This window comes from Brucella sp. NBRC 12950, assembly GCF_030268145.1.
Taxonomy (GTDB): domain Bacteria; phylum Pseudomonadota; class Alphaproteobacteria; order Rhizobiales; family Rhizobiaceae; genus Brucella.
In genome coordinates, this window is record NZ_BSQC01000008.1 from 115,344 (window position 1) to 298,098 (window position 182,755).

Here is a 182,755-nt window from a genome sequence, read left to right on the forward strand (position 1 = left end):
TCAAAGATGAGCTTTCCGGGTGCTGCTCGCACGATCTTCGATCATGCCCAGATCATTCTGTTGAAGTGGGATGCCGATCATTACCGGATCGAAGTGTGGAACTCATTCGCTGATCACGTCTGGACCTTGCTGGAACTGGCCAGCAATGAAGTCGAATTGACACTCTGATTGATCCTTTATTTCCTTAAAAACGCCGCCCCTCTGGGCGGCGTTTTTGCATTAGAGCGCATCCCGAAAAGTGTGAAACGGCTTCGCGGGGAAATCAGTCCACTGGACTGATTTCTTATCCCGCTTCGATCGGAAAAAGATGCGCGTCAAAATAAGAGATTAGAGCGCCGATCTGATCCAATCAGATCGAAATGCGCTCTAATACCCCAATTTCAGCCTTGCCTTCTATAAATCCATATGTGAAGACTATATTTACATAAGAAATTCATGAGGAGGGAATTTCCCGATGTCGGAAAGCGAACTGCCGCTGAGCGGGCTTGTCGTTGTCGATATGAGCCAGTTTCTGTCGGGGCCTTATTGCTCGTTGCGTCTGATGGATCTGGGCGCGCGCGTCATCAAGATTGAACGGCCTGATGGTGGCGATCTTTCGCGCAGACTTTATCTGAGCGACACGGAAATCGGGGGCGATTCTACGATTTTTCATGCTATCAATCGCGGCAAGGACAGTCTTGCGATCGATCTCAAAAATCCCGGCGATCTGGCTGCGCTGAAAAAGCTTCTCACACAGGCCGATGTGCTGATCCAGAATTTCCGCCCCGGTGTCATCAAGCGACTTGGTCTTGATTACGAGGCAGCCAAAGAAATCAATCCGCGTCTCGTCTATGCATCGATCAGCGGCTATGGCGAAGAGGGGCCATGGGTCGGTCGTCCCGGACAGGATCTGCTGGCGCAGGCACGCTCGGGCCTCATGTGGCTCAATGGTGATGAAGGGCAGGGACCGGTTCCATTCGGTCTGGCGGTTGCCGATATGCTGGCAGGGGCTGCAGCCGCACAGGGAATTCTCGCAGCGCTGGTTCGCCGCGGCATCACCAATAAAGGCTCTCATGTCGAAACCAGCCTTCTCGAAGCGCTGGTTGATTTCCAGTTTGAAGTGCTGACCACCCACCTTAACGATGGCCGTCGTCTGCCAAAGCGTTCCGATTTCCGCAGTGCTCACGCCTATCTCGCAGCACCTTACGGTGTCTATCCGGCAGCGGACGGTTATCTCGCAATCGCCATGATGCCGATTGCGAAGCTGGCGCCGCTGCTTGAAACAGATACACTTGCGCCATTCATTGCCGATCCGAAAGTTGCTTTCGCAAAACGCGATGAGATTAAGCGGCTGATTGCTGCCCGCATTGCCGAGAAAACCGTCGATGAATGGCTCGCCATTCTGGAACCGGCTGATATCTGGTGCGCCCGCGTTCTCAACTGGGAAGAACTGCTCGCAAGCGAAGGTTTCTCAACCCTCGATATGCTCCAGACGGTAACGCGTGAAGATGATGTTGCCATCACCACCACACGTTCCCCACTGCGCATCAACGGACAGCGCCCGAAGGTGGCACGCGCCGCGCCGCGTATTGGCGAAAACAGCAAAGCAATCCGCGAGGAGTTCGGTCTATGAGCAAGATCAAGCTTAAAGGCATGACCTGGAGTCACCCGCGCGGCTATGATCCGATGGTTGCGGGTGCCGAACAATGGCTTGCTGACAACGGCGTTGAAATCGAGTGGGAAAAGCGGTCGCTACAGGATTTCGAGACCTTTCCGGTTGAGGAACTGGCACGCAATTTCGATATGATCGTGATCGACCATCCGCATGTGGGCCAGATCACCAAGGAAGGCTGTCTGCTGCCGCTTGATGTGCCGGGCCGCGAAACGGAACTGAAAGAGCTTGCCGATGGCTCTGTGGGCCAATCCTTCCCAAGCTATAACTGGCAGGGGCGGCAATGGGCGTTTCCGCTCGATGCAGCAACACAGGTTCAGGCATGGCGTCCAGACCTGATGGACAAGCCAGCCACCTCATGGGGCGAGGTGCTGCGTCTGGCGCGCGCTGGGAAAGTTCTGCTGCCACTGCGCTCGCCGCATTCGCTGATGTGCTTTTATACACTCGTTGCCAATGCCGGAACGCCTTGCGCGGTTGAAGGCGAGCTGATCGCTGTCGAGGATGGCGCGAAAGCTTTTGAGCAACTGCGCGAGGTTGCTTCGCTGGTTAAGCCTGAATGTTTCGGCATGGACCCGATTGCGGTGTTTGAGGAAATGGCAGAGCCAGAATCCGAAATCGCCTGTTCACCGCTGATCTATGGCTATGTGAATTATGCCATGCCGGGCTTCCGTGATCGCCTGATCCGTTTTGCCGATATTCCATCGGGTCCAGCGGGCGTTGCAGGATCGGCTCTGGGTGGCACGGGTATTGCGGTTTCAGCCTTCAGCAAGCATCCGGAAGCGGCAATCGACTTCGCCTATTGGATTGCAAGCGGTGAGGTGCAGAAGGGGCTTTACGCGGCGTCCAACGGTCAGCCGGGACATGCGGATGCATGGGAAGACGATACCGTAAACAACGCAACATCGGGCTTCTATCGCGATACACGTGCAACCTTGGAAGAGGCGTGGGTGCGTCCGCGTCACAATGGCTATATGCCGTTTCAGGAAGCGGCTTCCGAGCGTATCAATAAGGGCTTGCTGAACAATGAGAAGGCGGAGGTCGTTGTCGCCGATCTCAACCGGCTTTTCCGCGAAAGCTTTTAATTCAACAAATTGGCTGGCGAAAAACTCGCCAGCCTTTAAGTTTAAATTTTCCAGATGCGCTGCGCATTGTCGGCAAGAAGCAATGCCTTTTCGTCTTCGCTGCATCCTTTAAGCAGTGCATGGGTTGTCGCCACCCATGTGGAAAGCCCGGCGTCGACGTTACTCGCTAAGGTGCAGACAGGCCAATCGCTTCCCCATACAATCCGCTCCCAGCCGAATGACTGAATCACATGTTCGACATAGGGGCGCAGCGTGTCGACGGTCCAGCTTTCCGCGTCGGCATAGGCAACCACGCCAGAGATTTTGGCAACTACATTGTCGCGTTGCGCAATCTCGGTAATCCCCTTTTGCCAGACTTCCAGCGCACCTGATTTGATGTCCGGAACGCCGCAGTGATCAAGCACGAATTGCACGTCCGGGGCGAGATCTGCCAGCGCCAGCACCTTGTCGATCTGGTGCGGGAGTGTGCAGAGATCAAAGGTCAGGCCAGTGTCTTCCAGCCGCTTGATATTCTCCCGAAACAGAGCGCCCTCAGAGACATTATCGGGTACGACATGCAGCACACGGCGAAAGCCTTTGATGAAAGGATTGCTGCGGCTCTGTTCCAGATATTCGGCAAATCCCGGTTCTTCCGGGCGGCATGATGCTATTGCGCCCTTGATATAGCCATTATTTTGACGCGAGATTGCCATAATGTGAGCGGTCTCTGCCGCAATTTCAGGGGCAGAAACGTCCACTTCCATGTGTAAAGCTGCTTTAATGCCGCAACGTTCGGCCTGCTTCTGATAGGTCTCAAACAGAAAATCGCGGTTCAAAGCTGGCACGTCTCCCAGCCATGGATAGTTGAGCGCGCTTTTGTCTATCAGATGCAGATGGGTATCGATAATCATGAAAACTCTCCTCCGATGTCATACTTTCAAAAAAGAAGAGAGTTTTCAAATAAGAATTATCGCTCTGGATTAATCTGTTGTTCCGATATCGGAACCGACCAGCTTTGAGAGGTCTTTGACGGTCTTTTGTAGCAGGCTGATGGTCTGTGTGATGTCAGGTGCGAACGTCGAATTGACGAGCGTGACATAAGGACAGGTGAGGGCTGCGATGCAGGAACCGTCAGGACCGAGAATCGGTGCAGAGAGGTTATAGACGCCAGCCACCTGCGCACTTGGCATCATTTCATAGCCGCGTTCGCGAATCTGATCGAGTCGCTCATAGAAGCTTTCATCGAGATTGCCGCTCTCTCCGTCTTTGACATATTCGGCAATCATCATCTTGCGTTCTTCTGGCTTGCGGAAGGCGAGAAGCACATGGCCGGAACCCGTGTCGAAAAGGCTGATATGCGAACCGACGCGGATCGAAATTCCCCAGTAATCCGGGGCTTCCTGCTGTGCGATCACCACGACGGAACCACGATCAAACACAGCAAGCTGGTTGGCCTGCTTCGAGCGATCAGCAAGTTCGCGCATGAAGGGCGTTGCAAAGGAAGCAAGTCTGCGCACCGGCGCATGAAGATGCGCAAGACCGAACAGCTTGAGCGTCAGCGAATAACGGTCACCTTCGAGCTTGGTCACGTAACCGCGCTTCACCAGACGATCTAGCATCCGGTAAAACTCGTTGGGGCTGCGGTCGAGGTGCTTGGCAATCTCGGCCTGGCTTAGTCCACCATCGACACTGGCCAGCAGTTCGAGAATGTCCAGCCCCTTGTCAAGCGCAGGCGCGCGATAACGATCATCTGTTTCCAAACTGGTCCCCTTCGTGAATAGCATACTTCATATACGAACATCGCAAGCGATGAAAGTAGTGAAGCCATCTAAATCGCCTTGACCGATTGTGAATAGTATGTTTGCATATAAATATAGGAAGCACAATCGGGTGCGGACTGGGGAGTTGTCCGTAAAAGCGTCGGCCTGAAGTCAGATTGGAATTTCGGGAAACACGATGATCGGGCTCAAGGAGGTTAGAGCGCCGTATGGGGCGTCCAAAAAAAGGGCGCGCGGTGTTCTAGTAGGAGGAGAAGCATGAGGAATTTCACGACATCTGTGCTGGCAGGTTCTGTTCTGCTGGCTGCAGGAATGGTTTCCGCGGGGGCTGCGGAACTTCCGGGTAAATTTGAGGGCGTCACCATCAATGCCAAGCTCATTGGCGGTCAGCAGTATGAAGCGCTGTATTCGCGCATTGCTGAATGGGAAAAGGCGACCGGTGCCAAGGTCAACATCCTGTCCAAGAAGAACCACTTCGAGCTGGACAAGGAAATTAAGTCGGACATCGCTTCGGGTTCGATCAACTGGTGTGTCGGCTCCAACCACTCGTCTTTTGCGCCGCAATATCCTGATCTCTATGCCGATCTGAATGGTTTGCTTCCAAAAGAAGAAATCGAAGGCTTCGTGCCATCGGTGATCAAGGCTTCGACGCTTAACGACAAGCTGATCATGCTGCCACGCGCGCAGTTCGACGTTTCAGCGCTCTACTATCAGAAGAGCCTTTACGAAGACGACGCCAAGAAGACCGCGTTCAAGGAAAAATACGGCTACGATCTGGCACCGCCTAAGACATGGAAAGAAGTTTCCGATCAGGCTGTGTTCTTTGCCGATCCGCCGAATTTCTACGGCACGCAGTTTGCGGGCAAGGAAGAAGCCATCAACGGCCGCTTCTATGAAATGCTGGTCGCTGAAGGCGGCGAATATCTCAAGGACGGCAAGCCAGCTTTCAATTCTGAAGCCGGTGTCCGTGCGCTCGACTGGTTCGTCAATCTTTACAAGGCCAAGGCCGTTCCTGCAGGCACCACCAACTATCTCTGGGATGAGCTGGGCGCTGGCTTTGCATCCGGCACCATTGCACTCAATCTGGATTGGCCAGGCTGGGCGACCTATTTCAACGATCCAAAGTCGTCGAAGGTCGCAGGCAATGTCGGCATCGTTCCTCCGCCGGCAGGTTCTTCCGGCAAGCGCACCGGCTGGTCGGGTCATCACGGCTTCTCGGTCACTGAATCCTGCGGCACCAAGGAAGCTGCTGCTTCGCTCGTCTGGTTCCTGACCAACGAGGATTCGCAGAAGCAGGAATCGGCTGCAGGCACTTTGCCAACCCGTAGCGCTGTCTGGGATTATGTCATCGAACAGGCTGCTTCCGATCCGTATAAGAAGGAAGTTCTGTCGGTATTCCAGGAAACGGCAAAGACCGCTTTCCCGGTTCCGCAGACCCCGTCATGGATCGAAATTTCCAACGCTGTCTATCCTGAACTTCAGGCAGCGATCCTTGGTGACAAGACCTCGCAGCAGGCGCTTGATGATGCAGCCAAGAAGGCAACGCAGATCCTTGAGGATGCTGGCGAACTCTAATTTTGCATTGTGATTTAAACCTGTGACTTCATGGCCCGCTCTGAACAGGGGCGGGCCATTCCAGGCGCATCCCAAAAAGTGTGTAGCGGTTTTGGGACAAGATGCGCGCGCTTTGATGCTGGCTTAATCGCTTCGGAAGAACAATGTTTAAACGAATTTCCCCGCCGGTTTTGCTTTTGCTTCCGGCCTTCATCATCCTAGCAGCGGTGGTCCTGTTTCCCCTCGCGCTTTCGCTTTATTCAAGCTTCACGCCATTCCGGCTGACGCGCCCTGACAGCCTGTTCAATTTCATCGGTCTGCGCAATTATCAGCGCATCATGGGTGATTGGGTGTTCTGGGCTGCATTCATTCGTACGGTGATCTTTCTCACCATCGCGCTCAATCTGGAAATGCTGCTCGGACTTGGTCTGGCGCTGCTCATCAATAAGGCCACCCACGGGCAGCGCGTTTTGCGCACGCTGATGATGTTCCCGATGATGTTTTCGCCGGTTTTGGTTGGCTTCCAGTTCAAATTCATGTTCAACGACAATATCGGTCTTGTGAACAATGCGCTGCAATCGCTGGGTATCACCGACACCGCCATTCCATGGCTGATCGACGGCAATCTGGCGCTGTTTGCCATTCTGATGGCAGAAGTCTGGATGTCGACCTCGGTGTTTGCAATCCTCATTCTGGGTGGTCTGCTGTCCATGCCGCAGGATCCGGTTGAAGCCGCGCGCGTTGACGGCTGCACGCCATGGCAGACGTTCCGCTATGTCATCTGGCCTTATCTGATGCCATTTGCTTTCATCGCAATGACCATTCGTTCGCTCGATGTGGCGCGTGCCTATGACATCGTGAAGATCATGACCGATGGTGGCCCGGCACGGCGAACCGAGCTGATCTGGACACTGGTCGGGCGCACCGCCTATTCGGACGCGCAGATGGGCTTGGCCAATGCCATGGCCTATGTCGCGATCCTGCTCTCGATCCTCTTCACCGTAATGTTCTTCCGCAAGCTTGCAGCCGCACGCGCGCAAATCGGAGCGGAGTGGTAATCATGGCTTCCAAAACCCTCTCTAATGATCAGCATCGTCTGCTGCGTCGCGTCAAGAAAGTCGCGTACCTGGTCGGCCTGTTTCTCGCGATGACGATCATCTGCCTGCCTGGTCTATGGATTGTGCTGTCCTCGCTGCGTCCGCCGGTCGAAATCATGGCAAAGCCGCCGGTCTGGATTCCGCAGGAAATTACGCTTGATGCCTATTATGCGATGTTCTCTGGTGCAGGCGGCGGCGGCATTCCGGTCTGGGATTATTTCCGCAACTCGCTGATTATCTCGGTCACATCCACCATAATCGCTCTGATCGTTGGCGTTTCAGGTGGCTATGCCTTTGCGCGCTTCCGCTTCTGGGGCAAGTCAACGACATTCCTCGGTCTTATGCTAACGCGCTCGGTGCCGGGCATCGCCTTGTCGCTGCCGCTCTTCATGCTCTATTCACGCATTGGCATTATCGACACGCATTTCGGTCTGATCGTCACTTATGTGGCGCTCAATGTGCCATTCACGATCTGGCTGATCGACGGCTTCTTCCGTCAGGTGCCGAAGGATCTGGCGGAAGCAGCCCAGATTGACGGCTGCACGCGCTGGCAGGCTTTCTGGCAGGTGGAATTTCCGCTGGCTGGTCCCGGTATTGCGACTGCTGGCATCTTCGCCTTCCTCACTTCATGGAACGAATATGCGCTGGCTTCCCAGCTCACCCGCTCGGTCAATTCCAAGACCCTTCCTGTCGGTCTTCTCGATTACACCGCTGAATTCACCATCGACTGGCGTGGCATGTGCGCGCTGGCGGTCGTGATGATTATTCCGGCGCTGACCCTCACATTCATCGTTCAGAAGCATCTTGTTGCTGGTCTGACGTTCGGCGCGGTTAAAGGTTGATATTACAATGGCTCAGCTTTCCATTAAAAATCTCGTCAAGCGCTATGGCACAATCGAAGTGGTGCATGGCATCAATCTCGAAATCGCCGACAAGGAATTTGTGGCGCTTGTTGGCCCGTCCGGCTGCGGCAAGTCCACGACGCTGCGCATGATCGCAGGTCTTGAAAGCATTTCCGACGGCGCGCTGGAAATCGGCGGCAAGGTGGTCAACGATCTTCCGCCGCGTGATCGCAATATCTCCATGGTGTTCCAGTCCTATGCGCTTTATCCGCATATGTCGGTGCGCGAAAACATGGGCTTCTCGCTCAAAATAGCCAAGCAGCCACAGGCGGAAATTGATCGCCGCGTCAATGAAGCATCAGCCATTCTTGGCCTCGAAGCCTTGATGGAGCGCCGTCCGGCACAGCTTTCGGGCGGTCAGCGCCAGCGCGTTGCTATGGGCCGCGCCATCGTGCGCAATCCGGAAGTGTTTCTGTTCGACGAACCACTTTCCAACCTCGATGCGAAGCTGCGTACTCAGATGCGTACGGAGATCAAGAAGCTTCATGCCAAAGTGCAGTCTACAGTCGTTTATGTGACGCATGATCAGGTTGAGGCCATGACGCTGGCCGACCGCATCGTCATCATGCGCGATGGTCATATTGAACAGGTCGGAACGCCGGATGAAGTGTTTAAGCGTCCGGCCACGCAGTTTGTTGCGGGCTTTATCGGCTCGCCGCCGATGAATATGGCGGAGGCCACCGTGCAGGGTTCGGAACTGGTTTTTGCCAGTGGCGACCGTCTGCCAGTGCCAGCACAGTTCAAGGCCAAGGTTACGGACGGTGCCAAGGTAACGTTCGGTTTGCGTCCGGATGATCTTTTCCCGACGGGCCACGGCCTGTCGTCAGGTGATGCCGGTACATCACATGAACAGCATCTGCGCGTTTCGATCACCGAGCCGCTTGGCAATGAAACGCTGGTTTTTGTCGAGTTCGCCGGCAAGGAATGGGTAGCGCGTATGCTCAACCCGCGCCCTCTCAATTCCGGTGAAGCAATCTCCATGCATTTTGATCTGTCGCAGGCGCATCTGTTAGATGCGGCAAGCGGCAAGAGCTTGGCGGTATAGATATGGCACGCATTGAAAAAGTTGAACTGCGCATGGTCGACCTTCCGCCGAAGGTCAAGCGCACAGATGCGATCCAAAGCTTCGTCAGTCAGGAAACGCCAATTGTCACCATTACCGACAGTGATGGGGCGGTGGGTACGGGCTATAGCTACACCATCGGCACCGGCGGCTCGTCCGTCATGCGCCTGTTGAACGATCATCTGGTGCCGCTCATTATCAATGAAGATGCGGATTGCATCGAAGCGATATGGCGTAAGCTCGAATTTGCGACCCACGCCACAACCATCGGCGCGATTACCGCTTTGGCGCTTGCTGCAATCGATACAGCTCTTTGGGATTTGCGTGCGAAGAAACAGAACCTGCCGCTATGGAAACTTGCAGGCGGTGCCAAGGATCGCTGCCCGCTTTATACGACCGAAGGCGGCTGGCTGCATATCGAGAAAGAAGCGCTGGTCGAGGATGCTCTAGCCGCCAAAGCCAAGGGGTTCTCCGGCTCCAAGGTGAAGATCGGCAAGCCGCATGGTTCGGAAGATTATGCGCGTCTTTCTGCCGTTCGTGCTGCCGTGGGCGATGGCTTTGAAATCATGACCGACTGCAATCAGGGCTTTACGGTGGACGAAGCGATCCGCCGTGCCGAGCGCCTGAAAGAGCTTGATCTGGCATGGATCGAAGAGCCGCTTCCGGCGGATGATCTGGACAGCCATATCCGCCTGACCCGTTCCACCCCGACTCCGATTGCGGTAGGTGAATCGATCTATTCGATCCGCCATTTCCGTGAATATATGCAGAAGGGCGCGTGCTCTATCGTGCAGGTCGATGTGGCGCGCATCGGGGGCATCACGCCATGGCTGAAAGTGGCACATGCCGCAGAAGCTTTCGATATTCCGGTTTGCCCGCACTTCCTGATGGAACTGCATGTCAGCCTCACCTGTGCCGTGCAGAATGGCCGTTATGTCGAATATATTCCGCAGCTTGATGATCTGACCACCAAGGGCATGGAAATTCGTGATGGTCATGCCATTGCACCATCGGAAGCTGGCATTGGCATTTCGTGGGATTGGGATGCCGTGCGTGCGCGGTCGGTTTCTGAATTCACGCGCGAGATCGTGAGGTCGTAATGGCGCAGCGAATGGGCATGGTGATCGGGCTGAAGCCTGAGAAGAGCGCGGAATACAAGAAGCTGCACGCGAGCGTGTGGCCGGAAATTCTGGCGCTCATTTCCGAGTGCAACATCACCAATTACACGATTTTTCTCAAAGAGCCGGAAAACCTGCTGTTTGGCACATGGGACTATGTTGGCACCGACTTTGAAGCCGACATGAAGAAGATGGCCGATAATCCGAAAAATCAGGAATGGTGGTCAGTCTGCATGCCATGCCAGAAGCCGCTTGAAACCCGAAAAGAGGGTGAGTGGTGGGCGATGATGGAGGAGGTTTTCCATCATGACTGAAGCTTTTGATCCGAAAGCCCTGCGCCAGTGGTGGGCGAAGCCGACCACACCGAAACCAATCGTGATTTTCGGTGCGGGCAGCATTGTCGGCGACGCGCATCTGCCCGCTTATCAAAAGGGCGGTTTTCCGGTTGCGGGCATTTTCGATCCTAATTTTGATAAGGCCAAAGAACTCGCCGACAAATGGAATGTGAAGACTTTTGCCAGCATTGAAGAGGCGTTGGCTGTTGAGGGCGCGATCTTCGATCTGGCAACACCGCCGTCAGCCCATGCTTCGATCCTCAAGCAATTGCCGGAAGGTTCTGCGTGTCTCATCCAGAAACCTATGGGCAGCGATCTTGCAGCTGCTACGGAAATTCTGAAAGTCTGCCGTGCTCGTAATCTCAAAGCTGCGGTGAATTTCCAGCTGCGTTTCGCGCCGATGATGTTGGCACTTTACGATGCTGTGGATCAGGGCTTGCTTGGCGAAGTGGTGGATTTCGACGCATGGCTGGCGCTTGCGACCCCTTGGGGTCTGTGGCCGTTCCTGAAAGGTCTGCCACGTATTGAGATCGCCATGCACTCGATCCATTATCTGGATTTCGTGCGCGGTCTGCTCGGCAATCCGCAAGGCGTTCACGCCAAGACCATCGGTCATCCAAACCACGAAGTTGCACAAACCCGCACGGCTGCGATCCTCGATTATGGCAACCGCGTGCGCTGTGCGCTGTCGATCAATCACGATCATGATTTCGGCCGCAAGTTTCAGGCCTGCGAGTTCCGCATTTGCGGAACTGAGGGTGCCGTCTATGTGAAGCTCGGTGTCAATCTCGACTATCCACGCGGCGAACCGGATGAGCTCTGGATCAAGCCAAAGGGCGGGGACGACTGGGTATCCGTACCGCTTGAAGGCGCATGGTTCCCGGATGCGTTCCTCAATCGTATGGCGCAGTTGCAGCGTTTTGCTTGCCACGAAGATGCAGAACTGATCGGCTCGGTTGAAGATGCATGGCACACCATGGCACTGGTCGAAGCTGCCTATCAGTCAAGCTCTGCGCCCGCCACGCCGCTCGCTGCAAAACCGGAGTTTTGATCATGTCTGAACAGACGATCTATTTTGAAGATTATGAACTGAGCCATCAGCGCACAACCTATGGCCGTACGATCACCGAAACCGATTTCGTGGTTCACGCTGGTCATACGGGCGATTTCTTTCCGCACCATATGGATGCGGAATTTGCAAAAACCTTGCTAGGCGGTCAGCGTATCGCGCATGGCACGATGATCTTTGCAATCGGCGTTGGCCTGACCGCGACGTTGATTAACCCTGTTGCGTTTTCCTATGGCTATGACCGCCTTCGGTTCGTGCGTCCGGTGCATATCGGCGATACGATCCGTACGCGCGTGACGATCAGCGCAAAGGAAGACGACCCGAAACGGACAAATCTGGGCCGCGTTACCGAGCGGTGCGAAGTGCTTAATCAGCGGGACGAAGTGGTGCTTGCTTGCGATCACATCCTGCTTGTTGAACGGAAGGCATGACTATGACGATACGATTTGATGGAAAAACCGCACTGGTGACAGCTGCCGCTCAGGGTATTGGCCGTGCAAGTGCACTGGCTTTTGCGGAAGCAGGCGCCAAGGTCTATGCGACCGATATCAACGAAGCAGCGCTGAAGGAACTCGACGGTGTTTCGGGTATCATCACCCGCAAACTCAACGTGCTTGATGATGCAGCCGTGAAGGCGCTCGTTGCCGAGATCGGTCAGGTCGATGTCCTGTTCAACTGCGCGGGCGTTGTCCATGGCGGTTCAATTTTGGAAATGAAGGACGAAGACCTCGACTTCGCCGTCAATCTCAACGTCAAGGCGATGATCCGCACCATTCAGGCCGTGCTGCCGGGCATGTTGGAGCGCAAGGACGGTGCCATCGTCAACATGGCATCCGTTGCTTCGAGCGTTAAAGGCGTGCCGAACCGTTTTGCCTATGGTGTCACTAAGGCGGCTGTCATCGGTCTGACCAAGGCTGTTGCTGCCGACTATGTTGCCAAGGGCATCCGCTGCAACGCCATCTGCCCCGGAACGGTTGAAAGCCCGTCGCTGCAGGACCGTCTGCGCGCACAGGGCGATTATGAAGAGCAGCGTGCAGCTTTCATCGCGCGTCAGCCTATTGGCCGTATCGGTCAGCCGGAAGAAATTGCCGACCTCGCAGTCTATCTCGCAGGTGCAACTTACACGACCGGTCAGGCCTATAATATCGACGGTGGTTGGACGATCTAGGGCTGTCGATATTCAGGCTCTGGCGGCCTGCAAATGGCACTTTTCTGCGCTTGCCTAGGCTCATGTACCTTAAAGTAGACTCCGCTCCGGCTCTCGAAAAACACCATTTTCGGCACGCCATAACCAGAATCTCAACCACCCTTATTCGCCCCATCGTTACCAATTCAGCATCCCCACAAGGAGTAAACTCATGAAATTTCTTCGCTATGGCGAAACCGGTCAGGAAAAGCCGGGCCTTCTCGATGCCGACGGCAATATCCGTGATCTCTCTGCCCATGTCAGCGATCTGTCGGGTGCCGTTCTCAGCCCTGAAGCACTCGCCAAGCTCGGTTCGCTGGACGTCAATGCGCTGCCAAAGGTCGAAGGCAACCCGCGCCTTGGCCCATGCGTTGCAGGCACCGGCAAGTTTATCTGCATCGGTCTCAACTATGCCGATCACGCAGCAGAATCCGGCATGGCTGTGCCGCCAGAGCCAGTTATCTTCATGAAGGCAACCTCGGCCATCGTCGGCCCGAATGATGATCTGCTGATCCCGCGCGGTTCGGAAAAGACCGACTGGGAAGTCGAGCTCGGCATCGTTATCGGCAAGACCGCGAAATATGTCTCGGAAGAGGATGCGCTTGATTATGTTGCTGGCTACTGCACGCTGCATGACGTCTCGGAACGCGCTTTCCAGATCGAACGTGCCGGTCAGTGGACCAAAGGTAAGTCTTGCGACACATTCGGCCCGACCGGCCCATGGCTGGTGACAAAGGACGAAGTTGCTGATCCGCAGAACCTCAAAATGTGGCTCACAGTTAATGGTGAAACCATGCAGGACGGATCGACCAAGACCATGGTCTATGGCGTGCGCCATCTGGTTTCTTACCTCTCGCAGTTCATGTCACTGCAGCCGGGCGATATCATTTCCACCGGCACGCCTCCGGGCGTTGGCATGGGCATGAAACCACCGCGCTATCTCAAGGCTGGCGATGTTGTCGAACTCGGCATCGAAGGTCTCGGCTCGCAGAAGCAGAACGTGCGCGCTGATATTTAAGGCGAAATGAACCATGACGAAAATTACTGATCTGCGCGTCTTTGATCTGCGCTTCCCGACATCGCAAAGTCTGGACGGTTCTGACGCGATGAATCCGGACCCGGACTATTCGGCAGCTTATGTCATCCTCGATACGGATGACGAAGCGCTGAAGGGCCATGGCCTCACTTTCACCATCGGTCGCGGCAACGATATCTGCTGTCAGGCCATTCTTGCCATGCGCCATCTGGTTGTCGGCTCCTCGATGGATGAGTTCCTCGCAGCCCCCGGCAAGTTCTGGCGTTACCTGACCGGCGACAGCCAACTGCGCTGGATCGGCCCGGACAAGGGCGCGATGCATCTCGCCACCGGTGCTGTCGTCAATGCCTTTTGGGACCTCGCTGCAAAGCAGGCGGGCAAGCCGGTATGGCGGCTCGTGGCCGATATGTCGCCGGATGAAATTGCCGACATCGTCGATTATCGCTATCTCACCGATGCGCTGACGCGCGAGGAAGCTGTCGAAATTCTGCGTAAGGCGGAAAGCGGCAAGGCTGAGCGTATAGCTTCGCTGGAAGCCACCGGCTATCCTTGCTACACGACCTCGGCTGGCTGGCTCGGCTATGGCGACGACAAGCTGCGTCGTCTTTGTCAGGAAGCGATTGATGAAGGTTTCAACCACATCAAGATGAAGGTTGGCCGTGATCTTGAAGACGATATTCGTCGTCTCACCATCGCGCGTGAAGTGATCGGTCCAGATCGTTATCTGATGATCGACGCCAATCAGGTGTGGGAAGTTGATCAGGCGATCGAGTGGGTCAACAAGCTTGCTTTCTCGAAGCCGTTCTTCATTGAAGAACCGACCAGCCCGGATGATGTTGCAGGTCATCGCAAAATTCGCGAAGCCATTGGCGATGTGAAGGTTGCGACCGGCGAAATGTGCCAGAACCGCATCATGTTCAAACAGTTCATCGCAGAAGGCGCAATCGACATCGTTCAGATCGACAGCTGCCGCATGGGTGGCCTGAATGAAGTACTGGCTGTGCTGCTGATTGCTGCGAAATACAACAAAGCGGTCTGGCCACATGCAGGCGGCGTTGGCCTTTGTGAATATGTGCAGCATCTTTCGATGATCGATTATGTTGCCGTTTCCGGCACCATGGATGGTCGTGTGATCGAATATGTTGACCATCTGCACGAGCATTTCATCGAGCCATGCATCATCAAGGATGCGGCCTATATGCCACCGACGCTGCCGGGCTTCTCGATTGAAATGAAGCCACAGTCGATTGCGGAATACACCTTCAAAGGTTGATAAAAAAGCCGCGCTGGAAGCACTTCCAGCGCGGCTTTTGTTTGATGCTTCATCCGAAGCAAATTCGTTTTACACTTTTTCTGGAAATGCCTCAGAGAAAGCGGATCATCAGCGCGCCGGAGAGAAGCAGGACCGCGCCTGCGATGCGTCCCGCAGTGATCTCGCGCACAGCAACGCCCATGAAACCAATGCGGTCTGCGGCCAGTCCGGCCATCAATTGTCCAGCGACCGCAAGGCCCATCACGGCGGCAGCCCCGATGCGTGGTGTCAGCAAAACCGATGTCGTGACATAGATGCAGCCGAGCGCACCGCCAGCCACAAACAACCAGCCCGCTGGCACATTGAACGCTGGAATTGCACCTGTCACACGCGCCGTTACGGCTGCGATCATACCAAGAATGACTGCTCCCGACAGAAACGATATTGCAGCGGCGGTGACTGGCGATCCAAGCCCTCGAGCCAGCGCGGCGTTGATGGGAGCCTGAATGGCGATACAGGCACCCGAAAGAATGCCGAACAAGGTCCAGAGCATGGAAAATCCTCGCTAAGATGTTGAATAAGTCATGTGATGATAAGCGCAATGCGCTGAAACCCGAAAGATAACATTCCCAATTATCTGCAGGGTGCAGTGGTCGCAGAAGAAGCGCTGCAGATCAATCGCAGCAAGGCGGCACGCCGCAATCTCACTGAAAAGTGAAGCTGATCGGCGCGTTGGAAAAGCTTATTTCTGTTCGCCTGCGGAGATCAGATTCTTGCCGCGGCGCTTGGCGTCATAGAGCAGAGCATCTGCCGCATATAGCGCTGCGGTCACATCGGCAGGCGCAACAGTGAAGCTCACAAGGCCCATCGAGAAACTGACATTGAAGCCTTCACGCGCAACGGCATCATCAAGCAAAGCCTTGATTTGCTGTGCTTCTGCAAGGTCGCTTGCCTTGGTGCCGCCCAATCGCAGCACAATGAACTCATCGCCGCCAGGACGCGCGCTGACCTCATCCGGTCGGTTGCGCCCGGCAAGTACTTCTCCGATCAGCCGCAGCAATTCGTCGCCTGCAGAGTGACCGCGCTCGTCATTGACCTGTTTGAAACGATCAACATCGAAATAGAGCAGCGAGAATGTCAGCCCATGATTACGGAGCGCTAAATTGGCCTTCTCGATTTCCAGCTCGATGCCTGTGCGATTGGCAATGCCGGTCAGACCGTCGACAAGCGCCAGCTTGCGGGCATCACGCATGATGCGGCGCATACTCAGGATTTCGACGGCGGTGCTCGCAAGATTGGTGAGTTTCAGTATTTCTTCAGAGGTACAGGGCCGCGATTTTGTATCGAGCGCACAGATCGCACCCAGCGTCGAGCCGTCTGGAGCAATCAGAGGTGCGCCAAGATAAAAGCGGATACCCGGCGCATCTTTCACGAAGGGATTGGCGGCAAAGCGATCATCGGATGTCGCGTCTTCCACCAGAAAGGGCACTTGGCTTTCGATGGTTCGCGAGCAGAAGGTGTTCTCATTGGGCACATCGCCAAAAGTGCAGCCAGCCATGCCAATATGATGCGTTACGCGTTCATCAACCAGAGAGACCGCTGCCATCGGCACACCAAACGTCGACAGGACGAGATTGCAGAGCGCATCCAATGTGCGATCTTGCCCCATCTCGATCGTGTTGTAGGAAGTGAGAACAGCGAGCCGATGTTTGTCGTGTAGAAGCATGGGGCATCATTAAGCAAATTGGAATGTATCAATCAACTATCAAATACGCCCAAAAGCGCCATGTGGATACTCCCAACCAACGACTGGTTGCGCTCTAGATTTTATCCCAACGAAGGGTCGTATTTTGTTGCCAGCCGTTTTCATGCAGAAGTGGCGTATCGCTCTCGAAACATGGCCAGCCGATACAGAGATAGAAGCTGAAGCACCAGTGTTCCGGTACCTGAAACAGTCTCTTCATGGCGTCCGGTTCAAGAATCGAAACCATTCCCACGCCAAGACCGAGAGAGCGGGCAGCGAGATTGAGGTTCTGCACAGCCATCGCCGTGCTTTGTTCAAGCGTTGATGCCATGGTCTGCCGACCAAGCCCATGGCCCTCTACAGGGTCGTTCTCGGTGAAAACGGCCAGTTGCACAGGGGCGGTGCGAATGGCTTCGAGTTTGAGTTGCTGATATTTGTTGGCACGAGCTTCATCATAGATGCGTGCGGCCCGCCGGTTTGATGCCTCAAACAGACTATAGACGGCTTCACGCTTCTCAGTGCTTTCAACCTGGAAGATTCGCCATGGCCGCGAGTTGCCGACAGATGGCGCATAATGCATCGCCTCGCGCAGCCTTGTGAGCAGTTCTTCTGGTATGGGATCTGTCAGGAAATGCCTTACGTCCCGCCGCCAGCGCATAATATTGAAAAGCGCGTTCTGATCGGCTGGGGAGAATTTCATAAGTCCTCTGAACGCGAGACATCAAATGCCAAGGCTATAAGAGCAAAAAATATGCTTGGGAACATCATCTGGAGAAGAGTGGTGCCCGGAGACGGATTTGAACCGCCGACACGCGGATTTTCAATCCGCTGCTCTACCAACTGAGCTATCCGGGCATCCTGCAGGTGATTTCTCACCGTGTGGCGGTGTTGGTGTCCGCCGGAAGTGGGTGCGTTATAGCATTAAATTTCGCGCTGTCCAGCACCCTATCGCACTTTTTATAAGATTTCTTATAAACTTGCTAAAGCACCGATTTCACTGTGGAAATCTGAGCCAATAAGGCTCAGTTGTCGTTCTCTTCCTCTTCTTCGATGGTTTTTCCCGGGATGACATAGCTTCCCGAAAGCCAACGATTGAGGTCGATGCTTTTGCAACGCGGTGAACAGAACGGATAAGTATCGCGCACCGACGGCTTTCCGCATTCAGGGCAGGGACGAGTAGGACGCAATGGCGTTACCCGTGCATCCGGTGCGGTGGATATGTCTTTCTTGTCACTCATGGGATTTTCAGACCTTGCCGCTTTCCCAATTAGCATAGACCGGATAGTCACCATCGGCCAGCAGGCTTACAGTTTCCTGCAATGGCAGGCCCACCACATTGGTATAGGAGCCAACCAGCTTGACCACGAAACTGCCCGCAAGCCCTTGGATGGCATAGCCACCAGCCTTGCCGCGCCACTCACCGGAAGCGAGATAGGCGTCAATCTGCTTGCGTGACAGGCGCTCGAAACGCAAACGCGTTTCAACGAGCGTCTGGCGCAGATTGCCATTGGGCAGAACAAGGCAAACGCCGGTGAAAACCTTATGCGTACGCCCCGACAGAAGACGCAGGCATTCCCGCGCTTCGTCGGTGATTTCTGCCTTGGGCAGAACCCGTCGTCCCACGGCAACAACCGTGTCAGCCGCCAGAACAAAAGCACCGGAATAATTCTCGTCGCTCTTGAGTTGTTCCTGGGCGGCCTTTGCCTTCTCACGCGCAAGACGACGCGCCAGCGAACGCGGATGTTCCGCGCGCTCAGGCGTTTCGTCGATATCAGCCGGCTGAATATGATCCGGCTCAATGCCAGCTTGCCCCAGAAGCTCGATCCTGCGGGGAGAGCCGGAGGCAAGAACCAGCTTATGTTGCGCGATCATAGACACCAGTTTTCCTGAGAAGCGAGTTGAGGCTTACTTGAAGCGGTAGGTAATACGGCCCTTGGTCAGGTCGTAAGGGGTCATTTCGACCAGAACCTTATCGCCAGCGAGAACACGGATGCGGTTCTTGCGCATACGACCAGCAGTGTGGGCGATGATTTCATGGTCGTTTTCGAGCTTCACGCGGAACATTGCATTTGGCAGCAGTTCCGTAACAACGCCTGGAAATTCTAGGACTTCTTCTTTCGGCATACGATACCTGTTTCTTTCTTTGATAAAATGGCCCGAAACCGGGCCGCAGCTTTAAATTTGGCCGGAACCTATATGATTAGGCGGCATTTGTGAACAACCGAATTGGGTGATGTTAATTCGGGGCCAATCTAGCCGTGATTTGGCGCTTTAAGCGGTCTCGCACATCACGATAAGCGTTCATGATCTGCTCGCGACTGCCGGTAACAAGGGTCGGGTCCGGTGTCGGCCAATATTCCACATCGACCGAAAAACCGCGCATTCGTTCAAGCACGGTATGATGCGCAAGCGGGGTCAATGTAATGATAAGGTCGAAATAGCCGTCCGCCAGCTCTTCCAGTCCGCGCGGTTGCCGATTGTCGAGCGACAGCCCTTCTTCATTCAGAACCGCATCGACAAAGGGGTCGCGCTCGCCGCGTTGCACGCCCGCAGAGGCTATATACATATTGGGTGGCAACAGCTTTCTTGCAAGAAGCTCGGCAATTGGTGAGCGGATCGCGTTCTTGCCGCAAACGAAAAGTACGGAAGTTGGCCGTTTCTGGACCTCTGTTTCTTCCGGTGTGGCGATCACGTCCTCAACACGCATTAAGGATCAGCCCCGCCAGTGCAACACGCAGACGAGCGTGAAAAGCCGCCGAGCGGTTGTAAAATCGACTTCAATCTTGCCGTTCAGTCGTGTTTGCAGAACTTGTGACCCTTCATTGTGCAAGCCACGCCGTCCCATATCGATGGCTTCGATCTTGCTGGGAGTCGCTGAACGGATCGCTTCATAATAGCTTTCGCAAACCATGAAATAATCACGCACCACTCGGCGAAGTGGCGTCAGCGATAGAATGTGAGTCGCAACCACATCGCCACTTTCCCGCATGATGGAAAAAATCAGGCGCGATTCCATCAAGGAGAGTTTCAGTTTGTATGGGCCACCCATATCGTCTCCGACCGGGTGGAAAGCGTTTTCTTCAATCAGATCAAAAATCGCGACTGCGCGTTCATGCTCGACATCAGGCGTCGAGCGGCCGATGGATTCATCCAGCTCGATGTCGATCAATCGGGCATTAGGAACGCCGGCGGTCATGATCCCTCATAGATTGAGCCGGATGGCGACGGATTGCGCGTGGGCATCAAGGCCTTCTGCGCGGGCGATTTCAATGGCTGCTGGCCCAAGCGCACGCAGCTGGTCGGGGCCGAGCTTCAGAAGCGACGTGCGCTTCATGTAATCCAGAACCGAGAGGCCGGACGAGAATCGCGCTGAACGTGCTGTTGGCAGAACGTGGTTGCAGCCGCCGACATAATCGCCGATCACTTCCGGCGTATAGGCTCCGATAAACACCGAGCCAGCATTGCGGATTTTTGGCAAAAGCGCTTCCGGATCGGCGGTCGCGATTTCCAGATGCTCGGCAGCAATGCGGTTGGCCAGTGGAATGGCCGCTTCAAAATCATCAACCAGAATGACCGCGCCAAAATCGCGCCAGCTTGCGGCCGCTGTTTCAGCGCGCGGCAAAGTTTTGAGCTGGCGTTCGACAGCTTCTTCGACGGCCTTTGCGAAAGGCTCGTCATTGGTCATCAGGATCGATTGCGCGGCCGTGTCATGCTCAGCCTGCGCAAGAATGTCTGCGGCCAGCCAGTCTGGATTGTTGTCCTTGTCGGCAATCACCAGCACTTCCGAAGGTCCGGCGATCATGTCGATGCCGACCGTACCGAAAACAATGCGCTTGGCGGCTGCAACATATGCATTGCCCGGGCCAACGATTTTCGCAACCGGCGCAATCGTTTCCGTACCATAGGCCAGAGCTGCGACAGCCTGCGCGCCGCCAACACGATAGATTTCTGAAACACCGGCAAGACGCGCAGCAACCAGAACCAGCGGATTCAGCTTACCATCGGGCGAGGGGACAACCATCACGATGCGCTCGCAACCGGCAACCTTCGCAGGCACAGCATTCATCAGCACTGAGCTTGGGTAGCTTGCCGTGCCGCCCGGCACATAAAGGCCGACAGCTTCAATCGCCGTCCAGCGTGAACCGAGTTCAACGCCGAGCGCATCGGTGTAGCGGTCATCTTTCGGCAACTGCCGCGCATGATGTTTTTCAATGCGCTCATGAGCGAGCTTCAGCGCTTCAATGGTCGAAGCTGGCGCTTCATCGAAAGCCGCATCAATTTCAGCTTCCGTCACACGGATGCCGGTCTTGTTCAGATCAATACGGTCGAAACGCTGGGAGTATTCAATGAGTGCGGAATCGCCTTCACGGCGCACACGATCGACGATTTCGCGGGCAGCACGATCCACATCTTCAGAAACTTCGCGCTTGCCCGCAAGGAGAGCTGCAAAGTTCTTTTCAAAATCGGCATCGGCTTGTCTGAGCGTCGTAACCACGCTGGTATTCCTTTAATTTTCAGTCTGGGCGGTGCCCGTCAGGTATGTGAAGCGGTTTTGAGCAGCAATCAGGCGTCATGTCGCGGCAGGGAATTTGTTTCCCATGCAGGCCCCAGATCCGTTAGCTGCGCTTCAATGCATTCTACATCCAGACGGATAGCCGCATTTGCCGAGAAAGTCAGTTCCAATGTTCCGGCAGGTGCTTCGCCGGGAACAAAGCGAATGGCGAGCAGCGAAAGAACTTCTTCCGTCTTCTGCCGGTCGATGCCGCTGCCTTTGACTGCGGTTACGCGATTGAAATGCAAAGTGGTGCGGCGACGCTGATATTGCGGTTTGCGGAACAGTTTGGGCTTCGACTCTTCCCACGCAAAGCGATTGGCAGTGAGAAGGAAGCGTTTGTCCGTGGCCAGATATTGCAGGTCTGATACTTTCAGAACCGCATCCTGAAGATGGGCGGACAGGACCTGCAAATCTTCTTCATCCAGCGCCACAAGCTTCAACATTTCCATATCTTACGTTGTTCCCTGCTATTTTCAGATGTTGTAAGTGCCACTTTACATGCCAGCACAAAAAAATCGACAGGCTTTTCAGCCTGTTGATTAATAAGCCCGGAATGAAAGAAAAGCCGGAATGCTTTTGGCAATTCCGGCTTTCAGCTCTTCAGAGCGGTTCCAGTTAATATTGAATCGTTGGAACCGCTCAATTTTTTTGTTTTTACGCATTATCCTTATGCAAAACCGCTTCGCACTTTTGCTGGAAATGCTTTAACCGCTGATACGCTCAACATTCGCACCGCAACGCGAGAGCTTCTCTTCCAGACGCTCAAAGCCACGATCAAGGTGATAGACGCGGTTGACGACGGTTTCGCCTTCGGCAGCAAGACCCGCGATAACAAGCGAAACAGATGCACGCAGATCGGTAGCCATGACCTGTGCGCCCTTGAGGCGTTCCACGCCTTCAACAGTTGCAGTCTGGCCGGAAAGCGAAATCTTCGCACCAAGACGTGCCAGTTCCTGAACATGCATGAAACGGTTTTCGAAAATCGTTTCAGTAATGCGCGAGGTGCCCTTTGCTTTTGTCATCAGGCCCATGAACTGAGCCTGAAGATCGGTCGGGAAGCCAGGGAATGGATCGGTGGTCACATCAACCGGGTGAATGCCGTGTCCATTACGAACAACACGCAGACCGCTATTGGTTTCGGTGATTTCGGCACCAGCCTGACGCAGCGTGTCGAGTGCTGCGGTCAACTGGCTTGCTTCTGCACCTTCGAGCAGCACATCGCCGCCAGTCATCGCAACAACCATGGCATAGGTGCCGGTTTCGATACGATCAGGAATGACGCGAACGCGTGCGCCAGAAAGGCTGGTCACGCCCTGAACATGGATCGTTTCGGTGCCTGCACCGGTGATTTTTGCACCCATGGCGTTGAGACAGTCGGCCAGATTAACCACTTCCGGCTCACGCGCAGGATTTTCAATAATCGTTTCGCCCTTGGCAAGCACGGCTGCCATCAGCATGACGTGGGTTGCGCCGACCGAAACCTTCGGGAAGCGATAGCGTGCGCCGATAAGGCCGCCCTGTGGCGCGCGCGCCTTGGCATAACCGTTTTCGATGTCGATCTGAGCGCCGAGCGCCTGAAGGCACTCAAGAAGGAGGTCAACCGGACGCGTGCCTATGGCGCAACCGCCTGGCAGAGAAACGGTTGCTTCGCCCATACGCGCCAGAAGTGGCCCGATGACCCAGAAGCTCGCGCGCATCTTGGAAACCAGCTCATAAGGAGCAACGGTATCGACAATATTGCGGGCTGTGAAATGGATGGTGCGCGAGTAGGCGCCGTTCTGATGTTCACGGCGGCCGTTTACCGAATAATCGACGCCGTGATTGGAAAGAATGCGGATCAGCTGCTCGACATCGGCGAGGTGCGGCACGTTCTCAAGCGTCAGCGTATCGTCGGTGAGGAGGGAGGCGATCATCAGAGGCAGCGCTGCATTTTTCGCGCCAGAGATAGGAATGACGCCATTGAGCTTGTTGCCGCCGACGATTTTGATGCGATCCATGCTGTTTCACCTTTTGGGCCGAAGCTATTGCCCGGCAATCGATATTTGCAAGTGCCGCGACTCTGAGGCCCGCGGTGCTGCTGTATGAAATGACTGTTCTTACGGCGGAATTACGTCGGTCACGAATCATAGTCGTGCGGCAACGCCAGCAAGATTGAATTGCGCTTTTACCGCAGCTGCTCCCTATCTTCAAGGAAGGCTTTGCCGGCTGCGTTTTCGTTCCGCCTGATATGCTAATCCGGAAAATTGAATCGCACGTTAATCGGTGTCGTCTTTGCCAGCGGTAATACCGGTGTTGCGTTCATCGGCATCGCCGGAACGACGCGAACGGGTTTGCGCTTTGCGACGCATCAGATTCGCACGAAGCTCCTCTGCAAGCCGCTTTTTGCGCCTGTCCGCCTGATTTTTCTTCTCGTCGTGGGTGTTATCTTCGCTCATGAGGGGTGTTTACTACGGCAAAATGCGCGGGAAAAGCGCCTTCTGTGGCGGTTGACAGGGGATTTCCACATTATGTGAAAATAATTGCGATTGGTTGCTTGCGATTTGCGTAATGATGTGTCAGAAGTCCGCCGCGTTCAAGAGAATGCTGCGGTAGCTCAGTGGTAGAGCACTCCATTGGTAATGGAGAGGTCGAGAGTTCAATCCTCTCTCGCAGCACCAGTCTTCTTCCCAAAGTGGGAACAAAAACGCGTCTCCCCACACACAAAAATCAAACTAAAACTTGGCGATCTGATGCGTTCATTCGCGCATTGCTGCAAACGCATTCGAGCGCGTTACACACGAACTTTCTCGCGCAAAGAACTGCGGCATCTCAAATGTCGGGATGTTTTGGGATAAGCGGACCAAAGCCGTAAATCATTGAAATTAAACAGAAAGCCTGTTGGCTAACTGTTACAATTTCTATTTTATTTTCTTTGAAGAAGAATGGCGCACCCGAAAGGATTCGAACCTCTGACCCCCAGATTCGTAGTCTGGTGCTCTATCCAGCTGAGCTACGGGTGCTTGCCTGTGCCGCGTCTGCTGCGGCGATGGGCGGTTGATAATCGGACAGATTGCTAAATGCAAGCGTCTTCTGAGAAAAAAATGAAGTTCTGTGAAGTTTTCTTGTCAAAGCCCGGATTTCCGGGCTTTTCCTCTGTGTATTAGAGCGTGGAAAACTAACTCATAGCGGGATAAGCCCGCGCTGCACTCGTATGAAGGCAGTCATGGGCAGGAATCACATGCTGCAACATTCTGATTTCACGCACATTTTTTTGGCTGCGCTGTAAAAAATCAGGCGACTTCGCTCTCAGATCGGCTGCTTCGTCTGTCATTCCAGTTTGGAAGGTCGGGAAGGCGAATCTCGAAATGTGCACCGATCGGACGATCTTCGCGCAATTCGATCGTGCCACCATGCGCACGAACCAGTTCCTGCGCGATTGCCAGGCCAAGACCCGTGCCGTCGCTGCGTGTTGAGCCCTTGAAGGCGGTAAAGAGATTGTCGCGCGCCTTTTGCGGCAGGCCGGGGCCGGTGTCTTCCACGCCGATGATTGTCGTGGTTCCGATTCTGCCTGCAGAAAGGGTGAGGCGCTTTACGGTGGACACATCGCTACGCTGGTCGCGCTCCATTGCCTGCACCGAATTCCGGCACAGATTATGAAGCACACGGAAGAGCTGCTCGGAATCGACATTCAGTTCGAAATCACCCGGAATGAGGTTTTCGAACTCGATGCCGCTCTCCTTGTTGAGATTAAGTGTTTCCTGCACATCGAGAATGACAGTGGCAAGCTGTACGCGGCGCGGCGCAGGCGGTGCTTCCTGCGAGCGGCCATAAGCCATCACGCTCTCTGAATAGTTGATGGCGCGGCTCAGCGTGTGAATGAGCTTCGGCGCAAAGCGCTGCACCATCGGGTCTCTGGTATCAGCAAGACGGTCCGACATGAGCTGTGCGGAGGCCAGAATGTTGCGCATGTCATGATTGATCTTGGAAACAGCAAGACCGAGATCGGCCAGATGTTTCTGCTCTTTCAGGGTACGCTGCAGATCACTTTGAATATGCGCGATCTGCCTTTGTGCAATGCCGAACTCATCCTTGCGGTTTTCGGGCACAAGGATTCGCGTCGGATTGTCAGGCGCCGATGCAAAATCGATCATATTGCGATGCATCAGACGGACGGGACGCAGCAGCATCTCATGGATGATGAGATAGATGAGGCTCGCGGCAATGACCGAGATAAGAAGCGAGATGATTGCAACATTGGTTGCATAACTCAGCATGGCATGGCGAAGCGGCGCATCGGAAGTGACGATTTCGATGATGCGTCCTGGATTAGCGGATGGCGGGTTTGAGCCATAAATGCGCAAAGTGCGATTACCACCGTTAAAGAGCGTTCCAAACGCGTCCCAGATCGCTGCAGCTTCACTTATATTATTGAGATCGACCACCTGATCGATATTGCCGGGCATTTCACTCATTGCCAGAAGATGCGATGCGCCCGCTTCACGCAAAGCAATTGCCTTGGTGCCGGTCGCAAGCAGCACCTTATCCTGCACTTCGCGCGGAATATTGATGTTGCCGCTGGCAATCAGCACTTCGCTGACAGCATCCACCGTATCAAGGCGCGAACTCATCCAGCGTACGCGCATATTCGCGATGGATGGAACAAAGATCAGCACTTCTGCAATGAGAACGGCAAGTGCGGTGAGAATGAGAAGCTTGCTCGAAAGCCGGTTACGCCAGCGCAGACGCGTAAAATGGATCGGTGAGGTCTTGTCATCCTGTGGTGAAGCCATAGTTGGTGAATGTGTGGCCGCATCCGCGACGACACCAGCCGTATCCATGGTCTTTTCAACAGCCGCCATACGTTAAATCCAAATTGACAGGCTGTCTGGCTGCAATGCGGCCGTGCCCAATCTCAGTAAGCTCACACAATGCGATACATATAAATGTCGTCTTCTATATATGGAGGCGCAAGTTAATTCCAACGGCCTTTGTCTAAATTGATTGAAAGAAGTTGGCCGCAAGCATTACCGAAATTTAACTCGACGTGCCGAATCGGTCTGTGCAAACTCGCAAATGGGAAAATCCGTGACGCTTCGATTGTTGCAATTCCGATGCAACCTATTGGGGCGATCATTATTTTGATACTGTTTGCTGCATATCCTGCGCCCAACCTGAATATGAATGATTTGAATGAGAGGCGCGTTGCCTAAGCGACAATGCCTTGCCGGAGAGTTGAATGAAGTCTTGGAAGCAGATTGTTCTGTGCCTGCTTATCATTATTGCCGCCGGTGGCGGCTGGTACATATATAAAAACAAAGACTCTTCGACACAGACGGCTTCGGGTGAAGCCTCTGGGCAGCAGAAGCATGGTGCGCAATCGGGTGGATCTTCCGGTCGTGCAGCTCCGCTGGTCGTGGTTGAGCCAGCAGGCGAAGAGACAATCAACAATCGTCTGACGGCCATCGGTTCAGCCCGCGCTCTCAGCACGGTTTCTGTCACACCTTATTCGAGCGGCTATATGAATGAGCTGCTCGTTAAGGCAGGCGATGCCATCAAGGCAGGTGATCCGATTGCGATCCTCGACAATGAGACCGAAACGATTGCAGTCAATAAAGCGCAGATCGCACTGAAAGATGCTGAAACCACCCGTCAGCGTATTGCACGGCTGCGCTCCACAAATACCGCAACCGTCGTGCAGGAAGTTGAAGCCGATCTGGCCCTGTCCAATGCCAAGCTCGCTCTTGATGATGCGCAGCTTGCGTTGAGCCGCCGTACCGTGCGCGCGCCAATTACCGGTATTGTCGGTATTCTCCCGGTAAACGCCGGTAACTATGTCACTGCACAGACATCCATTGCCCGAATTGATGACCGCTCCAAAGTGCTGATCGACATCTGGGTGCCTGAACGTTTTGCTCCGCAAATCAAGGTCGGCCAGCCGCTTACTGCAGAGTCTACCGCTTTTCCGGGCGTAACGGATAAGGGCGAAATCAACGCCGTGGACAACATGCTTGATGAGGCAAGCCGTACGCTGCATGTGCGCGCCGAAATCAACAATGAACAGGACCGCTTGCGTGCGGGCATGTCATTCTCGGTCACTGTTCTTTTCCCGGGCAACAGTTATCCTTCTGTTGATCCGCTGGCCATTCAGTGGGGAGCAGATGGCTCTTATGTCTGGCGCGTTGAAGAAGGTGTTGCAAAGAAAGTATCCGCGCGCATCGTGCAGCGTAACTCGACCAACATCCTGATCGATGGCTCCGTTAAGGAAGGCGACATGATCGTTACGCAGGGCGTGCAAACCGTACGCGATGATGCGCCGGTGCGTCTGCAGGACGAGCAGGGGACAGCCCGCATTGATCCCGCCGCCAAAAGCCGCGTTGCAGGGTGAGGATAAAGCGTGAGCAATCCTAATTCGAAATCCGGAAACAATGGCGGATCGACGGCGCTTTTCATCCGCCGTCCGGTCTTTGCCTTCGTCATCAACGTTCTGATTATTGTAGCGGGTATGGCGGCCTTCACTGGCGTCGATATTCGTGAATTGCCCGATGTGGACCGTCCTGTCGTTACCATCAGCACCGATTTTAGTGGTGCTTCGGCGGAAACGATCGATCGACAGCTCACGCAGGTTCTCGAAAACGCGGTCGCCCGCGTATCGGGCGTTAAAACGATTTCTTCTTCTTCGTCTTTCGAGCGCAGCCGTGTCACAGTCGAGTTCAACGACGGTGTTGATCTCAATGTCGCTGCCGCCGACATGCGCGACGCGATTTCGCGTGTTGCCAACGACGTGCCAGAAGAAGCCGATCCGTCCCGCATCATCAAAGCCGACTCCAATGCTGATCCGGTAATGCGCCTCGCTGTCACCTCCGACACGATGGCCGTCGACGATATGACGGTACTGGTGGAAGATCAGATCCAGGATGTCCTTTCAGCTGTTCCTGGCGTGGCCGATGTGCAGATCAATGGTGATCGCGACAAGATTTTCCGCATTGATATCAATCAGGCGCGCCTTGCAAGCTACGGCCTGACCATTGCGGATCTTTCCAGCGCACTGTCTTCCATGGGGCTTGATGCGCCTGCAGGCTCGCTGCGCAGTTCAGATCAGTCAATTGTGGTTCGTGCAACGGCCAATCTTGAACGGCCGGAGGATTTTGAAAACGTCTATATCAAAGGCCGCACCCAGATACGCGATGTGGCGACAGTAACGCTTGGTCCGGATGTGGAAAGCTCCGCTGTTCGTTCCAACGGGAAGACAGCAATCGGCCTGGGTATCTTGCGTCAGGCACAGTCGAATACGCTCGATATTTCCGAAGGCGTTCGTGCCGCTGTTGCAAATTTGAAGAACACCTTGCCACCGGGTGTGGACGTGACCGTCACCAGTGACGATGCCAGCTTCATCAATGGCGCTATCCATGAGGTCGAAATCGCGCTGATTGCTTCGGTCATTATCGTGGTCGTGATTATTTTCATGTTTCTGTGGGATATCCGCGCAACGCTTATCCCCGCTCTGGCCATGCCGGTCGCCCTTATCGGTACGATTGCCGCGATTTATCTGACGGGTTTCTCGGTCAATATTCTCACGCTGCTTGCGCTGGTGCTCGCCACAGGCCTTGTGGTGGATGACGCGATTGTCGTGCTCGAAAATATTGTCCGACGACGCAATCAGGGCATGGGGCCGCGTGCAGCAGCTGTGCTTGGCACGCAGGAAGTGTTCTTTGCGGTTATCGCGACGACATTGACGCTCGTTGCCGTTTTCGTGCCGATTTCCTTCCTGCCGGGGCAGGCGGGTGGTCTGTTCCGAGAATTTGGTTTCGTGCTGGCGATTGCAATTCTGTTGTCATCGATTGTGGCACTGACGCTCTGTCCGATGCTTGCATCGCGCTTCCTCAAGGAAGGTGCGGAGACTACTGAAGGCGGTGGTCACGGCCCGAAGTTCCTGCGCCGCATTGGCAGCGGCTTGGCGAATTTCTATCGCCGGAGCCTCCATGCCTGTCTTTCGGCTCCATATATCGTGGTGCTGGTGGCGGTGCTCTTCGCTGGCGCATCCTATGTCGGTTTCGGTATGCTCAGACAGGAACTGACGCCGACCGAAGATCGTGCTGTAGCGCTTCTTCGCATCAACGGCCCGCAAGGCATCAGCGTAGAATATCTTCAGTCGCAGCTCGACAGAATCGAAGCCGCTATCCAGCCTTTGCGCGATAGCGGTGAGATCCAGACGACTTACGCAATTGCCGGTTCTGGTGGTTCTTCAAACAACGGCTTTGTCGTGCTGACACTTGCACCTTGGAAAGAACGCAGCCGCACGCAGCAGGAAATCATGGCTGACATCACCGCGCGCGTAAGCGGGATTACAGCGGTCCGCATTTTCACTGCTCAGCCGAATAGCCTTGGCATTCGCGGTGCAGGTAACGGCTTGCAGTTTGCCGTTCTTGGCAGTGATTACCCCAAGCTTCGTCCAGCGACTGATGCGATAGTTGCAGCGCTCGAAAAAGATCCGCGTTTTGTGCAGCCGCGCCTGTCAGTCGAGCCAACGCAACCGCAGCTTTCCGTCGAAATCAACCGCGAACGCGCGTCCGATCTCGGCATCGATATTACCGGTCTTGCCAATGCTGTTCAGTCTGTTCTTGATGGTCGTAAGATCGGCTCGGTTTACGTGGGCGACAGAAGCTTCGACGTGAAGCTTGTTTCGACCACCAACCCGATCAACGATCCGACCGATCTTGAAAACGTCTTCCTCAAGACGACTGACGGTCGCTATGTCCCGATGTCTTCGATAGCAACTGTCGTTGAAAAGGCTGTTCCGCCGCAGTTGAACCGTGAAGAGCGCCTGCGCTCGGTTGCAATCACGACCGACCTTCGCAGCGACTTTGCCTTAGGCGATGCCTATGCTGCCGCGTTGCAAATTGCTGCACCGCTTCTGCCGCCCGGAGCGCATATCATTCCATTGGCAGAAGCCTCGACATTGAGCGAAACCTCAACGGGCATTGCACTCGTCTTCGGCTTTGCGATCATCATCATCATGCTGGTGCTTGCAGCTCAGTTTGAAAGCTTCATCAGTGCGCTGATCGTTATGGCTACGGTGCCTTTGGGCCTCGGCTGTGCTGTGTTTGCGATGATCCTCACCGGCACAAGCCTTAACGTCTATAGCCAGATCGGGCTTGTGCTGCTGGTCGGCATCATGGCCAAGAACGGTATTCTGATCGTCGAATTTGCCGATCAGTTGCGCGATAAGGGCATGAATGTTCGTCAGGCCATCGAAGAAGCAGCCAATATCCGGCTGCGCCCGGTCTGTATGACGATGATCTGTTCGGTTCTGGGTGGTGTGCCGCTTGTATTGGCAAGCGGCGCGGGTGCAGAAGCGCGTGTCGCACTCGGCTGGGTTATCGTTGGCGGTCTTGGCCTTGCAACGATTGCCACGCTTTTCGTGACGCCGGTTGCCTATCTTCTGCTCGGACGCTTCACCAAACCAAAGGTTGAAGAAGAAGCACGGCTTGAACGCGAGCTGGTCAGGGCGGTCGCTTTGGAAGAGAAGCTGAAATAAAGCACATCCCGAAAAGTGGGAACCGGTTTTCGGAACGAGATGTGCGGAAAAGGAATAGAGTATTTCTGGATAGAAATACCCGTTAAAAGCCCGGTCGTGAGACCGGGCTTTTCAGAGCAGAATTCCTTAAACTTGGATCAGTTTAAGGTAAAATTATGCTCTGGATTTAAAGAGACAGAGCGACCTTTGGGCGTCCAATAGGACGCCCAGCGCTCTAATTGCCTTGTTTACTTCTTCATCGCGTCCGTTACCTTTGCGGACCATGCACCTTCCGGCTTCTTGGTAATGACAGGATCAGAGCCGCCACCAAGCAGCGTTTCGACGGTCCGGTCGGCAGCAGCTACATCAAGGGTGCCGTCAGAACCGTCAATCAGCTTGGCGATTTCCTTCACCATGCGCTCCTGAACTTCCTGTGTCTGCGCACCGGAAGAGTCGTTTTCGAGAATGATCTCGGCGGCTTCATCAGGATGTTCTGACGCATATTGCCAGCCCTTCATCGAAGCGCGGACAAAGCGGGCAAGCTTGTCGACCATTGCAGGGTCTTCAAGGCTCTTATCGAGCACGTAGAGCCCGTCTTCAAGCGTGGCGACGCCCTGTTCTTCATAGGGGAATACGACGAGCTGATCCGCCGGAATACCGGCATCAATCACCTGCCAATATTCATTATAGGTCATGGTGGAAATGCAGTCGGCCTGCTTCTGGATCAGTGGATCCACGTTAAAGCCCTGCTTGAGCACGGTCACGCCGTCCTTGCCGCCTTCAGTCGGGATTTTCAGATGGCTCATCCACGACAAGAATGGATATTCATTGCCGCCGAACCAAACGCCAAGCGTGCGGCCCTTGAAATCTTCCGGCTTGGTGATGTTGGTGTCTTTGCGGCAGGTCAGCATCATACCGGATTTCTTGAATGGCTGCGCGATGTTGACGAGCGGAACGCCCTTTTCGCGGGTGGCGAGCGCAGACGGCATCCAGTCCACCACTACGTCAGCACCACCACCGGCGATCACCTGAGGCGGAGCCACATCCGGGCCACCCGGCTTGATGTCCACGTCGAGATTTTCGGCTTCATAAAAGCCTTTATCCTTGGCAACGTAGTAGCCCGCAAACTGCCCCTGCGTCACCCATTTGAGCTGCAAGGTCAGCTTGTCAGCTGCCATTGCCGAGCTGCTCATGAGCGCCAGCGCCAGTCCGGCTGTTCCAAGGCATAGAGAAATTGCCTTTTTCATTTCAGTTCTCCTCTGGTTAGGGCTCTGCCTTATTTTTGCAGATGCCGAATATTCAAGCTTATCCTCTCCTGTAAGAAGGGTGCCAGAATGTCATTCTGCGCTCGATCAGCGCGATCAGCCCATACGAGAGCGACCCCGCAAGAGCGGCTACAAAGATTTCGGCCCAGACCATGTCCACATTCATGCGCCCGATTTCCGCGGATATGCGGAAGCCCATGCCGACAATCGGCGTGCCGAAAAACTCGGCCACAATCGCGCCGATCAGCGCCAATGTGGAGTTGATCTTGAGCGCATTGAAGATGAAGGGCATGGCCGCTGGCAGGCGCAGCTTGATGAGCGTCTGCCAGTAGTTAGAACCATAGGTCTGCATCAGATCGCGTTCCATCGAGCCACTTGCCGCAAGTCCCGCAACTGTGTTCACGAGCATCGGGAAGAAGGTCATGATGATGACGACTGCTGCCTTTGACTGCCAGTCAAAGCCAAACCACATCACCATGATGGGAGCCACGCCGACAATCGGAAGGGCCGCAGCAAGATTGCCAAGCGGCAGCAGGCCTTTGCGCAAAAACGGTATGCGATCAGCGATGATCGCCGTAATGAAACCCAGTCCACAGCCCGCGATATAGCCGATGATGACGGCCTTCATGAAGGTTTGCTGGAAGTCGGCCCACAGGATTGGAACTGAACTCGTAATCCGCGCCCATATGACTGACGGGGCAGGCAAGAGCACCTGCGGCACGGCAAACAATCGAACGGTGACTTCCCAAAGGAGAAGCATCGCTATGCCGAAGAGGGCAGGGACAGCAATGTCCAGCAGCTTTTGGGCGTGTGGGTTGCGCGCCTTAAGGCTTGCCACCCAGCCCACAATCGCCCAGGAAACGGCAATCAGCGCGATAATGATTATGCCGTTCATCATGATGCAGCCGCCCTTTCTGGTCGCGCACCCATACGTCGGTTGACGATGCGTGCGATCAGCCCGACAAGTGCCACAAGCAACCCCGCCATGATGGCTGCTGCGATGAGGGCGGCCCATATCTGAACCGTCTGCCCGTAATAAGAACCTGCCAGCAAACGCGCGCCAAGACCTGCAACCGCACCGGTTGGCAACTCGCCGACGATAGCCCCCACCAGACTGATAGCGACTGCAATCTGCATTGATGTGAACAGGAACGGCATAGCCGCAGGCCAGCGTAGTTTCCAGAACACCTGATTGCGCGATGCATTGTAAGTCCGCATCAGATCAAGATGCATCACATCGGGCGAGCGCAGGCCTTTGACCATGCCCACCGCAACGGGGAAGAAGGAAAGATAGGTCGATATGATGGCCTTTGGTAGCAGGCCCGAAATACCAATCGCATTCAGCACCACAATAATCATCGGTGCGATGGCGAGGATGGGGATTGTCTGCGAGGTGATGATCCACGGCATCAGGCTTTTGTCCAGCGTGCGCGAATGCACAATACCGACCGCGAGCAACACACCAAGCGCCGATCCCAGCACAAAACCGAGCAATGTCGATGAGAGCGTCACCCAGCCATGATAGACAAGGCTGCGCTTGGAGCTTGGTTTCACGTCAAAGACGGTTTTCCAGATTTCTTCCGCGACCTGGTGCGGCGCAGGCAGGACCGGGCGATCCTGATGCATCGTATTGGCAACGATTGTCGAGAATGCAATCTCGGTTCCGGCTCGCTCTGCCTGATCACGCTCAAACGGAGCGTTGAGAAAAACCGCAAGCAGATACCAAAGCCCGATGATCGCCAGCAGAACCGTCGTCACCGGAATGAATTTGTCGCGAAAAAAGGCTGTCATTGCGGCCCCCCTTCACCCGATTGTTGCCCCCGCTGTTTGGTCATGCCCCGCTGGTTACTCATGAATATGCCCCAGCCGCAGGCCTTCGCGCACACGATGGGCGATTTTGAGAAACGCTTCCGATTCACGAATATCCAGTGTTCGATCCGGCCCCAGATCGCAGTCGATTATTTCATGAATGCGGCCCGGGCGCGGGCTCATGACGACAATTTTGGTGGAAAGAAAAACGGCTTCCGGGATTGAGTGGGTTACAAAGATGACAGTCTTTTGCGTTGCGGCCCAGAGCTTGAGAAGCTGTTCGTTGAGGTGATCGCGAACGATCTCATCCAGTGCGCCGAACGGCTCGTCCATCAGCAGCATATCCGGATCGAATGACAGCGCACGGGCAATCGATGCCCGCTGCTGCATTCCACCGGAAAGCTGCCACGGAAACTTCTTGCCGAAGCCCGAAAGGTTCACCAGTGCAAGGTTCTTTTCGATCCGCGCTTTGCGATCGGCCGCGCTATATCCCATCACTTCCAGCGGCAGGCTGATATTGTCTTCAATGGTGCGCCACGGAAACAGTGCCGCCGCCTGAAAGACATAGCCGTAAGAGCGGTCAAGCCGCGCCTGTTCGGGCGTCTTGCCGTTGACGGTTACAGAGCCGGATGTTGGTTGTTCGAGATCGGCAACCACACGCATCAATGTGGTCTTGCCGCAGCCCGAAGGTCCAATGAAGGAAACAAACTCGCCACGTTGAATGCCGAGATTGATATTCGACAGCGCGTGAACCGGTCCGTCATTGGTTTCAAAAACCAGTGACAGATCCTTGATGTCGATCACGGTCTGCGCATTTTCCAAGCCCCTCTCCGGGGCAACGCTGTTTTCCAAATTCATGCGCATTTCCCGAAGCTGAGCTAGAGCCATGTATCAGACCCCTATCGGCATATGTTCGGCGCTGCGTTCCACTTTGCGCGGTGCAACGATTTCTTTCCACTGCGACAGCGCCCGGTTGACCGCGCCGTTAGGCTCGCGTTCAACGAAACGTCCATCACCCGGCTGCGCCGTCACATGCCCCTTGTCGAAGGCAAGACGACCGCGCGAGAATGTCTTGACCGGCAGCCCTTTCAGCTCAAAACCTTCAAAGACATTGTAATCAATGGAAGAGTGCTGCGTCTTGGCGGAGACTTTCTTGGTCGCTTCCGGGTCCCAGATGATAATATCGGCATCAGCACCTGGCAGGATTGCACCCTTTCGCGGATAGATGTTGAGGATCTTCGCAATATTGGTTGAGGTGACAGCCACGAACTCATTGGGCGTGAGACGACCAGTGCGAACACCACGCGTCCAGAGCACGGGCAGCCGTTCTTCAAGTCCGCCGGTGCCGTTCGGGATCTTGGTGAAATTGCCGATGCCATGGCGCTTTTGTTCGGACGTGAAGGCGCAATGATCGGTTGCAACACATTGCAGACTGCCTGCAGCTAAGCCCGCCCAGAGACTATCCTGATTGACCTTGTCGCGGAATGGCGGCGACATCACGCGGCGCGCAGCATAATCCCAATCGCGATTGTGATATTCACTTTCATCAAGCGTCAAATGCTGGATGAGCGGCTCGCCATAAACGCGCATCCCTTTCTGGCGTGCGCGGCGGATTGCTTCATGCGCCTGCTCGCAGGATGTGTGCACCACATAAAGCGGCACACCGGCCTGATCGGCAATCATGATGGCGCGGTTGGTCGCTTCGCCTTCCACTTCCGGCGGTCGTGAATAGGCGTGCGCCTCCGGTCCGTCATTGCCAGCGGCCAGCAGCTTTGCCTGCAATTGCGCAACGATGTCGCCGTTTTCTGCATGAACAAGCGGCATAGCACCAAGCTCAGCGCAGCGCTGGAACGATGCGAACATCTCGTCATCATTGACCATCAACGCGCCCTTATAGGCCATGAAGTGCTTGAAGGTGTTGATGCCGCGTTTCACCACTTCCGGCATTTCATTGAAAGCGCGTTCGCTCCAGCCGGTGATCGCCATATGGAAAGAATAGTCGGTGCGGGCCTTACCTGCCTTCTGGAACCATTCCTGCAACGCGTCGAGCAGATTGCCTTCAGGTCCGGGCAGCACGAAATCCACAACCATCGTCGTGCCGCCTGCAAGAGCTGCGGCGGTGCCGGTGTCGAAATCGTCGGATGAATAGGTGCCCATGAAGGGCATCTGCAAATGCGTATGCGGATCGATGCCGCCGGGCATGATGTAACAGCCCGAAGCGTCGATGGTTTCATCGCCGGCCAGATTATCGCCCACGGCAACAATCTTCTCGCCTTCGATGAGAACGTCGGCTTTAAAGGTGCGGTCTGCCGTAATGACGGTGCCGCCTTTGATGACCTTACTTGCCCCAGAACTAACCATGTTCGCGTTCCCCTTTTTGGTTTTGTTTCGAACATTAAGCAGTATTGGATGGGCTGAATGCTAACTCACAATTTCAGCAGTCTCCAATACGGCATGAAGAAGCACATCAGCGCCAGCCGATGCCCATTCTTTGGAAATATCTTCGTCTTCGTTGTGGCTGAGACCATCCACGCATGGACACATGACCATGGCGGTAGGTGCTACACGATTGATCCAGCAGGCGTCGTGACCGGCACCTGAAACGATGTTGCGGTGGCTGTAGCCAAGCCGTTCGGCTGCATTGCGAATAGCCGTGACGCAGCCCTCATCGAACGTGACGGGATCGAAATGTCCGGCCACTTCGATTTCAATGCCGATGCCAAGTTCTTCGGCGATTTTTGGCGCTTCAGTTTCAAATCGCGCTTTCATGGCATCGAGGGTTTTTTGATCCGGCGAACGGAAATCGACGGTGAAAACGATCTGGCCTGGAAGCACATTGCGTGAGTTTGGCGAGACTTCAATATGGCCCACGCCGCCAACGGCATCAGGCTGATGCGACATCGCAATCTCGTTTACGAGCTGCAGCATCTTGCCCAGCCCTACGCTTGCATTCTTGCGCATCTTCATAGGCGTCGAGCCAGTATGCGCTTCTTTGCCGGTCAGCGTTACCTGCAACCACCACAGTCCCTGACCGTGGGTGACAACGCCAATGTCCTTGTTCTCAATCTCAAGGATCGGACCTTGTTCGATGTGCAGCTCAAACATCGAATGGATTTTGCGCTTGCCGACCGGTTCTTCGCCCTTCCAGCCAATACGCTCCAGCTCATCAATGAATTTCTTGCCTTTGGCGTCCGTGCGTTCATAGGCCCAATCCTGCTCATGCACACCGGCGAAAACGCCGGAAGCGAGCATTGCAGGCGCAAAACGCGTGCCTTCTTCATTGGTCCAATTGACCACGACGATAGGGCGCTTTGTCTTGATATTGGTGTCGTTCAATGTGCGCATGACTTCAAGCCCGCCAAGCACACCGAGCACGCCGTCATATTTGCCGCCTGTCGGTTGTGTGTCGAGATGGCTGCCCATGTAGACCGGATCAGCATCCGCATCTTCGCCGGGGCGAAGGAAGAACATATTGCCCATCGTGTCGACGGTCATCGACAATCCGGCTTTTTCACACCACGACTGGAAAAGCTGGCGGCCTTCGCTGTCTTCATCGGTCAGCGTCTGGCGGTTATTGCCGCCACGAATACCAGGGCCAATTTTGGCCATATCCATCAAGCTGTCCCATAGCCGATCACCATCGACCTTGAGATTGCTGAAACTGGGATTGCTGCTGAGCGTCATATGCTCTGCCTCCACATTTCAAGCATGCATAAGCTGTGGCATTGCTGCCAGCGCTTCGCATGTTATGTTGTTCCCGCGACCCGGCTCTTTGGCCTCAATCTTCTTGCAGTATTTGCAAAAACTTGACTAGTTGGTCAAAATGCAGGCTAGAAGAGCGTTCGACAGCGGTCAAGCGGTTTTAAGAAATTTTGCTTCGTCAGAAGGTGTTAAATGGTCACAGATGCGACAGCTCCCGCCGAAGCAGGTGCAAACGAGAAGGCGGAAGGTGCGACGCGCATTCAGGCGATCAACCGCAGGCTTATTCTGGATGCAGCTCTTGATGTCTTTTCCGCCTATGGCTTTCGCGGTTCGACAGTCGATCAGATCGCCGAAAAGGCAGGGATGTCGAAGCCAAACCTGCTTTATTATTTTCCGCGCAAGCAGAATATCTATGTGACGGTTCTTGAAGAGACACTCACAGAATGGCTTGGCCCGTTTGAGAGCATCAACCCGCAAGGCGATCCGCTTGAGGAGCTGCGAAACTATATCGCGCAGAAGCTTGAGCTTTCGGCCAAACGGCCAGAAGCATCGCGGCTGTTTGCCAATGAAATTCTGCATGGCGCACCGGCAATTACCGAGTTTCTGAAAGGCCATCTGAAAGATCTGGTCGATGAAAAAGCGCGGGTCATTCATCGCTGGATTGAGGAGAAGCGCATTGCGCCGATTGATCCCTATCACCTGATTTTCACGATCTGGGCGGTGACGCAGCATTATTCCGACTTCTCGGTTCAGGTCGCAGCCATACTTGGCAAACGCACGGAAGAACCGGATTTTTATGAGCAGACGGCGCGCTCCATTGCGGCAATCATTCTTGACGGTGCGCGCGTTCGCGACGATGTTTCGTCATCATGAAAACGATTCTTATTGCAGCAGCCATTGTCCGTGATGAAGCGGGCCGTTTCCTCCTCGTGCGCAAGCGCGGCAGCGAGATTTTTTTCCAGCCCGGTGGCAAGATTGATGCAGGCGAAGCGCCTGAAATAGCCCTAATCCGCGAAATCGAGGAAGAGCTTGGCATTCGCATTGACGAAAGCCAGTTAAGCTATGCTGCGAAAATGTCAGCGCCTGCAGCCAACGAACTTGATTCCACAGTTGAAGCCGAGCTGTTTCATCTCACCCTGAAAGAAGGACAGGTGCCTGCCGCTTCCAGTGAGATTGAAGAACTGATCTGGCTCAAGGCTGGTGATCAAAGCCGCCCCGTTGCCCTGCTTTCGCAGAGCATTCAGGCACGGTTTTCGGATGCAGTTTAAGCGCTCTCGACGCGATTTCCTTCGCCATCGAACAGATGGAGATGCTGTGCCGGGAAGTTCACCTTAACAGAACCCTGCGCATGAAGAGCATCGCGATCCAGCGTGAAAATCTTGAACGGCAATCCGTGCAGGCTGAGATGCAGGATAATGCCGAAGCCGGTCGGCTCGACCAGATCGACATCAGCCGTCAGGCTTGCTGAATTCTCGATATGCACATGCTCTGGACGAATGCCAAGCGTGGCGTTCGCGCCATCCTTGAGTTTTACGGGTTGAGGCAGCGCGATGAGCGTGCCGTCCTTGAGTTTCAGACGCGGACCACCATCCTGTTCAAGATAGGTTACGTCGAGAAAATTCATGGCGGGTGAACCGATGAAACCTGCCACGAAGAGATTGGCCGGGCGGTCATAAAGCTCCAGTGGAGAGCCGACCTGTTGCACCACACCACCATGCATGGCGACGATACGGTCGGCCAGAGTCATGGCTTCGATCTGGTCATGTGTCACATAGATGGATGTGGCTTTCAGCTCACCATGCAGCTTCTTGATTTCGGCACGCATCTGCTCACGCAGGCGGGCGTCGAGGTTGGAAAGCGGCTCGTCAAAGAGGAAGGCCTTGGGCTGACGCACAATTGCGCGGCCCATGGCAACACGCTGACGCTGGCCGCCGGAAAGCGCCTTCGGACGGCGTTCCAGCAAAGGATCAAGGCCGAGCTTGGCGGCGGTCGATTTGATGGCGCTTGCAATCTTTTCTTTCGGCGTTTTGCGCAGCCGCATACTGTAGCTCATATTGTCGGCGACACTCATATGCGGGTAGAGCGCATAGGACTGAAACACCATAGCAATATCGCGGTCTTTGGGTGCGAGTTCATTGACGCGCTTGCCACTGATCTGCACCTGGCCGGCGGTGATGTCTTCAAGGCCAGCAATCATGCGCAGCAATGTGGATTTGCCACAGCCTGACGGGCCGACCAGCACAATGAATTCGCCATCTTTGATCTCAAGATCAACGCCGTGCAGAACAGCATGTTCGCCATAGCTCTTGCGGACTGACTGAATATCGATGGAAGCCATAGGGAAAAATCCTTTCAGCCTTTGACCGCGCCAGCCGTGAGGCCCTGCACGAGATATCGTTGAATGAGGAAGAAGAAGAGACAGGCCGGGATCAGCGCGAGCACGCCCGCTGCCATCATCTGTCCGAAATCGACCGAGAATTTTGAGACGAAGCTCAAAAGCCCGACTGGGAATGTGGCTGAATCATTGCCGGAAATCAGCATCAGCGCAAACAGAAGCTCGCTCCACGCTGCGGTGAAAACAAAGCCTAGCGTTGCTGCAATACCGGGCAGAGTCAGCGGCAGAATGATCTGGCGGAAAGCCATGAACTGCGTCGCGCCGTCGATCTTGGCGGCTTCTTCGAGGTCCTTCGGAATGCCGTCGAAGAACGATTGCATCAGGAAGGTGGCAAAAGGCACATTGAATGCCGAATAGACGATGATGAGGCCGATCAGGCTATTGGTGAGACCGAGCGGTGCCATAATCTTGTAGATCGGCGCAATCAGCATCACGAGCGGAAACATCTGCGTTAGCAGCATCAATGCCACAATCCAGTATTTGGCGCGGAAGTTGAAACGTGACAGTGCATAGCCGGAGAGCGATGCCAGTAGCGTAACGATGATAGCAGTTGCGCCGGACACGATCAGGCTGTTGCGGAAGAACAGCGGAAATGAGCTGTTATTCAACACATGGCTGAAGTGATCGAACGTCATACGCGATGGCCATAGCCGCACGCCTTCGCTGTAAAGCAGATCATTGGGTGTGACGGAAACCTTCACCAGCCAGAAAATCGGAAACAGTGCAAACAGAACGAATAGCAGAATGGCAATGCGATGCGCGCCAACAAGGAGGATTTTACGGTTGGTCATGGCCTCAATCCTTGTTCAGAAGCGTCTGGCGCAACAGCACGATGAGCATCGAATAGACCATCAGCAGCACAAGCAAGACCATCGCAATCGCCGAGGCATAACCGAAATCGAGCCGTTTGAAGGCCTGCGTGAAAATATAGCTGGCGACGATCTGGGTCCGGTCGGCAGGACCGCCGCCGGTCATCACGACAATCAGATCGGCACTGTTGGCAATCCAGACGGTGCGCAGCAAAATGGTGATAGCCATGGTTGGCGCAAGGTAAGGAAGCGTGATTGAGAGAAAACGTTGGACGGGGCCAGCGCCATCGATCGCTGCTGCTTCATAAAGGTCGCGCGGTATAGCCTGCAAGGCGGCCAGCATGGTGATGGCAAAGAATGGAATACCCCACCACACACCGGCGGTAATGATGCCCCACATGGCCAGATTGGGGTCGGACAGAATGTTGTCTGGTGCGCTCAGAATACCGATTGCATGTAGCCAATGCGGCAGCGGGCCGATAACCGGATTAAAAAGCCATGCAAAGTTAAGACCTGTGAGGAACGTCGGCACAGCCCATGGCAGGAAGATCAGCGCCTGTGCCATCCCACGTCCGGCGAATGGCTTGTCGAGCAACAGGGCGAGAATAAGCCCAAACACGAATTGCAGCAGCACCGAGCAACCGGTCCACCACAGTGTGTTTTTCAAGGAACGATAGAAAGCCTGATCGGTCGCAAGTTCGCGGAAATGATCAAGCCCCACATAGCCACCCGAAAACGGGTTGAGCAACTGAATGTCGCGAAAGGCATAGGAGACGCCGAGGATCAGCGGAACCAGCATGACGGCGCCGATGAGGATCAGTGCGGGGGCACTGTAGAGATAAGGTTCGGAGGCGTGCGCAAGTCGCTGCAGAAAACTGCGGCGATCCTGCTTTGGCACGTCGTTGGGCACCGGGGCCTTTATGGAAGCGGTGTCGTTCATCATTTTTCCCTTCGCGGGGCTGCATCATTCGCTTTGCAGGCGTGGCTGTTCCACGCCTGCAAGCTGTTCATGTTGCTATTGCTTTGAAAGGTGCTTCTGCTGCGCCTTGGTCAGATATTCTGCCCATTGGTCGGCCAGCTGATCTGGCGTGATGTCGCCGAGAAGCGCTTCCTGCGAGGTCTTGATGACGAGCGAATCCTTGAAGAATGCAAATTCTTCCAGATAGGTCGGCATGACGGTTGGAACGACGTTCTTGTCAGCCAGTTCATCGAACCAGCCCTTGAACTGCTCGCCGCTATAGAACGGATCGTTCTGAGCGGATTTGAGAACCGGCAAGGCGCCGGTGCGCTTGTTCCATTCGATGTTGCCTTCCGGGCCTTCAAGCATCGAGATCAGCTTCCAGGAGAGGTCCTTGTTCTGGCTGCCGCTCATCATCGACCAGCCGGCAAAGCCGATGGTTGGGAAGGTCTTGCCAGCCGGGCCCTTTGGCATGATGGCAACGCCGAAATCTTCCGGCTTCATGCGTTCGGCAATGGCGATCAGCGCATCCGGGTCTTGGTTTAGGAAGGCGCAGGTGCCGCTATAGAAACCGGCAACGGTTTCGTTGAAGCCCCAGTTGACGCTGTCCTTCGGTGCAAGGCCGTTCTTGTAGAGATCGACCATCCAGGTGATGCCCTTTTTCCAGCCTTCGCTGTTCATGGTAGAGGTGCCGTCTTCGTTGAAGAACTTATTGTCACCGGCCATGGATGCAGCAAAAATCACCCAGCCATTGAGGCCGCCGGGGCCACCACGCATACAGAACCCGGACTTGCCGGGAAGAGCGGCAATCTTCTTGGAGGCTTCGACAAATTCGTCCATCGTCTTCGGTGGCTCGGACACACCAGCCTCAGACAGCAGCTTCTTGTTGTAGAACATGGCGTTCAGATAGAAGCCGTAAGGCAGCGTATAGGCTGTGTTCTTGACGCTGCGGCCAAGCTCAAGCGCGCGCTCGGTCAGGTCTGGTGTGGTTTCCCACTTGTCAAGATATGGCTCGAGGCTTTCCAGCATCCCGTTATTGGCATACAGCGAAACCCAGGTGTCTGGCATTTCCATGACGTCAGGAATTTCACCAGCCGAAACCATGGTTGCGAATTTCTGGAAGGATTCGCCCCATGGCAGCGAGATGATCTCGACCTTGGTGCCCGGATTGGCTGCCTCAAACTTGGCAACGATGGATTCAAGCGTCTTAGTACGCTCCGGGCTGGTAATGACTTCAACAAGCTTCAGAGTGGTATCGGCAAGTGCTGTACCGCTCAAAAGCATGGTTGCGAATGCGGTTGCTATTAGTTTTTTCATTGCAGTTCCCCTTATTGCTCCTCACTAGATTTTCGTTATTCGGTCGATGCTGTGAGCGCTCCTTCAATATCCCGCCACAGCGCTTCCGTTCCTTCCAGTCCGACATGCAGGCGCACGGAGCGCGGGTCGATGCCGAACGTATGTGCTGAATTTGGCTGTGCTTTCTGCTGCAGCACGACTTCGCCTGGTACGATCAGGCTTTCATGTCCGCCCCAGCTCACGCCGAGCTTGAACAGATCGAGATGATTGCAGAATTCGCGAATGTTCACGCCTTCCCGGAAGATGACCGAGAACAGACCGGACGTACCCTTGAGGCCCGCAGGCAGACGATTGGCAAGTGCCGGGTGGCAGACGGTCTCAACCACATCCAGCGCCTGAAGACGCTTTGCAATTTCCAGTGCCGAAGCCTCATGCGCCTTCATGCGCGTCGGCAAGGTGCGCATACCACGCACCAGAAGCCACGCATCAAATGGCGAAAGCTTGCCGCCAAGATATGGATATGTTTCTGCGCGGATTGCATTGATCAGCTCTTTCGAGCCGGTCACGACACCGGCCACGACATCGCTATGGCCGCCAAGATATTTCGATGCAGAATGCACGACAAGATCAACGCCGAGCGACAGCGGGCGCTGGAAGATCGGGCTGGCCCAGCTGTTATCGATGATGCTCAACACGCCATGCTGCTTGGCAATCGTTGCCAAGGCACCGACATCATGGGCTTCCATGACCCAGCTCGTCGGGCTTTCCATATAGAAGAGCTTTGCACCGGGCAGGGCTTTTGCGACCGCTTCCTCGTCGCGGCCATCGACGTAGTCTACCTGCACCTGCATGCGCTTCATAATGGTGCCGAACAGGCGGAACGCATCTGGATAGACATGGCGCACGGCAACAATGCGATCACCCGGCTTAACAAATGCCAGAACACTTGAGGAGATCGCAGCCATGCCGCTGGCAAACCCCAGCGCGTCTTCGCCGCCTTCAAGTTTCGCCAGCATTTCTTCAAATGCTCGCACGGTCGGGTTCAGGCCGCGCGTATAGATCGGGCGAACCTTTTCGCCGCGATAGGAGGCGACCATGTCGTCATAGCTTGGGAAGGTGAAAAGCGAAGTCTGCACGATGGGCGGAACCACGGCGTCGTATGCATTGCCTTCATCATGGGCAACCGTAAGCGCTGCGAAATCCAGCGGATCCATCCCGTCGGTCATTTGGACATTTCCTTGATGTCTTCCTCGACAATGTCGAGGATCTTGAGTGTTTCCTGCCGAGCGGCTTCAGGGTCCTGAGCCACGATGGCGTTAAAGAGCGTGCGGTGAAACGGAAAGGTTCGCCGCGCGAAGTCGATCCGCTCGAACGGATGATCCCAGAAGTGCAAGAAGGCTTCGCGCATCTGTTCGAGCAATTGTCTGAAAAGCGGATTATGGGTCGCGTCGTAAATGGCCAGGTGAAACGCCAGATCTTCGGGGCCAGACGTGCCTTCCGCGATATGAACGCGCTCCATCTCATTGAGATTGCGTTCGATGATGACGAGGTCTTCAGCCGTGCGTTTGCGGGCGGCAACCATGCTGGCTTCGGCTTCGATGCCACGGCGTACTTCAAGCGATTGCAGCAAAGCATCACGCAATTGCGCAGGATCGAATGAAAGCGGCATATGAATGGTTGCCGCCGAAACCGGCTTTAGCAGATAGGTGCCGCTGCCTTTGCGGGCTTCGATCACACCCAGCGCCTGAAAGTGTCGGATTGCTTCGCGAATGGTGGAGCGCCCCACGGCCAGCGCGGTCATCAATTCACGTTCGGCGGGAAGGCGATCTCCGGCCTGAAGCTGAGCGGTCTGGATATAGGTTGCGAGCGCATCCGTTACCTGCCGGGCGCGATCCATCGGCGGTAGTGGTGCAATCTGCAGCAGCCTGCGATCTTTCATTCCGCCATCTCCCACTGGCTTCGTGCATCGGAATTTGCCGCATTGCTCTGAGTTTTCATTTTTCAGTCATGCGGCAGTTCGAATGACGTCAGACCGCATCCCCTTATTGGTTCTAAAATTGGTCTGACATCATACTAATATCGACGGGAAATCGGCGTTGTCAAGCGGGTGATCATTAAGGTTTTTACGGGATAGTGGTCGGGGTTGGTGAATTATCCTATTGATATTAAATGTAGAATTTCTGCACTCTCCTGCTTTTATGCCCAGGTAAATGATCTATTTGTGCGTGAATATGCTGTTTGCATGTGTATGCTTTTCCGATTGCGCTTCGGCAAACTTGCTCCTATCAATCGCGAGAAGAGGCGGCGCGTCCCAAAAAGTGCGAAGCGGTTTTTGGATAAGACGCGGTGAAAATGGAGTACGGCACGTTGCGTGCTGTGATTGAGGAGATACCCATGCATCTGAAGGCATCCGAGAAGCGGACGCTTGGCCGTACTGGTCTGACGGTAACCGCGCTTGGTCTGGGAACCGCACCTTTGGGCGGGCTTTATGCGCCTGTTTCCCGTGCTGACGCAGACGCATTGCTGGAAGCCGGTTGGGACAGCGGTATTCGCTATTTCGACAGCGCTCCGATGTATGGCTATGGTCGTTGCGAACATTTGCTTGGCGATATGCTGCGCGAAAAAAACGAGCGGGCCGTTGTCTCCACCAAGGTCGGGCGCCTGATGACCAATGAGCGCGCTGGTCGCACTTTGCCGCCAGCGCCGCCGAAGAATCCACTCGATTCGGGCTGGCATAATGGCCTCAATTTCCGTGAGGTTTTTGATTACAGCTATGACGGTGTGATGCGCAGCTTCGATGACAGCCAACAGCGTCTGGGCTTTCCTGAAATTGATCTTCTCTATGTTCACGACATTGGCCGCGTGACCCATGCCGACAGACACGAGTTTCATTGGAACGCGCTGACCAAGGGCGGTGGTTTCCGTGCGCTGACTGAGTTGCGCGCGGCAGGCAATATCAAGGGCTTCGGTCTTGGTGTGAACGAATGGCAGATCATTCGTGATGCGCTTGAAGAGGCTGATCTTGATTGCTCGCTGCTGGCCGGGCGTTATTCGCTGCTCGATCAGGTGTCGGAAAAGGAATTTCTGCCGCTGGCGCAAAAGCGCGGCATGGCGCTGGTGATTGCTGGTGTGTTCAACTCCGGCATTCTGGCCGCACCGCGCGGCGGCGAACAGAAGTTCGATTATGCCGACGCGCCTGCTGAAATCATTGCTCGCACCAATCGCCTGCATGATATTTGCGATGAGTATCGTGTGCCGCTCGCCGCTGCTGCTATGCAATTCCCGATGATGCATGAGGCCGTCAGCTCCATTCTGATCGGTGTGCGTTCGCCAGAACAGATCAGGCAGAATGTCGTCTGGTTCGAGCAGTCGATTCCGCACGAATTCTGGACGAAGCTTCGCTCGGAAGGTCTCATTTCCTAATCATGACTTCCAAAATTCTCTGTGTTGGTGCCCTCACTATGGACACCATTCTCCGCCTTGATGAACTCCCACTCGCGGCAGGCAAATATCTACCGCGTGAAGCCGTCGAGATCGCAGCTGGCATGGCTTCAAGTGCAGCCGCTGCGATCGCCCGGCTTGGCGGCAACGTGGCGCTATGGGCTTCTGCGGGGATTGATTCAGTGGGCGACCGCGCTGTCGCAGAGCTTTCAGCCGAAGGCATCGATTGCGCCTATATCCGGCGACTGGAAGGCGCGCGCACGGCATTTTCTTCGATCCTCGTCGATGCGAATGGCGAACGCATCATCGTGCCGTTTTATGATCGCAGGCTTGCAAGTCCGTCTGACCTGGTGCCGCCGATTGCAGCGGGAACCTTTGCGGCTGTTATGACCGATGTGCGCTGGCCGTGGGCTGCTGAAACAGCACTAAGTGCTGCGCGCGATGCAGGTATTCCGGCTATTCTGGATGCCGATACCGCACCCGTCGAACTGTTGGAAACGCTGCTACCGCTTGCAACTCATATTGTTGCATCGGAACCAGCCGCAATCAGCGTCACGGGCAAGACGGATTTGCGTGAATGTGTCCGTATTCTCAGCAATCGCTATGATGTTTTCACATCTGTCACGGCTGGCGCAGATGGCTGCTATTGGGCGGAAGGTGCTGGCAAGCCTGTTTCCCATGTGGCGGGTTTCAAAGTCGATGCTGTGGATACGCTGGCTGCGGGCGATGTCTTCCACGGTGCTTTTGCGCATGGTCTTGTTGCGGGCAAGGAGATGACTGACATCATCAGCTTTGCCAATGCCGCTGCCGCCATCAAATGCGCGCGCTTTGGTGGGCGTGCCGGTTCGCCAAGCCAGGATGAAGTTGTTTCCTTCATCGAAAACGGTATTGTTCCAGCCCGATAAACTGGGTTTCAATCGTAGACCTTCCTCATCCTGAGCCGGTATGAAGTGCTGTTTGAAAGGGTGAGGGCAACGCATGCCGGCGCTCCGGACCGAACCAAGTTTAACGAACTCTACTTTCTCCCACGCTCTACCAAAATCATCCGAATGCACACTGAACACGAATTGACTCTTTACTAACATGTTAGTATGTGCAAGCTTAAAGTTCAAACTTGGGAGGAGCCAGTTTTGGCACATAATCATTCTGGGCAGGAGCGCTTCGGGCTCTCTGCAGCGCTTACCACGCCATTCGATGCTGATGGCAAAATCGATGTCAGCCGTGCGCTGAAACATGCTCGCGCGCGCCTCGATAATGGCTGCTCAAGCGTCACCTTGTTTGGCACCACTGGCGAAGGTTCGTCGATTGCCGATGCTGAACGCGCTGCTCTTCTCGATGCATTTATCGCAGGCGGCTTCCCTGCTTCGAACATTGTTGTCGGCGTCATGGAAAATTCGGTTGCCGACGCGGTCCTTCAGTCGGCCGATGCGCTGCGTCGCGGTTGCAAGGCCATTCTTCTGGCTCCGCCTTCCTATTTTAAAAACCTCTCCGACGAAGGTCTGTTCAACTGGTTCTCGTCTGTCTTCAAAGGTTTGGGCGAAGATGCGCGCAGCATCATTCTCTACAATATTCCATCGGTGACAGCGGTTGAATTGTCGGTCGATCTCATCAGCCGTCTTCGTGCAGCTTTTGGCGGCATCATCACCGGCGTGAAGGATTCTTCCGGCACCTGGGCCTATACGGAAAAGCTGCTTGCAGCCCACAAAGATATTGCGATCCTTATCGGCGATGAACGTGATCTTGCTGCCGGTGTACGGCTTGGTGGACAGGGTGCGATTTCAGGCATGGCCAATCTGTTCCCGGATCGTCTTTTGCGCATGGTCAATGACGGTCAGGATGATGCCGAACTCGTCGGTGCCGTGCAGCAGCTGCTGAACTATCCGGTAACGCCTGCGGTCAAGGCCATGGTTGCGCGTCATACGGGTGATAAGGAATGGCGTCGCGTGCGCGCCCCGCTGATTTCACTCAATGACGCGGATTTCGATGCAATTGGTAGTGTATTCGACCGTTTGCATCTGGCAAAAGCGGCTTAATAGCGGCATAAGCCTCGATAACAATAAAGGGAATGGCTTTGGCGGACGATCACAACGAACCGGTAAAATTGCGGGATAAGGCTTATCAGAGCTTCACCCAGCATTTGCTGGCGCGTGATTTTCATCCGGGCCAGTTCGTTTCGCAGCGCCAGCTCGTCACCATGACGGGCTTGCCGCTGGGCGCGATCCGCGAACTGATCCCGCGTCTTGAAGCGGAAGGTCTAATCAAGACCGTGCCGCAGCGCGGGCTCCAGATCGCGCATATCGATCTTAATCTGATCCGTGAAGCGTTTCAGTTTCGTCTTTTCATAGAAAAGGAGTCGATCGCGATTTTCTGCCAGTCGGCTTCTGATGAATTGCTGCGTTCGCTGCGTGCTGCCCATGAAGATACGCTCAACCGCGCGATGAGCGAAGGCGAAACGCCGGAGCTTGAAGAGCAGGCGCAGAATATCGACTGGAGCATGCATGATACGATTGTCGGCTCACTCGATAATGAAATTATCTGGCGTGCCTATCAGACCAATACGATCAAGATGCGTCTGATCAATCAGGAGCGCTTCCGTATCACCGGACGCGTTATCCCGGTCATGCAGGAACATCTTTCCGTGCTGAGTGCAATCGAGACCCGAGACCCGCAGACCGCTATGGATGCCATCGCCGTTCACATCAATAATGCACGGAAGCTGGCTTTGCAGATTTAACAACCGAGACTGGGCAAGAGGAGTTGCCGGGTTGAAGGAATCAATGGGCCAGGAAGGCCTAAGGGGAGGAGCATGTAATGAATCTATTACGTCCAACACGTCGCCAGTTTTTGGCGGGAACAGCGGCCATCGCGGCCTCAGGTGTAACAGGCATCAGCCCATCTTTCGCGCAGTCGGGTGTCGACTGGAAGAAATATGCGGGCACAACCCTCGAAGTTAATCTCATCAAAAGTCCGCGCGGTGAAATCCTTCAGAAATATCAAAAGGAATTCGAAGAGCTGACTGGCATCAAGGTTAATTCCGAACAGATGCCAGAACAGCAGCAGCGCCAGAAGGCCGTGATCGAGCTGACTTCCGGTCGTCCGAGCTTCGACGTTATCCATATCAGCTATCACGTTCAGAAGCGCCAGTTTGAAAAGGGCGGCTGGCTTGCCGATCTCAATCCGTTCCTGAAAGACCCGACGCTGACCGATGCGTCGCTCACCGAAGATGATTTCGCAAGCGCTGGCCTAACCTTCGCCAAGGATGCCAATGGCCGCTTCGGCGCACTGCCGTTCTCGGTCGATTACTGGATCATCTACTGGAACAAGGAACTCTTTGCCGCAAAGGGCATCGAATTCCCGAAGACCTTCGAAGAGCTGGTTACAGCCGCAGAAGCACTTACTGATCCATCGACAAATACATATGGTTTCGTCGCGCGCGGCATGAAGAATGCCAATGCACCGGTCTATACCAGCCTTCTGCTCGGCTATGGCAAGCAGTCGGTTGATGCGGACGGCAACCTGCAGACGGATTCGGCTGAAGGTATTGAAGCCGCCAAGCTCTATCAGCGTCTGATGACCAAATCGGCACCTCCCGGTGTTGCAGGCTTCAACTGGGCTGAATGCCAGTCGAACTTCCTGCAGGGCCGCGTTGGCATGTGGCTCGACGGTATCGGCTTTGCGCCGCCACTCGAAGACCCGAACAAGTCGCGCGTTGTCGGCAAGGTTGGTTATGGCGTTATGCCAGCAGGCCCGAATGCACAGGCAGCACCAACGACAGGTGATGGCATCGGCGTGACCGAAGCCTCCAAGAACAAGGAAGCCGCATATCTTTACTGCCAGTGGGCCATTTCCAAGGAAATGGGTGCTCGCCTGTTGCAGTCGGGATCGGGCGTTCCGTTCCGCAAGTCGATCATCGACGATGCAGATGTGCGTAAGGGTGTCACCATGCCGGAAGGCTGGGTCGAAGCTCTCTCGAAATCTGCACCAATCAGCCAGCTCTGCCTGCCGGTTATCGTGCCTGTCACGGAATTCCGCGACATTATCGGTGTTGGCCTCACCAATCTTCTCAATGGTGCAGACGCAGAAGCTGAAATGAAACGCGCGACGGAAGAATTCCGTCCGGTCCTCGCACGGAGCGAAGGAAAATGACATCTGCCGCCCCGATAGGAGCAAAAACGGGAGCTGCTGCCAAAGCAGCTTCCTCCACCAAGGCGGCCACAAACCGTCTGCGGCCCAGCTACTGGCCGTTTGTTCTTCCTGCCTTGATCACCGTCGGGGCGGTGATCGTCTTCCCATGGGTGTTTACACTCTGGATGAGTACCAACCAGTGGCAGCTTGGCGGCGAGCAGAGCTTTGTCGGTTTTGATAATTATCTGCGTCTTGCGACCGATATGCGCTTCTGGGAATCCATGTGGCACACGGTTGTTTACACGGTTCTGTCCGTCGTGGCCCCGATGATATTGGGCACGATTGCAGCGCTGGTGTTTGATAGCAAACTGCCCATGCGCGGGCTGCTGCGCGGTATCTTCGTCATGCCAATGATGGCAACACCGGTGGCGGTCGCGCTGGTCTGGACGATGATGTATCACCCGCAGCTGGGTGTGCTGAATTATCTTCTGTCGCTGATAGGCATTCCACCGCAGGAATGGATCTTCAACCAGTGCACGGTTATCCCGTCGCTGGTTGCTGTTGAAACCTGGCAGTGGACGCCGCTGGTCATGCTGATCGTGCTGGGTGGCCTTGCATCCATGCCACGCGATCCGTTTGAAAGCGCGGAAATTGATGGCGCCAATGGCTGGCAGAAATTCCGTTACATCACGCTCCCGATGATCCTGCCATTTATCATGGTTGCCGTTATCATCCGCTCGATTGATGCGCTGAAAAGCTTCGACATCATCTTTGCAATGACGCAAGGCGGTCCAGGAACGGCATCGGAAACCATCAATATCTATCTCTATAATGTGGCGTTTTCTTACTATGACATTGGTTACGGCTCGGCGATTGCTGTGGTGTTCTTCATTGTCATTATCGCCATGTCGATGATCCTTCTGGCGCTGCGCCAGCGCACCAAATGGAACTCGTGAGGACCGACCATGGCAAGCAAGTCTATTCTTTCAAAGCTTGGCACGGCACTCGTGGTGTTCGTCATCGTGTCGCCTGCAATCTTCTTCTTCGTCTGGATGCTGTCGCTTTCGCTGAAATATGAAATCGACAATGGCGCTTATCCGCCCATCCTGATCCCTGACCGCATAGCATGGTCAAACTATACCGGGATTTTCGAGACCAACGACTTCCTGCTCTATTTCTGGAACAGTCTTCTGGTCACAGGAACCGCGACCCTGCTGGCATTGATTGTCGGCGTTCCGGCAGGCTACGGCATTGCGCGACTGCGTGCCAACAAGTCGGCAATCGTCATCATGATTGCGCGTATGACACCGGGCCTGTCTTATCTGATCCCGCTATTCCTGTTGTTCCAGACGCTCGGCCTTCTTGGCACGCTCTGGCCGCAGATCATCATTCATCTGGTCGTCACCGTTCCAATCGTGATCTGGATCATGATCGGCTATTTCGAGACAACACCGATGGAGCTTGAAGAAGCAGCCATTATCGATGGTGCTTCCTCCTGGCAGGTGTTCATGAAGGTGGCACTCCCGATCGCCAAGCCCGGCGTTGTGGTGTCGCTCATCCTCGCGGTGATCTTCTCGTGGAACAATTTCGTTTTCGGCATCGTGCTTGCAAGCCGCGAGACACGCACCCTGCCGGTCGCAGTTTACAACATGCTGTCCTTTGAACAGGTCAGCTGGGGTCCGCTTGCAGCTGCAGCCCTTGTGGTCACATTGCCGGTCCTGTTGCTAACCGTATTCGCACAGCGCCAGATCGTTGCAGGTCTGACCGCAGGCGCCGTCAAATAAGAGTTGAGGTTCAAGATGGCATCTGTATCCATCCGAAATGCAATCAAGAAATATGGCAATGTCGGCGTTCTGCATGGCGTGTCGGTCAATATTGAAGACGGCGAATTTGTCGTACTCGTCGGCCCATCGGGCTGCGGAAAATCCACGCTCCTGCGCATGATCGCAGGACTTGAGGAAATCAGCGATGGTGAAATCGCCATTGGTGCGCGCGTGGTCAATGACCTGCGTGCCAAGGAACGCGATATCGCCATGGTGTTCCAGAATTATGCGCTTTATCCGCATATGACGGTGGCCGACAATATGGGCTTCGCGCTCATGCTGAAAAACGCGCCGAAAGAAGAACGCGACAGCCGCGTTAATCGTGCAGCCGAAATTCTCGGCCTCAACAAGCTGCTGGATCGCTTTCCACGCCAGCTTTCCGGCGGTCAGCGTCAGCGTGTGGCTATGGGCCGTGCGATTGTGCGTGATCCGCAGGTGTTCTTGTTTGACGAACCGCTCTCAAACCTCGACGCCAAGCTGCGCGTGCAGATGCGCGGCGAGATCAAGGGACTGCATCAGCGTTTGAAGACCACCACGATTTATGTGACCCACGATCAGATCGAAGCCATGACCATGGCAGACAAGATCGTCGTCATGCGCGATGGTCTGGTGGAGCAGATCGGTGCGCCGCTCGATCTCTATGATCGTCCGGCCAATATGTTTGTCGCGGGCTTTATCGGCTCACCATCGATGAACTTCGTCAATGGCAAGATCGAAGAAGGTTCGTTTGTGGCAGATGGCGGCTTCCATATGCCGCTTCCCGAAGGCGATTATGCAAGTCTTTCGGGCAAGGCTGTTTATGGTATGCGCCCTGAGCATATGAAGATAGCCGATAACGGCGTACCGGTCACAGTCGAGATCGTTGAGCCGACTGGTTCGGAAATCATGGTCATGGGCAAGCTCGGCGACCAGCCAGTCACCTGCCTGTTCCGCGAACGCCTGACCGTGCGTCCGGGCGATGTGCTGACCATCGCGGTTAATCCAGCAACGAGCCATGTGTTCGAGCCGGAAAAAGGCATGCGCGTCAGTCGCTAAATCATCTGTCAGCAATCAAAAACGCCGGGGTTTCCCCGGCGTTTTTGATATTTGTTTTACGCGCATCTTATCTGATCGGAGCGGGAACAGAAATTAGTCCAGTGGACTAATTTCCCCGCGTAGGCGGTTCCCACTTTTCGGGATGCGCTCTATTCTGCAGCTTCTTTTACAGCCATCGGGTTATTCGGATGGGTTGTCCAGTTGGCATATTGTGCCGGGATCGGTGCCTTGGTGCGCGGATCGAAATCGCCGATCTGCTCCATGGTGATGCAATCCTCGACCGGGCAGACATTGACGCAAAGATTGCAGCCAACGCATTCCTCATCGATTACCTCAAAGTGCCGCGCACCATTCACCAGATTGGTGATTGCCTGATGTGAGGTGTCTTCGCAGGCAATATGGCAACGACCGCACTTGATGCAGGAATCCTGATCAATCCGTGCCTTGGTGACATAATTAAGGTTGAGATACTGCCAGTCACTCACATGCCCCACGGCCATGCCGCGGAAATCATCAAGCGTCTGATAGCCTTTACTGTCCATCCAGTCGGAAAGGCCGTCGATCATTTCTTCAACGACCTTGAAACCATAGGTCATTGCAGCAGTACAGACCTGAACGGTGCCGCAGCCGAGCGCGATAAATTCAGCAGCATCGCGCCATGTGGTAATACCGCCAATGCCTGAAATCGGCAGGCCATAGGTTTCAGGATCGCGTGCAATTTCCGCCACCATGTTCAGCGCAATCGGCTTGACCGCCGGTCCGCAATAACCGCCGTGGCTGCCGCGACCGTCAATGGACGGAACCGGCGACATGCTGTCGAGATCGACCGACACAATGGAATTGATCGTGTTGATCAGCGATACAGCATCGGTGCCATTGGCCTTTGCGCCGCGTGCAGGTTTGCGGATATCGGTGATGTTTGGTGTCAGCTTGGTGATCACCGGCATACGACTATATTGCTTGCACCATTTCACAACCATGCCGACATATTCCGGCACCTGACCGACGGCCGCACCCATGCCGCGTTCGCTCATGCCGTGCGGACAACCGAAGTTCAGTTCGATGCCGTCAGCGCCGGTTTCTTCCACCAGTGGCAGAATGGCTTTCCATGCTTCTTCTTCGCACGGCACCATGATCGATGCGATCAATGCGCGGTCGGGCCAACGCATCTTCACTTCTTTCATTTCACGAAGGTTCACTTCGAGCGGGCGGTCGGTGATCAGCTCGATATTGTTAAGACCAAGCAGACGCCGGTCAGCGCCATGGATAGCGCCATAGCGCGGACCATTAACATTGACCACCGGCGGGCCTTCGGAACCCAGCGTTTTCCAGACCACGCCACCCCAACCAGCCTTGAAAGCACGCTCGACATTGTAAGCTTTGTCAGTCGGCGGAGCCGAAGCCAGCCAGAACGGGTTTGGCGACTTAATGCCGAGGAAGTTCGTTGAAAGATCAGCCATGTTTACTCTCCTCAGCCCTGTTCCTGGCCCAAAGGCACACTGCGGTCACGATGAGTAGACGGAGTTGGCGCATGAAGCGCGCCGCCCGACAGCACCGCATCGGCAAAGCCTTCAATCGCTTCGGGACGTTTCGTCAGCGTCGCATGGATGGATTCAGCGGCAACCTTGCCGTCTTCCACCGATGCAACGGTCAGATCCTGTCCACCTGCAACGCAGTCGCCCCCCGCCCAAATGCCCTCAACGGATGTGCGACGTTCATCATCGACGCTAATGCGTCCTTTGGAGAGTCCGATGCCTGAACCTGCAATTGGCTCTGGTTCAAACTTCTGACCGATTGCCTTGAAAACCTGATCGGCTTCAAGAATGAGATATTCGCCGGTGCCGGAAAGCTTGCCGCTATCGGCATTGGTATATTCGAATACTACGGCATTGACGGTGCCGTCTTCGCTCCGCTCAAGTGCATGTGGCTGCAACCAGTGACGGATCACCACGCCGTGGATCTGCGCCAATTCCTGTTCATAGGCGCTGGCATTCATGCTTTCCTGACCGCGACGATAAACGATGGTCACGTTTTCAGCACCGAGCTTCTTGGTCTGGATGGCAACGTCCACTGCGGTCATGCCGCCACCGATAACCACAACATTACGGCCAACAGGCAGAGACGCGAGGTCTTTTGCCTGACGTAGATTGGCGATGTAATCAACGGCATCGATCACGTTGGGCGCGTCTTCGCCAACAAGTCCCAGATCATTCACGCCGGGCATTCCCATGCCGAGGAACACCGCATCATAGCCGGCCCTGAGCGCTTCAATCGTGATGTCCTGACCGAGTGTCTGGTTATACTCAATGTTGATCGCGCCGATTTTCAGCACAAATTCCAGTTCGCGCTGGGCAAAATTATTGACCGTCTTATAGGCGGCAATACCATATTCATTGAGACCGCCGCCTTTGGGGCGCGCTTCAAAAACCGTCACCTGATGGCCATGCATTGCAAGGCGGTGCGCCGCAGAAAGGCTCGCTGGACCTGCGCCAACAATGGCGATGTGCTTGCCGGTATCAGGTGCGCGCTTGAATGGGTGATTTCCGGTTTCCATTAGAACATCGGTGGCATAGCGCTGCAATTCACCAATCTTGACCGGCTTACCTTCCGAAGTTTCGCGAACACACACTTCTTCGCAGAGCGTTTCGGTCGGGCAGACGCGGGCGCACATGCCACCCAGAATGTTTTCTGAAAGAATGGTCTTTGCCGCACCAATTGCATTGCCGGTATTGATCTGGCGAATGAAACGCGGAATGTCGATGCTGGTCGGACATGCATTCATGCAAGGCGCATCATAGCAATAATAGCAGCGGTCGGATTCAACGAGGGCTTCATGCTTGTTGAGCGGCGGATGCAGATCATCGAAAACATGCGCATAATCGGCCTTTTCCAGCCGCGAGCCATGGATATCAGGCCCGTTTGCGTGTCCCGGATTATCAATTGCATCAATAGGTGAATTCTCTGCTGATCTCATCGATCGCATCTCCCATTTTTGCTTGTTAAGGCGCGGGTTCCCTTTGCGCACCTTGAACTCTGTTCCGGGCTGCGATCTTTATCGTCGCGTGATGCCCGTTATTGACAGGATGACAGATTTTTACGGAAGGTCAAATTTTTTATCATCTGGTCAATTTATGACTTTTAGACACTACAAATGTAGAAAAGGCCCGGCTTTGGAAGCACGGGCCTTTGTAACTTGATGGCAGTATAAAATCAGATTGTCTCTGACTTGATCATATTGTTGTTAGAGGTTTCGTCTGTCTCAGCGCCCGGGAAAGCTTCAGCTTCTTTAGGTAGGGCGGGGCGTGAGCTCAGCACCAGCGCACAGCCAGCAATGATGACGGCCGCTCCGACAAACTGGATGATGGAGAGCTGTTCTTTCAGGAAAACCGCACCGACCAGAACCGCAATCACGGTCACTGCAAATTCGACGCTAATGGCTTTTGTTGGTCCGACATTTCCGACCAGTCTGAAATAAAGCACATAGGTGAGGGCGCTCATCACACAGGCCGAAATCAGCAAGTAGATGAAGTCAACAAGTCCCGGCATAGCTGGTACAGGGATGGCAACGATCAGTGGCAAAGTCAGGATGCCGCCAAAGACGAATGCGCCAATGGTGGTTTCCCATGAGCCTGTGGTTGAAAGGCGGCGGCTGGCATAATTGCTGCCGAAAGCTGCCGAGAAGCAGGAGAAAAGCACAGCAACACAGCCCATGATAAATTCGGGCGTAACCGCAACTGCCGGGAAGCCGACCAGAAGCACGATGCCCGTCACACCGAGCAGCAGACCGATCAGGCCGCGTGATGTAATGCGCTCAAGCCCCCAGAGCTGGCTGATGACCATCGAGAAAAGCGGAATGGATGCAACGCAGATCGCGGCCATCGCCGTTCCAATGAGTGGTGTTCCGTAGGAAAGGCCGATCAGCTGGCCCGCAACGGTGGTTGCACCAACAACGGCAAAGGGTTTCCATCCAGCGTGAAAATCAAGCTTGCGCCCGGAAAGTTTGGCGATTGCAAACAGTGTTCCTGCGGCAATGAAGGAGCGGAAGGCAACGGCGCCCACCCAGCCGAAGGCCTCGACCACGCGCAGCACCACGAGGAACGATAGCCCCCATGCTATGGCTAGGAAAATATAGGTCGCGGTGTCTCTGGGTTTCATGCCGATAGGCCTTCATCATGCTGCTGGATTATCGACTACCTCATAGGGACGAAAAGCAAAAACGCTTTCCCATCTATTCTCATACCATCTTGGAATGAAATTATGCCGTTTTTGCAGCGGCATTTTGTGCCGCTTTTTGTGCCGCTTTTTGTGCCGCCGCAGCACCGATATTGGCAAAGAAGCGATCCGCAATCTTGCGTGCGACCGAACCGAGAAGCTTCGACCCGAGTTGTGCGATCTTGCCACCGGCATCGCCACGGATCACGTAGCTCAGGATCGTGTCATTACCATCTTCAGTCAGAGTTACGTCGGTGTCGCCATGCGCAAAGCCGGCAATAGAGCCTTCACCGCGCCCCGAGATCGTATAGGAGGCGGGCGGGTTCATGTTGGAAAGTTCAAGCATTCCATGGAAACGCACTTTGATCACACCGAGGCTGACTTTCAGCGCGGCTCGAATTTCTGTTTCAGACAGACGTTCGAGATCTTCGCAGCCGGGAATGCAGTTTTTCAGCGTTTCGATGTCGTTGAGTGCGTCCCAGACGGCCTGCCGGGGTGCGCTAATTCTCTCTTCTCCGACGAGGTCCATGCTTTGACTAAACTCCTGATCAACCTAAATTGATGCATATGCATATATGGAACCACATCAAAAGGAAAATTTCTGTAATTTAACGGATGCATTTCTCGAATAAACTGCTTAATTATCCGCAATTAAATCGATTTGATTGACTGGGAGTACCATCATGGCAAGAGACACGGCGAAGCTTGAAGCAACGGTCGCAAAGCTGAAGAAACATTGGGCGGAATCTGCACCAAAAGACATGCGTGCTGCATTCAAAGCCGATCCGGGCCGTTTTGAGCGCTATTCGCTGTCGCTTGACGATCTGCTGTTTGACTGGTCGAAGGCCCGCGTCAATGATGAGACGGTTGCACTTCTGACCGAACTTGCTGAGGCTGCTGATGTTGAAGGCCGCCGCGCTGCAATGTTTGCAGGTGAGCACATCAACAACACTGAAGACCGCGCCGTTCTGCATGTGGCGCTTCGCGACACGACTTCGAAGGAAGTGCTAGTCGATGGCCACAACGTCCTGCCGGATGTGAAGGAAGTGCTCGACCGTATGGCTGCCTTCTCCGATGGCATCCGTTCAGGTTTTGTCACAGGTGCAACAGGCAAGAAGATCACCGACATTGTCAATATCGGGATCGGCGGTTCCGATCTCGGCCCGGTCATGGCGACGATTGCGCTTTCGCCTTATCATGATGGCCCACGCGCACATTATGTGTCGAACATCGATGGCGCGCATATTGCCGACACGATCAATGTGCTTGATCCGGCAACGACACTGATCATCGTCGCGTCGAAGACCTTCACAACCATCGAAACCATGACCAACGCGCAGACTGCACGCAAATGGATTGCAGATGCGCTGGGCGAAGATGCCGTTGGCGCACATTTTGCTGCCGTCTCGACCGCGCTTGATAAGGTTGCCGCATTCGGTATCGGCGAAGAGCGCGTCTTTGGTTTCTGGGATTGGGTCGGCGGTCGTTATTCGGTCTGGTCGGCGATTGGTCTGCCAGTGATGATCGCTATCGGTGCAGATAATTTCCGCAAGTTCCTTGCGGGCGCACATTCGATGGACGTGCATTTCCGTGATGCACCGCTGGAAAAGAACCTGCCAATCTGGCTCGGCCTTATCGGCTATTGGCACCGCGCTATCTGCGATTATTCGAGCCGCGCAGTCATCCCTTATGATCAGCGTTTGGCGCGTGTTCCAGCCTATCTCCAGCAGCTCGACATGGAATCGAACGGCAAGAGCGTGACGGTTGATGGCAAGCCGGTTTCCGGCCCAACAGGCCCGGTTGTTTGGGGCGAGCCTGGTACCAATGGTCAGCACGCTTTCTTCCAGCTGCTGCATCAGGGCACTGACACCATTCCGCTTGAATTCATCGTTGCGGCAAAGGGCCATGAAAAGCATCTCGATCATCAGCACGAAATGCTGCTCGCCAACTGCCTTGCGCAGTCGGAAGCCTTGATGAAGGGCCGCACGCTTGATGAAGCCCGTGCTCAGCTCGAGTCTAAGAAGTTGCCCGAAGCGGAAGTCGAACGCATTGCACCGCATCGCGTATTCTCCGGCAATCGTCCGTCGCTCACCCTTGTTCACGACAAGCTGGACCCGTTTGCCTTTGGTCGCCTGATCGCTCTTTACGAACATCGCGTGTTCGTGGAAGCGCAGATTTTCGGCATCAATGCGTTTGACCAGTGGGGCGTGGAGCTTGGCAAGGAACTTGCAACCGAGCTTCTTCCAGTTGTTTCGGGTGCTGAGTCTGCCGAAGGCAAAGACGCTTCGACAGTGGGTCTCGTTGCGCATTTGCATGCACGCCGCAAAGCCTGATATTACAAACAGGTGGATAAGGATAAAGCCGGGTTTCACACCCGGCTTTTTTTCCGTCTAGGTATGAAGTGCTGAATGAAAATGGGAACTGAAATGAAGACCGAGATTATCGAGTTTGCCGGCGATGTACCGGGTAACGCCATTGAACTGCGTGTGCTGCGCTTTGCAGGCAAAGACAGCGATGCACCGACCGCCTATCTGCAATCGTCGCTGCATGGCGGTGAATTGCCGGGACAGGCTGCCCTGCATTTTCTCGTTCCGATGCTGAAAAAAGCATCTGAAGAAGGCCGCATTCTCGGCAATATCACGGTTATCCCACAGGCAAATCCGATTGGCTCGAACCAGTGGCAGGCACATCAGCATCTGGGCCGTTTCGAGTTTTTCTCGGCGGTTAATTTCAATCGCGCTTTCCCGCTGCTGCCGGATTTCGACACGTCTGAATTGCCCGGCCCGGACGCGCCGGTAGCGCTTGCACAGCGTTTGAAAAGCACACTTCTGAAGCTTGCTCTCGAAAATGATATTGTGCTCGATCTTCATTGCGATGATGAAAGCGAAAACTACGTCTATATCGCCAAGGAATTTGTGGAAGACATGAAGGATCTGGCCGTGGCGCTCGGCTCGACCGCGATCCTCGCATGGGACACGACAGCGGACGCAGCCTTCGAGGAAGCCTGCGCACATCCTGTTCTTCAATTGCCTGCCGACAAGCGCAACATGAAGCGCCGCGCCGTCACTACGGTTGAATTCCGGGGCTTAAGCGATGTCTATGCTGACATGGGCAAAGGTGATGCCGAAGGCCTTTACAAGTTCCTCGTCCATCGTGGTGTCATTGTCGACGAAAGCGTAAAGCTCGATCTCGACTACAAGGGCCTCATCACGCCGCTTGAAAATGTAGAGATGCTGCGCGCGCCGGAAGGCGGTATGGTGCTTTATCATGTGGTTCCGGGCGATGTGGTGGAAGCGGGTGCAAAGCTTGTGACCGTCGTGACCCGTCCGGGTGAACCGGAAGGCGACATTACGCTGACCGCGCCGCAGGCAGGCCGTATCCTCACCCGCCGCACACTGCGTTATGTGCGCCGTGGCGACGATCTGCTGAAACTGCTTGGCTCAAAGCCATCGGCAGTCAAGAAGCGTTCCGGTGCGTTAGAGGCATGAGTGCATCCCTTTCCTCCGAAAAGTTGAAATCAATCCGTGCCATCCTGTTCGATAAGGATGGCACATTGATCGATTTTGACCGCACATGGTTTACCGTGTCTTGGAACCTCGCACAGCGCACCGCCAATGGCGATGAGCATCGTGCACGCTCGCTGCTCGACGCTGGCGGTTATGACTGGGAAGCATCGCGTTTTCGCGCCAATTCGGTGATTGCTGCCGGTACGGTCGAAGACATCGTTCAGCTCTGGCACCCGGAAATTGACGAGGCTGGTTTCAAAGCCAAAATCGCTGAGTTTGATAGTTATACGGTTGCTGAAGGTGCGCGTTCTGCGGTTGCAATTGAAGGCTTGAAGGAAACCTTGGAAACCCTTCGCGAGATGGGTTTTATCCTTGGCATTGCGACTAACGATTCAGAAGCGGGCGCCCATGCCACAGCCAAGGCGCTGGGGATCGACCATTTGTTTGACGTCGTGATCGGGTATGACACGGCAGAGCGCCCAAAGCCATTTGCAGACCCATTGATCTATTTTGCGAAAAAAGTGGGCCTCGAACCGGGCGCAATCGCCATGGTGGGCGACAATCTGCACGATCTTGAAACGGCACATGCTGCAAAAGCTGGTCTCGGCGTTGGCGTTCTGTCTGGCAACAGCCCACGCGAAGCGCTTGAGCCTCATGCCGATGTGGTGCTTGATTCCATCGCTGACTTGCCAGCTTTGTTCAAATGATTCTGGCTGGATGGTAAAACGCCATCCAGCAGCCATTCTGTCATTTCCGGCCAAAGACTTTGAGAAAATCGCGAGCGGAAAAAGCCGAGATGACCGATTGGCTGGCCGCCAGTGTCGGCTGGTGAATACCAGCGCTGCTCAATCGGCGCGCTGATATGATAGCTTAAAAAGTGATTGACGGCGCGCCGCGTTCCCCATTGATCATCTTCCAGTCCGACTGCAAGAACAGGCATTTTGACCTTGGCCAAAAGCTCAGCTGCGCCAAGCTGCGGATCGTCAAAGAAATAGTTCTTCATCCGGCACCACCGCGCCCAATCGCGGAATACCGATCCGGGGATTGGCTCGCCATTCATCCAGCGTGGCATATTAGGTGTGAGGTAGGAGACAGGCACGCCAACGATATTCATGCGTGGCCAGACCCATTTATCGTCCAGAAGATGCACTGCACCCGACATGGTTGCCACCATGCCATAACGTGAGAAACCGCTGGAACAATCAGAAATGCCCAATGCCTGTCCGCCAAACGATTGGCCGATGCCAACCGTCTCATGTCCTGGCGCAACTGCCTGCAAACAGCGGAGTGCGGCAGGAAAATCCTTAACGGCCCAATCCTTGAAACGGATTTCGGGTACTGCTTTGCGGGCACGGCGGGAAGCGGCGACGCCACGATAATCGTAAGTTAGAACCGCGCGCGCACCGTTGGCGATGAGGTGCTTGGCAAAGGCGGAATAAAAGCCTTGCGGCACGGCGGTTGCCGATGAAATCAGCACAAGGGGCTTTCTGCCTTCGCCATGGAACAGCTGCCCACAAAGTGGGAAGCCGTCGCTGGCTTCAAAGGTGACTTCTTCAATCATCGGCCCATTCCCTTTGACACAATGCTCTGCCGTCTGCGGCTCAGTAGAGCCGCAGTTTGTCATCCTTAATGATTGAGACTGTTTAGTCTCTAAGTTCACGACGCAGGATTTTGCCGACATTGGTTTTCGGCAGTGCGTCACGGAATTCGACTTCGCGCGGACGCTTATAGTTGGTGAGGCGCTGGGCGCAGAAGGACTTCACATCTTCCTCCGTCAGGTTAGGATCGCGGCGCACCACGTAGAGCTTCACGACTTCACCTGAATGTTCGTTTGGAATGCCGACGGCTGCCGATTCCACGATACCGGGATGTTCCGCAGCCACTTCCTCGATTTCATTCGGATAGACGTTGAAGCCGGAAACAAGGATCATATCCTTCTTGCGGTCAACGATCTTGGTGAAGCCGTTTTCGTCCATGAAGCCCATATCGCCGGTACGGAAGAAACCGTCTGGCATGATGGCGCGGGAAGTTTCATCGGGGCGGTTCCAGTAGCCGAGCATGACCTGAGGGCCACGCACGCAAATCTCGCCCACTTCCACAAGCGGCTGATCCTTGCCGTCATCATCACGAATGACAATATCGGTCGATGGCATCGGAAGACCAATGGTCCCGCTAAACTCGGTCGCATCAAGTGCATTGGCTGAAGCAACAGGCGAGGTTTCGGAAAGGCCATAGCCTTCCGTGATGTGACAACCGGTCATTTGCTGCCAGCGTTCAGCCACAGGGCGCTGCACTGCCATACCGCCACCCAGTGTGAGAATAAGCGGCTTGAAGTTCAATGCTTTGAATTCATCATTGTTCATCAAGCCGTTGAACAGGGTGTTGAGGCCGGGAAAAATATGGAACGGATATTTCTGCAGCTCTTTGACGAATGCAGGAATGTCGCGCGGATTCGGAATGAGGATATTGCGCGCGCCAAGCTTCATGCCGATCATCGCGTTCACGGTCAGCGCGAAGATATGATAGAGCGGCAATGCGCAAACGAAGTTGAGTTCCCTCGGCTTGCCCTTGTTCTGGAAGGCTACATCCATCCAGAGCTGCATCTGCTCAACATTGGCGAGAATATTGGTGTGGCTGAGCATTGCGCCTTTGGAAATGCCTGTGGTGCCGCCGGTATATTGCAGGAAGGCGAGGTCGGAGTTGCCGACCGGAACCGGGTTGAAGGATTTGCCGCGCCCCTGCGTCAGCGCATCCTTGAAGCGCACATGGCCCGGAATATTCCATGCTGGCACCAGTTTCTTTACCTTGCGTACCACCAGATTGATGATGTGGCCTTTAAAGCCATGCATATCACCCATTGTGGCAACAATAATGTTCGGTACATGGATGGAAGCCAGTGATTTCTGAACCGTCGCTGCGAAGTTTTCGAGCACGACCAATGCTTTTGCACCAGAGTCGTTTAGCTGATGCTGAAGCTCGCGCGGCGTATAAAGCGGGTTGACGTTGACGACGACCAGACCGGCACGAAGAATTGCCGAAATAGTAATCGGATACTGCAGAATATTTGGCATCATGACGGCGACGCGATCGCCCTTGACCAATCCACGCGACTGAAGCCAGGCAGCAAGCCCGCGCGAGTTTTCGTCCAGATCCTTATAGGATAGATCCTTGCCCATGCAGGTGAATGCCGGTCTGTCTGCAAACTGACGGCACGCATTGGAGATCATGTCGCCAATCGAAGTGGCTTTGCTCAGATCAATCTCATGCGGAACACTTTTCGGATAGGATTTCAGCCAAATCTTATCCAGTGCAGGTGCTGTTTCAGCTGCAGTGCCCACTGCTGGGCTCGACGTGGCTTTGGTTTCTGTTGCCTTTTTTACCATGCCTTCTCCCCGGATTGCTCCGTCCGTTGTTTGAGCAGCAAGCCCGCCACCCTTCTCCCAATGATGCCAGATCCTCAATAAAGGAAAGGCACGCTCCTCAAAAATTAATGTGGTCGACTTTCGTCGTAATCGCAAGAGTTACATTGACGTAAGCGTAAATTAAAATTTGAGAGAACGTCTCTCCCAATAATTACGGAGAGGGGATCACGATGCGGTGAGGCAATGTCTATTGGAGATACAAAGTGCAGCTTTACGCGACAGGAACCGGTTCGCGGCGCATGGATTTCATCATGGTTTTGATGGCTTTTCCGCCATCGCTGACCAGATCGAACCCGCGCTCACTTCTGAGCCATTCATTGAGCAGGCCACCCAACACGGCGAGCAGGATTTGTGCGGCTGAAAGGGATGTCCATTCGCTGGAAAGCTCTCCGCGTCGTTCTGCAACTTCGAGCAGTCCTGTAAAAAGCGAAAGCACATTCGCGCGTGCTTCTTTTAGATGCTCAACGAGCGGAGCGATCTCGCCGACATATTCACAACGTTGGTGGATGATCGTGAATAGATTCTGCTGCCGCTCATTGGTGATGAACAGTTCAAGTGCTGTCAGGATCGACTGTTCAAGAACATAAAGAGGATTGGGATGGTCACAGGCCGCCGCCTGTAGCATAATCTCTTCATGTGGGAAGCGAGTGCGGTTGATTAGCGCTTGAAAAATGTCGAGCTTGTCGTGAAAATGGAAGTAGATCGCACCGCGTGTCACACCAGCATGACCCGCAATCTCCATCAGAGTAGATTGCGTTAAACCGCGTTCCAGAAAGACATGCTCGGCGGCCGTCAGAATAGCATCACGGGTTTCCGCGGCCTCGGCTTTGGTCCTGCGCATTCGGGTTCTTTCGATATTCCAAGGTGAATAAAAACCCCAAAGCCGTCTCGGGATTTTACTTCACAATTGGGATAAATCATTCGTGATATGTAACATTAGGTGATTGACTATAACACGGTAATTCGTATTTACAAACATTCGTGTATGTTTATTCGGCCGCACCGTGCGACATCAAGGGCAACTCCCATTATGACCATGAACCGTTCTATTCGGCTTTTTGCGGCAGGAGCCGCATTTTTCATTATTGCAGGACAGTCTGCCTATGCGCAGGCGCCAGGAGGGGCTACGCCACCACCTCCGCCGGTCACTGTTACAGAACTCAAGGCGCAGAACGTTTCAGTCCCTTATGAATATGCCGCTCGCGTGAGCGCATATCGTGATGTTCAGGTGCGTGCTCGCGTTGGCGGCATTCTTTTGCATCGCAACTTTATTGAAGGCACGGAAGTCAAAGCTGGCGACGTGCTTTTCGAGATCGATCCGGCACCATATGAGGCTGAAGCTGCTCGCGCACAGGCGCAGGTTGCGCAGGCTGAGGCTACCTATCAGCAGTCGATCCGCGATGCGGAACGGGCCGAGCAGCTCGTTCAGCAGAAGGTGCAGAGCACAGCCGTCCGTGATACTGCCCTGGCGACGCGAGACCTTAACAAGGCTGCAGTTGCGGCTGCCAAGGCGCAGTTGCGCACGGCAGAACTGAACCTGAGCTATACCAAGGTTACAGCGCCCATCAGCGGCATCACTAGTCTCGAACAGGTTTCCGAAGGCAGTCTGATCGGTACGGATGCTTCATCGAGCCTGCTGACATCGATCACCCAGATCAATCCGGTTTACGTCAACTTCTCCTTCACGGACTCGGAAGCTGCGGAAATCCGCAAGCTGCGTGAAGCACGCGGAGCGACGGGACAGGATGCGGATCGTCTGCGCATTCGGATTCTGTTTGGTGATGGCGATGCCTATGACCATGAAGGCACCATCGACTTCACATCCTCGTCGCTCGATACGGAAACCGGAACGCTTGGCGCCCGTGCTGTCGTTGACAATCCTGATCAGCGCTTGATCCCAGGTCAGTTTGTTCGCGCATCGATCCTTGGCGTGACCATCGACAACGCAATTCTGGTTCCAAAAGCAGCTCTGATGCAAAGCCCGCAAGGCCAGTTCGTCTATGTTGTGAACAAGGAAAACGTTGCGGAAGTTCGGCCAGTTACGGTTTCCCGCGAACTGACGGATGCATGGCTTGTCAGCAAAGGCGTTCAGGCTGGCGACCGTATCATCACCGAAGGTGTGATCAAGGCGGCCCCGGGCAAAACGGTTCAGCCGGTTGAAGCTTCAGCTGAAAAGGCTGCAGGCGAAGCTGGAGCAGAGGCCGGTAAAGAACAGGCGGCAGACAAGCAATGAATAGATTCTTCGTCGACCGTCCGGTTTTCGCGGCGGTCATCTCCATCATCATTGTGCTGGCAGGCCTCATTGCGATGCGGATCCTGCCTGTCGCGCAATATCCCGAGCTGACGCCGCCTCAGGTTGTCGTCAGCGCGACCTATCCGGGCGCAAGTGCTGAAACGGTCACGCAAACCGTTGCGGCACCGCTTGAGCAGCAGATCAATGGCGTCGAGAACATGCTTTATATGCAGTCCTCGAGTCTGGGCAGCGGCACCATGCAGCTGACCGTGACCTTTGCTCTGGGCACCGATCCGGATCAGGCAACGATCAACGTCAACAACCGCGTGCAGCGTGCAACCTCGTCCCTGCCGCAGGAAGTGCAGCGTCTCGGCGTGACCGTCGATAAGCGCTCCAGCACCATTCTCGGCATGGTGGCGATGTTCTCCACCACGGATCGCTATGACCGTACCTATGTTGGTAACTACGCGCTTTTGAACGTCATCGACGACCTCAAGCGCCTTACCGGTGTGGGCGATGTTCAGCTTCTCGGTAACATCGATTATTCGATGCGCGTCTGGCTGCGTCCGGACAAGCTTGCACAGTATAATCTGACACCAACCGATGTTCAGACGGCAATTCAGGAACAGAACGCACAGTTTGCAGCAGGCCGCTTTGGCGATCAGCCTGATCCGCAGGCAGGGCCGTTTACTTACACGGCAACAACGCAAGGCCGTTTGCCGGACGCATCAGCGTTCGAAAACATCATTCTTCGTTCCGACAAGAATGCTGCAACGCTGCGTCTTAAGGACGTTGCCCGTGTGGAACTGGGTACAGAAAGCTATCTGGTAGATAGCGCCCTCAACGGCACTCCGGCTGTTCCGATTGCGATCTATCTGCAGCCGGGCGCCAACGCGCTCAACACGATGGAGCTTATTCAGAACCGCATGGCGGAGCTGAAGACAAGCTTCCCTGAAGGCATCGACTATTCGGTTCCATTCGATACGACCAAGTTCATTAAGGTCTCTGTCGAGGAAGTGATCCATACTTTCATCGAGGCTATCATCCTCGTTGTTCTGGTGGTCTTCATCTTCCTTCAGAACTGGCGTGCAACGCTTATTCCGGTCATCGCGGTTCCAATCTCGATCATCGGTACATTCGCGGGAATGTATGTGCTTGGCTTCTCCATCAACCTGCTGACATTGTTCGGTCTGGTTCTGGCGATCGGTATCGTCGTGGACGACGCCATCGTGGTATTGGAAAACGTCGAACGCATTATGACGACCGAGAAACTGCCGCCACGCGAAGCTGCCATCAAGGCAATGAGCGAAGTGACAGGGCCGGTAATTGCGATTGTTCTGGTGCTCTGCGCCGTGTTCATTCCGGTCGCTTTCATGGGCGGTCTGGTCGGCGAAATGTATAAGCAGTTCGCTGTTACGATTGCGATTTCGGTGACGATCTCCGGTATCGTGGCTTTGACGCTGACGCCCGCACTCTGCGCGCTGATCCTGAAGCCCGGCCATCATGAGCCGATGCTGCCATTCCGTATCTTCAACCGCTTCTTCGACAGTTTGACGCGCGGTTATACCAACGGCGTGCGCTTTTTCCTGAAACGCGCTGCTATTGGCTTGCTGATTTTTGCAGGTCTGTTGGGCGGCACATATTATCTCTTTGAGAAAGTACCGGGATCGCTTCTGCCAGACGAAGATCAGGGCTTCCTGTTCAGTGTGGCCATCCTGCCGCCAGCGGCATCGCTGGAGCGCACAAGTGCGGTTCTTCATGAGGCCAGCGAAAATATTCGTAAGCATCCTGCGGTAGAAAGCGTGTTTGAAGTCTCCGGCTTCGACCTGCTCTCGGGTGGTCTTAAAACCAGTGCCGGTACGATGTTCATCATGCTCAAGGACTGGAAAGAACGCACAACGCCGGATCTCGACGCGCGCAATCTGCCCGGTGCAATCATGGGTATGAATGCGGGCATTCAGGATGGTCTGGTGCTGGCATTCAACCCGCCTCCGATCATGGGTCTCAGCACGACCGGCGGTTTCGAACTTTACGTGCAGGATCGTACAGGCGGCGGGGTTGAATCGCTGACCAATGCGACCAAGCTTCTGACAGATGCCGCGGCCAAGCGCCCGGAACTGACGGGTGTTCGCACGACGTTTGATCCGAACGTGCCGCAGTATGATATCCAGCTTGACCGTGAAAAAGCCAAGGCGATGGGCGTGCCGATCAATTCGGTCTTCACCGCCATGCAGGCGACCTTCGGTAGCGTTTACGTCAACGACTTTACGCTCTATGGTCGCAACTATCAGGTTAATCTGCAGTCGGAAGCCGAGTTCCGCCGCGACCCGAGCGATTTGAAGCATGTGTTTGTGCGCGCCGATTCTGGCAGCATGATCCCGCTGAGCGCACTGGTAACGGTCAAGCGTGTTGTTGGCCCTGATCAGCTTGAACGTTTCAACGCGTTTAATGCGGCTAAGGTCACGGGTAATCCAGCACCGGGTTACACGTCGGGTGACTCGATCAAGGCGATGCAGGAAGTGGCTGCTGAAGTGCTCCCGCAGGGCTATCAGATTGCCTGGACTGGCTCCGCCTATCAGGAAGTCACGACAAGCGGCAGCGGTAGTCAGGCTATGATCTTCGGCTTGCTCATGGTGTTCCTGATCCTTGCCGCCCAGTATGAACGCTGGAGCCTGCCACTGGCAGTCATTACCGCTGTGCCTTTTGCGATCTTCGGTGCATTGCTGGCAACTGATCTGCGTGGCCTGACCAACGACGTCTACTTCCAGATCGGTCTGGTGACGCTCATAGGTCTCGCGGCAAAGAACGCGATTCTGATCGTGGAATTTGCCGTGTTGCAACGCGAAGAGGGTAAGTCAGCTATCGAAGCTGCTGCTGAAGCTGCTCGCCTGCGCTTCCGTCCGATTGTGATGACGTCGCTGGCGTTCATCCTTGGTGTGGTTCCGCTGGCAATCAGCTCTGGTGCAGGTTCGGCAAGCCGTCACTCGATCGGTACCGGCGTTATCGGTGGTATGTTGGCTGCGACCTTCATCGCGACCTTCTTCATCCCGATGTTCTATAGCCTGATCGCACGCAAGCCGCCTAAAAAGCGTCCTGATGATGTAGCTGGAGCGCCAGCGCCTGTGCAGCATCACGCAGCACCGGGCGACGAGAGCGGTCCGATGCACTAAAAGTGATCAGCCCCGGCATATTCCTACGGATGTGCCGGGGCTAGAGAATAAAAAAGCCCCGCTCTCAAGCGGGGCTTTTTGTTGAATGCCGTAAGGCGCCAACGGAGCATCTGATGACTCAAGCGCATCCTATGGCCCATCATTATTTGGAAGCTTATGTGCGAAGTCTACCAAGCGCTATCCGCACCTGTTCGCTACGCTTCGTCAAAATCCATCGCCATCTACAGGCTCGTGACCGACAATCTATCTCGGGATCACCTGACTTTCTTAGAAATGCGTCATTATGCTTTGAGCAATCGCCCAAAGGATAATTGCTGCAGGAACAGTCAGGCACGCCAGAAAAATCCCAAAGAACACATAGGTTGCTTCATTCGGCGACCGCTGGGTCTGTGCAGGAGACTTGTGCCAATGAGTGCTGATGCCTTGGTACATGTATAATTCCTCCTTCTCCTCGATTTTGATTATCGATTAAAAGAAGAATTCTTCAAGAACAAATAAACATATGGATTTATTGGGAAAATGTGATATAAGGCGACACGAAATTACATAATAAGACGCGATTTATCGCTTTAATTTCCTGAAAATCCAATTCAATATTTTGATTTCAAATAATTTTACTTATGTGCTGTAAGTATCGAATGGTCGGAAATTTCAATAATCACTGAAAATTCGCGGTGCTGCGTTCCCGTTGGTGCGACAAAATGGCACGAAATTCTGCGGCGTGCGTCGGTCAAAGAGTTGGCATGAACGGGCGTAATCCGCCGCACAGATGATTCTGCCACGCGATTCATGCGTAACTGTTGCAGGTCTTAATCAATAGAAGCTGGTTGGGAAGTAGCGCAGATAGAGCTCTGTGAGTTTGCCCTGCTGCTGTAATGACTGCAACGCACTGTTAAAAGCGATTGCCAGAGCAGCATTCTTTTGAGCGACAGCAATTGTCAGACCTGAGCCAAGATATTGCGGTGCCAGATATGGCCCGTCTGTGAAGACGCAGCAGTCATGAGCCTGATCACTCTCAAGCCAGAATGACAGCGACATGCCGTCATCAAAAGCAGCGGTGATCTCACCTTTTTGCAGTGAAGCTAAGAGAGCAGCTCGGTCGGGAAATGGTTTGGCAACGGCTTGCGGAAAATATGCTTTTAAAAGCTGTTCATGCGCAGAGCCTGCTACAACGCCAATGTCTTTGCCGCGTGTTGAAATCGCCGCAGGTTCGGAAAAGCTATTTGCTTTTTTGGTTATGAAGCGTGCGGGAAAGCGCATATAGGCGCGGGTGAAAACGAATTTCTGCCGGCTTTGTGCATTGACACTCAAGCCTGCGATGATTGCTTCCGCTTCACCACTTTCCAGTTTGGCTTCAAGTTCATTCCAGGGAACAGCCTCGATCTGACATATGTCGCTCAATCCCATCTGACTGCAGAGCGCTTTCGCAAGGTCAATATTGTAGCCTGAAAGCTGTCCGGCTTCGTTAAGTGCATTGAAGGGCGGGAAATCGAGCGTCGTCACGAAGCGCAGCCGATTAAGTCCCTGAAGGGATGGCAAGGCCAGCCTTTCCTTCTGGTTGAAGAAGTCAGGTGCCTTGGGCGCGGGCTGGGCGCCGACGGAGATGCCGCTGGCAAGCCAGCAAGCTGCAACCGCTATGCTCAAAAGGTGCCGTTTCATTGGAGCCTTATTTAAGCAATATCTGATAATTTCACGTTAATAGAGCCTATGTGGAAAACTATGCAATGAATTTGAATGGGTTGGCATTAATTTGACCGTAAAGGTCCTGAATATAGTCAAAGTTAAATAATTCTGTTTCAATTTAAAATAGAATGAAATAAAAATCTATATAGAGGGGTTATTTTCTAAATACATAATTTAGTTAAATAAATAATCCTCATAGAGAATTATAATAAATATTAGTGAAAAATAAAAATAGTCCATTAGTAGTGCGGGGGTACTATGAGTAACGGATCGATTGCTTCCGATCTGGGGATATGCACGGCCATATCTGCCAGATTGGAGCGACGCGGTGTGTCGCGTGATTGCCTGACGAAAGCCTATGAAGCATCCATCATCAACGGGACAAGCTTTTGCGCCGAAATTTCGCATCAGCGGGGTGTTTCAGAGACGTTGTTGTTTGAAGCAATAGCCGACTATCTCGAATTGACATTCACAGAGGAGGTCCTCTCGTCACGCGTCTTTGTTACGGGTGAAGAGACATCGGCGATTTTTACGGAGCCAGGACAGTTGATGGTGCTCGGAAAGGACGGCACCTCCTATCTTTATCTCGCCCCTACTGAAAATCGCATTGCAAAACTGCGCGACCATATTCAGCAAACACCAGAATTGCGAGAGCGGATTAGAATTTCCACACCGTCGGTCATCAAGAAGATCCTGCGCCAGCGCCATCAGAAGGATTTGATCGCGCGGGCGCATGGAATGACACCACAGCTGTTTTCAGCAGCTCGGGTCCTTGAAACGCCACAGGCTTTCATCATTGCAATAGGGCTTTATGCATTTATTGCAAGTTTCGTGAATTGGCCGTCAAAAACTATTCTATTCCTGCATGTCTGTCTGACATTGTTCTTTTTCGGCTGTGTACTCATCCGCCTCTTCGCAGCGGTTTCAAGCCGTCGTCTGCGTTTTCCAGAAATCGTGCCGTTTAATCGACGCGACTTGCCGGTCTACTCTGTTCTGGTGCCGCTCTATCGTGAACAAGCAGTTGTGGGGCAACTAATTGCTTCGCTGGAGAGGCTTAACTGGCCGCGCAGCAAACTCGATATCAAACTTGTCTGCGAGAGAGACGATTTTGATACCAACGGGGAAATCAGGGCGAGGGCTCTTCCATCAAATTATGAGCTGGTTCTCGTTCCAACAGGCGGTCCGCGCACCAAGCCGAAGGCGTTGAACTATGCGCTTCAATTTGCACGCGGCGAAATCATAGCCGTCTTTGATGCAGAGGATCGTCCTCATCCAGATCAGCTGCTTGAGGCATGGCAGGCGTTTCAGCGGGGTGGCGATCAGCTTGCTTGCGTTCAAGCGCCTTTGATTATCGGAAACTTCCGGCAAAACCTGCTCACGCGTATGTTTGCATTTGAATATGCCACACTGTTCCGTGGGTTGTTGCCATGGCTTGCTTCCCAAGGATTGGTTATCCCACTGGGCGGCACATCCAATCACTTCCGCCGTTCATGCCTTGACCAGGTTGGTGGGTGGGACGCCTATAATGTCACCGAGGATGCCGATCTTGGAATGCGGCTCGCTCGCTTTGGTTACGGTATCGATGTTATCACGCGGGGCACCGTCGAAGACGCGCCGGTTGACTACTCGGTCTGGCATAAGCAGCGCACGCGCTGGATCAAAGGCTGGATGCAGACATGGCTCGTTCATGGACGTAATCCATATGCCACTTGGCGCGAGCTTGGCTGGTGGCGCTTCGTCGTCAACCAGATTTACACCTTGGGTATAATCGGTTCGGCGCTTCTGCATCCATTCATGCTGGTGACCGTGCTGGTTCTTGCAGGGTTTATGCTGTTTGGCCCTCTCGATTCCCAAAACCTGTGGCTGTTGCGCATTGATATGATCAATATCATGCTAGCCTACCTAAGTTTCTATGTGCTCGGATCGAAAACCATGGAGCCGACGGAATTAGGCGGTTATGCCTATATTCTCGCCATCCCAGCCTATTGGGTCTTGATTTCAGTTTCGGCATGGCGAGCTCTGTGGCAGCTGGTGTGGAAGCCGCATCTCTGGGAGAAAACACCACACCAGCCAAGTACATTCTATTTGCCGGAATCGGATGCCGCCGGTGTTTTGGAAGCAAGAAACTCAGCGCCTCGTCCGATAATGGATTGATCTTCGGGGCCGATGGCTTCGAGATCACGCCCTTCATAAGGCAAACTCAGGAGAATGCGCCGGATTGCAGCCAATCTGGCGCGTCTCTTATCGTTGGATCGAATAATCGTCCATGGCGCGTAACCGCTATCTGTGCGCTCAAGCATGACATGCAGCGCTTTGGAATAGTCATCCCAGCGTGAAATGCCGGCAACATCCATCGGTGAGAATTTCCAGCTTTTCAGTGGGCTATGGCGGCGCTCATGGAAACGCTTGAGCTGCATTTCCTGTCCGATATCCAGCCAGAACTTGAACAGGTGGATACCTTCGGTGACGATCATCCGCTCGAAATCAGGCGTTTCCGTCAGAAACGTTTCAAGTTGCTCTGGCGTACAGAACTGCATGACGCGCTCAACACCTGCACGGTTATACCAGGAACGGTCGAAGGTGACGAATTCACCCGACGTGGGGAAGAGCTGTACGTAGCGCTGAAAATACCATTGACCGCGCTCGGTTTCAGTGGGCTTTGGCAAGGCGACATTGCGCGCAGTTCTGGGGTTCATGAACTGCCGGATGGTGAAGATTGTTCCACCTTTGCCAGCAGCATCCCGCCCTTCAAAGACGCTGATCACCCGTCCACCGGTGCTTTGCAGCCAGTATTGCATTTTGACGAGCTCGATTTGAAGCCGCTCCAGCGTTTCCTCATAATCCTTCGATTTCATTTTGTCTGGATAAGGGTACCCGCCAGATTGCAGAGCCTGGTCATCAATCCAGTCCGGAAGCTTGGGATCGTTGATGTCGAACTTGTGGGTGTCGCCTTCGATTTTGATCTTCAGAGGCTTGTCGCCGGATTTTGAATTGTCTTTTTCCGCTTTCTTTTTGTTAGCTGTCTTTGAACTGTCACCCACAGCAAGCTCCTTTGGTTTATATAAAGGCACGTTTACGCAGTGCCCGCCGAACCTAGTGCATGCCGTAGAAATTGGGAAACCCTCTTCGCGGGGACATCAGTTTACTGGGCTGATTTCTAATCCCGCTACGATCCGGTGACGACATGCGCAAGAACAAGGACTTAAAGCGCATCATTTGGAAATGATAAAATGCGATACGCTTTAATGCATGATATGGGCTGTTTATAAGCCGCGTAAAGGATCGTTGACCCGCTTTCGGGACAATTACATGCGTAAGGTAAATGGCTTGCGCGCTGTCTGAGTTGAGAGATTTGAGAATGAGTGAAAGCAGCAACCAACCTTCTCCCGGTTCCGAGCCAGAGGAAACCCTCTTTGCTCCGCTTCTCAGGGTCAAGGGTGTGCTTATTGCCAGCATGGTGTTGGTGGTTTGCATCATGGTGCTGGAGTTGCCCTTGTGGTTTCGCATCCTTTTGATGGTTCTGGTCGTCGTTGGCGCCATCTGGGTCGCAAGCGCCACGCGCGATGACCCTGTTGAAGAAAAGCTGCAGGATGAACATCCCGTCAATGAAATGGCTGGTGTTTCCGGTGAGCGGCTTGCCGATCTTCTGACCGATCCGATGATTGTCTTTGATCAGCGTGGAACTGTACTGTTCGCAAATGCTGCAGCGCTCAGTGCCTTCCAGTCACTTGAAAAAGATACAGGTCTTTATCTGCGGTTTCGTGCTCCGGAAATGCACGCACTTATTCAAGGCGTGATTGCTGACGGCGAGCCGCGCAGCATAGACTATTTCGAGCGTGTGCCGATTGACCGCTGGTATAAGGCGATGGTGAAGGCTCTAAGGGATGCATCGGGCAAACCGGAACTTTTCGTTCTTCTGTTCCGCGATCAAAGTGAAACACGTCGCATCGACCGTATGCGTTCGGACTTTATCGCTAATGCAAGCCACGAGTTGCGCACACCGCTTGCCTCACTGCTTGGGTTCATCGAGACGCTACAAGGCCCGGCACGCAATGATGCAGGCGCACGCGAGCGCTTTCTGGGTATCATGCAGAAACAAGCCGAGCGCATGTCGCGTCTGATTGACGATCTGCTTTCTCTCTCTCGTTTGGAAATGCGCGCGCATTTGGCTGTGAGCGAATGTGTGGATATGACCGCTGTGCTCAACCACGTAGCCGACACACTGACACCTCTCGCCGCGGGTCTTGATGTCGTCATTGAGCGGCACTTCCCGGATCATCCGGTGAACGTGACTGGCACCAGAGATGAACTTATCCAGGTTTTCCAGAACCTCGTTGAAAATGCCTGTAAGTATGGGCAGGGCGGCAAGCGTATCATTCTAAGGCTGGACGAAGAGAGCAGCGAAAATGCCTCGGAAGTCGTAGCTTCGGTGCAGGATTTTGGTCCGGGCATTGCTGCCGAGCATCTCCCGCGGCTGACCGAACGCTTTTACCGTATCGATGTCGAAACAAGCCGCGCTCAAAAGGGAACCGGTCTGGGGCTTGCCATCGTCAAGCACATCCTCGCTCGCCATCGTGCCCGCCTTGTTGTGCGCTCGCAGCTTGGCGAAGGTTCTACCTTTATGGTCCGTCTGCCCAAGCGGGCGTAGGCAGATCATCCATGCTTCTTATAGCATTTCCAGCAAAAGTGCGAAGCGGTTTTGCGTCGGATAATGCGTAAAAACAAATAGTTACAGCGGCTCCAACGATTCTTTCTTAACTGGAACCGCTGTAACGGACAGTTGGGAGCCGCCTTGAGGAGAGAGAGCAAAGAAAAAACCCCGGAGCGGAAACGCTGCTGGGGTTTAAATTTATTGGACGCTGGTAAGGAGATTAGCGCGCGCGACGACGTTCCGCCGTCGGCTGGAAAGCCAGCTTCGAATGATAGCTGCAATACGGGCTGGATTCACCGGATTCACTGCCGCAGAAGTGGAAATCTTCATTGAGCGGATCGCCGATCGGCCACTTGCAGGTGCGCTCGCTGAGCTGCAGAAGTGTCAGCTTACGGGAGATTGGAACAACGACATCTGACGCTGGGCGTACGACGCGTTCTGTTACGGCATCTGCAACATACTCCATCTGAAGCGCGGTTGCGCCGACGGTCTGCGTGACAGTTGCTGTGCGAATGGTTGTGGTCGCCTGTGGGCGGCTTGCACCATTGCTATGGGTGGTTGCTGCAGGACGCGGGGTCGCTGCAACGGTATTTACTTTTTTACTGCGTGGGGCTGCGGTCGTGGTCTTACCACGACCCGAAAGCTTCAGGCGGTGCACTTTGCCGATCACTGCATTGCGGCTGACGCCGCCAAGCTGCGCTGCGATCTGGCTTGCACTCAAGCCTTCGTTCCATAATTTCTTTAGCAGTTCGACGCGCTCATCTGTCCAGTTCATCGCCCTGGGCTCCAATCAGTTTTCGTTATCCGGAATCCACCAGCGTCCCCGGATTGCTCCAGGCACAAACACTATATCTATCCGGGTGACTAGGTCCGCCGTACGAAATGTAGTTTTTTACTTTAAATAGAAACTACAATACCGAACGACTCCATGACAAGGGATAGCCTTGCCAGGCGGATTCCATTTTTATGGTTTTCCCCAACTTGGGTGCTAAAGACGGTTTTTCTGAGTCAGCTACGCGTATTTCGCGGGTGCATTTCAGAGGGATTTCCCGTCGGGGAAGACATCTGGCGTCTATATATCGACCCGATCTGCAAAATGCCACCCCTGCAACTGCATAGGTGCCATCTTAATCCCGTTCTTTATAATGTGAGCTTCCTGCATGAACTCATGCATAAAGATGCATGATTATCCGGGTGGGCTTTGATTGACATTTTTTTTTCGAGCGCCAATATACGCGCGGGATTAAATATTGCCGCCCTGAGGGCGGTTTTTTATTTCCGCCGGGAGGACCATGCAAAGACATGTGATCCCCGAACCCGCCAGTGAACGATTGCGTTCATGTGCGGGACATCAACACAATGGGAAACGCTGCCTGACCGGCCCTAGCCGGAGGCGCTGCATTTAAAAGGCTAATGGAGGCCTGACTGCAATGACCGACGTTACGACTGTGCAACCGCTCTACGACACTTACAATCGTGCGGCTCTGCGCTTCGAGCGAGGTGAGGGCATCTGGCTTATTACCGAAGGCGGCGACCGTTATCTCGATTTCGCAGCTGGCATCGCGGTTAACTCGCTGGGCCACTCCCATCCGCATCTGGTTAATACGCTTAAAGAGCAGGCTGACAAGCTCTGGCACCTGTCGAACCTCTATGAAGTTCCTGGTCAGGAAAAGCTTGGCAAGCGTCTCGTAGATGCGACTTTTGCGGACAAAGTATTCTTCACCAATTCCGGTGCTGAAGCGCTGGAATGCGCGATCAAGACCGCGCGCCGCTATCATTATGTAAACGGCAATCCTGAGCGCTTCCGCGTCATCACCTTTGAAGGTGCATTCCACGGCCGTACGCTGGCAACGATCGCTGCTGGCGGTCAGGCTAAGTATCTCGAAGGTTTCGGCCCGAAGGTCGAGGGCTTCGATCAGGTTCCATTCGGCGATGAAGCGGCGCTGCGTGCCGCAATCACCGAAGAAACTGCAGCAATTCTGCTTGAGCCTGTGCAGGGCGAGGGCGGTCTGCGCGGCTTCCCTGAAGAATTCATGCGTCTTCTGCGCAAGATCTGCGACGACAAGGGTCTTCTTCTGATCCTTGACGAAGTGCAGACCGGCGTTGGCCGTACCGGCAAGCTTTTTGCCCATGAGTGGTCGGGCATCACGCCAGACATCATGGCAGTCGCAAAGGGTATCGGCGGTGGCTTCCCAATGGGCGCTTGCCTTGCAACAGCAGAAGCTGCCAAGGGCATGGTGGCTGGCGTTCACGGCACGACCTACGGCGGCAACCCGCTTGCTATGGCTGTTGGCAATGCCGTGCTTGATGTCGTGCTTGCTGACGGCTTCCTTGAAAACGTGCAGGAAACTGCGCTGACCATGAAGCAGGGCCTTGCCTCGATCATCGATCGTTTTCCGAACGTCATTTCGGAAGTACGCGGTCGCGGCCTGTTGATGGGCATCAAGTGCGTGGTTCCTAACGTGAACCTTATTCAGGCTCTGCGTGATGAGCATCTGCTCAGCGTTGGCGCTGGCGACAATGTCGTTCGTATCCTGCCTCCGCTGGTTACGACGCCTGAAGAGGCCCGTGAAGCACTGGCACGCATTGAAGCGGCCGTTGAACGGCTTTCCGTCGCAAATCCGATCAGCAAGACGGCATAAAATCATGGCGAACAACGGTATCAAGCACTTCATCGATTTATCGACAGTTCCATCATCGGAACTGCGTGTCATCATGGAAGACGCCAAGGCCCGCAAAGCACGTCTGAAGGCTGGCGAGATCGAAAAGCCTTTCGCCGGCAAGGTTCTGGCGATGATTTTCGAAAAGCCGTCCACCCGTACCCGCGTATCGTTTGACGTCGGTATGCGTCAGCTCGGCGGTGAGACGATCATGCTCACGGGGTCGGAAATGCAGCTCGGTCGCAGCGAGACAATTGCGGACACCGCCAAGGTGCTTTCGCGCTATGTTGACGCGATCATGATCCGCACGACATCGCATGATCGTATGCTGGAATTGGCTGAATACGCGACTGTTCCAGTGATTAATGCACTGACCGACGACACACACCCTTGTCAGATCATGGCTGACGTTCTTACATATGAGGAACATCGCGGCTCGATCAAAGGCAAGACCTTTGCCTGGATGGGGGACGGTAACAACGTCCTGCATTCGCTTGTGGAAGCTGCGGCGCGTTTTGATTTCAACGTCAATATCGCAACGCCGGAAGGCAGCGAGCCGAAGCAGCAATATATTGATTGGGCAAAGGCAAACGGCGCGAAAATCCTGTCCACAGTAGACCCGGACAAGGCAGTGAACGGTGCAGATTGCATCGTCACAGACACCTGGGTTTCGATGGGGCAGGAAGATCACGCTCGCGGCCATAATGTTTTCATGCCCTATCAGGTCAATGCGCATCTGATGGCTAAAGCTGACCCGAAGGCACTTTTCATGCACTGCCTGCCCGCACATCGCGGCGAGGAAGTGACCGACGAAGTGATCGACGGCCCGCAATCGGTCGTATTCGATGAAGCTGAAAACAGGCTCCACGCCCAGAAGGCCATTCTGGCATGGTGCCTGCAAGGAGCATAATTTGGCTGACAAGACCAGCATTGAGCATAACGAAGAAGAAGTCGTTCAGATCGACCTGAATAACTTCGACTTCGCGGGCGATGACGCCGTTGTGCCCTTCCAGGTGGAAGGGCTCGACGTGCGCGGTCGCGCCGTTCAGTTGGGTGCAAGCATTGACGCTATTCTCAAGCGTCATAACTATCCGGAAACAGTTGCACGCCTGCTGGCAGAAGCGACTGTGCTCACGGTTCTGCTTGGCACGTCTCTGAAATTCGAAGGCAAGTTCATCTTCCAGACCCAGTCCGACGGACCTGTGGACATGCTGGTCGTGGATTTCCGTACACCGCGTTCGGTGCGTGCTTACGCGCGTTTTGATGCCGAGCGCGTCGCGGAAGCGGTGAGCGCAGGCAAGACACGTCCGGAAGAACTGCTTGGCCGTGGCACGCTTGCTTTTACGGTTGACCAGGGTTCCCACACGCAGCGCTATCAGGGCATTGTGGCTCTCGATGGATCTACGCTGGAAGAGATCGCACGCACCTACTTCCGTCAGTCTGAGCAGATTGCAACCGATATGAAGCTAAGCGTTGCAAAGCTCGTTGAGCGCGGCAGCGACGGCAAACTCGTCGAACGTTGGCGCGCCGGTGGCTTGATGATCCAGTTCTTGCCGGAATCCGAAATTCGTTCACGCATGCCGGACCTTCCGGGTGGCGATGGCGACGAAAACACAGTTGTTCTCGACCTTGAAGACGACGGCTGGGATGAAGCGCGCTCGCTGGTCGGCACGATTGAAAGTTCGGAACTGACCGACCCACAGGTTGGCTCGGAGCGTCTGCTTTATCGTCTGTTCCATGAGCGTGGCGTTCGCATCTATGAGGCGATCCGGGTTGTCGATGATTGCGCTTGTTCTCGCGAAAAGATCGAAGGCGTCTTTTCAAATTTCTCGGCTGAAGAAATTCTGGATAGCGTCGAGGATGGCAAGATTTCGGTTACGTGCGAATTCTGCTCCAAAACCTATGAGTTTGATCCTGCACAGTTTGCGAAATAAATAAGCGCATCCCAAAAAGCGCGACGCAGTTTTCGGGATAAGCGACAATAAAAAAAGGCGCTTCAAAAGAAGCGCTTTTTTAGTTCAGCGTGCGGCGGGCTTCTGGAATATCCAGCGAGAAAGCCGGAATATCGACTTCAAAGGCATTCCCGTCGGAAGCTTGCATTTGATATCGCCCAACCATGACGCCGGATGTCGTGCTCAAGGGGCAGCCTGAAGAGTATTGATAAGAGTCGCCGGGATTAAGCGTCGGCTGTTCGCCGATAACGCCTGCGCCCTGTACTTCTTCAATATGGCCATTGCCGTCTGTGATCTGCCAGTAACGCGAGCGCAACTGTACAGTCTGAGATGAATTGTTGGCGATTGTGATCCGGTAGCCCCAGACATAGCGGTTGTCTTCTGGCTCGGACTGGTCTTCGAGATAAAACGGTTCAGCCGTTACTTCGATACCCCGCGTTACCGCTTTGTACATACGCACCCGCCTTTGAATCGCATCAAGTCTACTTGTCTCACCTATCGCTAAAGTTGCGCGGGAGGTCAACGAGTTGATGCCGACAAATGCAGCGCAATTGCCGAAATGTTCCGGCAATTGCGTCGTTTATGCATCGTTTTGCGGTCGAAAGCTGCAAAATTAGACGATTTTTGTTATCGAGCGGCAGCTAGCGCTTCCAGCACATCCTCAACCAGATCATCCTGATCCTCGAGACCGACGGAGATACGCAACATACCGTCAGAAATACCGAGTTCCGCGCGGGCTTCGTCTGTGAGGCTCTGATGCGTGGTCGTGGCGGGATGAGTGATGATGCTCTTTGCGTCGCCCAGATTGTTGGAAATGCTGAAGACCTGCAGCGCATTTTCAAACTTGAACGCAGCTTCCTTGCCGCCTTCGAGTTCCAGCGCGATCAGCGTCGAGCCGCCGGTCATCTGCTTGGCGATGATGTCGGCCTGTGGGTGGTCAGCGCGGCCCGGATAAATGACCTGTTTCACACCTGCCTGACCGGCGAGCGCATCGGCAACGGCTGCAGCCGACTGCGTCTGCTGACGCACGCGAACACCGAGCGTTTCGAGGCCTTTGAGCATGATCCATGCATTAAATGGGCTCATACCCGGGCCGGTATGACGGAAGTAAGGCTGGAGAACTTCTTCAGTCCACTCCTGATCGGAAAGAATGATCCCGCCAAGACAACGGCCCTGACCATCAATATGCTTGGTGGTCGAATAGACGACAATATGCGCGCCGAGTTCCAGCGGCTTCTGGTAAAGTGGCGTTGCAAACACGTTGTCAACGATCAGCTTTGCGCCGATTTCATTGGCAATGTCTGCGACAGCAGCAATGTCGATCACTTCGAGCGTCGGGTTCGACGGGCTTTCGAGCAACATCACTTTGGTGTTCGGATGAACAGCTGCTTTCCAGTTTTCGATCTTCGAGCCGTCGATAATTGAGAACTCAACGCCATAGCGCGGCAGCAGCGTTTCAATAATGTAACGCGACGATCCAAAGACGGCGCGTGCGCAGATGACGTGTTCTCCAGCCTGTACCTGACAGAGAATGGAGGCGGCGACCGCCGCCATACCGGAGGTGAAGGCGCGCGCATCTTCGGCACCTTCAAGCGCACACATGCGCTTTTCAAACATTTCTGTGGTTGGGTTGGCATAACGCGAATAGATGAAACCCGGGTCTTCGCCTGTGAATCGCGCTTCAGCGGCTTCTGCCGTCGGGTAAAGAAAGCCCTGCGTCAGATAGAGGGCTTCGGACAACTCTGCAAAGCCCGAACGCAGCGATCCTGCATGAACGAGCTGAGTTGCCGGGCGTAACTTACGGGTAGTCTTATTCGTCATTTTTTTCCAACCTGTCGAAAGCTGGTCGGCCGGGGCCTGGAAATGCCTCGGCGGCCAATAAAAAACCGGCCTCGCGAACACGCAAAAGGCCGGTAACGAACCGCGGCCTTATTTTAGCGAATTCTTTAACGTGGCTGCAAGCCGGCCGGCCAAATCACCACGGAACACTTTTTCCTTATGCCTCTTGGGCAGGGTCGTCAATGCTTGGAAGGTCAGTTTTCAGGAAAAGAGCTGCCGGTGAAAGGTGCTTGGCCTCTGATTCCTGCGGAAAACCCCGAAACCAAGGGCTTTGAGGGTTGGCATCGGTGCTTAGAGCGGTCAATGGTCTTAGACCAATTTTAAGTAATTCACGGAGTTCAGTGGTATGACACAGAGGGAAGCAGGAATTCTGGCAGATGCGGATATTGCCGCGCTGTTTGAAAGCGGTTTGCTCAAATCTGCGCGTCCATTGGATGCCGATCAGATTCAGCCTGCAAGTCTCGACCTGCGATTGGGTGTGAAAGCCTATCGTGTGCGCGCATCCTTCATGCCCGGTCCGGGAACGCCGGTTATAGACAAGCTGGAACGTCTCAAGCTTCACGAGATCGATTTGACCGCAGGCGCGGTGCTTGAAACCGGCTGCGTCTATATCGTGCCATTGCTTGAAAGCTTGTCGCTTTCGCCGGAATTGTCTGCTTCCGCTAACCCGAAAAGCTCGACGGGCCGCCTTGATATTTTCACCCGCGTTATCGCCGATGGTGCGCAGGAGTTCGACAAGGTGCCTGCTGGCTATAATGGCCCGCTTTATCTCGAAGTCAGCCCACGAACTTTCCCGATTGTTGCACGCACCGGCTCGCGCCTGTCGCAAATCCGTTTTCGTCAGGGACGTGCCCAGCTGACTGAAGCAGAACTTGCAACATTGCATCAGAACGAAACGTTGGTGGCTGCAGAACAGCCAAATATCTCTGGTGGCGGCATCGCGCTGTCAGTTGATCTGTCGGGTGATAAAGACAAGCTGATCGGCTATCGCGGAAAGCATCACACAGCTGTTGTCGATGTCGATAAGCGAGCTGCCAATGACGTTCTCGACTTCTGGGAGCCGATCTATGATCGTGGGTCGCGTGAACTGGTGCTCGACCCGGATGAATTCTATATCCTCGTTTCGCGCGAAGCGGTGCATGTGCCGCCGCTTTTCGCAGCGGAAATGACGCCTTTCGACCCGCTGGTCGGTGAATTCCGTGTGCATTATGCAGGCTTCTTTGATCCGGGCTTCGGTCACACCGCTGCTGGTGGAACGGGAAGCCGTGCGGTTCTGGAAGTGCGCAGTCATGAAGTCCCGTTCATTCTCGAACATGGCCAGATTGTCGGCCGTCTTGTTTATGAGCATATGTTGAATCGCCCGAAGGCGCTCTATGGCATCGATTTGGGATCGAACTATCAGGCGCAGCAACTTAAGCTCTCCAAGCATTTCAGGTGATTGCGTTCTTCCTGATCCCGTTCGTATAAAGTGGGATGTGGTGGAGGACTGCTTAGGTGAGAAATGGGAAGGATGAGGTTCGGGAAATCATGACGGATGTGCCATCGCGCCGTCTGTCCGTGGGCATCGTTGCGTTGCCCGGTTTTACGCTGACGGCCCTCAGCCTGTTTCTCGACCCATTTCGCCTTGCAGCCGATGATCGTGATAAAAGCCGCCAGATCCGGTGTGCCTGGAAAATCTGCACATTGTCGGGCGATCCGGTTACATCCAGTTCCGGTATGGTGATTGAACCGACAGCACCCATCGGTGAGCTGGATGAGTGCGATTATGTGGCAGTTGTCGGCGGTTTGCTTGCGCAGTACCGCCCGCGTCAACAGGCTTTGATTGACCTTATCAAACGCGCCGATAAGCGCGGCAAGACCGTTGTGGGCCTTTGCACAGCGGCCTTTCTGCTGGCTGAGGGCGGCTTGCTTGATGACCGAAACTGTTGTGTCAGCTGGTTCCATCGTGATGATTTTCTCGATCTTTTCGATGGCCATACCGCTGATACGACAAGCCTTTTTCATCGCAGCGGACGGCACTATACCTGTGCGGGTGGCCTGGGCGCGGCATCACTTTCCCTTTCAATCATCCAGAATGAAATCTCCGAGGAGTTGGCACGTAAAAGCGCGTCCATTCTGATGATCCCTTATGAACTGGTGCGTTCTGAACAGCCGGCGTTGAGTTTCAATGGTGTGCGTTCACCGATGATCCGTAAGGCGATCCGCATTTTTGAGGAAACGCTGGAAGAGCCAGTTCCGATGATCGATGTTGCGCGCAAGCTCGGCATTTCGGTGCGTCAGATGGAGCGCGGTTTTCGTATGGCGGTGGGGCGCACGGCTTTTGAGGTGCGTGAAGAATTGCGCGTTAAAAAGGCGCGGGAGCTGCTGTCTGAAACCGGGCTATCGTTGCTGGAAGTGGCAGTCGCCAGCGGCTTTACGGATACGCGTAGCATGAACCGCTCGTTTGTGCGCCAGAAGCAGAAGCCGCCACGCGATTATCGCAAAGAACGCTGAATTTATGAGCTTACTTGCGAATCCTGCGCCGACGACCTATTTTCCGCGGCGAAACTGCCACTTTGGCAGGCGACCAAATGCTGGAGATTTGCATGTCTGATGGTGTGAACCGTTTTCTTGGCGATACGCCTGCACGCGTGCTGATCAAGCTTGTGCTGATCTCGCTGGTGGTTGGCGTGGTGATGAGCGCGTTCCATTGGACGCCTTACGATATCCTCTATGGCATCCGTGATTTTGTTCTGCGCCTTTGGAATATGGGCTTCTCTGCCATTGCAGGTTTTGCCGATTATCTCATCCTCGGTGCAGCCGTCGTCATTCCTGCCTTTATTTTGCTCCGTATCCTGAGCTACCGGAAATAATCAGAGCATTTCCTGCGAAAGTGCGAAGCGGTTTTGCGTAGGATAATGCGTAGTAAAAAGCCTTTCGGAAGCGGGAAATGCAAGACAACGACACTTTTAACCTTACCCGGCGTGGGTTTCTGATCCTCGCCGGTGGCGCTCTGGCTTTCGCGGCTTTGCCCGCGGGTTTTGCAAACGCTGCAGCAGACGTTGACCCGACCGAGCTCTTCAATCAGATCCGCAAGTCCAACGGTCTGCCGCTTATGTCAACCAACGGCAAGCTTGAGCAGGCAGCGCTTTATCAGGCACGTCGTATGGCGAGCCATGGCAAGATCGGCCACTCGGTCGGCTGGGGCAATGGGTTTGTTTCGCGGCTCAAACAGGCTGGTATTCGCGGTCCCGCTGCAGAAAATGTTGCCGCTGGACAGCCAAACACACAGGCCGTTTTCGATGCCTGGATGAAATCACCAGGGCATCGCAAGAATATGCTTGATCCGACCTTCGAGCATTATGGCCTTGCATGGGCGACGCCTGAAAACAATCCGCGTCGCCTATACTGGGCGATGATGCTCGGCCTCTGAATATTGTTGAACGCGCTCCTGACATAAGGCTGTCAGGGCTGCGACAATACGGTGGCCGAATTCACTGTCGTTTTGAATGATTCCAGAATAGAGCTTACCGATATTGCGACCGATATTCGAGGAAAGCCAGGGATCAGATGCTGCACGATCAGAGCATTGTTTCCAGACCATTTGAAGTGACCCATCGCATGGTGATGATGATCGCCGTGCCGATGACACTCGCCGCCGTCACTACGCCCTTGCTTGGGCTGGTGGATATGGGTGTGGTCGGTCAGATGGGGCAGGCCGAATTGATTGGTGGCCTTGCCATAGGCGCACTGGTTTTCGATTTTCTGCTGACCATGTTCAGCTTTCTGCGGTCCGGAACCACCGGGCTTGTCGCACAGGCGATGGGGGCAGGCGACAAGGCAGAAGAACAGGCAATCTTCTGGCGGGCTATCATTATAGCGATCGCTGCTGGCTTGCTGATGATCCTGAGCCTGCCGCTCGTGCTAACCGTTGCGTCTGATTTCATTCACCCGACACCTGCCACTCAGGAAGCGATGGTGACTTATGTGTCAATCCGGATGCTTTCGGCACCGGTGGCGCTTATTAATTATTCCGTACTGGGTCTGCTGCTCGGACGGGGGCAGGGTATTCTGGGCCTCAGCCTTCAGGTGCTAATTAACGGTATCAATATTATTCTCTGCATTGTGCTCGGGCTGGAACTTGGCTGGGGTGTGGCCGGTGTTGCATGGGCCACGGTTACGGGCGAAACTGTTGCGGCAATCATTGGCCTCACGCTTGTTGCGCGCCACTTCAATCGCACGACAGGACGCAGGCCTGATTGGGCCCGCATCTTTCAGAAAGAAGGCCTTGTGCGGATGGTTGCGCTTAACCGCGACATCATGATCCGCTCCATTCTGCTTTTGACAGCCTTTGCATTCTTCACCCGCGCGGGTTCAGAGCTCGGTCCGGTGACGCTGGCGGCAAACGCGGTTTTGATGAATTTCTTCCTCGTCTGCGGTTTCTTTCTCGATGGTATGGCCGCCGCAGTGGAACAGATCGTAGGCCGCTCGGTCGGTGCGCGCTATAGCCCGGCATTTGTTCGCGGTGCGAAACTCACCTTCGTTTGGGGGCTGGTCATGGCCAGCTTGATTGCATTCACTTTGCTGGTGTTTGGTGATGCGATTATCGACCTTCTGTCGAAGGCTTCCGATGTGCGTGATGAGGCGATCAAATATCTGCCATGGGCGGCATTAACCGGGCTCACCGGCCTGCTCGCATTCCATATGGACGGCGTTTACATCGGCGCAACATGGTCGCGCGATATGCGCAACATGATGTTCTTCTCGCTGATATTCTTTTTGGCTGTGCTTTATGCAGTAAAGCCCGTGATGGGAAATCACGGGCTTTGGCTGGCAATCAATCTGTTCCTATCGATCCGCGGCATCACGCTTCTGGCGTTGCTGCCACGGAGGTATAGAACGGAGTTTTTTAAAGCATGACCCCGAAAAGTGGGAACCAGTTTTCGGGGGGCATGCTCAGGAGAAGTTTAGTCAGGCAGACGGCGCGCGGCCCATTCCTTCGTGTCGCGGTCGCGCAGATCGGAAATGCTTGCCACGCCTTCGGTTTTGACGGCGTCTGAAAGTCCGCGCACGATTTCGGATGCGAGGCCGGGGCCACGATAGATCATGCCGGTGTAAAGCTGGATGAGATCAGCACCCGCCTTGATTTTCGCAAGGGCGGTTTCAGCACTATCGATACCGCCAACGCCGATCAGCGGCACGTCAGCGCCGATCCGCTCGCGCATACGTGCCAGAATAATCGTCGAACGCTCAAATAGCGGTGCGCCCGAAAGGCCACCTGTTTCTTCGCGGTTCTCCGTGCTGTTCAAACCGTTGCGCGAAAGCGTGGTGTTGGAAACGATAATGCCGTCAAGCTTCTGCTCAAGCGCTTCTGCCGCAATATCGTCGAGTTCTTCGTCGCTCAGATCAGGCGCGATCTTGAGGAAAACCGGACGCTTCAGCGTGCACATCTTGCCTTCTTCATCGCGGGCAGCAAGCACACGGGAGAGCAGCTCGCGCAGCGCATCGCGGGATTGCAAATTGCGCAGGCCCGGTGTGTTGGGCGAAGAGATGTTCACGGTGAAATACCGCGCCAGCTGATAGAACTTGCGAATACCAGCTACATAATCGCCGATGCGGTCTTCAGCATCCTTGTTGGCACCGATATTAACGCCGACAATGCCGCTTTTGCCAGCGCGCTGCGAAAGGCGCTTGAACGCTGCATCGTGGCCTTCATTGTTGAAGCCAAGACGATTGATCACAGCGCGATCGTCCACGAGACGGAAAATACGCGGGCGCGGATTACCACTCTGCGGACGTGGCGTGATGGTGCCGACTTCGGTAAATCCAAAGCCGATCTTCAAGAGTGCATCAGGAACTTCGGCATTCTTGTCGTAACCGGCTGCCATGCCGACTGGATTTGGAAACTGCAGACCTGCAATTTTAACCGAAAGTGCGGGGTCATGTGGACGGCTGCAGGTGACAATACCAGTTTTCAGCCCTGCGATGGACAGACCATGCGCTTGCTCGGCGTCGAACGTAAACAATGCACGTCGCCCAAAAAGTTCAAAAAGCCCGCTCATTTGTCCTCAAGCTCCGGGAAGATATGGAGACCATCTTTGTCGAGCGGCAATGGCTCGACCTTAATCACTGCCGATAGTGGCAGCATTGCATAAAGGTGCGGAAACAATGCCCCGCCGCGCGAGGTTTCAAATTTCAGCGCATCGCCCAGAGCGGCTGTATCTACGCTTACCAGCAGCAGATCCGTTTGCCCGGCAAAATGTTTGGCGGCTGTTTCGCGCACCTGTTCACTGGTGGAGAAATGGATATAGCCATCGGCAATATCAACGGGTGCCCCGGTAAAATTGCCAGCCTCTTCTGCCTGCGCCCAGAGATCGCGCGGGGCGATCTTGTAGATGGTCGTTTTGGTCATGGCGGCTCTCTAGCCCGAATTTATCAGAAAATCAAAGCATGACTTGTTCGTTTTTCGCGCATAGCTCCCATATGATGGGGGTAGGCTCTAGCGCATCCCGAAAAGTGCAAAGCAGTTTTTGGATAAGATGCGCGAAGAAATAGAGCGCATCCGGAAAAGTGTGAAGCGGCTTTCGGACGAGATGCGCTTAAACAGGCTATTAAGGAGAGAGAACCATGTCTGGCAAAAACATGCCGTTGTTTCGCACACTCGCCACGGTTTCACTTCTTGGGACCGGCTTTATTGCCAGCAGTGCTTATGCGCAGGAAAATGGCCGCTATCGCCTTGAAGGCACGGAAACCGGCTATGTGCGGCTTGATACGCGAACGGGTGCGCTTTCAGTCTGCAATGAGCATCAGGGGCAGCTTGTCTGCAAGATGGCAACCGAAGACCGCGAGGCTTATGAGAACGACATTTCCGATCTGCAGGACCGCGTGAAAAGGCTTGAGGATAAGCTTGCAGCAGTTCAGTCGGGTGCTGCATCTGCTATGCCGTCAAAGCTGCCGTCCGATGCAGAGTTCGAACAGTCGCTTGGTTATATGGAACGCTTCATGCGCCGCTTCATGGATGTCGCAAAGAGTTTTGACAGTGAGCCTGAGAAGCCGGCGAATGGTGCACAACAGTAGGCCTGTCGTTATTTAGTAGTGCTTGCGTGTTTTGCCTGAAAATGCTTGCCTTCCCTAGTCTACTTTACCAATAAAGGGGGGTGGCAGGGGAGGAAAGTCCGGCAATGCAGGGCTGGGGAATTATAGGCGTCGCATTTCTGTATCTGTTGATGCTGTTTGCGGTGGCAAGCATCGGTGACAGACGTGCTGCGCGCTGGAGTAGTGCCCCGCGTCCCTATATTTACGCACTCAGTCTTGCCGTTTACTGCACTTCGTGGACCTTCTTCGGCTCGGTCGGTTTATCAGCCCAGCGCGGGCTTGAGTTCTTAGGCATTTATATCGGGCCTATTCTGGTTTTCACGCTTGGCAATCGTCTGCTGCGTCATATTGTGCGGCTTGCAAAGGCCGAACATATCACTTCCATCGCCGATTTTCTGGCAGCGCGCTATGGCAAGAGCTTTGGTGTGGCGTCGCTGGCAACCTGTATCGCAGCGGTCGGGTCCATTCCTTATATCGCGCTACAGCTCAAAGCTGTTTCCGGCAGTGTTGGTCTGGTGATGGAGCATTACGGCTCTGCCTTCGATCCTTCGTCCTTTGTGTTTGGCGATATTTCGCTGCCCGTGGCAGCGGTTCTGGCGGTCTTTGCGATCCTGTTCGGTACGCGCCATACGGATGCAACAGAGCACCAGAATGGGCTTATTCTGGCGGTTGCGCTCGAATCAGTGATCAAACTCTCCGCATTCCTTGCCGTGGGACTGGCCTGCACTTTCTTCGTGTTTGGGTCGCCTGGCGAATTGATAGAAAAGATCTCGCAATCGCCCGCAGCACTTGATGCATTTCACTACGAAACATCCATCGGCACATGGATTGTGCATACGATGCTGAGTGCTGCGGCCATCATCATGCTGCCGCGACAGTTTCATGTAACGGTCGTGGAAAGCCGCAGCGAAAAAGAACTGCGCACGGCTTCGTGGCTGTTTCCGCTCTATCTGATCTTGATCAATATCTTCGTTTTCCCGATTGCGCTGATTGGCGTGATGACGCTTGGAAATACGGTGAGCGGCGATCTTTATGTACTAGCTTTACCACTTTCAGCCGGTGCACACTGGCTGGCATTGATTGCGTTTTTAGGTGGGCTTTCGGCTGCGACCGCAATGGTGATTGTTGCCTGCGTGGCGCTCTCGATCATGATCTCCAACCACCTTGTTCTGCCGCTGATCATCCGCAGATTGGCCGTGCGCCATCCGACAGAGCAGCGTGATCTGACGATGATCATTCTCAATACCCGGCGGCTGACGATTATCGGTATTCTGGCACTGGCCTTCGCCTATTACCGCATGGCGTCGAACAATATTCATCTCGCATCCATTGGCCTCATATCCTTTGCGGCCATTGCGCAATTCGTGCCGTCTTTTATTGGTGGCCTGTTCTGGCGCAATGCTAATGGGCGCGGGGCAATGCTGGGCCTTTCGGCGGGCTTTCTGATCTGGGCCTACACCCTGTTGTTGCCGACGGTTGCGCCTGAAAATGCTGCCATTTTGCGGGATGGATTTCTGGGGTTCACGGCTCTGCGGCCAGAAGCGCTGTTTGGCACTGATATGCTACCGCTCACCAATGGCGTGGTCTGGAGCCTGGCCGCTAATACGTTGTTCTATCTTCTTGGCTCGCTGTCGCGTGCCTCGACGCCGCTTGAACGTATTCAGGCCAGTATTTTCCTGCCACGCTATTTTATTGGCACCCCCACGCTCAAGCGTTTCCGCACAACCGTTACCGTTGCCGAACTCAAAGCAACTATGGCCAGATATCTCGGTGCTGAACGTGTTGAGCGCGCTTTCCTGCGTTTTGAAGGGCGTGAGCAGCGCAGGCTGGATCCGGGCATGACGGTCGACACGCCACTCATCCGCTACGCAGAACAATTGCTTGGCACGGCCGTTGGCTCTTCGTCGGCACGTCTGGTTCTGTCGTTGATGCTCAAGCGGAATGATGCATCAGCACGCGATGCGCGGCAGTTACTGGATGATGCTTCCGTTGCTCTGCAACAAAACCGCGATCTTTTGCAGATCGCTCTCGACCAGATGGACCAGGGTATCACGGTTCTCGACAAGGACTTGCGGCTAACCTGCTGGAACCGTCAGTTTCGCAGGCTGTTCGATCTGCCTGATGAAGTAATGCAGGTGGGCATACCGGTCTCTGAGATTGTGGAGCATCTGGCACGCAGCGGCGATCTCGCAGCCAATGCACAGAACGCCGCCATTCGTTCGCTGGCGACATTGCGCAAACCGTGGCGTCTGACGCTGAAATCGACGGGCAAGGTGCTGGAAATCAATTCCAATCCGATGCCAGATGGCGGACTTGTGGCGACCTATACCGATATTACTGATGAGGTCGAGGCGGATATCAGCCGTCAGCGGGCCGCGGAAGTGCTGGAGCAGCGTGTTGCTGACCGTACGGCAGAACTAACCCATGTGAACCAGAAACTTGCCAAGGCGCAGAGCGTTGCCGAAGAAGCCAATCTGGGAAAGACGCGCTTTCTTGCTGCGGCTGGTCACGACATTCTGCAACCGCTCAATGCTGCACGGCTTTACAGCACGGCACTGGCCGAAAAACTCGGTCGTGCAGAAACAAGCCAACTTGCAAGAAACATCGATTCTTCACTTGAATCGGTGGAAGCCATTCTCGGAATGGTCCTCGATATATCGCGACTTGATACGGGCGCGCTGAAGCCTGAAGTTTCGGCCTTCCGGCTCGACCGGCTTTTGAGCCAGATCGCCACTGATTTCACGCCGATGGCACGCAAAAAGGGGCTGAAACTGCGCGTGGTGCCATCGAGTATTGTGGTCAAAACTGATCGCAACATGTTGCGTCGTCTTATCCAGAACCTCGTTTCCAATGCTATCAAATACAGCCGTAAAGGCGGCATTCTCTTAGGCGTCCGTCGTCGCGGCAATTTTGTGGAATTGCAGGTGCTTGATACAGGTATTGGTATCCCGAAGCCGAAGCTTAAACTGGTTTTCCGTGAATTCACGCGCCTTGATGAAGGTATGCGCGAGGCAGAAGGCCTGGGGCTTGGTCTTTCGATCGTCGATCGTATTGCACGGATGCTCGAACTGCCGCTGACAGTTTCATCGGACCCGGGCAAGGGCAGCATTTTCACACTCTGTCTTCCGATCAGCGATGAAGCAGTCCCGGTTGAGGAAATCGCCAGTCGCAAGGGCGTGAAACGTGCCTCCAGTCTGACAGGGCTTGACGTGCTCTGCATCGACAACGACGCTAATATTCTGGCCGGAATGGAAACCCTGCTCAATGGCTGGGGCTGCAATGTGACAACGCTGCGCGGTGGTGCCGGGCTGAAAGTGTTCTGTGTCGAGCGTGAAGTGGCACCGGATATTATCGTGGCTGACTATCATCTCGATAATGAGAACGGGCTGGATATGATCGGTTTCACGCGCGAGACTTTCGGGCATGAGATTCCAGCTATTCTGCTGACGGCTGATCGTTCCAAGGAAGTTCGCAAACGAGCCGACGACGAGAACGTGACGGTGTTAAACAAGCCGCTGCGTCCCGCAGCCCTGCGCTCGCTTTTATCGAGCGCATTGCATCAGCGCCAATCAGCAGCGGAATGAATTATCAGAGTGGCTCTGAGCTCAACGCATCATTACCAATGCGTGACAGAAGAATGACCGCCTGTGTGCGGCTGTCGACGCCAAGCTTCTGCAAAACAGCAGAGACGTGCGCCTTGACGGTGGCTTCAGAAACATTCAGCTCATAGGCGATCTGCTTGTTGAGCAATCCCTCGGCGAGCATGGTGAGAACACGCGTTTGCTGCGGTGTAAGCGTTCTGATCTTGTTGATCAGCGTTTCGATTTCCGGATCATGTGCCTGATCAAGATCGATGTCTGATGGTGTCCAGATGTCGCCGGCAAGAACCGCATGTACGGCTTCACCAATGGCTTCCATACTGGCCGATTTGGATATGAAACCCGATGCACCGAGTTCGACCGCGTGGCGGATTGTTGCGGCATCATCAGTCGCTGATACAATGATGATCGGGAGAGCGGGCTGAAGCGCTTTAAGCGTGACCAGACCGGAAAGGCCCGTGCCTCCAGGCATGGTCAGATCCAGCAGCAGCAGATCAACATCGTCGCGTTCTACGACCAGTTTTTTCGCGGCATCGAAATCGCCGACTTCGATGATTTCAGCCTCTTCAGGCAAACTGGACAGAACCTGCCGCAACGCGCCTCTGAAAAGCGGATGGTCGTCAGCGATGATAAACTGCATAAGCCTCGCACGCCATTTTCTATGTCCTCCCCGAGCGATGCATTATTACATGCAACTCTTTTGTTTTATGCCGATTTTCAATCCGGGCAACCAAAAATAGCGGTATTTGGCCTGAACATATGTCGCATTGCCGCCTTCTGGCCGCATTATGTGCTAATTTCACATATGAACGAGAGCAACCCGGCAAAGATGGGAACGGCTCAAACGGGAACGAAAAGGCACTTTATGACGCGCAATACGCTTTATCCTGAAATCCAGCCCTTTAAGGAAGAGATGCTGCAGGTTTCGCCTCTGCACCGCATCCATGTCGAACAATGCGGCAATCCTGATGGCAAACCCGTTATCATGATTCATGGCGGTCCCGGCGGCGGCATCACGCCTGCCATGCGTCGTCTGCACGATCCCGAGAAATATCGTATCATCCTTTTCGATCAGCGCGGTTGCGGACGCTCCACGCCTCATGCTGAACTGCGCGAGAATACCACCTGGGATCTCGTGGCCGATATGGAGCATATCCGCGCCCATCTTGGTCTAGATAAATGGCAGGTATTCGGCGGCTCCTGGGGCTCGACACTGGGGCTGGCCTATGCTGAAACTCATCCTGAGCATGTCTCGGAAATCATTCTGCGCGGCATTTTCATGGTGCGCCGGTTTGAAGTCGATTGGATGTACTCCAATGGTGCAAGCATCATCTTCCCGGATCACTTCGAAGCCTATCAAGAACATATTCCGGAAGATGAACGCGGCGATATGATCGCAGCTTACTACAAGCGTCTGACGGACCGAGATCCGCAGGTGCAGCTTGCCGCGGCTCGTCTGTGGGCGCGCTGGGAAGGATCGGTGCTGTCGATCCAGCCTGATCCGGCGCGTGTCGAAGCCTTCGGCGAAGACCTCTACGCGGTCGCTTTCGCCCGGATCGAATGTCACTATTTCCAAAACCGTGGCTTCCTCGAAAGCGATGACCAGCTTCTTCGGAATGTTGAGCGTATCCGACAGATTCCGGGCGTCATCGTTCATGGACGGTATGATATCTGCACGCCGTTCATCAATGCATGGCAACTCAAGAAGATGTGGCCCGAAGCCGATCTGAAGATCGTTGAAGACAGTGGGCATTCCGTTACTGAACCGGGCATCACCCACGAATTGATTGAAGCAACAAAACGCTTTGCAGCATAAGATCAAAAATAAGAGGCGCATTTTCTGCGCCTCTTTCTTTAGCTAGTTCAAAAAAAGACGCCTCTAATTGGTGCTTTTTGAAAGTTCATCTTTTCTTTGAATATTTTCGCCTACAATCTAGCGAGCGAACAATTGTGATCGCAACTGATCGCAGGAGTTCATCGTAGTGATTTATCTGGCGAAGCTTACCCGCAGCAAAGACGGCCCCGGTTAAGCTCGTGTTTGAGAGGGATACTGGCTAATGTTGAAAGAATTCAGAGAATTTGCTCTCAAGGGCAACATGGTCGATCTGGCCATCGGTGTTATCATCGGCGGGGCATTTGGTGGTCTCGTTAACTCGATCGTCAATGACATCATCATGCCGGTCATTGGTTTGATCACCGGTGGTATCGACTTCTCCAACATGTTCATCCAGCTTGCTGGCGATCCAAAGTCCACGCTCGCTGCTGCTCGTGAAGCTGGCGCGACCATTGCTTATGGTAACTTCGTTACCCTGCTCATCAACTTCCTGATCGTTGCCTGGGTTCTCTTCATCGTGGTCAAGGCGATGAACCGCCTCAAGAAGAAGGAAGAAGCCAAGCCGGAAGCTGCAGCAGAGCTGCCACGCGATGAAGTTCTGCTGGCCGAAATCCGCGATCTTCTGGCAAAGCAGAGCAAAGCCTGATTGCTTTCAAAATATTTTATCAAGAGCGGAGCCTTCGGGCTCCGTTTCTCGTTTGATCCATCAATAAGGCTGATCGGATCATCACAAAATACCACATGATTTCATGTGTGCTCCTTGCTAATCAGGTGCAAGCACAACCGGATTTTATGTGGGAACAAATGACGCTTATCGCCAAACTTCGACCTGAAGCAGCCCAGTCACCCGAAAGCGGCATTGTTGCCGTTGCCAATCATGGCCGGGGTAAGCCGGGACTAATTCCGCTGTGGGTTGGAGAGGGCGATCTGCCCACTCCTGATTTCATCCGTGAGGCGGCCCAGAAGGGTATCGCAGATGGTGAAACCTTCTATACGTGGCAGGCTGGCATTCCTGAACTCCGTGAAGGGCTTGCCCGTTATCACGCGCGTCATTTCCCGCAATCCTTCAATCCTGAAAACTTCTATGTCACCGGTTCAGGAATGCACGCCATTGAAATGGCGCTGAAGGCAACCACTGGTGCGGGTGAAGAAGCAATCTATCTTTCGCCTGCCTGGCCTAACTTCGTTGGCGCCGCAGGGCTTGCAGGGGCAGTTCCTGTGCCGGTCGAGCTAGAATTCGGCGCCAATGGCTGGGTTCTTGATCCTGAGAAGATTGCTGCGGCGATTACACCACGCACCCGCGCCATGTTCATCAATACGCCGTCCAATCCGACTGGCTGGACTGCTGATGTTGAGACGCTGCGCTTCATCCTCAATCTGGCCCGTGAGAAGGGCATCTGGATCATTGCCGATGAGATTTACACCCATTTCTATTACGGCGGTGGGCGTGCGCCATCCTTCATGGATATCATGGAGCCGGATGACCGTATCATCTTCGTTAATTCCTTCTCAAAGAACTGGGCGATGACCGGCTGGCGCGTGGGTTGGATGACGGTACATCCGTCCATCGGTCCTGTTGTCGAGAACATGATTCAGTATTCCAATTCCGGTGTGGCGCAGTTCATGCAGCGCGGTGCGGTTGCGGCGCTTGACCATGGCGATGACTTCATTGCTATGCAGGTGGAGCGTGCGCGTTCAACGCGGGACCGTCTCTGCGCGACGTTGCAGGAAACTGGCAGGGTGCGTTTGGCGCCGCCACAGGGTGCTTTCTATCTGTTCTTCGGCGTCGAAGGTGTGACGAATTCGGTTCAGGCTGCAATCGATATGGTCGATAATGCAAATGTAGGTCTTGCACCGGGCAGCGCATTTGGTCTGGGCGGTAAGGGCTTCTTCCGTCTTTGCTTCTGTCGCGATCCGCAACAGGTGGATGAATCTGCAGCGAGGCTGGTGCAATGGATCAATCAGAGATAAGCGGTTAGCTCCGGATAGGGCTTTATCGCCCAAATCAACCCTGCTGCCACTATCTGGCAGTAGGGTAATGCGATACATCTCAGATTATGTCCCGATCAGAACGTCTTTTTGAACTCTTGCAGGCGTTGCGCCGTCACCGTCGGCCGGTTAGTGGCAAAACGCTTGCCGCGGAAACCGGTGTCAGTATCCGCACGCTGTATCGCGATATTGCAAGTTTGCAGGCGCAGGGGGCAGAGATAGAGGGTGAACCGGGTATTGGCTATGTACTCAAACCCGGCTTTCTGTTGCCTCCATTGATGTTTCGTCCCGAAGAGATCGATGCGCTGGTACTGGGTGCGCGGTGGGTGGCGGAGCGAACCGACCACAAGCTTCAGGATGCTGCAAAAGGCGCACTTGCACGCATAAGCGCTGTCTTGCCCGATGAATTGCGGGCAACGCTTGATACCTCAACGCTCCTTGTCGGTCCGAGTGCAAAGCTGCCGACCGATGGCATCGATACTGCAATTCTTCGCGAAGCGATCAGGGCTGAACGCAAAGTTCTGCTCGATTATCAGGACGGCAATGGCCAAGTGACAAAGCGCGTAATCTGGCCGTTTGCACTTTCATTTTTTGATAGTGCGCGCGTGCTCGTTGCGTGGTGCGAATTGCGTGAAGGCTTCCGGCACTTTCGCACGGACAGAATTGCTGCGGTTGACGTTGTGGAACAGCGTTATCCGAAACGACGTCAGATTCTGTTGCGTGAGTGGCGTGAGACACAAGGAATTAAACCACGCGAATTATGATGCTGCCAAAAACTGGCAGTGTGTTGCTGTAGATCGAGGATGTCACAATTTTACAGAGGACATTTTGATGATCGACAAGAACAGTATCCTGCTTTTCGTCACCGACACAGACGCTAGCATTCGCTTTTATACAAAGCTGCTCGGGCAGGAGCCGGTAGCAGCCAGCCCGACATTTGGTATGTTCATTTTGCCTTCTGGTCTTGGCCTGGGCCTTTGGAAAAAAACTGGCGTTGAACCGGCACCAACCGCCGCAGGCGGGGCGGCGGATCTTGGCTTCAGCGTGAATGAGCCGGGAATGGTCGATTCAATGTATGTTGATTGGAAGGCGAAGGGGGCTTCCATCCTCATGCTGCCGACCGACCTTGATTTTGGACGCAGTTTCGTTGCTGCCGATCCGGATGGGCATCGCCTTCGGGTCTACACAGTCGATGATGAATAGCAAAAAGGCCGGTGAAAACCGGCCTTTTTTGATGCTTTATTGCTGAACTTATCAGCCGCCCGCTTTGGAAACCATCAGCGGAATGATGCGGTCTGAATTAGCAGCTTTCGGTGCATCCGGTTCTGCAAATGGGATGCCAAGCGTGTTCCAGACTTCCAACAATGCATCCTTGAGACCATCAATCAGCAGGTCGTCATGCAATGGTGACGGAGTGATGCGCAGGCGTTCGGTGCCGCGTGGCACAGTCGGATAGTTGATTGGCTGAATATAGATGCCATGCACGTCGAGAAGACGGTCGCTGGCTTTCTTGCAAAGTTCCGGATCGCCAACCAGAATTGGTACGATGTGTGTTTCCGAAGACATGACGGGGAACCCGGCGGCCGACAGAACGTCCTTGGCGCGCTGCGCCTGACGCTGCTGGCCATCGCGTTCGACCTGCGAAATCTTCAAGTGACGGATCGCAGCGGTCGCGGAAGCAGCAACCGCTGGCGGAAGCGACGTTGTGAAGATGAAGCCCGGCGCATAAGAACGCACGGCATCGATGATTGCGCGAGAACCGGTGATATAGCCACCCAGCGCGCCAAATGCCTTGGCAAGCGTGCCCTCGATAATGTCGATGCGATCTGCAAGGCCGTCACGTTCGGTGATGCCACCGCCACGGGCACCATACATGCCAACCGCATGGACCTCATCGATATAGGTCATGGCGTTATATTTGTCGGCGAGGTCTGCAATCTTTTCGATAGGCGCAATGTCGCCATCCATCGAATAAACGGATTCAAACACGATCAGCTTGGCGCGGGAATGGTCCGCAGCTTTCAGAAGCTGTTCGAGGTGCTCGACGTCGTTATGGCGGAAAATCTTCTTTTCTGCACCGGAGCGACGCACGCCTTCGATCATTGAAGCGTGGTTCAATTCGTCAGAAAGGATCAGGCAATTTGGAAGCAGCCGTGCAATTGTCGAGATCGATGCTTCGTTGGAAACGAAACCTGATGTGAAGACGAGACCGGCTTCCTTGCCATGCAGATCGGCAAGTTCTGCTTCCAGCTCTACAAGCGGATGGTTGTTACCCGAAATATTGCGGGTTCCACCTGCGCCGGAGCCTGTATTGTTGGCTGTATCGCACATTGCCTTAATGACATCAGGATGGTGCCCCATGCCAAGATAGTCGTTCGAGCACCAAACGGTGATCTCACGGGCAGTGCCATTGTTACGCCAGGTAGCTCGGGGGAAGCGGCCCACGATGCGTTCAAGATCAGCAAACACGCGGTAACGCTTCTCGGCGTGCAACTGGTCGATCGCTTCTTCAAAAAACCGGCGATAGTCCATTATACGCTCCTTGTTACTGCTCTAGTACCGCTTTTGCTCGATTGCGTCCATGCCGCAATGACGGGCAATTTGCCACGCTTTCGTGAAGCTGCATTGATCAAAATCAAACAAATAGCCGGTTTTCAGTATCTGAACAAAAAAGGCGGGCTATCTGGTCATCAGGCGGTAGATGAATTTTGGTGCCAAATCTCGGCGGCGTACATAGACCCGCGGCATACCGAATGGATCGTCGGATGCTCGCGCACGAGCACGGACGGTCGTTGTTGCAGTTTCATATCCGGCTTCGCGGCACATTTCGCGATGCACGGCATGATTCCCGCCATAGGGATAAGCGAAGTTGGTCACTTCTGATCCGAGCATTTCCTCGAGCATGGTCTTGGATAGGGCGATCTGCTGGCGGGCTTCGTCTTCCGGTATCTTTTCAAGATTGACGTGATCGATTGTATGCGCGCCGACTTCGTGGCCGAGTGCTGCCCATTCACGCATCTGCGTGACCGACATGCAGGGCGTCAAAGGCACACCCATGGCCTGATCCCAGACATTACTGCCGCCAACCTGATTGGCGACAAAGTAATTGGTTGCCGTGAAGCCAAAATCGGCAAGAACCGGCAGCGCATTCTCATAATTATTGAGAAACCCGTCATCGAAGGTGATGACTGCGACTTTGCCGGTTTTCTCGCCTTTAATATAAGGCATGGCATCGCGCAGTGAGAGGCCCTGATAGCCGAGCCTCTTCAGCCAGGCCATCTGGTTTCGAAACTTGTCCGGATGCACCCAAAGCCCGCGAAAAGGAATCTTCTTATGTGGGAGAGGGGCAATCTGATGATAGAGAAGAATCGGAACAGCCATTTGTTTCACTTCGATCTTGCAGAAAAGCGACGCACACGCATCCGGTAGATTGGGCGCAGGATCTCACGCGCAAGCTTATCTGAGAAGGACTTCTTGTGCTGGATGGTCGTCCCGCCAAGCTGTGCGGAGATTTCCTTGACCCCGCCTGGAATGACTGCAAGCGGCTGCAGGCCCGTCACCCAGCGCATTTGTACGGTGGTGTCGACAGGTCGGTCGAACTGTTCTGTCGCTGCAAGCAATTTCTGAGCCGCGTCGAAACTCACAAGCTGCGCTACCATGCCAAGCCCGATTGGATTGGGAATGATGATGCGTATCTGGTCGTTGCGAAACACTTCGCGACCATGTTCGCGATCGTCGCGGAAAGTGAAGCGTACGAAGCTACCTGGCTCAAAATGATTGGTGACGGCATGGAAGGCGGTGTTAAAAACGTCTGTCAGTTCGATGTCGTCTTCGATGATAAAACCGGCATCGAGTTTCTGATCAACAATGGCCTGCCAAGCTTTGCGATGCGACAGAAAGCACGCGATTTCATTCTTGCTCAATTCAAAAGGATAACGCGGCGCATGAAGTTTGCGGCGGTAAACGCGTTTGATTTCCGCGTCTGCGAGCGCGCGGCTGTCAACAGCGTCAATGACTTCCGTTTTGACAGGCAGTTCACGAATGAGTTTGTCGACTTGCGGTCCGCGATCGGTCGAGCGCGCCAAGTGGATGATAAAGGCCTTGATGTTCATGTAAAACCTGAGCGCGCAAAAAGTAAATTCAGCCGAAGCGGCGTTCTATATCTGCTATGCGCTTAATTTTCGCAAGTCACACTTACTAGCCTACTTTATGAAGATCTCCCGCAGCGATCTTTTCTTCGATCCACTTGCGCTCGGCTGCCCAGTCGTGCCGCTTCCAGCCTTCCCAGCTGAAGCCACAGATTTTGACGTCCCAATCGGGTAAAGAGTATTTACGCAGAACAAGCCAGATACCGAAGAAGCCAGTGCTGGGAAAGACTGTCTTCATGCGGTCAGCGCCAATGCCAAGCTCTTCACAAACAGCGAAATAATCCTGCGAAGGCATGATGCGGATCTTCTTTCCAGCACGACCGAAATAATCAATTGCCTGATTGGTCCAGTCAGCGCGGCGGCCTTTTAGGCGTGAGAGAAAATTGGGGTGGTGGTGGAACCGCTTGATGATGCTCGGATGAAATGCAAACAGAACTTCTGGGGTATTTCGAACAATCTCAGAATTTATGAAAGTCGGATCTTTGATCCATTGTTCCATCTGCTTGCTCGATGTTGCAAGCATCAACATGTCGGTTTTTGTGCCGCTCATTCCGAGAGAGACGCGCGGTTCATTGAAACGAAGGACAAGATCGGCTGCGTCAATTTCAGAAGACAGATCACGGTCGAGAGGACCGTTCCCGACAATAAATATCGTTTTGTTCATACGTTGGGGAATCTTATTCTGTTAAGCCAGATAAACAGATTTAGTTAAAATCCGAAGATTACAAGTTTCGAACGCCCTCCTAACTCTATGGAGAGGTGTTTTGCCGATCACTTTTATCGCGGGCAGTAACGAACTGCGTTACTGCGGGTCGCTCATTGTGTCAGCGCTGACGTCATTGCAGCCATGCAGTTTATGCACTTCTCAAAACGATTAAAAAGACGGAAGCTTCATATTGGGAGGAAGGTAAAAAGCTCAGTACTTAGAGGGTGCTGAATATAAGGGGATACCACAATGAACCACCTCCGTACCCAGTTTTCCCGTTGGATGCAGTATCGCGAAAATCTGCGCGAGTTGAGCGGTTGCACTGACCGCGAGCTTTATGATCTCGGTCTGACGCGTGATGACATCCATCGCGTAGCCCGTGAAGCAGCTTTCGCCTGATTACTCAGGCGAAGCGTCTATCAGGCAGCTTCAAACTTCACCCGGCTTTTTAAAGCGGATGTGAATGTCATCGCCTGCGAGATCAAAACCGGCATAGTTGCGCTGAAAGGCGATAAGGGCATCATTTACGCCCTTTGAATAATCGTCGTCATGCACTTCGACGTGATGCCGGTAAATGATGCGATCGTCTTTGTAGAATATAACCTGACCTTCCATGATGGCCTCCTGTTTAGCGCATCCCGAAAAGTGCGAAGCTGTATTCGGACAAGATGCGCGTAAGAAATAGGCGTGCAACCCTATGGGTGATGGGCGCGCGAACGCGTCCTGAACGTCGGTATCTTCTATCGAGATAGGCGTTGGCTTGTTGCTTTCAAGCTTTGCCGCTGTCGTTTTCGCCTTTGCAAAGCTCAAGCCACGCTCTTGCGGCATGGGAAAGAAACGCGCCTTTGCGCCAGATCAAGGCCAAGTCCCAATTCACTTCCGCGTCTCTGATCCGATGGATGCGAATGCCGGGATTCTTGCGCTGTTCGGCGATCATTTGCGGCAGAAAGCCAATACCCATGCCTGCCGCCACCAACTCGACAATAAAGTCGATCTGGCTGGAGCGCACGGCGACATGCGGAGACAATCCACGCTGATGACACGCATCCAGAATGATATGATTGAGCGCGAAGCCGCTTTCGAAAAGAATGAAGGGCAGGCTAGCAATGTCCGACAAGGGAATGCCGCCATCGTCGATGAAACTGTGATTGGCGGGAAGCAGGGCTACGACCGGTTCGCAGCGGACCTCCTGCCATTCGAAGCTCTCTTCGACGGGCAGAAGCGAGGCGGCAAGTTCCACATCGCCAGCCAGCAAAAGCTCTTCCAGCCGCTTGCTGCCATGTTCGACCAGCTGAATGTCGATATCGGGATACAGTTTGGTAAAGGCTGCAAAGACCGGGGCAAACAACACGCTGGAGCCGATGGGTGGCAAGCCAAGTCGCAAGAGCCCGCGCTTAAGTCCGCGCAACTCGCCAAGCTCGGTCAGCATATCATCTTTTTCTGTCAGCATCGCCAATGCGCGGCGGTAGACGATTTCGCCCGCACTTGTCAGGCGGGGTGGGGTGGCCTCTCGGTCAAGCAAGGTGAGCCCGAGTTCTTCTTCGAGCTGCCGCACCGTCTTGCTGACGGTGGATTGGGTGGCATTGATGGTGCGGGCGGCGGCCGAAAAGCCGCCCTGTCGCACCACTTCCACGAAAGCCTGAAAGCTGCGTAAGTTCATAAGCTATTCTATTATGGAATAGCTGCAATGAAATCAATTCATTTCTGGAATGGCGGCGCAGCCCCTATATTGAATTCACAAACACCCGCACTGGAACATGACCATGACCACCCATAACCTGATGATCCGCTTTCGCTATGCGCTGCACAACAGCCGTCTGATGCAGATAGCGACCCTGTTCGGCTTCTGGCTGGCAGGTGAGGGTTTTGTCCGCCTGGTTGGACTGCCGCTACCCGGTGGTATTGTCGGCATGGCGCTGGTTCTGGCGCTGCTCTTAAGTGGTCGCATCAGCCTGTTCAGCATGAAGCGTGGCGCGGAATGGTTTCTGGCGGAAATGCTTTTGTTCTTTGTGCCTGCGGTTCTCGCCGTTCTTGAGCATCGGGAGCTGCTCGGAATGCTCGGGGTGAAGATCATGGCTGTTATTTTGGTTGGCACGCTGACTGTGATGACTGTGACAGCACTTACTGTTGATATGTGCTATCGCCTGAGTGTGCGCTATGCCGCTAAGTAATCCCTATGTGGCCATGCTGTTTTGGTCAGCGGCCACAATCCTCCTTTACCTAGCAGCAAAGCGCGTCTACCGCCGCTTTCCAATGTGGTGGCTGACACCGCTTGCCGTTACACCATTGCTGCTAATGGCGCTTCTCATTGGCATGAATGAAAATTACCGCAGTTACTTCGGCGCAACGCATTGGCTTGTTGCCTTGCTCGGACCTGCGACCGTAGCCTTTGCTATTCCGATCTATCAGCAACGCGCAACCATTCGTCGGTACTGGCCTGTTTTGCTGGTCGGTGTGGTGATGGGCAGTTCGTCGGCAATGCTGTCTGCGTGGGGTTTAGCGCATTTGCTTGGTCTTAACGATGCGATCAGCCTCAGTCTGATGCCGCGCTCGATGAGTACGCCTTTTGCCATGACAGTTTCCGGTGATATTGGCGGCACGCCTGACCTGACGGCAATCTTTGTGGTTATTACCGGCGTCTTTGGTGCAGCTCTGGGCGAACTTATGCTCAACTGGCTACCATTGCGCTCGACGCTCGCACGTGGCGCGCTGTTTGGCATGGGCGCGCATGGTGCAGGCGTCGCCAAGGCGCACCAGATTGGCAGAGAAGAAGGTTCGATCGCTGGCCTCGTGATGGTGCTTGTCGGACTGGTCAATGTTCTGGCTGCGCCTTTCATTGCCCATCTTCTCTGAATCATTGTTTTAGCAGCATATTTTTCTACAAATGCTTATTTAATGAGCAGGATTCTTATATTCACATTTTTGCAATAAACTTAAGCATCGGCGTATTTGCATAACTGTTATGCGTTATTGGTCGTTGTTGAATAAAGAGGCTCAAGGTAAACATTGCTCATCGGGTTCACTCCTCCTCCCAGAACCCGATGACGAATACGGCACTCCTCCTCCCAGCCGTATTCAAGATCAGGCCGCGCATCCTCCTCCCGCGCGGCCTTTTTCTTTTTCTAATCTTCCAAAAACACATTCTGATCTGTTAACAGTGCGTCGCCGCATAGCCCCATGGGCATTTGAGCCGATGTAAACTATCTCTCGGGCAAGTTCACATTTGCGGTGAGTGCCTCTGTCTGAGAGACTTGCCGCCACAAAAGCGGGAGATCGCAATCATGACCAGCGGCATCCATCACCTCACGCTCATTACGCGCAAGGTTCAGGCCAATGTCGATTTCTATGCAGGCTTTTTGGGCCTGCGTATCGTCAAGCAGACTGGCGGCTTTGAAGATGCCGAGCAGTTGCACCTCTTCTATGGTGATCGCTCGGGCACGCCCGGCTCGCTGATCACTTTCCTCGTCTGGGAAGATGGTGCGAAAGGCCGTGTTGGTCACGGTCAGATTAGCGAAATTGCACTCGCCATTGATCGTGCTTCGGTCGGCTTCTGGCTGGAGCGGGCATTGCGCTATCATATGCAGTCCGAAGGTCCGGTGCAGGAGTTTGGCGAGCCAGTGCTGCGCCTGCGCGACCCAGATGGCGTGATCGTCAAGCTGGTCGGTAGCGATCTTGCAGCCAATGACGCATGGGTGTCTGGTGACGTTCCGGCAGAACATGCCGTGCGCCGCATCCGTTCGGCCACGATCCTGTCCGAGCAGCCTGAGCAAACTGCGAGCTTCATCGAGCGTTACTTCGGTTTCCATTCTCAGACGAAAGAAGGCACGATTGATCGTCTCGTTTCCGATTCAGGTGATGCAATTGACGTCCGCGACGCAAGTGGTTTTTGGCCGGGTATTCCGGGAACGGGTATTGCCGATCATGTGGCTTTCCGTGCCGCAACAACTGACGATGTGACGACACTGGAGAAGGAGCTTTCAAAGCTTAACTCCAGCGAAGTGAATGTGCATGATCGCAAATACTTCACATCTCTCTATGTCCGCGAGCCGGGCGGAACTCTGTTTGAGTTTGCCACAGACGCGCCCGGGTTCACTGTTGACGAAACGGTGGAGACACTCGGCCAAGCTCTTTTTGTGCCGCCGGGCAACGAACAGCAGGCCGACGCGATCCGTGCTCGTATGCCTCAATTTGGTCTGCCGGGCGAGGAGCGGGTGATCTATCGCGAATTGCCGTTTGTGCATCGTATTCATCAGCCGGAAAACCCGGATGGAACGACGCTCATTCTTCTGCATGGGACGGGTGGCAATGAAAACGATCTTATGCCGCTTGCTCGTCTTGCTGCGCCTCGTGCAACGCTACTTGGTGTTCGCGGACGTAGCACGGAAGAGGGCATTCAGCGCTGGTTTCGCCGGTTCGACCTGAAACGGTTCGACCAGAACGACATCCGGTTTGAGGCGGAGGCTTTTGAAGCTTTTGTCGAGGGGGCGATTGCTGCTTACGGCATCGACCCTGAACGAACTGCCTTCATAGGCAATTCCAACGGGGCGAATTTACTTGCGGCTTTCATGCGGCTGCATCCGCATGTCGTGCGTAGGGCTGTATTGCTGCGCGCAACGGATGTTTTGGAAGAGCAGCCAATTGCGGACCTTTCGGACGCTTCTGTCCTGTTACTCAACGGGATAGGTGATCCATTTGGAGATGCATCCGGCAAGTTGGAAGCGGCCTTGCGGGCGGATGGGGCTGCAATAGACGTTCTTTCCGCAGAAGGTGGTCACGGGCTGTCGGATGAAGATGTCCGGCTGACCGGTGAATGGCTGCAGCAAAAGCTCTGACTGTTTGTAAGAGATAAGAAAAAGGGCCGCCGGAGATCTCCGGCGGCCCTTTTGTTGTTTAATCAAGAGGCTTCAAGCCCTTTTCAATCGCCTGTCGTTTTCCTTCAAGGAATGGCGGCAGTGATAAGCTTTCGCCGAGGGTTTCAAGTGGTTCGTCAACTGCGAAGCCAGGACCATCGGTTGCGATTTCAAACAAAACGCCATTGGGTTCGCGGAAGTAGAGCGAGCGGAAATAATAGCGCTCGACCTCACCGCTTGATGGAATACGAAACGCTCTCAGACGATCCACCCATTCCTGCATGGTTTCCTGATCCGGAGTACGGAAAGCAACGTGATGCACTGCGCCTGCTCCCTGGCCAGCAGGTTCCAGATTAGGCTGCACAGCGATGTGCAACTCAGCACCCGCACCACCGTTACCCATTTCAAAGACATGGACATGGCCTTCGCCATCAGGCGATGCATAGTCGCCAGCTTCACGCATGTTCATCACCTTTTCCAGCACGATTTTTGTCGGTGCCAGATCCGGAACGCTTAGCGTGATCGGGCCAAGGCCACGTATCTGCCGCTCAGCAGGAACCGGGCTTTTCTCCCAGCTATGCGATGCGCCTATGCCGCCATCATCGGTCAAGCGCAGCCGCTGGCCTTCCGGGTCCTCAAAATCGAGAACTGCGCGACCGGCAATCTCGAATATGTCGCCAGTTTCGATGCCCTTTCCTTTGAGGTGATTGCGCCACCAATCGAGGCTTGCAACCCCGTTCACGCGCAATCCTGTCCGCGAAACACTGTGTGTGCCGCGCCGTTCACGATGGACGGGCCAATCGAAAAAGGTAATGTCAGTCCCCGGAGATGCCAGCCCATCGGCATAGAACAAATGATATGCGCTGGTGTCATCCTGATTGACAGTTTTCTTGATAAGTCGAAGCCCGAGCGTGTCGGTATAGAAGCGACGATTGCCCGGTGCATCAGCGGTAATGGCTGTCAGATGATGCAACCCTGTGAGTTGCGGCTTAAGTTCTGAAGTCATTGTATTTCCTCCTGCGCAAAGGCGGACTTGCCCGCGCTGTTGGCTCAAATATCGGGCGCTTGGGATCTGCAGAAAAGTGGCTGTTGCGGAAACAGTGTGTAACCAAGATGCCGCATCGAGACGATCTTTCCACAGCCCCCACATTTAGGACTTGGCATATCCTCTCAGGTAAAGAATATATTAACCGCGCGCTCCGTGATGGTGAGAGCGCTCTTCGGTTTGTATCTTGTCAGGAGAGTTGGGTTTTGCGGAGCATCATTCGTCGTACTGCCCCGGCATTGCTTGTCTGCCTGACGCTGATCACCGGCTGTGCAAGCCGTCCGGATGGTGTTCTCGTTCCTATTGCTGCAAGTGTTCCCGGCGCATCAAAGGTCGATCTTCTGGTGGCAACTACGCGCGCGCCTTCCGGCAATCCAGGAACGTTATTTTCCGGCGAACGCGATCAGGATATCAGCCTGACGGAGATCATGGTCTCCATCCCGCCTGAAAAGAACCGCAAGGTCGGCGAAGTTCAATGGCCAAAGAAGCTGCCCGCCAATCCGCTCAAGGATTTTGCCACAGTTGAGGTCAAAGCGATCAATACCGAAACTGGTGCGCGTCAGTGGCTTCAGCACAGCCTGCCGAAATCTCGACGTGTGATGGTGTTTGTCCATGGGTTCAACAACACCTATGAGGATTCGGTCTATCGTTTCGCGCAGATCGTTCATGATTCAGGCGCCGAGGTTGCGCCGGTCATCTTCACATGGCCGTCGCGCGGCAGCGTGTTTGATTATAATTACGACAAGGAAAGCACGAATTATTCACGCGATGCACTTGAAACGACTTTGCGTAAAATCGCCGAAGATCCGCGTGTAAAAGATATCACTGTCATGGCTCATTCCATGGGCAGTTGGTTGACGGTTGAAGCTCTGCGCCAGATGGCGATCCGCGACAAGCGTGTTAATCCGAAGATTAGCGATGTCATTCTCGCGTCCCCTGATCTCGACGTGGATGTGTTCAGCAAACAGTACCGCGCGATGGGCAAAGACCATCCGCGCTTCACCCTTTTCACGTCGCGCGACGACCGAGCCCTGCGCGCTTCCCGTTTCATCTCGGGTAATGTTGATCGTCTCGGACAAATCGACCCGTCGGTAGAGCCATATCGTTCTCAGCTTGAGACGGCGGGGATAACTGTCATCGATCTCACGCAGCTTAAAGCTGGAGACAGTCTCAATCACGGCAAGTTTGCCGCAAGCCCAGAAGTCGTACAGCTGATAGGCCAGCGTCTCGTCACTGGCCAGACGATCACCGATTCCGACATCGGACTGGGTGAGCGTCTCGGTGCTGTGGCCCTTGGTACGGCGCAAGGTGTAGGCAGTGCTGCATCGCTGGTTGTCAGTGCGCCGATTGCCGTCTTCGATCCAAACACCCGCCGAACCTATAATGAGCAGATCGACAGGTTTGGCAGAACAGTGGGCGGCACGGTCAGCGGTGCAGTTGGTAACTAAGCGCGGGCTCTTTCATATATTCACGAGCAAATGCGCTGTTGTCATATTTGAGGGCGCGCTGTAGGACTGCGACAAAATCTGGTTGTTGGCAGGGAGACCCTCATGCAGATCATCCATACGATTGAAGACTTGCGCTTTGCGCTGGGCGCAGCCCGCAAGAGCGGTAAATCTATCGGCCTCGTGCCAACAATGGGCTATCTGCACAAAGGGCATCTCGAACTTGTTCGCCGCTCGCGCGAGGACAATGACGTCACCGTCGTTTCGATCTTCGTCAATCCGCTGCAATTTGGTGCCAACGAAGACCTCGACAAATATCCGCGTGATCTGGAACGCGATGCAAATCTACTCCGCAATGCGGATGTCGATTTTCTCTTCGCGCCTGCCGTGTCGGATATGTACCCTCGACCGATGCAGACGGTGGTTGATGTTCCAACACTCGGCAACCAGATGGAAGGCGAGGCGCGTCCCGGTCATTTTGCGGGTGTTGCAACAGTCGTGAGCAAGCTTTTCAACATCGTTGGGTCTGAGGCCGCTTACTTCGGGGAGAAGGATTTTCAGCAGCTCGTTATCATCCGCCGCATGGTGGACGATATGGCTATCCCGGTGCGTGTCGTTGGTGTTGAGACGGTGCGTGAGGACGATGGGCTCGCCTGTTCATCGCGCAATGTTTACCTGACAGCTGAGCAGCGCGCCGCGGCAATCATCGTGCCAAAAGCATTGGATGAGGCCGAGCGACTTTATCGGTTGGGCGTAGATGATCCTGAAGCATTGGAAGTAGCCATTCGAGCATTTATTGCGTCAGAACCATTGGCGGCGGTGGAAGTGTTGGCGCTTCGCGATCCGCAGACGCTAGAGCGCCTTGAGACCGTGCAGGGGAGGCCGCTTCTCGTCGCTCTATTTGTACGTTTTGGAAACACAAAGCTGCTCGATAATCGCGTGATTGCACTTGCCGCACAGGAAAAGGCCGCTTGACATGAGCGTCACCGTTAAGAAGAAGCGCCTTTCACCAAAGGCAGTTCAAGCAATGAAGGGCGTGCGCCCGATTGTCAGCCTTACGGCCTATACGACGCCGATTGCCCGGCTGCTCGATCCGCATTGCGATCTTCTTCTGGTGGGCGATTCCGTTGGCATGGTGCTTTACGGCTTGGATTCGACGCTTGCCGTTACGCTCGATATGATGATCGCGCATGGACAGGCAGTGATGCGCGGCGTGGAACATGCCTGCGTGACTGTTGACATGCCGTTTGGTTCTTATCAGGAATCGAAGGAACAAGCTTTCCGCAATGCGGCCCGCATCATGCAGGAAACCGGCTGTGACGGCGTAAAGCTTGAGGGCGGCGAGGAAATGGCTGAGACGGTTGAATTCCTCGTCAAGCGTGGCATTCCGGTCTTCGGTCATGTCGGGTTGATGCCGCAGCAGGTGAATACGGTTGGTGGTTTCCGCTCACTCGGTCGCGATGATGAAGAGGCCAACCGCATCCGCCGTGATGCGCAGGCTATTGCAGAAGCTGGTGCGTTCGCGCTGGTCATTGAAGGCACGGTTGAGCCATTGGCGCGCGAAATCACGCAGACCCTGTCAATTCCGACAATTGGCATCGGTGCATCGCCTGCCTGTGACGGTCAGATTCTTGTTTCAGATGACATGCTTGGTCTGTTTCAGGACTTCACGCCGCGTTTCGTCAAGCGCTTCACGGAGCTTGCACCACAGGTTTCGGATGCTGCCAAAGCCTATGCGGAAGAAGTGCGCGCCCGATCATTTCCGGGACCGGAGCATGTGTTTGGTGTCAAGAAGTAACTAAGCTTACGATCTGACTGCTTTTAAGAATAGATTCTGAACGCCGCGAACCATTTCATCGCGCTCTGTGATGTTTGAGCGGATGATAAAATCATCAACAGCGCCATGCAGCGCATGAAACAGCAGCGTTGCCAGCAAGCGCGTGTTTTCAATTGACCAAGCACCCGCTGTCTTGCCTTCGCTCAGCAGCAGATCAAGGCGGATGATTGCCGGGTTTTCCTGCATCACATGGCGCATAGGCGGGTGAAAGTCATGAAAAACCAGATCGTGCAGGCGATAATTATCGAGATAGCTCGCAATGCCTGTGCTGGCCCAGACAGCGAGACGAGTGTTCCAGTCATTGGCTGGAACACTATTCATTTCGCTATCAAGCCGCTCGCAATAAAAGGCAATGAAGCGCTCGCGTAATGCCACAAGGATATCGTCCTTGCTGCGAAAATGCAGGTAGAATGTACCCTTGGCGACATCGGCCTTGCGCACAATCTCGTCGACGCTGGTTGCTGCGAAACCTTTTTCAAGAAAGATCGTTTCAGCAGCCGACATAAGCTCGCTGCGGCGGATTTCCGCCGGTTTGGTGCGGGGCTTGGTCTTGGCTGCTGGCAAATCCTTCACTCCGGTTTTCAGGCTGCTTCCAGTTTTGCGCGGATTGCAGCTTTGTCAAAAGCAAGCTGGTTGGGTCGAACAACCCGTTCATCAAGCCAGTGCAGGGCGGCATCGATATTTGAGAATGTACCGGCTGGCACGCGGAACAACTTTTCCGCATCCAAGCGGCTTGCTTCCTCATACACGGATTCAGGCACAATGCTAACCATGCCCATGACCTGATGGCGGATGCGTTCGGCATTCTGTTGAAACCATTGCTTGATTTCACGCGCTGCACCGTCTGGATGCTGAAGTGCATCCGTGTCGAGAAAGCGCTGGATCGCAATGAAGGGCTTTCCTTCATCCAGCCATGCATTCCAGCTATCGAAGAATGCGCGCAGCTCTTCAATGGATGATGGGCCTTTGGCGAGCGTGACGATATAGGGCCACTGTTCGGTATCGTGAAACATAGGATCTCGCTTTTGCTGCGGCCTTCGAGCGTCGGTTTAAACAGCATCCAGAAATTTGCGTTGCACGTCTGGAGGCAGCTGAACCCGGCCGCAAGCACTCATGTCTCGTGGTTATTGGGGCTGACAACCTGAAAGACCTGCACGCACACATTAGCCGGTCTCTCAGGTCGCCAATTTCACTGACTGATAGTCAGTCATTTATAATTTGCATGAAAATATGAATAAAGCAATCATGTTTGTTCAAAGAAACTGTTGCGACCAGCTGGCAGAGAAGGCGGCCCCGTAAAATCCAAATGAAAGGCCTGCCCGCAGTTCTCAGGCAGGCCTCCCGGGTTTTAGATCACTGGTCGCAAACGTTACTCTGCCAATAGCGATAAAGCGCTTCCACATCGCCATTTGTCAGCGTCTGCATCGCGCCTTTCAGTTGATCGTCAGTCCAGTCCCACCATTGCATTTCCAGGAGCATACTGACGCTGTTCTCATCGAAACGCGAGCGGATGGTGCGGGCAGGGTTGCCGCCAACAATCGCATAGGGTTCAACATCACGCGTCACCAGTGCGCGCGTGCCAATAATTGCGCCATGGCCGATTTTCACACCCGGCATGATGATCGCTTCAGAGCCAATCCAGACATCATTGCCGATGACCGTATCGCCCGATGGGGCATAACCATTAGCGCTGCCTGCGAATATGTCCACTTCTGACATGAAGAAGAACGGGAAGGTGCTGATCCAGTCGTGTCGATGGCCCTGATTGCCCGCCATGATGAAGGCTGCACCTGATCCGATTGAGCAGAAGCTGCCAATGATCAGCTTGTCGGCACCTTCATCGGGCAGGAGAAAGCGGGCGCAGTCGTCGAAGCTATGGCCATGGTAATAGCCGGAATAATAGCTGTAGCGCCCGACGATGATGTTTGGATTTGTGACCTGTTTGTCGAGAGTGATGCCCTTGAATGGGCTTTCAAAGTAATTTTTCATGAGAATACTCACTGCATGAGTGCCGGTCTCAAGCGCATCCCGAAAAGTGGGAACCGGTTTTCGGAATAGGATGCGCGTGAAACGAAAGGCTCGGCATTTATCCGCCTGCAAATATGCAAACGAAAACCTCGCAAGAAACCAGAGGTTTGCTTGCGTTCATGCTCCTGGTGATTGAGTGCTCAAATCACGGGAGCGCGATGCAGGGGGTACTCGAACATTTTATCATGGTGACAAGCATAGCGCCCATCACGGCGAAAGCCAAGCAGGCAACGAATTAGTTCAGCTTCTCCAGGTTCTTTTCAAAGAAAGTTGCGATTTCAGCATTCATGCGCTGGTGAAGTGCAGTTCTCACGATGCCGGGATTATCAATGCAGAACCCGGCAACGAGCTTTGTAAGTTCTTCCGAGCATGGTGCAAGGAAGGTGAAGTGCCCGGCCTTTTCAATGACTTGCAACTGTGCCTTTGGCAGTTCAGGCGCAAGCGCCATGGCATTTTCTTGCGGCGATAATTCTCCATCCTGATCACCCACATAGATGAGTGTCGGTGCTGTGACTGACTTGAGAGTCTCGGCCCCGAAGATAACGCTCAGTGGTGCCATCAGGACATAAGCGCTGATGCGCGGGTCGGCTTGTGGTGCGAGGTCAGGGCGGTCATTTCTGATCTTACCCTCTGCCTCGCAGACGCTATGGTCATCTGGTCGTTTTGCGCAGTAAGCTTCAAATCGTGACAGGTCCGGCTTTGCCCCTGCAAGGATCAGCCCCGTCGTTCCGCCCGCCGAAAAACCGACAAAGCCGATACGGTTCTTGTCGATATGCGGCGCAAGGGCTGCATCGTCCAGCGCTGTGGAAAGGGCTGCTGAAATCTGCATCGGGCGGCCATAGGTCGAACTGACGGCACCCAATCGACTTGTGTCAGCAAAGTTGTCGCCAGCATGGGTCAGGCTGATAACGATATAGCCATTGCGCGCAAGTGATGCACCGAGATCGTGATGTCCCCACATGCTGCCCATGGTGCCATGCGACAGCAGGATGAGCGGAAACTGTCCTTCTGCCATCGGCGATTTCGGCGAAGCCGCGACGTTGTAAGGGCCCATCTTCGTGACTATTGCTTCATCGGTGCTGGGGTAAAATACAACTGCGTCCATCGGTTTGTTATCGACTGGGTCGATCACCACCAGCTTCTTGATGCCGCTGCCGGTGAATGTCTCGGCACTCGCCATGGGTGCGAAGCAAAGAATAACGGTGATCAGAGCGAACAGTCTCAACAGCATTTCAAAGCGATCCCAAAACAGGCAAGGTGCAAAAGCAACAAAGGGAGGCATGAGCCTCCCTTTGTTCGTCATATAGATCAGTGCTTACTTTTCGACGAAAGCCTTTTCGATCACGAAGTGACCGGCTTCGCTCTGGCTGCCTTCTTCAAGGCCGAGACCTTCCAGAATGACGCGCATATCCGCCAGCATTTCCGGGCTGCCACAAAGCATCATGCGGTCGTCTTGCTCGGAGAATTTCGGAAGGCCGAGATCTTCAAAAATCTTGCCGGAGGTGATGAGATCAGTGAGGCGACCCTTGTTGCGGAATTCTTCACGCGTCACGGTCGGGTAATAGATCAGCTTCTCGCGCACCATTTCGCCGAGGAATTCATCTTCCGGCAATTCCTTGGTGATCAGATCAGCATAGGCCAGTTCGTTCACTTCGCGCACGCCATGCACGAGGATGATTTTCTTATAGCGCTCATAGGCTTCCAGATCGCGGATGATCGACAGGAACGGCGCAAGGCCTGTACCGGTTGAAAGCAGCCACAGATTGTCACCCGGAATGAGATTGTCATAAAGCAACGTGCCGACCGGCTTTTTGCCGACGATCAGCTTGTCGCCTTCTTTAAGATGCTGCAGGCGCGAGGTCAGTGGACCGTCCTGCACCTTGATTGAGAAAAATTCGAGCTGTTCATCATAGACGCTGGAAGCAATCGAATAGGCGCGCAGCAACGGTTTGCCGTTCACTTCAAGGCCGATCATGATGAACTGGCCGCTCTGGAAGCGGAGGCCTTGATCGCGCGTGGTGCGGAATGAAAACAGCCTGTCGGTCCAGTGGTGAACGTCAAGAACGGTTTCCTGATAAAAATTGCTGCTCATTGTCGGAACTGTCTCTGTTTCGCTTTTCACGGTATTCGCTTCAAATGAAGCAAACGTCTTTCATCGCAATCAAGGGGATCGCGTCTGGCTGCCTTCAGGGTGGCTTCCGCGGAGGTCGTGATTTGCCGGTATGCTGCACCATGCCCGGCCGACGATTACGGAAATCGGAATAATGCTTCTATGTCCCGACATCAAGAGTTAATCAGGTTGAATGCGTCGCGCAATTAAATCGAATCCAAACGCAGTCTCAAGGAATGGTGTTCCAATCGTGAATACTTCCGAAGCATGGTATGCTCCGGAAGCGGCATTTTCGGTTTCAGCGCATGTCTCGGAAAAGTGGGAACCTGTTTTCCGATAACGACATGCGTGAAAAGGAGAAGATAGAGCGAGCATAAAGGGCTCAATTAATAGCGACCCGCTCTATTTTGAACTGCGAACCAGTGCTATCGCTGCAAAGAGCGCAATACTCGACATGGCTGCAAAACCGATAAACAGCCAGAGGGCTGCATTCGATATGCCCGCAAAGCCACCGGGGTTGCTAAGCCCCGCCAGATTGGCAATCATCCCTGCAAGCGCTGCACCCATAGCTGTGGTGAAAAGCTGTACCGTAGTCAGGGACGCCGAAGCCAGATTCTGGTCCGCAGCTTCCGCACGTTTGAAAACGCGGGTGAGCAGATGCGGCCATGTCATGCCGACGCCAAAGCCTATGATTGCCATGGCAAGGCAGATTGGCAGCAGGCTGGTCCAATGACCATCGCTGCCCGGAGGCACGAGGATAGCAAGTGTCGCCATGCCGACAACGCCCATAATGGGTGCGGCAAGGATAACCTTGTTCACACTCTTGCCTGTCACGCCGGATGAACCGATGGAGCCCAACGTCCAGCTTCCACCCATGAGTGCAGCAAGATAACCAGCAATCAACGGAGACTGGTTATGCAAAACCTGAAAGAAGAGTGGAACGAACACTTCAGAACTGGTGACCGATCCGCCCAGAAAACCCATGGTGAGATAAAGCGCACCAAGACGGCTCAGGCTGAACGTGCCTTTAGGCAGAATCCGCTTTGTCGACTTATGCTCGACCATAACAAGCAGCATAAGCACGGCAAATGCGATGACTACGCCTGCAATATTCCAGACGGCACTTGGTGAAATGCTTGCGGCTGAAATGATCAGAACAGCTGTCGTCAACAAGATCAGCTGCGGCCATGCAAGCCGATCTTTGTTTTCACTGTCGCCCGCGCGTTTTGGCAGGATGAGTGTCGCCATGAGGGCAAAAATGCCAATCACCGGCACAAGCGACCAGAAGGCGGCACGCCAGACACCGAGTTCTGCAAAGATGCCACCAATTGCCGGGCCAACCAGTGTTGCCACACCCCACATGCCGGAAACCAGCGCAATCGCGCGTGGCCAGAGCGGTTCGTCAAAGACGATTCGGATCATGGCATAGGAGAGCGCCAGCATCATACCGCCGCCAAGGCCCTGCACGACACGGCCTGCAAGCATGGCTGGCATAGAAGGCGCAAGGCCGCAGGCCAAGGTTCCTGCCGCAAAAATCACTGCTGCAACCAGGTATGCATTGCGTGGGCCTGCCTGAGACAGAAGTTTCGGGACAAGCGCTGAGCCAAGAATAGACGCTGTAACGAACAGCGCAGTGTTCCAGGCATAATAATCCATGCCGCCAATATCGGCGACCACGGTTGGCAATATGGTTGTGGCAATGAAAACATTGATGGCGTGAAGCGCTACGCCACCGACGAGCGTTAGCGAACGGATCGCATTCTTGCCCGCGAACAATTCTCCCCAGCCTGCGGTAGCCCCTGCTGTTACAGTGGCGGCTGGATTTTCGGTCTGCATTTCTTTCCCTGGTCCTATCCCGCATTTCAGAGGCGGGTTAATGCCCGCTGTCCGCACGCGTTGGCGACCTTATAAAATGCTTTTTCAAACTTCGGAATGGGGCGTGAAGTAAAACAACGCCAATAAAAATCAAAAGGGGTTCAATTTAAGATGAAAAGCCCTATATGAAGCACAGAATTCAAAATCCGCCGCTGCGTTGGAGAAATTTTTCTCAAAACGTCTGTGGCGGATTTGTGTTTCTGTCACAAGGTTCCTATAAGCCTCTCCAAAGCGGCTTTTATAGTGCATCCCGAAAAGTGTGAAACGGTTTTCGGATAAGATGCGCACCAGAGCAAATAACGTGCCCGCCAGCCAGCTGGACAGGCCATCTCCCCTAACTGACGACCCGGAACGACCATGATCCAGACGCCTTATTATCTGATCGACAAGACCAAGTTGAAGCGCAACATGGAAAAAGTTGCCTATGTGCGTGAGAAGTCCGGCGCAAAGGCGCTGCTGGCGCTCAAGTGCTTTGCTACATGGTCGGTGTTTGATCTGATGAGCGAATATATGGATGGTACGACGTCGTCCTCGCTCAATGAGGTGCGTCTTGGCCATGAGCGATTTGGCGGCGAAACCCATGCCTATAGCGTGGCCTATGCCGATCATGAGATCGACGAAGTCATTAGCCATGCTGACAAGATCATCTTCAATTCGATTGGCCAGCTCGAACGCTTCGCTGATAAGGCTGCGCATATCAAGCGCGGCCTGCGTCTTAATCCGGGCATTTCGTCTTCAAGCTTTGACCTCGCCGATCCGGCGCGTCCCTTCAGCCGTCTTGGCGAATGGGATGTGGCGAAGGTCGAAAAGGTCATGGACCGCGTCACCGGCTTCATGATCCATAACAATTGCGAAAATTCCGATTTCGGTCTTTTCGACAAGATGCTGACCGACATCGAAGAAAAGTTCGGCTCGCTCTTGCATCGCGTTGAATGGGTTAGCCTTGGCGGCGGTATCCACTTCACCGGCGACGATTATCCGGTCGATGAATTCTGCGCACGCCTGAAAGCGTTCTCGGAAAAGTTCGGCGTACAGGTTTATCTGGAGCCGGGCGAAGCCTCGATCACCAAGACCACGACGCTGGAAGTGACGGTTCTCGATACGCTTTATAATGGCAAGAACCTCGCAATCGTCGATAGCTCGATTGAAGCTCATATGCTCGACCTGCTCATTTATCGTGAAAAGGCGAAAATGGCGCCAAATAACGGCGAGCACAGCTACATGATCTGTGGCAAGTCCTGCCTTGCTGGCGATATTTTCGGCGAGTTCACTTTCGATAAGCCGATTGCCATTGGCGACCGCCTCTCATTTGAAGATGCGGCCGGTTATACCATGGTCAAAAAGAACTGGTTTAATGGCGTGAAAATGCCAGCCATTGCCGTGCGCGAACTTGATGGCACGGTCAAATTAGTCCGCGAATTTGATTATGCGGATTTTGAAGGGTCGCTTTCTTAAAGATCCTTTTGCGGTCCTCAGACTGCGAAAAACTCATGTGTTCCGGGTGAGAAGGCAATCGGGACGGTTAACAGATGGCGGGTAACCGCTGGAAGAGGAAGCATCGACAGAAAATGAAGAAGAACGTTCTCATTATCGGCGCCGGGGGCGTGGCACAGGTTGTTGCACATAAATGTGCTCAAAACTCTGACATATTGGGCGATATCCATATTGCGTCCCGCACGGTTGAGAAATGCCGCAAGATTATCGATAGCGTGCATGAAAAGAAGAGCCTCAAGACTGAGGTGAAACTGGAAGCGCATGCTTTGGACGCGCTGGATATTGAAGCCACCAAGGCTTTGATCCAGAAAACGGGCGTTCAGATCGTCATCAATGTCGGCTCGGCCTTCCTCAATATGTCGGTCCTTCGCGCCTGTATCGATACGGGCGTGGCTTACATGGACACGGCGATCCATGAAGATCCGAAGAAGATCTGCGAGACCCCACCGTGGTATGGCAATTACGAATGGAAGAACTTGCAGGAATGCGAAGAGAAAGGCATCACCGCCATTCTCGGCATCGGCTTTGATCCGGGCGTGGTCAATGCCTATGCACGTCTGGCTGCTGACGACTATCTCGATGAAGTCAAATCCATCGACATCGTTGACATCAATGCCGGTTCGCATGGCCGCTGGTTCTCGACCAACTTCGACCCTGAAATCAACTTCCGCGAATTCACCGGCACAGTCTATTCATGGCAAGGCGGTCAGTGGCAGTCGAACAAGATGTTCGAAGTTGGCCAGACATTCGATCTGCCTGTCGTCGGCCCAAGCAAGGCCTATATGACTGGCCATGATGAAGTGCACTCGCTGTCCAAGAACTACCCGAACGCCGATGTGCGTTTCTGGATGGGCTTTGGCGATCACTATATCAACGTCTTCACGGTGTTGAACAATCTCGGCCTTCTGTCCGAACAGCCGGTCAAGACCGCTGAAGGTCTGGAAGTCGTGCCGCTCAAGGTAGTCAAGGCCGTTCTGCCAGATCCATCGTCACTGGCACCGGATTACACCGGCAAGACTTGCATTGGCGATTTCGTCAAGGGCACCAAGGACGGCAAAGAGAAGGAAGTCTTCATTTATAACGTTGCCGACCACAAGGAAGCCTATAACGAAGTGGGTAGCCAAGGCATTTCCTACACGGCTGGCGTTCCGCCGGTCGCAGCCGCAATCCTGATCGCTTCGGGCGAATGGGATGTGAAGAAGATGGTCAATGTGGAAGAGCTTAATCCAAAGCCTTTCCTCCACATCCTGAACCAGATCGGCCTGCCATCGCGCATTAAGGATGAAGACGGCGACCGCGCACTCGACTTCGCGTAAGCCTGAACATAACAATAAAAGAAAACCCCGCTTTAGCGGGGTTTTTTGTTTGTCGGACAAGTGGTGCAAGGTGATTGAGGTTTTCGTCTTGTCAACGCGTAATTATCAGTCGACTCGGGGCCATGTGTCAGAAAGCCGATATCCACCCGGAAACGGATCGCTTGGATCAAGCATAAGCTGCGAAGTCCCCGTCACCCAAGCACGACCCGAAATGATCGGGCTGATGGCGGCCTTGCCAGCAAGCTCCAGAGCCTTATCAAGTCGACAATGGAATTCCGTTCCAAGTACAGATTTGCCGATAAATCTTTCACCGACTTTCATCTGGCCCTTGGCGTGCAATACGGCCATGCGCGCTGAACAGCCAGTGCCAGTTGGCGAACGGTCGAGCTTGGCCGGGCGGATCGCCACGGTGTTGACGCCGGTGAGTACGTCGCCATCGCGTGTCACTGGTTCAGTGATCTGGCAGAATGAAATGTGGTTCCAGTCTTTCTCAGGATGGCGGAAACCGAGTTGTTCATTGGCGGCTTTGGTGATCTTCACGCCGATCTCGGCCAGTTCACGCGCCTGACCCGGCTCGATCTTCATGCCTATATGCGTCGCATCGACAATGACGAAACTGTCGCCGCCATAAGCAGTATCGACGGTAATTGTGCCAAGCCCTTCAACTTCCAATGAAGCATCCAGACGATCTGCAAAGGACGGCACGTTGCGGACACTGATGCGCTCGGCCTTGCCGTTGCGACATTCCGCCTCCACTTCAATGATTCCGCCGGGCGCTTCCAGCACCATGCGGGTTATCGGTTCCTGCATCGGGATGATGCCGTTATCCAGCAGAACAGTGGAGACGCAGATCGAGTTGGAACCCGACATTGGCGGGGTATCAGCGGGTTCCATGATGATGAACCCCATCTGCGCGCGCGGATCTTTGGGCGGGACCAGCAGATTGATATGGCGAAACACGCCGCCACGCGGCTCGTTCAACACGAAGTTGCGCAAGGCCTCGTCGCTGGCAATGAAACGCGACTGCTCCCACACGGTATCGCCAGGAGGAGGAGCCACGCCACCGACAATAACATCACCGACTTCACCTTCTGCATGACAACCAACAATGTGGATGACTTTGGTACTACGCATGGCTTTCCTCGCAAATTCGCATCGCCACTATTGGTAAATCACGCGGCGTCGCGGTCAACTGAAATGCGGACGGAAAAGTGCCATTTTGCGACATGTTGGGAATCGATTTCCACGCATGTCAGCAGTTGAGAATTTACTTCTCGAGATGTGTTGCTTCTTTGTGCAAGTCTGATATCCATTGTGCTCCAATTTTGTGCAAATCGATGCGCAGCCCGCTTGGCTCCGGATCAATTTCTGGAACATACACAACGTTCCCAATAGAAATTGAACAATCCGAAAAGTTGGGGCGAAGTCGCTTTTAGCGATGAACGCTCTTAGTCGGCATGGGGCGATCGATATTCGTATCACGATGCTAAATTCCTCAGATTGACATGGTCTCTGACGTCATGGCGCGTGTTCTGGCTATGGATTGTCTGGCGGATTGACGGCCCCGGACAGTTCGGGGAGTAACTTGTGACCAATACAGTTGATGCGGGCTTTCGCGAGCCACAATTGAACAGCGTGCAGCGCTGGACCCTGGAAATGTCGACAGCCCTTAAACTGGGCTGGCCGCTGATTCTAACCAATCTTTCGCAAGCGGCATTGACGGCAACTGATGTGATTTTCATCGGGCGACTGGGCAAGGATACGCTTGCCTCGGCGCTGCTTGCGACCAGTTTTTATCATACGCTGATGATCTTCTCGATGGGCCTTGTCTCGGCTGTCATGCCGATGATTGCCATCGCGCTCGGCAAGAATCGGCATTCGGTGCGCGATGTTCGCCGTACCGTGCGTCAGGGCATGTGGTCAGCGATCATCATCTCGGTCCCAATCTGGATTGTGCTCTGGCATTGCGAGGAGATTTTCCTCTTCCTCGGTCAGCAGCCGGATATTGCGGCACGCTCAACGGATTTCATGCACACGCTGCAATGGGCGCTGTTGCCATATCTCTTCTACATAGTGCTGCGCTCTTTCTTTGCGGCGATGGAAAAGCCGATGTGGACGCTATTGATTGCGGCTGCTGCCATCGGGTTCAACGCGCTGGCGGGCTGGACATTGATTTTCGGCCATTTTGGCTTCCCGCGTATGGAACTGCATGGTGCGGGTATCGCCACCACGCTGTCGAGCATCATGATGTTCCTTGGCATGGCCATTATCACCGTGCGCCATCACCGTTTCCGCCGCTATCGCTTGTTCGGTCGCTTTTGGCGTCCGGATTGGCCACGCCTGATTGAGCTATGGCGCATCGGTTTTCCGATGGCGCTGACCTTCGTATTTGAAACCTCGATCTTTTACGCAGCCGTCGTCATGATGGGCTATATCGGGCCGACAGCCATGGCAGCCCATGCGGTTGCCATTCAGGTGGCATCGCTCAGCTTCATGGTGCCGCTTGGATTTGGTCAGGTAGCAACCGTGCGTGTTGGTCGTGCTTATGGTCGTGGTGATCCGCAGGCCGTGGCCTATGCAGGTTGGAGCGCCTATGCGCTTGGCGTCGGCTTTATGGCGATCATGGGCCTGCTGATGATTCTCATCCCGCGCCTGTTTATCGGCGTATTTCTCAACCTTAAGGACCCGGAAAACTTCGCCGTTATCGAACTCGCGGTCACGTTCCTGGCGCTTGCTGCACTGTTTCAGATTGTCGATGGCGCGCAAGCGGTTGCAGCGGGCATGTTGCGTGGTCTGCGTGACACGCGTGTTCCGATGTATCTGGCGCTGGTCGGATATTGGGGTGTGGGCCTGCCGTTGGGCGCGCTGCTGGCATTCCAGTTCAAGCTTGGCGGTGCGGGTGTCTGGCTTGGTCTGGCAGCAGGGCTTGCTATTGTTTCGGTGCTGATGACCATGCGCTGGCGTCGATCGCTCAAGCGCATAGGTGCAGTTTAAGGACTGAACCTTAGCCTATTATATTATTCCTTAAACTTGAATCAGTTTAGGGTAAAATTATGATGTAAATATAACGTGTTAGAGCACCCCGCGCCCAAAAGGACGCACGGTGCTCTAGTGCGCATCAAGGGTGCAAAAAAACCGTACGGTGGAAGCCGTACGGCGTGATCTTTGATGCTGCGGATATCGTTATGTATCCGCTAAAATCAAATGCCCCCTATTATTTCGTAAGTGCAATAATACGGTCGAGCGCTGCACCATAGCCTTTCAATGAAATTTTGAAAGCGACAGCCTGGCTTGGGCTGAGTGCAGTCGCGCTGACGTTCAAATTTGTACCAGCCTTGAGCGAGGCGACCTGCTTGGCATCAAAACTAACTGGCGCCAGACAGCCCTGCGGCAAGCACGTTGAAAAAGTCAAATGCGGGCCATCAACTTCGTCGATCTTGAGAGTGGAACCTTTTGCGAGGTCAAGGCCAAATGGCATCAGAATGACACCTTCGACTTTGCCGCCGTTCATATTGCGCAACTCGACCGTCAGGACGCGCTGACCGGTCTGCGTACTGCTTTGATCCTGGCGGACGGCGCAAACTGTGTTGTCTTTTGCAGACTGACAGGAAACTGTCCAATCCTCATAGGTTTCCTGCAAAGTGCTGGCCCCACCAGGGAGAGGTGCAGCAATAGCGGGAAGGCTCGAGATTACGGCAAAGCCTATTGTGAGACCGATTTGGCGATAGATTTTCATAAATAGATTCTCTGTTAATGGGCATTTTTTAAAAGGTTTTAACTCGAAATCAAACCTTTCCAATGCCAGTGTACATGAGGTTAATTCTTTTACAATAGAAATATATTTGCAGAATAATAAATATAAGTAAATTATGAAATATGAATTATCTAAAAACATTAATTAATATATACTGGTGAATACTTAATTCATCGGGAGTGATGGTTTTTTATGAATACGGTGTGAGCATCAATGTAATTGGTGAATCTCAATATTTTAAAATCAATGCCATTAATTTATAGGCAACGATTCGTATGTAGCAACATATAGGGTGTACTATTTTTGATAAAAATTGCTATATTTCAATGTAATTCTAAATAGTGTTTAAATTAACACACAATATTCGATAATTTTGAAATTGTAAAAGTTGCAATTGAGATTGTTGAGTTTTCTATTCTATCAGTCATTTGCATTAATTAACTTAGATTTGCTGGAGGCATTTTCAAAATGACTATTAAGGGACTTCTTCTCGGGTCAGTGGCAACTATCGCGGTGGGAACTGCTGCTGCGAATGCAGCTGATGCCGTTGTGGCTCCCGAGCCAGAACACGTAGAATATGTACGCGTATGCGATGCTTATGGAGCAGGCTACTTCTACATCCCGGGAACTGAGACTTGCCTGCGCGTATCTGGTTATGTCCGCTATGATCTGACCGGCGGTGATGATGTTTACGGTCGCGGATTTACAGATCGTGACGGTGCTGCGATTGGTGGCAAAGACTACGAGCGTAAGACCTGGGATAATAAAGCCCGCTTCACGCTGCGCCTTTCGACTGCTTCTGAAACCGAGCTGGGAACTCTCAAGACCTATGCTGAAACGCGATATGATTGGGGCAATGGTACGCCCGGTACGTCCGGTGAACTGCGTTACGGCTATATCGAGCTTGGTGGTCTCCGCGTAGGTCTCGACGAATCTGCATTCGTCACCTTTCCGGGCTATCTCGGCAATGTCATCAACGACGACGTCATCCTTGCAGGTGGCTATCGCACAGGTTTGATCAGCTACACATTCAATGCTGGTAACGGCTTCTCGGCAATTCTGTCGCTTGAACAGGGCAACAACGTCGATACCGATGGCAAGTATGGTTACAACGGCGCCATCAAGGATTATACGCCTCATGTCGTTGGCGGCCTGAAGTATGAGCAGGGTTGGGGTAAGATTGCTGCAGTCGCAGCTTATGACGCCCGCAATGAAGAATGGGCTGGCAAGGTTCGCGCTGATTTAAACATCACCGATCAGTTCTCGATCTGGGCTATGGGCGGATATAAGTCCAACAAGGACCAGTACATGAACGTAACAGATGGTTCGGGCAATGTTCTCGGACAGGTTCGTGCGATCAGCAGCTTCTACGGCACTTGGGGTGGTGATTGGGCCGTTTGGGGCGGTGCATCCTTCAAGGCAACCGAACAGGCAACCCTCAATGCGCAGGCTGCATATGATGGCAGCAGCACATTTGCAGCAACCGCAAATGTCGCCTACGAGCTGGTTCCTGGCTTTACTGTTACGCCAGAAGTTTCCTACACCAAGTGGCAGGACGACAAGTCTTACCTAAAAGGCAAGGATGCTTGGCAGGGTATGGTTCGCTTCCAGCGGTCGTTCTAATACAAAGTATTGCCGCCACATATTGTGGCGGCAATACTTATTTTTGAATTAACACATTAATACTTATCTGTTTTCATATATCTATGAAAAAATACATGTGATTTTGAATTTAATATTCGATCAAATACATCACGAGATGCCATTGGATAGCGTAGAAGGACTGCGCAATTTTAAATTCTGATCTCCAGTCGGAAAATGGCTGCGGCGGGCTTGACGATCATGTTAGGCCCGCCACTTTTATTTGCGCTATTATCGCGACAGCTTCATATGACGATTGACGTCCTTGTAAAGCAAGTAGCGGAATTTGCCTGGTCCGCCAGCATAACAAGCCTGCGGGCAGAAGGCGCGCAGCCACATGAAATCGCCCGCTTCCACTTCCACCCAGTCCTGATTGAGGCGATAGACAGCCTTGCCTTCCAGCACATAAAGCCCGTGTTCCATCACATGGGTTTCGGCAAAGGGAATGACGCCGCCCGGCTCGAAGGTCACGACTGTCACATGCATATCGTGACGCAGATCGTTTGGATCGACAAAGCGCGTCGTGGCCCATGCGCCATTGGTGTCGGGCATCGGCGTCGGTGCAATGTTCTTCTCATTAAGGAAAAGCGGCTCCGGTACGTCAAGACCGTCGACCTTTTCATAAGCCTTGCGCACCCAATGGAAGCGCGCGACGGCGCTTGAATTGTTGCGAAGCGTCCAGCTGCTTTTTGGCGGCAGGTAGGCATAGCCGCCTTCTGTCAGTACATGGTCTTTGCCTGAAAGCGTGACGGTGATTTCGCCTTCGACAACGAACAACACACCCTGTGCGCCGTCATCAAGCTCTGCGCGGTCGCTGCCACCGCCGGGCTGCACTTCCATAATATATTGAGAGAAAGTCTCGGCAAAACCCGATAGTGGGCGAGCGATGATCCATAGCCGTGTTTTGTCCCAGAAGGGCAGGAAGCTTGTGACGATATCGCTGAATGTGCCTTTTGGAATAACCGCATAGGCTTCGGTGAACATCGCGCGATCAGTCAGAATTTGCGTCTGTGGCGGCAGGCCACCGGTCGGTGCGTAATAATTACGGCTCATTGTTGCCTCTGATCAATACAGTGTTTCGGGAAGAATATCTTTGAGCCGCAGCAGCGCGATGCGCTCGACCTGTTCGGATGCTGTTTCCAGCTCCGCCTGCTTGCTGTTTTCGACGCGCCGTTTGAACGCATCGAGAATCTCATGGCGGTTGCGGCCCTTGACCGCGATGATGAACGGGAAGCCGAACTTATTGGTATAGGCGTCGTTGAGTTCGGTGAATGTCTTGCGTTCATCATCCGTCAGAGCATCAAGACCGGCAGATGCCTGCTCAGATGTGGATTCTGGTGTAAGGCGTTTGGCCGCCGCAAGCTTTCCTGCAAGATCGGGATGGGCACGCAACACACCGAGCTTTTCATCGTCTGATGCAGCGCGGAATGCCCGGACCAGAACCGTATGAAGACCGGATGCAGAATCGGCCAGTTCCGTCAGGCCGGTGTCGTAGGCGCGTTCGGTAATCCATGGCGAGTGCTCGAAAATCCCGCCATAGCGTGCAACAAAATCCGCTTTGCTGGCCTTGGACGGCACAACATCGACGTGTTTCGGCTTGTGATGTTCGTGCCAGTGACGCGCAATATCCACGCGCTTGGCAACCCACACCTTGTCATGGCTCTGTACGTAATCAAGGAAGCGTTCAAGTGCTGCCACACGACCTGGCCGCCCGACCAGACGGCAATGCAGGCCAATTGACATCATCTTTGGCGCGCCTTCTGCACCCTCGCGATAAAGCACGTCGAATGTGTCTTTGAGGTAGGTGTAGAACTGATCGCCGGAGTTAAAGCCCTGTGGCGTGGCAAAGCGCATGTCATTGGTGTCGAGCGTATAAGGCACGATCAGATGCGGACCCTTTGGCCCTTTCACCCAATAAGGCAGTTCATCGGCATAGGAATCAGCTGAATAGAGGAAACCGCCTTCCTCCATCACCAGCTTCAGCGTGTTATCCGAAGGCTTGCCCTGATAGATGCCGAGTGGACGCGAGCCGGTAATCTCCGTGTGCAGACGCACGGCTTCGCGAATATGTTCGCGTTCTACCTCTTCGGGTACATCCTTATATTCCCACCAGCGCAGGCCGTGGCTGGCGATTTCCCAGTCGGCTTCCTTCATGGCGCTGATGGCCTCGGGATTGCGCTCCATGGCAAGGGTCACGCCATAGACAGTCACCGGCATGTTGCGTCGCGTGAACGCGCGCCACAAACGCCAGAAGCCCGAGCGGGCCCCATATTCGTAAATGGACTCCATATTGAGGTTGCGCTGGCCGTTCCATGCCTGCGCGCCGACGATTTCCGAAAGCAGGCATTCGGACGCCGGATCGCCATCGAGGATGCAGCTTTCGCCGCCTTCTTCGTAGTTGACGACGAACTGCACCGCTATATTGGCTCCACCCGGCCATTGTGGGTCCGGTGTGTTGCGGCCATAGCCAACCAGATTGCGCGGATAACTCATATGGAATTCCCTCGGTTTTTGTCTGTTTTGCCTATGATAATAAAGATTTACGCGGACCATTCCCCCTCAAAATTTTGAAAGACATCCAACGATTATCATCTTTCCCAAGACAGGACTTAGGTAAATACTCACAATCGGGAACAAGTGCGGTTCGCAATGGCTTGAATGTCGCGCGAAATAAACCACATAAAAACAAGTGCTTGCAATGGTTCTAACGGTGATGTCGGAAGAATCGTGCAGGCGGCAGGAGTACAAATGGGAAGCCAAGCAAGCGGTCAGGGCCGGTTAACGACGCATGTCCTTGATACGGTCAGTGGTAAACCAGCCGCAAATCTGCGTATCGAATTACGCCGCATCGAGAATCAGCAGGCAGAGATTCTGCGCGAAATCCGCACCAATGCTGATGGTCGCTGTGATGCGCCGCTGCTTGCGGGCGATGCGCTACATTCTGGTTCATATGAGCTGCTTTTCCATGTCGGCGAATATTTCGGCAAAAGCGATGATGCGATCCCGTTTCTGGATGTGGTGCCGCTACGCTTTGGTGTTTCCGACGAAAAGGCGCATTATCATGTGCCGCTTCTGGTTTCGCCATTTTCCTATTCAACCTATCGCGGGAGCTGAGCGATATGGGTCAAGCAGTCAGACATAATATCCGCTTTCTGCTGAACGGCGAGACAGTTGAGCTCGACCGCGTTTCGCCGACAGAAACCTTGCTCGATTATCTGCGTCTTTCCTGCAAACTGCGTGGCAGCAAGGAAGGCTGCGGCGAGGGCGATTGTGGTGCTTGCACGGTTCTGGTCGGCAAGATCGTTGGTGATGAACTCGTCTATGAAAGCGTGAATGCGTGCATCCGCTTCGTGGGCTCGCTGGATAGTTGTCATGTCGTCACCATCGAGCATCTGCGCGGTTCCGACGGTGGCTTGCATCCGGTGCAAAAGGCGATGATCGATTTTCACGGTTCGCAATGCGGCTTCTGCACGCCGGGCTTCGTCATGTCGCTTTATGGTCTGTGGATGCGCAATCCAAAGCCTGCGGATGCTCAAATTGAAAAGGCGCTGCAAGGCAATCTTTGCCGCTGCACCGGCTATGAAGCGATCATGCGTGCAGCGCGTGTGATTTCTGACTACGGCACTTTGATGGACGATCCGCTTGCTGTTGAGCGTGCGCATGTCATCAGCCAGTTGACGGAATTGCGTGATGGCGCGCGGGTTGAAGTGGGTAGTGGTAAAGATCGTCTGGTCGTGCCTGCCGATCTTGATGATTTTGCCACTGTTTATGCAGCCGAAGCCAAGGCGACAATCGTTGCCGGTTCAACCGATGTCGGCCTTTGGGTCACCAAGATGATGCGCGATATTTCGCCGGTCATCTTTATTGGGCATCTCAATGAACTGCGCACAATGAGCGAAGAAGATGGCGTCATCACCATTGGTGCAGGCGTCACCTATACGGAAGCCTTTTCGTTTTTGGCACAGCGAATTCCAGCGCTGGGAAGCCTCATCAACCGCATTGGTGGTGAACAAGTACGCAATATGGGCACCATCGGCGGCAACATCGCCAATGGTTCGCCGATTGGCGACACGCCGCCGCCATTGATCGCGCTTGATGCAAAGCTCACGCTCCGCAAGGGAAGAGAGCGTCGTACTATTCCTCTGCAAGAGTTCTTCATCGCCTATGGCAAGCAGGATCGTCAGCACGGTGAGTTTGTGGAAGCCGTGCATGTGCCGGTGCCGCTTGAAGGCAGTCAGTTTGCCATTCACAAGATTTCCAAACGGTTTGAAGAGGATATCACAGCAACGCTCGGTGCCTTCCATCTGACGCTCGATACGCAAGGTAAAGTCGCATCCATCCGTATCGCCTATGGCGGCATGGCCGCAACGCCCAAGCGGGCATCCAATGTGGAAGCAGCGCTGATGGGTAAACCTTGGAATGAGGAGAGCGTTGAAGCCGCACTCGAAGCCTATGGTCTCGACTATCAGCCTCTAAGCGATATGCGCGCTACAGCCGATTATCGTTTGCTGGTTGCGAAGAATTTGCTCCGCCGCTTCTATGCTGAAACGCAAGGCGAAAGCGAACCTTTGCGTAAGCCAAACGTTGAAGCTGCATAAGGAGGGTGACATGAACAAGCATCCTGCAAACGCAATCAAAGCCGCCCGTATTAAGGGTGGTGTTGCGACCGATCAGCGTCATGATTCCGCCCACAAGCATGTGACAGGCGAAGCGGTCTATATCGACGATATTCCGGAACCTGAAGGCACGCTGCATATCGGCGTCGGCTTCTCGACCGTCGCCCATGCCAAGATCAATGCTACGGACCTGTCTGCCGTGCGCGCTGCTCCCGGTGTCGTTGATGTGCTGACTTATAAAGATGTACCGGGCGAAAACGACGTCTCGCCATCGGGGATGCACGACGATCCGATCTTCGCGGTTGATAATGTTCAGTTCCACGGTCAGCCGATTTTTGCGGTTGTTGCCCGCACGCGTGATCAGGCGCGCCGCGCAGCCCGTCTTGCCAAGGTCGAATATGAAGAAATGCCGGGCTTGTTCTCGATTTCTGGTCTCGATGGTTACAAGGATAAGCTGGTTTTCACGCCGCTGACGCTCAATCGTGGTGACGCCCGCAAAGCCATTGATGACGCACCGCGCAAGGTCAAAGCGCGTATGAAAGTCGGTGGGCAGGATCACTTCTACCTTGAAGGGCAGGCCTCGCTTGCCATCCCCGGAGAAGATGACGATGTGACCATCTATTGCTCAACGCAGGGGCCAAGTGAAACCCAGCATCTGGTCGCCCATGCGCTGGGTGTGCCGAGCCATTCGGTGACAGTTGAAGTGCGCCGTATGGGCGGCGGCTTTGGTGGCAAGGAAACACAGGCCAATCAATGGGCAGCCATTGCTGCTATCGCAGCCAAGAAGCACAAGCGCGCCGTTAAAGTTCGTCTTGATCGTGATGAGGATATGACCTCGACCGGCAAGCGGCATGATTTTATGATCGATTATGAAGTCGGTTTCGACGATGAGGGCAATATCCTCGGTGTCGATTATATGTTTGCACTGAATGCAGGTTTCTCTGCCGACCTGTCCGGTCCGGTGGGTGATCGCGCGCTGTTTCATTGCGACAATGCCTATTTCTTCCCTGCCGTTCATGCACAGTCGGCACCGCTTTATACCAATACCGTGTCCAACACGGCATTCCGAGGTTTTGGCGGTCCGCAGGGCATGGTGGGGGCCGAGCGCGTGATTGAGGAAGTGGCTTTTGCTGTCGGCAAAGACCCGCTCGAAATTCGCAAGCTCAATTTCTACGATGCCATGGGCACCGAAGGTGGCACGCGCAATGTGACGCCCTATCACCAGAAGGTGGAAGACTGCATCATTCAGCGTATCGTTGCCGAGCTTGAGGAAAGTGCTGATTACGCGAAGCGCCGCGAGGCAATCCGAGAATTCAACTCCAAAAGCCGCTATGTCAAACGCGGCATGTCACTGACGCCAGTGAAATTTGGCATCTCCTTCACCAAGACGGAATCCAATCAGGCAGGCGCGCTGGTGCATGTCTATAATGACGGCTCGGTGCATATGAACCATGGCGGCACGGAGATGGGGCAGGGGCTTCATCTGAAAGTGGCGCAGGTTGTAGCCGAAGAATTCCAGATCGATCTTGATCGCGTGAAGATCACCGCAACAACGACCGCGAAAGTGCCAAACACAGCGCCTACGGCGGCATCGTCCGGTGCTGATTTGAATGGTATGGCCGCACAGGATGCGGCGCGTCAGATCAAGAAGCGCCTTCTTCATTTTGCAGCCCAGCAATATCAGGTGCCGGAAGATCAAGTCGTGTTTCTGCCCAACCGTATTCGGGTGGGCAATCAGGAGATCAGCTTCAACGATCTGGTGAAGCAGGCCTATATCGGGCGCGTGCAACTTTCAGCATCGGGTCATTACAAGACACCAAAAATCCACTGGGATCGCGCCAAAGGTAAAGGCCACGCTTTTTACTATTACGCCTATGGTGCCGCCTGCTCGGAAGTTTCCGTCGATACGCTGACCGGCGAATATGTGGTGGAACGCACTGATATTCTTCATGATACCGGGCGGTCGCTCAACCGCGTCATCGATCTCGGCCAGATTGAAGGCGGTTTCGTGCAGGGCATGGGCTGGCTGACTACGGAAGAGCTTGTCTGGGACGACAAAGGCCGACTGCGTACACATGCACCGTCAACCTACAAGATCCCGCTGGCATCAGATCGTCCGAAGATTTTCAATGTGGCACTGACCGACTGGTCGGAGGCTTATGAGCCAACGATCCACCGCTCCAAGGCCGTGGGTGAACCGCCGCTGCCGCATGGCATGTCTGTGCTTTATGCGCTGTCGGACGCGGTTGCCAGTGTTGCCGATCACAAAATCAGTCCGCGCCTTGATGCGCCAGCAACGCCCGAGCGCGTGCTGATGGCTATCGAGCGTTTACGAAGTCAGAAAGGCTGATGCGATGCTGGGCAGGCGGGACGACATAAGGGCGTTTCTCAATAAACGGCCCGACAGTGTTCTGATCGAAGTCACTGATGTGAAAGGTTCTGCACCGCGTGATGCAGGTGCTTGGATGCTTGTCGCCCGAGACATGATTTTCCGCACTATCGGCGGTGGCCAGCTCGAATATATGGCGATTGACCATGCCCGCAAAATCCTGGCTGGCGGTAGAGATTCCCCGATGGATGTGCCTCTTGGCCCGGAAATTGGCCAATGCTGCGGTGGCCGCGTGGGCCTAATCTTCCGGCGGGTTAACCGAGGGCTGGCTGAGGATCTTGTTGCCAAAGTTGATGCCGAAATCGCCACTCGTCCGCATATCTATGTCTTTGGTGCGGGCCATGTGGGCGATGCTTTGGCCTATTCGCTATCGCTGACACCTGTACGGGTTATTCTGGTGGATACGCGTGAAGCGGAGCTTATGGCGGTGGATGCTCCCGGCGTCGAAACCTGTCTTGCCGCTATGCCGGAACAGGTCGTGCGATCGGCACCGCCCGGCAGCGCCTTCATCGTGCTGACCCATGACCATGCGCTTGATTTCCTGATCGTGGCAGAGGCTTTACAGCGCGACGATGCTCTCTATATCGGCATGATCGGCTCGAAGTCCAAAAAAGCCACTTTCAAAAATTGGTTGAAACGCGAAATCGGTAGCGATGATTTATTTGAAAATCTCGTCTGTCCGGTTGGCGGCTCAGTCGTGAAAGACAAGCGCCCGGAAGTCATTGCCGCATTGGCTGCAGCAGAAGTTTTAACCGCCGTGCTCGTTTCCAGCAAAGTTTTACAACCCGCCTAATTCAATTGATCAGGCGGGCGTTATTTACCGTATTTCCAGCAAAAGTGCGAAGCGGTTGTGTGTTGGATAATGCGATAAAAGCAAAGAGTTAGAGCGACCTTTGTGCGCCCAAAAGGGCGCACGGCGCTTTAAGCCAGTGCTTCGCGGATCAAGCGCTGGCAGCGTTCCGTCATGAAATCGATGATCAGACGGACCTTCGGGTCCTGAAACCGCTTGTGCGGATAGATCGCAGCAAGCTGAATCGACGCTGGCGGCGTGCTCTCAAGAATTGGCACAAGCCTCCCATCGCGGATATATTCCTTCACCTCAAACAGCGGTTTGTTGATGATTCCGCGCCCACCAAGCGCCCATTGCGTCAATACGTCGCCATCATCGGAGTCGTAAGGACCAGTGACTTCGAACTTGCGCAGACCTTCCGGCGTTTGCAGCGACCAGTAAAACTCTTTGGAGCCGGGAAACCGCAGCAGAAGGCAATCATATTTGTCGCCCAAAAGCTCTTCCGGCGACTGTGGCGTGCCATGCTTTTCCAGATATTCAGGTGCAGCACAGATCACACGTTCGCAGTTCAGAATACCGCGCATCCGCAAGTTGGAATTTTCCAGAACGCCTAATTTGAAAGCAACATCAACGCTTTCGCTCATGATGTCTATCTCATGGTCAGATAGTCGCAGGCGCACTTCTATGTCCGGATATTTGTCGTGAAACTCCGGAATTCCCGATGCGATCAGCCTCCGGCCGAGTCCCAGAGGTGCTGTAATGCGAATCGAACCTTTGGGATTCTTGGCAAGTTCTGCGACAGCTGCTTCGGCTTCATCCACTGCTTCGAGGATCTTTAAAGCACCATCATAAAATATGCGGCCATGCTCGGTTGGCGTCAGCTTGCGTGTCGTTCTGTTGAAGAGACGCACACCAAGATGCTTCTCCAACTCCTTGATTCGATTACTTGCAACAGCTGGCGAAGCACGCTGGTCACGGCCTGCTGCTGACAAATTCCCCAATTCGACAACGCGCACAAAAACGCGCAGATTATCAAGATAAGACATGCGTCCCCTCCACGATTGTCTAGATTTTTTTGAAAGTGATGGTCGTGTTGTGACGTTCCCATTGGTGCAAAGCTTTGGCACATAATAAAGTAACGAACAATGGGGCCGCCGCATTGGGCCAAAAATCAATAATGGATTTTTGGAAAACATGATGCGGCAACAAAACAAGACAGAGTGTCCTTTATGCGTCCTTCTGGACGCGACGCGCTCTGAGAATGGGAGTACCGGATGTATGATCTTGCCGTGGCCTGGGACTGGCTGGGCTTCGCAGTGCGGTGGCTACACGTCATCACCGCGATTGCGTGGATCGGCTCGTCTTTCTATTTCATCGCGCTGGACTTAGGACTTCGTCAGCGTCCGGGCTTGCCCGTCGGCGCTTATGGCGAAGAATGGCAGGTCCATGGTGGTGGCTTCTATCATATCCAGAAATATCTGGTTGCCCCCGCTGAGATGCCAGAGCATCTGACATGGTTCAAATGGGAATCCTACGCCACATGGCTGTCGGGCTTCACTTTGCTCTGCATCGTCTATTATGCGGGCGCCGATCTCTATCTGGTTGATCCGAATGTGCTCGATGTATCGGCGCCGACGGCAATCGCTATTTCGATCGCTTCGCTGGCGTTTGGCTGGATCGCCTATAACACCATCTGCAAGCTGATGCTCGGCAAGAGCGATACGCTCCTGATGGTCATTCTCTACTGCATTCTGGTGGTGATGGCCTGGGGCTATACGCATCTGTTTACGGGTCGTGCAGCTTTCCTGCATCTGGGAGCTTTTACCGCGACAATCATGTCTGCCAACGTGTTCATGGTCATCATTCCGAACCAGAAAATCGTGGTGGCTGATCTGATTGCCGGTCGCAAACCAGACCCGAAATACGGCAAGATCGCCAAGCAGCGCTCAACGCATAACAACTATCTGACGCTGCCGGTTCTGTTCTTGATGCTGTCGAACCACTATCCGCTGGCCTTCGGAACCGAATTCAACTGGATCATCGCATCGCTGGTGTTCCTGATGGGTGTCACGATCCGCCACTGGTTCAACACCCAGCACGCTCGTAAGGGTAGCCCGACTTGGACATGGCTGGTGACGGTTATCCTGTTCATTATCATCATGTGGCTGTCGACCGTGCCGAAAATTCTGACCGGAGAGCCGGAAGAACAAAAGGTTTCATCGCTACAGCAGACTTTCATCTCAGACCCGCACTTTGAAAAAGTGCGGGATACTGTTCTGGGACGTTGTGCGATGTGCCACGCCAAAGAGCCAGGTTGGGAAGGCATCATCGTGCCGCCAAAAGGTGTGGTTCTTGAAACAGATAAAGATATCGCGGCCCATGCGCGCGAAATCTATTTGCAGGCCGGTCGTTCCCATGCCATGCCGCCTGCCAACGTCACCGGGGTAAGTAATGAGGAGCGCAAGCTGCTCGCTTCCTGGTATGAATCCGCGACTTCTGGAGCAAAATAACAATGACCAAACTTCTCATCCGTGGCCGCGTGCTGACTTTTCGTGACGAACCGCAGAGTCTGGATGATGCTCAATCCTATCAATATATCGAAGACGGTGCCGTGCTTGTCGAAAATGGCCGCATTGCGCGCCTGGGCGACTATGCTGATGTGAGCGCTGAAGCAGGCCATGACGTGCAAGTTGCCGACCATCGCCCGCATCTTATTCTGCCGGGTTTCATCGATACACACATCCATTATCCGCAGACACAGGTTGTCGCGTCCTATGCGGCCAATCTCCTTGAATGGCTCAACACCTATACATTCGTGGCAGAGCAGAAATTCGCCGATGAGCAGCACGCGGAATTTATCGCTGAGCGCTTTCTGGACGAATTGATCCGCCATGGCACTACCACCGCCGTCGCTTATTGCTCGGTACACCCGCAGAGCGTCGATGCCTATTTCCGCGCGTCGCAGCATCGCAATATGCGTATGCTTGGCGGTAAGGTGATGATGGATCGCAATGCACCACCAGCACTCTGTGATACGGCTCAATCGGGATATGATGACAGCAAGCAGTTGATCGCCCGCTGGCATGGCAAAGATCGCCTTGATTATGTGATCACGCCGCGTTTTGCGATCACGTCAACGCCTGAGCAGCTTGAAGCCAGTCAGGTTCTGGCACGCGAGCATCCTGAATGCTTCATCCAGACACATCTTTCGGAAAATCACGAAGAGATTGAGTTCACAAAATCGCTTTACCCGGATGCGCCTGATTATCTAGGCATCTACGAGCATTATGGTTTGCTGGGCAGCAAGACCTTGTTGGGCCATTCCATCCATCTAGAAGAACGCGAAGTGAAGGTGATGGCAGAGACCGGCTCGATTGCCGTTTTCTGCCCGACGTCGAACCTGTTTCTCGGTTCTGGCCTGTTCGACCGTGATCGCCTTAAAGCATCGGGCGTGCGTATGTCAGTTGCTACTGATGTTGGCGGCGGCACCAGCTTCTCGATGCTGCGCACGATGGACGAGGGCTACAAGGTTCTGCAATTGCGTGGAAGCCGCCTCAACCCGTTCCAGTCATTCTACATGATGACACTCGGCAACGCCCGCGCGCTGTCGATGGAAGACAAGATCGGCACGCTCGACGAGGGCACGGAAGCCGATATTGTGGTGCTGGATTCAGCTGCCACATCGCCGATGCGGCTGCGCATGGCCGCAGGGGCTACGCTTGAGCAGGAGTTATTCCTGTTGCAAACGGTTGGCGATGATCGCGCGATTGTCGAGACCTATGTTGCAGGCAAGCCGTTGAAATCGGAACTCGGCTAAAAAATCTCTGGAGGAGGGAGAGGGAGGGCCCGTAGCAGAGCGATCTGCTGCGGGTTCTTCTGTTTTTACAACTCTTCCGGTCGCTTGCCACCCATGTTGCGGGTCAGCTCATCGGCTGTTGAGCGGATCAATGGCCCAAGTTCGTCAAGCTTTTGTCGGGGCAAGCGCACTGCAGGCCCGGAGACAGAAATGCCAGCAATCGCTTCGCCATATTCGTTGAAAATGGGCGCCGCGATGCAGCACATGCCGAGCGTATGTTCTTCATCGTCAATCGACCAACCGCGTGTGCGCGTTGCCTGAATATCTTTCAGCAATGCGGGTAAGGTGTTGAGCGTGCGCTGCGTGAAATGTTCAAGCGTTCTTCCAGAGAGCGTGCGCGCTATTTCCGTATCCGACCATGTGGACAGAACTGCCTTGCCGATACCCGAGGCGTGGATTGGACCGCGACGACCTGGGCGGAAGAAGGCGCGCATCGGCGCATGGCTTTCGATCTGCGAAATGAACACGACGTCACCGCCGTCCTCAATGCCGATATTTGCGGTTTCGCCGCTCGTTTCCATCAATGATTTAAGATAGGGCCGCGCCAGCGTGCCGAGCTTGCGGAAGCGGCGAAAAGCGTTGCCAATCTCGAAAGCCTTGACGCCAATGGTCCAGTCGCCGGTTTCTACATCATGCGAAACCATGCCGTGATTGGCGAGCGATGAGAGAAGCCGATGAACGGTCGAAGGAGCCATGCCACTGGCGTCGGCGAGGTCGGTTAATGTCGAGCCGTCATTCTCGGCAATGAGCGCCAGAAGCCTGAGACTGCGATCTAAAACCTGAACGGATGAGGGCGCGGCATTCTCCGCTGCCTTGCGGCCGCGCTTTGCTTTTGCCTGTTCCATGTGCCGCCTCCGATTCCCTGTTCTTTCATCACTACCCCATGATCGTAATCTCGGGAAGTGTGCGGTGATTATCTCCATTCCGTTGAAAATCTTTATTTCCATATAATGGTATGCATTTCCATTTTTTGGATATAGCTTTTAATTATGGATTAGCTTTCCGCTGGAGGAGATTAACATGGCCAAAATGCGTGCAGTCGATGCAGCCGTACTTGTGCTGGAAAAAGAAGGGATCAATTGCGCATTCGGTGTGCCGGGCGCTGCGATCAACCCATTTTATTCTGCCATGAAGGCACGGGGTTCTATCCGTCACATTCTGGCGCGTCATGTTGAAGGCGCTTCGCACATGGCGGAAGGCTACACCCGCGCAAAGCATGGCAATATTGGCCTGTGCATCGGTACGTCCGGCCCGGCTGGTACAGACATGATTACCGGCCTTTATTCGGCCTCTGCCGATTCAATTCCAATCCTCTGCGTTACAGGCCAAGCCCCCCGCGCGCGCCTCGACAAAGAGGATTTTCAGGCAGTTGATATTGCCAAGATCGCGGCCCCCGTTACCAAATGGGCGGTCACGGTTATGGAGCCAGCACTGGTGCCTTTTGTTTTCCAGAAGGCTTTTCATATCATGAAGTCGGGTCGTCCCGGCCCGGTGCTGATCGATCTGCCGATCGATGTCCAGCTCGCCGAAATCGAGTTTGACATCGATACCTATCAGCCGATGGAAGCATATAAGCCCTCAGCCACCCGCGCACAGGCCGAAAAGGCCATCGCGATGTTGAACGACGCGGAACATCCGTTAATCGTTGCAGGCGGGGGCATCATCAATGCGGATGCTTCCGATCTTCTGGTTGAATTTGCTGAGATCACCGGCATTCCGGTTATCCCGACCCTGATGGGCTGGGGCGTCATCCCTGATGACCACCGCCTGATGGCGGGCATGTGTGGCCTTCAAACCTCGCAACGTTATGGCAATGCAACGCTACTGGCCTCCGACATGGTGATCGGTATCGGAAACCGCTGGGCAAACCGTCATACCGGCAATGTCGATACCTATAAAAAGGATCGCAAATTTATCCATGTCGACATTGAACCAACCCAGATCGGCCGCGTTTTCGCACCGGATTTCGGCATTGTTTCAGATGCTGGCAAAGCCCTGAAACTGCTGTTGGATGTCGCCACCGAATGGAAGTCTGCAGGCAAACTGCGTGACTGGTCTGGCTGGGCGCAGGAATGCGCTGAGCGCAAGAAAACCATGCTGCGCAAGACGCATTTCGATCAGACGCCGCTAAAGCCGCAGCGTGTTTATGAGGAAATGAACAAGGCATTTGGCCGCGACACTTGTTACGTCACGACCATTGGTCTGAGCCAGATTGCCGGTGCGCAGTTCCTGCATGTTTATCGTCCACGCAACTGGATCAATTGCGGTCAGGCTGGTCCCTTGGGCTGGACATTGCCAGCAGCACTCGGGGTTCGCGCGGCCGACCCTGATCGTCCGATTGTTGCCCTGTCTGGCGATTATGATTTCCAGTTCATGATTGAGGAACTGGCGGTCGGCGCACAGCACAAGCTGCCTTACATTCATGTCGTCGTGAATAATTCCTATCTCGGCCTGATCCGTCAGGCGCAGCGCGGCTTTAATATGGATTTCGAGGTCAGTCTTGCATTCGATAACATTAATGCATCGGGTGATGCGGAAAAGGGTTACGGCGTCGATCATGTAGCGGTTGCCGAAGGCCTCGGCTGTAAGGCGATCCGCGTTCGAAGCCCGAACCAGTTCGCGGAAGGGTTCGAACAGGCAAAGGCGCTGATGGAAGAACATCAGGTGCCGGTCGTTCTCGAGTTCATCCTTGAGCGTGTCACCAATATTTCCATGGGCGCCGATATCGATCAGGTGGTCGAGTTCGAAGAACTGGCCGAGCGTGGCGAAGATGCGCCAACGGCGATTGCCATGCTGCTGGATTAAAAATGAGCAATTGCAGGAAAACTGTGAAGCGGTTTTCCGTTCGCAATTGCGTAGAAAAATAGAGGAGGCGGAAATGCCAAGATTTGCAGCCAATCTCACCATGCTTTTCAACGAAGTGCCGTTTATGGATCGCTTCGCTCTCGCCGCCAAAGCCGGTTTCACAGGGGTGGAATATCTCTTCCCCTATGACTTCAACCGCCATGAGCTGAAAGCTGCACTCGCCAAGCACAATTTGGCACAGGTGCTGCACAATCTGCCTGCGGGTAATTGGGGTGGCGGCGAGCGCGGTATCGCGGTTCTGCCGGATCGTATCGATGAATTCCGCCGCGGCGTCGCCGACGCGATTGACTATGCGACAGCACTTAACTGTTCGCAGGTCAATTGCCTTGCAGGCATTGCCCCCCAAGGTGTTGACCCGGATGTGTTGCGCGCAACCTTCGTCAGCAATCTCAGGCTTGCTGCAAAGGAACTTGGCAAGCACGGCATTCGCCTGCTGATCGAGCCGATCAATCACTATGATATTCCGGGCTTTTATCTCAATACGGTCGAACAGGCGGTGTCGATCATCGATGAGGTGGGCAGCAACAATCTGTTCATTCAATATGATCTTTATCACCAGCAGCGCACGCGCGGCGAACTGATTGCCACTTATGAACGCTACAAGCCGCTGATTGCCCACGTTCAGCTAGCCGATAATCCGGGCCGCAACGAACCGGGCACCGGCGAAATCAACTATCCATATGTGTTCGAAGCGTTGAAAAATGCTGGCTACAAGAGCTGGATCGGTTGCGAATATAAGCCAAAGACAACCACCGAGGAAGGACTTGGCTGGTTCAAACAGGATGAAGCCGAACGGCTTACCGCATAGGGGGAACGGTTATGACAAATATTGGTTTTATCGGGCTTGGCATCATGGGCAAGCCAATGGCGCAGCATTTGCAAAATGCAGGCCATCAGCTCTTTACTTCGAAGCACACGCAACCGCCGCACAAGGATTTGCTCGATGCAGGGCTGAGCGTTCTTGAAACGCCAAAGGCAGTCGCAGCCGAATGCGAGACAATCATTCTCATGTTGCCGGATACCCCACAGGTAGCGGACGTTCTGTTCAGCGAAAATGGTGTTGCCGAAGGTTTGGGCAAAGGCAAGACGCTGATCGACATGAGTTCGATTTCGCCCATTGAAACCAAGGAGTTTGCAAAGAAAGTCCGCGCAACCGGTGCCGAATATATCGATGCGCCTGTGTCTGGCGGCGAGGTTGGTGCGAAAAATGCCAGCCTTTCCATCATGGCAGGCGGTGCGCAGGATGCTTTTGACAAGGCGCTGCCACTGTTGAAACTCATGGGCAAAAATATCACGCTTGTTGGTGATTGCGGCGACGGCCAGACAACCAAGGTCGCCAATCAGATTATTGTCGCGCTGAATATTGAAGCCGTAGCCGAAGCGCTGGTCTTCGCGTCCAAAGCGGGGGCTGATCCAGCCAAGGTGCGCGAGGCACTGATGGGTGGATTCGCGTCATCGCGCATTCTGGAGGTGCATGGCGAACGCATGATCAAGCGCACATTCGATCCGGGTTTCCGAATTTTGCTGCACCAGAAGGATTTGAACCTTGCATTGCAGGGCGCAAAGGCTCTCGGCGTTTCGCTTCCAAACACCGCAACCGCTCAGGAATTGTTCAATTCCTGTGCAGCACACGGTGATGATGGTCTCGATCATTCGGGACTAGTGCGCGCACTGGAACGCATGGCGAACCATGATGTTGCCTAGTCCCCAAGTTTGATTTCTCTGGAGGGGAGAGGGTGGAGCTGGTTATCTGGAGGGAGATGGCCGGCTCCATTGCTTTTATATGCGCAGCACGAAATAGTGCTGATTATCGCTTTCTTACGCGCATCTTATCCGAAAACCCTTTCACACTTTTCGGGATGCGCTCTAAAAACAATAATCAATACCGGGAATCTCATGACTGCTATCACCGATCCGAAGAAGTTTCTGACCAGTCTGTTCGATGCAGCGGTTGCGGCTGCTGATCCCGAACTGGTTATTCGCGCCAATCTGCCTGCCAAGCCCAAGGGCCGGACGATTGTGATTGGTGCAGGCAAGGGCTCGGCACAGATGGCAGCCGCTTTCGAGCGCGCATGGGCGGAGCGGCATGAGGGCGAGGACGCACCAATCGAAGGCATTGTCGTCACGCGCTATGGCTATGGCGCACCTTGCAAAACCATCGAGATCATTGAAGCATCGCACCCGGTGCCGGATGATGCCGGGCTTGCGGCCTCAAAACGGCTGTTCGATGCTGTGTCCAACCTCACCGAAGATGATCTTGTTGTGGCGCTTATTTCTGGTGGAGGCTCGGCTTTGCTGCCATCGCCGCCTGAAGGTCTGACACTTGCCGACGAGATTGCGGTCAACAAAGCTTTGCTTGCCTCTGGTGCGCCGATATCAGCCATGAATGCGGTGCGAAAACATCTGTCGACCATTAAAGGCGGGAGGCTGGCAGCGCACGCACATCCGGCAAAAGTCTTCTCGCTGGTGGTTTCCGATATTCCCGGCGACAATCCTGCTTTTGTCGCTTCAGGCCCGACGGTGCCTGATGCAACATCTCGCGATGACGCGCTGAAAATCATCGAACGTTACAAGCTTGAACTTCCCGATGCCGTGCTTGCGCATATCAAAAGCGAGAAGGCTCATGCACCAAAGCCCGATGAAAAAATCTTTGCCGATAACGAAGTGCGGGTGATTGCATCCGCTGCTGTTTCGCTGGAAGCAGCCGTAAAGGAAGCCGAGCGTCATGGGGTCGAGGCGGTGATCCTGTCCGATTCTATGGAAGGTGAAGCACGCGAAGTGGCGCATGTTCACGCAGCAATCGCGCGTGAAGTGGCGGATCGTGATCGCCCGTTCAAAAAACCGGTTGTTCTGCTTTCCGGTGGTGAGACCACTGTGACCATCCGCGCCAAAGGCGGCAAGGGTGGCCGCAACAGCGAGTTTCTGCTGGCTTTTGCGCTTGATATTGATGGTTATGCGAATATTCACGCACTGGCTGCGGATACAGATGGCATCGATGGTTCGGAAGACAATGCAGGTGCCTTTGCCGATGGGACAACGGTTTCGCGGCTGCAAAAGGCTGGCGAAGATGGCGCGGCGCGGCTGAACGCCAATGATGCATGGAGCGCATTTGATGCAATCGGTGATCTGTTTATGCCGGGGCCAACCGGTACCAATGTCAATGATCTCAGAGCTATTTTGATAACGGGCTAGCGCTCAAGCAAAAGGGGGGAGGGGGCGTTAAGTTATAACGACTCAGAATCCGTAATCGGGATTCTGTTATAACGATTCATCCTTCTTTCCGGGAAAGCGGTCATCATCGATTAAAATGCGGTTGGCGGCGCCGTCGAGGTCTTCATACTGACCGTTTTTCAATGACCATAGAAAGCCTGCAAGGCCCAGAACACCCAGGCCAAGCGCAATAGGAATAAGGAAAAGCAGTCCGCTCATTTGTGCGCTTCCTTGAGAACAACAGCAGGTGCGACAGTGGTCTGCGCCTGCTGTTTTTGTTTTCCGGCCCTCAGCCGCATGGCGTTGCTGACAACCACAATAGAGGACAGCGACATCGAAAGTGCTGCCACCAATGGTGTCACATAACCAAAAATCGCAATCGGCACAGCAATGATATTATAGCCGATGGAAAGTGCAAAGTTCTGGCTGATTAACCGGCCTGCTTCTTTTGACACGGCAAAAGCCAGCGGCACGGCAGCGAGGCTTTCGCGCAGGAATACGAAATCGGCAGCGTTACGGCCAATATCGGCAGCGGTTGCCGGCGCCATGGAAACATGGGCCGCAACAAGGGCAGGCGCATCGTTCAAGCCGTCGCCGACCATCAGTACTTTACGACCATTGCTGGTCAGTTCCTGCACAAGCTGTGACTTGTCCGCAGGCAGAACTTCGCCGCGATATTGATCAACACCAAGATAGGCGGCAAGCTTTTGCACGGCGGGCTGTTTATCGCCGGAAATGATTTCCAGCTTCAAGCCATTGCGCTTCAGCGCACCGATGGCGCTCGCTGCATCTTCGCGCGGCTGATCTTCAAAGCGGAAAGTTTGAACCAGCTCGCCATCGATGGAGAGGCAGGTTTCTGGGCCATCGGAAGCAGCAGCATTCGCATCGCCGTCCGCCCATTCGCGCTTGCCAAGCCGATACATCGTGCCGTTCAGCTCGGCTTCAATGCCAGAACCCGGAATTTCCTCAATTCGGGTGAAGGCAGTCATTGGCTTTGCGCCTGAAAATAGCGCAAGCGCCCGCGAAAGCGGATGGCGCGAATAAAGCGAAAGTTCGGACGCGATCTCGAGATTGTTCGGGTTTATCGCATCAAGATCGATCAGGCGAGGCTGACCAAGTGTCAGCGTGCCGGTTTTGTCGAATACGGCCGTGTCTACTTCCGCCATGCGTTCCATGGCAGAGCCGTCCTTGATCATGATGCCGTTTTCAAACAGGCGACGGGCTGCCACCACCTGAACGATTGGCACCGCAAGCGCCAGTGCACAGGGGCAGGTGATGATGAGCGTGCAGATCGCGATATAGATCGAGCGATACCAGTCGCCGCCGGTATAGATCATCCAACCGACAAAGGCCGCAAAGGCAATCGTATGCACCATAGGCACATAGAGTTCCGATGCCCGGTCAGCGAGACGGCGATAAAAAGCGCGACCACCTTCGGCAACGTCCATCAGACGCACCATTTCAGCAAGGAAGGAATCCTTGGCTTCAGCGGTTGCGCGAATGACGAGCGGAGCGGAAAGGTTCATGGTTCCCGCACGAATATCCGAGCCGGGACCGACTGGGACCGCATCGCTTTCGCCTGATGCAATCGCGCAATCAAGCTCTGAACGACCGTCTTCTACTTTTGCGTCAACAGGCACACGTTCGCCTGCGGCAAGGATGATCCGCATTCCGGGACGGATTTCATTGACCGGCAGATAGTTGCGCTCGTCATTATCGCCGATAACCACCGCACCACGCGGGCTTAACTGGGCAAGACCTCGCACGGCGGAGCGTGCGCGTGCGCGCATCAGATAATCGAGCGTGCGGCCAATCAGCAGGAAGAACAACAGCGAGACAGAAGCGTCGAAATAGGCGTGCTGGCCATGGTTCATTGTCTCATAAACGCTCATGCCGAAGGCAAGCGAAATGGCGAGTGCAATGGGCACATCCATGTTCACGCGACGGGTGCGCAGCGCATTCCAGGCGGAAACATAGAAAATCCGGCCCGAATAAATCAGGGTCGGCAGGGCGATCAGACCGGAAATCCAGTGAAACATATCGCGGGTAGCAGCATCCGCACCCGACCAGACCGCAACCGACAACAGCATCACATTGCTCGACGCAAAGGCTGCAACACCAAGCGCGATTAACAGCCGCGTAAAGGTCGGATCCTTGTCCTGCACCATATCGAAAATATGCGCTTCATAACCGAGACGGCGCAGCGGATCGACAACATCAGGCGGAGTTTCACCATCCTTCCAGCGAATGGTGACGCGTCGCGCTGTCAGGTTGACGCGGACATAGGCAACACCGCTGATTTTGCCGAGCGTATCTTCGATCGTCTTGATGCAAAGACCGCAATGAACACCGGGAACCGAGAGATCAAGCTGGCGCAGTCCGTCGCCGAGCGCACGACTTGCGACCTGCATTTCATCCGACGAAACAGCCTGAATGACGGTGGCGATCTGTGCATTTTCTACGCAGCAACTCATAAGATCCTCCTGTCCTTCACCAGAACACGGATGATGTGGCGATAAGGGTCGTCAAGGCCATAATCTTTACTGGCGTCGGCATTGACTTCCATGATCCACGCGCCTTCGCCAAGCTCAAGCGGTGCGGTCAGAACACCTTCTTCCGCAACAGTGAGAGAGACTTTGGTGTCATGCACGTCGCCAACCGGTCGTTTGAAGTCGACGGTGCCGCCGGTCAAAGTAACGGCCTTGCCTTCGCGGTCGGTCAGGCGCCATGTAAATACACCTTCTGCGAAGGTCGGCTGTGACTGCCATTGAAGCGCCGCCTGTTCTTTGCCGGTTTCGGCTTTGTCGTTGAACTCCTGACTTGCGACATAGGTGTTCTTGACAACAAGTCCGCTCCAGCTGCTGACGGCCTTGTAAGCCATCGTGACGTTGACGGCGATAATGACGCCGAAGAATGCAACCATGATGCCCAGCATGTGCCATCCGGTGAATGCGCCTGAAGTCTTCGTTTTCACTGACATTATCTGCCCTCCGGAGCCATGAAGGTTGCTTTGTAGCGCGCGTGTTCTGCGCCGTCCGCATCACGTACTTCGATTTCGTAATCCTTGCGGTTCTCGGTGATTGCGCTATGCGGCATGGTCACGAAAACGCGCAGAGTTTTCAGGCGATCCGGTTCGACCGGAATATCGTAATTGCCATCAGCATCGGGTGTCTCGTCCTGGACCGTGATTTCCGCCCCCGGCAAACCTTCGATCGAAAGCCGGAAAGTACGCGGAACCGGGATCATGTTAAGTAGCTTGACCGTATAACCGTTACGGATCGAACCATCGGACAACAACACATATTGCGGCGTCCGGTCGTGCAGCACATTGATGCCGATCCGCTGACGCATGGAAAGCGAGATCACCAGCGTCAGCCCGATCAGCGCCCAGACAATGAAATAGAAGATACTGCGCGGGCGCAGCACTTTCTTCCAGGAAAGCTCCTGCACCTTATCCGTGAACTTGTTCGGTGCTTTGTAGACGCGGGCAGGGTCAATGGTTGCAGTGCCATCATTTGTGGCAAGCGCCATATTGAAATTGTAATCGGCAAGCGTCGCATAGGAGATGAGGCCGCGTTCCTTGCCAACCTTGTCCATCACACTGTCGCAGGCATCGATGCAAAGCGCACAGGTGATGCATTCAAGCTGTTGCCCGTCGCGAATATCGATACCCATCGGGCAGGCGGCCACACAGGCGTTGCAATCCACGCAATCGCCAACGGTTTCGCCCGCGGCAATTGCCTTCTTGGAATGGCGTGAACGCGGTTCACCGCGCCAGTCATTATAGGTGACGGTGAGCGAATTCTCATCGAGCATTGCTGCCTGAATGCGTGGCCAGGGGCACATATAGGTGCAGACCTGCTCGCGCATCAGACCGCCGAAAATATAAGTCGTAGCGGTCAGGATCGCGACGGTCATATAGGCGACGGGCGCGGCATGGCCGGTCATAAAATCCATCAGCAGCGTTGGCGCATCGGCAAAATAGAAGATCCACGCACCACCCGTCAGAACGCCGATCAGCAGCCAGACCGCGTGTTTGGTCACGCGCTTCCAGACCTTGTCGAAGCTCCATGGGGCCTTGTCGAGCTTCATGCGTGCATTGCGGTCGCCTTCGATGGCGCGCTCGACAACCAGATAAAGATCAACCCAGACGGTCTGCGGGCAGGTATAGCCGCACCATGCGCGACCCGCGACAGAGGTTACAAGAAACAGACCAAGGCCCGCCATGATAAGCAGGCCCGCCACGTAGTAGAATTCCTGTGGCCAGATTTCGATGAAGAAGAAATAGAAACGGCGGTTGGCAAGATCGATCAAGACCGCCTGATCCGGCGCATAAGGCCCGCGATCCCAACGCAACCAAGGCGTCAGATAGTAGATCCCCAATGTGATGAGCATGACGAGCCACTTGAAGCGCCGGAACTGACCCTGAACGCGCTTCGGAAATATCTTCACCCGCGCCGCATAAAGCGACTGGCGGATCTTGGGGGAATTGACTGCCTGAACGTCTATCCGTTCGACATCATCTGACATTTGCCTTGCTCCTGAAGCATGATGCCGGACAGACAGAAGCTGGCTTACCGGTCATATCACGCTTGCAATGATTGAGAGCGGGGTGGTTGTTCGCCGTCCGTTCTGATGCATTTCCAGTTCGGCTGGCCCTGCTTTTCCGTCTAAGCGGGGCCAGTTACTTTTATTCACGCACATCCCGAAAGCCGGTTCCGACTTTTCGGGATGTGCTTGTGTGTTATTCGCCACCGCCAAGCGAGTGAACGAAGATTGCGAGCTGTTTAACCGTCGCATCACCAAGGCGCGCTTCCCAGGCAGGCATTACGCCATGCTTTGGATGAGAGACCTGGCGGGCAATGGCGTCTTCACCAGAACCATAGAACCAGATCGCGTCGGTGAGGTTTGGTGCGCCGAACTCGCGCATACCCTTGGCATCGCCGCCATGACAGACCGCACAGTTTTCGCTGAAGACCTTCTGGCCTTCTGGAATCATAGCGGGATCATGGGGTGTACCGGAAAGGCTGACCACATAGGCTGCCACTTCACGCACCTGCTGTGGTTCGAGAACATCTGCAAAGGCAGGCATCTCGGAAACACGGGTTTCACTATCGTCGGGCGAGCGAACCCCATGACGAATGGTCGTCAGAATGTCGTCAACCGAGCCACCCCACAGCCAATCGTCATCGTTCAGGTTCGGATAGCCGGGCGCTCCCTGCGCACCAGAGCCATGGCACTGTACGCAATTGACGCGGAACGCTGCAGCGCCGCCTGCAATCGCATATTGGCGCAGGTTTTCATCAGCCAGAATCTCATGCACATCCTTGGCCTTGATCTGGTCGATGATACCCTGACGACCGGCAGCAATCTCTGCGTTTTCCTTCCAGAAATCACCGCGGCTCGACCAACCGATCAAGCCGGCCGTTGAGTTGGAAATCAGCGGCCATGCCGGATAGGCGATCACATAGGCAAGAGCCCAGACAATCGTTGCATAGAAGGTCCACAGCCACCAGCGTGGCATTGGATTGTCAAGTTCCCTGATACCGTCCCATTCATGGCCGGTGGTCTCAACGCCACTGACTTCATCAATCTGTTTGTCAGTCATTTTTCTCGTCCTTGAATGGAATTTCTTTCGCTTCATCAGCCTTCTTTTTGCTTCCCGGACGGAAGGCAAAAAGAATGACAAAGACAAAGAAGAGAGCCATGGCAAGCAGGCCCCAGCTATCGGCGAAAGTGCGTAGGGTATTGTAATCCATCGCTAAATCTCCGCTTTATCTTGCTTTGGGGGACTGATCGTAGGTCGAGAAGTCAACGAGGGTGCCGAGCATCTGCAGATAGGCGATCAGCGCGTCCATCTCCGAAATGACCTGCGGGTTGCCGTCAAAATCGCCAAGGCGTGCCTTGGGATAACGACCCTCGATGCCGGACGTATCGGCGTTTGGATCGGCCTGTGCCTGAAGGTCAGCGAGTGCGTTGTCGACCATCTCCTGCGTGTAAGGAACGCCGACCGCCACATTGGCCTTCAGATTGGCTGCAATATTGTTGGCATCAAGCGGACGGTCCTTCAGGAAGGCATAGCTTGGCATGACCGATTCCGGCACCACGTCACGCGGGCGGATGAGGTGCTGTACGTGCCATTCATTGGAATAACGACCGCCAATACGCGCAAGGTCAGGCCCTGTGCGTTTTGAGCCCCACTGGAACGAATGGTCGTACATGGATTCAGCCGCCAGAGAGTAATGGCCGTAGCGCTCCACTTCATCGCGGAACGGACGGATCATCTGGCTGTGGCAGAGGTAGCAGCCTTCACGCACATAGATGTCGCGGCCCGCGAGTTCCAACGGTGAATAGGGACGCATCCCTTCCACCTTCTCGATGGTATTTTCGAGATAGAACAGTGGTGCGATTTCAACGATGCCACCGACCGTTACAACGGCAAGCGAAGCAATCAGCAGCAGCGTTGCATTTCTCTCCAGCTTGGAGTGTTTTTTGAGGATAGACATAAATCACACTCCTTATTCGGCTGGCTGCATTGTGGCGCCAGCAGCAGGCCGGGCACCGCCCATAGGGGCTTCTTTGCGCAGGTTGCCGCGAATTGTCTGATAGACGTTCCATGCCATGACCAGTCCACCGGCGAGGTAAAGCAGACCGCCTGCAGTACGGATCACGTAGTAAGGGAACATGGCGAGCACGGTTTCGGCGAAGGAATAGACGAGGAAACCCTGATCGTCGTATTCGCGCCACATCAGACCCTGTTGGATACCTGCAACCCACATGGCGGCGGCGTAGAGCACGATGCCAAGTGTTGCGAGCCAGAAGTGCCAGTTGACCATGCGGATCGAGTAGAGGCGTTCACGGTCCCACAGCTTCGGTGTGAGGTAGTAAACGGCTGCAAAGGTAATCATGCCGTTCCAGCCCAGTGCACCCGCATGAACGTGACCAATGGTCCAGTCAGTGTAGTGGGAGAGCGAGTTGACCGCCTTGATCGACAGCATCGGACCTTCAAAGGTCGCCATGCCATAGAAGGCAATAGCTGCAACCATCAGACGGATGATCGGATCGGTACGAACCTTGTCCCATGCGCCAGAAAGCGTCATCAGACCGTTGATCATGCCACCCCACGAAGGCATCCAGAGCATGATCGAGAACACCATGCCGAGCGTCTGTGCCCAATCGGGAACAGCGGTATAATGAAGATGGTGTGGGCCAGCCCAGATGTAGAGGAAGATGATCGACCAGAAGTGCACGATCGACAGGCGGTAGGAATAAACCGGACGCTCTGCCTGCTTGGGCACGAAGTAATACATCATCGCAAGGAATGGCACGGTCAGGAAGAACGCAACCGCATTATGTCCATACCACCACTGGGTCACGGCATCCTGCACGCCTGCAAAAGCCGAATAGCTCTTCACGCCGAGGAACGATACCGGGATCGCCAGATTGTTGATGATGTGCAACATGGCGATTGTGATGATGAAGGACAGGTAGAACCAGTTTGCCACATAGATATGCGGCTCTTTGCGCTTCAATACCGTGCCGAGGAAGACGACGAGATAGGCGACCCAGACGATGGTGAGCCAGATATCGACATACCATTCCGGTTCAGCATATTCGCGGCTCTGGGTAATCCCAAGCAGATAGCCGGTTGCAGCCATCACGATGAAAAGCTGATATCCCCAGAACACGAACCAGGCCAGATCACCACCGATCAGGCGCGCGCGACAGGTGCGCTGCACGACATAGAACGACGAAGCGATCAGGATATTGCCGCCGAATGCAAAAACAACCGCTGAAGTGTGCAGCGGGCGCAGACGACCGAAGTTCAGATAGGGTTCAAAGTTGAGATCGGGGAAGGCAAGCTGGGCTGCGATAACCACACCGACCAGAAAGCCAACCACACCCCAGAAGACCGTTGCGATCACGCCGTAGCGGATCGGTCCGTCCATATAGGTGGACTGATCGACCTTCTTTGGCGCAAGGCCGTAATCGGCATTGCGCATCAGCAAGATGGTGAAGATGGCGAGTGTAGCGAACAGAATCCACATATGGGTTCTGAACAACTCATCATGAGAAAATCCGGCCAGAAGCACAGCAAAAAGTGCTCCCAGACCAGACAGGACTGTTCCAGCGGCGTAGTTCATTTAATCCCCTCGCAGCGCAAGTCAGAAGCTGTCTGAGTAACGACAGCTATAGCGATGCCTTTCTATCGGCTCTCTACGAGAGGGTGTCATTGATCTAAATCAAAGAGCTCTAATCGAACCTGCGACGAATTGGGAGTTTTCCGGGAAATCAGGCGATGTCAGTTTCCGGCACCAGATGGATCAGAACGTCCACTTTGCTGATCTTGTAGCCAGCAGGCGGAGCGGGCAGCGGGCCGATGCCGATATCGTCCGTTGCAATGTCGATGATCTGGTCTTCGTCGTGGATGTAGAAATGTGCGTGGTCGCCAGTATCCGTATCGAAATAGGTACGTTCGCCATGCAGGCTTATCTTGCGGATAAGGCCCGCATTGGAAAATTGATTGAGCGTGTTGTAAACCGTTGCAACGGATAGCTTCTCGCCCAGCAGTAATGCTTCTTCATTCAGCATATCCGGGGTCACGTGCCGGTGTTTCTCAGTGAAAAGCATACATCCTAACGCAATACGCTGACGGGTCGGGCGTAACCCGGCCCGTCTTAAAATCGCTTTGACTGCTGTTGTCTGCTGCTTGGCCCATTCCTTGTCAGAACGAGGGACGGTTTCTGGCAAGAGCTGCGCGGCTTTAGGCCCAGATCGAGGATTAAACAGCATGAACAGTCTCGGCTTCTTTAATCAAAGCTATGTCTGAAATCTGAATGAATATTCTGATCTTAATTGCAAATGATTTGCAGTTGCATAATACGCCGAAAGCCTGACCCGTCAACATACACAGGCGGGAATTTATGTCGCAGCGCGAGTGGGGATGATGAGGAGTGCGCGCAAGCCACTTTCAGAACGATTATGAAGCTGCACTTCACCGCCCATACGCGTTGCCGCCATCTTCACGATGGCCAGACCCAGACCGCTACCATTTTCGCTTCTATTGGCACCGCGATAAAAGCGCTCGGTCACATAAGCCATGTCTTCCGGCGGAATGCCGGGACCATCATCCTCGACAGTGAAAACAACCTGATCATCAGCCTTTTCGAGACTGCATCGCACAGACCCGCCTTGAGGCGAATGATTGACGGCATTCTCGATCAGGTTGCGCATGGCAAGCGTGAAGAGGTGTGGATATTGCATCGTCACAAGCGGCAGATTGCCGGGCAGCTCAATCTTCACGCCCCGATGTGCTGCAAGCATACGCATGTCGGTCGAGATCGAAACAAGCAGCTGACAGGCTGGCTCCGGCGATGGTGGCTCCATTTCATCACCAGTCTCAAGGGCTGCAAGGTCCAGCAGCTGATTGACGAGACGGCTGGTGCGATCAACACCCGATGCAATTTGGCGTACTGCATTGAGGCGCATGGCGTCGTCTTTGGCACCCTCGGCGATCTGTGCCTGTGTCTTGAGGCCTGCAAGCGGCGTCTTCAATTCGTGCGCTGCAAAGATCGCAAAATTGCGCTCGCGTTCGCGGGCTTCTTCCACACGATGGAACAGATCATTCAAAGCCGAAACCACCGGGCTGATTTCGGACGGCAACTTCTCTTCCGAAAGTGGTCGCAAATCCCGCGCATCGCGTTTGGATAAAGTGCCGGCGAGACTGCTCAACGGATCAAGCCCACGCCGAACGCAAAGCCAGATCAGGATAGCAAGAATTGGAAGCAGGAGCAGGGCAGGCAGCACCACGCCCGTCACCACGTTTTGCACAAGCCGCTCACGCACTGAAAGGCTGTCGCCCACCATCACACGCAGCCCGAGCTTTGTATTTTCAACCGCAAACACCCGCCAGCGGTCGCCAGCGACAACTGTATCTGAAAAGCCATTGGCCACATCGGTCAGGCGTTCACCTGGTGCGCTTTCGGACCGTCCAACAAGTCTGCCGTCGATTGCCCAGATCTGGCAGAAAAGCTGGCGATCATAATGGGGAAAATCATCCATCGGCTTGAGTGAAAGCTGTCCGCCGTCGCCATCGGGATTAACCTCAACGCGCCGCTCGATCAAAAGCGAATTGACCATACGAGCCGCTTCCATGAGGCGCGCATCCAGCACTTTTTCAAGTCGCGATTGTGTACTCACATGAATCCAGATAACGGCGAACAACCAGACAAGACAGGTGATGCCGATCAATATGCCGGTCAGGCGACTGCGAATGGAGTTCATGCCTGCTCCCTCGCAAGCCGGTAGCCGACACCGCGCACTGTCTCGATGAAGCCTGAACCAAGCTTGGATCGCAGATGATGGATATGCACCTCGACCGCGTTGCTTTCGACTTCTTCCTGCCAGCCATAAAGCGCTTCTTCAAGCGATGACTTGGAGACTGTCGCCGTTGGACGTTCCATTAAGCTACGCAATATCGAAAATTCTCGGCGGGTCAGGCGCAGCGGCTCGCCCTTGAACTGCACCGACATTTCAGCCGGATCAAGCTCCACGCCCTGCCATTCAAGTGTGCTGCTTGCGCGCCCTGTGCCGCGCCGAGCAATGGCACGCACACGCGCCGCGAGCTCATGGAGATCAAACGGCTTGCCAACATAATCGTCAGCCCCGGCATCAAGTCCTGCGATACGTTCCGGCACCTGATCGCGCGCGGTCAGCAATAGAACTGGCGTATCATCGCGGGCTTGTCGCATGGATTTCAGAATGTCGAGACCAGAGCCATCAGGCAGCATCAGATCAAGCACAACCGCGTTGTAATTCTGGGCAGCAAGAGCGGCCTCGGCATCTCCACAGTTTGCAACGGCATCCACGGTGAAACCGGCTAATCCCAGACCCACGGAAAGCCCGTCGAGCAGGATTGCATCGTCTTCAACCACCAGAATGCGCATGTGTCTTCCTGTTTCCGCCTTGTTTCATCTGTAAGCGGCTTCTCGCTTTGCCAGCTTAAGGCTGCCTTAAGGTGACGACAGCATTTGCTTTTTACAACCTAATTCATTTCGAGAATCAGAATTATCCAAATGCGCTTTTTCGCTATACTCGCCGCCTTTATTGTGGTCGTCTTCTCACCTGCGCTGGCTGCAAACCCGCTGCCGGTCGATGATGCTTTTCGTTTAAGTGTTGCGAAGGATGGCGACAACCGGCTCCTGCTTAACTGGCAGATTTCCGACGGCTATTATCTCTATCGCGATCATATCGAAGCAAAAGATGCGAAAGACGCAGCGCTCACCGTTGATACGCAACCGGGTATCGCCAAGGATGATCCGAATTTCGGACGGCTCGAAGTCTATTACACGCGAGCAAGTGCCAGTGTTCCGGCGGGTAGCGAACCCATTCAGCTGACCTATCAGGGGTGTCAGGAAGACGGTATCTGCTATCGCCCTGAAACCCGCACAATTGATCCGGTAACGCTCGCCGTTAGCTCTCAGATGGGCAAAGCCTTTACGAACGGCTCCGTGTTCACCGCCGCATCAACTCCCGCGGCTGAGAGCAAAGCTTTCGCGCTCGCCCCCGAAAAAGGCATGATCGAAAATCTTCTCGATCAGGGCGGTTCGGCACTGGTGATTGCAGCTTTCCTTGCTTTCGGTGTGCTGCTGGCCTTCACGCCTTGCGTGTTTCCAATCTATCCGATTGTCGCAGGAACGCTGGCGCGGGAAGGCGAAAAACTGACGGCGAAACGCGGCTTCGTGCTTTCCAGTACTTATGTGTTCAGCCTTGCGCTCGGGTTTGCTGTCGTCGGTGCAATTGCTGGCTGGTCGGGCCAGAATTTGCAAATGGTGCTGCAATCCAAATGGATGGCGCTTGCACTGGCTGGCATCTTCACATTGCTTGCCTTGTCGATGTTCGGCCTCTTCCAGCTACAGCTCCCATCTTCTTGGGTCAGTGCAATCTCGGCTAAAACCGGCCAACGCACCGGTTCCAAGCGCTCTGCCGCAATCCTCGGCTTTTCCTCGGTGCTGATTGTCGGCCCCTGCGTGACTGCACCTCTGGCTGGTGCGCTGCTCTATATCGCACAGACGGCCAACGTAGTACTCGGAGCCAGCGCGCTCTTCGCGCTTGGCATCGGTAAAGGTCTGCCGTTGATTGCTTTTGCGACGCTGGGTGCTGGCACCTTGCCGCGTGCAGGCGCGTGGATGGAGGCGGTCAAGCAGGTATTCGGCTTTGGTTTTCTCGCGACCGCGATTTTCATGGCTGCACCCTTGCTGCCATCGGGCGTGGATATGGTTTTATGGGCTTTGCTGCTGTTTGGCGTGGCGAGCTTCGCTTTCCTCAAAATCCCGGATCGCAGCGTTGTTGCGCGCACGATTGGTACTGCCGCCTTCGTTTATGGCGTTATTCTGATGCTCGGCGTGGCTTCCGGTGGTCGCGATCCATTGCAACCGCTGGCGGCATTGGTTAACCGTGATGTTAACCATAATTTGGCCGAGCTGCGATTCGCGCCGGTCGAAACGGTTTCTGCCCTTCAGGAAAAGCTGGATGCGGCGCGCGGCGATCAGCCGACGCTGGTCTATTTCACGGCAGATTGGTGCGTCAGCTGTTCCACTGTGGAGCGGCGCGTCCTGCCGGATGCAGGCGTGAAGAAAGCGCTGGGCGGATATCAGCTTATCAAGGCCGATGTCTCTGACCTGAATGCGGGCAATGCCGATCTCATGGCAAAGCTCAAAGTTGCAGGCCCGCCGACCATGGTTTTCTTCAACAATGCCAGCAAGGAACCTGAAGGTACACGCTTGGTTGGCGACGTTTCGTCGGCAACAATTGAACGTTCGGTCGGACTCATTAACGCCGGCCAGAAGCAAGGCTTTTAGGATTAATCATGGCTCGGGGACATTGGGGTTGGGGAAATTGACGACATATAATCAAATTGCAAAGGCAGCGCCGTCTCTGGCGCGGCTGATATTGATTGGCCTTATGCCTTTGGCAGTTGCGGCCTGTACTACGACATCCGACAGGCCTGTCGTTGTTAACATGCCCGAACCAGCGGTCGTCGCACCTGAGCCAGTGGCTGTTGCACCTGTCGTTGAGCCTCTACCGGAGCCGGAAGTTCAGACGGCAAAGAGCGAATATGAAGTGATGTACGGTGCTGTCACCGACGGCGGCAATCACATTGCAGCACTCGATCTCAGTAAAATTGCCGAACGCAATCTTCGCAAGCAGGTCAATTATCAGACCAGCCACCCGGTCGGCACAATCATTGTCGACCCCTATACGCGCTATCTTTATCTCGTGCAGCCCGGTGGCAAGGCCATGCGCTATTCCGTTGGCGTGGGCCGTGCTGGCCTGACCTTCAGCGGCGAGGCGCAGGTTGCTTACAAGGCGCAATGGCCACGCTGGACACCAACGCAGAATATGATCAAGCGCAATCCTGATCATTATGCGAAATACGCCAATGGTCTGGAAGGCGGCATTCGCAATCCGCTCGGCGCGCGTGCGCTCTATCTTTATCGCGATGGCAAAGACACGCTTTATCGCATCCATGGCACCAACGAACCCTGGTCAATCGGCAAGGCTGCTTCGTCGGGCTGTATCCGTCTTTTCAATCAGGACATTCTCGATCTTCATAAACGCGTATCCATTGGAAGCCGCGTTGTGGTCCTGAGCAAGACTCAATCTGCACAAGGAGAAAGCTGATGATGAACCGCCGCCAGATGCTCGCTACAACTGTAGCCGGTGCCGCAACGATTGCCATTTCTGGCGGCGAGAGCTTCGCCCAGCGTGTGCCGACAGTGGCCGATGTCCTTTATGACAAGGAAATCCCGGTCCTTGGTAATCCTAACGGCAACGTCACCATTGTTGAATATTTCGACTATCAGTGCCCTTACTGCAAAAAGGGCCATGCTGAGCTGATGCGCGTTGTTGAGAAAGACGGCAATGTGCGTCTGGTGCTCAAAGACTGGATCATTTTCGGTGACAATTCGGCCTATCCGGCGCGTCTGGTGCTGGCGGCAGAAAAGTCGGGAAATTACGTCAAGGCTATGGAAGCAATGATGCTGACGCCCGGTCGTCTGACCAAAGATCAGACCGATGCAGCCTTGAAGAAGGGTGGCCTTGATCCGAAGAAGCTTGAGGCCGATTACAAGGCGGATGCTGCGCGGATCGACGGCATTCTTGCGCGCAACATGGAGCAGGGCGAAGCGTTCAATTTTGGCGGTACGCCGTCCTTCGTTATCGGCACCCGGCTTTACGGAGGCGTGATGAACGAGCGGAGTCTGATCGACGCGATCAAGGAAGCGCGGAAGGCTTAAAGCGGTCGCAAAATTTGAAAGCAAGCAGCGGAGTGTTGTCAGTCTTGTTAAGCGTTAGCTTTCCTTCATAGTAAGAAGGATAACGGACATGAACCTGATGACACGCACGCTGACAAGCAACAATGACACTGATGAAAGCCGCTGGCTAAAAGTGCTGGCGCGCGACAAGGCATCAGATGGCGAATTCGTTTACGCTGTACGCACGACGGGCGTTTATTGCCGTCCATCATGTCCATCGCGGCGTGGTAAACGCGAAAATGTTCAGTTCTTTATGGTTGCCGAAGATGCAGAGCGGGCTGGCTTTCGCCCTTGTATGCGGTGCAAGCCGCATGTCGATGTAACGCTTGATGCGCAAAACAGTGCGCGCTATGCCGATATGGTTTCCGCCGCTTGCCGCTTCATCGAGAATGCCGATGAAGTTCCCGCACTGGAAGACATTGCGCGAGCTGCAGGGGCAAGTCCGGCGCATTTCCATCGCATTTTCAAAAGCTTCACAGGTCTCACGCCTAAAGCCTATGCCGATGCGCATCGTGCAGAGAAAATGCGCGCCGCCCTTAAATCCAGTGATAGCCGCGTGACGGACGCGATCTATGAAGCGGGTTACAATTCTTCCAGCCGCTTCTATGAAGCTTCAGATAAGATACTCGGCATGAAGCCAAAGGCTTTTAAATCTGGCGGTGAAAACGAAACCATCCGCTTTGCCATCGGACAATCCACACTTGGCGCCGTTCTGGTAGCGGAAAGCGGCAAGGGGGTCTGCGCCATTCTGATGGGCGATGATCCGCAGGAGCTGATTATCGATCTGGAAAAGCGGTTTCCGAAAGCGCAGCTCGTCGGTGCTGATCGCGACTTCGAGGATCACATTGCTCAGGTGATCGGCTTTGTTGAAAACCCCGGCATCGGATTCGATCTGCCGCTTGATTTAAGAGGCACAGCTTTCCAGCAGCGTGTCTGGCAAGCCTTGCGCGAAATCCCGGTTGGCAAAACTGTAAGCTATAGCGAACTCGCCGAGAGGATCGGTTTGCCAAAATCCACCAGAGCTGTGGCGCAGGCATGTGGTGCCAACAAGATTGCTGTTGCAGTTCCCTGTCATCGCGTTGTGCGCAATGATGGCGGCTTGTCCGGTTATCGCTGGGGCGTTGAGCGCAAGCGGGATCTGATCGAAAGAGAGCGCCAGTCATGAAAGAGAAACTGGCCTCTTACGACTGGCAGAAAATTGCAGATGAGCTGGATCAATTCGGCACCGCAACATTGGACCAGCTCTTTTCCAAAGATCAATGCAGTGAGATCGTCGGTCTTTATGACGCGTCTGACGCCTTTCGCTCGACGATTTCCATGGCAAGACATGGTTTTGGGCGTGGTGAGTACAAGTATTTCGCCAACCCGCTGCCTCAAATCATCGGGGCATCCCGCAAGGAATTGTATGGACGATTAAGTCCGATAGCCAATCGCTGGAGCGAACGTCTGAGAAGCGCGATGGAATATCCATCGAACCATGATGAGTATCTCGCAATGTGTCACGCTGCCGGGCAAACGCGCCCAACGCCACTGATCCTGCAATATGTCGAGGGCGATTATAATTGCCTGCATCAGGATCTTTACGGCGATCTGGCTTTTCCGCTTCAGGTTGCCGTGCTGTTGTCGCAGCCGGGTGAGGATTTTATGGGCGGTGAATTTGTGCTCACACAACAGCGTCCGCGTATGCAAAGTAGGGCCGAAGTTGTGCCTTTAAGGCGGGGAGATGCTGTGATTTTTGCGGTAAACGACAGGCCAATTTGTGGTACGCGTGGCGATTATAAGGCGAAAATGCGGCACGGCGTCAGTCGTTTGCGCTCCGGCAAGCGTCATACGCTGGGCATTATATTTCATGATGCACGATAAGGGGTTGCAACGTTTCAGTTGATGGCTTTTGATCGCGGCATAAGATCAAAGGAGTCGGAAATGAGCGTGACCATCTACGGTATCAAAGCCTGTGACACCATGAAGAAGGCACGCAGCTGGCTTGACGATCATGGCATTGATTACGCCTTTCACGATTACAAGAAGGAAGGCTTGGACGCTGCAACAATCGACCGCTTTCTCAAGGACATAGAGTGGGAAAAGCTGCTCAATCGTGCGGGCACAACCTTCCGCAAACTGCCCGAAGAAGAGCGTCAGAATGTTGATGCTGAAAAGGCCCGGGCTCTGATGCTGGCGCAGCCTTCCATGGTCAAGCGCCCTGTTCTCGAAAAAGATGGAAAGTTGACTGTCGGCTTCAAACCCGATCAATACGAGACGTTTTTCCAAGCTTGAGCATTGCTGTCGCTGCCATAGATTGACTGGTTCAAACTGACAGTTAGCAGGGCACTCAATCCATGCATAAGCGGATAGACAAGGTTCTTCAGCAATGGTCGGTCAGTTGGCGCGATGCGCTGATTGCCTCGATTGGTGGCGCGGTGGCTTGGCTTATCTGTCAGTGGATGCTCGGCCAGCCGCGCCCCGTATTTGCAATGGTTACGGCCGTTATCTGCCTTGCGCCCAATCTCCCCAATCACGGAAAACAGGCGATTGGCGTCATTACCGGCGTGACAACCGGCGTTGTGGTTGGCGAGCTTTCCCTGCTACTTCCGGAAACGATCCCGGTCCTGCATATGAGCGTTGTCACCTGCATTGCCATGGTGCTTGCAACAACCTTTGGTCTGGCCCCGGCAATCGCCATTCAGTCGGGCGTTTCCGCAATTCTGGTTCTGGCTATGGGGCCGCAGGTTGCCGGTATGACGCGCCTCATCGATGTTCTCGTGGGCGCGGGTGTCGGGCTCCTTTTCAGTCAGATACTGGCGACGCCCGATCCGGTGAGGCTCATCGACAGGGCTGTGCGGGGTCTGGTCGACAATATCTTGAAAGGCCTGAAACAGTCCGCGATTGCGCTTGAAAAACAGGATGTTGTCCACGCACAAAGTGCCATCAACCAGTTCACGCAAGCACAACGCGCGGTCAATGCGCTGGGTGATGGCATAGCGCTCGCGCGATCCAATGCGCGCTGGTCGTTGCGTGGAAGGCTCGTCGCGCGCGAAGTTAGTGAAATGGCGGGCCGCTATGATCGTCGCGGCATCCGGCTTTATGCATCGGCACTGTTGTTTGGTGAAGCACTCGGCAATGCGCTGCGCAAAAAGGAAGCCTCGCCGCCGGAATGGATTGCACAGTCATTGCAATCGGTTATCCATAATTGCAATCTGGATGAAGGCGAGACGCCGGAACGCTTGCCTCCGGTGCCGCAGGATATTGATTTCAGCTGGCGTGATACGGCTTTCCGCCTGCAATCGGTGAATGAAACGCTGTTACATTTTCTGCATTCGGCCCAGCCTGACAGTGTGCCTGTACGGCGGCCAAAGCCAAATGCAGATGTGCCAACGGTATGACTTCCGCATTTAGCCATAATCCAACCAGATTGAAGCGGGTTCAAATGCCGGAAAGTTGAACTGAATTCGAGTGATTGATCCCATCAGAAAAATTCAATTGTATGCGTTCGCGCGAAGCGTATTTTCCCCGCCATGAATAAGACACTCCCCCAGACCTATCCGCACCAGATTGCACTCCGTTATGCCTTTGGCGGTTTCCTCGCCATGATCACGGCGATGGGTATTGGCCGCTTCATTTATACGCCAATTCTTCCCGGCATGATGTCAGCTGTGGGCTTTAATGCCGCTGATGCGGGGTTCATCGCATCGGCCAACTATGTTGGCTATCTGCTTGGGGCAGTTGTTGGGGGCTATGGCTGGTCCGCGGGGATTGAACGCTTGAGCGTGCTTGTGGGGCTGATTATCAGTGCCGTGCTTTGCGCGCTCATGGCGGTGGTCGATGGTGTATGGCTGTTTTCAATCATTCGCTTTGCGGCAGGTTTTATCAGTGCTGTCACCATGATCCTCGCAACTGCAATCGTGCTGAGCCATATCACGGCTGCAGAGCGGGCAGGGCTCGGTGCATTGCACTTCGGCGGCGTTGGAGCAGGCATTGCACTGTCGGCGGTCCTGGTGGCGGTCATTCGACTGTCCGGTCTCGGCTGGAAAGCAGACTGGATTGGCGCTGCTGTTTTGAGCGTGATCATGGCCGTTTTTGTGGCCTATCTCGTTAAGGAAGGGCCGGTTGGCGGCACGAATGGGAAGCGTGAACCGGCTTTGCCAAACAGCTTCGCTTTCAACGCAATTGCACTGGCCTATGGCATTTTCGGCTTTGGCTATGTGATCACGGCGACATTTATCATTGCCATCGTACGATCCAATGACGGCGGGCCGCTGATGGAAGCGGCGGTCTGGGTCATAACCGGATTATGTGCGGCGCCGTCAATCTGGCTTTGGTCGCCTGCCATCAGAAAGTTCGGGTTGTTCTCCGCCTTTGCACTCACTGCCATATTGGAAGCGATTGGCGTTGCAGCAAGTGTGGTGTTGCCCGCACCTTTTGGCCCGCTGATTGGTGGTGCATTGCTGGGTTTGACGTTTATGGCGCTGACCGCCTTCGGTCTTCAGGCTGCGCGCGTTCTTGCACCGCATTCGCCAAAGCGCGCGCTGGGGCGCATGACAGTCTGCTTCAGTCTAGGCCAGATTGCAGGGCCACTGGTTGCCGGCTTCATGGCGCAACATTCCGGCTCGTTTACCCTGCCAAGTCTGATCGCCGCTTTTGCATTGATTGTCACGGCTGTCATAGGTCTTGCTGCGGGCAAAGCTGCCAAGTAACCGGAAACCTTACAAAAATTTAACTGGTAAAGAATGGGGGAGAGGCATTTCATAAATGCAGAATTGCATTTTTGGATTTCCCCCGATGTTCGTATCGTTTTTTCCGCGCCCCAAACTGTTTTTTTCGTCAGCACTTCTCTGGACACTTCTGGCTGTGATTGGCTGGTATGATGGGGGAAGCAATCTTGGACGATTCATAGGCCTGCCGCCCGCAGCAGCAGATGCGGCGCCAATCATCGGCGCGAGTGTCTTCTGGTCCGCACCATTTTTGTGGTTCTACATTTATTTCGCAGTCGCTGTGTTTGCGTTCTATGCTTTCTGGAGCGCATTCTCACCGCATCGCTGGCAGCGCTGGTCTGTCCTTGGTTCAGCATTGATCCTGTTTACGACCTATTTCGGCGTTCAGGTCAGTGTCGCGATCAATGCCTGGTATGGACCTTTCTACGATATGGTGCAGAAAGGGCTGAGCACACCGGGCGCCGTTTCCGCTGCCGATTTCTATTGGGGTGCAGTGGATTTTGCCGGGATCGCTTTTCTTGCCATAACAGTCGGCGTGGTCAGCTTGTTCTTTGTCAGCCATTATATCTTCCGCTGGCGAACGGCTATGAATGATTATTACATGCTGCACTGGCAGAAGCTGCGCCACATCGAAGGTGCTGCGCAGCGTGTGCAGGAAGATACGATGCGCTTTTCTTCCACGCTGGAACAGCTGGGCGTCAGCCTTGTAAAGTCGATCATGACGCTGATTGCCTTCTTACCGGTGCTGTTCACTTTCTCCGAAAAGGTTAGCGAACTTCCAATAGTTGGCGTAATTCCTCATGCGCTGGTCTGGGCCGCAATCGTTTGGGCAATCTTTGGAACCGGCTTTCTCGCGCTTGTTGGTATCAAGTTACCCGGGCTGGAGTTCAATAATCAGCGGGTGGAAGCAGCCTATCGTAAGGAACTGGTTTATGGCGAAGATCATGCCGATCGCGCTGAGCCTGTTACAATGCGCGAGCTTTTCACAAACGTTCGCCACAACTATTTCCGGCTTTATTTCCACTATGTCTATTTCAACGTGGCGCGTATTTTCTATCTGCAGGCGGACAATATTTTTCCGCTTCTGCTGTTAATACCGTCAATTGTTGCAGGTAAGCTGACGCTCGGTTTGATGAGCCAGATTTCCAATGTGTTCGATCAGGTACGCGGCTCTTTCCAGTATCTCGTCAATTCGTGGACGACGATTATTGAGCTTCTGTCGATCTATAAGCGTCTGCGCAGCTTTGAAGCTGCTATCGATGGCGGTCCGCTACCTGTTCTGGATCAGGAAAATCTGGGGCTGTCGGCATGAGGCCGACAGCAAAAAGTCGTTCTATGATCTGTTTTGAACAGCGTGGTTGTTAGGCATATCGATGCTGTTGAGATAGTCATTATAGGTCGTGCATTTTACATCCGGCTTGTTGCAGACTTCAGAAACGAGACGTTCCATGGCCCGCCAGTAGGCGCCATCATTCATCAGTACGAAATGAAAGCCGAGCTGTAGAGGAATGCGTTCACCATCATATTGCTTGTCGAATGCCGTGCGGAAAGCCTTATAGGCGCGGTCTTCAAATTCGGCTGATTGGGCGGGTGCTTCCTTGCCCTTGGAATGGCGGACGTAGAGATTGTAATCCATGCCAACAATAAGCCGCTGCGATGGTCCCTCCGGGATCAGCGGCAAGCCAAAAGACGCGAACTGGCCGGTTATTTGAGGCAACTCTGGTCCGCGGGTGATGGACGATGCCTGATAGCGAAAACCATTGGCTTTCAATGCATCCTGAACGGGCTTGGATGCGGCAAGATAGGGTGCGCGGAAGCCGTTTATGCCATTGTGGGCTAGCTCCTGCCAGCCCTCGGGTTCGCCTTCAATGCCGTTATTCTTGTAAGCATCGGCAGTAATGCGACGGAATTCCTTGATTTCCTTGTCCCAGTCAGCGGTTGACCAGTCGGTGCCGTCAAAGTGTCCGCAGCCGTGACTTGCGATTTCGTTGCCCTCAAGATGCGCCTGCCAGATATTGCCAAGACGAGCCACAACCTCATCGTGACTGAGTGCAAAGCCGACATTGGATGCACCAGCACGTTTATGTGGGGGCTGATAGTCGCGCCGGTCTTTCTTGGTCATCAGGAAGACGCAGGAGAGAAAATAGGTGAAATGCGCGTTGTTGTTTTTCGCCAGTTCCCGCGAGCGTGTCCAGAGCTTGTTATCATGCGCGCCATCAAACGAAATCAGCACATATTGCGGCTTCGTTGTTTCGGCGATTGTGGGGCTTGCAGCAAGTGCGGAAGCAATAAGCACGGCGGGAGTGATGAGGCGCATGGGGGAATGAACGCAATCTGACTGGAAAAGTTGCCTGTTAGTCACAAAATATGGCGAAGCTCAGACAGAAATGCATATTGTTTCTATGACAGGTCTTACATATGGCGCGAATTCCGACTAAAAGCGCCAGAACATACAAATTAAGATCAACGAATTTTCGAGCGCGGCTCCACAAGTGCTGCACTCCAATAAAAACGGCAGGTCCATGGCAGACGACAGTTTCATTCGCGAGGTAAACGAGGAACTCCGTTCGGAACGGGCAAAACAGGTTTGGAAAAACTTCGGCCCACTGCTGATCGGCGGTGCGGTTGCGGTTGTTATCGGAACCGCTGCCTGGGTTGGTTATCAGCACTGGACCGACAGCAAAGCTTCTGCTTCCGGTGACAAGTTCCTGGCAGCACTTGATCTCGCCGCTTCCGGCAAGAACGATGAAGCCATTGCAGCGCTCGATGATCTGGAAAAGACCGGTTACGGTTCTTATCCGGTTCTGGCACGTATGCGTGCGGCCTCTGTTCAGGCTGCAAAGGGTGACGCGGCTGCAGCGGTTGCCGCATTTGACGCGGTCGCTGCAGATAATGCAGTGCCGTCACCGATGCGCGATGTCGCTCGCTTGCGCGCAGCCTATCTGCTCGTTGATTCTGGTTCTTATGATGATGTCGCAAAGCGCGTTGAAACGCTTTCGGCAGATGGCAATCCAATGCGTTCCGGCGCGCGTGAAGCGCTGGGCCTTGCTGCTTGGAAGGCAGAGCGTTTCGACGATGCTGCCAAGCTCTATCAGCAGATTGCCAATGACAATCTGGCGCCGGCAAATATCCGCCAGCGCGCCAATACAATGCTTGATCTCATGCGCGGCGCTGGCGTTACTGTGCCAGAAGCTCAACAGGGCTAATCCGCGTTTATCTTCGGAGTAATACGAACCTATGGGTTTCACTCTCGCCATCGTCGGGCGTCCCAATGTCGGCAAGTCCACACTGTTTAATCGCCTCGTCGGCCGCAAGCTGGCGCTGGTCGATGACTTGCCGGGCGTTACGCGCGACCGGCGCATCCATGATGCAAAGCTTTACGATCTGAAGTTTCAGGTAATCGATACGGCTGGCCTTGAAGAAGCTGCAAACGATAGTCTGGAAGCGCGTATGCGCGCGCAGACCGAAGCGGCCATTCAGGAAGCCGACGCGATCCTGTTTGTGATCGATGCTAAAGCTGGCATTACACCAACCGATGCGACTTTCGCTGAAGTTGTACGTCGTTCAGGCCGTCCGGTCGTTCTGGTTGCCAACAAGTCGGAAGCTCGCGGCGCGCAGTCGGGTCTTTATGATGCTTTCCAGCTTGGTCTTGGTGAGCCGTGCCCGATTTCTGCTGAACATGGTCAGGGTATGCCTGACCTTCGCGATGCTATCGTCGAACTTCTGGGTGAAGAACGCGTCTTTGCCGATGAGAAGGAAGAGGAAGCTGCTGACGAAGTCTTTACACCAAAGGCTGTTGGCGAGCTGATCGGCGACGATATTGAAGACCCGGATGAAGAAGAAATTCCGGCTTACGACGCTACCAAGCCTCTGCGCATTGCCATTGTCGGACGTCCGAATGCGGGCAAGTCCACGATGATCAACACGATGCTCGGCGAAGACCGTCTTCTGACCGGTCCGGAAGCTGGCATCACGCGCGATTCCATTTCGGTTGATTGGGAATGGCGTGGCCGTAAGATCAAGCTTTACGACACGGCTGGTTTGCGCCGCAAATCGCGCGTTCAGGAAAAGCTTGAAAAGCTTTCCGTTGCCGATGGCCTGCGCGCTATTCGCTTTGCGGAAGTGGTTATCATCGTTCTCGATGCGACGATCCCGTTTGAAAAGCAGGATCTGCAGATCGCCGATCTTATTATCCGCGAAGGCCGCGCGCCTATCATCGCGTTTAACAAGTGGGATTTGATCGAAGACCGCCAGATGGTTCTGGCTGATCTTTACGAAAAGACTGCGCGTCTGCTGCCGCAGGTGCGTGGTATTCGCGCTGTGCCGATTTCCGGTGAGCGCGGTCAGGGCCTCGACAAGCTTATGGAAAACCTTGTCGCTACCCACGAAATATGGAACCGTCGTATTTCGACAGGTCGCCTCAATCGCTGGCTTGCGGGCGTTATTGCGCATCAGCCACCTCCGGCTGTTTCTGGTCGTCGCCTGAAGGTCAAGTATATGACGCAAGTGAAGACCCGTCCGCCGGGCTTCGTTGTGAACTGCTCGCGCCCAGATGCAATGCCACAATCCTATGTACGCTATCTGGTAAATGGCTTGCGTGAGACATTCGAAATGCCGGGCGTGCCGATCCGCTTGTCGCTGACGACATCGGAAAATCCGTTTGCCGGTCGCGCAAAGAAGAAGAGATAAGCAAAAGCCCGGTCGCAAAACCGGGCTTTTTTAATTTCATGACTTTTTATGTTTATGATCAAGGATGCAACTGTGCGCCCTTGATCGCTTTGTCGATGTCTTTCTTGGGGCCATGAAGAGCGAGGCCGACCAGATCCGGTGTATCGGCATTTTCGGCGCGGAAGACTTCGCGATTGGCAACATCGTGGCCGGTTGCAAACATCGCACGGACATAGGCTGCACGCGTTAAATCCCGTTGCAGGGATTGCTGCCATGCGCGTTGAAGAATTTCGAGTGATGCCGAGAAAACGACCACCGGCTGGCTGAACAGACGGGCATGTTCCCGCCCGAGCGCATCCACATATGGCTCGCCAATGCCATTTGGAACTGCACCGGCTATACCAGAGGCCAGAAAAGCCGTGACATTGAGTTTCTGCCACATTTGCAGATCGCTTTGCACCAGAATGGCAATTTTTGTATCGAAAATCATAGGATGCTCCTTTTAAAAAGCGCATCCGGAAAAGTGTGAAATTGTTTTCGGAAAAGATGCGCGCTCAAAATGGAGCAGGTAGCGTAGCTAACACGGCAAATCTGGAACGTTTGTGCGCCCACGACGATATTGTGCTGGCGTTAGCCCATAAGCGCGTCGAAACCATCGGCCCATATGGCTTTGATCGGCAAAGCCACTCAGCATGGCGGCCTGTGCAGGCGTTTCCTGCTCACGCAATAACCGACGTGCAGCAGCGAGCCGCAATTGCACCAGATAGGCGTGCAGCGAGGTTCCGTAGCGGCGTCGAAAACTGCGCGAAAGGGAGAAGCAATCGGTCGCGCCGACGGCTTCGACCAATTGCTCAAGTCCGATATCTTCTTCAAAATGTGCGCGGAGATAGTCCATCGCCCGTGCAGAAATATCAGATGCGATAATGTCAGGCTTAGGCTCTGCTCGTCCGAGATGTCTGCAAAGAAGTGCAATGATTTGGTCGCGGCTTTCTTCAACCGACAGCCGTGGTGCGGCTTCAATAATCAGACTTGTGGTTCGCATCACTGCCTGCGCCAGTTGAGGGTCGTCGGTTAATGTGCTGCGAAATCCGATTGCAGCATCGTTGCCACCCATTTCCTGTCTAATCAGCGATTGCGGCAGATAAAGCATGGAATAGGCAAAGCCATCGTCCTGAATAGCCTGCCCATCATGCAATTCGCCCGGCTCAATGAGCATAATCTTGCCAGTGGTACTCTGACGTCGCTGTCCGCGACAGAAAAAATCCTGCACACCATAATGCGTCACGCCCACCAGCCATTCATCGTGGAAATGCATGTCATAGGCATGGCTATGAAACCGCGCACCCAAAGCTTCAAGCCCGGTTGTCTGATCGCGCCGGAGCTGAAAAGCATCGCGCTCCGTATGATGGGTCTTAACCAAACACGCCACCTTCATCAGCATCGACAGTGATCGATAATGTGACATGACGTGGGCGGGTGAGGGCAAAGAGCACGGATTCGACGATATCGCGACTGGTGGCCGCTTGGCCTTTCTGACGATGGGCCGAAGCTTCCCAACTATTATCCAGTGGCGAAGCGTCTTCGAGATATGGTGGATGAACGACGATGGAACGGACAGGTGTTCCCGCAAGCTTTTGCCGCAGGCCATCCGCGAGTGCGGCCTGCGCGCGCTTCGCGGCATAGAAAGGCACCGAAACAGTCTGTAACGGCGCGTTGGGCAAACCACTGATCGAGCCGATTGTTACGATATCCGGGCTGTTTGAATTATTGAGTGTAGGCAGAAGCCCCTGTGTAAACAGGAACGTTCCTGTGACAGCGGCATTGATGACACCTGCAACTTCCGCTTCTGAATAGTCTTCCTGTCTGTCTTCAAGCCACATCGCGCCGTTGTTTACGAGAATGTCGATTGCAGGATAGCTCGCTTTAATGGCGTCGATGGCAGCCGTGACGCTTGCCATATCGGCGAGATCAACCTGCACGGTATCAACTCTGCGTCCGGTATGTTTTGTAATCTTATCGGCAGTCTCTTCGAGAGCTTTCAGACTGCGTCCGCAAAGCACGACATTGCATCCGGCCTCGGCCAGTGAGAAGGCGAGCGCTGCGCCAAGGCCGCGGGCAGCACCTGTTACAACGGCGGTGGTTCCTTCAAAGCGGGACATAGGCTCTCCAGTCATTTTGTATGCGATGCGTTCTGCGTCGAATTATAGCATTTCCAGCAAAAGTGCGAAGCGGTTTTGCGTCGGATAATGCGTAAAAACAAATAGTTACAGTGGTTCCAACGATTCATTTCTAACTGGAACCGCTGTATGTGCGGATAGATAGTGCGAATGGAAGCGCGATGCGAGCTTTGAAAAGCCCCCTCCCACAAGTGTTACAGCAGATAGGCTTCCTCATTGACCGAATCAGTAGTATAGTCCCCTATACTATATCTTCAGCAGCAGGTTCTCATGTCGCACACCATCCACCAGAAGGAAAAGCTCATTGCCCGCGTTCGCCGCATCAAGGGGCAGCTCGAAGGCGTTGAGCGCGCACTGGCTTCGGAAGCAGCCTGTGCCGAAGTGTTGCGGCAGCTTGCATCAGCGCGCGGAGCGCTGACCGGACTGACAGCGGAGGTGATGGAGGATCATCTGCGTGAACATGTTGTCGAAATCGACGACGCTGGTGAACGTCGAAAGGGTGGTGACGAGATGATCGAAGTCATCCGCGCCTATATGAAATAGCAAGGAGCGTCCCATGGCTGGGAACCATCACCACGCACACCATTCAGTTCATAATTCATCGGCGTCGCATGAACACGTCTTTCTCGGCGAAGACCATCATCGAAACGAACGCAAGGTCTGGCTTGTTATTGCTCTGACTGCGACCATGATGGTCGTCGAAATCATTGCGGGCTCTATTTATGGTTCCATGGCTCTCGTGGCTGACGGCTGGCATATGTCCACCCATGCAGGCGCTATGCTGATTACCGCGCTCGCCTATTCCTATTCACGACGTCACGCGCATGATCCGCGTTTCAGTTTCGGCACCGGAAAGCTGGGCGATCTCGCTGGCTTCGCTAGCGCCGTAGTGCTGGCCTTGATTGCCTTGTTGATTGGGTGGGAGAGCTTCCTTCGCCTGACAAACCCGATTGAGATCAGCTTTAATCAGGCAATTGCAGTTGCCGTGGTGGGACTGGTCGTCAATCTCGTCAGTGCATGGCTGCTGAAAGACGATCACGGCCACCACCATGGGCACAGCCATCATCACGACCATGACCATGACCATGACCATAATGATGAAACAGGTCATACGCATGAGAAGGTGCGGGATAACAATCTCCGGGCGGCCTATCTGCACGTTTTAGCTGACGCACTGAACTCTGTGCTTGCGATTGCCGCACTTCTGGTTGGCAAAAGTTATGGCTGGCTCTGGGCCGATCCATTGATGGGTGTTGTTGGGGCGCTGGTGATCGCGCGTTGGTCGTGGGGGCTGATCCGTGATTCCGGTCAGGTTCTGCTTGATGCTGTTCCAGAAGCGGGGCGCCTCAAGAACGAAATCACGAACCACCTTGAGCGCTCGGGGGATCACATTACCGATCTGCACATCTGGCAGATCGGTCCGGGACATCATGCGGCGATTGTTGCGATTGCCTCGCATAGCCCCAAGTTGCCGTCGGTTTATAAGGAACGCCTTGGTCATATCCATGGATTGTCTCATGTGACTGTCGAAGTGGACGCAGCCTGATCTTTGCATCAAGGGTTGAGTCTGCATCCTTGGTCTGCTAATCCGCCGCCTCCTGAAAATCCCCACCATCAGAGGCAGATCATGACGACAGTGAACCAGAGCCAGTTTGACGGCGTCACACTGGGCATCGACTTCGGCACGACAAACACTGTTTTGTCGCTTGCATCGCCCGATGGTTCGACTGCAGTGCTGAGTGTGCCGAAAGATGGCGTCGATATCACCGGCTATCGCTCGATCCTGTGTTTCTGGCAGGATCGGGAAACCGGCGAACGCACATCGGAAAGCGGGCCGTGGGCGATGGATGCATTTGTGAATGCGCCGCATTCGACCCGTATGCTGCAGTCTTTCAAGACGTTTGCGGCTCAAAAATCTTTCACCGATACACCCGTCTTCGGCAAGCGCTTCAAGTTTGAAGATATTCTTGAGACGTTTCTGGAATCAGTTGCTGCGCGCCTTGGCGATCGGCTGCCCCCAAAGGGCAATCGTGTTGTCATTGGACGCCCCGTCATCTTTGCGGGGGCAACGCCGGACGAAGAGCTGGCCATGCAGCGTTATGAAAAAGCGTTCCGCGCTTTTGGCTTCACAGATATTCATTATGTCTATGAACCGGTGGCAGCTGCATATTTCTACGCACAGGAACTGAAAGCCGAATCGACTGTTCTCGTTGCTGACTTTGGTGGTGGTACCAGTGACTTCTCCATTGTGCGGTTCGAAGTGCGCGCGGATGGCCTGAGTTTCACGCCACTGAGCCAGACGGGTCTCGGCATTGCGGGCGATACGTTCGATTATCGCATCATCGACAATGCGGTATCGCCGCTGCTTGGCAAGAACGGTGAATATAAATCCTTCGGCAAGCGCTTGCCGGTGCCCAAGCATTATTATGCAAATTTCGCTCGCTGGAACACGTTGTTCCTGATGAATTCGCCCGCAACCATTCGCGCGCTGACCGATCTTGCCAAGAATGCCGTCGATCCGGAGCCGCTCGAACATTTCATTCACCTGATCGAAAATGATTATGGTTATGAGATCTATCGCGCGGTCTCAAATCTCAAAGTCCGTTTGTCATCGGAAAGAATTTCCGAGCTTCACTTCAAGGCGGACGATTTCGAGATCCGCTCAGACATTACCCGCAACGACTTCGATAATTGGATCGCCGATGATGTGGCGAATATCGAGCAGTCGGTCGAACAGGCTGTGGAGAATGCAGGCCTGACGTTTGACGGTATCGACCGCGTGTTTCTGACGGGCGGCACTTCCTTTGTGCCCGCGATCCGTGCCGCGTTTGAGAAGCGTTTCCCCGACGCGATGGTGACAAGCTCGAACCAGTTTGATTCGATTGCCAATGGTCTGGCATTGATTGGTCAGAGCACAGACATCGAACGTTGGGCTGTTAAAGCAGCTTAAGGCATGATGGTAATCGGGGTGCCATTTGGCACCTTGGACCATATTTCGCGCATTTCAGCATTGGTCACGCCGATGCAGCCATCCGTCCAGTCCCAAAGGTGATGCACCGGTGCAAGCAAGCCCCAACCATTGGGCAAGCCGTGGATCATGATATTGCCGCCGGGCGAATACCCGGCCGCATCGGCGGCGTTCTGATCTGCTGCATTCGGATAGGAAACATGCAGGCTTAGATGTGCCATTGAGCGCGGATTGCGCCAGTCGATGACGTAAGCGCCTTCCGGCGTCTTCTGATCACCTTCGCGCGCCTTGTGTCCGCCATCGCCATTACCACCAAGCGCAATGCGATATGTGCCAATCACGGTGCCATCCCGAAGCAGGGTCATCCGGCGTTCGCCTTTATTGACCTCTATGGCATCGGCTTGTTGTTCGGCGGGAACAGGCTGCGGTGGTTCGCCAGAACCAATGCGCGCCATAACCTTTGTATAGCCAAACAAAGCAACAGCGATGACAACGACAGCGAAGAGGATTTTCTTGATCATATTGCCCGCTTATTTCTGCTCTGTGGCCTGTTCAAGACCGTTTTTCCAGATGTCTTTTAAAAGCACAAGTCTCGCCGCTTCGCATTGCGATGATCGGGATGGGCGTCTAAGCTTACTTGAAGTCCTCAAGAATGCGGAGCCAAGCCCCACTTATGTCGATAATCGCTGAACAAAAATCGGAACGATTTTCCGAAAATTTGCGCAAAAGCGCTGAGCCATTCTGGTCCGAGGCCGTTCAACACCGTTTGGTGCAGGAAATGTTTGATGGCTCTGTTCCGCAGGAAGTTATGAAGCGCTATCTCGTTCAGGATCATCGCTTTATCGATTGCTTCCTGTCGCTTCTGGGTGGCGTACTCGTCAATTGCGATAATATGGATGCCAAGCTGACACTTGGGCGCTTCATCGGCATGATTAGTAATGACGAAAATTCTTATTTTGAACGCGCTTTTGCTGCGCTTGATGTAAGCCATGTTGAACGTTATGATGCACCAGACGCGGAACCAACCGCAGCCTTTAAAGCATTAATGCTGGAAGCTGCGACTTCGGGTTCGTATGCCGCCTGTCTCTCCGTTCTGACGGTTGCAGAATGGCTTTATCTTGATTGGGCGCAAAAGGCTCCCAAGAACCTACCCGAAAGTTTTGTTTTCTCTGAGTGGATTGTTTTACACGACAACCCTTATTTTTCAGATTTTGTTGCTTTTCTGAGATCAGAACTCGATCGAGTTGGGTCTAAGACGGAAGCAGAATGCCGTAGCTTTTTTCAGCGCGCGGTGGAGCTTGAGAAGGCCTTCTTCGATTCGGCCTATGAATAACTCAGGTTAGTTTCGCAGGCAGTCAATGATTGTTGTCTCACAAACAGGTGTCTGGGCGCGGCTTTCTGGGTTGTCGCGCCAATGCTTGTATGTGATCCAAAACTCCACGTCCTTATAGGCATAGGTTTTGGCTTGCTTCTGAGTGCGACTCTTATCGAGTGCGTCGGGCGTTATGACCATATGGTGAGCGAGCCGTTTGAACACCCAGGGCTTAGCCCCTTTCTTATGCTCGAACACTTCCAGATGATAGTAAGGGTCATTGTGTGCCGGGTCAGGCACCTGATGAATGTCAGCCCAACGCGTTAACTTCACCGTATCAGCAAGAATGATTGTGCGCTCTGGCGTCTGAGCATTCACTATTGGAGCCGCAAAGGGGAGGGCTACCAGCGCCAATATAAGAACTTTCGATCGCTTTTTGCCCATCATTCAAAATTCCTTCGGCATCCGAGTTAAAGCGCAGGCGTTTCACCTTGCACATATTTGCTATTGAGAAGGCTAAAAAAGCAAATGAAAACAAACAGCCATCAAACACCGTTAATTCAAAATTAATCAACCTTTTCAAAGGGTAAACAAAGACGCGTTAACGATCCATCAAGGTTAATACTCCATTATTCGCTATAGTTAAGTAATCGTTGCGAGTGGAGTTTGCGGTGCGTTTTGGTTCCATACGAGCGCTGTTTGGCCGGTCAAAGGCCGTAGCCGAGCCGGTATGGCACTATCCGGTGACGGGCTATTGCCCGGAGGATGGTCGCTATTACGCCGTACGCGCAAAACCGCGTCAGGTTCTGCATAAGCCGCATCGTCTCGTGCCGCTGGTTCTGGCGGCAATCACCTATCTCTTCAATTCCAATGCAATCGCCTTTCAGGACATGGCCAGCCTTGTGCCGACGGCTGATGTAGCCGGTCATCGCTGGACCGCGTTTGTTGCCAAAGCTCCCGTCGGATCGCTCCATCAGGCAGAAATGCCCTTTGTCGATGCCACGACCGTCACTGGCAGCATCGCCAGCAGCGGTATCGAAGTTCCGGGTATTGGTCGCGTAGCGCTTTCGGGTGGCAAGAAGACTGCCAAGCTGGGGGTTGACGATCCCAATCCCGATGAAAACCGCATCAATCGTTCCGATAAGACCGGTCGTCTTGTCTCTGTGAAGCCGAAAGCTCCAGCGCGGACTTTCAATGCAGGTAGCATGTTTGAGAAGATCAGCATGATTACTGCCCCTCGTGAGAAGATTGATGCGCGTATGGCTTTCTCCAAGTCCAGTGTCGAGGGCAAGGAGGTCGAAATCGCAATGGCGTTTCATGCGGTCAAACCGCCCAAGCCCAAACCGGACATGCCGGTGCAACTGGCAAAGCTAATCAACAATGATCAGCCCGACGTTCTCGCGTTGGGCTATGCGCCTTCTAAGCCTGACTATGGCAAAACCTCTCCCTTCGAGAGCATTCTGACACCGGAAGCCGATGCAGGCCGCTTCGTGCCGCCAATCAGCGATCAGGATCATGCATGGGCTGCAACGCCTCTGCCTGCAGAATCATTTGGAACCAAAGAGCAGAAGTGCCTCGCCGAAGCGGTTTACTACGAAGCGCGCGGAGAAAACGTCAAAGGGCAGGTGGCTGTTGCTCAGGTAGTGCTCAATCGTGTGCGTAATCCTGCTTATCCCGGCACGATCTGCGGCGTTGTCTATCAAAACCGGAACTGGCTCAATGCCTGTCAGTTTTCCTTCGCCTGTGACGGTCAGAAGCATCGCGTCACGGAAATTCCGCAATGGCGTCTTGCACAGCAGGTGGCAAAGATTGTGACCGCAGGCCAGATCTGGTTGCCGGAAGTTGGTTCATCCACCCATTATCATGCAACCTATGTCAGCCCATTCTGGGCGCCGACCATGAAGAAGATGACCAAGATTGGCCTTCATGTGTTCTATCGCACCTATGGCGGCGGTTGGAGCTGATAACCGACAGCATGGGTGCGATCACTTTAGGACACATTTATTTGTCTGAACGGTCGCTTGAAACGCGTGCACAATGATGAATCTATGTGCTGACTTTCGCCCAATTCGATTCCAATTTTGAGGCCGAATTGCTGCCTGTTCTCCGACTTTGATCGGAAAATGAGTCGCACCAATAGCTAAATTATTGTATTTCCAAGAGAAAAAACCTTCTGAAGCAACTGCTTGACTGCCTTGACTAGCGGGCGGTGTGTCAATATGTTGCGCGCAACTTGGAAATGGGCTTGTAGCGCCCGCATTTCTTGCAAAAAGGAGCTGCCAATGACGAGCGGCACTGAGCCGGGAAAAACACCCGGTCAAAGCAAGAATGTGGAAGGCAAAACTGTTTCTGGGGGGCTGGATCAGCGTTTGAATCGCCTTGAGGTCGAATTGGCCAAAAAAGGTGTACTCAAGGCACCGGCTTCCGAGGATGAGCGGTCGGAAACATCCAGTTCCGTCGCGCAGGCCATGAAACTCTCCAGTGAATTTATCGCTGGTATCGTGGTTGGTGCGGTAATTGGTTGGGCTCTTGATCGCTACGCGGGCACGTCGCCATGGGGGTTAATCGTATTTCTCCTTCTAGGCTTCGGTGCAGGCACCCTCAATGTGCTCCGTTCCGCAGGTTATGTCGCCGATCAAGGCAACATTAAGTCTAGCGTGGAAAAGAGCGATAAGGAATAAGTCTTCGCGGACATCACGAAAATGTTCGCGTATAGACATTTGAGACAAAGCGGGCGGTTCGCCCGAGACTGAAACGCCTTAGGGCAGGAACGACAGACGAGGTTAAGTTGGCCAACGATCCGATCCATCAGTTCCAGGTTTCCCGGTTGATTCCTATCGACGTCGGTGGTTTGGACCTGTCGTTTACCAATGTTTCGGCTTTCATGGTCGCAACTGTGGTGCTTGCATCAGGCTTCCTCTACTTCACATCGTCGAGCCGTGGTCTGGTTCCAAGCCGCCTTCAGTCGGTTTCGGAAATGGCGTATGAATTTGTGGCGTCCAGCTTGAGAGATTCAGCTGGCTCAAAGGGTATGAAGTTCTTCCCCTTTGTTTTCTCGCTGTTCATGTTCGTGCTCGTCGCAAACTTCATCGGCCTGTTCCCTTATTTCTACACGGTCACAAGCCAGATCATCGTAACCTTCGCTCTTTCTCTGCTGGTTATCGGTACAGTCATCATCTACGGTTTCTATAAGCATGGGCTCGGCTTCCTCAAGCTGTTCGTACCAAGCGGCGTTCCGGGCATCATCGTGCCGCTGGTTGTTGCCATTGAAATCATTTCGTTCCTCTCGCGCCCAATCAGCCTCTCGGTTCGTCTTTTCGCGAACATGCTGGCAGGCCACATCACGCTCAAGGTTTTCGCAGGCTTCGTTGTCTCGCTGAGCTCGCTTGGTGCGCTGGGTGTTGGCGGCGCTATCCTGCCTCTCATCATGACGGTCGCGATCACCGCGCTTGAGTTCCTGGTTGCATTCCTCCAGGCCTACGTCTTCACCGTTCTTACCTGCATGTACATCAACGACGCAGTACATCCAGGTCACTAAGGTTCTCGCCGGCGGGTTTCCGCCAGAACAGAAATCCGCACTAATTTGCAATCCAGAAGGAGCTTTAACATGGAAGCGGAAGCAGCAAAGTACATCGGCGCCGGTCTCGCCTGTTTCGGTATGGCCGGTACGGCTCTCGGCCTCGGCAACATTTTCGGTAGCTATCTCTCGGGCGCTCTGCGTAACCCATCCGCTGCTGACAGCCAGTTCGGCCGTCTCGTGTTTGGTTTCGCTGTGACGGAAGCTCTGGGCATCTTCTCGCTGCTCATCGCGCTTCTGCTCCTCTTCGCTGTTTAATAAACAGTCGCAAGAAACTGGCCTGCCGCGATCTGTATCTTGAAATGCAGCGCGGCTGGCCTTTTCATATGAAGTCTGAGTGAGCATATTCCAGAACTTCCGGAGTTATTCTCTGGAAAAGAATATGCTGGATTAAAGGGGAAATCTGGATGTTCGTGTCCACGGCGTTTGCCCAAACCGCCACCGAATCGCAACCGGCACCAGCTGCTGGCGAGCACGGCGCAGCCGATGCTGTGCACACCGAAACCGGGGTCGCGCACGATGCCGGACACGGCAGCGGCGTATTCCCGCCGTTCGATTCCACCCATTATGCATCGCAGCTTCTGTGGCTGGCGATCACTTTCGGCCTTTTCTATCTGTTCCTGTCGCGTGTGGTTCTCCCGCGCATCGGTGGCGTGATTGAAAACCGTCGTGACCGTATCGCGCAGGATCTCGAGCAGGCTGCACGCCTCAAGCAGGATGCAGACAACGCTATTGCTGCCTATGAACAGGAACTAGCCGCTGCCCGCACCAAGGCTGCTTCGATTGCCGAAGCTGCTCGCGAAAAAGGCAAAGGCGAAGCAGACGCAGAACGTGCGACTGCGGAAGCTGCTCTTGAAAGCAAGCTGGCAGAAGCTGAAGAACGTATCGCCGCAATCAAGGCCAAGGCCATGAGCGATGTCGGTACGATCGCTGAAGAAACCACGTCTGCGATAGTTGAACAGCTCCTGGGTACAAAAGCTGATAAGGCTGATGTAACCGCAGCAGTCAAAACCGCAAACGCCTGAGGAGACGAAAATGGATTCAACATTTTGGGCATTTATTGCTCTTCTTCTCTTCATTGCTCTGATTGTTTACCTGAAGGTTCCAGGTATGATCGGCCGTTCGCTTGATGAGCGTGCCGAGAATATTAAGAAGGAACTGGAAGAAGCCCGCACCCTGCGCGAAGAAGCACAACAGCTTCTTGCTGAATATCATCGCAAGCGCAAGGAAGCGGAAAAAGAAGCTGGCGACATCGTTGCCGCCGCTGAACGCGAAGCAAAGGCTCTTCTTGAAGATGCCAAGCGTGCGACTGAAGAATATGTTGTTCGCCGCAACAAGCTTGCTGAGCAGAAGATTGCAACTGCTGAAACCGATGCAATCAATGCAGTTCGCGCTTCGGCTGTTGATCTGGCAGTAGCCGCTGCTGGCAAGATCGTTGCCGACAAGGTTGATGCAAAGGTTGCAGGCACCTTGTTCAAGGATGCACTCGGTCAGGTTAAGACTAACCTGAACTAAGTTCGGTCTTTTTAGAGTTTTGAAAACGCCGCCTCAAAAGGGCGGCGTTTTTGTTTTCTGTTCTGTCTTCTTTTCAAGGAAGCCGCTCTTAATCCGCGTCCGGTTCAGCGATTTGGCTGAGCGCCAGTTCCCCTTGAGCCTTGACTGTCTGGATCGCGAAATTGCTGCGGATATCTATAACGCCTGGAAGGCGCAATAAAGTGCCGGTTAGAAAGCGTTCATAGGCTGCGAGGTCAGCCACGACGACTTGCAACAGGAAGTCGGATTCTCCCGATACAAGATGGCAGGAAAAGACTTCAGGCAGGTTCTGCACTGACGTACGGAATGCTGTCGCTGTTTCCTCATGATGGCGCTCTACACGGATGCCAACAAAGACAGTCAGTCCCAGCCCTACGGCATTGCGGTCGAGTGCCGCGTGGTAGCCTCGAATGACGCCAGCTTTTTCGAGGAGTTTGACTCGTCGCAAACACGGGGAAGGGGACAGCCCTATTTTATCGGCAAGCTGAACGTTTGAAAGACGCGCATCGTCTTGCAGTGCAGCGAGTATCTTACGGTCCGTTGCGTCTAGTTTTAATTTTGGCATAAGCCACCATTCTGAAAAGTCATATTGGCAGATTATATCAACTTCGATCCACTCCGCACCATAAAACGCAAGGACACGGACTGCACTTACGAGTTAGCTTCGGAAAGCTCTATCAGCTGTAGCTCATTCATCATATGCAATGAGCCAACCCGATGGCAGCTGCGTGGATTTTAGCTGTTCGAGGCGATATTGATGAGCGAGACGTGGTTATTTGCAAGTGCACTGGCGGCTGCATTTCTTCTTCCTGGGCCGGACATGATTCTGCTTCTACAGACGGGAGCGGCGCAGGGCAGAGCTCATGCACTAGCTGCTGCCGCAGGGCTTGCAACGGCCCGTGCTTGCCACGTCCTGCTCGCTGCATTTGGTTTGGCTGCTCTCCTGCACGCATTTCCAATCGCGTTTCAATTCGTGCGGATCGTGAGTGCCTGTTATCTGGTCTGGATTGCGATCGGCATCTTGCGTCACCCATTGGCGTCCCTTGATACAGCAACCAACGGCATCGAACGACGCTCTTATTTGGCGTCCGCCCGTAAGGGTTTACTCACCAATCTGCTGAACCCGAAAGCTTTGCTTTTCTGCTCGGTTCTTTTGCCGCAGTTCGTGCATCCAGACAGAGGCAGTATCATGATGCAGTTTGCATTTCTGGGTGGGATAATGACCATCGTCGGGCTGTCGTTCGATACGATCTATGCCTTTGCGGGATCGTCACTCGGCAACCTGTTCAAGCGATATCCGGTCATACAATCTATTCAGCGTTGGGGCTTTGCGGCTCTGCTTTTTGGCTTTGCAGCCAAACTGGCGACGGTTTAAGCCTTTCATTGATCTATGATTTAGACGCTATAGCGCCCTTTGATCGGCGCGAAGGTATAGCGGTGGATGCCGGGCACCGGCCCATCTGTCTCAATAGCCGCTCGATGCTTGGCCGTACCGTAACCAGCATGTACCTCGAGACTGTATGGTGGATGGGCTAGACCGGCACGGATCATCATTCGGTCACGTGTAACTTTCGCAACGATTGATGCGGCCGCAATTGAGATAGAACGTTGATCGCCTTTCACCAATGCAGAACCGGCGCAGGGCAAACCGGGCGGTACATCGCGTCCGTCAATCAAGGCATGATCCGGGCTGAGTGTCAGCCCCATCAATGAACGACGCATGGCTTCAAGCGCCGCTTTGCGAATGTCACTGGCGTCTATACTTCGCGCGCTTAGGCTTGCAACAGAAACGGTCAGTGCTTTGGCGAGGATGATTTCGTAAAGCGCGTCGCGCTTGGCAGCCTTCAACCGCTTTGAATCATCTAGCCCTTCTGGCAGGTCATTCGGATCAAGCACCACCGTCGCCGCAACGACCGGACCGGCGAGTGGGCCGCGGCCAGCTTCATCAATGCCTGCAATATGGCGAAGCCCTCGCGACATATGCCTTCTCTCTTCGGAGAAGTCGGGGGCAAGCGGGATTTCAAAGAGGAGCGGAGAATCAGAACTCAAGCGTTTCATTTGGCGGCAATGCTCGCATTGCTTCTGATTCTCCGCAAGGTCCCTGCCGAGGATAGTGGCGTAAAAGCAGGGGCCTTCCGCCTGAAAAAACCAGACGGGGATCAAACTCACAACTGACAACTCATGCACACTTAAAGCCAACAAGATACAGGGCTCTTTCACCTCACTTTGATGATAGGAGCGCCGCTATCCAGAAGTAGTGCCGCTTAAAAAAGCGAAAGCTGTTTGCCACCCTTCTCAACAGGCTCAAACAGATCCGTGCGCAGGGGAATACGCTTTGAATTGAAGCCGAGCTTGCGTGCAGCAATCTCGAAGCGACGGCCAATCTGCCAAGCATAAGGGCCTGTTCCACGCATACGTTTGCCCCATTCCGCATCGTAGTCTTTCCCGTCACGCATGGAGCGCACAAGCGACATGACATGGCGATAGCGATCAGGATGATTGCGCAGCAGCCAGTCTTTGAACAAAGGAGCTACTTCAAGCGGTAAACGGAGCAGTACATAGCCTGCTTCGCGTGCGCCCTGTGCGTAAGCTGCATCCAAAATACGCTCAATCTCATGATCGTTGATGCCGGGTATGATCGGTCCCATCATCACATTCGACGGAATGCCGGCATCGGCGAGCTTGCGAATGGCCTGCAGGCGCAAAGTCGGCGTTGATGCGCGGGGCTCCATTGTGCGCGCAAGATTGGCATCAAGCGTGGTGACTGAAAGCGCTACCTTGGCCAGCCCTTTTTCAGCCATGCGAGACAGGATATCAATATCCCGCACGACCAGAGCTGACTTAGTGACGATGCCGACAGGATGATTGGCAGCCTCCAGCACTTCAAGAATCTCGCGCATTACGCGCCATTTTTTCTCGATGGGCTGATAGGGATCGGTATTGGTGCCAATTGCTATAGTCTTGGCCTGATAGCCGGGTTTTGCCAGTTCGCGCTCCAGCAGGCGTGGTGCATCCGGTTTGGCGAACAGACGCGCCTCGAAATCAAGTCCGGCTGAAAGCCCCATATAGCTATGTGTTGGCCGCGCAAAACAGTAAATGCACCCATGCTCGCAACCGCGATAAGGGTTAATCGAACGGTCGAAGCTGATATCTGGTGAATCATTGCGCGTGATGATGGTACGAGGTTTCTCAACCTGAACATCCGTCTTGAAAGGCGGCAGGTCTTCTAGTGTCTCCCAGCCATCATCAAATTCGTGTCGTGTGGTTGGTTCGAACCGGCCGGTAGGATTGATGCCCGCACCGCGCCCACGACGTCGCGAGTGGTCAATGCGCAGGCCTGCTTCACCGACAAGCGCGTTGGCATGTTCCGCCCGTCCTGTTCCGAATGCTGCCTTGTCTGCCTGCTGGATAATTTCCATAACTGACTCTCTCGTTTCAGAATCTATTCGTAATCCAACGATGGGAACAAAGCAAGAACAGATAATCCGAAAGCTTTTCGATCACGCGGTCTTGATATAAAAGAAAGCATGTTATCAGTTCTGATTTTCACGCGAAATTCTGAGGGGCTTCTGGCTCAAACACTGTCAGCACTGGTGCCGGCAGTTGTTGAAGGGCTATTGCGTCGTGTTGTCGTTGTGGATAGGGCGTCCACTGACGAGACAAGGTTGGTTGCAGAGGGGGCAGGTTGCTCACTTTACGACGAAACGGATTTGCAGTCGGCTTTTGATGATCTGCGAGCGGACTGGCTTTTGTTGCTGAAACCGGGTGCTATTCTTGCAGACGGTTGGGAAGACGCGGTGCGTCGGCATATGGAAATGAGCCAATCGCCTGCGCGGTTTTCATCGCCTCAGGATTTAGGCCTGATGGGTAAGCTTTTGGGCGCGAAACCTTCACTCGATAATGGGCTTCTGGCGCCCGTCGTAACAATTCGACCCTTAATCGGAGATGGAGGCGTTCCAGGCGCTGTCTTGAAACAACTCAAGCCAATCCGGCTTCCGCATCAGATTTTACCACCAACAACAACAAAAGGCGGAGCCTGAGGGCTTCGCCTTTTTGTATTCTACCGGCTTGCGCCGATATTAGTTCTGATAGCTTGAAGGCGATGCGTCGCCAAAGCGATGAGCAGAGCCGTCCTGATAGGTGGT

The 182,755-nt window shown here is 54.2% G+C and carries 173 protein-coding genes, 3 tRNA genes and 1 riboswitch (1 of these 177 running past the window's edge); of the genes, 93 read left to right on the forward strand and 83 right to left on the reverse strand.

The annotated features are described in order from the left end of the window. The 3 genes from QSJ70_RS14765 to QSJ70_RS14775 form a co-directional block, all read left to right on the forward strand. A protein-coding gene (locus QSJ70_RS14765; RefSeq protein ID WP_194779154.1) for a sarcosine oxidase subunit gamma crosses the window boundary here: on the forward strand, nucleotides 1-168 show its 3' portion. It extends 387 nt beyond the left edge of the window; only the last 168 of its 555 coding nucleotides appear in the window; the start codon falls outside the window, past its left edge; the stop codon is at nucleotides 166-168. Between the two features lie 286 nt (nucleotides 169-454). Further along, nucleotides 455-1,612 (forward strand): CaiB/BaiF CoA transferase family protein, encoded by a 1,158-nt coding sequence (locus tag QSJ70_RS14770; RefSeq protein ID WP_285537464.1) that lies wholly within the window; start codon nucleotides 455-457, stop codon nucleotides 1,610-1,612. Further along, a complete protein-coding gene (locus tag QSJ70_RS14775) occupies nucleotides 1,609-2,733 on the forward strand; it encodes an extracellular solute-binding protein (protein ID WP_285537466.1) in 1,125 nt (374 codons plus the stop codon). Before QSJ70_RS14770 ends, QSJ70_RS14775 begins: the two co-directional genes overlap by 4 nt. A 41-nt stretch (nucleotides 2,734-2,774) precedes the next feature. Here QSJ70_RS14775 and QSJ70_RS14780 read toward each other — a convergent pair whose 3' ends face one another. Together QSJ70_RS14780 and QSJ70_RS14785 are read right to left on the reverse strand one after the other, a co-directional pair. After that, nucleotides 2,775-3,623 carry an amidohydrolase family protein gene (locus QSJ70_RS14780; protein ID WP_285537468.1) on the reverse strand — a complete coding sequence of 283 codons (849 nt, stop codon included), beginning with the start codon at nucleotides 3,621-3,623 and terminating at the stop codon, nucleotides 2,775-2,777. Nucleotides 3,624-3,692: 69 nt separating this feature from the next. Beyond that, nucleotides 3,693-4,496 carry an IclR family transcriptional regulator gene (locus tag QSJ70_RS14785; protein WP_285537470.1) on the reverse strand — a complete coding sequence of 268 codons (804 nt, stop codon included), beginning with the start codon at nucleotides 4,494-4,496 and terminating at the stop codon, nucleotides 3,693-3,695. 252 nt (nucleotides 4,497-4,748) lie between these two features. Between QSJ70_RS14785 and QSJ70_RS14790 the strand changes: the two genes are divergently transcribed. The 11 genes from QSJ70_RS14790 to QSJ70_RS14840 all read left to right on the forward strand — a co-directional run bounded on the left by QSJ70_RS14790 (nucleotide 4,749) and on the right by QSJ70_RS14840 (nucleotide 15,123). Continuing rightward, nucleotides 4,749-6,065 (forward strand): ABC transporter substrate-binding protein, encoded by a 1,317-nt coding sequence (locus QSJ70_RS14790; protein WP_285537471.1) that lies wholly within the window; start codon nucleotides 4,749-4,751, stop codon nucleotides 6,063-6,065. Between the two features lie 143 nt (nucleotides 6,066-6,208). Continuing rightward, a complete protein-coding gene (locus QSJ70_RS14795) occupies nucleotides 6,209-7,102 on the forward strand; it encodes a carbohydrate ABC transporter permease (RefSeq protein WP_007873403.1) in 894 nt (297 codons plus the stop codon). A gap of 2 nt (nucleotides 7,103-7,104) precedes the next feature. Then, nucleotides 7,105-7,983 carry a carbohydrate ABC transporter permease gene (locus QSJ70_RS14800; RefSeq protein ID WP_285537477.1) on the forward strand — a complete coding sequence of 293 codons (879 nt, stop codon included), beginning with the start codon at nucleotides 7,105-7,107 and terminating at the stop codon, nucleotides 7,981-7,983. A gap of 7 nt (nucleotides 7,984-7,990) precedes the next feature. Further along, complete coding sequence (locus QSJ70_RS14805) at nucleotides 7,991-9,088, forward strand: ABC transporter ATP-binding protein (RefSeq protein WP_285537479.1); 1,098 nt, start codon at nucleotides 7,991-7,993, stop codon at nucleotides 9,086-9,088. 2 nt (nucleotides 9,089-9,090) lie between these two features. Next, nucleotides 9,091-10,206: a mandelate racemase/muconate lactonizing enzyme family protein gene (locus QSJ70_RS14810; protein ID WP_285537481.1), complete on the forward strand. Its 1,116-nt coding sequence runs from the start codon at nucleotides 9,091-9,093 to the stop codon at nucleotides 10,204-10,206. Continuing rightward, on the forward strand, nucleotides 10,206-10,538 hold the full coding sequence (locus QSJ70_RS14815) for an L-rhamnose mutarotase (protein ID WP_285537483.1): 333 nt from the start codon (nucleotides 10,206-10,208) through the stop codon (nucleotides 10,536-10,538). The genes QSJ70_RS14810 and QSJ70_RS14815 overlap by 1 nt, the downstream gene beginning before the upstream one ends. Next, nucleotides 10,531-11,610, forward strand: a complete 1,080-nt coding sequence (locus tag QSJ70_RS14820; RefSeq protein ID WP_285537484.1) for a Gfo/Idh/MocA family protein — start codon at nucleotides 10,531-10,533, stop codon at nucleotides 11,608-11,610. Before QSJ70_RS14815 ends, QSJ70_RS14820 begins: the two co-directional genes overlap by 8 nt. A 2-nt stretch (nucleotides 11,611-11,612) precedes the next feature. Continuing rightward, nucleotides 11,613-12,059 carry a MaoC/PaaZ C-terminal domain-containing protein gene (locus tag QSJ70_RS14825; RefSeq protein WP_285537486.1) on the forward strand — a complete coding sequence of 149 codons (447 nt, stop codon included), beginning with the start codon at nucleotides 11,613-11,615 and terminating at the stop codon, nucleotides 12,057-12,059. Between the two features lie 2 nt (nucleotides 12,060-12,061). Beyond that, entirely contained in the window at nucleotides 12,062-12,796 is a 735-nt protein-coding gene (locus tag QSJ70_RS14830) for an SDR family oxidoreductase (protein ID WP_285537488.1), read from the forward strand. A 190-nt stretch (nucleotides 12,797-12,986) separates the two neighbouring features. Next, nucleotides 12,987-13,832 (forward strand): fumarylacetoacetate hydrolase family protein, encoded by an 846-nt coding sequence (locus QSJ70_RS14835; RefSeq protein WP_285537489.1) that lies wholly within the window; start codon nucleotides 12,987-12,989, stop codon nucleotides 13,830-13,832. Nucleotides 13,833-13,845: 13 nt separating this feature from the next. Then, complete coding sequence (locus QSJ70_RS14840) at nucleotides 13,846-15,123, forward strand: L-fuconate dehydratase (RefSeq protein WP_285537490.1); 1,278 nt, start codon at nucleotides 13,846-13,848, stop codon at nucleotides 15,121-15,123. 91 nt (nucleotides 15,124-15,214) lie between these two features. Here QSJ70_RS14840 and QSJ70_RS14845 read toward each other — a convergent pair whose 3' ends face one another. The 13 genes from QSJ70_RS14845 to QSJ70_RS14905 form a co-directional block, all read right to left on the reverse strand. Continuing rightward, entirely contained in the window at nucleotides 15,215-15,655 is a 441-nt protein-coding gene (locus QSJ70_RS14845) for a DMT family transporter (RefSeq protein ID WP_200635514.1), read from the reverse strand. 189 nt (nucleotides 15,656-15,844) lie between these two features. Next, nucleotides 15,845-16,828, reverse strand: a complete 984-nt coding sequence (locus tag QSJ70_RS14850) for a sensor domain-containing diguanylate cyclase (protein ID WP_285537491.1) — start codon at nucleotides 16,826-16,828, stop codon at nucleotides 15,845-15,847. Between the two features lie 94 nt (nucleotides 16,829-16,922). Beyond that, entirely contained in the window at nucleotides 16,923-17,546 is a 624-nt protein-coding gene (gene bluB / locus QSJ70_RS14855) for a 5,6-dimethylbenzimidazole synthase (protein ID WP_285537492.1), read from the reverse strand. A gap of 79 nt (nucleotides 17,547-17,625) precedes the next feature. After that, a tRNA-Phe gene (locus tag QSJ70_RS14860) sits at nucleotides 17,626-17,701 on the reverse strand. Between the two features lie 167 nt (nucleotides 17,702-17,868). Further along, complete coding sequence (gene yacG / locus QSJ70_RS14865) at nucleotides 17,869-18,084, reverse strand: DNA gyrase inhibitor YacG (protein WP_064320120.1); 216 nt, start codon at nucleotides 18,082-18,084, stop codon at nucleotides 17,869-17,871. Between the two features lie 7 nt (nucleotides 18,085-18,091). Continuing rightward, nucleotides 18,092-18,718, reverse strand: coding sequence for a Maf-like protein (locus QSJ70_RS14870; RefSeq protein WP_064320121.1), 627 nt, complete (start codon nucleotides 18,716-18,718; stop codon nucleotides 18,092-18,094). Between the two features lie 33 nt (nucleotides 18,719-18,751). Further along, nucleotides 18,752-18,970 (reverse strand): translation initiation factor IF-1, encoded by a 219-nt coding sequence (gene infA / locus QSJ70_RS14875; protein WP_007873428.1) that lies wholly within the window; start codon nucleotides 18,968-18,970, stop codon nucleotides 18,752-18,754. Between the two features lie 112 nt (nucleotides 18,971-19,082). Beyond that, complete coding sequence (locus QSJ70_RS14880) at nucleotides 19,083-19,553, reverse strand: arsenate-mycothiol transferase ArsC (RefSeq protein WP_064320122.1); 471 nt, start codon at nucleotides 19,551-19,553, stop codon at nucleotides 19,083-19,085. Nucleotides 19,554-19,559: 6 nt separating this feature from the next. Continuing rightward, complete coding sequence (locus QSJ70_RS14885) at nucleotides 19,560-20,042, reverse strand: UPF0262 family protein (protein WP_064320123.1); 483 nt, start codon at nucleotides 20,040-20,042, stop codon at nucleotides 19,560-19,562. Between the two features lie 6 nt (nucleotides 20,043-20,048). Next, nucleotides 20,049-21,341 carry a histidinol dehydrogenase gene (gene hisD / locus QSJ70_RS14890; RefSeq protein ID WP_112804680.1) on the reverse strand — a complete coding sequence of 431 codons (1,293 nt, stop codon included), beginning with the start codon at nucleotides 21,339-21,341 and terminating at the stop codon, nucleotides 20,049-20,051. Between the two features lie 68 nt (nucleotides 21,342-21,409). Beyond that, a complete protein-coding gene (locus tag QSJ70_RS14895) occupies nucleotides 21,410-21,850 on the reverse strand; it encodes a DUF2948 family protein (RefSeq protein ID WP_285537493.1) in 441 nt (146 codons plus the stop codon). Nucleotides 21,851-22,105: 255 nt separating this feature from the next. Continuing rightward, complete coding sequence (murA, locus tag QSJ70_RS14900; RefSeq protein ID WP_285537494.1) at nucleotides 22,106-23,398, reverse strand: UDP-N-acetylglucosamine 1-carboxyvinyltransferase; 1,293 nt, start codon at nucleotides 23,396-23,398, stop codon at nucleotides 22,106-22,108. 258 nt (nucleotides 23,399-23,656) lie between these two features. Further along, entirely contained in the window at nucleotides 23,657-23,836 is a 180-nt protein-coding gene (locus QSJ70_RS14905; protein ID WP_007873438.1) for a hypothetical protein, read from the reverse strand. 147 nt (nucleotides 23,837-23,983) lie between these two features. Here QSJ70_RS14905 and QSJ70_RS14910 point away from each other — a divergent pair. Further along, nucleotides 23,984-24,058, forward strand: a tRNA-Thr gene (locus QSJ70_RS14910). 265 nt (nucleotides 24,059-24,323) lie between these two features. Here the strand turns inward: QSJ70_RS14910 and QSJ70_RS14915 are convergent. Together QSJ70_RS14915 and QSJ70_RS14920 are read right to left on the reverse strand one after the other, a co-directional pair. Next, nucleotides 24,324-24,400 (reverse strand) — tRNA-Arg (locus tag QSJ70_RS14915). Nucleotides 24,401-24,670: 270 nt separating this feature from the next. Then, nucleotides 24,671-26,239 carry a sensor histidine kinase gene (locus QSJ70_RS14920; RefSeq protein WP_007873440.1) on the reverse strand — a complete coding sequence of 523 codons (1,569 nt, stop codon included), beginning with the start codon at nucleotides 26,237-26,239 and terminating at the stop codon, nucleotides 24,671-24,673. A gap of 377 nt (nucleotides 26,240-26,616) precedes the next feature. Between QSJ70_RS14920 and QSJ70_RS14925 the strand changes: the two genes are divergently transcribed. Both QSJ70_RS14925 and QSJ70_RS14930 read left to right on the forward strand, forming a co-directional pair. Continuing rightward, nucleotides 26,617-27,765: an efflux RND transporter periplasmic adaptor subunit gene (locus QSJ70_RS14925; RefSeq protein WP_285537495.1), complete on the forward strand. Its 1,149-nt coding sequence runs from the start codon at nucleotides 26,617-26,619 to the stop codon at nucleotides 27,763-27,765. 9 nt (nucleotides 27,766-27,774) lie between these two features. After that, nucleotides 27,775-30,915, forward strand: a complete 3,141-nt coding sequence (locus QSJ70_RS14930) for an efflux RND transporter permease subunit (RefSeq protein ID WP_285537496.1) — start codon at nucleotides 27,775-27,777, stop codon at nucleotides 30,913-30,915. 227 nt (nucleotides 30,916-31,142) lie between these two features. Here QSJ70_RS14930 and QSJ70_RS14935 read toward each other — a convergent pair whose 3' ends face one another. Genes QSJ70_RS14935 through QSJ70_RS14960 form a run of 6 tightly spaced genes read right to left on the reverse strand, consistent with a single transcriptional unit; the run spans nucleotide 31,143 to nucleotide 37,652 of the window. Further along, nucleotides 31,143-32,141, reverse strand: coding sequence for an ABC transporter substrate-binding protein (locus QSJ70_RS14935; protein ID WP_079211463.1), 999 nt, complete (start codon nucleotides 32,139-32,141; stop codon nucleotides 31,143-31,145). A 58-nt stretch (nucleotides 32,142-32,199) separates the two neighbouring features. After that, nucleotides 32,200-33,057, reverse strand: a complete 858-nt coding sequence (locus tag QSJ70_RS14940; RefSeq protein ID WP_285537497.1) for an ABC transporter permease — start codon at nucleotides 33,055-33,057, stop codon at nucleotides 32,200-32,202. After that, nucleotides 33,054-33,950 carry an ABC transporter permease gene (locus QSJ70_RS14945; RefSeq protein ID WP_285537498.1) on the reverse strand — a complete coding sequence of 299 codons (897 nt, stop codon included), beginning with the start codon at nucleotides 33,948-33,950 and terminating at the stop codon, nucleotides 33,054-33,056. Before QSJ70_RS14945 ends, QSJ70_RS14940 begins: the two co-directional genes overlap by 4 nt. Nucleotides 33,951-34,004: 54 nt before the next feature. Then, nucleotides 34,005-34,826, reverse strand: coding sequence for an ABC transporter ATP-binding protein (locus QSJ70_RS14950; RefSeq protein ID WP_064320130.1), 822 nt, complete (start codon nucleotides 34,824-34,826; stop codon nucleotides 34,005-34,007). 33 nt (nucleotides 34,827-34,859) lie between these two features. Further along, nucleotides 34,860-36,329 (reverse strand): dihydropyrimidinase, encoded by a 1,470-nt coding sequence (gene hydA, locus QSJ70_RS14955; protein ID WP_285537499.1) that lies wholly within the window; start codon nucleotides 36,327-36,329, stop codon nucleotides 34,860-34,862. 60 nt (nucleotides 36,330-36,389) lie between these two features. Continuing rightward, nucleotides 36,390-37,652, reverse strand: coding sequence for a Zn-dependent hydrolase (locus tag QSJ70_RS14960; RefSeq protein WP_285537500.1), 1,263 nt, complete (start codon nucleotides 37,650-37,652; stop codon nucleotides 36,390-36,392). Between the two features lie 210 nt (nucleotides 37,653-37,862). Here QSJ70_RS14960 and QSJ70_RS14965 point away from each other — a divergent pair, with 210 nt between their 5' ends. Together QSJ70_RS14965 and QSJ70_RS14970 are read left to right on the forward strand one after the other, a co-directional pair. Further along, nucleotides 37,863-38,543, forward strand: a complete 681-nt coding sequence (locus QSJ70_RS14965) for a TetR family transcriptional regulator C-terminal domain-containing protein (protein ID WP_285537501.1) — start codon at nucleotides 37,863-37,865, stop codon at nucleotides 38,541-38,543. Then, a complete protein-coding gene (locus tag QSJ70_RS14970) occupies nucleotides 38,540-38,938 on the forward strand; it encodes an NUDIX hydrolase (RefSeq protein ID WP_007873455.1) in 399 nt (132 codons plus the stop codon). The genes QSJ70_RS14965 and QSJ70_RS14970 overlap by 4 nt, the downstream gene beginning before the upstream one ends. On the opposite strand, the gene QSJ70_RS14975 is transcribed toward QSJ70_RS14970, so the two are convergent. The 6 genes from QSJ70_RS14975 to QSJ70_RS15000 form a co-directional block, all read right to left on the reverse strand. After that, a complete protein-coding gene (locus QSJ70_RS14975; protein WP_285537502.1) occupies nucleotides 38,935-40,008 on the reverse strand; it encodes an ABC transporter ATP-binding protein in 1,074 nt (357 codons plus the stop codon). The genes QSJ70_RS14970 and QSJ70_RS14975 overlap by 4 nt on opposite strands. A gap of 14 nt (nucleotides 40,009-40,022) precedes the next feature. After that, complete coding sequence (locus QSJ70_RS14980; protein WP_105518141.1) at nucleotides 40,023-40,856, reverse strand: carbohydrate ABC transporter permease; 834 nt, start codon at nucleotides 40,854-40,856, stop codon at nucleotides 40,023-40,025. A gap of 4 nt (nucleotides 40,857-40,860) precedes the next feature. After that, nucleotides 40,861-41,814, reverse strand: coding sequence for a carbohydrate ABC transporter permease (locus QSJ70_RS14985; protein WP_285537705.1), 954 nt, complete (start codon nucleotides 41,812-41,814; stop codon nucleotides 40,861-40,863). A 75-nt stretch (nucleotides 41,815-41,889) separates the two neighbouring features. Further along, nucleotides 41,890-43,149 carry an ABC transporter substrate-binding protein gene (locus QSJ70_RS14990; protein ID WP_285537503.1) on the reverse strand — a complete coding sequence of 420 codons (1,260 nt, stop codon included), beginning with the start codon at nucleotides 43,147-43,149 and terminating at the stop codon, nucleotides 41,890-41,892. Nucleotides 43,150-43,184: 35 nt separating this feature from the next. Further along, nucleotides 43,185-44,354 (reverse strand): PLP-dependent transferase, encoded by a 1,170-nt coding sequence (locus tag QSJ70_RS14995; RefSeq protein ID WP_007873461.1) that lies wholly within the window; start codon nucleotides 44,352-44,354, stop codon nucleotides 43,185-43,187. Beyond that, nucleotides 44,351-45,067 (reverse strand): FadR/GntR family transcriptional regulator, encoded by a 717-nt coding sequence (locus tag QSJ70_RS15000; RefSeq protein WP_064320137.1) that lies wholly within the window; start codon nucleotides 45,065-45,067, stop codon nucleotides 44,351-44,353. Before QSJ70_RS15000 ends, QSJ70_RS14995 begins: the two co-directional genes overlap by 4 nt. A 455-nt stretch (nucleotides 45,068-45,522) precedes the next feature. Between QSJ70_RS15000 and QSJ70_RS15005 the strand changes: the two genes are divergently transcribed. The 8 genes from QSJ70_RS15005 (at nucleotide 45,523) to QSJ70_RS15040 (ending at nucleotide 53,552) form a co-directional block, all read left to right on the forward strand. Further along, nucleotides 45,523-46,551, forward strand: coding sequence for an aldo/keto reductase (locus QSJ70_RS15005; protein WP_285537504.1), 1,029 nt, complete (start codon nucleotides 45,523-45,525; stop codon nucleotides 46,549-46,551). A 2-nt stretch (nucleotides 46,552-46,553) separates the two neighbouring features. Next, nucleotides 46,554-47,474, forward strand: coding sequence for a PfkB family carbohydrate kinase (locus tag QSJ70_RS15010; RefSeq protein ID WP_285537505.1), 921 nt, complete (start codon nucleotides 46,554-46,556; stop codon nucleotides 47,472-47,474). Nucleotides 47,475-47,699: 225 nt separating this feature from the next. Beyond that, nucleotides 47,700-48,602: a dihydrodipicolinate synthase family protein gene (locus QSJ70_RS15015; protein ID WP_007873465.1), complete on the forward strand. Its 903-nt coding sequence runs from the start codon at nucleotides 47,700-47,702 to the stop codon at nucleotides 48,600-48,602. A 32-nt stretch (nucleotides 48,603-48,634) separates the two neighbouring features. Continuing rightward, nucleotides 48,635-49,303: a GntR family transcriptional regulator gene (locus QSJ70_RS15020; protein ID WP_285537507.1), complete on the forward strand. Its 669-nt coding sequence runs from the start codon at nucleotides 48,635-48,637 to the stop codon at nucleotides 49,301-49,303. A gap of 77 nt (nucleotides 49,304-49,380) precedes the next feature. Further along, nucleotides 49,381-50,715, forward strand: coding sequence for an ABC transporter substrate-binding protein (locus QSJ70_RS15025; RefSeq protein WP_064320141.1), 1,335 nt, complete (start codon nucleotides 49,381-49,383; stop codon nucleotides 50,713-50,715). Next, the gene (locus tag QSJ70_RS15030) at nucleotides 50,712-51,650 is read left to right on the forward strand and encodes a carbohydrate ABC transporter permease (protein WP_285537511.1); all 939 of its coding nucleotides are present in this window, start codon (nucleotides 50,712-50,714) and stop codon (nucleotides 51,648-51,650) included. Before QSJ70_RS15025 ends, QSJ70_RS15030 begins: the two co-directional genes overlap by 4 nt. 9 nt (nucleotides 51,651-51,659) lie before the next feature. Next, nucleotides 51,660-52,478, forward strand: coding sequence for a carbohydrate ABC transporter permease (locus QSJ70_RS15035; RefSeq protein ID WP_007873472.1), 819 nt, complete (start codon nucleotides 51,660-51,662; stop codon nucleotides 52,476-52,478). Nucleotides 52,479-52,493: 15 nt separating this feature from the next. Next, entirely contained in the window at nucleotides 52,494-53,552 is a 1,059-nt protein-coding gene (locus tag QSJ70_RS15040; protein ID WP_285537513.1) for an ABC transporter ATP-binding protein, read from the forward strand. Between the two features lie 149 nt (nucleotides 53,553-53,701). On the opposite strand, the gene preA is transcribed toward QSJ70_RS15040, so the two are convergent. The 4 genes from preA to QSJ70_RS15060 all read right to left on the reverse strand — a co-directional run bounded on the left by preA (nucleotide 53,702) and on the right by QSJ70_RS15060 (nucleotide 58,293). Beyond that, nucleotides 53,702-55,012, reverse strand: a complete 1,311-nt coding sequence (preA, locus tag QSJ70_RS15045) for an NAD-dependent dihydropyrimidine dehydrogenase subunit PreA (RefSeq protein ID WP_007873474.1) — start codon at nucleotides 55,010-55,012, stop codon at nucleotides 53,702-53,704. An 11-nt stretch (nucleotides 55,013-55,023) separates the two neighbouring features. Next, nucleotides 55,024-56,535, reverse strand: a complete 1,512-nt coding sequence (locus QSJ70_RS15050; protein ID WP_285537516.1) for an NAD(P)-dependent oxidoreductase — start codon at nucleotides 56,533-56,535, stop codon at nucleotides 55,024-55,026. 227 nt (nucleotides 56,536-56,762) lie between these two features. Next, complete coding sequence (locus QSJ70_RS15055) at nucleotides 56,763-57,707, reverse strand: DMT family transporter (RefSeq protein WP_285537517.1); 945 nt, start codon at nucleotides 57,705-57,707, stop codon at nucleotides 56,763-56,765. A 100-nt stretch (nucleotides 57,708-57,807) separates the two neighbouring features. Beyond that, entirely contained in the window at nucleotides 57,808-58,293 is a 486-nt protein-coding gene (locus QSJ70_RS15060; protein WP_285537519.1) for an SRPBCC family protein, read from the reverse strand. Nucleotides 58,294-58,447: 154 nt separating this feature from the next. Between QSJ70_RS15060 and pgi the strand changes: the two genes are divergently transcribed. The 3 genes from pgi (at nucleotide 58,448) to QSJ70_RS15075 (ending at nucleotide 61,977) form a co-directional block, all read left to right on the forward strand. Next, a complete protein-coding gene (pgi, locus tag QSJ70_RS15065) occupies nucleotides 58,448-60,097 on the forward strand; it encodes a glucose-6-phosphate isomerase (RefSeq protein ID WP_215776003.1) in 1,650 nt (549 codons plus the stop codon). Between the two features lie 93 nt (nucleotides 60,098-60,190). Continuing rightward, a complete protein-coding gene (locus tag QSJ70_RS15070) occupies nucleotides 60,191-61,252 on the forward strand; it encodes a M14 family metallopeptidase (RefSeq protein ID WP_007873483.1) in 1,062 nt (353 codons plus the stop codon). Further along, nucleotides 61,249-61,977 (forward strand): HAD family hydrolase, encoded by a 729-nt coding sequence (locus tag QSJ70_RS15075; protein WP_079211480.1) that lies wholly within the window; start codon nucleotides 61,249-61,251, stop codon nucleotides 61,975-61,977. Before QSJ70_RS15070 ends, QSJ70_RS15075 begins: the two co-directional genes overlap by 4 nt. Here QSJ70_RS15075 and QSJ70_RS15080 read toward each other — a convergent pair. The 3 genes from QSJ70_RS15080 to QSJ70_RS15090 form a co-directional block, all read right to left on the reverse strand. Next, nucleotides 61,923-62,831 carry an alpha/beta hydrolase family protein gene (locus QSJ70_RS15080; RefSeq protein ID WP_285537523.1) on the reverse strand — a complete coding sequence of 303 codons (909 nt, stop codon included), beginning with the start codon at nucleotides 62,829-62,831 and terminating at the stop codon, nucleotides 61,923-61,925. The genes QSJ70_RS15075 and QSJ70_RS15080 overlap by 55 nt on opposite strands. Before the next feature lie 82 nt (nucleotides 62,832-62,913). Beyond that, complete coding sequence (locus QSJ70_RS15085; RefSeq protein WP_285537525.1) at nucleotides 62,914-64,653, reverse strand: long-chain fatty acid--CoA ligase; 1,740 nt, start codon at nucleotides 64,651-64,653, stop codon at nucleotides 62,914-62,916. Between the two features lie 250 nt (nucleotides 64,654-64,903). Beyond that, entirely contained in the window at nucleotides 64,904-65,533 is a 630-nt protein-coding gene (locus QSJ70_RS15090) for a TetR family transcriptional regulator (protein ID WP_007873487.1), read from the reverse strand. Between the two features lie 189 nt (nucleotides 65,534-65,722). Here QSJ70_RS15090 and QSJ70_RS15095 point away from each other — a divergent pair, with 189 nt between their 5' ends. Next, complete coding sequence (locus QSJ70_RS15095) at nucleotides 65,723-66,925, forward strand: efflux RND transporter periplasmic adaptor subunit (RefSeq protein WP_064320150.1); 1,203 nt, start codon at nucleotides 65,723-65,725, stop codon at nucleotides 66,923-66,925. After that, a complete protein-coding gene (locus QSJ70_RS15100; protein WP_285537528.1) occupies nucleotides 66,922-70,095 on the forward strand; it encodes an efflux RND transporter permease subunit in 3,174 nt (1,057 codons plus the stop codon). Before QSJ70_RS15095 ends, QSJ70_RS15100 begins: the two co-directional genes overlap by 4 nt. Nucleotides 70,096-70,908: 813 nt before the next feature. Here the strand turns inward: QSJ70_RS15100 and QSJ70_RS15105 are convergent. After that, a complete protein-coding gene (locus tag QSJ70_RS15105) occupies nucleotides 70,909-71,754 on the reverse strand; it encodes a transporter substrate-binding domain-containing protein (RefSeq protein WP_113158891.1) in 846 nt (281 codons plus the stop codon). Between the two features lie 282 nt (nucleotides 71,755-72,036). Here QSJ70_RS15105 and QSJ70_RS15110 point away from each other — a divergent pair, with 282 nt between their 5' ends. Beyond that, nucleotides 72,037-73,932 carry a glycosyltransferase family 2 protein gene (locus tag QSJ70_RS15110; protein WP_285537531.1) on the forward strand — a complete coding sequence of 632 codons (1,896 nt, stop codon included), beginning with the start codon at nucleotides 72,037-72,039 and terminating at the stop codon, nucleotides 73,930-73,932. Here the strand turns inward: QSJ70_RS15110 and ppk2 are convergent. Then, complete coding sequence (ppk2, locus tag QSJ70_RS15115; protein WP_007873498.1) at nucleotides 73,860-74,819, reverse strand: polyphosphate kinase 2; 960 nt, start codon at nucleotides 74,817-74,819, stop codon at nucleotides 73,860-73,862. The genes QSJ70_RS15110 and ppk2 overlap by 73 nt on opposite strands. 317 nt (nucleotides 74,820-75,136) lie before the next feature. Between ppk2 and QSJ70_RS15120 the strand changes: the two genes are divergently transcribed. Next, nucleotides 75,137-76,426, forward strand: coding sequence for an ATP-binding protein (locus tag QSJ70_RS15120; protein ID WP_285537534.1), 1,290 nt, complete (start codon nucleotides 75,137-75,139; stop codon nucleotides 76,424-76,426). Between the two features lie 223 nt (nucleotides 76,427-76,649). Here the strand turns inward: QSJ70_RS15120 and QSJ70_RS15125 are convergent, their stop codons facing one another. After that, nucleotides 76,650-77,204: a GcrA family cell cycle regulator gene (locus tag QSJ70_RS15125; RefSeq protein ID WP_007873500.1), complete on the reverse strand. Its 555-nt coding sequence runs from the start codon at nucleotides 77,202-77,204 to the stop codon at nucleotides 76,650-76,652. 655 nt (nucleotides 77,205-77,859) lie between these two features. Here QSJ70_RS15125 and QSJ70_RS15130 point away from each other — a divergent pair. From QSJ70_RS15130 to QSJ70_RS15140, 3 genes are read left to right on the forward strand one after another with little or no spacing between them, the layout of a single operon-like run. Further along, nucleotides 77,860-79,071 (forward strand): aspartate aminotransferase family protein, encoded by a 1,212-nt coding sequence (locus QSJ70_RS15130; RefSeq protein ID WP_064320155.1) that lies wholly within the window; start codon nucleotides 77,860-77,862, stop codon nucleotides 79,069-79,071. Between the two features lie 4 nt (nucleotides 79,072-79,075). Then, nucleotides 79,076-79,999, forward strand: a complete 924-nt coding sequence (gene argF, locus QSJ70_RS15135) for an ornithine carbamoyltransferase (protein ID WP_007873502.1) — start codon at nucleotides 79,076-79,078, stop codon at nucleotides 79,997-79,999. A 1-nt stretch (nucleotide 80,000) separates the two neighbouring features. Beyond that, a complete protein-coding gene (locus QSJ70_RS15140) occupies nucleotides 80,001-81,023 on the forward strand; it encodes an Hsp33 family molecular chaperone (protein ID WP_285537537.1) in 1,023 nt (340 codons plus the stop codon). A gap of 79 nt (nucleotides 81,024-81,102) precedes the next feature. Here the strand turns inward: QSJ70_RS15140 and apaG are convergent, their stop codons facing one another. Both apaG and QSJ70_RS15150 read right to left on the reverse strand, forming a co-directional pair. Next, nucleotides 81,103-81,495 carry a Co2+/Mg2+ efflux facilitator ApaG/CorD gene (gene apaG / locus QSJ70_RS15145; RefSeq protein ID WP_064320158.1) on the reverse strand — a complete coding sequence of 131 codons (393 nt, stop codon included), beginning with the start codon at nucleotides 81,493-81,495 and terminating at the stop codon, nucleotides 81,103-81,105. Between the two features lie 173 nt (nucleotides 81,496-81,668). Beyond that, nucleotides 81,669-82,862 carry an O-succinylhomoserine sulfhydrylase gene (locus QSJ70_RS15150; protein ID WP_285537541.1) on the reverse strand — a complete coding sequence of 398 codons (1,194 nt, stop codon included), beginning with the start codon at nucleotides 82,860-82,862 and terminating at the stop codon, nucleotides 81,669-81,671. Between the two features lie 90 nt (nucleotides 82,863-82,952). After that, nucleotides 82,953-83,033, reverse strand: a riboswitch (SAM riboswitch). A 193-nt stretch (nucleotides 83,034-83,226) separates the two neighbouring features. Between QSJ70_RS15150 and QSJ70_RS15155 the strand changes: the two genes are divergently transcribed. The 5 genes from QSJ70_RS15155 to QSJ70_RS15175 all read left to right on the forward strand — a co-directional run bounded on the left by QSJ70_RS15155 (nucleotide 83,227) and on the right by QSJ70_RS15175 (nucleotide 87,779). Continuing rightward, nucleotides 83,227-84,318: a 2'-deoxycytidine 5'-triphosphate deaminase gene (locus QSJ70_RS15155; RefSeq protein WP_007873506.1), complete on the forward strand. Its 1,092-nt coding sequence runs from the start codon at nucleotides 83,227-83,229 to the stop codon at nucleotides 84,316-84,318. Between the two features lie 89 nt (nucleotides 84,319-84,407). Further along, a complete protein-coding gene (locus QSJ70_RS15160; protein WP_064320160.1) occupies nucleotides 84,408-85,373 on the forward strand; it encodes a GlxA family transcriptional regulator in 966 nt (321 codons plus the stop codon). A gap of 92 nt (nucleotides 85,374-85,465) precedes the next feature. Continuing rightward, on the forward strand, nucleotides 85,466-85,732 hold the full coding sequence (locus tag QSJ70_RS15165) for a DUF6460 domain-containing protein (RefSeq protein WP_007873508.1): 267 nt from the start codon (nucleotides 85,466-85,468) through the stop codon (nucleotides 85,730-85,732). A gap of 77 nt (nucleotides 85,733-85,809) precedes the next feature. Then, nucleotides 85,810-86,292, forward strand: coding sequence for a CAP domain-containing protein (locus tag QSJ70_RS15170; RefSeq protein WP_285537546.1), 483 nt, complete (start codon nucleotides 85,810-85,812; stop codon nucleotides 86,290-86,292). Between the two features lie 137 nt (nucleotides 86,293-86,429). Next, nucleotides 86,430-87,779 (forward strand): MATE family efflux transporter, encoded by a 1,350-nt coding sequence (locus tag QSJ70_RS15175; RefSeq protein WP_113158897.1) that lies wholly within the window; start codon nucleotides 86,430-86,432, stop codon nucleotides 87,777-87,779. A 47-nt stretch (nucleotides 87,780-87,826) separates the two neighbouring features. On the opposite strand, the gene QSJ70_RS15180 is transcribed toward QSJ70_RS15175, so the two are convergent. Continuing rightward, nucleotides 87,827-88,921, reverse strand: a complete 1,095-nt coding sequence (locus QSJ70_RS15180; protein WP_285537549.1) for a quinone-dependent dihydroorotate dehydrogenase — start codon at nucleotides 88,919-88,921, stop codon at nucleotides 87,827-87,829. Then, nucleotides 88,918-89,271 carry a DUF952 domain-containing protein gene (locus QSJ70_RS15185; RefSeq protein WP_285537551.1) on the reverse strand — a complete coding sequence of 118 codons (354 nt, stop codon included), beginning with the start codon at nucleotides 89,269-89,271 and terminating at the stop codon, nucleotides 88,918-88,920. Before QSJ70_RS15185 ends, QSJ70_RS15180 begins: the two co-directional genes overlap by 4 nt. 215 nt (nucleotides 89,272-89,486) lie before the next feature. On the opposite strand from QSJ70_RS15185, the gene QSJ70_RS15190 reads away from it, so the two are divergent. After that, nucleotides 89,487-89,936, forward strand: a complete 450-nt coding sequence (locus QSJ70_RS15190) for a hypothetical protein (RefSeq protein ID WP_064320164.1) — start codon at nucleotides 89,487-89,489, stop codon at nucleotides 89,934-89,936. Between the two features lie 104 nt (nucleotides 89,937-90,040). Then, nucleotides 90,041-93,538 carry a PAS domain-containing hybrid sensor histidine kinase/response regulator gene (locus tag QSJ70_RS15195; protein ID WP_285537554.1) on the forward strand — a complete coding sequence of 1,166 codons (3,498 nt, stop codon included), beginning with the start codon at nucleotides 90,041-90,043 and terminating at the stop codon, nucleotides 93,536-93,538. A gap of 4 nt (nucleotides 93,539-93,542) precedes the next feature. Here the strand turns inward: QSJ70_RS15195 and QSJ70_RS15200 are convergent, their stop codons facing one another. Then, complete coding sequence (locus tag QSJ70_RS15200) at nucleotides 93,543-94,193, reverse strand: response regulator transcription factor (protein ID WP_285537556.1); 651 nt, start codon at nucleotides 94,191-94,193, stop codon at nucleotides 93,543-93,545. Between the two features lie 225 nt (nucleotides 94,194-94,418). Here QSJ70_RS15200 and pip point away from each other — a divergent pair, with 225 nt between their 5' ends. The 5 genes from pip (at nucleotide 94,419) to QSJ70_RS15225 (ending at nucleotide 98,579) form a co-directional block, all read left to right on the forward strand. Further along, nucleotides 94,419-95,369 carry a prolyl aminopeptidase gene (gene pip, locus QSJ70_RS15205; protein WP_007873518.1) on the forward strand — a complete coding sequence of 317 codons (951 nt, stop codon included), beginning with the start codon at nucleotides 94,419-94,421 and terminating at the stop codon, nucleotides 95,367-95,369. A gap of 241 nt (nucleotides 95,370-95,610) precedes the next feature. Continuing rightward, nucleotides 95,611-96,033 carry a large conductance mechanosensitive channel protein MscL gene (mscL, locus tag QSJ70_RS15210; RefSeq protein ID WP_007873519.1) on the forward strand — a complete coding sequence of 141 codons (423 nt, stop codon included), beginning with the start codon at nucleotides 95,611-95,613 and terminating at the stop codon, nucleotides 96,031-96,033. A 158-nt stretch (nucleotides 96,034-96,191) separates the two neighbouring features. Next, complete coding sequence (locus QSJ70_RS15215) at nucleotides 96,192-97,358, forward strand: pyridoxal phosphate-dependent aminotransferase (RefSeq protein ID WP_285537557.1); 1,167 nt, start codon at nucleotides 96,192-96,194, stop codon at nucleotides 97,356-97,358. A gap of 86 nt (nucleotides 97,359-97,444) precedes the next feature. Then, nucleotides 97,445-98,140, forward strand: a complete 696-nt coding sequence (locus QSJ70_RS15220) for a helix-turn-helix transcriptional regulator (RefSeq protein WP_285537559.1) — start codon at nucleotides 97,445-97,447, stop codon at nucleotides 98,138-98,140. 67 nt (nucleotides 98,141-98,207) lie between these two features. After that, a complete protein-coding gene (locus QSJ70_RS15225) occupies nucleotides 98,208-98,579 on the forward strand; it encodes a VOC family protein (RefSeq protein WP_064320170.1) in 372 nt (123 codons plus the stop codon). Nucleotides 98,580-98,630: 51 nt separating this feature from the next. Here QSJ70_RS15225 and hemA read toward each other — a convergent pair whose 3' ends face one another. The 4 genes from hemA to QSJ70_RS15245 form a co-directional block, all read right to left on the reverse strand. Beyond that, nucleotides 98,631-99,908: a 5-aminolevulinate synthase gene (gene hemA / locus QSJ70_RS15230; protein WP_231193754.1), complete on the reverse strand. Its 1,278-nt coding sequence runs from the start codon at nucleotides 99,906-99,908 to the stop codon at nucleotides 98,631-98,633. A 147-nt stretch (nucleotides 99,909-100,055) separates the two neighbouring features. Beyond that, nucleotides 100,056-100,757 (reverse strand): polysaccharide deacetylase family protein, encoded by a 702-nt coding sequence (locus tag QSJ70_RS15235; RefSeq protein WP_285537564.1) that lies wholly within the window; start codon nucleotides 100,755-100,757, stop codon nucleotides 100,056-100,058. A gap of 5 nt (nucleotides 100,758-100,762) precedes the next feature. Then, on the reverse strand, nucleotides 100,763-101,488 hold the full coding sequence (locus QSJ70_RS15240) for a glycosyltransferase family 25 protein (RefSeq protein WP_285537566.1): 726 nt from the start codon (nucleotides 101,486-101,488) through the stop codon (nucleotides 100,763-100,765). 85 nt (nucleotides 101,489-101,573) lie between these two features. After that, nucleotides 101,574-102,188 (reverse strand): glycosyltransferase family 29 protein, encoded by a 615-nt coding sequence (locus QSJ70_RS15245; RefSeq protein WP_079211497.1) that lies wholly within the window; start codon nucleotides 102,186-102,188, stop codon nucleotides 101,574-101,576. Between the two features lie 291 nt (nucleotides 102,189-102,479). On the opposite strand from QSJ70_RS15245, the gene QSJ70_RS15250 reads away from it, so the two are divergent. Continuing rightward, nucleotides 102,480-102,629: a DUF1127 domain-containing protein gene (locus QSJ70_RS15250; RefSeq protein WP_007873528.1), complete on the forward strand. Its 150-nt coding sequence runs from the start codon at nucleotides 102,480-102,482 to the stop codon at nucleotides 102,627-102,629. A gap of 30 nt (nucleotides 102,630-102,659) precedes the next feature. Here the strand turns inward: QSJ70_RS15250 and QSJ70_RS15255 are convergent, their stop codons facing one another. Next, nucleotides 102,660-102,845: a hypothetical protein gene (locus tag QSJ70_RS15255; RefSeq protein ID WP_007873529.1), complete on the reverse strand. Its 186-nt coding sequence runs from the start codon at nucleotides 102,843-102,845 to the stop codon at nucleotides 102,660-102,662. A 154-nt stretch (nucleotides 102,846-102,999) separates the two neighbouring features. Beyond that, nucleotides 103,000-103,890, reverse strand: a complete 891-nt coding sequence (locus tag QSJ70_RS15260; protein WP_285537569.1) for a LysR substrate-binding domain-containing protein — start codon at nucleotides 103,888-103,890, stop codon at nucleotides 103,000-103,002. Between the two features lie 103 nt (nucleotides 103,891-103,993). Here QSJ70_RS15260 and QSJ70_RS15265 point away from each other — a divergent pair, with 103 nt between their 5' ends. The 3 genes from QSJ70_RS15265 (at nucleotide 103,994) to QSJ70_RS15275 (ending at nucleotide 107,062) form a co-directional block, all read left to right on the forward strand. Beyond that, the gene (locus tag QSJ70_RS15265) at nucleotides 103,994-104,401 is read left to right on the forward strand and encodes a CidA/LrgA family protein (protein WP_285537571.1); all 408 of its coding nucleotides are present in this window, start codon (nucleotides 103,994-103,996) and stop codon (nucleotides 104,399-104,401) included. Beyond that, on the forward strand, nucleotides 104,388-105,083 hold the full coding sequence (locus tag QSJ70_RS15270; protein ID WP_007873533.1) for an LrgB family protein: 696 nt from the start codon (nucleotides 104,388-104,390) through the stop codon (nucleotides 105,081-105,083). The genes QSJ70_RS15265 and QSJ70_RS15270 overlap by 14 nt, the downstream gene beginning before the upstream one ends. Nucleotides 105,084-105,511: 428 nt before the next feature. Further along, nucleotides 105,512-107,062, forward strand: a complete 1,551-nt coding sequence (locus QSJ70_RS15275; protein ID WP_285537573.1) for a VOC family protein — start codon at nucleotides 105,512-105,514, stop codon at nucleotides 107,060-107,062. Between the two features lie 58 nt (nucleotides 107,063-107,120). On the opposite strand, the gene QSJ70_RS15280 is transcribed toward QSJ70_RS15275, so the two are convergent. Further along, the gene (locus QSJ70_RS15280; protein ID WP_285537574.1) at nucleotides 107,121-108,086 is read right to left on the reverse strand and encodes a ring-cleaving dioxygenase; all 966 of its coding nucleotides are present in this window, start codon (nucleotides 108,084-108,086) and stop codon (nucleotides 107,121-107,123) included. Between the two features lie 245 nt (nucleotides 108,087-108,331). On the opposite strand from QSJ70_RS15280, the gene QSJ70_RS15285 reads away from it, so the two are divergent. The 3 genes from QSJ70_RS15285 to panB all read left to right on the forward strand — a co-directional run bounded on the left by QSJ70_RS15285 (nucleotide 108,332) and on the right by panB (nucleotide 111,368). Continuing rightward, on the forward strand, nucleotides 108,332-109,573 hold the full coding sequence (locus QSJ70_RS15285; protein ID WP_007873537.1) for an alpha/beta hydrolase: 1,242 nt from the start codon (nucleotides 108,332-108,334) through the stop codon (nucleotides 109,571-109,573). A 102-nt stretch (nucleotides 109,574-109,675) separates the two neighbouring features. Further along, on the forward strand, nucleotides 109,676-110,545 hold the full coding sequence (panC, locus tag QSJ70_RS15290) for a pantoate--beta-alanine ligase (RefSeq protein ID WP_285537576.1): 870 nt from the start codon (nucleotides 109,676-109,678) through the stop codon (nucleotides 110,543-110,545). A 1-nt stretch (nucleotide 110,546) separates the two neighbouring features. Continuing rightward, entirely contained in the window at nucleotides 110,547-111,368 is an 822-nt protein-coding gene (panB, locus tag QSJ70_RS15295; protein WP_285537578.1) for a 3-methyl-2-oxobutanoate hydroxymethyltransferase, read from the forward strand. Nucleotides 111,369-111,374: 6 nt separating this feature from the next. On the opposite strand, the gene QSJ70_RS15300 is transcribed toward panB, so the two are convergent. From QSJ70_RS15300 to QSJ70_RS15325, 6 genes are all read right to left on the reverse strand, one after another. Then, nucleotides 111,375-111,980, reverse strand: coding sequence for a TetR/AcrR family transcriptional regulator (locus QSJ70_RS15300; protein WP_285537579.1), 606 nt, complete (start codon nucleotides 111,978-111,980; stop codon nucleotides 111,375-111,377). An 8-nt stretch (nucleotides 111,981-111,988) separates the two neighbouring features. Continuing rightward, entirely contained in the window at nucleotides 111,989-112,420 is a 432-nt protein-coding gene (locus QSJ70_RS15305; protein WP_285537581.1) for a hypothetical protein, read from the reverse strand. A gap of 340 nt (nucleotides 112,421-112,760) precedes the next feature. Next, on the reverse strand, nucleotides 112,761-113,396 hold the full coding sequence (gene catB, locus QSJ70_RS15310) for a type B chloramphenicol O-acetyltransferase (RefSeq protein ID WP_285537583.1): 636 nt from the start codon (nucleotides 113,394-113,396) through the stop codon (nucleotides 112,761-112,763). 274 nt (nucleotides 113,397-113,670) lie between these two features. Further along, nucleotides 113,671-114,717, reverse strand: coding sequence for an alpha/beta hydrolase family protein (locus tag QSJ70_RS15315; RefSeq protein ID WP_285537585.1), 1,047 nt, complete (start codon nucleotides 114,715-114,717; stop codon nucleotides 113,671-113,673). Nucleotides 114,718-114,750: 33 nt separating this feature from the next. Next, nucleotides 114,751-115,527: a ferredoxin--NADP reductase gene (locus QSJ70_RS15320; protein WP_064320183.1), complete on the reverse strand. Its 777-nt coding sequence runs from the start codon at nucleotides 115,525-115,527 to the stop codon at nucleotides 114,751-114,753. A 420-nt stretch (nucleotides 115,528-115,947) separates the two neighbouring features. Further along, entirely contained in the window at nucleotides 115,948-117,381 is a 1,434-nt protein-coding gene (locus QSJ70_RS15325; protein ID WP_285537588.1) for an MFS transporter, read from the reverse strand. Nucleotides 117,382-117,777: 396 nt separating this feature from the next. Between QSJ70_RS15325 and nspC the strand changes: the two genes are divergently transcribed. Further along, nucleotides 117,778-118,875: a carboxynorspermidine decarboxylase gene (gene nspC / locus QSJ70_RS15330; RefSeq protein WP_285537591.1), complete on the forward strand. Its 1,098-nt coding sequence runs from the start codon at nucleotides 117,778-117,780 to the stop codon at nucleotides 118,873-118,875. A gap of 113 nt (nucleotides 118,876-118,988) precedes the next feature. After that, entirely contained in the window at nucleotides 118,989-120,230 is a 1,242-nt protein-coding gene (locus tag QSJ70_RS15335; protein WP_007873548.1) for a saccharopine dehydrogenase family protein, read from the forward strand. Between the two features lie 105 nt (nucleotides 120,231-120,335). Here the strand turns inward: QSJ70_RS15335 and QSJ70_RS15340 are convergent, their stop codons facing one another. Next, nucleotides 120,336-121,364 (reverse strand): trans-3-hydroxy-L-proline dehydratase, encoded by a 1,029-nt coding sequence (locus tag QSJ70_RS15340; RefSeq protein WP_285537594.1) that lies wholly within the window; start codon nucleotides 121,362-121,364, stop codon nucleotides 120,336-120,338. 453 nt (nucleotides 121,365-121,817) lie between these two features. On the opposite strand from QSJ70_RS15340, the gene QSJ70_RS15345 reads away from it, so the two are divergent. Further along, nucleotides 121,818-123,224 carry an MATE family efflux transporter gene (locus QSJ70_RS15345; protein ID WP_285537596.1) on the forward strand — a complete coding sequence of 469 codons (1,407 nt, stop codon included), beginning with the start codon at nucleotides 121,818-121,820 and terminating at the stop codon, nucleotides 123,222-123,224. 220 nt (nucleotides 123,225-123,444) lie between these two features. On the opposite strand, the gene QSJ70_RS15350 is transcribed toward QSJ70_RS15345, so the two are convergent. Beyond that, nucleotides 123,445-123,966, reverse strand: a complete 522-nt coding sequence (locus QSJ70_RS15350; RefSeq protein ID WP_231193766.1) for an invasion associated locus B family protein — start codon at nucleotides 123,964-123,966, stop codon at nucleotides 123,445-123,447. A gap of 486 nt (nucleotides 123,967-124,452) precedes the next feature. Here QSJ70_RS15350 and QSJ70_RS15355 point away from each other — a divergent pair, with 486 nt between their 5' ends. Next, complete coding sequence (locus tag QSJ70_RS15355) at nucleotides 124,453-125,607, forward strand: porin (protein ID WP_112814885.1); 1,155 nt, start codon at nucleotides 124,453-124,455, stop codon at nucleotides 125,605-125,607. A gap of 249 nt (nucleotides 125,608-125,856) precedes the next feature. Here the strand turns inward: QSJ70_RS15355 and QSJ70_RS15360 are convergent, their stop codons facing one another. Together QSJ70_RS15360 and puuE are read right to left on the reverse strand one after the other, a co-directional pair. Next, on the reverse strand, nucleotides 125,857-126,678 hold the full coding sequence (locus tag QSJ70_RS15360; protein ID WP_285537601.1) for a bifunctional allantoicase/(S)-ureidoglycine aminohydrolase: 822 nt from the start codon (nucleotides 126,676-126,678) through the stop codon (nucleotides 125,857-125,859). A gap of 12 nt (nucleotides 126,679-126,690) precedes the next feature. Further along, entirely contained in the window at nucleotides 126,691-128,118 is a 1,428-nt protein-coding gene (puuE, locus tag QSJ70_RS15365; RefSeq protein ID WP_285537603.1) for an allantoinase PuuE, read from the reverse strand. A gap of 255 nt (nucleotides 128,119-128,373) precedes the next feature. On the opposite strand from puuE, the gene uraH reads away from it, so the two are divergent. From uraH to xdhC, 4 genes are read left to right on the forward strand one after another with little or no spacing between them, the layout of a single operon-like run. Beyond that, nucleotides 128,374-128,739, forward strand: a complete 366-nt coding sequence (uraH, locus tag QSJ70_RS15370; RefSeq protein WP_007873565.1) for a hydroxyisourate hydrolase — start codon at nucleotides 128,374-128,376, stop codon at nucleotides 128,737-128,739. A 5-nt stretch (nucleotides 128,740-128,744) separates the two neighbouring features. Then, nucleotides 128,745-130,223, forward strand: a complete 1,479-nt coding sequence (xdhA, locus tag QSJ70_RS15375) for a xanthine dehydrogenase small subunit (RefSeq protein ID WP_285537607.1) — start codon at nucleotides 128,745-128,747, stop codon at nucleotides 130,221-130,223. A gap of 10 nt (nucleotides 130,224-130,233) precedes the next feature. Further along, nucleotides 130,234-132,591 (forward strand): xanthine dehydrogenase molybdopterin binding subunit, encoded by a 2,358-nt coding sequence (gene xdhB / locus QSJ70_RS15380; RefSeq protein WP_285537609.1) that lies wholly within the window; start codon nucleotides 130,234-130,236, stop codon nucleotides 132,589-132,591. 4 nt (nucleotides 132,592-132,595) lie between these two features. Beyond that, the gene (xdhC, locus tag QSJ70_RS15385) at nucleotides 132,596-133,423 is read left to right on the forward strand and encodes a xanthine dehydrogenase accessory protein XdhC (RefSeq protein WP_285537611.1); all 828 of its coding nucleotides are present in this window, start codon (nucleotides 132,596-132,598) and stop codon (nucleotides 133,421-133,423) included. Nucleotides 133,424-133,551: 128 nt separating this feature from the next. On the opposite strand, the gene QSJ70_RS15390 is transcribed toward xdhC, so the two are convergent. After that, the gene (locus QSJ70_RS15390; protein WP_007873581.1) at nucleotides 133,552-134,466 is read right to left on the reverse strand and encodes a LysR family transcriptional regulator; all 915 of its coding nucleotides are present in this window, start codon (nucleotides 134,464-134,466) and stop codon (nucleotides 133,552-133,554) included. A gap of 228 nt (nucleotides 134,467-134,694) precedes the next feature. Between QSJ70_RS15390 and QSJ70_RS15395 the strand changes: the two genes are divergently transcribed. Beyond that, nucleotides 134,695-135,930, forward strand: a complete 1,236-nt coding sequence (locus QSJ70_RS15395; RefSeq protein WP_007873587.1) for a urate hydroxylase PuuD — start codon at nucleotides 134,695-134,697, stop codon at nucleotides 135,928-135,930. A 2-nt stretch (nucleotides 135,931-135,932) separates the two neighbouring features. Next, nucleotides 135,933-137,237, forward strand: coding sequence for a guanine deaminase (gene guaD, locus QSJ70_RS15400; RefSeq protein ID WP_113160326.1), 1,305 nt, complete (start codon nucleotides 135,933-135,935; stop codon nucleotides 137,235-137,237). A 65-nt stretch (nucleotides 137,238-137,302) separates the two neighbouring features. On the opposite strand, the gene QSJ70_RS15405 is transcribed toward guaD, so the two are convergent. Beyond that, nucleotides 137,303-138,121: an IclR family transcriptional regulator gene (locus QSJ70_RS15405; RefSeq protein WP_285537617.1), complete on the reverse strand. Its 819-nt coding sequence runs from the start codon at nucleotides 138,119-138,121 to the stop codon at nucleotides 137,303-137,305. Between the two features lie 175 nt (nucleotides 138,122-138,296). On the opposite strand from QSJ70_RS15405, the gene gcl reads away from it, so the two are divergent. The 4 genes from gcl (at nucleotide 138,297) to QSJ70_RS15425 (ending at nucleotide 143,333) form a co-directional block, all read left to right on the forward strand. Next, complete coding sequence (gene gcl, locus QSJ70_RS15410; protein ID WP_285537619.1) at nucleotides 138,297-140,081, forward strand: glyoxylate carboligase; 1,785 nt, start codon at nucleotides 138,297-138,299, stop codon at nucleotides 140,079-140,081. A gap of 73 nt (nucleotides 140,082-140,154) precedes the next feature. Then, entirely contained in the window at nucleotides 140,155-140,949 is a 795-nt protein-coding gene (gene hyi / locus QSJ70_RS15415; RefSeq protein WP_007873593.1) for a hydroxypyruvate isomerase, read from the forward strand. Between the two features lie 11 nt (nucleotides 140,950-140,960). Next, complete coding sequence (locus QSJ70_RS15420; protein WP_285537622.1) at nucleotides 140,961-141,845, forward strand: 2-hydroxy-3-oxopropionate reductase; 885 nt, start codon at nucleotides 140,961-140,963, stop codon at nucleotides 141,843-141,845. Nucleotides 141,846-142,037: 192 nt separating this feature from the next. Further along, entirely contained in the window at nucleotides 142,038-143,333 is a 1,296-nt protein-coding gene (locus QSJ70_RS15425) for a glycerate kinase type-2 family protein (protein ID WP_285537623.1), read from the forward strand. Between the two features lie 66 nt (nucleotides 143,334-143,399). On the opposite strand, the gene ccoS is transcribed toward QSJ70_RS15425, so the two are convergent. The 11 genes from ccoS to QSJ70_RS15480 all read right to left on the reverse strand — a co-directional run bounded on the left by ccoS (nucleotide 143,400) and on the right by QSJ70_RS15480 (nucleotide 154,297). Then, the gene (ccoS, locus tag QSJ70_RS15430) at nucleotides 143,400-143,570 is read right to left on the reverse strand and encodes a cbb3-type cytochrome oxidase assembly protein CcoS (protein ID WP_285537624.1); all 171 of its coding nucleotides are present in this window, start codon (nucleotides 143,568-143,570) and stop codon (nucleotides 143,400-143,402) included. Continuing rightward, nucleotides 143,567-145,825, reverse strand: coding sequence for a cation-translocating P-type ATPase (locus QSJ70_RS15435; RefSeq protein ID WP_285537625.1), 2,259 nt, complete (start codon nucleotides 145,823-145,825; stop codon nucleotides 143,567-143,569). Before QSJ70_RS15435 ends, ccoS begins: the two co-directional genes overlap by 4 nt. Further along, nucleotides 145,822-146,331 (reverse strand): FixH family protein, encoded by a 510-nt coding sequence (locus QSJ70_RS15440; RefSeq protein ID WP_285537627.1) that lies wholly within the window; start codon nucleotides 146,329-146,331, stop codon nucleotides 145,822-145,824. Before QSJ70_RS15440 ends, QSJ70_RS15435 begins: the two co-directional genes overlap by 4 nt. Then, on the reverse strand, nucleotides 146,331-147,881 hold the full coding sequence (ccoG, locus tag QSJ70_RS15445; protein WP_285537629.1) for a cytochrome c oxidase accessory protein CcoG: 1,551 nt from the start codon (nucleotides 147,879-147,881) through the stop codon (nucleotides 146,331-146,333). The genes QSJ70_RS15440 and ccoG overlap by 1 nt, the downstream gene beginning before the upstream one ends. Nucleotides 147,882-148,095: 214 nt before the next feature. After that, nucleotides 148,096-148,959: a cytochrome-c oxidase, cbb3-type subunit III gene (gene ccoP / locus QSJ70_RS15450; protein ID WP_007873603.1), complete on the reverse strand. Its 864-nt coding sequence runs from the start codon at nucleotides 148,957-148,959 to the stop codon at nucleotides 148,096-148,098. Further along, on the reverse strand, nucleotides 148,952-149,110 hold the full coding sequence (locus tag QSJ70_RS15455; protein WP_007873604.1) for a CcoQ/FixQ family Cbb3-type cytochrome c oxidase assembly chaperone: 159 nt from the start codon (nucleotides 149,108-149,110) through the stop codon (nucleotides 148,952-148,954). The genes ccoP and QSJ70_RS15455 overlap by 8 nt, the downstream gene beginning before the upstream one ends. A gap of 15 nt (nucleotides 149,111-149,125) precedes the next feature. Then, complete coding sequence (ccoO, locus tag QSJ70_RS15460; RefSeq protein WP_285537635.1) at nucleotides 149,126-149,857, reverse strand: cytochrome-c oxidase, cbb3-type subunit II; 732 nt, start codon at nucleotides 149,855-149,857, stop codon at nucleotides 149,126-149,128. 12 nt (nucleotides 149,858-149,869) lie between these two features. Continuing rightward, nucleotides 149,870-151,495 carry a cytochrome-c oxidase, cbb3-type subunit I gene (gene ccoN / locus QSJ70_RS15465; RefSeq protein ID WP_007873607.1) on the reverse strand — a complete coding sequence of 542 codons (1,626 nt, stop codon included), beginning with the start codon at nucleotides 151,493-151,495 and terminating at the stop codon, nucleotides 149,870-149,872. Nucleotides 151,496-151,643: 148 nt separating this feature from the next. Beyond that, nucleotides 151,644-152,144: an iron response transcriptional regulator IrrA gene (gene irrA, locus QSJ70_RS15470; RefSeq protein WP_285537637.1), complete on the reverse strand. Its 501-nt coding sequence runs from the start codon at nucleotides 152,142-152,144 to the stop codon at nucleotides 151,644-151,646. A gap of 129 nt (nucleotides 152,145-152,273) precedes the next feature. Beyond that, complete coding sequence (locus QSJ70_RS15475; protein WP_285537639.1) at nucleotides 152,274-153,635, reverse strand: ATP-binding protein; 1,362 nt, start codon at nucleotides 153,633-153,635, stop codon at nucleotides 152,274-152,276. Then, entirely contained in the window at nucleotides 153,632-154,297 is a 666-nt protein-coding gene (locus QSJ70_RS15480; protein ID WP_064320206.1) for a response regulator, read from the reverse strand. The genes QSJ70_RS15475 and QSJ70_RS15480 overlap by 4 nt, the downstream gene beginning before the upstream one ends. 129 nt (nucleotides 154,298-154,426) lie before the next feature. Between QSJ70_RS15480 and dsbD the strand changes: the two genes are divergently transcribed. From dsbD to sbmA, 9 genes are all read left to right on the forward strand, one after another. After that, entirely contained in the window at nucleotides 154,427-156,211 is a 1,785-nt protein-coding gene (gene dsbD / locus QSJ70_RS15485) for a protein-disulfide reductase DsbD (RefSeq protein ID WP_285537642.1), read from the forward strand. Nucleotides 156,212-156,248: 37 nt separating this feature from the next. Further along, entirely contained in the window at nucleotides 156,249-157,034 is a 786-nt protein-coding gene (locus QSJ70_RS15490) for a L,D-transpeptidase (RefSeq protein WP_285537644.1), read from the forward strand. Continuing rightward, nucleotides 157,034-157,648 carry a DsbA family protein gene (locus QSJ70_RS15495; RefSeq protein ID WP_007873619.1) on the forward strand — a complete coding sequence of 205 codons (615 nt, stop codon included), beginning with the start codon at nucleotides 157,034-157,036 and terminating at the stop codon, nucleotides 157,646-157,648. Before QSJ70_RS15490 ends, QSJ70_RS15495 begins: the two co-directional genes overlap by 1 nt. Nucleotides 157,649-157,736: 88 nt before the next feature. Beyond that, entirely contained in the window at nucleotides 157,737-158,831 is a 1,095-nt protein-coding gene (gene ada / locus QSJ70_RS15500) for a bifunctional DNA-binding transcriptional regulator/O6-methylguanine-DNA methyltransferase Ada (protein WP_285537647.1), read from the forward strand. Further along, entirely contained in the window at nucleotides 158,828-159,529 is a 702-nt protein-coding gene (locus QSJ70_RS15505) for a 2OG-Fe(II) oxygenase (protein ID WP_285537649.1), read from the forward strand. The genes ada and QSJ70_RS15505 overlap by 4 nt, the downstream gene beginning before the upstream one ends. A 60-nt stretch (nucleotides 159,530-159,589) precedes the next feature. Then, nucleotides 159,590-159,940 carry an ArsC family reductase gene (locus QSJ70_RS15510; RefSeq protein ID WP_151561713.1) on the forward strand — a complete coding sequence of 117 codons (351 nt, stop codon included), beginning with the start codon at nucleotides 159,590-159,592 and terminating at the stop codon, nucleotides 159,938-159,940. 62 nt (nucleotides 159,941-160,002) lie between these two features. After that, entirely contained in the window at nucleotides 160,003-161,046 is a 1,044-nt protein-coding gene (locus QSJ70_RS15515) for an FUSC family protein (RefSeq protein WP_285537653.1), read from the forward strand. A gap of 132 nt (nucleotides 161,047-161,178) precedes the next feature. Next, on the forward strand, nucleotides 161,179-162,357 hold the full coding sequence (locus QSJ70_RS15520; RefSeq protein WP_105518195.1) for a YbfB/YjiJ family MFS transporter: 1,179 nt from the start codon (nucleotides 161,179-161,181) through the stop codon (nucleotides 162,355-162,357). 85 nt (nucleotides 162,358-162,442) lie between these two features. Further along, complete coding sequence (gene sbmA / locus QSJ70_RS15525) at nucleotides 162,443-163,687, forward strand: peptide antibiotic transporter SbmA (protein ID WP_039859523.1); 1,245 nt, start codon at nucleotides 162,443-162,445, stop codon at nucleotides 163,685-163,687. A gap of 21 nt (nucleotides 163,688-163,708) precedes the next feature. Here sbmA and QSJ70_RS15530 read toward each other — a convergent pair whose 3' ends face one another. Beyond that, entirely contained in the window at nucleotides 163,709-164,692 is a 984-nt protein-coding gene (locus QSJ70_RS15530) for a polysaccharide deacetylase family protein (protein WP_285537657.1), read from the reverse strand. A gap of 205 nt (nucleotides 164,693-164,897) precedes the next feature. Here QSJ70_RS15530 and QSJ70_RS15535 point away from each other — a divergent pair, with 205 nt between their 5' ends. Together QSJ70_RS15535 and der are read left to right on the forward strand one after the other, a co-directional pair. Beyond that, complete coding sequence (locus tag QSJ70_RS15535; RefSeq protein ID WP_094543528.1) at nucleotides 164,898-165,581, forward strand: tetratricopeptide repeat protein; 684 nt, start codon at nucleotides 164,898-164,900, stop codon at nucleotides 165,579-165,581. 31 nt (nucleotides 165,582-165,612) lie between these two features. After that, nucleotides 165,613-167,064 (forward strand): ribosome biogenesis GTPase Der, encoded by a 1,452-nt coding sequence (gene der, locus QSJ70_RS15540; protein ID WP_064320216.1) that lies wholly within the window; start codon nucleotides 165,613-165,615, stop codon nucleotides 167,062-167,064. Nucleotides 167,065-167,122: 58 nt separating this feature from the next. On the opposite strand, the gene QSJ70_RS15545 is transcribed toward der, so the two are convergent. From QSJ70_RS15545 to QSJ70_RS15555, 3 genes are all read right to left on the reverse strand, one after another. Continuing rightward, nucleotides 167,123-167,533 carry a DUF2000 domain-containing protein gene (locus tag QSJ70_RS15545; protein ID WP_352231007.1) on the reverse strand — a complete coding sequence of 137 codons (411 nt, stop codon included), beginning with the start codon at nucleotides 167,531-167,533 and terminating at the stop codon, nucleotides 167,123-167,125. Between the two features lie 87 nt (nucleotides 167,534-167,620). Continuing rightward, complete coding sequence (locus QSJ70_RS15550) at nucleotides 167,621-168,463, reverse strand: AraC family transcriptional regulator (protein WP_285537661.1); 843 nt, start codon at nucleotides 168,461-168,463, stop codon at nucleotides 167,621-167,623. Continuing rightward, a complete protein-coding gene (locus QSJ70_RS15555) occupies nucleotides 168,456-169,202 on the reverse strand; it encodes an SDR family oxidoreductase (protein WP_285537663.1) in 747 nt (248 codons plus the stop codon). The genes QSJ70_RS15550 and QSJ70_RS15555 overlap by 8 nt, the downstream gene beginning before the upstream one ends. Nucleotides 169,203-169,490: 288 nt before the next feature. Between QSJ70_RS15555 and QSJ70_RS15560 the strand changes: the two genes are divergently transcribed. The 3 genes from QSJ70_RS15560 to QSJ70_RS15570 all read left to right on the forward strand — a co-directional run bounded on the left by QSJ70_RS15560 (nucleotide 169,491) and on the right by QSJ70_RS15570 (nucleotide 172,170). Then, nucleotides 169,491-169,763, forward strand: a complete 273-nt coding sequence (locus QSJ70_RS15560) for a metal/formaldehyde-sensitive transcriptional repressor (protein ID WP_007873656.1) — start codon at nucleotides 169,491-169,493, stop codon at nucleotides 169,761-169,763. A gap of 13 nt (nucleotides 169,764-169,776) precedes the next feature. Then, on the forward strand, nucleotides 169,777-170,766 hold the full coding sequence (dmeF, locus tag QSJ70_RS15565) for a CDF family Co(II)/Ni(II) efflux transporter DmeF (RefSeq protein WP_285537665.1): 990 nt from the start codon (nucleotides 169,777-169,779) through the stop codon (nucleotides 170,764-170,766). Nucleotides 170,767-170,847: 81 nt separating this feature from the next. Continuing rightward, nucleotides 170,848-172,170 carry an Hsp70 family protein gene (locus QSJ70_RS15570; protein ID WP_285537667.1) on the forward strand — a complete coding sequence of 441 codons (1,323 nt, stop codon included), beginning with the start codon at nucleotides 170,848-170,850 and terminating at the stop codon, nucleotides 172,168-172,170. Here QSJ70_RS15570 and QSJ70_RS15575 read toward each other — a convergent pair. Beyond that, entirely contained in the window at nucleotides 172,167-172,709 is a 543-nt protein-coding gene (locus QSJ70_RS15575; protein ID WP_105518203.1) for a L,D-transpeptidase family protein, read from the reverse strand. The genes QSJ70_RS15570 and QSJ70_RS15575 overlap by 4 nt on opposite strands. Nucleotides 172,710-172,861: 152 nt before the next feature. On the opposite strand from QSJ70_RS15575, the gene QSJ70_RS15580 reads away from it, so the two are divergent. Continuing rightward, entirely contained in the window at nucleotides 172,862-173,521 is a 660-nt protein-coding gene (locus tag QSJ70_RS15580; protein WP_285537671.1) for a TenA family protein, read from the forward strand. Nucleotides 173,522-173,527: 6 nt separating this feature from the next. On the opposite strand, the gene QSJ70_RS15585 is transcribed toward QSJ70_RS15580, so the two are convergent. Then, entirely contained in the window at nucleotides 173,528-173,947 is a 420-nt protein-coding gene (locus tag QSJ70_RS15585; protein ID WP_285537673.1) for a DUF5086 family protein, read from the reverse strand. A 224-nt stretch (nucleotides 173,948-174,171) separates the two neighbouring features. Between QSJ70_RS15585 and QSJ70_RS15590 the strand changes: the two genes are divergently transcribed. The 6 genes from QSJ70_RS15590 (at nucleotide 174,172) to QSJ70_RS15615 (ending at nucleotide 178,592) form a co-directional block, all read left to right on the forward strand. Next, nucleotides 174,172-175,464: a cell wall hydrolase gene (locus QSJ70_RS15590; protein ID WP_285537675.1), complete on the forward strand. Its 1,293-nt coding sequence runs from the start codon at nucleotides 174,172-174,174 to the stop codon at nucleotides 175,462-175,464. 318 nt (nucleotides 175,465-175,782) lie between these two features. Further along, a complete protein-coding gene (locus tag QSJ70_RS15595) occupies nucleotides 175,783-176,181 on the forward strand; it encodes an AtpZ/AtpI family protein (protein ID WP_285537677.1) in 399 nt (132 codons plus the stop codon). A gap of 107 nt (nucleotides 176,182-176,288) precedes the next feature. Continuing rightward, nucleotides 176,289-177,038, forward strand: a complete 750-nt coding sequence (locus QSJ70_RS15600) for a F0F1 ATP synthase subunit A (RefSeq protein WP_007873664.1) — start codon at nucleotides 176,289-176,291, stop codon at nucleotides 177,036-177,038. Nucleotides 177,039-177,107: 69 nt separating this feature from the next. Next, entirely contained in the window at nucleotides 177,108-177,335 is a 228-nt protein-coding gene (locus QSJ70_RS15605; protein ID WP_007632966.1) for a F0F1 ATP synthase subunit C, read from the forward strand. Nucleotides 177,336-177,484: 149 nt separating this feature from the next. Next, the gene (locus QSJ70_RS15610) at nucleotides 177,485-178,102 is read left to right on the forward strand and encodes a F0F1 ATP synthase subunit B (RefSeq protein WP_007873665.1); all 618 of its coding nucleotides are present in this window, start codon (nucleotides 177,485-177,487) and stop codon (nucleotides 178,100-178,102) included. A 10-nt stretch (nucleotides 178,103-178,112) separates the two neighbouring features. Continuing rightward, a complete protein-coding gene (locus tag QSJ70_RS15615) occupies nucleotides 178,113-178,592 on the forward strand; it encodes a F0F1 ATP synthase subunit B (RefSeq protein WP_007873666.1) in 480 nt (159 codons plus the stop codon). Between the two features lie 88 nt (nucleotides 178,593-178,680). Here QSJ70_RS15615 and QSJ70_RS15620 read toward each other — a convergent pair whose 3' ends face one another. Beyond that, nucleotides 178,681-179,175, reverse strand: coding sequence for an Lrp/AsnC family transcriptional regulator (locus tag QSJ70_RS15620; RefSeq protein ID WP_285537687.1), 495 nt, complete (start codon nucleotides 179,173-179,175; stop codon nucleotides 178,681-178,683). Nucleotides 179,176-179,367: 192 nt separating this feature from the next. Between QSJ70_RS15620 and QSJ70_RS15625 the strand changes: the two genes are divergently transcribed. Next, nucleotides 179,368-179,985, forward strand: coding sequence for a LysE family translocator (locus tag QSJ70_RS15625; protein ID WP_064320229.1), 618 nt, complete (start codon nucleotides 179,368-179,370; stop codon nucleotides 179,983-179,985). 20 nt (nucleotides 179,986-180,005) lie between these two features. Here QSJ70_RS15625 and rnhB read toward each other — a convergent pair whose 3' ends face one another. Both rnhB and QSJ70_RS15635 read right to left on the reverse strand, forming a co-directional pair. Next, entirely contained in the window at nucleotides 180,006-180,668 is a 663-nt protein-coding gene (gene rnhB / locus QSJ70_RS15630; protein WP_285537689.1) for a ribonuclease HII, read from the reverse strand. Between the two features lie 206 nt (nucleotides 180,669-180,874). Further along, nucleotides 180,875-182,029: a PA0069 family radical SAM protein gene (locus QSJ70_RS15635; protein ID WP_285537690.1), complete on the reverse strand. Its 1,155-nt coding sequence runs from the start codon at nucleotides 182,027-182,029 to the stop codon at nucleotides 180,875-180,877. Between the two features lie 108 nt (nucleotides 182,030-182,137). On the opposite strand from QSJ70_RS15635, the gene QSJ70_RS15640 reads away from it, so the two are divergent. Then, entirely contained in the window at nucleotides 182,138-182,650 is a 513-nt protein-coding gene (locus QSJ70_RS15640; protein WP_285537692.1) for a glycosyltransferase family protein, read from the forward strand. Nucleotides 182,651-182,755 lie beyond the last annotated feature (105 nt).

Bases quoted from the DNA above. Each gene is read 5' to 3' on its own strand.
- QSJ70_RS14770 (WP_285537464.1), top strand. From the start codon at position 455: ATGTCGGAAAGCGAACTGCCGCTGAGCGGGCTTGTCGTTGTCGATATG.
- QSJ70_RS14775 (WP_285537466.1), top strand. From the start codon at position 1,609: ATGAGCAAGATCAAGCTTAAAGGCATGACCTGGAGTCACCCGCGCGGC.
- QSJ70_RS14780 (WP_285537468.1), bottom strand. From the start codon at position 3,623: ATGATTATCGATACCCATCTGCATCTGATAGACAAAAGCGCGCTCAAC.
- QSJ70_RS14785 (WP_285537470.1), bottom strand. From the start codon at position 4,496: ATGCTATTCACGAAGGGGACCAGTTTGGAAACAGATGATCGTTATCGC.
- QSJ70_RS14790 (WP_285537471.1), top strand. From the start codon at position 4,749: ATGAGGAATTTCACGACATCTGTGCTGGCAGGTTCTGTTCTGCTGGCT.
- QSJ70_RS14795 (WP_007873403.1), top strand. From the start codon at position 6,209: ATGTTTAAACGAATTTCCCCGCCGGTTTTGCTTTTGCTTCCGGCCTTC.
- QSJ70_RS14800 (WP_285537477.1), top strand. From the start codon at position 7,105: ATGGCTTCCAAAACCCTCTCTAATGATCAGCATCGTCTGCTGCGTCGC.
- QSJ70_RS14805 (WP_285537479.1), top strand. From the start codon at position 7,991: ATGGCTCAGCTTTCCATTAAAAATCTCGTCAAGCGCTATGGCACAATC.
- QSJ70_RS14810 (WP_285537481.1), top strand. From the start codon at position 9,091: ATGGCACGCATTGAAAAAGTTGAACTGCGCATGGTCGACCTTCCGCCG.
- QSJ70_RS14815 (WP_285537483.1), top strand. From the start codon at position 10,206: ATGGCGCAGCGAATGGGCATGGTGATCGGGCTGAAGCCTGAGAAGAGC.
- QSJ70_RS14820 (WP_285537484.1), top strand. From the start codon at position 10,531: ATGACTGAAGCTTTTGATCCGAAAGCCCTGCGCCAGTGGTGGGCGAAG.
- QSJ70_RS14825 (WP_285537486.1), top strand. From the start codon at position 11,613: ATGTCTGAACAGACGATCTATTTTGAAGATTATGAACTGAGCCATCAG.
- QSJ70_RS14830 (WP_285537488.1), top strand. From the start codon at position 12,062: ATGACGATACGATTTGATGGAAAAACCGCACTGGTGACAGCTGCCGCT.
- QSJ70_RS14835 (WP_285537489.1), top strand. From the start codon at position 12,987: ATGAAATTTCTTCGCTATGGCGAAACCGGTCAGGAAAAGCCGGGCCTT.
- QSJ70_RS14840 (WP_285537490.1), top strand. From the start codon at position 13,846: ATGACGAAAATTACTGATCTGCGCGTCTTTGATCTGCGCTTCCCGACA.
- QSJ70_RS14845 (WP_200635514.1), bottom strand. From the start codon at position 15,655: ATGCTCTGGACCTTGTTCGGCATTCTTTCGGGTGCCTGTATCGCCATT.
- QSJ70_RS14850 (WP_285537491.1), bottom strand. From the start codon at position 16,828: ATGCTTCTACACGACAAACATCGGCTCGCTGTTCTCACTTCCTACAAC.
- bluB (WP_285537492.1), bottom strand. From the start codon at position 17,546: ATGAAATTCTCCCCAGCCGATCAGAACGCGCTTTTCAATATTATGCGC.
- yacG (WP_064320120.1), bottom strand. From the start codon at position 18,084: ATGAGTGACAAGAAAGACATATCCACCGCACCGGATGCACGGGTAACG.
- QSJ70_RS14870 (WP_064320121.1), bottom strand. From the start codon at position 18,718: ATGATCGCGCAACATAAGCTGGTTCTTGCCTCCGGCTCTCCCCGCAGG.
- infA (WP_007873428.1), bottom strand. From the start codon at position 18,970: ATGCCGAAAGAAGAAGTCCTAGAATTTCCAGGCGTTGTTACGGAACTG.
- QSJ70_RS14880 (WP_064320122.1), bottom strand. From the start codon at position 19,553: ATGCGTGTTGAGGACGTGATCGCCACACCGGAAGAAACAGAGGTCCAG.
- QSJ70_RS14885 (WP_064320123.1), bottom strand. From the start codon at position 20,042: ATGACCGCCGGCGTTCCTAATGCCCGATTGATCGACATCGAGCTGGAT.
- QSJ70_RS14895 (WP_285537493.1), bottom strand. From the start codon at position 21,850: ATGGAAATGTTGAAGCTTGTGGCGCTGGATGAAGAAGATTTGCAGGTC.
- murA (WP_285537494.1), bottom strand. From the start codon at position 23,398: ATGGATCGCATCAAAATCGTCGGCGGCAACAAGCTCAATGGCGTCATT.
- QSJ70_RS14905 (WP_007873438.1), bottom strand. From the start codon at position 23,836: ATGAGCGAAGATAACACCCACGACGAGAAGAAAAATCAGGCGGACAGG.
- QSJ70_RS14920 (WP_007873440.1), bottom strand. From the start codon at position 26,239: ATGGCGGCTGTTGAAAAGACCATGGATACGGCTGGTGTCGTCGCGGAT.
- QSJ70_RS14925 (WP_285537495.1), top strand. From the start codon at position 26,617: ATGAAGTCTTGGAAGCAGATTGTTCTGTGCCTGCTTATCATTATTGCC.
- QSJ70_RS14935 (WP_079211463.1), bottom strand. From the start codon at position 32,141: ATGAAAAAGGCAATTTCTCTATGCCTTGGAACAGCCGGACTGGCGCTG.
- QSJ70_RS14940 (WP_285537497.1), bottom strand. From the start codon at position 33,057: ATGATGAACGGCATAATCATTATCGCGCTGATTGCCGTTTCCTGGGCG.
- QSJ70_RS14945 (WP_285537498.1), bottom strand. From the start codon at position 33,950: ATGACAGCCTTTTTTCGCGACAAATTCATTCCGGTGACGACGGTTCTG.
- QSJ70_RS14950 (WP_064320130.1), bottom strand. From the start codon at position 34,826: ATGAATTTGGAAAACAGCGTTGCCCCGGAGAGGGGCTTGGAAAATGCG.
- hydA (WP_285537499.1), bottom strand. From the start codon at position 36,329: ATGGTTAGTTCTGGGGCAAGTAAGGTCATCAAAGGCGGCACCGTCATT.
- QSJ70_RS14960 (WP_285537500.1), bottom strand. From the start codon at position 37,652: ATGACGCTCAGCAGCAATCCCAGTTTCAGCAATCTCAAGGTCGATGGT.
- QSJ70_RS14965 (WP_285537501.1), top strand. From the start codon at position 37,863: ATGGTCACAGATGCGACAGCTCCCGCCGAAGCAGGTGCAAACGAGAAG.
- QSJ70_RS14970 (WP_007873455.1), top strand. From the start codon at position 38,540: ATGAAAACGATTCTTATTGCAGCAGCCATTGTCCGTGATGAAGCGGGC.
- QSJ70_RS14975 (WP_285537502.1), bottom strand. From the start codon at position 40,008: ATGGCTTCCATCGATATTCAGTCAGTCCGCAAGAGCTATGGCGAACAT.
- QSJ70_RS14980 (WP_105518141.1), bottom strand. From the start codon at position 40,856: ATGACCAACCGTAAAATCCTCCTTGTTGGCGCGCATCGCATTGCCATT.
- QSJ70_RS14985 (WP_285537705.1), bottom strand. From the start codon at position 41,814: ATGAACGACACCGCTTCCATAAAGGCCCCGGTGCCCAACGACGTGCCA.
- QSJ70_RS14990 (WP_285537503.1), bottom strand. From the start codon at position 43,149: ATGAAAAAACTAATAGCAACCGCATTCGCAACCATGCTTTTGAGCGGT.
- QSJ70_RS14995 (WP_007873461.1), bottom strand. From the start codon at position 44,354: ATGACCGACGGGATGGATCCGCTGGATTTCGCAGCGCTTACGGTTGCC.
- QSJ70_RS15000 (WP_064320137.1), bottom strand. From the start codon at position 45,067: ATGAAAGATCGCAGGCTGCTGCAGATTGCACCACTACCGCCGATGGAT.
- QSJ70_RS15005 (WP_285537504.1), top strand. From the start codon at position 45,523: ATGCATCTGAAGGCATCCGAGAAGCGGACGCTTGGCCGTACTGGTCTG.
- QSJ70_RS15010 (WP_285537505.1), top strand. From the start codon at position 46,554: ATGACTTCCAAAATTCTCTGTGTTGGTGCCCTCACTATGGACACCATT.
- QSJ70_RS15020 (WP_285537507.1), top strand. From the start codon at position 48,635: ATGGCTTTGGCGGACGATCACAACGAACCGGTAAAATTGCGGGATAAG.
- QSJ70_RS15025 (WP_064320141.1), top strand. From the start codon at position 49,381: ATGAATCTATTACGTCCAACACGTCGCCAGTTTTTGGCGGGAACAGCG.
- QSJ70_RS15030 (WP_285537511.1), top strand. From the start codon at position 50,712: ATGACATCTGCCGCCCCGATAGGAGCAAAAACGGGAGCTGCTGCCAAA.
- QSJ70_RS15035 (WP_007873472.1), top strand. From the start codon at position 51,660: ATGGCAAGCAAGTCTATTCTTTCAAAGCTTGGCACGGCACTCGTGGTG.
- QSJ70_RS15040 (WP_285537513.1), top strand. From the start codon at position 52,494: ATGGCATCTGTATCCATCCGAAATGCAATCAAGAAATATGGCAATGTC.
- preA (WP_007873474.1), bottom strand. From the start codon at position 55,012: ATGGCTGATCTTTCAACGAACTTCCTCGGCATTAAGTCGCCAAACCCG.
- QSJ70_RS15050 (WP_285537516.1), bottom strand. From the start codon at position 56,535: ATGCGATCGATGAGATCAGCAGAGAATTCACCTATTGATGCAATTGAT.
- QSJ70_RS15055 (WP_285537517.1), bottom strand. From the start codon at position 57,707: ATGAAACCCAGAGACACCGCGACCTATATTTTCCTAGCCATAGCATGG.
- QSJ70_RS15060 (WP_285537519.1), bottom strand. From the start codon at position 58,293: ATGGACCTCGTCGGAGAAGAGAGAATTAGCGCACCCCGGCAGGCCGTC.
- pgi (WP_215776003.1), top strand. From the start codon at position 58,448: ATGGCAAGAGACACGGCGAAGCTTGAAGCAACGGTCGCAAAGCTGAAG.
- QSJ70_RS15070 (WP_007873483.1), top strand. From the start codon at position 60,191: ATGAAGACCGAGATTATCGAGTTTGCCGGCGATGTACCGGGTAACGCC.
- QSJ70_RS15075 (WP_079211480.1), top strand. From the start codon at position 61,249: ATGAGTGCATCCCTTTCCTCCGAAAAGTTGAAATCAATCCGTGCCATC.
- QSJ70_RS15080 (WP_285537523.1), bottom strand. From the start codon at position 62,831: ATGATTGAAGAAGTCACCTTTGAAGCCAGCGACGGCTTCCCACTTTGT.
- QSJ70_RS15085 (WP_285537525.1), bottom strand. From the start codon at position 64,653: ATGGTAAAAAAGGCAACAGAAACCAAAGCCACGTCGAGCCCAGCAGTG.
- QSJ70_RS15090 (WP_007873487.1), bottom strand. From the start codon at position 65,533: ATGCGCAGGACCAAAGCCGAGGCCGCGGAAACCCGTGATGCTATTCTG.
- QSJ70_RS15095 (WP_064320150.1), top strand. From the start codon at position 65,723: ATGACCATGAACCGTTCTATTCGGCTTTTTGCGGCAGGAGCCGCATTT.
- QSJ70_RS15100 (WP_285537528.1), top strand. From the start codon at position 66,922: ATGAATAGATTCTTCGTCGACCGTCCGGTTTTCGCGGCGGTCATCTCC.
- QSJ70_RS15105 (WP_113158891.1), bottom strand. From the start codon at position 71,754: ATGAAACGGCACCTTTTGAGCATAGCGGTTGCAGCTTGCTGGCTTGCC.
- QSJ70_RS15110 (WP_285537531.1), top strand. From the start codon at position 72,037: ATGAGTAACGGATCGATTGCTTCCGATCTGGGGATATGCACGGCCATA.
- QSJ70_RS15120 (WP_285537534.1), top strand. From the start codon at position 75,137: ATGAGTGAAAGCAGCAACCAACCTTCTCCCGGTTCCGAGCCAGAGGAA.
- QSJ70_RS15125 (WP_007873500.1), bottom strand. From the start codon at position 77,204: ATGAACTGGACAGATGAGCGCGTCGAACTGCTAAAGAAATTATGGAAC.
- QSJ70_RS15130 (WP_064320155.1), top strand. From the start codon at position 77,860: ATGACCGACGTTACGACTGTGCAACCGCTCTACGACACTTACAATCGT.
- argF (WP_007873502.1), top strand. From the start codon at position 79,076: ATGGCGAACAACGGTATCAAGCACTTCATCGATTTATCGACAGTTCCA.
- apaG (WP_064320158.1), bottom strand. From the start codon at position 81,495: ATGTACAAAGCGGTAACGCGGGGTATCGAAGTAACGGCTGAACCGTTT.
- QSJ70_RS15150 (WP_285537541.1), bottom strand. From the start codon at position 82,862: ATGACGAATAAGACTACCCGTAAGTTACGCCCGGCAACTCAGCTCGTT.
- QSJ70_RS15155 (WP_007873506.1), top strand. From the start codon at position 83,227: ATGACACAGAGGGAAGCAGGAATTCTGGCAGATGCGGATATTGCCGCG.
- QSJ70_RS15160 (WP_064320160.1), top strand. From the start codon at position 84,408: ATGACGGATGTGCCATCGCGCCGTCTGTCCGTGGGCATCGTTGCGTTG.
- QSJ70_RS15165 (WP_007873508.1), top strand. From the start codon at position 85,466: ATGTCTGATGGTGTGAACCGTTTTCTTGGCGATACGCCTGCACGCGTG.
- QSJ70_RS15170 (WP_285537546.1), top strand. From the start codon at position 85,810: ATGCAAGACAACGACACTTTTAACCTTACCCGGCGTGGGTTTCTGATC.
- QSJ70_RS15175 (WP_113158897.1), top strand. From the start codon at position 86,430: ATGCTGCACGATCAGAGCATTGTTTCCAGACCATTTGAAGTGACCCAT.
- QSJ70_RS15180 (WP_285537549.1), bottom strand. From the start codon at position 88,921: ATGAGCGGGCTTTTTGAACTTTTTGGGCGACGTGCATTGTTTACGTTC.
- QSJ70_RS15185 (WP_285537551.1), bottom strand. From the start codon at position 89,271: ATGACCAAAACGACCATCTACAAGATCGCCCCGCGCGATCTCTGGGCG.
- QSJ70_RS15190 (WP_064320164.1), top strand. From the start codon at position 89,487: ATGTCTGGCAAAAACATGCCGTTGTTTCGCACACTCGCCACGGTTTCA.
- QSJ70_RS15195 (WP_285537554.1), top strand. From the start codon at position 90,041: ATGCAGGGCTGGGGAATTATAGGCGTCGCATTTCTGTATCTGTTGATG.
- QSJ70_RS15200 (WP_285537556.1), bottom strand. From the start codon at position 94,193: ATGCAGTTTATCATCGCTGACGACCATCCGCTTTTCAGAGGCGCGTTG.
- pip (WP_007873518.1), top strand. From the start codon at position 94,419: ATGACGCGCAATACGCTTTATCCTGAAATCCAGCCCTTTAAGGAAGAG.
- mscL (WP_007873519.1), top strand. From the start codon at position 95,611: ATGTTGAAAGAATTCAGAGAATTTGCTCTCAAGGGCAACATGGTCGAT.
- QSJ70_RS15215 (WP_285537557.1), top strand. From the start codon at position 96,192: ATGACGCTTATCGCCAAACTTCGACCTGAAGCAGCCCAGTCACCCGAA.
- QSJ70_RS15220 (WP_285537559.1), top strand. From the start codon at position 97,445: ATGTCCCGATCAGAACGTCTTTTTGAACTCTTGCAGGCGTTGCGCCGT.
- QSJ70_RS15225 (WP_064320170.1), top strand. From the start codon at position 98,208: ATGATCGACAAGAACAGTATCCTGCTTTTCGTCACCGACACAGACGCT.
- hemA (WP_231193754.1), bottom strand. From the start codon at position 99,908: ATGGACTATCGCCGGTTTTTTGAAGAAGCGATCGACCAGTTGCACGCC.
- QSJ70_RS15235 (WP_285537564.1), bottom strand. From the start codon at position 100,757: ATGGCTGTTCCGATTCTTCTCTATCATCAGATTGCCCCTCTCCCACAT.
- QSJ70_RS15240 (WP_285537566.1), bottom strand. From the start codon at position 101,488: ATGAACATCAAGGCCTTTATCATCCACTTGGCGCGCTCGACCGATCGC.
- QSJ70_RS15245 (WP_079211497.1), bottom strand. From the start codon at position 102,188: ATGAACAAAACGATATTTATTGTCGGGAACGGTCCTCTCGACCGTGAT.
- QSJ70_RS15250 (WP_007873528.1), top strand. From the start codon at position 102,480: ATGAACCACCTCCGTACCCAGTTTTCCCGTTGGATGCAGTATCGCGAA.
- QSJ70_RS15255 (WP_007873529.1), bottom strand. From the start codon at position 102,845: ATGGAAGGTCAGGTTATATTCTACAAAGACGATCGCATCATTTACCGG.
- QSJ70_RS15260 (WP_285537569.1), bottom strand. From the start codon at position 103,890: ATGAACTTACGCAGCTTTCAGGCTTTCGTGGAAGTGGTGCGACAGGGC.
- QSJ70_RS15265 (WP_285537571.1), top strand. From the start codon at position 103,994: ATGACCACCCATAACCTGATGATCCGCTTTCGCTATGCGCTGCACAAC.
- QSJ70_RS15270 (WP_007873533.1), top strand. From the start codon at position 104,388: ATGCCGCTAAGTAATCCCTATGTGGCCATGCTGTTTTGGTCAGCGGCC.
- QSJ70_RS15275 (WP_285537573.1), top strand. From the start codon at position 105,512: ATGACCAGCGGCATCCATCACCTCACGCTCATTACGCGCAAGGTTCAG.
- QSJ70_RS15280 (WP_285537574.1), bottom strand. From the start codon at position 108,086: ATGACTTCAGAACTTAAGCCGCAACTCACAGGGTTGCATCATCTGACA.
- panC (WP_285537576.1), top strand. From the start codon at position 109,676: ATGCAGATCATCCATACGATTGAAGACTTGCGCTTTGCGCTGGGCGCA.
- panB (WP_285537578.1), top strand. From the start codon at position 110,547: ATGAGCGTCACCGTTAAGAAGAAGCGCCTTTCACCAAAGGCAGTTCAA.
- QSJ70_RS15305 (WP_285537581.1), bottom strand. From the start codon at position 112,420: ATGTTTCACGATACCGAACAGTGGCCCTATATCGTCACGCTCGCCAAA.
- catB (WP_285537583.1), bottom strand. From the start codon at position 113,396: ATGAAAAATTACTTTGAAAGCCCATTCAAGGGCATCACTCTCGACAAA.
- QSJ70_RS15315 (WP_285537585.1), bottom strand. From the start codon at position 114,717: ATGCCTCCCTTTGTTGCTTTTGCACCTTGCCTGTTTTGGGATCGCTTT.
- QSJ70_RS15320 (WP_064320183.1), bottom strand. From the start codon at position 115,527: ATGAGCAGCAATTTTTATCAGGAAACCGTTCTTGACGTTCACCACTGG.
- QSJ70_RS15325 (WP_285537588.1), bottom strand. From the start codon at position 117,381: ATGCAGACCGAAAATCCAGCCGCCACTGTAACAGCAGGGGCTACCGCA.
- nspC (WP_285537591.1), top strand. From the start codon at position 117,778: ATGATCCAGACGCCTTATTATCTGATCGACAAGACCAAGTTGAAGCGC.
- QSJ70_RS15335 (WP_007873548.1), top strand. From the start codon at position 118,989: ATGAAGAAGAACGTTCTCATTATCGGCGCCGGGGGCGTGGCACAGGTT.
- QSJ70_RS15340 (WP_285537594.1), bottom strand. From the start codon at position 121,364: ATGCGTAGTACCAAAGTCATCCACATTGTTGGTTGTCATGCAGAAGGT.
- QSJ70_RS15350 (WP_231193766.1), bottom strand. From the start codon at position 123,966: ATGAAAATCTATCGCCAAATCGGTCTCACAATAGGCTTTGCCGTAATC.
- QSJ70_RS15355 (WP_112814885.1), top strand. From the start codon at position 124,453: ATGACTATTAAGGGACTTCTTCTCGGGTCAGTGGCAACTATCGCGGTG.
- QSJ70_RS15360 (WP_285537601.1), bottom strand. From the start codon at position 126,678: ATGAGCCGTAATTATTACGCACCGACCGGTGGCCTGCCGCCACAGACG.
- puuE (WP_285537603.1), bottom strand. From the start codon at position 128,118: ATGAGTTATCCGCGCAATCTGGTTGGCTATGGCCGCAACACACCGGAC.
- uraH (WP_007873565.1), top strand. From the start codon at position 128,374: ATGGGAAGCCAAGCAAGCGGTCAGGGCCGGTTAACGACGCATGTCCTT.
- xdhA (WP_285537607.1), top strand. From the start codon at position 128,745: ATGGGTCAAGCAGTCAGACATAATATCCGCTTTCTGCTGAACGGCGAG.
- xdhB (WP_285537609.1), top strand. From the start codon at position 130,234: ATGAACAAGCATCCTGCAAACGCAATCAAAGCCGCCCGTATTAAGGGT.
- xdhC (WP_285537611.1), top strand. From the start codon at position 132,596: ATGCTGGGCAGGCGGGACGACATAAGGGCGTTTCTCAATAAACGGCCC.
- QSJ70_RS15390 (WP_007873581.1), bottom strand. From the start codon at position 134,466: ATGTCTTATCTTGATAATCTGCGCGTTTTTGTGCGCGTTGTCGAATTG.
- QSJ70_RS15395 (WP_007873587.1), top strand. From the start codon at position 134,695: ATGTATGATCTTGCCGTGGCCTGGGACTGGCTGGGCTTCGCAGTGCGG.
- guaD (WP_113160326.1), top strand. From the start codon at position 135,933: ATGACCAAACTTCTCATCCGTGGCCGCGTGCTGACTTTTCGTGACGAA.
- QSJ70_RS15405 (WP_285537617.1), bottom strand. From the start codon at position 138,121: ATGGAACAGGCAAAAGCAAAGCGCGGCCGCAAGGCAGCGGAGAATGCC.
- gcl (WP_285537619.1), top strand. From the start codon at position 138,297: ATGGCCAAAATGCGTGCAGTCGATGCAGCCGTACTTGTGCTGGAAAAA.
- hyi (WP_007873593.1), top strand. From the start codon at position 140,155: ATGCCAAGATTTGCAGCCAATCTCACCATGCTTTTCAACGAAGTGCCG.
- QSJ70_RS15420 (WP_285537622.1), top strand. From the start codon at position 140,961: ATGACAAATATTGGTTTTATCGGGCTTGGCATCATGGGCAAGCCAATG.
- QSJ70_RS15425 (WP_285537623.1), top strand. From the start codon at position 142,038: ATGACTGCTATCACCGATCCGAAGAAGTTTCTGACCAGTCTGTTCGAT.
- ccoS (WP_285537624.1), bottom strand. From the start codon at position 143,570: ATGAGCGGACTGCTTTTCCTTATTCCTATTGCGCTTGGCCTGGGTGTT.
- QSJ70_RS15435 (WP_285537625.1), bottom strand. From the start codon at position 145,825: ATGAGTTGCTGCGTAGAAAATGCACAGATCGCCACCGTCATTCAGGCT.
- QSJ70_RS15440 (WP_285537627.1), bottom strand. From the start codon at position 146,331: ATGTCAGTGAAAACGAAGACTTCAGGCGCATTCACCGGATGGCACATG.
- ccoG (WP_285537629.1), bottom strand. From the start codon at position 147,881: ATGTCAGATGATGTCGAACGGATAGACGTTCAGGCAGTCAATTCCCCC.
- ccoP (WP_007873603.1), bottom strand. From the start codon at position 148,959: ATGACTGACAAACAGATTGATGAAGTCAGTGGCGTTGAGACCACCGGC.
- QSJ70_RS15455 (WP_007873604.1), bottom strand. From the start codon at position 149,110: ATGGATTACAATACCCTACGCACTTTCGCCGATAGCTGGGGCCTGCTT.
- ccoO (WP_285537635.1), bottom strand. From the start codon at position 149,857: ATGTCTATCCTCAAAAAACACTCCAAGCTGGAGAGAAATGCAACGCTG.
- ccoN (WP_007873607.1), bottom strand. From the start codon at position 151,495: ATGAACTACGCCGCTGGAACAGTCCTGTCTGGTCTGGGAGCACTTTTT.
- irrA (WP_285537637.1), bottom strand. From the start codon at position 152,144: ATGCTGTTTAATCCTCGATCTGGGCCTAAAGCCGCGCAGCTCTTGCCA.
- QSJ70_RS15475 (WP_285537639.1), bottom strand. From the start codon at position 153,635: ATGAACTCCATTCGCAGTCGCCTGACCGGCATATTGATCGGCATCACC.
- QSJ70_RS15480 (WP_064320206.1), bottom strand. From the start codon at position 154,297: ATGCGCATTCTGGTGGTTGAAGACGATGCAATCCTGCTCGACGGGCTT.
- dsbD (WP_285537642.1), top strand. From the start codon at position 154,427: ATGCGCTTTTTCGCTATACTCGCCGCCTTTATTGTGGTCGTCTTCTCA.
- QSJ70_RS15495 (WP_007873619.1), top strand. From the start codon at position 157,034: ATGATGAACCGCCGCCAGATGCTCGCTACAACTGTAGCCGGTGCCGCA.
- ada (WP_285537647.1), top strand. From the start codon at position 157,737: ATGAACCTGATGACACGCACGCTGACAAGCAACAATGACACTGATGAA.
- QSJ70_RS15505 (WP_285537649.1), top strand. From the start codon at position 158,828: ATGAAAGAGAAACTGGCCTCTTACGACTGGCAGAAAATTGCAGATGAG.
- QSJ70_RS15510 (WP_151561713.1), top strand. From the start codon at position 159,590: ATGAGCGTGACCATCTACGGTATCAAAGCCTGTGACACCATGAAGAAG.
- QSJ70_RS15515 (WP_285537653.1), top strand. From the start codon at position 160,003: ATGCATAAGCGGATAGACAAGGTTCTTCAGCAATGGTCGGTCAGTTGG.
- QSJ70_RS15520 (WP_105518195.1), top strand. From the start codon at position 161,179: ATGAATAAGACACTCCCCCAGACCTATCCGCACCAGATTGCACTCCGT.
- sbmA (WP_039859523.1), top strand. From the start codon at position 162,443: ATGTTCGTATCGTTTTTTCCGCGCCCCAAACTGTTTTTTTCGTCAGCA.
- QSJ70_RS15530 (WP_285537657.1), bottom strand. From the start codon at position 164,692: ATGCGCCTCATCACTCCCGCCGTGCTTATTGCTTCCGCACTTGCTGCA.
- QSJ70_RS15535 (WP_094543528.1), top strand. From the start codon at position 164,898: ATGGCAGACGACAGTTTCATTCGCGAGGTAAACGAGGAACTCCGTTCG.
- der (WP_064320216.1), top strand. From the start codon at position 165,613: ATGGGTTTCACTCTCGCCATCGTCGGGCGTCCCAATGTCGGCAAGTCC.
- QSJ70_RS15545 (WP_352231007.1), bottom strand. From the start codon at position 167,533: ATGATTTTCGATACAAAAATTGCCATTCTGGTGCAAAGCGATCTGCAA.
- QSJ70_RS15555 (WP_285537663.1), bottom strand. From the start codon at position 169,202: ATGTCCCGCTTTGAAGGAACCACCGCCGTTGTAACAGGTGCTGCCCGC.
- QSJ70_RS15560 (WP_007873656.1), top strand. From the start codon at position 169,491: ATGTCGCACACCATCCACCAGAAGGAAAAGCTCATTGCCCGCGTTCGC.
- dmeF (WP_285537665.1), top strand. From the start codon at position 169,777: ATGGCTGGGAACCATCACCACGCACACCATTCAGTTCATAATTCATCG.
- QSJ70_RS15570 (WP_285537667.1), top strand. From the start codon at position 170,848: ATGACGACAGTGAACCAGAGCCAGTTTGACGGCGTCACACTGGGCATC.
- QSJ70_RS15575 (WP_105518203.1), bottom strand. From the start codon at position 172,709: ATGATCAAGAAAATCCTCTTCGCTGTCGTTGTCATCGCTGTTGCTTTG.
- QSJ70_RS15580 (WP_285537671.1), top strand. From the start codon at position 172,862: ATGTCGATAATCGCTGAACAAAAATCGGAACGATTTTCCGAAAATTTG.
- QSJ70_RS15585 (WP_285537673.1), bottom strand. From the start codon at position 173,947: ATGATGGGCAAAAAGCGATCGAAAGTTCTTATATTGGCGCTGGTAGCC.
- QSJ70_RS15595 (WP_285537677.1), top strand. From the start codon at position 175,783: ATGACGAGCGGCACTGAGCCGGGAAAAACACCCGGTCAAAGCAAGAAT.
- QSJ70_RS15605 (WP_007632966.1), top strand. From the start codon at position 177,108: ATGGAAGCGGAAGCAGCAAAGTACATCGGCGCCGGTCTCGCCTGTTTC.
- QSJ70_RS15610 (WP_007873665.1), top strand. From the start codon at position 177,485: ATGTTCGTGTCCACGGCGTTTGCCCAAACCGCCACCGAATCGCAACCG.
- QSJ70_RS15615 (WP_007873666.1), top strand. From the start codon at position 178,113: ATGGATTCAACATTTTGGGCATTTATTGCTCTTCTTCTCTTCATTGCT.
- QSJ70_RS15620 (WP_285537687.1), bottom strand. From the start codon at position 179,175: ATGCCAAAATTAAAACTAGACGCAACGGACCGTAAGATACTCGCTGCA.
- QSJ70_RS15625 (WP_064320229.1), top strand. From the start codon at position 179,368: ATGAGCGAGACGTGGTTATTTGCAAGTGCACTGGCGGCTGCATTTCTT.
- rnhB (WP_285537689.1), bottom strand. From the start codon at position 180,668: ATGAAACGCTTGAGTTCTGATTCTCCGCTCCTCTTTGAAATCCCGCTT.
- QSJ70_RS15635 (WP_285537690.1), bottom strand. From the start codon at position 182,029: ATGGAAATTATCCAGCAGGCAGACAAGGCAGCATTCGGAACAGGACGG.
- QSJ70_RS15640 (WP_285537692.1), top strand. From the start codon at position 182,138: ATGTTATCAGTTCTGATTTTCACGCGAAATTCTGAGGGGCTTCTGGCT.